Below are 227,215 nucleotides of genomic sequence, written 5' to 3'. Positions count from 1 at the left end.
GCCGTTCGTGGTTACTGCCGGAAATGCCGCCATCGATATAGGCGTGGCCCGGACAGGTCAAAGAAATCCTTCATGCGGGCGGCTCCAGCCTTGATGACTGAAGCCGCCCGCAGCGTCATGATCGTGCGGGCGTAAAAGCATCCCGCGTCAGATGCGTCTCGATCCGGTTCACCGTCGCGCCTCGCGCCGGGACATAGACATCCGAAATGCCCGAGATGGTGAAGCCGAGCTTTGCCTGAACCTTCAGCGAGGCCGTGTTGTCGGCAAAAACGCCGGAACGCACAGTGCTGTCCGGCCGTTCCCGGAAGAACGCATCGATGAGCGCCCATGCGGCTTCGCTCATGATGCTGCGGCCCCAGGCCTGCCGGTTCAGCCAATAGCCGAGGTGCCAGGCGTTCCGCTGCCTCTCGATCGAGACCACGCCGATATGAGCGCCGCCCTTCCCGGTGATGGCGGCGTTCCAGGCAGTGTCGCCATTCGCCTCCGTCTCCAGCCAATCCCGCGCGTCACCCGGATGATAGGGCTGGGGCACGCGCAGGAGCATGCGGGCGACATCGAAGTCGCACAGCGAGGCGGTGATCGCCTCCGCATCGGAGAGAACATGCGGCCGCAAGGTCAGACGCGGTGTTCGGATGACCGGGCAGGGCGGCAGGTTTCCCGTTGTCCGGCTCATGGAGCCTGACATCTCGGGCCTGTGCCGTGCCGGCATGTCGAGGTCGAGCGTCATCGTCCGCCTCCCCAGCTTCTGAGCGAGATCCAGGTCTTGCGGTCCAGTCGGAACCATTCGACCGGCACCATGCCACCGAGCGCGAGGCTCCCGACCATTCCACCGCCCTGGTACTGGAAGCCGCACTTCTGGATGACCCGCCGCGAGGCGACGTTCATCACGCGGCAGCGTGCATCCAGCTGCGCGATGTCACGCGTTCGGAATGCCATGTCGATCAGCGCCTGGGCTGCTTCCGTCGCATAGCCCTTGTTCCAGTGGGGCTCTCCCAACCAGTAGCCTAGCTCGGCTGTGCGCCCATCCTCATGCGGCTCGACGCCGCAGCACCCGAGAAATGCGCCCGTGTCCGCTTTGGTGATGGCGTAGACGCACTTGCCAATCGTGCCGGCATTCGTGCGTCGCACGAAATCCGCGGCATCCGCCACCGTGTAGGGATGCGGCATGCGCGAAACCATGGTGGCGATGTTGGCGTTGTTGGCAAGATGGGCAAGGGCGTCGATATCGTCTTCGTGGGGTGCCCGCAGCACCAGCCTCGGAGATAATAATATCGGGCAATCGGTCCTTGACCGTTGCGGCCTCGGCCGCTCCTCGGGAGACCTGAACCGGTCCTCCCGTAACAATTCGCTCTGCATGTCTCGTCCTCCAGACGTGAAAAAAGGGGAGCTGGGTCTTGCCCCATCTCCCCTTTTGTCGTGATCTGAACCTGAAACGGCCAGCCGGGTCGATGAGACGCCGGCTGTTTTAGAGCGCTACCGGCTTATTCCGCTGCTTCTGCTTTCGGCATCACCGAGACGTACACGCGGCCATTGGCCTTCGTGCGGAAGTCCACGTTGCCTGTCGTCAGCGAGAAAATGGTGTGGTCCTTGCCGAGGCCGACATTGGCGCCCGGATGCCACTTCGTCCCGCGCTGGCGCAGGATGATGTTGCCTGGAATGACGGCTTCGCCGCCGAACTTCTTCACGCCAAGGCGCTTGGATTCCGAATCGCGACCGTTACGCGACGAACCGCCAGCTTTTTTGTGTGCCATGGGTCTTCTCCTTTAAACCTTCGATCGATCTTACTTGGCGCCTGCGATGTCCAGAATACGGACAGTCGTCTGGTGCTGGCGATGGCCGCGCGTGCGCTTGGAGTTCTGGCGACGGCGCTTCTTGAAGGCGATAACCTTCTTGGCGCGACCATGGCTGACGACTTCTGCGCTGACGATAGCGCCTTCGACGAAGGGAAGGCCGATCGTGGCGTCGGCGCCGACGCCGACCATCAGGATCTCGGTGAATTCAATCTTGTCGCCTTCGGCGCCATCCAGCTTTTCGATGGTGATGACGTCGTTTGCGGCTACGCGGTACTGTTTACCGCCGGTCTTAATGACTGCGAACATGTCTTGTCCTTGTCTGTTCGGTCCGGCTCTGCCTCCTCAAACGAAGAGAACGGCCGTCTTTTTATCAGTCGGAATGGCCAAGGGAAGGTTCTCCCCGGCCCACGAAACGAACATCCTTTCGGACATTCGGTCTGATGCGGCACCGCAACCCCATGACGGAATTCGCACCACTTCAGATGCGCCCGTTACGCGAGCTTTAGAAAACTGTCAAGATAAAACCCCTGAAATCCCTCAAATTCAGGCCTTTCCCCCTCTTGCCATCCCCCCGAACTGCCGCTATGAACCGCGTCGCGCTCCCAGAGCGCCGTCTGACCCCGCGGAGAGGTGGCAGAGTGGTCGAATGCACCGCACTCGAAATGCGGCATGCCTGCAAGGGCATCGTGGGTTCAAATCCCACCCTCTCCGCCATCATCCCCTCATCGAGTCTCACAGTCTCGTGCTCATCGGGTGGTTTGTAGAAAATCAGCCTCGTCCATGACGTGCATTCCAAATGCGCGAGCTTCGCTGGAGTGCGTGTCGTCATTCGGATCACGCGCGTGCATGATTCTCGCTGTTCTCCACCAGCAGCATCGGCCTATTCAGCCGCCGCCTGGCCGTGGCCGAAGCGTTTTTCGATGTACTCGCCGACCAGGGTTTCGAAATCGCCGGCGATGTTGGTGCCGCGGATCGTGAGGGCTTTTTTGCCGTCGATGTAGACGGGGGCGGCTGGCAGTTCGCCGGTTCCGGGGAGGGAGATGCCGATGTCGGCGTGCTTGCTTTCGCCGGGGCCGTTGACGATGCAGCCCATGACCGCGACCTTCAGGCCTTCGACGCCGGGATATTTTTCGCGCCAGACCGGCATGTTGCGGCGGATATCGTCCTCAATCTTCTGTGCCAGTTCCTGAAACACCGTGGATGTGGTGCGGCCGCAGCCCGGACAGGCGGCAACGACGGGAATGAACTGGCGGAAGCCCATGACCTGTAGCAGCTCCTGCGCCACCTGCACCTCGCGGGTGCGGTCGCCGCCGGGCTCCGGTGTCAGCGAGATGCGGATGGTATCGCCGATGCCCTGCTGCATGAGAATGCCGAGCGAGGCGGAGGAGGCGACGATGCCCTTGGAGCCCATGCCGGCTTCCGTCAGGCCGAGATGGAGGGCATGGTTTGTGCGAACCGAAAGCATGGCATAGGTCGGGATGAGATCCTGGACGTTGGAAACCTTGGCCGACAGGATGATCCGGTTGCGCGGCAGGCCGATCTCCTCGGCAAGCTCGGCCGAAATCAGCGCCGACTGGACGATGGTTTCGCGCATCACCTGCTGCGCGGTCAGTGGAAAGCCCTTCTCCTGGTTATCGTTCATCAGGCGCGTCAGCAGTTCCTGATCGAGCGATCCCCAGTTTACCCCGATGCGCACGGGCTTGTCGTACTGGATGGCCCGCTCGATGATCGCGCCGAACTGCCGGTCCTTCTTTTCCTTGAAGCCGACATTGCCGGGGTTGATCCGGTACTTGGCCAGCGCCTCCGCGCAGGCCGGGTGATCGGCGAGCAGCTTGTGTCCGATGTAATGGAAGTCGCCGATCAGCGGCACGTCGAGGCCGAGGCGCTCCAGCCGCTCTCGGATGCGCGGCACGGCCGCTGCACTCTCGTCGCGATCAACCGTGATGCGCACGAGTTCGGAGCCGGCACGGTGAAGAGCTGCGACTTGCGCCACCGTCGCATCCACGTCGGCTGTGTCGGTGTTGGTCATCGACTGCACGACGACGGGAGCGCCGCCACCGACGAGCACGCCTCCGACATCCACGGCAATCGTTTCGCGGCGTGGCTGAGGTTCGAAGGCAAAGGACATGGACATGGTGGGCCTCGTGCATTCCCGGTCGATCGGCGCCCCTGAGGTGCAGGAGGATCGATGCGCTGTCAACTGACGCCGCACCTTCCAGGTCGAAAAGGCGCACCCGGCAGCACCCGTGCTCCAGCAGGTTTTGGCGGCGAATTCATGACGCGTGTCCGTCGCCTGGCATTTGGCTCTCATCCTATCCGTTCTTTGCCGTGTCCGCATGAACCGCATGGCCCGACAGCAGGAGGACGACGAGGAAGAGCAGGGGGATGGTCGTGAAGACGAGGGAGAAGCCGACATGCTCGGCAATGAAGCCGATGAGCGACGGGGCAACCAAGATGCCGGAATAGCCCATGAAGGTGACGACAGAGAGGCCGATGCCCGGCGCGAGCCCCGGCAGGTTGCCAGCCGCCGAAAACGCGATCGGCACCATGTTGGAGATCCCGATGCCGGCGACGGCAAAGCCGATGATCGCGACAGTTGGGCTGGGTGCAAGCCCGGCCGTCACCAGACCGAGGAGAGCGAGCAGCGTGCAGACGCGCAGCGTCCTCACCGCGCCGAACCGATCGCGGACATGATCGCCGGCAAAGCGCATAATGGCCATGGTGGCGGAGAAGGCGGCAAAGCCGTAGCCGGACAAGGCAACGGAAGCGCCGAGTTCGTTGCGCATGTAGAGCGCGCTCCAGTCGATGACCGATCCTTCGGGGATCATCGAAAACAGGGCGACGATGCCGATCAGCCAGGGAAGGGCCGAGCGCGGCAAGGCCAGCTTTTCCTTTTCGGCCTCGGGATGCGGGTGATCCGCCATCACCATGGGCCAGGCGACTGCAAGGATCGCAAGGCCGGTGATCGTAACCAGCACGGCATGCGTGACCTCGCCGAAATGGGCGAGCACCGGGCCGCCGAGCGCTGCACCGAACAGCGCACCGAGGCTCCAATAAGCGTGGCAGGACGACATGATCGCCCGCCGCATGCGTTTCTCCACGGCCACCGCATTGGCGTTCATCGCCACGTCCATGGCGCCGATGAAGCCGCCGAGCAGGAAGAGGACGACGAAGGTGACAGGCAGGCCCGGCACGAGGCTGAGCAGGAGCAGAATGGGCGTCAGACAGGCGGCCATCAGGTTCGAGATCTGCCGCGAGCCGAGCCGCGAGATCAGCCCGCCCGCCACCGGCATCATCAGCAGAGAGCCGATGCCGAAGGTGAGGATCAAGAGGCCGAGCATGCCCTCGCTGATGCCGAGCCGATCTTTCAGTACCGGAATTTTCAGCGCCCAGCTGCCCATCATGAAGCCGTTCATGAGGAACAGCAGCGACACGGCAAGCCTGATCCTCGGCATGTAACCCCGTGGCGCCATCTCCGCTGCTGCTTGCGCTGGCCCGTCCGGTGCTCCTGTGGTCGTTTGGTGGTCCATCATCTGTCTCCTCCCGGCCCTGCGACCGGATCATGTCGTCTTTGTGTGTGTGCGGATCAGCCCGCGACCGGCTCGGCCCGCAGGATTGTCGCGCCTGCTTCCTTCAGCCCGGTCGCGATGGCGTCTGGTGCGTCCGCCTCGAGCGTCAGCGTCATCCGGTCGCTGAGACCGGCGATGACGAAGGGGTGTACCGTTTCCAGCTTGTCGCTGGTGCAGGCGACGAGGACCGAGCCTGCGCGTGCGGCGGCGATCTTCTTGAAGGCGACGTCGTCATAGACGAGCCCCGTCAGGCCGGCTTTGGCATCAAGGCCGCAGGTGCCGAGAATGCAGAGGTCGGGCCGCAACATCTCCAGATCCCGCTCCGCCTGCGCGCCGATCGCCGCACCGACATGACGGTCTATCCGCCCGCCGATGGCGATGACCTCGATCCCCGGGTGTTCCAGCGCTGCCATGGCGATGGCCGGCATGTTGGTCGCAAGCGTGAGGGAGAGCCCGGGGGGAAGCGCCTGGACGATGGCGAGATTGGTCGATCCGGCATCGACGAACACCGTCATCCCCTCCTTGAGGCAGGAGACGGCCGCTGCGGCCAGCACCTGCTTGCGACCGCGCGAGATTCCGGTTCGTACCGAGAAGGGCTGCTCGGCGGGCAATGCCAGCGCGCCGCCATAAACGCGTTCGCAAAAGCCTGCTGCCGCCATCTCGCGTAGATCGCGCCGGATCGTGTCTTCCGAGACCTTGAACGCGCGCGCGAGATCGCCGGCGAGCACCCGGCCTGACTGGCGGAGCTCGGCCCGGATCGCATCCTGTCTCTCGCGCGACAGCAGGTCGCTTGCCATTTTCACTCTCAATCATGCATGAATCGGTAAGAACGTGCATAAACAATTTCGATCGAGGTGCAAAGGGAATTCTATCTGCCGGGCTTGACCCTTTGCAAAAGAGGGGTTCACAAGGCATCTCTCGACACGAGACGCATCTCCAACATCGACAGGAGACACCCAGCATGATCCAGGGCATCACGTGGCTGCTCGGCTTCCAGCTCGTAGGGGAGACCCTTTCCTATGCGAGCGGCGGCCAGGTTCCGGGACCTGTGATCGGGCTTGCGCTGCTCGCGCTCTTTCTGCTTGCGACCCGACGCTTATCCGCTGCTGCTGCCATGGAAAAATCCACCGGCAAGGTCGCCGACAGTTTGCTCGCCAATCTCGGCATCCTCTTCGTGCCGGCCGGGGTCGGCATCATCCAGCACCTCGATCTCGTGATATCCATGGGCCTGCCGATCCTCGTCGCCATTCTCGTTTCCACGGTCGTCACGCTCGTCGTGACCGTCTGGGCGTTCACTCTGGCCAAGCATCTGGAACAACGGTGGAGGCGCAAGCCATGACCGAGATGTCCAACCTGGGTCAGATCGCGGCAAAGGCCGCCATCGATCAGGCGCAGTCCGTGCCGGCCTTGCCGCCCAGCCTCTGGGTCTACCTCTCGGCAACGCCGCTCTTCTGGTTGACGGCGACGCTCGTCGTTTGGCTGCTTGCCAATGCTGCTGCCCGAAAGGCGAACGGCCATCCGCTGGTCAATCCGGTGCTGATCTCGGTCGTCGTCATCGGTATGGGCCTGACGCTTGGTGGCGTCGCCTATCCCGCCTATTTCGAGGGGGCGCAGTTCATCCATTTCCTGCTGGGTCCTGCAACCGTGGCGCTGGCGGTGCCGCTTGTACGGCAGATCAAGCTGGTTGCCGCCAATCTCCTGCCCATGCTCGCAGCGCTCGCCGCCGGCAGTGTCACGGCGGTCCTGAGCGTTCTTGCGCTCGGCGCTCTCTTCGATTTTCCGGAAGCGCTCACGGTTTCCATGGCGCCGAAGTCCTCGACGGCCGGCGTTGCCATGGCGATATCGAAGGGTCTTGGCGGTGATCCCGGCCTCACCGCCGTTTTCGTGATCCTGACCGGCATTACCGGCGCGGTCATCGTCACCGGTCTGATGAACTGCATGCGGATCACCGACTATGCTGCCCGCGGCTTTGCGGCGGGTCTTGCGTCGCACGGCATCGGCACCGCCCGCGCCTTTCAGGTCGATCCCGTCGCCGGCCTCTTTGCCGGCATCGCTATGGCGCTGAACGCTCTGGTGACGGCGCTGATCGTGCCGCTGTTTTTGTAGGGAGAACGCGCCAGGGCGGATACCGGTGTGCGGGCTCTTCAAACGCAAAACACCGGCCGTTGCCAACCGGTGTTCTCACATCGTCGGGATCGCCGGTTCAGCCGAAGACGACCAGCAGGTCCTTGGTGTCGATCTGGTCACCGGTCTTCACCAGCACCTCCGCGATCGTCCCGTCTTTTTCGGCGTGCAGTGCCGTTTCCATCTTCATGGCTTCGATCGACAGCAGAACGTCGCCTGCCTTGACGGTCTGGCCCGCGGAAATGGCGACGGTCGAGACAACGCCCGGCATGGGTGCGCCGAGATGGGCGACGTTGCCGGCTTCGGCCTTTCGGCGAACGGCAGCGGTTGCCGCGCGGTTGCGGTCGGGCACCTTGATCATGCGAGCCTGGCCGTTCAACTCGAAGAAGACCTTGACCATGGCCTGCTCGTCCGGCTCGCTCTTGGCCTGATGCTGGATCACCAGTGCCTTGCCGCGCTCGATCTCGGGCTGAAGCTCCTCGCCCGTCGTCAGCCCATAGAAATAGTTGTGCGTCGGCAGCACGGAGACCGGGCCATAGGTATCGACGGCCAGCGCATAATCGGTGAAGACCTTGGGATACATCAGGTAGGACGCGAACTCCGCGTCCGAAACCGAACGGCCGATCTTGGTTTCGACCTCCTGCCGCTCGGCGTCGAGATCGGCTTCGGGAAGCAGCGAGCCCGGGCGGGCGGTATAGGCTTCCTCGCCCTTCAGCGCCTTTTTCTGGAGCGCTTCCGGCCATCCGCCCGGAGGCTGGCCGAGATCGCCCTTCAGCATGGAGACGACCGATTCGGGGAATGATACGTCCTTGGCCGGGTTTTCGACGTCGGCGACGGAGAGATCCTGGCTCACCATCATCAGCGCCATGTCGCCCACCACCTTGGAGGACGGCGTGACCTTCACGATGTCGCCGAACATCTGGTTGACGTCGGCATAGGTCTGCGCGACCCGATGCCACTTGGTCTCCAGACCGAGCGAGCGCGCCTGTTCCTTGAGGTTGGTGAACTGACCACCCGGCATTTCATGCAGATAGACTTCGGACGCCGGCCCCTTGAGGTCGCTTTCGAACGCCGCATACTGGTGACGAACCGCTTCCCAGTAGAAGGAGATACGGCGGATGGATTCGGGATCGAGACCCGGATCGCGCTCCGAGCCCTTCAGTGCCTCGACGATCGAGCCGAGGCATGGCTGGGAGGTGTTGCCGGAGAGCGAATCCATGGCCGCATCGACCACATCGACGCCCGCATCGACGGCCGCCAGCACGGTCGCAGCCGCGATGCCCGACGTGTCGTGCGTGTGGAAGTGGATCGGCAGATCGGTTGCCTCGCGCAGAGCCTTGAACAGCACCGTGGCAGCAGCCGGCTTCAGGAGGCCGGCCATGTCCTTCAGCGCGATCATGTGCGCGCCGGCACGTTCCAGTTCGCCGGCCAGCGCGGTGTAGTATTTCAGGTCGTATTTCGGCCGGGCGGAATTGAGGATGTCGCCGGTGTAGCAGATTGCGGCCTCACAGATGCGGTTTTCCTCGTTCACGGCATCCATCGACACGCGCATGTTCTCGACCCAGTTCAGGCAGTCGAAGACGCGGAAGACGTCGATCCCCTCGCGGGCGGCCTGACGCACGAAATACTTCACGACATTGTCGGGATAGTTCTTGTAGCCGACGCCGTTCGCGCCGCGCAGCAGCATCTGCAGCAGGAGGTTCGGCGCGTCCTCGCGAATGCGGGCGAGACGGTCCCATGGGTCCTCGGTCAAGAAGCGCATGGAGACGTCGAAGGTCGCGCCGCCCCAGCATTCCAGCGAAAACAGCTGCGGCAAAGCCTTGGCATAGGTGCCGGCGATCCGGGCAATATCATAGGTCCGCATGCGCGTCGCGAGCAGGGACTGGTGACCGTCGCGCATGGTGGTGTCGGTCATCAGCACGCGCTTTTCGGCGCGCACCCACTCGGCGAATTTCTTCGGGCCGAGTTCGTCCAGCTTCTGCTTGGTGCCGGAAACCACCTCACCTCTGGCGAAGGGCACGACGGGTTTGGCGATGTCGGCGGCCGGGCGCGGCCGTCCCTTGGCCTCGGGATGGCCGTTGACCGTGACGTCGGCGAGATAGGTGAGCAGCTTGGTCGCGCGGTCCTGACGCTTCACCTGCTGGAAGAGTTCCGGCGTCGTGTCGATGAAGCGCGTCGTGTAGGAATTGTCGCGGAACTTCGGGTGCGTGATGATGGCTTCGAGGAAGGTCAGGTTCGTCGCCACGCCGCGGATACGGAATTCGCGCAGCGCGCGCTCCATTCGGGTAATCGCTTCGGCCGCACCCGGCGCCCAGACGGTCACCTTCACCAGCAGCGGATCGTAGAACCGGGTGATGACGGCGCCGGTATAGGCCGTGCCGCCATCGAGACGAATGCCGAAGCCGGCCGCCGAGCGATAGCCGGTGATGCGGCCATAGTCGGGAATGAAGTTCTGCTCGGGGTCTTCCGTGGTGATGCGGCACTGCAGGGCGTTGCCGTTGAGGCGGATATCCGCCTGCTGCGGTACGCCCGATTCCGGCGTGCCGATGGCATGACCGTCGAGAATGTGGATCTGTGCCTTGACGATATCGATGCCGGTGACGACTTCGGTGACCGTGTGCTCGACCTGGATACGCGGGTTCACCTCAATGAAGTAGAACTTGCCGGTGTCCATATCCATCAGGTACTCGACCGTGCCGGCGCCGACGTAATGGGTCGCTTGGGCGATCTTGACTGAATAGGCCGCAAGCTCCTGGCGCTGTGCCTCATTCAGGTATGGGGCCGGTGCGCGCTCCACAACCTTCTGGTTGCGGCGCTGAACCGAACAGTCGCGCTCGAAGAGGTGCACGACATTGCCGTGGGTATCGCCCAGAACCTGGCTTTCGACGTGGCGGGCGCGTTCCACCAGCTTTTCGAGATAGACCTCGTCCTTGCCGAAGGCGGCCATCGCCTCGCGCTTGGCTTCCGTCACCTCGCGGGCGAGATCCTTCGGGTCGCGAATGGCGCGCATGCCGCGCCCGCCGCCGCCCCAGGAGGCCTTGAGCATGATGGGATAGCCGATTTCCTCGGCCATGCGCGCCACTTGCGCCATGTCGTCCGGCAGCGGCTCGGTTGCGGGCACCACGGGAACGCCGATCTCGATGGCGAGGTTGCGCGCGGCGACCTTGTTGCCGAGACGGCGCATCGTGTCGCCGGTCGGTCCGATGAAGATGATGCCGGCTTCCTTGCAGGCGTCCACGAATTCCGGGCTTTCCGACAGAAGACCGTAGCCCGGATGGATCGCATCCGCGCCCGAAAGCTTGGCCACGCGCAGGATCTCGTCGATCGAGAGATAGCTTTCGATCGGCCCGAGGTCGCGCTCCAGATGAGGCCCCCGCCCGATCTGGTAGCTCTCGTCGGCCTTGAAGCGGTGCAAGGCGAGCTTGTCCTCCTCGGCCCAGATCGCAACGGTTTTCAGGCCCAGCTCGTCGGCGGCTCGAAAGACGCGAATCGCGATTTCAGATCGATTGGCAACGAGAATTTTTTTGATGGACAAGCTGGCCTCCTACACCTTGACGTGCGGTTCTGCTGCACCGCGACATGAGTTCTATCCGGTCATTTTAGGAAGTTCAATTTCGGATTTCACAAGAATGTCAGAATCATGATGCCGATCTTTCACCGTTCCCCCATGGGATAAAGCCCTTCTATTCAGCCCGTCCGGTCCGGCTTACATAAAGCCGGCACGCTCTTTCCGCGTCTTTTCAAGAGAACGTTGCGAAGGCGACGTTCGACGCTTAGCGGTGCTGCATTGCAACATGAATACCTCGTTCAGCGACCATTCATGTTGCGATTGCGATAGTGGCCTCATCGAACAGGGAGAGGCACGTCTTCTGCCCGGTTCGTTTTCAAGCCGGGCCGGTTGGCCGGTCTGGCGCGACAACGAGTTTTCCCACGAGGGATAAGATAGTGTCATTGTTCCAGGTCTATGCGAGAGCACTCCAGTATCTCGCCGCTCACAAGCTTCGCGTTTCCGCGATCGTCATCGCCAACATTGTTCTGGCGGCCATAACGATTGCCGAGCCGATCCTGTTCGGCCGCATCATCGACGCGATCTCCTCCAAGACGGAAGTCACGTCGACCCTGATCATGTGGGCGACGCTCGGCATCTTCAATACCATCGCTTTCGTGCTTGTCGCCCGTGAAGCCGACCGCCTGGCGCATCAGCGCCGCGCGACGCTGATCACGGAAGCCTTCGGCCGTATCATCTCCATGCCGCTCTCCTGGCACAGCCAGCGCGGCACGTCCAACGCGCTGCACACGCTGCTGCGGGCTTGCGAAACGCTGTTCGGCCTCTGGCTGGAGTTCATGCGCGAGCATCTTTCGACGGCCGTCGCGCTGACGCTGCTGGTTCCCACCGCCTTTGCGATGGACTGGCGCCTGTCGATCGTCCTCGTCGTTCTCGGCACGCTCTACGTCATCATCGGCAAGCTGGTCATGGCGAAGACCAAGGACGGCCAGGCTGCCGTCGAAGGTCACTATCACACCGTGTTCGGCCATGTGTCGGATGCCATCAGCAACGTCTCGGTCGTTCACAGTTACAACCGTATCGAAGCCGAAACGCGCGAACTGAAGGCTTTCACGCAGAAGCTCATGTCGGTTCAGCTGCCGGTCCTCGACTGGTGGGCGCTGGCCAGCGGTCTCAACCGCATGGCATCCACGATCTCCATGATGACGATCCTCATCATCGGCACGATCCTGGTGCAGCGCGGCGAACTGGGTGTCGGCGAAGTGGTTGCCTTCATCGGCTTTGCCAACCTTCTGATCGGCCGTCTCGACCAGATGAAGAATTTCGTCAACCAGATCTTCGAAGCCCGCGCCAAGCTGGAAGACTTCTTCAACCTCGAAGACTCGGTTCGTGATCGTGAAGAACCTGCCGACGCCGGTGAACTGAACCATGTTCGTGGCGACGTCGAGTTCCGTGACCTGACCTATCACTTCCCCGGCACGTCGGATGGCCTGCACGACATCAACATCAAGGTGAAGGCCGGCCAGACCATTGCCATCGTCGGCCCCACCGGCTCTGGCAAGACCACGCTGATCAACATGTTGCAGCGTGTGAACGAACCGGCCTCCGGCAAGGTCCTGATCGACGGCGTCGATGTTGCCAAGGTGACCCGCAAGTCGCTGCGTGCCTCGATCGCAACCGTCTTCCAGGACGCCGGCCTTCTCAACCGCTCCATTTCGGACAATATCCGTCTGGGCCGCGAGGATGCCACGCTGGAAGAGGTCGTGAAGGCTGCTGAAGCTGCGGCTGCTTCGGACTTCATCGAAAGCCGCGACACGGGTTACGACACACGAGTCGGCGAACGGGGCAACCGCCTCTCCGGCGGCGAACGCCAGCGGATCGCCATCGCTCGGGCCATTCTGAAAAACGCACCGATCCTGGTGCTGGACGAAGCCACCTCAGCGCTCGACGTGGAAACCGAAAACCGGGTGAAGGACGCCATCGACAACCTGCGTAAGGACCGCACGACCTTCATCATCGCACACCGTCTCTCGACGGTTCGCGAAGCCGATCTGGTGGTCTTCATGGACGGTGGCCGGATCGTTGAGATGGGCGGCTTTAACGAGCTCAGCCAGTCCAACGGCCGCTTCGCCGCCCTGCTCCGGGCCTCGGGCATCCTGACGGACGACGACGTCCGCCGCGCAACGGCAGCCTGATCCGGGAAAGGATCACGACACCGAATACGAAAACGCCCCGTCGAAAGCGGGGCGTTTTACGTTCGAAGCGTTGCTTTTGCGGTCAGCGGCTGAGGGCCGTGACCTCGATCTCGATCAGCATCTCTGGGCGGATCAGGCCGCAGACGATCATGGTCGCAGCCGGGCGGATCTCGCCGAAGGCTTCGCCGAGGATGGGGAAGACCCGGTCGGCGAAGGTGGCGTCGGTGATGTAGTAGTGGCAGCGGACGACATCGGACAGGGAAAAGCCGGCGTCGCGGACGACGCCTTCGATGGTCTTCAGGCAATTACGGGCCTGTTCTTCCACCGTGTCGGGCATGGTCATCGTCGCATAATCATAACCGGTCGTGCCGGAGACGAAGCACCAGTCGCCTTGAACCAGCGCACGCGAATAGCCCGCCGTCCTTTCAAACGGCGAGCCCGACGAGATCAGGCGGCGGGTATCCGATGCGTCCGCATCGGGCATCATGCCCAGGGACGCTCCACCGCATTCGCCTTCTCGAAGCCGTCGATAGCCGAAACCTTTTCCAGCGTCAGGCCGATATCGTCGAGGCCGTTCAGCATGCAGTGACGCTTGAAGGCGTCGAGTTCGAAGCTGATCTTGCCGCCATCGGGGCCGGTGATCTCGAGATTCTCGAGGTCCACGGTCAGGACGGCGTTCGAGCCGCGGCTCGCATCGTCCATCAGCTTGTCGAGGTCCTCGGGGCTGACGACGACCGGCAGGATGCCGTTCTTGAAACAGTTGTTGTAGAAGATATCGGCGAACGACGTGGAAATGACGCAACGGATGCCGAAGTCGAGCAGCGCCCATGGCGCATGCTCGCGCGAGGAGCCGCAGCCGAAATTGTCGCCGGCGACCAGGATCTTGGCATTCTGGTAGGCGGGCTTGTTCAGCACGAAGCTTTCGTTCGGCGTGCCGTCTTCGTTGTAGCGCGCTTCGGCGAACAGGCCCGTGCCGAGCCCGGTGCGCTTGATCGTCTTCAGGTAATCCTTCGGAATGATCATGTCCGTGTCGATGTTGACGACGGGCAGGGGAGCGGCGACGCCGGTGAGCTTGACGAACTTGTCCATGGCCTTGCGACTTTCGTTTTCCAGGGGGAACGGAATTGCCTCGCGCTTTAGAGCAAATCGCCGGGAATTTGAAGAAAAATCTCCGGCAGGCGCTGCGCCTTCCGATCGCCGACGTGTATTTCGCGGCATGACTGCATTCCATTCCTGGGCGAGCCCTTGGAGAATAAAACCTGCGGCATAGTTAAAGTGTGCAGGCAGGCGCGCATGCGATGCGCCGCCCCCACCAAAGGAGGACGTTCCCATGGGCATTTTCGACAAGATCAAGGACGCGATCTTCGGTCATCACGACAAGGCCACCGCACCGGCATCACCGACCGGCACCACGATCAACCCCGCCGGCAGCGGCCCGGTCATCGCTTCCACGGCTCCGTCCTCAGCGCCGATGGCTCCGACAGGCACGGCTGGCACAACTGCGCCGAGCACGACGTCCGGGACGCCGACGGCCGCCCCGTCTCAGGCACCCTCGGCCACGACCGCGTCCGCATCCGGACCTGTCGATGTCGCCGCGATGCTCGACAAGGCTGTCGCCGCTAACGGCCAGAAGCTCGATTGGCGTCACTCCATCGTCGACCTGATGAAGGCGCTTGGTATGGAAGCGAGTCTTTCGGAACGCAAGGAACTGGCGCAGGAGCTTCATTATACCGGCGACGTGAACGACTCCGGCAAGATGAACATGTTCCTGCACAAGGCGCTGCTCCAGAAGCTGTCGGAAAACGGCGGCAAGGTTCCGGCCGAACTACTCGACTGAGCCAAACCGTCAAAACATGAAAAAGGGCTCCTGCAGCGATGCGGGAGTCCTTTTTCGTCGTCGCCTTTAATGACGTTCAGATTTCCGGGCAGCCATTCCGGTTGGCGAAGGTGATGCGCTGCGGACCGCGACGGGTCATGCCTTCAACGACGACACGGCGGTCGGTGACGCGGACGACTTCTGGATCGCGAAGACCTGAGTCGCGGGCGGCAGCGCGGGCTTCGCGTTCGCCGCAACGGTCACGACCGCGTTCGCGGCGCGGCTCGCGGATGACAGGACGGATTCCGTCCGGTCCGACGCGCAGTTCCACGCCTTGAGCATTGGCAATGCCTGCAAAGCCAGCAGTGCCGCCGGCTGCGATCGCCAACGCAATACCGGCAGAGGCTAGAAATCTCTTCATTACGATATCTCCCACGCGCGTCGTCGCGCACCTAATAACAACGGACAATTCGCGAACCCGGGTTTGGTTCCAGATGCCTGTTGTAAAAGGATTTGCGAGACCAGACAGCCTCTGGATCGCGGAGCCCGAGGCGAATGTCTCGCCCCGGACGCTAGGCGGTCCTCAGTCTTCGCTCTCAAGGGTAACGGGCTCGATGGCGATGGGCTCCATCGTGTCCCGTCCGCCGGCGATGATCGACCGCTTGCCGACGTGGTTGGCCGCGCCGACGAGACCTTCCCGTTCCATGCGCTCCACCAGGGACGCCGCACGGTTGTAGCCGATCTGCAGGCGGCGCTGGATGTAGGAGGTCGAGCACTTCTTGTCGCGCAGCACCACCTTGACGGCCTTGTCGTAGAGGTCCTGCCCGTCTTCCTCGGCCATGCCGGATTTGTCGAACACGGCCGTATCTTCCTCGGGAGCCTCCTCCACCTCGTCGGCGTCCTCGGTGACCGTGCCCAGATATTCCGGGCGGCCCTGCGCCTTCAGATGGTTGACGACCTTCTCGACCTCTTCGTCCGAGACGAAAGGTCCGTGGACACGGGCGATGCGTCCGCCGCCGACCATGTGCAGCATATCGCCCTGTCCGAGCAGATGTTCGGCACCCTGTTCGCCAAGGATAGTGCGGCTGTCGATCTTCGAGGTGACCTGGAAGGAGATGCGGGTGGGGAAGTTGGCCTTGATCGTGCCGGTGATGACGTCGACCGAGGGGCGCTGCGTTGCCATGATCAGGTGGATACCGGCGGCACGTGCCATCTGCGCCAGCCGCTGGATCGCGCCTTCGATCTCCTTGCCGGCGACCATCATCAGGTCGGCCATCTCGTCGACGATGATGACGATGTAGGGCATCGGCGCGAGGTCGAGTTCCTGCTCCTCGAACACCGGCTCGCCGGAACCGCGGTCGAACCCGGTCTGGACCGTCGTGAACACCGTCTCGCCCTTGGCACGGGCGATCGCGGCACGGCCGTTATAGCCGTCGATATTGCGCACGCCGAGCCGCGACATCTTGCGATAGCGGTCTTCCATTTCCCGCACCGCCCATTTCAGCGCCATCACGGCCTTCTTCGGGTCGGTGACGACAGGGGTCAGGAGATGCGGGATGCCGTCATAGATCGACAGTTCCAGCATCTTCGGATCGACCATGATCAGGCGGCATTCCTCGGGCTTCAGGCGGTAGAGGAGCGACAGGATCATCGTGTTGATCGCCACCGACTTGCCGGAACCCGTCGTTCCCGCGACGAGCAGATGCGGCATCTTGGCGAGTTCCGCCACCACCGGTTCACCGCCGATGGTCTTGCCCAGGCAGAGCGGCAGCTTGAACTTCGTTTCCTCGTAGCTGTGCGACTCGATCATCTCGCGGAAATAGACGGTTTCACGGACCGGGTTCGGCAGTTCGATGCCGATGACGTTGCGGCCGGGAACGACCGCGACGCGGGCCGACAGGGCCGACATGGAGCGGGCGATATCGTCGGACAGGCCGATGACGCGCGAGGATTTGACGCCGGGTGCCGGCTCGAACTCATAGAGCGTGACGACCGGACCCGGGCGCACATCGATGATCTCGCCGCGCACGCCGAAATCTTCCAGCACGCTTTCGAGCAGGCCCGCACTCTGTTCCAGAGCTTCCTGGCTCATGGACGTGGTCTGCTGGAACACCGGCTCCTGCAAAAGTTCGACCGGGGGCAGCTGGTAGCCTTCCATTTCCGGCAGAACGGAGAGATCGATGGCGCGGGCAGCGGCGCTCAGTTGCAGCGACGGCGTCAGCCGGCCGGCAAGAACCTGGGCGGCGCGGATGCGCGGCTTGAAGGCAGCCGGCGCCTCCTCGGCAACCTGAGGGGTGGCCGGCGCTTCGGCGACCGGTTCCGGTGCAGCCTGTGGCTCCGCCTCGGCGACGGCTTCGACAGGTACGGCCTCGTCAATGCCGGAAAGGGCAACGGACTTGGCCGGGCCGACGTCGATCACCCGATACAGCGCCGTCACGGATTCCGGGCTTGTCCGAAACGCGATTGTCGGCGGCACGGGAGCTGGAGCCGGCGTTTCGGCCGCAACCGGGATTGCCATCGTTTTGGGCTCGGTCTTTATCGATCCTGTTCCCTGGATGGCGGGCGCCGGGATGAGAGAGAGGGACGGATCGAAATCCGGGTTCGAGAGCAGCGTCTCGAAGAAGATCGCATCGTTTATCGCGAAGCTGAACGCGCGGGGCGCCAGCGATACCGGCGCGGGCGTCTCTGCCGGGACGGCAACGTCTTCGATCGCAGCCTCGGGCTCGACACACACCACGTCGACAATCTCTGTCGGCTGGGCATCCCGCGGCGCCTCGATCTGCGCCACCTGCGGCCAGGCGTCGCTCTGCGGGAATTCGCGGCGCAGTTTCAGGGCGAGAGCCAAAGCGCCGCGCGCGGTCGCGAAATCGGTTTCCGGCATGTCGAAGGTCTGTGTCATTTCGGGTCGTTCCATTGAGGCCGTAGCCTCTGTCATGTCGGCGATCGACGCTGGGGGATGCTCGTTGATCTGCACCATTTCGAGCATGGGCGGCGATTTCGGGCTGCGCTTGGGATAGGCGCTGTCCGGCGTGCGGGTGAAGCGGACGTTGGGGCCGATGACGAAGTTGCTCTGCCAGATCGGCGCGCGTCCTTCGATCTCGCCGGCGGCCATCTCGTCGGCATTCTCCGTGTCAGCGCCCGACAGGAAAGCGCCGCCGAGCGTCTCCGGCGTACCGTAGATCCGCTTGACCGGCTCGATACGCTGGGGCGCATCCTCCGCCTTCGCATTGTCGATACCGTGGGGAAGATTCGTTCTGGATAGACGCATGGGAACCTGCAAACTCGGGAACATGAGGGCCGATGGGCACCTCTATTCAATAGAAAATAAAGGTTAATCAGCCCTTTCCGCGCAGCACTGATAACAGGGGCGAAAGATGGGTTTGCCTGGGCAAAGTTATTGTAATCCTTGGCTTAAGGATTGGCGTCAGTACAAAATGCGCAAAAAAATTTCTCAAAAGGGTGGAACCCGGCGGCAAAGCACGTCATTAATGTGTCAGGCGGAAATGTGCAGGCGCGACCCGCCCGCGTCGAAGCAAATGTGAGGAGACGCAGATGAACACTCTACTGCCAGAACTTCACCAGGGGCATGCTCCGATTACCCTGCATCAGCTGTTCCGCGAGGCGATCGACGCCTATGAGGAATGGGACGGCGGCGCCGATGCGCCGACCATTTACTATCAAGGTGCACTCCTGCCGATCGCGCTGGTCTTCAATCATATGCGCGGATGCACCGATATTCTGCCGACGTCCGTCCGGGAGGTGGTGACGTTGCAGCTGACCAAGCCGTGGTCGAGCGAAAGCCCGCTAGACGATATGACAGTCTCTACGGCAGCCCGCATCATGGGCATTATGATCCGCAAGCGTCAGGTGCGCAGCGGACGGGCGGATATCAATGCGTTTCTCCGCCGGATGGAGCGACAGCAGGCGCATCGCATCGTTCGCTCATAACCTAGAGGGGCTGCGAAAGTGGCCCCTTTCTTGTGTTGGAAACATCAACGCGCCGCCCTAACCGACGATGGCAGACGTTAACGGATCGTGAAAACCCCTTGATGACGGGCGAAACCCGTGTTGTAATCCCTGACTGACGACATGACCGCATATGTGTGAACGCATGCGCCCAGGGCAATGTCCCCAAGGACGACCAGGGCGAGGGCATCCGGTTCAACAATCCGACACCTGCTAGAGGCGGCAGGAAGGGAGGAATGATATGACGGTTCACGGCCTTTCCTCGCCCGACCGGCGTGCATCAGGCGATATGCTCGATATCGCGGTGGTCGGCCGCGGTTTCTCCGGCATCATGATGGCGATCGCGCTTCTAAAGACGGTGACGCGACCCTTCCGCCTGCGCCTGTTCGATCCCGCGCCCACCATCAGCGGCGGTCAGGCGCTGGCCGGCGCCCGCTCGACGGAGATTCTCAACAGCCGTGCCCGCGATCTCTCGGTCGCGACCGGGGAACCGATGGATTTCACGCGCTGGCTGCAGGCGAGCAGCGAATTTCGCGACGCCGTTTCCGCGGCCATTCCCGGTTTCGGTCAGATCTTCGTGCCGAAGTCGATCTTCAGCGATTATGTCTATCAGCGCTTTTCCGAGGCGCTCGCCCAGCGGCGCGATGTGACGGTGCAGATGTCGCATGATATCGCCGACGATATCCGCCGTCTCGATCATGGTGGCGTTCGCCTCGGCTTTGCCGATGGTGGGGCCACGGTGTTCGATGATGTGATTCTCGCGACGGGCTATGGCCTGAAGGCGGATGCCGGTGATGTCGCGCGGGCACTGACCCGCGAAATCACCACGCCGCAGAGCGTCGAGAAGCATGTGATCGTCATGGGCAGCGGCCTGCGGGCGGTGGATCAGGTGCTGCAGCTCCGCGATGCCGGGTTCGCCGGCCGGATATCCATCCTCTCGCGCCGCGGCTTCCTGCCCCAGCCGCACACACGGCTGGCGGCAGATTCGGTATTCCCGACCCAACCCATGCCCTCGCAGTTGCGCCACATCCTGCGCTTCGTGCGCGAAGCCTGCGCGGAAGCGGAGGAGAACGGCTGGAGTTGGCAGGCTGCCATGAACGGGCTGCGCAAGCGGGCAAGCTCGCTCTGGTCGTCCCTGCCGCCCAGCGAGAAGCGGCAATTCAACCGGCATCTGCGCTCCATCTACGATGCCCACCGCAACCGGCTGCCGGCCGACGTCCATGCCCGGCTGGAGCGCGAGCTTGGTGCCGGATTGACCGAGCTACGGCGCGGCACGGCGTTGCGCAGGTCGTCTCAAGGGCTCGTCGTCCGCTGGGCGGGCGAGCAGCAGGATAGCCTGTTCACGGCAGATCGCATCATCGACTGCCGCTGCCTGTCGGCCGATCTCGATGTGCCGGTGATTGCCGCTGCGCTTCGCAACCAGCTTGCCATCCCGGACGAGCTCCATCTCGGCCTCTCCGTCAATCCGGCCGGCGAGCTTCTCGATGCACGCGGTCGTTCCCTCGGCCTTTTCGCCATCGGCCCGCTCGGGCTCGGTTCCCTGCCGGATATCGATCTGGTGCCGGAGATCGTTGCCCAGACCTATGCCGCAGCCGCCATCATCGACATGCGCGCGCGTCCGCAGCGACAGGTCGGCTGAGGAGCAAGGTCATCGCCGCGGCTCGGCGAATGCGTGGCGTTTTCAGGCTGAACGAGCGTGTTCCGCAGTCCTCCAACCCCTTTTGCGAAAACGTCTTTGCATTGACAATGACGAGGTCCGGACGGAGAGTGGCGCCGGAACCGGCCGCCTCGAGCAGGCCGGACCTTACGGGGGGGAATTCGGCATGCGCGCGACACTTCGGGTCTCCCTGGGTCTTTTAATTCTGCTCGGTTCGGTGATTCCGACCGCAGCCGCCGGCGGACGCACGGTCGTCACGACGAGAGATCACGACTATTTCGGCTTCGACCTGCGCACGGAGCAGAACCTGTCGCTCGCCGACTGCGAGAAGGTCTGCATCACGGATCGAAACTGCCGTGCCTTCACCTATAATCCCAAGGTGAAGTGGTGCTTCCTGAAGTCGGATTTCCACACGCTGAACACCTTCCCGGGTGCTGTCGCCGGCAGGATCGTGGATGCGGCGAGTGCCGGACCCGATATCGGCGCCGCGCTTTCGCTGCCGTTCCTCTCGGAGGAATTGGTAACCCAGGCGCGCGAGGCCAAGCGCGCGCTCACCGTGCCGGAGGATCGCGCGGACGCCGGTCGGGCGTCGCTGATTGCGCAGGCCGCCCGCGAGCGGCAGGAGGGTGCCAACGAGGCCTCCCTCCAGAGCCTCATGGCGGCGCTCGCCATCGATGCCGAGGACGGCCGCCTGTGGACGCAGGCCTCCCGCACGGCCAACCTCATCACCGGCAATGCGACCGTTGCCAACCAGTCGGCGCTTGCCGCCATCAATGGCTATGAGCTGTCGCGCACCGCCACCGACCGCGCCGACGCGCTGGCTATGCTGGCACAGGCGCTGGCCGCCACCGAAAGCTACCGCCCGGCGCTGGAGGCCTACAAGGCGAGCCTTGCGCTGGTCGAAAACCCGACGATACGGGCCGCTTTTGCCGATCTGCGCAGCAAGAACGGCTTCCGCGTGATTGGCAATACGGTGGAGGCGGAAGCCGTTTCGCCGCGCGCCTGCGTCCAGTTTTCCGAACCGCTCCAGCCGGGCGTCGATTACACGCCGTTCCTGACGTTGGATGGTGCCGCGCCGCAGGCGGTCGAGGCGAAGGATAGCCAGATCTGCGTCGAGGGCCTGTCGCACGGCCAGCGCTACAAGCTCGCTCTGCGCCCCGGTCTTCCCTCCTCCGTCGAGGAGCCGCTCGAAGCGGTTGTCGATCTCGATCTCTATATTCCCGACCGCCCTGCCATGGTTCGCTTTACCGGCGACAGCTTCGTGCTGCCGATGACGGCGCGCCGCGGCATTCCCCTCGTTTCGGTCAATACGACAAGCGCCAATCTGAAGCTCTACCGCGTCGGCGACCGCAACATCGCCCAGCTGCTGGCGAATTCGCAATTCCTCACCCAGCTCGACGGCTACAGCGCCGACCGCATTCGCGACGAAAGCGGCGAACTCGTCTGGCAGGGGACGATCGATCTCCAGACGGATCTCAACAAGGAGGTCGTCACCAGCTTTCCGGTGGATGAGGCGCTGCCGCAGCGCAAGCCCGGCGTCTATGTGCTGACGGCCGTCTCGGCGACCGGCGCCTCCAACGAGTGGGACAGCCGGGCCACGCAATGGTTTGTCGTCTCCGATATCGGCCTTTCGACCTTCGCCGGTACAGATGGCCTCAGCGTGTTCACCCGCTCGCTCTCGTCGGCACGCCCCTTGTCCGGTGTCGCGCTGGAACTCATCGCCAAAAACAACGAGATACTGGGCACCGCCACCACCGACGCCGATGGCCGCGCAGTCTTTGCCGCCGGTCTCCTGCGCGGCGGGGATGCCACGCTGCCGGCCGTCATCGCGGCCCGCGCCGGCACCGACGATTATGTCTTCCTCGATATGACGCGCGCCGGCTTCGACCTGTCCGACCGCGGCGTCACCGGCCGCCCGGCGCCCGGCGCCGTCGATGTGCTCACCTGGACGGAGCGCGGCATTTATCGTGCCGGCGAGACGGTTCATGTGTCGGCGCTCGCCCGCGACCCCGCGGCGACGGCCGTTCCCGACCTGCCGCTCACCTTCGTCTTCCTGCGTCCCGATGGCGTGGAGGACCGGCGGATCGTATCGTCCGACAGCAAGCTTGGCGGCTATACGCTCGACATGGCGCTGCAACCGAACGCCATGCGTGGCACCTGGACGGTGCAGGTCTTCACGGATCCCAAGGCGAAGGCGATCAGCGAGAAGCCGTTTCAGGTGGATGATTTCGTACCGGACCGCATCGAATTCGACCTGAAGAGCACCGCGCAGGCCATCACGCCCGGTACCCCCGTGCCTGTGACCGTCGATGGACGCTTTCTCTATGGCGCGCCGGCTGCCGGCCTAGAACTCGAAGGCGACGTGCTCTTGAAGCCGACGCATGAAAGCGCCGATTATCCGGGCTACGTCTTCGGCCTTGCGGATGAGGAGAACACGGAGGACAGCCGCCAGACGCTCGACATGCTGGCGCCGCTCGATGCGGACGGCGAGGCTACCTTCGATGTCGATCTCTCCGACGTCCCGGCCACGACTCAGCTCGTCAACGCCACCATCGCCGTGCGGCTTCAGGAAGCCGGCGGACGGGCGGTGGAACGGAGGCTGGAACTGCCCGTGCGCCCTGAGACCGACCGGATTGGCATCAAGCCGAACTTCAGCGGCGCCTTGACCGAGAATTCGACCGGAACGTTTCATGTGATCGGCGTCGGGCCGGATGGCGCGCGCAAGGCGATGACGGGCCTGACCTGGAAGCTCATGAGCGTCGAGCGGCAGTACCAGTGGTATCGCGAAGGCACGGCATGGCGTTACGAGCCCATCCTCTCGACCAAGCTTCTAGCGAATGGCACGGTCGATGCCGGCGTCGATGGCGGCACGGTCAGCGTTCCCGTCACTTGGGGCCGCTACCGGCTGGAGGTCGCGGGTCCCGGCGGTGATCCCGTTTCGAGCGTCGAGTTCGATGCCGGCTTCTATGTTGCGGCAACCTCCACCGAGACGCCCGACGGGCTGGAAATCGCCCTCGACAAGGACAGCTACAAGGTCGGGGAAACCGCGACCCTCAATGTCTCGCCGCGATTTGCCGGCGAATTGCTTGTCACCGTCGGTTCCGAAAATTTGATCGCAACCAAGACCGTCTCCATTCCCGCGACCGGCGACAAGATCGCTTTGCCGATCACGGAGGCATTCGGTGCTGGGGCCTATGTCACGGCGACGCTTTATCGGCCGGGCGATGCGCAGGAAAGCCGCATGCCGATGCGCGCCATCGGCGTCAAATGGCTGTCTGTCGATCCCGCCGAGCGCAAGCTCGACGTATCCCTAACACTGCCGGACAAAACACTGCCGCGGCAGACGCTGAACATTCCTGTCACCGTTACAGGCGCCGGTGTTGGCGAGGAAGCCTACGTGACGCTTGCCGCCGTCGATGTCGGCATTCTCAACCTCACGCGCTACCAGGCGCTGGATCCCGATGGCTGGTACTATGGCCAACGCCGCCTCGGCCTCGAGATCCGCGATCTCTACGGCCGCCTGATCGATGGTTCGCTGGGCGCGACGGGGCGGCTTCGCACCGGCGGCGACGGCGGCGCCATGGCCTTGCAGGGCAGCCCCCCGACCGAGAAGCTCGTCGCCTTCTTTTCCGGCCCGGTCAAGCTCGATGCCGAGGGCAAGGCCATCATCGGCTTCGACATTCCGCAGTTCAACGGCACCGCGCGCATCATGGCCGTGGCCTGGACGACCTCCGGTGTGGGGCATGCGAGCGCCGACGTGGTCATCCGCGATCCCGTCGTCGTCACAGCCAGCCTGCCGAAGTTCCTGGCGCCGGGCGATAGCGCCGAGCTGCGCCTCGACATCGCCAACACCGATGCACCGGCCGGCGATCTCACGATCACGATCACGGTCGAGGCCGATCCCTCCCTCTCCGTCGATACGGCTTCGCTCGCCCAAAGCTTTGCCATTCCGGCCGGCTCGAAAATCGACGTGACTCTGCCGCTGAAAGGCGTGCATCCGGGCGATGGGACGTTCACTGTCAAGATCGCTGGGGCCGATGGACTGTCGCTCGACCAGACGCTGTCGATCCCGGTGCGGCCCGCCTCGCTTCCGGTCACCACGCGACTGCCGGTGGCGTTGAAGTCCGGCGCGAGCCTTGTCGTGGACGCGGGCCTGCTTGCGGAAAGCCAGCTGCGCGGCGCGTTCGTCAGCCTCAGCGTCAGCCGGGCTGCCGCCTTCGATATTCCGGCGCTGCTGATGGTGCTCGACCGCTATCCCTATGGCTGCGCCGAGCAGACGACGAGCCGCGCTCTGCCGCTCCTCTACCTGAGCGAGCTCTCTGCCCAATCCGGTCTTCCCGAAGATGGGGATGTGCGAACACGGGTTCAGGACGCCATTCACCGCGTTCTCTCCTATCAGTCGTCGTCGGGCAGCTTCGGCCTGTGGGGTCCGGGTTCCGGCGATCTCTGGCTCGACAGCTACGTGACCGAGTTCCTGACCCGTGCCCGTGAAAAGAATTTCGACGTGCCGGAGCAGGCCATGGTGCAGGCGCTCGACAACCTGCAAAATTCGCTCTCCTACGATGTGAACGTGACCGAGCAGGGCAACGGCATCGCCTATGCGCTCTACGTTCTCGCGCGCAACCGCAAGGCCGCCATTAGCGACCTGCGCTATTACGTCGATACGAAGCTCGGCGAATTTTCGACGGCGCTTTCCAAGGGTCACCTTGCCGCAGCATTGTCGCTTTATGGCGATGCGAACCGGGCGGAGAGCGTGTTCTCGCAGGCGGCGACGATGTCCGAGGAGGCGAAGATCTCCGAACTCGCACGGTCGGATTACGGGTCCGCGCTTCGCGACGATGCGGCGGTGCTGACGCTTGCGGCCGAGAGCCGGCCGGTTCCCAGCATCATTCCGGCCCTTGCCAAGAAAGTCGCGGAGGCTTGGGACCGTACATCGACCACCAGCACGCAGGAGCAATTGTGGATGCTGCTCGCCGCCCGTGCGGTGTCGGGCGGAGACGAGGGCCTCGCTTTGACGGTGGACGGCGTGGCGTCCTCCGGCGCCTTTGCCGCCCGCAAGACCGGCGACGAGATCCTTGCCCGTCCCGTCACCATCGCCAATACCGGCAAGGACCCGGTGACGGCGACGGTGACGACGGTGGCAGCCCCGGCCTTCCCCCTGCCGGCCGGCGGCAACGGCTATGCCATCGAGCGGAGCTATTACACGCTCGACGGTGAACCGGCGAATGTCAGCCAAGCCCGGCAGAACGAGCGCTATGTCGTGGTGATCAAGGCCACCGATCTCAATCCCGGCCCGGCCCGCATCCTCATCACCGATCTTCTGCCGGCCGGTTTCGAGATCGACAATCCGACGCTGGTGGACAGCGCCAAGCTGTCGAATTTCGAGTGGCTGGGCGAGATGCAAGCAGCTCACAGCGAGTTCCGCAGCGACCGCTTCGTTGCCGCCTTCGACCATGCCGCCGGCGATACGAACGAGATGACCGTTGCCTATGTCGTGCGCGCCGTCACACCCGGCACCTACGATCATCCCCCCGCGACCGTCGAGGATATGTACCGCCCGCAATTCTCTGCGCGCACGGCAACGGGCCGCATGGAGGTTCAGGCGGTCGAGTGATGCGTCCGTCGTTGCGCCCATCCGCCGTGTCCCGCGGTCTTGCCCGAACTCTCGCCGGCAGCGTTGTCGGCGGCGGCATTCTGCTTGGCCTTGGCATCGGCGCTCTGTTCGCCGTCGATGCGGCGGACCATGCCTATCCGCCGCCGCTCGCAGGCCCGGCGCTTACGACCTCGGCCGAGATGGTCGATCGCGATGGCCGGTTGCTGCGCGCGTTTGCGACCGCCGATGGCCGATGGCGGCTGAGGACCACGGCGCAGGATGTCGATCCGCAATTCGTGCGCATGCTGATCGCCTACGAAGACCGGCGCTTCGCCGAGCATGGCGGTATCGATATCCGCGCGCTCGCCCGTGCGGCCGTCCAGTTCGTCACCCATGGCCGCATCGTTTCGGGCGCCTCGACGCTTTCCATGCAGGTCGCGCGGCTGATCGAGCCGCGCGAAAGCCGCTCGATCGGCGCGAAGCTCCGGCAGATGGCCCGCGCCTGGCAGCTGGAGCGCCGGCTGACCAAGGCGCAGATTCTCGACCTCTACCTGACCCACGCGCCCTATGGCGGCAATCTGGAAGGCGTGCGCGCGGCAAGCCTGGCCTATTTCGGCAAGGAGCCGCGGCGGCTGACGGTCGCGGAGGCCGCCCTTCTGGTCGCCCTGCCGCAACTGCCCGAGCGCCGACGTCCCGACCGGCATCCAAAGGCGGCCGAAGCCGCGCGTGCCCGCGTGCTGGGGCGCGCTGCCGTTGCCGCGGTCATTGGGGAAGGTGAGGCGGAGCGGGCCGCTGTCACGCGTGTGCCAGAAAGCCGTCGTCCGCTGCCGACGCTCAGTCCGCACCTCGCCGAAACCGCACGTCGCAAGGCGCCGGCCGCACCCAAGCTTCATACCACGCTCGTCGCGCCTGTTCAGGCTGCGCTGGAGGCGGTGGCGAAGCGTGCCGCCGAGCGCGCCGGCCCGCGCATTTCGGTCGCCATGGTCATGGCGGACGCCGCGACCGGAGAAATTCTCGCGGAGGTAGGATCGGCGGATTACCTTGATTCGAGCCGAAAGGGCTGGATCGACATGACCCGCGTACCGCGCTCGCCGGGATCGACCCTGAAGCCGTTCATCTACGGATTGGCCTTCGAAGAGGGGCTGGTGTCGCAGGAAACGGTGATCGAAGACCGGCCGGCCGACTTCTTCGGCTACCGCCCGCGCAATTTCGACATGACCTACCAAGGCGACGTCACCATTCGCCAAGCGCTGCAACTGTCGCTCAACGTCCCGGCCATCCGACTTCTGGATGCGGTCGGCCCGTCCCGGCTGATGCTGCGCATGCGGCGCGCGGGCATCAGCGCTGTCCTGCCACCGCAGGAGACGCCGGGCCTCGCCATCGGGCTCGGCGGCCTCGGTGTGACGCTGCGCGATCTGGTGCAGCTCTATGCCGGGCTTGCCAATGAAGGCCGGCCCATGCGGCTCGGCGACGGTGTGGACCCGGTGCCCGAGGCCATCGCCGGCGAACCCATGCTGGACCCTGCCGCGACATGGCAGATTGCCGATATTCTCTCGGGCGTCCTGCCGCCCACCGGCAGCGCCCGTCGTGGGATCGCCTACAAGACGGGCACGAGCTACGGCTATCGCGATGCCTGGTCGGTCGGATATGACGGCCGGACGGTGCTCGGCGTCTGGGTCGGCCGCGCCGACAACGGTGCGGTGCCCGGCATCACCGGCTATGCGACGGCGGCGCCGATCCTGTTCGAGGCTTTTGCCAAATCGGGCATTGCAAGCGTGCCGCTGCCGCGCGCGCCGACCGGCGCCGTGCGTATCGCGGCACAAGACCTGCCGATCAGCCAGCGCCGCTTTTCCATGACGACGAGCGGCCTCCTGCGCGCCAACATCCGAGAAGCCGCACCGCAGATCGTTTATCCGCCGGAAGGCGCGCGCGTCGATCTCGGCAAGGATGTCGCCGGCGTGCCGCTGCCGCTGATGCTGAAACTTCAGGGTGGACGGGCACCGTTTCGCTGGCTGGCCAATGGCCGGCCGCTGGCGGATCTCACCCGGCGGCGCGTCAACCAGTGGGTGCCGGATGGGGCCGGCTATTCTACTCTGACCGTCATCGATGCCGCGGGCCAGGCCGCCAGCGTTCGCGTGTTCCTGCAATAGACCCGATCCAAGGCCGTCCGTAAGGTCGAAAACCCGAGCTTGTTGTCCTCTCAGTTCTTTTCGTCAAGCGCCTTCAAGACGCGTCGCAGCAGTTCGTCTTCCTCAAGGACTCCGTGACGATAGAGCGTGAGGACAAGAGCTGCGACAGGGTTGCTGGCATCGCTGTCCGGCGCGATTTTGCGCTTCTTGCGAGCAGCGTCATAGACGCGCTGACAGAGATCGACATGCTCGGGCAGCATGGGTTGGTTACGCCAAGGCATCGGTTCAGTCTCTTCTCTTTACGGTCGCCGGTCGGCGGCGGCCATTTCAGGTATTCGGGATATTGCTCAGATGAAAATAGGGCACTTCGAGAAAAAGTGTAAAACCTCATTTGGTCCGTTTTACGGAAAAACAATGGCTCCCGTAAAAAAAGGGAATGTGTAGAACACAAGAACTCTCCAAACGCGCGCAGCCTCTAAACGGGATGCGCCTTGAAGAGGTGGCGAAGAGTCCTGTGTTTTTACGAAGCTGCTCACGCTCCATACTACAACCTTCATGACATATTGAAATAGCCCGGAAAAACGTTACCTCACGAATGGAGGACAGCGCGTAGAGGCGGCGCCCTGACGAGTCGACCGATGCAAGGTTCGCGCCGTATTCAGGGACGAAGGTTTATGCCTCATTCGCCAACAGAGGCTGCTGCATGGCAGCCGGGAGCACGTCATGCTGGGTTCGTATGTTTTTCAGGAAGGCACTGTCATCACGCCGACGGAAATGGATATGCTCTTTCGCGTCTTCCAGCGCCTCTGCGATCATCGGCAGATCCCCAATACCGGCCCCAGGGCGGAAATCGAGGCTGCCTATCTTGTGGCGCTGTTCAGCGATGGCCTGAACACGGAAGAGCTTCTGTGGAGCGTGGTCGCCGCAGAGGCGTGAGACCGCCGCTGCAGGAAAACGTCCGCCGAACTGCGCCTATCCGCGATTGCTGTCGCAGAATCAGGCCGAAGACCCTCTCCGTGCTGCCGCTTTGATGGCCGCTTCCAGCCCATCCGCGTCATAGGGTTTGCGGAGCAGTACCGCATCCGGCGGCGAGCCTTCCGGTGCCCGGTCGTTACCCGTTGCAAAGACGATGACGAGTGCCGGGTTGATCGCCCGTGCTTTCGCGGCAAGTTCTGCGCCCGAGGCGTCGGGAAGGCCGAGATCGGTCACGAGCACATCGACCGATGCGCCGGCGAGCTTCTCCCTCGCCTCCTGCGCACTGCCCGCTTCGATGACGGCATGGCCGAAATTCTCGACGAGTTCCACGGTGTTGGCCCGGATCAGCGGATCGTCCTCGACGACGAGAACCGTCAGCGGTGCCGGCTCGGGCGCGCGCGTGAAGATCGGCGCAGGCAAGGCCGTGGTGTTCGGGGCGGGTGCGACAGTGCCGGCGACCCGCGTGTTCAAGGCGGAGCGCTGTTTCTGATTGGCAATGACATGGCGGATTTTCCGCGCCAGCGCCTCGCGGGTATAGGGCTTGGAGAGAAGCTCCACGCCTGCATCCAGCCGTCCGCCATGGACGATGGAGTTCTCCGTGTAGCCCGAGGTGAAGAGCACGGCGATATCCGGCAGGCGCTCTTTGGCCTTGCGCGCCATGTCAACGCTTTTCAGCGGTCCGGGCATGACGACGTCGGTAAACAGGAGGTCGATGGCGATGCCGCTTTCCACCACGCTGAGCGCATTCTGCGCATTGGTCGCCTTCAGCACGCCGTAGCCAAGATCATTCAGCATCTCCACGACCGTGTTGCGCACCTCGTCGTCGTCCTCCACCACGAGGATCATTTCCGTCCCGCCGACGACGGGTCCGGACTGGATCGTCACCTCGCGGTCTTCGCTGGCCGAGGCGCGCGGCAGGTAGAGCTTGACCGTCGTTCCGTGCCCGACCTCGCTGTAGATCTTCACATGGCCACCCGATTGCTTGACGAAGCCGTAAACCATCGACAGACCAAGGCCGCTGCCCTTGCCCTCGGCCTTGGTGGAGAAGAACGGCTCGAACACCTGCTCCAGCACCTCCGCGGCGATGCCCGATCCCGTATCGCTGACGGACAGCACGACATACTGGCCCGCCTCGACCTCGACATGATTGCGGACATAATCGTCGTCGAGATAGGCGTTGCCCACCTCGATCGTCAGCTTGCCGTTGCCCTCCATGGCGTCACGCGCGTTGATCGCGAGGTTCAGCACCGCGTTCTCGACCTGCACCGGATCGACGAACGTGTTCCACAGCCCGCCGGCGACGATGGTTTCCAACTCGATCGCCTCGCCGATGGAGCGCCGCAGCAGATCGTCCATGCCCGACATGAAGCGCCCGACATTGATGACCTTCGGCTCCAGCGCTTGCCTTCGGCCGAAGGCCAGAAGCTGGCTTGCGAGCTTGGCGCCGCGGCTGACGCCGGCGAGCGCGTTGGCGACCCGCCGCTCCGCCCGCTCGTTGCCGGCCACGTCCTTTGCAAGAAGCTGCAGATTGCCCGAGACGACCTGCAGCAGGTTATTGAAGTCATGGGCGACGCCGCCGGTGAGCTTGCCGATCGTCTCCATTTTCTGGGCCTGTTGCAGCGCCCGTTCCGCCTGCCGCCGCACGGCGATCTCTTCGCCGACGCGTGCCTCCAGCGTCTCGTTGAGCAGGCGCAGCTGCTCCTCGGCGCGCTGGCGGTGGCGAACCTGGCGCTCCAGATGCACCGCATGCCGGCGCAGTTCGTCCTCGGCCTGTCGTTGCTCGCTGATATCGGTGTGAACGCCGACCCACTCGGCAATGTCGCCCTGCGCGTCGAAGATGGGCACGCCGCGAATGGCAAACATCCGCCAGGCGCCATCATGACGGCGCACGCGATGCTCCCAGATGAACGTCCGCCGGTCGGCGACGGCAGCATTCCAGGCTTCAACCGTCGCCTGACGGTCGTCGGGATGCACCGCGTCCGCCCAGCCGTAATCCTGATAGACCTCGTAAGGCTGTCCGGTCAGTTCGGCCCAGCCCGGCTGCTGCCCGATCATCCGGCCATCGGCGCTGTTGGTCCAGAGCACGCCATGCACGGCGTGGACTGCGGCGCGAAACCGGTTATTACTGGCCAGAAGCTCCTTTTCGGCGCGCTTGCGGTCCTCGATGTCGATCAGCAGGATATAGATACCGTCAACCGTGCCGGCATCCGTCAGGCGCGGCATGTAGCGCACCTCGGCGGTCCGATGGTCGCCGCCCGGCCTGCGGATCACCGTATCCGTAATGACGGGCTCGCCGGCAAAGGCGCGCTCGAGATAGGAAATGCGTTTGCGATAATAGTCCTCGCCGATGATCTCGCGGATATGTCGGCCGATGACCGCGCTGGCCGGGTGGCCGAACCACTCGAGATAGCCCTTGTTGGCGAACCGGTAGATATGGTCGACATCAAGGAACCCGACGAGGATCGGCAGCGCGTCGCTGATCCGGCTGAGTTCCGCCTGGCTTTCGGCCAGCGCCCGCACGGCTCGCACCCGGTCAGTGTTTTCAAGTACGGTGCAGAGCACCCCATCGACACCGCCGTCGTCATCGTAGATCGGCGTATAGAACAGATCGAAGACGATCTCCTCCGGCTGCCCGTTCCGATGAAGCACCATGGGCTGGTCGCGAAAGCTCTGCACCTCGCCTTTGAAGCCGTTTTCCAGAATACGGTTGTTCCAGTCCCAGATTTCCGGCCAGACCTCCGGCACCTTTCCCCCGAGCGCCCGGGGGTGATAGCCTCCGGCGATCTCGCGATAGCCGTCATTGTAGATCATCACATGATCCGGACCCCACATCAGCACCTGCGGGATCGGCGAATTGATCAGGGAATTGACCTTGATTCGCAGATTGGCGGGCCAGGCGTCGATCGGGCCGAGCGATGTCGAGGCCCAGTCGAAATCCCGGATGCGCTGCCCGAGCTCGCCGCCGCCGAAAGGCCAAGTCGCCTTGCTGGAACCAATGCTCATGATGTTCGTATCTCGCGGGCTTTGCGTGATGGGTCGGGAATAACGTCACTCCTACTGTATTCTTCCCGGAATCGGAATCGTTTCGAGGGAAAAAACGGCGCGATTGATCAGACTGTTAGCGCTTCCCTACCGAAATGCGGATTGCAGAGCTTCGTGGCGAGCCTCGCCGATGTCGCGATACCTTTTGGCGGATCGACGGAACCGCATAGGCGAACCGTAGTTCGATGCTGCATCCATCCAAAAGGAGATCTACCCATGAAACGTATTCTCGCTGCCGTCACCGCGTCCCTTCTGCTTGCGACTGGCGTTCACGCCCAGTCGGCGGCCGAAAAATCCGGCATCAACAGCGTGGCCGGCATCGCGCCGAAGACGCAGGATTTCGTGCAGGAAGCTGCTGCCAGCGACATGTTCGAGATCGAGTCCAGCAAGCTCGCGGTCGAGCGCGGCGACGAGGCCACCAAGGCCTTCGCCCAGCAGATGATCACGGAGCACGAGAAAACCAACAGCGAACTGAAGAAAATGGTCGGCAACCTCAAGCTCAACCCGCCGCCTGCCAGCGCCATGTCATCGGCCCAGCAGGGCATGCTCGACGAACTGAAGGCGTTGCAGGGCGCCGATTTCAACGAGGAATATCACGACCAGCAGGTGACCGCCCATGAGAACGCCGTCGATCTGTTCAAGCGTTACGGCGAGGAAGGCGAGACGCCAGAACTGAAGGCATGGGCCGCCAAGACTCTGCCGGCGCTCCAGCATCATCTCGAAATGGCCCAGACCCTCGACAAGGATTGACCCTCGACAAGAACTGGCGGGCGCCGCGCAAGGCCGGGTTCTCCCGTCCGGCCCGCTGTCAATTCAATAGACGCGCGAGGCGGCTTCACCTCTGCCTCTCGCAACGCGTCGTTTCCTGTCGGATATTGAGCTGGCGAACGGAACCAATATTCGGCATCAGTGTTCTCTAAAGCTCGGTCCTTAGCCGCGCGATCAGCGGGTTTGGGAGAGACATGTGAGCACGAAAGCGACCGTTACCGCGCCTCTTCGCAAGGCGGACATCTATCCGCCGGTCGATCCCAACTCCCGTAACAAGCTCTCGGGCCATGTTTTGCTCATCCTGATCGGCGCGACCGTCGTTCTCAAGGTGGGGCAGGAGATCTTCGTTCCGCTGGCGCTGTCTCTTCTCCTCACCTTCACGCTCGCCCCGATCGTCTCTTTTCTGCGCCGCCGCTCGGTGCCGAAGATCGCCGCCGTGATGATCGCGGTCGCCTCGGCCTTTTGCGCCATCGCGCTCTTCAGCGTCGTTGTCGCATCGCAGGTATCGAACCTTGCTCAAAACATCCCGGCCTACCAGCGCAACATTGTCGTCAAGGTACAGACGCTGGCCCAGGCCGGGTCCGGCGATGGCATCATGAAGCACCTCAGCGGCATCGTGGAGCGGGTGGGCGAGGAGATCCAGACGCGGGCTGTCGAGAGCCAGGAAGATGCAGCGGCGGCTGTGCCGACATCGCGCGAGCCTATGCCGGTCGAGATCGTCACGCGCTCGAACCCCATCCAGACGCTCGGCAACTTCATCCTGCCGCTGATCAGCCCCTTTGCCACGGCGGGCCTCGTGATCGTGCTCGTCATCTTCATGCTGCTGGAGCGCGAGGATCTTCGCGACCGGTTCATCCGGCTGGTCGGCCTCAACGATCTTCATCGGACCACCGAGGCGCTTCAGGATGCCGGCAAGCGGGTCGGCAAATACCTGCTGATGCAATTGGTGGTGAATGCGCTCTACGCCTTTCCGATCACCATCGGCCTCTGGATCCTCGGTATTCCCAACGCCATCCTTTGGGGCCTTCTGACGCTGGTCCTGCGCTTCGTCCCCTACATCGGTCCTGTTATCGGCATGATCCTGCCACTGTTTCTGGCGCTGGCGATCGCTCCCGGCTGGTCGCTCGTGCTCTGGGTCGGCGCTCTGTTTCTCACGACCGAGCTTGTCAGCAACAATGTCGTCGAACCTTGGCTCTACGGGTCGCATACCGGCCTGTCGCCCCTCGCCATCATCATCTCCGCGATCTTCTGGTCCTGGCTCTGGGGACCGCTCGGGCTGATGCTGTCGACGCCGCTGACGGTCTGCCTCGTCGTCCTCGGCCGCTATGTTCCGCAGTTCAGCTTTCTCGACGTGCTGCTCGGCAACGAGCCCGTGTTGGAGCCGCATGAAAAGCTCTATCAGAGGCTTCTGGCGGGCGATCCCGATGAAGCAACGGCCAATGCGGAAGACTATCTGGAAGACGAATATCTGGTCGACTATTACGAAAAGGTCGGCATGCCCGCGCTCCTTCTCGGCGAGGTGGATCGGCAGCGTGGCGTGATGACGGATGCGCAGATCGAGCGCTTCTCGGGCAGCGTCCATTCGTTCGTCGATAACCTCTCGGAAATCGCCGACGAGGAGGAAAGCGAGGAGGAGGCTCTGAAGGAGGAGAAGACCGGCGAACATTCGGATGCTGCGGGCGACGACCTCGAACTGCCGGATGGCACCGGGCATTCGCTGCTCTGCATCGGTGGGCGTGGAGACATAGACGACGCGGCAGCCGCAATGCTGGCCCAGCTCCTTGAGATTCAGGGTGCCAATGCCACCAGCATCGCGCATTCCATCACCGATCTGCGCATGCTCAGGGATAGCGACACGATCGATACCGTGGTCTTCACGTTTCTCAACGGAAACTCCAAAACCCATGCCCGCAATCTCGTGCGCCGCCTGAAGCGCATGAAGCCCGGATTGCGCGTCGGCCTCTTCGTACCGCTGGCCAACGGCAAGGACCATCCGCGCATGACGCTGGAAGACACCAATGCCGACTTCATCACCCTGACGCTGGCTGAGACGGTTCGCCTGGCGCTGACCGAGACCGGCCCGGTGCCGCTGATGGCGATTACCCGCAAGCTCGGCCGGCCGCGTATTCGCTTGGCAAAGACAGCCTGACCTGAGATGGTGGGAACGACGATGCGTTACGGGGAAAGCCCGGCGCACCGAGCCGTGTTGCGGATATGTGCTTCCATTTCGCTGCGCGCCGCCGCCGCATCATTGTTGCGGAGCGCCGCAATGATCCGGCGATGCTCGGCGATCGAGTGGCGCATGCGCTCCGGGTCCGTGATGGGGATCGGCTGGCGCTGCGTTTCCGTTACCTGATCGCGCACCGTCTGATAGAGCGCCTTCAGCATGGCGTTCGAGCAGGCCGAAACGATCGTGCCGTGAAAGGCGAGGTCCGCCTCCACATTGGAGATGAGATCCTGCCGCGCCCAGCACTCCTCCATGGTCTGTGTCGCGGCCTCCATCCGGTCGAGCTGCAACTGCGTCAGGCGACCCGCCGACAGCCGCGCGATCTCGCCTTCGAGCAGAATCCGCGTCTGGAAAACGTCGAATACCGAGTAGCTGTCGGAATATCGCCATGGGGCCATATGGCCGGAGGCGCCATGCGCGCCTTCGGTGGCCGCGGCCACAAAGGTGCCTCGCCCGGCTTCGGTCTTCAAAAGGCCGAGCGTTTCCAGCGTCAGCAGTGCCTCGCGCAGGGATGCGCGGCTGACGCCCAGCGTCTGCGAGAACCCGCGCTGAGACGGGATTTTCTCGCCAGCCTTTAGCGTACCGTTCTGGATCATCGCCTGGATCTCGCGGGCGACCGATTGCGGGACGAGCGTCTTGTTTAACATGAAAATCCCACTCCGCACCTCAAGCACTTGGCGATAGGGGCTGACGCCCCATTCTTGCGCGGACATATCAACTCTTGCCGTATCCCGGTTCAAAATCCGAGAAACAAGTGTCCAATCTATTTTGTTCGCGGACATTGCCAAGCGGAAAGCATCGTGCTTCTTTGGCCTGACTGGTCTGACCAGTCAGGCCACTGTAGATTGAGTCATGTTCAAAAAACAAGGGGAACTCTCATGACACGAACGAACACTCTCAAAGCCACGCTTCTCGCCGGCGTCCTCGCGATCTTTGGCACGGCCGGTGCCTACGCCGCCGATCTTACGGTCGGTGCCAATATCGGCAACGTGCCGTGGGAATTCGAAGATGCGAGCGGCAAGGTGACGGGTTTCGAAGTCGATCTCGTCAACGAAGTCGCCAAGCGTCTCGGCAAGACGGTCGAATTTGTCAACACGCCGTTCAACGGCCTCTTCCCGGCGGTCCAGTCCGGCCGCATCAACATGGCGGTCTCCTCGATCACCATTACCGAGAAGCGCCTGGCGTCCGTCAGCTTCGCCCAGCCCTATTACGACAGCGACCAGTCGCTGACCGTCACCGCCGCCTCCGGCATCACCGGCCTCAAGGACATGGGCGAAAAGGTCGTCGGCGTCGATACAGGCTCCACCGGCGACATGTGGGCGGATGCGCACAAGACCGAATACAAGCTGGGCGAGATCCGTCGTTTCGAAGGGTTGCAGCCCGCCATGCTCGACCTCGTCGCCGGCCGCGTCGATGGCTACATCTCCGACATTCCGGCGCTGCTCTACTACGTCAAGGACAAGCCGGAGCTGAAGGTCGTCGAGCGGATTCCGACCGGCGAGAAATACTCGATCATGTTCAACAAGGGCGACCCGCTGGCAACGCAAGTCAACGATGTGATCACCACGCTCAAGGGCGAAGGTTTCATCGCCAAGCTTCACGAGACCTGGTTCGGCGCCAAGGCCGAGGAGACGACCTCGACCGTCGCCGTCATGGACATGCCCAAGGCCAAGTAAGCCGCAACCGCACCGGCAGGATTCTTGAAAGGTCCTGCCGGATGCCAGGGAGCCGTTTCGGCCATGAATCTTCTCAATACCTTCTTCAACATGCAGGTGCTGGCCGACAGTCTGCCGCAGCTGCTATGGGGTCTTGTGGTCACGCTGCAGATCGGCGTCACCAGCATTCTCTGCGGCCTTGCGGGTGGCCTGTTCCTCGCCATCGCGCGGCTCTATGCGCCGGCCTTCTTCAAGGGGCTGATCCGCATCTATATCGATATCTTCCGCTCGATCCCGCTGCTCGTTCTGCTGATCGTCATCTATTACGCGCTTCCCTTCGTCGGCATCCGGCTGTCGCCTTTCCTCTCCGCGGTCGCGGCCCTGTCGCTGGTATCGGCTGCCTATACGGCCGAAATCTTCCGCGCCGGCATCGAGGCCATTCCCCATGGCCAGTTCGAGGCGTCGGCCGCGCTCGGCCTCTCCAGCAGGCACACGATGGTCGATGTGATCCTGCCGCAGGCCGTCCGCATCGTCATTCCACCGCTCACCAACAATTGCATCAACGTCATGAAGGACACGGCGCTTGCCTCCGTCGTCGCCATGCCGGACCTTCTGAAACAGGCGACGCAGGCGCAGGCGCTCTCCGCCAACCCGACGCCGCTGATCGGTGCCGCCATCATCTATGTCCTGCTTCTCTGGCCGATGGTCGCCGTCGTCGCCCGCCTCGAAAAGCATTTCGCTCGGGGGAAACGCTGATGAGCACGCCCGTCTCCAAGTCCGCTCCGGCGATCATCTCCATCCGCGACCTCACCAAGGCCTACGGTACCTTCACGGTTCTCCATGGCATCGATCTCGATATCGCCGAGGGCGAGGTCGTCTGCGTCATAGGCCCGTCCGGCTCCGGCAAATCGACGCTGATCCGCTGCATCAATCATCTGGAGGCCTTTTCGCCGGACAGCTCGATCACGGTCGATGGCATCCGCGTTTCGACCGGCACGTCGCTGGCCAAGGTGCGCGCGGAGGTCGGCATGGTGTTCCAATCGTTCAATCTCTTTCCCCATATGACCGTGCTGAAGAACGTCATGCTCGCCCCCATGCGAGTGCGGGGTACGGCGAAGGTCGAGGCGGAGCGCAAGGCGCGCGATCTGCTCGCCCGCGTCGGCATCGCCGAACAAGCCGGGAAGTTCCCGGGCCAGCTGTCCGGCGGCCAGCAGCAGCGCGTGGCCATCGCCCGGGCGCTCGCCATGGAGCCGCGCGTGCTGCTTTTCGACGAGCCGACATCCTCGCTCGACCCGGAAATGGTGGGCGAGGTGCTGGACGTGATGCGCAACCTTGCCGGCACCGGCGTCACCATGATCATCGTCACGCACGAGATGGGCTTTGCCCGCCAGGTCGCCGACCGCGTCATCTTCATGGACAGCGGCCGGCTGGTGGAGGCCGGCACGCCGGCGCAGATCTTCGACAGCCCGCGGCAGGAGCGCACCCGCAGCTTCCTGCGCGCTGTCCTCAACCACTAACAAGAAACGATACGGAGGAAACACGAATGGCCACCATGCCGCCGCTCGATCTCGATTATGTGCGCAGCCAGTTCCCGGGGCTCGCCAAGGGCTGGGCCTTTTTCGACAATGCCGGGGGGTCGCAGATCCTCAAAGGCGCACTCGACCGCATCAATACGTTCCTGATCGACAAGAACGTGCAGATCGGCGGTTCCTACGACGTGTCTCAGGAAGCAGCCCGCGCGCTCTACGAAGCGCGCACGGCGGCCATGCATCTCGTCAATGCCGGCCGGCCGGAAGAAATCGTCTTCGGCAGCTCAACGACAGTGCTTCTTCAGAACCTTGCCCGCGCCATGCAGAGCCAGCTTTCACCGGGCGACGAGATCATCATCACAGTCAGCGATCACGAATCCAATATCGGTCCGTGGGACAGGCTGCAGGCGGCCGGCATACGCTTGAAGATCTGGCCGCTGAACACGGAAACGATGACGCTCGACCTCGACGACCTCGCGCCGCTGATGAGCGAGCGCACGAAGCTCGTCTGCGTCACCCACGTCTCCAACATCCTCGGCTCGGTCAATCCGATCCGCGAGATCGCCGACTTCGTGCATGCGCGCGGCGCCCGGATCTGCGTCGACGCCGTCGCCTATGCGCCACACCGCGCGGTGGACGTACAGGCCTTCGACGCCGACTATTACGTCTTCAGCCTCTACAAGACCTACGGTCCTCACTACGCGCTGATGTACGGCAAATACGATCTGCTGCTGGAGCTCGACACCCTCTACCACTACTTCTACGGCAAGGACAAAGTGCCGGGGAAGCTGGAGCCGGGCAACCCGAACTATGAACTTGCCTACGCCACCTGCGGCATCGTTGATTATCTCGTGACGCTCGGCGAGCAGGCCGGCGAGAGCGGCACGACCCGCCAGAAGATCGAGGCCGCCTTCTCGGCCATAACGGCACAGGAGAATGCGCTCGCCGAGCGGCTCCTCGTCTATCTTCGGGCGCGCAATGACTGCCGTATCGTCGGGCAGGCGACCAACCGCGACGATACGCGCGTGCCGACCATCGCCTTCCGCTTCGATGGCCGAGATGCAAGCGCGCTTTGCAAGGCGATGGACGCGGAGAAGATCGCCATGCGCTTCGGCGATTTCCACTCCCGCCGCCTTGCGGAATATCTCGGCCTCACCGACCATGGCGGCATGCTGCGCGTGTCGATGGTCCACTACAACACGCTGGAGGAGGTCGATCGCTTCACGGAAGCGCTTGACCGTATCCTTGCCGGTGACGCCGGGCTTGCAAAGGCCAGCTGAGCGGGCCGCACTGACCACAAGGAAGAAGGAGACGACGATGCGCTTCGATACGGTGATCCGCCACGGGACGGTGGTGACGGCGTCCGACACGTTCAAAAGCGATATCGGCATCCGCGACGGCCGCATCGCGGCCCTTGCGGCGGAGTTGACGGACGCCGACGAGATCATCGATGCGACCGGTCTCTTCGTTCTGCCCGGCGGTATCGACAGCCATGTGCATCTCGACCAGCCCTCCGGCGACGGGATCGTCATGGCCGACGATTTCGACAGCGGCACCCGCTCTGCCGCCATTGGCGGCAATACGACCGTCATGGCTTTCTGCATGCAGGAGAAGGGGCAGTCCCTGCGCGAGGCCCTGAAGATCTACCATGCGAAGGCTGAGGACAAATGCCATGTGGACGTCTCCTTCCACATGGTGATCACTGACCCGACGCCAGAGGTGCTGGGGCAGGAAGTGCCGGCGCTGGTCGAGGATGGTTATACCTCGATGAAGGTCTTCATGACGTATGAGGGCTTGCGACTGCGCGACGACGAGATCCTTGCCACCCTCGACACCGCGCGGCGCACCGGCGCGCTCGTCATGGTCCACTGCGAGAACGAGGATGCCATCCGCTACCTCATCGGCCGTCACGAGGAGGAGGGCAAGTTCGCCCCGAAATTCCATGCGACGACCCGACCTGTTGCGGCCGAGCGCGAGGCGACGCACCGCGCTCTGTCGCTTGCGGAAATCGTCGATGTGCCGATCGTCATCGTCCATGTTTCCAACCGCGAGGCGATGGAGGAAATCCGGCGTGCCCGCCAGCGCGGCCAGAAGATCGCAGGCGAAACCTGCCCGCAATATCTCATGCTGACGGCGGACGATCTCGATCAGGATGCGCTTGAGGGGGCGAAATACGTCTGCTCGCCGCCGCCGCGCGACAAAGCGAGCCAGGATGCCTGCTGGGAAGGCCTCGAACAGGGCGTCTTCGACCTCTTCTCCTCCGACCATTGCCCTTTCCGCTTCGATGACCCGGAGGGCAAGCTGAACGAGAAAGGCAAGCGTCATTTCCGCTGGATCCCGAACGGCATCCCAGGCGTCGCCACGCGCCTCCCGATCCTGTTTTCCGAAGGCGTCATGAAGGGTCGCATCGACCTCAACACCTTCGTCGCGGTCACGTCGACCAATCACGCGAAGCTCTATGGCCTCTACCCTCGCAAGGGTACCGTCGCCATAGGCTCGGATGCCGACCTCGCGCTCTGGGACCCGGAAAAGCAGACCACGCTGACCAATGACATCCTCCACCACGGTGCCGACTATACGCCCTATGAAGGTCTCGATATCCGGGGCTGGCCCGTCCGCGTGCTCCTGCGCGGCCGGACGATCGTCAAGGACGGTGAGCCTGCCGGGAGCGAAGCGCCGACAGGCGCCTATCTCCCGAGGGGCAGGTCGGCGCTGATCCGGTAGGAAGGCTGCCGGTAGGGACGGTGGCCCGCAGGCTCGCGTCGACCGCACGGGTGGGCAGGGCGACCAGGTGCCGTCCTGCCGCTCACGCCCCGTTGCGTGGCACGACGATCAGATCGGCTCAATGATCGCGGTTTGCGACAAAGGCCGCCGCGTCGATCAGCGTTTTCGCGGGGTCGCCGTAAGGTGCAAGGAGGGCGCTTGCCTCTGCGACCAGCCGCGCCAGTTCGGCTTCGGCCCAGTCGGTGCCGCGGCGGGCGACCAGCGTCGCCTTGCCGCGGGCTTCGTCCTTGCCGGTCGCCTTGCCCATAGTCTCGGCGTCGGCCGTGAGGTCGAGAAGGTCGTCGGCGAGCTGGAAGGCGCGGCCGATGCGTTCGCCGAACTGGCGCAGGTGCGCACGGTCTTCGGCAGGCGTGCCGGAGACGATGGCGCCGGCCTCGCAGGCAAACCGGATCAGCGCGCCGGTCTTCATGGCCTGCAGCGTGACAATGCCCTGTTCGTCTGGGGCTCTGGTTTCCGCTGCAAGATCGAGCGCCTGCCCGCCGGCCATGCCGCCGAGGCCCGAGGCGCGGGCAAGGGCCAGCACGAGCGCCGTCTTCACGGCATCCGGCAGTGCAGTCTCGGGTCCGGCCAGAATGTCGAAGGCAAGGGTCAGCAGGCTGTCGCCGGCAAGGATGGCATTCGCTTCGCCATAGGCGATGTGGACCGTCGGCTGGCCACGGCGCAGGTCGTCGTCGTCCATGGCCGGCAGATCGTCGTGGACGAGGGAATAGCAATGCACGCATTCAAGAGCGGCGGCGACCCGAATGGCGGCTTTGGCATCTCCGCCAAAAAGTGCCGTGCTCTCCATCACCAGAAAGGGGCGAAGCCGCTTGCCGCCGTTCAGCACGCCATGGCGCATGGCGGCGAGCAGTGCCGGCGGACGGGCGATCTCGTCGGGCGCGACCGTGGCGGTCAGGAGCGCTTCGAGGCAGGCCGTGACCTGGTCGGCACTCTCACGGAGCTTGATATCGAAGGTTTGGGCCGCTGCGTTCATGGCGGCTCTTTGGCATGCGCGTGCGGCGCGTTCAATAAATTTCACGGCGAAGGCCATCTCCACCGGGGACAGTGGTGAAAAGGACGTTCAAATCCGCCCGATCTTAGACTATGACGGAGGGTGCGGATGGGGCGACGGACGGATTGATCAGTCGGGACGATCAGAATTGGGATATCGTACCCGAACCACGTGAGCCAGAATCGCGGGGGTCAGACCTCCGTAAGCTCCCGGCCGACGCGCCACGGGAGCCTGATGCCGCGGAGGCTCGTGATGCCGGTCCTGAGCCACGGGCACGCGAGGTTCGCGCCGAAGAGGTATCCTTGCGCGACGATGCGCGGATGGATCCTGCGAGGCTGGAACCTGCACGGCTGGACGTTCGGGGGCCGGATATAGGTGGAGATGAGGAACTGCCGTCAAACGCCAAACGAGGCATGTTCGCGCAGATCAGGCGCCGGTGGCGTCAGCTTCTCGTCATCGCGGTCGTCCTCGTCCTGCTGCCCTACGCCCTGATCATCCTCTATTCGCCGAGTTTCGTTCATCCGGTGTCCTCTCTCATGCTGCGCGATCTCGCGCTTCTGCGCGGCTATGATCGGCAATGGGTGCCGTTCGAGAAGATTTCTCCCAATCTCGTCCAGTCGGTGATGATGTCGGAAGACGGGCAGTTCTGCATGCATGCCGGTGTCGACTGGGTGCAGATGCGCGGTGTCGTGGATGATGCGTTGGAGGGCGAGCAGACGCGTGGTGCGAGCACCATTCCCATGCAGACGGCGAAGAACCTGTTTCTCTGGAATGGCCGCTCCTTCGTGCGCAAGGCGATGGAGCTGCCGCTGGCACTGGCCGCCGATTTCGTCTGGACCAAGCGGCGGCTGATGGAGATCTACCTGAATATCGCCGAATGGGGACCGGGCATCTATGGCGCCGAGGCCGCCGCCCAGCATCATTTCGGGGTGTCCGCCTCCAAGCTGACGCGCCGGCAGGCAGCGCTTCTCGCGGTCTCCCTGCCCAATCCCATCGACCGCAATGCCGGCAAGCCCGGCCGTGGGCTGAAGCGCCTTGCCTCCATGATCGAGCGTCGGGCAGGGGCGTCGGGCGAATACATCAAGTGCCTTTATCCGTGAAATCACGCCTTTTGATTGGATGACCTGCCGGGGGTCTGCTCTAACGCCGGGACCGCCACCGGAGATCCAGCATGAGCGACCTCGTCCTTTACGTCGGCAACAAGAACTATTCCTCCTGGTCGCTGCGCCCATGGCTGGCTCTCAAGGGCTGCGGCATTCCCTTTACCGATGTCGTCATCCCCTTCGATTTTCCCAACGGCAATCCGCGTTTTCACGAGCTTTCGCCGACGGGCCGGGTTCCGGTGCTGCATCATGGTGCGGTTCGCGTGTGGGAATCGCTTGCGATCATCGAATATGCCGCCGAGCTTTTTCCGGAAGCCGGTCTCTGGCCTAGGGATCAGGCGGATCGCGCGATGGCACGCAGTATCTCGATGGAAATGCTGGCGGGGTTCCGTGCGCTTCGCGGGGCCTGTCCGATGAACATCCGCCGGCCGGTCGGCGCGATCGCCCTGCCGGAGGGGGTGATGGAGGATGTCGCGCGGATCGAGACCATCTGGGCGCAGGCGCTGGCCAAATCCGGCGGACCGTTCCTGTTCGGCCGGTTCACGGCTGCGGATGCGATGTTCGCGCCGGTCGTCAACCGGCTGGAGATCTACGCGCTGACGCAAGATCCGGTGTCGCTGGCCTATATGGCGGCCGTGAAGGCGCACCCCGCCTTTCTCGCGTGGCAGACGGATGCGCTGGCGGAGACCTGGATCGTGCCGGAAGACGAGGCCTGAGCGCCGCTTTGCGAAAGTTTGCAACGCCACGGCAAAAAAAACCTGTGGGGTCTGGCCAAGATGGCATCCTGCATGTATAAGCCCGGCCAATTCCGAGATTGAAACGCCTTCATCCCGGCCCGTTCAACGGTCCGCAGACTGGTGGTTTCCCCCGATACGTGGAGTGTTTGAAATGGCTGTTCCTAAGAGAAAAACGAGCCCGTCGAAGCGCGGCATGCGCCGTTCCGCAGACGCGCTGAAGACCCCGACCTACATCGAAGACAAGAACTCCGGTGAACTGCGTCGTCCGCATCACATCGACATGAAGACCGGCATGTATCGCGGTCGTCAGGTTCTGACGCCGAAGGCAAGCTGATCTTTCTCCGTCCGCAGACACGCCCTGGCGGTGCTCCGGACGGATGAACGAGACGACAAGAATGTGGAAAGGGCTGGCCATCGCGCCGGCCTTTTTCGCGTTTGCGATGGTGTCGGTATCCTGTCGGTCGGCTGGATATGGTGCCGGCTCGTCGGGATGGGGTGCCATGCCTGTGGCTTGCCCAATCCCTCGGCGGGGATCTACCAAAGCCTTGATTGCCTCACATCGCTGGTTCATACCCGGAGTGAAGGCCTCTCACGAAGGCCTGTCGATTTCGCCAGCCAGGAACCATGCCATGCTCGCCTCCATTCCGCTCCTCATTCTGCCGTTCGCGCTCTACAACCTCGCGATGACCGGTGCGCTCGGGGCAGGTGGCGTCGCCGTGTTCGAGCAGACCGTAACAAGCCTTGCAATGCTGTCCGGGGCGACATGGAGCATGAGCGTCGGCGATCTCCTGATCGTGGGAAGCCTTGTTCTCCTGTTCGTGGAAATCCTGAAAGCCACCCGCACGAGTTCCAAGACGCTTGTCGATCACATCCTGTCGATGGTGCTCTTCATCGTTTTCCTGATCGAGTTCCTGCTGGTGGCTGGAGCGGCGACAGACGTGTTCTTCATTCTGATAGCGATCAGTTTCATCGACGTCATCGCCGGCTTCACCATCTCGATGCGCACTGCCGGGCGGGATGTGTCGATCGGCCTCTGACGTCTCAAGGGGCATATCGTGACGGCAACCTCCAGGGCTGCCGTCCTTCCCGCCATGACGCGGGACCTCAGGTGAGATTTTCGAGCTTGCTCTGGAGCGCGCGCAGCTGCTCCTTCAGTTCGTCGATATCTTTGGCCTCGGCCTTGCGCGGTTCACGCGCCTGCGGAGCGGCTGCCATAAAAGGCGAGAACATCTGCATGGCCTGATGGAACATCTCGGTGTTGCGCTTCACCTGTTCCTCGACCAGTTGCAGCGGCACCTGAAGGTTCTTGCTCAAAGGCGTGTCGCCGAACGCCTTGCCGATCTGCTCGCGCATCTGCACCTGCTGGTCGGTGAAGGCCTGCATGGAATGTTCGAGGTAGCTCGGCACGACAGCCTGCATCTGGTCGCCGTAGAAGGCGATGAGCTGGCGCAGAAAGGAAATCGGCAGGAGCGTGTTGCCGGTCTTGCTTTCCTGCTCGAAGATGATCTGCGTCAGGACGGAGTGGGTGATGTCCTCACCGCTCTTGGCGTCCTGAACATTGAATTCCTCCCCCTTTTTGACCATGACCGCGAGATCGTCGAGCGTGACGTAGGTGCTCGTTCCCGTATTGTAGAGCCGCCGGTTCGCGTATTTCTTGATAACGATCTGACCGTCCTGCTTCGCCATCAGGGTCTCCTCCCCAAATTGCTGTTTTTATAGCATTTCATGAGGATATGCGGAAATCGCGCCATAAGACAATCTCTTTGTGCGGTGCAGTGATCACGCTCGCGTATCAACCTGCGGGTTTATCCACTTACACTTTGACTTGCGCGCGGACCTCGTTCAGTCTTGCCTCATGAAGGGGTCTCGCCAGCCGGATCCGAATGCATCACCAAGGAGGAGACCGTGATGAGCACACCATCCATCGTCATCGCAAGCGCGGGCCGTACCGCTGTCGGCGCGTTCAATGGGTCCTTTGCCAACACGCCGGCGCACGAGCTAGGCGCCGCCGTCATCAAGGGCGTGCTGGTGCGCGCGGGCCTTGAGGCGGCCGAGGTGGACGAGGTCATCCTCGGGCAGGTGCTTTCGGCAGGCGAAGGCCAGAACCCGGCGCGGCAGGCGGCCATGAAAGCGGGTGTGCCGCAGGAGAAGACAGCCTGGGGCATGAACCAGCTCTGCGGCTCCGGCCTGCGGGCGGTTGCGCTCGGCATGCAGCAGATCGCCACGGGTGACGCCTCGATCATCGTGGCCGGCGGCATGGAGTCCATGTCCATGGCGCCCCATTGCGCGCATCTGCGCTCGGGCGTGAAGATGGGCGACTTCAAGATGGTCGACACCATGATCAAGGACGGCCTGACGGACGCGTTTCATGGCTACCACATGGGTGTCACGGCCGAGAACATCGCCAAGAAATGGCAGCTGTCGCGGGACGATCAGGACCAGTTCGCACTCGGCTCGCAGAACAAGGCGGAAGCCGCCCAGAAAGCTGGCCGTTTCACCGACGAGATCATTCCCTTCGTCGTTTCCACGCGCAAGGGCGACGTAACGGTGGATAGTGACGAGTATATCCGCCACGGCGCGACGATCGAGAGCATGGCGAAGCTGCGTCCGGCCTTCGACAAGGAGGGCACCGTGACCGCCGCCAATGCGTCCGGCCTCAACGACGGGGCTGCGGCAACGCTGCTGATGAGCGAGCAGGAGGCCGTACGCCGCGGGATCACGCCGCTGGCCCGGATCGCCTCCTGGGCAACGGCGGGCGTCGATCCGCAGATCATGGGGACCGGCCCCATTCCGGCATCGCGCAAGGCGCTGGAAAAGGCCGGCTGGTCCGCATCCGACCTCGACCTCGTGGAAGCCAACGAAGCCTTTGCCGCGCAGGCCTGCGCCGTCAACAAGGATCTCGGCTGGGATACGTCGATCGTGAATGTCAACGGCGGAGCGATCGCCATCGGCCACCCGATCGGCGCCTCGGGCGCGCGCATTCTCAACACGCTGCTGTTCGAGATGAAGCGCCGCGGCGCCAAGCGCGGCCTCGCAACGCTCTGCATCGGCGGCGGCATGGGCATCGCGCTCTGCGTCGAGGGTCTCTAGAGGAGGACCTTTCATGGAGGCCGACGCCGAGCCGGCCTTTTCAGTTTCACCAGCGTTGGCCGGGACGACATCATACGCCTTGAAGAAAAGAACGATTGAGGGAGGACGAGCATGAGCAGGGTTGCCTTGGTAACGGGTGGAACGCGCGGCATCGGCGCCGCTATTTCGATTGCGCTCAAGGGTGCCGGTTATCGCGTGGCCGCGAATTACGCCGGAAACGATGAAAAGGCGCAGGCCTTCTCAGACGTCACGGGCATTCCGGTCTTCAAGTGGGATGTCTCGGACTATGCGAGCTGTGCGGCGGGTGCGGCGACGATCGAGGAAGCGCTCGGTCCGGTCGAGGTTCTGGTCAACAATGCCGGCATCACCCGCGATGCGATGTTCCACAAGATGACGCCGTCGCAGTGGAACGACGTCGTCAATGTCAACCTGAACGGCCTGTTCAACATGACGCATCCCGTCTGGTCGGGCATGCGCGATCGCAATTTCGGCCGTGTCGTCAATATTTCCTCGATCAACGGGCAGAAGGGCCAGATGGGCCAGGCCAACTACTCCGCCTCCAAGGCCGGCGACATCGGCTTCACGAAGGCACTTGCGCAGGAAGGTGCCGCAAAGGGCATCACCGTCAACGCCATCTGCCCCGGCTATATTGGCACGGAGATGGTGCGAGCGATCCCGGAAAAGGTGCTGGCCGAGCGGATCATTCCGCAGATTCCGGTCGGCCGGCTTGGCGAGCCGGAGGAAGTTGCACGTTGCGTGGTGTTCCTGGCGTCCGACGATGCCGGCTTCATCACCGGATCGACGCTGTCGGCGAATGGCGGGCAATTCTTTTCTTAAAGAATTGCAGGTCTTTGCCTCAGAATCGCGTCCGCCGAGCGGCGACGGTCGGTCTTTTTGCCTGGTTGGCCTTGTGTTTCCCGCGCCGCGTGGTCATGTGTGTCGCGCCGCCGACGCTTCGACGTTTGCCGCCCATACAATGCGCAAGGTCTGAAACGTGCCTGACCAACCGATGATTTTGAGTGGCCGCGGCGTGATCGCGGTCCTCGGCCCGACCAACACCGGCAAGACGCATTATGCGATCGAACGCATGGTCGCGCACGAATCCGGCGTCATCGGTCTTCCCCTGCGTCTTCTCGCCCGCGAAGTCTACACACGCGTCGTCGAACGGGTAGGCGCACACAATGTCGCGCTCGTCACCGGCGAAGAAAAGATTACGCCGCACCTTGCCCGCTATTCCGTCTGCACCGTCGAGGCCATGCCGCGCGAGACGAAAGCGGCCTTTGTCGCCATCGACGAGGTGCAGCTGGCGGGCGATCTCGAGCGGGGTCATATCTTCACCGACCGGCTGATGCATCTGCGCGGGCGGTCCGAAACTCTGCTTCTCGGCGCATCCACCATGCGGCCGATCCTCGAACATCTCCTGCCGGGCATCACCATCGTCGAGCGTCCGCGCCTGTCGCAGCTGCTCTATGCCGGCTCCAAGAAGATCACCCGCCTGCCGCAACGCTCCGCCATCGTCGCCTTTTCGGCCGACGAGGTCTATGCGATCGCCGAGCTGATCCGCCGCCAGCGCGGCGGCGCGGCCGTGGTGCTCGGGGCTCTCAGCCCGCGCACGCGCAATGCGCAGGTCGCGCTCTATCAGGAAGGCGAAGTCGAATATCTCGTGGCGACCGATGCGATCGGCATGGGCCTCAATCTCGACGTGGACCATGTCGCCTTCGCGCAGGACCGCAAATATGACGGCTACCAGTTCCGCAACCTCAATCCGGGCGAGCTGGCCCAGATCGCGGGCCGGGCCGGGCGGCATCTGCGGGACGGAACGTTCGGCGTCACCTCGCGGGTCGAGCCCTTCGACGACGAACTCGTGCACCGCATCGAGCAGCACCAGTTCGATCCGGTGCGTGTGCTGCAATGGCGCTCCAAGGCGCTCGATTTCACCTCGCTGACCACGCTGAAGAAGACGCTGGAGGCGCCGCCCGCCGTGCACGGGCTGACGCGGGCGCTTCCGGCGGTCGATCAGCAGGCACTCGAATTCCTGACGACGCTTCCCGAGGTCAAGGCCCTTGCGACGAATGCGCGGACGGTGGAAAAGCTCTGGGAAGCCTGCGCCCTTCCCGATTACCGTCGGATCGCGCCCGCGCAGCATGCCGATCTGATTGCGAATATTTACTCCGACCTCGTGCGGCGTGGCACCGTCAACGAGGATTTCATGTCCGAGCAGGTGCGACGGGCAGACCATACGGATGGGGAAATCGACACGCTGTCGGCGCGAATCGCGCAGATCAGAACGTGGACCTATGTGTCGAACCGGCCCGGTTGGCTTGCCGATCCGACACACTGGCAGGAAAAGACGCGGGAAATCGAAGATCGATTGTCCGACGCGTTACATGAACGGTTGACGAAACGGTTCGTTGACCGCAGGACATCTGTGCTCATGAAGCGGCTGAGAGAGAATGCGATGCTGGAAGCGGAAATCAGTGTGAATGGCGATGTCTTCGTGGAAGGACATCATGTGGGACAACTCACCGGTTTCCGGTTCGTGCTGGCCACCACGACGGACGGGCTGGATGCCCGCGCCGTGCAGGGGGCGGCCCAGAAGGCGCTGGCACTGGAGTTCGAGGCCCGCGCTGCGCGTCTGCACGCCGCCGGCAATGCCGATCTGGCGCTGTCGTCCGACGGCCTCGTCCGCTGGCTGGGCGACCCCGTCGCGCGGCTTGCGTCAAGCGACCACATCATGCGGCCCCGCGTCATCCTGCTCGCCGACGATCAGCTGCAGGGCGCGGCGCGCGATCATGTGTCCGCCCGCATCGAGCGCTACGTCAATCACCATATCGCGACCGTCCTGAAGCCGCTTGACGACCTGTCGCGTGCCGAAGATCTGCAGGGTCTCGCCAAGGGTCTCGCCTTCCAGCTGGTCGAAAGTCTTGGCGTCCTCTTCCGGCGCGATGTCGCCGAAGACGTGAAATCGCTCGACCAGGAGGCACGCGCCTCCATCCGCCGCCACGGCATCCGGTTCGGCGCCTATCACATCTTTATGCCGGCGCTCCTGAAGCCGGCTCCGGCCGAACTCATTACGCTGCTCTGGGCGCTCAAGAACGATGGTCTCGACAAGCCCGGTTACGGCGACCTCATTCCGGTTCTCGCCGCCGGCCGCACGTCGATCGTCACCGATCCGTCCTACGAGCGCATGTTCTACAAGCTCGCCGGTTTCCGTTTCCTCGGCAAGCGTGCCGTGCGTATCGACATTCTCGAGCGCCTCGCCGATCTCATTCGCCCGCTGCTGCAGTGGAAGCCGGGCACGACCGTGCGGCCGGAAGGGGCCTATGACGGTCGCCGGTTCACGACCACGACGGCCATGCTGTCGATCCTCGGTGCAACACCCGACGATATGGAGGAGATCCTGAAGGGTCTCGGCTATCGCGCCGACAGCGTGAAGCCGGAAGAGGCCGCTGCCTTCCTCGGTGCGCAGGCACCGGCGACGAGCACAGCAACGCCGAAGGCTGACACGGCGGCACCCGACGCCGAGACAGCAGACATCGAGACGCATGATGCCACGGCATCGGACGACGCCGCTACGACGGACGTTGCTTCCGGTGAGGGTACGCCAGCCGAGACCGAGACCGCGACCGAAGAGACATCCGTCGAAACAAGGCCCGCCGCGGAGACGGAAGCTGTTTTGGATACGCCGGTAACGGACGAGACGCCTGCTGCCGAGGAAACGACCGTTTCCGAGCAGGCGACCGAGCCCGCGCCGGTTGCAGCAGAAGCCGCAGCGTCGGACCTGGTGGCAAGCGAGGCTTCCGAACCCGAGGTCAAGCCCGTGCTTCTCTGGCGTCCGGGTGGGCGCAGCGACAACCAGCGCCCGGGCGAGCGTCGTCCCGGACAGCGCGATGCCCGCAATGGCGACCGCCGCGGCGGCAACCGTCCAGGCCAGGACAAGGCCGCTTCTGCACCGGGCGATGGCTCGGCACCCGCCGAAGGTCGCCCGCAGGGCCGGCGCGACGAGCGGGATGGCGAGCGCAAGGCTGGCGCGGGCCGTCACGACGGCGGACGTCCTGACCGCAATCGCGGCCGCGACGGCAAGTCGGCAGACGGCGCACGTGGCGACAACAAGGGCGACCGTGGCGAGCGTCGTGACCGCAACGACCGTCCGGGCGGCAAGCCCTCCGGCAGCGGCCATGGCAAATCGCAGGCTCCGGCCACCTTCGAGGCCCGCCCGCCGCGCAAGGACAAGCCGATCGATCCGGATTCACCCTTTGCCAAGCTCGCCGCTCTCAAGGAGCAGATGAAGAAGTAGGGAGCCGCGACGTCATGGCCGAACAGGAGATCATGCCCATCGAGGCCGCCTCCCGTCAGCGCCTCGACAAGTGGCTTTTCTTCACACGCCTCACAAAGTCGCGCTCGATCGCCCAGAAGGCGATCGAAAGCGGCAAGGTTCTCGTCAACGATCGTCGCGTCACGCAGCCCTCGCATGCCGTGAAGGCCGGCGATGTGGTCATGCTGTCTCTCGACCGGCGGGATGTGTCGGTGCGCATGCGCGGTGCCGGCAGCCGGCGCGGCCCTTTCGAGGAGGCGCGGCTGCTCTATGACGACCTCACCCCCGTGCCCGTTCCCGGCGAGCGGCTGACGCCTTTCGAACAGGCGACACGTGAGCCGGGAAGTGGCCGCCCGACGAAGCGCGAGCGACGTGAGACCGACCGGTTGCAGGAAGGATGGGGCGGCGGTGACGAGGAGTAAAATCCTCCCTTTTCGCGCCTTCGATTGGAATGCAAGAGCCTTGCAAAGGTTGGGCAAAGCCGTTACCTCACGCAACAATACCTAGGACTGCCACGGGCGACGTGCGCCGAGGCCCGACGATCGGGCCAACGCTATGAGGGGCTCGCGCAGGCCCTAGAGCATTTCCAGACGAAGCGGAATCGCTTCGGCGTCGGAGAATGCGGTAAAAGCAAAGATGTGGAGCGATTCTTGTGAACCCTTGTTCATAGAAATCACTCTAGCTGCAGGCCGGCGCAACGAGGCACCGGGCCATGCAGTTCTTCTGAAGATCGGGCCATCGGGCCGAAGCTGTTTGATCCTCGCTCACCCCAAGGCTTCCCAAGCGCCCGGGTTCGAGACGAGACCGACTGGAGTGAGAGCATGACCTACGTCGTCACCGACAATTGCATTCGCTGCAAGTACACCGACTGCGTCGAGGTGTGCCCGGTCGACTGCTTTTACGAAGGCGAGAATTTTCTGGTTATCCATCCGGACGAATGCATTGATTGCGGCGTTTGCGAGCCGGAATGTCCGGCTGGCGCGATCAAGCCCGATACGGAGCCGGGCCTCGACATGTGGCTCAAGGTGAATGCGGAGTTCGCGACGCAGTGGCCGAACATCACGATCAAGCGCGACGAGATGCCGGAAGCCAAGGAAATGGACGGGATCGAAGGGAAGTACGAGAAGTTCTTCTCGCCCAACCCTGGTCAGGGCGACTGAAGAAAGTCGCGATTGTTCAGATCGTGCTTTGCGCGTCACGCCTTAGCTTTTCCGTATGTCGTTTTCGCAAAACCACTGCACATTCTCTCGCGACATGTTCTAAGGTCGAGAGGTCGCGCTCCTTGAAGCGCATGATTCGATCACGGTCTCCCAAATTGGAAACCGGCACGCCGTTTTTAACAACACGCGGCGAAGCTTGCCTGTGGCTTAAGCAAAACATTGATTTCGGCAGATTTTTGTGGTAGGGTCTGAATACTGATCCACATCGTGGCACTTTTGTGTGCCCGAAACCATCACGAAAGCAAATTCTCCTTCGTCACGGTTCATGTCTTCATGCAACGTCCGTTGCTTGCGTGTGATCTGTTTGCCGAAGCGTTTGAATTCGTTTGGTGCGTTTCAGTAAGGAGTGACCCGCAGGATGCCCGTCCATCCCGGGCCTGACTGACCCGACCCCGGCCCATGCCGGGAGCGTAACAGGGAGTTTTTGAAACGAATGACGACCCAGCAGAAAAAATCCTCCACGCGCCATGGCTTCAAAATCGGTGAATCGATCGTTTATCCGGCTCATGGTGTTGGACAAATCGTCGCTATCGAAGAGCAGGTTGTCGCCGGCATGTCGCTCGAACTGTTCGTGATCGATTTCGACAAGGACAAGATGCGTCTGAAGGTGCCGGTTGCCAAGGCCGTCAGCATCGGCATGCGCAAGCTGTCGGAAACGGATTTTGTCGAGCGTGCGTTGAAGGTCGTCCAGGGCAAGGCTCGCGTCAAGCGGACCATGTGGTCGCGCCGCGCGCAGGAATATGATGCCAAGATCAATTCCGGCGACCTGATCGCCATCGCGGAAGTCGTTCGCGACCTGTACCGTGCCGAGAATCAGCCGGAACAGTCCTATTCCGAACGGCAGCTCTACGAAGCCGCTCTGGACCGCATGGCCCGCGAAATCGCCGCCGTCAACAAGATGTCCGGAACTGAAGCCGTGCGTCTCGTCGAAGCAAACCTTGCCAAGGGTCCCAAGCGCGGCAAGACGGTCGACGAAGACGAAACTCAGGAAGAAGAAGCCGCGTAAGCGTCTCACTGTCTTCTGTTCAAAAACCCTGCCTTGCGAGAGGCGGGGTTTTTTTATGGCTTGAGGTTGAGCGTATCGCGGGCGACGTGTGGGGCTGCCTCTCATCCGGCGGCACCTTCTCCTCGCACGCAGGGAGACGGGGCTTGGTGCGCCCCTGCGGCTTCTCCGGAAGGGTGTAGGAGGTCACGTGCTCTCGGCCCTTGTAACGGCTCCAGCAGGCGCGCTGGCATAGGGAAAGGTCTTGAGCATGGCGCATAAAAAACCCCGCCTTTTGCAAGGCGGGGCTCTGTCGTCAGATCGGGTCTGAAGCCTTAAGCGGCGGCGCCCTTGCCGCCCTTGCCAAAGCGCTTGCGGTCGTTGGCGTCGAGGTAGGTCTTGCGAAGACGGATGTTCTTCGGTGTGACTTCCATCAGTTCGTCGTCCTGGATCCACGACAGCGCGCGGTCGAGCGTCATGCGGATCGGCGGGGTCAGGCGGACGGCTTCGTCCTTGCCGGCCGACCGGATGTTGGTGAGCTGCTTGCCCTTCAACACGTTGACCTCGAGGTCGTTGTCGCGAGAGTGAATGCCGATGATCATGCCGGCATAGACCTTTTCGCCGGGCTCGATGATCATCGGGCCGCGGTCTTCCAGGTTGAACATCGCGTAGGCAACGGCTTCGCCGGACTGGTTGGACAGAAGAACGCCGTTGGTGCGGCCGCCGATTTCGCCCTTGAAGGGCTGATAGTCGTGGAACAGACGGTTCATGATCGCGGTGCCACGGGTGTCCGTCAGCAGTTCCGACTGGTAGCCGATGAGCCCGCGCGTCGGGGCGAAGAACTTGAGACGAACGCGGCTGCCGCCGGACGGACGAAGCTCGGCCAGTTCGGCCTTGCGCTCCGACATCTTCTGGACGACGACACCGGAATGCTCCTCGTCAACGTCGATCACGACCTCTTCGATCGGCTCCAGGACGTTGCCGTCCTCATCCTTGTGCATGACGACGCGCGGACGCGACACGGCAAGCTCGAAGCCTTCGCGACGCATGGTTTCGATCAGAACGGCCAGCTGCAATTCGCCGCGGCCCGAGACGAAGAACGAATCCTTGCCTTCGGATTCCTCGATCTTCAGGGCAACGTTGCCTTCGGCTTCCTTGAACAGGCGGTCGCGGATAACGCGCGAGGTGACCTTGTCACCTTCGGTGCCGGCCAGCGGGCTGTCGTTGACGAGGAAGGACATGGTGACGGTCGGCGGATCGATCGGCTGTGCTTCCAGCGCTTCGCTCACGGATGGGTCGCAGAACGTGTCGGCAACCGTGCCCTTGGACAGGCCGGCGATGGCGACGATATCGCCTGCATGGGCTTCATCGATGGCGGTGCGCTCGATACCGCGGAACGCGAGGATCTTGGAAATGCGGCCGGTTTCGACCACCTTGCCGTCCTGGCTCATGACCTTGACCGACTGGTTCGGCTTGATCGAACCGGAATGGATGCGGCCGGTGATGACGCGTCCGAGGAAGGGGTTGGCTTCCAGCAGCGTGCCGATCATGCGGAACGCGCCGTCTTCGTCGCCGACGCTCGGCTCCGGCACGTGCTCGAGAACGAGGTCCAGCAGCGGCGCGAGGCCCTGGTCCTTCGGGCCTTCCGGGTTGACGTTCATCCAGCCATCGCGGCCCGAACCGTAGAGGATCGGGAAGTCGAGCTGCTCGTCGGTCGCATCGAGGTTTGCGAAGAGGTCGAAGACCTCGTTGATGACTTCCTCGTGGCGACCGTCCGGACGGTCGATCTTGTTGATCGCGACGATCGGACGAAGGCCGACCTTCAGCGCCTTGGAGACCACGAACTTGGTCTGCGGCATCGGGCCTTCCGAGCTGTCGACCAGAACGATCGCGCCATCCACCATCGACAGGATACGCTCGACTTCGCCGCCGAAGTCGGCGTGGCCGGGGGTGTCAACGATGTTGATGCGAACGCCCTTCCACTCGATGGAGGTCGCCTTGGCGAGAATGGTGATGCCACGTTCTTTTTCGAGATCGTTGCTGTCCATCATGCGCTCGACGGTGCGCTGGTTGTCACGGAACGAGCCGGACTGCTTCAGAATTTCGTCAACAAGGGTCGTTTTTCCATGGTCGACGTGTGCGATGATCGCGATATTCCGCATTTTCATGGTTTTGGGTATCCGAGGGCTCGGGGCGTGTCTTGGGAACGCCGCAACTGCATTGCCCGGGCTCTTACATGTTTTTTTGCAAATGCGAAAGAGGGTGCCCGGCGCTCGGTTGGATGAGCGCCGGTTCAGACCTTTTCAGGCGTCGCTGCCAGTGAGCGGCTCGGTCACGCCGAGGCCCTTTTTCCGCAGCATGGCTTCCGGGCTCGGCAGCTTGCCGCGGAAGGCGGTGTAGGCGTCCTCCGGATCGATCGATCCGCCGACGGAATAGATATTGTCCCGCAGGCGTTTTGCCATGGCCGGATCGAACGGATTTCCGGTTTCCTCGAAAGCCGAAAACGCGTCTGCATCCAGCACCTCCGACCACATGTAGGAATAGTAGCCGGCCGAATAGCCGTCGCCCGCGAAGATGTGCTGGAAGTGCGGCGAACGGTGCCGCATGGTGATCGATTGCGGCATACCCAGGCGTTCCAGCACGGCGGCCTCGAACGCCGCGGGATCCTCGACGCTGTCGGCTGTGTGGTAGGCCATGTCGACCAGAGCCGAGGAGGTGAACTCCACCGTGTTGAAGCCCGCGTTAAAGGTGCGGGCGGCCATGACCTTGTCGAACAGCGTTTGCGGCATCGGCTCGCCCGTCGCCTCGTGTATGGCGTAGCGCTTGAGGATCTCGGGAACGGTTAGCCAGTGCTCGTAGAGTTGCGAGGGGAGTTCGACGAAGTCGCGTGAGACACCTGTACCCGCGACGGACGGATAGGTGACGTTCGAAAGCATGCCGTGCAGGCCGTGTCCGAACTCGTGGAAGAGCGTGCGGGCATCGTCCAGCGACAGCAGCGCCGGCTTGCCGTCGGCGGGCTTGGCGAAGTTGCAGACATTATAGACGATCGGCAGCTCACCCTTTGCGCCATTCGGCAGGGGCAGGCGGTGCTGCGACTGGAAGGCGCTCATCCAGGCGCCCGAGCGCTTGGATGAGCGGGCAAAGTAATCGCCGAGGAACAGTGCGACGAGCGTGCCGTCGGCATTGCGGATGTCGAAGACGCGGACATCCGGATGATAGCCCCGAACGCCGGTCTTCTCCGTGGCGGTGATGCCGAAGAGGCGGTGTGCGACATCGAAGCAGGCCTCGATGATGCGGTCGAGTTGCAGATAGGGCTTCAGTTCGCTCTCGGAGAAATCGAAGCGCTCGGCACGCTGCTTCTCGGCATAATGGCGCCAGTCCCAAGGCATAACCGGGTGGTTGCAGCCTTCGCGGGCGATGAGTGCCGCAAGATCGGCCTCTTCCCGACGGGCTTGGGCGACCGCTTTTTCCCAGACGGCGGTCAGGAGGCCGTTCACCGCGACGGGGGTTTTCGCCATGGTGTTGTCGAGTTTCAGGGCGGCGTAATTGTCGTATCCAAGCAGGCGGGCCTTCTCGGCACGCAGAGCGAGGGTTTCGCGGATGACGGTGCTATTGTCCGTCTCGCCGCCGTTTTCGCCACGGGACGACCAGGCGCGGAATGCTTTTTCTCGCAGGTCGCGGTTTTCGGAGAAGGTCAGGAAGGGCTCGACGATCGAGCGGGAGAGGGTGACCGCATAGCCGCCCTCGGCATTGCGTTCGCGCGCTGCGGCGGCCATCGCATCGCGCAGAAAGCCGGGAAGGCCGGCGAGATCCGCCTCCTCCTTCAGGAGCAGCGACCAGCTCTTTTCGTCGGCCAGCAGGTTCTGGCCGAAGGCGGCGCCGAGGCCGGCGAGATGCTCGTTGATGGCGGCAAGGCGCTCCTGCTCGGGCTTGGCGAGCCGGGCGCCCGATTTGACGAAGCCCTTCCAGTGCCGTTCGAGAACGCGGGACTGTTCCAGCGACAGGCCAAGCGTGTCGCGTTCGTTCCAGAGTGTGTCGATCCGGGCGAAGAGGGCGGCATCCATGCCGACTTTCGAGTAATGCCGCGACATCTTCGGCGCGACCTCGCGCTCCAGTGCCTGGATCGTCTCGTTGGTGTGAGCGCCAGCGCGGTTCCAGAAGAGCGCCGAGACGCGGGACAGGCTGTCGCCGGCGATTTCGAGCGCCACGATGGTATTCTCGAAGGTCGGAGCATCCGGATGATGGGCGATACCCGCGATTTCCGCGTCATGCTCGGCAAGGGCAGCGTCGAAGGCGGGTGCGAAATCGGTGTCTGCGACCGCCTCGAAATGCGGAAGCCCGTCGGGGCCTGTCCAGTCTGTCAAGGCGGGGTTGAGATCGGGCTTTGCCATCTTCGAAATCCTTCGGGAATGTCCCTGCTATGATGAAATGCCTGGCGCCAGGCAATTGAGAACTTGGTTAGAAAGGTAGCACTGCGAGGTGGCGCTTGGCAAAGTCAGCGTCAAGGTATGACGGTTGCCTGACCTCTCTGTGAATGATAAGAAATACTTATTGCATTTTTGCTGAAACAGGAATGCTTTTAATGCGTTATGAAGCGGCGATCCTGGCCGGTCACCACCGACACGGCGGCGCATAAGGGAGATGTCATGACCGTCCGACTGGAAACCGATACCGTTGGCATGCTGCTGACAGACGTTTCCCGCCTGCTGCGCAGCGCGTTCGACAGGCGGATCAACGCGGCAAACCTGGGGGTGACGCCCGGAGAGGCGAGAGCTCTCATACAGGTTGCCGTCAATCAGCGCATCAAGCAGGCTGATATCGCCATTCGTATGGGCATCGAGCCGATGACGCTTTCGACCTATCTCGACCGGCTGGAGGCACTCGGTTTCGTCGAGCGCATTCCCGATCCGTCCGACCGGCGTGCGAAAAACGTGGTGGCCACGCCGGCTGCCGATGGCGTTCTGCTGGATATCCGGACCCAAGTTCGCGCGCTGATGGACGAGGTGACGGCGGGGCATGGGACGGCGGAGCTCGAGATCCTCAGGCAGAGCCTGAAGATGATGCGCGACAATCTGCATGATCTCGACCGCAACCCAGCACAGGCGGTCGCGCAGGAGTTGGCACAGGACAGAGAGCCCGCGGAGGCAGGCCTATCGTCATCGGCAGATCGAACGCGTTCATGAGAAGTGGCGCGCGGGGGCGCATGAGCGAGCGTCGCACCAGCATTCTGGGCGCGTTGCTTGCGACGCTCGGTCCTATTTCCATGTCGATCTACACGCCGGCCATGCCGCAGTTGGTCAGCGCCTTCTCTTCGACCGAATCGCTCATCAAGCTGACGCTGACCGTCTATTTCGCAGGCTTCTCCGTTGCGCAACTCGTGTCAGGCCCGTTTTCCGACGCCTTCGGGCGGCGGAACGCGACGCTGCTCTTCGTCGGCATCAACGCGCTGGGCGGCCTGATCTGCGTGCTCGCACCCAATGTGACATGGCTGCTTGCCGGGCGGCTGGTCCAGGGCATCGGCGCCTCCGTTGGCATCACGGTGGCCCGCGCCGTCGTGCGCGACCAGTTCACGGGTGCCGAGGCGTCGCGGATCATGAACCTCATCGGCATCATGCTGGCGATCGGTCCGGCCATGGCGCCGGCGATCGGCGGGCTGCTTTTGGCCGGCTTCGGATGGCATGCGATCTTCGTCATGCTGATCGGGTTTTCGCTGACGATCATTCTGTCCGTGCTCGTCTTCATGCGGGAAACGGGGCGGCCCGATCCATCGCTCGCTTTGCCTCGGCAGGTGGCTACGTCCTATATCGAGGTGCTTGGCGATGTCAGGTTTCTCGCGGCCACGGGCGTGCTCGGCGGGGCGATCGGCTCGCTCTACGCGCAGGCGACCATGCTGCCGTTCATCCTGATCGACCGGGTCGGCCTGTCGCCGACGGCGTTCGGGCTCGGCATGCTCATGCAATCCGGCTTCTATTTCCTCGGGTCGGTGTGCCTCCGGCTGACGGCGGTCCGGCTCGGGGGCGAGCGGTCGGTCCGGGTGGGGCTGGCGATGCTCGCCTCGGGCGGTGCGCTGATCGCGCTTTCCACGCATCTCCTGGCCCCGACCTATCTCTCGGTCATGGCGCCGGTCGCCTTTTCGAGCTTCGGCATTGCCTATCTCACGCCGCATATGACGACAGCGGCGCTTCAGTCTTTCCCGCATATCGCCGGCTCTGCGTCGGCCATGCTCGGGTTCATACAGATGGCGAGTGGGTTTCTCGGAGGCTTGGCGGCGGCGTTCGTCGGCGTGCCTTTGATGGCGTTCGGCACGATCGTTCCACTGATGTGCCTCGGTGCCGTGGTGTCCTATCTGGTCTTCGTGCGCCTGACGCAGAGCGCCGTGGAGACGCCTGAGGAATAGATCTGCGGCCGGTTGCCCGGCCGCAGATCATCTGTTTACTTGGTGCGGTTGCGGGCCGCGAGCGTGCGCAGGCGCAGCGCGTTCAGCTTGATGAAGCCGGCCGCGTCCTTCTGGTCGTAGGCGCCCTGATCATCCTCGAAGGTGACGAGCTTGTCCGAGTAGAGCGACTTGGCGCTCTCACGGCCGATGACCATGACATTGCCCTTGTAGAGCTTCAGCGTCACTTCGCCTTCCACATGCTCCTGGCTCCGGTCGATCAGGGCCTGCAGCATGTCGCGCTCGGGCGAGAACCAGAAGCCGTAATAGATCAGTTCCGCGTAGCGCGGCATGATCTCGTCCTTGAGGTGGGCGGCACCCCGGTCGAGCGTGATGCTTTCGATGGCGCGGTGGGCGGTCAGCAGGATGGTGCCGCCGGGCGTCTCGTAGATGCCGCGCGACTTCATGCCGACGAAGCGGTTCTCCACCAGATCGAGACGGCCGATGCCGTTGTCGCGGCCGAGGGCGTTCAACGCGGTGAGGATCGAGGCGGGGCTCAATTCCTTGCCGTCGATCGAAACGGCGTCGCCCTTGCGGAAGCCGATCTTGACGGTGGTCGCGACATCGGGCGCTTCCTCCGGCGAAATGGTGCGCATGTAGACGTAGTTCGGGGCCTCGACAGCCGGATCTTCCAGAACCTTGCCTTCGGACGAGGAGTGCAGAAGGTTGGCGTCGACGGAGAAGGGGGCCTCGCCCTTCTTGTCCTTGGCGACGGGGATCTGGTGCTTCTCGGCGAATTCGAGAAGATCGGTGCGGCTCTTGAACGACCAGTCGCGCCAGGGTGCGATGATCTTGATGTCGGGGTTGAGCGCATAGGCCGAAAGCTCGAAACGGACCTGATCGTTGCCCTTGCCGGTCGCACCGTGAGCAATCGCGTCGGCGCCGGTTTCCCGGGCGATGTCGATCAGGTGCTTGGAGATCAGCGGGCGGGCGATCGAGGTGCCGAGCAGGTAGACGCCTTCATAGACGGCATTGGCGCGGAACATCGGGAAGACGAAATCGCGGACGAACTCCTCGCGGACATCCGTGATGAAGATGTCCTTGATACCCATCATCTCGGCCTTCTTGCGCGCCGGCTCCAGTTCCTCGCCCTGGCCGAGATCGGCGGTGAAGGTCACGACCTCCGCGCCGAGTTCCGTCTGCAACCACTTGAGGATGATGGAGGTATCGAGCCCGCCCGAATAAGCGAGCACGACCTTCTTGACGTCTTTGGGAAGTGCCATGGTGATCCGTTCCGTCTGAGGTAAAAGCCAGTAAAAGGGGTAAACGGCGGCAGAATGCGCCGTATCTCGTCGAAATGGCGGAACTCTTACTGCATATTCCGGAAATCCGAAATCCCGTGGCCGGAGAAAATCGCGGCCGGCAGGGCGCGTCTCAGGTGAGGTCGAGGCCCATCTGCCAGAAGTCGGCCTCCAGACGGGTCGCGTTGGCGAAAATCCTGGAAAGGCGCGAGATGGCGGGTTCGTCGAGGCCTGCCAGGCGGCGGTCCAGCCACTCGATCTCGCTTCGCACGAGCGCCTGATAGTCGGCGCTCGCATACATCTCGATCCAGGCCGCGTAGGGGTTGCCGTCCATCTTGAGGAAGGGCTGGGCCTGAAGCCAGAGGGCGATCTCGCCATAGCCGATGATGCAGGGCGCAAGGGCCACATGCAGATCGGTGAGATCGCCGTGCAGGCCCGTTTCGAGGACGTAATCGGTATAGGCAAGGGTTGCGGACGATGGCGGCACGTCGGCAAGAGCTTTTTCCGGAATGCCCCATTCGGCGCAATAGCCCACATGAAGACCGATCTCCACCTCGACGATGGCCTTCAGGCTTTCCAGCCCTTGGCGGATTTCGTCGAGATCCCGGCTCTTGTAGACGGCAAGACCCCAGGCGCGCGCGAACTCAACGAGGAAGAGGTAATCCTGCTTGAGATAATGACGGAAAGCCTCTTCGGACAGCGTTCCCGCGCCCAGCCGGCAAACGAATTCATGGTTGCGATAGGCCTGCCATTCCCGGCTGTTTCGGCTTTTCAGTGTTTCGAAAGATGATGTCATGCCGGAGCCCTTCAGCGAGGATGGGAGGTTCTTGCCTTGTCCGGAAATAGCTGCAAAAGCTGACAAAGGACAGAACCCTTCTGCGAGACGATGTCATGGACTTCATTCCCGGCCTGCCGACCGTGCTGGCTTTTGCCGCTGCGAGCCTTCTGCTTGCGATTACGCCGGGTCCCGACATGACGCTCTGGATCAGCCGGGCGCTGTCTCAAGGGCGGGCGGCGGCGTTCCAGGTCAGTCTTGGGACCAATCTGGGTTGCCTGGTTCACACATTCCTCGTCGCCTTCGGCGTCTCGGCGCTTGTCACGGCATCGCCGACAGCCTTCTTCGTGCTGAAGACCGGGGGTGCGGCCTACCTGCTCTATATCGCCGTTCAGGCGATCCGTTACGGATCGAGTCTTTCGGTCAAGCGCATGGCAACTCCCAAGGCTTCGCCGGTCGCAAACATCCTGTCGGGACTGTCGGTCAATCTGCTCAATCCCAAGGTCATTATCTTCTTCATGACCTTCCTGCCGCAATTCGTCACGGCCAGCGATCCGAATCTCAGAACGAAGCTGATCGTGCTCGGGCTGATCCTGATTGCGGTGTCGCTGCCGATCAACATCGCGGTCGTGCTGACGGCGGACCGGCTTTCTGGATGGCTTCAGGCACGGCCGGGCGTCATGCGCAGCATTGATTATGTGTTTGCAGGTGTGTTTTCGCTGTTCGCGGTGAAGATCGTGCTGACGCAGGCACGATAGGTGTCACGTGCCGGGGTGATTATCCGGCCGGCGATCCTTGCGTGTCACGAAAAGCATCAATGCTCCGATCAGCAAGCCGCCGATCGGCATGATCAGCATGGTCAGGAACTGTTCTGTGCTCATGGCTTCAGTCCTTTCAGCACGGATCGTGCAATGAAATGTAGGCCTGCCGAACTGGAAATGCAAACAAGACAGACGACGGCGACTGTCACGCCGGGCGTGTTCCCGGTATTCAGCCAGCCGATTGCAGGCGCAAATCCTCCAACGGCGAAGATGGCGATGGCAACGCCATTCAGATAGGTCGCCGTCAGCTTCGTTCGCTCGTTGTGGATCAGGCTCATCTCAATCGTCGGCGCCGTGATTGGCGATCATCATCGCTTCGAAGGCCATGCGATCGACTTTGCGCATGCGCTCAGATTCCGACTTCAGCTGCCCGCAGGCGGCAAGGATATCGCGGCCGCGCGGGGTACGGATGGGGGAGGCGTAGCCGGCGGCATTGATGAAATCGGCAAACTTCTCGATCTGCTCCCATTGGGAACACTGGTAGTTCGTGCCCGGCCAGGGGTTGAACGGGATGAGGTTGATCTTGGCGGGCACGCCCTTCAGCAGCTTCACCAGCTCTTTGGCATCCTCAAGGCTGTCGTTGACGCCTTCCAGCATGACATATTCGAACGTGATGCGGCGGGCATTGGAGACGCCGGGATAGGCGCGGCACGCGTCCATCAGGTCCTTCAGCGGATACTTCTTGTTGATCGGTACCAGCATGTCGCGCAGGTCGTCCCGCACGGCATGGAGCGAGATCGCCAGCATGACGCCGATTTCCTCACCGGTGCGGTAGATTTCCGGAACGATGCCGGAGGTCGACAGCGTCACGCGGCGCTTCGAGAGGGACAGGCCATCGCCATCGGTTGCGATCAGCAGCGCCGTCTTGACGCTCTCGAAATTGTAAAGAGGCTCGCCCATGCCCATCATCACGACATTGGAGACCTTGCGGCCTTCGGCGGGTGCGATCGTGCCGGCGGGCGTGTCGCGATCCGGGAAGTCGCCGAGGCGGTCACGCGCGAGCAGCAGCTGGGCGAGGATTTCTTCCGCCGTCAGGTTGCGCACGAGCTTCTGCGTGCCGGTGTGGCAGAAGGAACAGGTGAGCGTGCAGCCGACTTGGCTGGAGATGCAGAGCGTTCCCCGGCCTTCTTCGGGAATGTAGACCGTTTCGATCTCGACCGGGCGACCTGCACCGCGCGCCGGAAAGCGCAGCAGCCACTTCCGCGTCCCGTCGGTTGAGATCTGCTCTTCAACGATTTCCGGCCGGGCAATGGTGAAATGCCGCTTCAGGGTCTCCCGCATATCCTTGGAGACGTTCGTCATATGGTCGAAATCCGACACGCCGCGAACGTAGAGCCAGTTCCAGAGTTGGCTGACGCGCATCTTCACCTGCCGCTCTGCCACGCCGACGTCGGCCAGCGCCTGGCCCATCTCCTCACGCGTGAGGCCGATGAGGGAGGGCATTTCCGGCAGCGCTGCCGGCCGAGCGGCGGGGCGTGGGGGGCGGTCGAGGGAAAGGATATCGGTCATCACTCAATGTTCCTGTCGCAGCTTTGCCCGCAACGCCGAACGGTTCCCGGTCGGTTAAACGACAAGGGACGGAAGGGCGAAACGGGAGCAGGCACTATAAGGCGCATGGGGAGCGTCTCACCCGTGCGACATGTCGTTGACGCGGCGTCTAGCACGAAATTGACCGGGCGTCACCTCCTGCAGTGCGACGCCTTACGGCCGAGACGACGAAGGCCGGCGAGGCCGGCCTTCGATCCATCCACTCTGCAAAAGTGCTTACTTGCAGCTTTCGATCTGCTTCAACGCGGCTGAGATGCCGGACAGCGAGTAGGAGTAATTCGTCTGCGTGCCCTTGCGCGATTTCGCGACGACGGACATGGCCTTGCCGACCTTCATGGCGGCGACGAGCGCCGGCTCTTCGGCGGCATTCTCGACCCAGGCGGAATTGCCCTTGGTGAACAGCGTGAAGTTCTTGGCGTCGATGGTCACGGTGACCTTGGAGTTTTCCTGAAGGGCGTAGCCCATCATGGCCTGCGGCTCATAGGAGATGTTCTGTCCCGGACGCTGGGAGACCAGGAAGAAGATATCGCCGTGATCGACATTGGCGGGGCTCTTTTCCTTCGGCACCGACAGGACGTAGCAGACCTTCGACTTGCCCGACTGGTAGGAATATGCCCCCCAGGCGTTGAACTGCTGGATGCGCGTCGGAGACTGTGCCGAAGCGATGCCTGCGCCAGCGAGAAGGAGTGCGAGTGCGGTTGAGAGCTGTCTTACAAACATCTTGTCCTGCCGGTTGTCTTGCTGCCAGCGCCCGTCCGATGCCGGGCGATGCATGGTCGCGATTACGATTATTGTGACTTCATTCAGGTTACCAAACCGTCAACACCACAAGAATAAGGCGGGAACGTGCGGAGACGATACGCTCTCGACGTGTCGTGCATCGTTCTCGACGACGGGCATCGCTGCCCGATCTCCGTAGCCCTCGTCCTGGATGTCGCTCTCAGACAGCCTGTTCGTCCTATCGGGGCTCTAAAGGTTCGAAGCAACGTCGACATCCGCAGTTTGCGGCTGTTCCTGTGTTTCGATTGGGTCAGGTCGGATCGGAAACGGTCCGATTTCGCAATAATGTCACCCCGATAGGCCGCTAATGTCACAAAGAATCGGGCAACAGTTTGACGTTTCTCGAATGAGCTTTACCTGTTGTTTCACATACACCAAATCTTGGGCTCGGAGGCCCTGAAGGCAGGCATGACAGGGGACGCGAGACAGCATTTCGCAGGGCTGGCGGATGCCATCGCAAAAGAGCGGGACCAGGCCGCCTTCGCCGAACTGTTTCATTTTTTTGCCCCCCGGCTGAAATCCTTCTTGTTGCGACAGAACACGCCATCCAACGAGGCGGAGGAGATCGTGCAGGAGGTGATGATCATCCTCTGGCACAAGGCCGATCTCTACGATGCCGAGAAATCCTCGCTGTCCACCTGGCTCTTCAGAATCGCGCGAAACCGGCGTATCGACGCCGCCCGGCGGCAGTTGACACGCAAGCTGGACGAGAAGGATCCGCTCCTGTTGCCTGCCGCACCGCCTGCGCCGGACGAGTTGGTTCAGAGTAGCGATCGAGAGGATGTAGTGCGCACGGCACTCGCCAGGCTTCCGAGCGAACAGGTCAAGCTGATCCAGATGGCGTTCTTCTTCGGGCAGTCGCACTCCGAAATCGCCGCATCGACCGGTTTGCCGCTCGGCACGGTGAAGTCGCGGATCCGGCTTGCCTTCGGAAAGCTGCGCACGCTTCTTCACGATGACGGCATCGACGGGACGGAGTAGGCATTCCGGCCTCATTGCGTCAGGCGGCAAGGCCTTCCTCGCCGAGCGCCGTGTCCGCCTTGTCGTAATGATTTTCCTTGATCTGGCCGCTGATGGCCGCAAAGGCAGCGGTGAGGACCGCGATGTCGTCGGAAAAGCCGACCATGGCGAGCACGTCGGGCAGGACGTCGAACGGCATGACGAAATAGGCAAGCGCGCCTAGCAGGATGCCACGGGTGCGCAATGGCGTCGCGGGGTCCATCGCGCAGTAATAGGCGGCGACGAGATCACGACTGAAGGGGACCTGGCGCACCGCCCGCTTGAGGGTCGGCCAGAACCGGCGGCGAACCTTCTGCGCCTTGGATTCCTGTTCGCTGCTGTCGCCCGGCAGGAGGATTTCCCCGATCTTGACCTCGTCCATCGTCGTTTCCGATTTCATGCGCCTGACCTCGCCTGTTTCATCCCTGATAGTGCGTGATATGGGAAAACATTCGGGCAATTCAAACGATCGGCATGGTCAAACTAAGGTCAGCAACGTGCGGGCGATGCCGCGGCCTCCATGCGTGCGGCAAGCGCGAAGTCGAGCGCGGTTACGCCTTTGGCGGTGTGCGTCGTCAGCTTCACATCGACGCGATTGTAGACGTTGAACCATTCCGGGTGATGATCGAGCTTCTCCGCGGCAAGCGCACTCTGGCTCATGAAGCCGAAGGCCTCCACGAAGGATGCGAAGCGGTAGGTCTTCTCGATGGCCGATCCGTCTTCCGACAGGGACCAGCCGGAGAGGTCCGCAAGACCTGTTGCGATGTCGTCGGCGTTCAGTCTGTCGCGTTTGGTCATGCCCGTCACCTTCATTGATCCTTCGGCGCCATCGGCGCCGCTTGGTCAGAGCATGCCCTTGCCGGCCTGTTCCGCGCCTCTCGCAAAGGCGGAGGAAGGTGGCTCGTGCAATTCGAACACGTCTTCCGTCAGGTAGGGGCCGCCGCCGACCGAATCGCGAGAGGACAGCAGCACGAAACGGGAGACCGTGAACGGGTTGGTGAAAAAGCCGCCGCGGCCCGAGAGGTAGTGCACGACATCATCGACGCGTGAGGAGCGCAGGCGCGCCAAGGTGACATGCGGCGTGAATTTTCGCGGGTCGGCGGGCAGGCCGAGACGCTGGCAGATGCGCTCGATCTCGGCCTGCAAGGCCATCAGTTCAGGGGGATTGGTCACGCCGGCCCAGACGGAATGCGGCTTCTTCGAGCCGAAGGCGCCGGTTCCCGTGAGTTGAAGCTGGAATTCCGGCCGCTCGATCCGGTCGAGGCGATCCACGATCTCATCGGCCGTGCGGTTGTCGACATCGCCGATGAAGCGGAGGGTGATGTGGTAGTTCTCGACGTCGATCCAGCGGGCGCCCGGAAGGCCTCCGCGCAGGAGAGACAGGCTCATCGCCGCATTGCGCGGGATTTCGAGGGCGGTAAACAGTCTCGGCATGACGAGCTCCCCGAATCTTGCAAACACCTCTTGCAGACATCCCAGCCGACCACGATGCGCCGCGGCAGGCAACTACAAATTCGCACCCGCAATATTTGTCCAACGATGATTAACGCCCGCTGAACGCCGAACCGCGTGCCGAGGTCCAGCCGGATCGGTCCGTCGCGTCATTTCGGCAATCCCTCGATGAAGCTTTCCACCACGGGCAGCATCCGCTCCACCATGACGCCGACGCCCTTGGGGTTCGGGTGCATGCCGTCCTCGATCTTCAGGCCAGCATCCTCCACCACGCCATCGAGGAAGAAAGGATAGAGCGGGACGCCATAGGTTTTGGCGAGATCCGGATAGATCGGGTTGAAGCGGTCGGCATAGTCGCCACCCATGTTCGGCGGCGCCAGCATGCCGACCAGAAGCACGCCGATACCGCGCGCCTTCAGCTTCTCGATCATCGCCACCAGGTTCTTGCGGCTCTCCTCGGGCGGAATGCCGCGCAACGCATCGTTGGCGCCGAGTTCGAGGATGACGCCCTTGGTGCCATCCGGGACGGACCAGTCGACGCGGGCAAGGCCGCCCGACGTGGTATCGCCGGAAACGCCGGCATTGGAGATGGAAACGTCATGGCCCTTGTCGCGCAGGGCCTTCTCCAGCCGCGCGGGGAATGCGTCGTCCGGCGGCAGCTGATAGCCGGCCATCAGGCTATCGCCGAAGCCGACGATCTCGACGGGCGCGGCCTGAATCGGGCCTGCCACGATCAAACCTGCGAGAGCAGCCAGGAAAAGCGCCCCGAAACCTTTCATTCGCATCAAGCCGCCCCTAAATCCGGATGTGAGCAATTGCAGCATAATCCTTATATAGGGCGGACCCCGTGGCAAAAACCATGATCGAACTGAAAAATGCGGATCTGACCCTTGGGCAGGCTGCAGCGTCCGTCCATGTGCTGAAGGGCATGAGCCTGGAAATCGATGCCGGGCAATCGGTCGGCATCGTCGGCCCCTCCGGCTCGGGCAAATCGACCCTGCTGATGGTGCTTGCCGGATTGGAGCGTCTGGACAAGGGCGAGATCGTCATCGACGGTACGCCGTTGCAGGGGCTGAGCGAGGACCATGTGGCCGATTTCCGCGGCCGCAACATCGGCATCGTCTTCCAGTCCTTCCACCTCATTCCCAATATGACGGCCCTCGAAAACGTTGCGGTGCCGCTCGAGCTTGCCAATGTACGCGATGCCTTCGACATCGCCCGTCGCGAGTTGACGTCGGTCGGGCTTGGCGAGCGGCTGTCGCATTATCCGGGGCAACTTTCGGGCGGCGAGCAGCAGCGCGTGGCCATCGCCCGGGCGCTCGCGCCCTCGCCGAAACTGCTGATCGCCGACGAGCCGACCGGCAATCTCGACACCGAAACCGGGCGCCAGATTGCGGACCTGATCTTTTCCAAGCAGGCCGAGCGCAACATGACGCTGATCCTCGTGACACACGACAACAGCCTGGCTGCGCGCTGCTCGCGTCAGATCAAGGTGCGTTCCGGCATTATCGTGGATGATGGGCGCTCGGTGACCGATCTCGCGCCTTCAGCGGTTTCGGCGTGATGGTGTCCTTGCGCCTGCCGGATCTTTCGCTCGCTTTGCGGCTGGCGCTGCGCGAAATGCGCGGCGGCCTGTCGGGCTTCTATATCTTTCTGGCCTGCATCGCGCTGGGAACGGCGGCGATTGCCGGCGTCAACTCGCTGTCGCAGGCCATCACCGGCTCCATCGCCTCGCAGGGGCAGGCGCTGCTCGCCGGCGATATCCGGTTCGAGCTGAACAACCGTCTGGCCAATACCGAGGAAAAGACCTTTCTCGACGGTGCCGGCGATGTCTCTCTTTCATCGGGACTTCGGTCCATGGCGCGGCTTCCCGATGGTTCCAACCAGGCGCTGGTGGAACTGAAGGCGGTGGATGCCGCCTATCCGCTCTACGGCACGGTTGAAAGCCAGCCGCAGGCGCCGCTTTCGGCGCTTCTCTCGGCTGATAAAGGCACCTATGGCGCACTCGCGGCCCCCCTGCTTCTCGATCGTCTCGGCGTGAAGACGGGCGATACGCTGCTGATCGGCAATGCGCGGGTCAGGATATCTGGCACGCTGGTGCGCGAGCCGGATGCCCTGTCGGACGGTTTCGGTTTCGCGCCGCGGCTGATGGTGTCGCAGGCGGCGCTGGCGGCGAGCGGCCTTGTGCAGACAGGCAGTCTGGTGGAACATGCCTACAAGCTGCGCCTTGCCGATCCCTCAGGCGTGCCGGCCGTGCGCGCCCTAGCGGAACAGCAGTTTCCGCAGGCGGGATGGTCCATCCGCTCCAGCCAGAATGCCGCACCGTCGCTGACGGCGAACATCACGCGCTTTTCACAGTTCCTGACGCTCGTCGGGCTGACCGCGCTGATCGTCGGCGGGGTCGGTGTCGCCAATGCTGTTCGCGCCTATCTCGATGCCAAGCGCGGCGTCATCGCCGCGTTCAAGTGCCTGGGCGCCCCCGGCGCGCTCGTCTCCACCATCTATCTCATCCAGATCCTGCTGATCGCAATGATCGGCATCTTTATCGGCCTCGTCATCGGCGCGATCATTCCGTTGGTCGCCGCCCGGTTCCTTGCCGATATCCTGCCGATATCAACGGATCTCCAACTCTATCCCTCGGCACTCGGTCTCGCCGCCCTGTTCGGGCTTCTGACGGCGCTCGCCTTTGCCTGCCTGCCACTCGGCCGCGCCCGCAGCGTGCCGGCAACGGCGCTCTTCCGCAATCAGGACTTCGACCGCAGCCGGTGGCCGACCTGGCCCTATCTAGCGGCCGCGGCATTGAGCCTTGCGGCACTTGGCGGCCTCGCCATTTTCACGGCTTACGACCGGATGATCTCGCTGGTTTTTCTCGGCGCCATCGCCTTTTCGTTCGTCGTGTTGCGCGGTGTCTCCGTTCTGGTCGCGGCTCTCGCGCGGCGCAGCCCGCGGGTGTCCTCACCCGCTCTGCGGCTGGCCATCGGCAATATCCATCGGCCGGGCGCGCTGACGCCCTCCGTCGTTCTCTCGCTGGGCCTTGGGCTCGCGCTGCTGGTGACATTGGCGTTGATCGACGGAAATCTGCGGCGGGAGTTGACGGGCAATCTGCCGGAGCGCGCGCCCAATTTCTTCTTCGTCGATATCCAGGGCAGCGAGATCGAAGGCTTTCGCTCGTTGTTGAAGACGGCGCTGCCGGCGGGCAAGGTCATCGAGGTGCCGATGCTGCGCGGCCGCATCCTTGCCTTCAACGGCGAGGACGTCGCCAAGCGCGAGGTCGCGCCGGCCGGACGCTGGGTGCTCCGGGGCGACCGCGGCATTACCTATGCGAAGAACCTGCCGGAGAATTCGCGTCTTGTGGAAGGACAGTGGTGGCCGGACGGCTATAGCGGCGAGCCGCTCGTGTCCTTCTCCGAGCAGGAGGCGCGCGAACTGAACCTGAAGGTCGGTGACACCGTTACCGTCAACGTGCTCGGTCGCAACATCACGGCGCGCATTTCCAACTTCCGCACGGTCGAATGGGAATCGCTGTCGATCAATTTCGTCATGGTGTTTTCCCCCAACACCTTTGCCGGCGCGCCGCATGCCTGGCTTGCAACCGTCATCGATCCCTCGGCCACGCCGGAGCAGGAGGCGGCGGCGCTGCGCCAGATCACCAACACCTATCCGACCATCACCAGCGTACGGGTTAAGGATGCGCTCGACATCGTCAACGGCCTGCTGGGGCAGCTGGCAACAGCGATCCGGGCTGCGGCCGGCGTCGCGCTCGTCGCCTCGGTTCTCGTGCTTTCCGGCGCGCTGGCCGCCGGCAACCGCGCGCGTATCCATGATGCGGTGGTGCTGAAGACGCTGGGTGCGACCCGCGCGACGCTGATCCGGGCCTTCTGCTACGAATATACGATCCTCGGCCTCTCGACCGCGATTTTCGCACTTCTGGCGGGCGGTGTGGCGGCATGGTTTGTGGTGGCCCGCATCATGACGCTGCCCTCGTCCTTCCTGCCTGACGTGGCGTTCCTGACCATTGCCATCGCCCTGATCATGACGGTCGGCATTGGACTTGCGGGTACTTGGCGCGTGCTTGGGCAGAAGGCGGCGCCTGTTCTTCGCGATCTCTGAAGCGCGTCCCGCATTACATTTGCGTCATGCGACAGAGCCGCCCTTGAGAATAGGGCGGTTCCGCATCATATTGTCCTCAGGCTTGCTGAAGCTCCGCAGCGGTGCCCGGTCCGAGTTCTCTCGAGACCTGTCCGTCACTTCGAGCTGATATGAGGATAAGAATGTCCGATCCCAGAAACTTTCGCATGCAGACCGCCGGCGCGCGCGCTGACGCTGCTGTCGACCAGGGCCTGCGCGCTTACATGCTGCGGGTCTACAATCTCATGGCGCTCGGCGTCGCCATCACCGGCGTCGCCGCTTTCCTGGCTTTCCAGTTCGCATTTGCCGATGGGCAGCTGACCGCGTTCGGCCAGGCGATCTATGTCAGCCCGCTGAAGTACCTGATCATGCTGGCTCCGTTCGGCATGGTGCTGTTCCTGAGCTTCCGGATCAATTCTATGAGCGTCTCGGCTGCTCAGACCACGTTCTGGCTCTATGCCGCGCTGATGGGCCTGTCGCTCTCGTCGATCATGCTGATCTACACGGGTCAGAGCATCGTGCGCACGTTCTTCGTGACCGCGGCCTCCTTCGGTGCGCTGTCGCTCTACGGCTACACGACGAAGCGCAGCCTGTCGGCCATGGGTTCGTTCCTGATGATGGGTCTGTTCGGCCTGATCATCGCCTCGATCGTCAACATCTTCTTTGCGTCGTCGGCTTTGCAGTTCGCAATCTCGGTCATCGGTGTGCTGATCTTCGCAGGCCTTACCGCCTACGATACGCAGCGCATCAAAGAAATGTACTTCGAGGGCGATGGTTTCGAGGCAGCCGGTCGCAAGGCGATCATGGGTGCGCTGACGCTCTATCTCGACTTCGTCAACCTGTTCCTCTTCATGCTGCGCTTCCTCGGAAACCGCAACTAAGCACAGAACAGGTCTCGACTTGATCAATGGAAAAGGCGGCTTGGCCGCCTTTTTTCGTGCGCGGGCGCTACCGTCTTGATCGGACGGGGGGAATATGGAAGGAACCGGGGGAAACCGATGTCTTTTGAGGTTCTGCCATGTCCTTCACTTTGCGTGATGCCTCCCTCGCCGATATTCCTGCCATTACGGACATCTACAGCGAGTCCGTGCGCAACGGCGTTGCCACCTACGAGATCGCCGTTCCCGACCAGGCGGAAATGACGACGCGCTTTTCCACCATCACCGAAAACAGCTATCCCTATATCGTCGCAGAAGACGCGGACGGGATCGTGGTTGGCTATGCCTATGCCTCGGCCTTTCGCATGCGCAGCGCCTACCGGTTTCTCGTCGAGGATTCGATCTATCTCGCGCCCGAAGCACGCGGGCGCGGCGTCGGCACGGCGCTTCTGAAGGAGTTGATCGCGCGCTGCGCGGATCTCGGTTTCCGCCAGATGGTGGCCGTCATCGGCGGCGCGCATCCCGCCTCCATCGCCGTCCACCGGTCGACAGGATTTGTGGATTGCGGGACGATGAAGGGAAGCGGGTTCAAGTTCGGCCGCTGGCTCGATACCACATTCATGCAACTGGCCTTGGGCGAAGGTGTCGATAGCCTGCCGGCCGATGGCGTCTATCCGGATACGCTTTACGGAGCCTGACCGCGCGCCTTGCGGGCAATCCTCTCTTGCAGCTTCGCCCGCATCGTCAGCTCTTCACGACCTTCAGCAGCTTGTCGAAGACCTTCAGCACCTGCGTGAGCTCATGCCCGCGCTTCAGAATCATGCCGTGCGTGTTGACCACGGCATAGGCGCCCTGTTTCGCGGCAAGCTTCGGCACCTTCTCCACACGGTAAAGCGGCTGTTCGCCCGAGCGTTTGAAGACGGAGAAGACCGCCTTGTCGCGCATATGGTCGAGCGCGTAGTCGCGCCACTCGCCTTCTCCCACCATGCGGCCATAGACCCACAGGATCTGGTCGAGCTCTCGGCGGTGGAAGGTCACGGGAAGAGGGTCTTTGGCATGTCGATAGTCGCTGAGATCGACGACCACGCTTTCAGATGCCTTGGGGGTTTGGCGATCTTGCAAATCCGTCTGATCGGTCATGCACATTCCGGCCTTTTGTTATGACAGGACGGTAACAGTGTGCCTGAGTGCCGCTGAAAATCAAGCTTGAACGGAAATGTTGAGACGCAGCCGCTCACAACTCCTGAAGCAATGGCTTTTTTTGCACTGCCGCATTGCGGTCAAACCGGTGCCTGAATTCGAGGCTTAACTCTGCCGCGTCGCCGCTGCTTCGGTTCTCCGAAGTACCGCGCGCTGCCCGGCCGGTCGACCAGCGTTTCTTGTTTCGCCGGCTCGGGGTTTCTGTGCAGCTTGCCATGCCCGACCTCCGGTCACGCGGGCGCACAGATGGTCCTGATCGGGATCGGCCTCCGGCCTTTGCCGCTTAGACCACCCGGTCCGGTGATATCGAAACCCTCAGCCCCCAGCCCTCGATATGCCGGACCGGGCAATTTTCCTGTGTCTCGCGGCAAGCCTATTGCGCTGCCATCAGCGTTGCCGCCCCGACGATGGCGCCGGGGGTTTCCGCGTCCTTCATCTGCTGCAGCAGGATCGCACAGCCACTGTCCTTCTCCTGATCGAGCACGGAGGCGGGCAGCACGAAGCGGGCGGACTTCCCGTCCCACATGCCGATCGTCTGAATGTCGCGCACGGCGTGCCAGTAGGACATCTTCTTGCCGCTGTTCTCACCCTTTTCCACGTCCACCACCTTCTGGCGATTGAAGTAGACGATAACGACGTTGGCTTTGCCGTTCCCTTCTCCAATCGTGATATCGATCTCGTCGTCCTTGCGCTCGGCCGAAATCGGAACCTTCATGCCAGCGTCTGCGCCGCTGAGGGCGATCAGCCGTCCCTTGATGCCCGAGAGATTGGCGCCGTTCACCTGATCCCGACCGTTCAGCACGGCCTGTGGCGTGTAGACGCCGTTGCGGCCAAACATCTTGGCATAGGCATATTGACGGGCGGTGTTCTCCTTCGAGGCGAGCGTGTCTGCCCAGCCGAGGTAATTCCAGTAATCCACGTGATAGGAGAGGGCGACGATGGAGCCGTCGTCGATCAGGTGCTTCAGCGCGGCGTCGGCCGGGGGGCAGGAGGCGCAGCCTTGGCTGGTGAAGAGTTCCACGACGCCCTTCGGCTGCGTGACCTCCAGCCCGCTGTCCGCGGTCTTCGCCACGATCGTCTGCGGCGCCGCTTCCCGTACCGCTTCTTGCGCTGCAGCCGGGAAGGCTGCCAGCACGAAGAGGCTGCCGATCAGGCTCAAACGAGAGGTCTTGAAGGCGGGCATGCAGGGTCCACTTCGGGCAGATTCCAATTCGGGCAGGATTGCGGCAGCCGGAAACCGCTCTTTCATACGCCGCAGCGTCCTCAACACAAAGTCACGTTGGAGTGAAATTCTGGCGATGACCGTCTCTGCGCGCCGGACATGCAAAAGGCCGGAACGCGGTTCCGGCCTTCGCAATGTTCAGATCTTTGCGCCTCAGGCGGCGAGGTCGCGCAGAACCGTCTGCAGGATGCCGCCATTGTTCATGTAGGTGACTTCATCCAGCGTATCGATGCGGCAGATCAGCGGAACCTCCTTCACCGTGCCGTCGGCATAGGTGATGACCGCGGTGCGCTTTTCACGCGGCTGAACGTTCGTCAGGCCCTCGATGGTGACGATCTCGTCGCCCTTGAGGTTGAGCGAAGCCCATGTCGTGCCGGCCTCGAAGACGAAAGGCACGACGCCCATGCCGACGAGGTTGGACCGGTGGATACGCTCGAAGCTTTCGGCGATCACGGCCTTGACGCCCAGCAGGTTGGTACCCTTGGCCGCCCAGTCGCGCGAGGAACCGTTGCCGTATTCGCCACCGGCGAAGATGACGAGCGGAACGCCCTCTTCCTTGTACTGCATGGCCGCGTCGTAGATCGACATCTCTTCCTTCGACGGATAGTGGAAGGTGTAGCCGCCTTCCTTGCCGTTCGGGCCGAGCATGTGGTTGCGGATACGGATGTTGGCGAAGGTGCCGCGCATCATCACTTCGTGGTTACCGCGACGCGTTCCGTACTGATTGAAGTCGGCAACGCCGACGCCGTGACCCGTGAGGTAGGCACCGGCAGGCGATGCCGCCTTGATCGAGCCGGCCGGCGAGATGTGGTCGGTCGTGATCTTGTCGCCGAACAGGCCGAGGACGCGGGCGCCCTTGATGTCGGAGATGCCGGAGCCCGACTTGCCCATGCCCACGAAGTAGGGCGGGTTCTGCACATAGGTCGAATCATCATCCCAGGCATAGGTCTGGCCGGCGGGTACCTGAACGGCCTGCCAGTTGACGTCGCCCTTGAACACGTCCGCATACTTGCTCTCGTAAAGCTCGCGCGTGACGTATTTCAGGATGAATTCCTGGATCTCGTGCGAGGTCGGCCAGATGTCCTTGAGGAACACAGGCTGACCATCCGAACCGATGCCGAGCGGCTCGGTCGTGAGGTCCTTCTGGACCGTGCCGGCAAGCGCATAGGCAACGACCAGCGGCGGCGAGGCGAGGTAGTTCGCCTGGACGTCCGGCGAGATGCGGCCTTCGAAGTTGCGGTTGCCGGAGAGGACGCCAGCCGTGATCAGGCCTTTGTCGTTGATCGTCTTGGAGATCGGCGCCGGCAGCGGGCCGGAGTTGCCGATGCAGGTCGTGCAGCCGAAGCCAACAAGGTTGAAGCCGAGCGCGTCGAGATCCTTCTGGAGGCCCGACTTCTCGAGATATTCACCGACGACTTGGCTTCCCGGAGCGAGCGAAGTCTTGACCCACGGCGCGCTCTTCAGGCCCTTGGCGACAGCGTTGCGGGCGAGAAGGCCGGCCGCGATGAGAACCGAGGGGTTGGACGTGTTGGTGCAGGAGGTGATGGCGGCGATCGCCACGTCGCCATGGCCGAGATCGTAGTCCGTGCCTTCGACCGGATAGCGGTTTTCCAGCTGGCCGGGCTTCTTGTAGTCGGCTTCGAGCGACGTGGCGAAGCCGGGTGCGATGCCTTCGAGCGGGATGCGGCCTTCGGGACGCTTCGGGCCGGCCATGGACGGCACGACGTCGCCGAGGTCGAGTTCCAGCGTGTCGGTGAAGACCAATTCGGCGCCATCGCCATTGCGCCACATGCCCTGCGCCTTGGAATAGGCTTCGACCAGTGCGATCCGGTCCGTCGTGCGGCCGGACATGGTGAGGTAGTTGATGGTTTCGCCATCGACCGGGAAGAAGCCGCAGGTCGCACCGTATTCCGGACCCATGTTGCCGATGGTCGCGCGGTCGGCCAGCGTCATCGAATCGAGGCCGGGGCCGAAGAATTCGACAAACTTGGAAACGACGCCCTTCTTGCGCAGCATCTGCACGACGGTGAGCACGAGGTCCGTCGCGGTGACGCCCTCCTTGACCTTGCCGGTGAGCTTGAAGCCGATGACTTCCGGCAGGAGCATGGAGACGGGCTGGCCGAGCATGGCCGCTTCCGCCTCGATGCCGCCGACGCCCCAGCCGAGCACGCCGAGGCCGTTGATCATCGTGGTGTGGCTGTCCGTGCCGACGCAGGTGTCGGGATAGGCAACCGTTTCGCCGTCTTCTTCCTTGGTCCAGACCGTCTGGCCGAGATATTCAAGGTTGACCTGGTGACAGATGCCGGTACCCGGGGGGACGACGCGAAAATTCTTGAAAGCCTGCTGGCCCCACTTGAGGAAGCGGTAGCGCTCGCCGTTGCGCTCGTATTCGAGTTCGACGTTGCGGGCAAACGCGTTCGGCGTGCCGAACTCGTCGACGATGACGGAGTGGTCGATGACGAGATCGACGGGCACCAGCGGGTTGATCTTTTCCGGATCGCCGCCGAGCGCCACCATGGCGTCGCGCATGGCCGCGAGATCGACCACGGCGGGAACGCCGGTAAAATCCTGCATGAGCACGCGGGCCGGGCGGTAGGCGATTTCGTTTTCAGCCGTGCCCTTGTCGTTGAGCCAGGCGGCAATGTTGAGGATGTCCTGCTTGGTGACGGACCGGCCGTCTTCGTTGCGCAGCAGGTTTTCCAGCAGGACCTTCATCGAGTAAGGCAGCCGCGAGATGCCGGCGAGACCATTCTCTTCGGCCTTCGGCAGGCTGAAATAGACATAGTCCGCGCCGTTGACCGTAAGGGTCGAACGACAATTGAAACTGTCTAGGGACTTGGACACTTGGATACCCCGTTCCGTCTGATCGCCATAAACTGACGTGCGAACGCCCGAGCGCCTGGAGGCGCAGATTGGGATGCGGGTACGGTCATTTCCGCTGTCCGCACGTGGAAAAAAAATTCCATGTTCGGCGCTAGGATGAAATTCACGCCGACCGCTGGCGTGTTGGGCGCGTTATAGATAATTTCGCCAAAACGTGCCAGATCGAACGCCGTCAATTCGAGACAATTTTTTTCAATGCGACCAACGTCGTAAAAGGACGATGAATGCCATTTCGCCTGCGTGTGGACGGGCTGGGTGCCAGCCGCGGCGAAGACCCGATCTTCCGGGCGGTTTGCCTGGATCTGGACGCTGGCGGCGCTCTGCTGGTGACCGGGCGAAACGGCACGGGAAAGTCCACCTTCCTGCGGACGCTCGCCGGGCTTCATCCGGCAGACAGCGGTACGATCCTGCTGGAAGGGATCGCCGACCCCACCGCGCCGGTGCGCGAATCACTTCACTATCTCGGACACCGTAACGCGATGAAGCGCGATTTGACGGTTGCGGAGAATCTCATCTTCTGGTCGCGCTTTAGCGGTCAGGGCGACGATGCCGCGACCAATGCGGAGGTCGCGCTGGAGGCGGTGGGCCTTGGCGGGCTCGGTCACCTGCCGTTCGGCTATCTCTCGGCCGGGCAGCAGCGTCGTGCGGCGCTTGCCCGGCTTCTGGTCGCGTATCGTCCCGTCTGGCTCATGGACGAGCCGACGGCAGCACTGGATTCGGCGAGCGAGCGGATGGTCGAGGCGCTGATCGCCGGACATCGCGCCACCGGCGGCATCGTCATCGCCGCCACGCATCAGGCTCTGGACGTTCCCGGTGCGCAGATGCTGACCATGACCGGCTTTGCGGTGCCGGCATGAGGATCGCAAGCGATCGTCCCGCGCGTTCGTCACTTCGGGGATGCCGGTCATGATGGCGCTCTATCTGCGCGACCTGAAGCTTGCGACCCGTGCCGGCGGCGGTGCGCTGACGGGCATCCTCTTCTTCATGGCCGTCGTCGCGGTCGTTCCCTTCGGGCTCGGGCCGGACCTGAAGCTCCTGGCGCAGGTGGGGCCGGCCATGCTGTGGATCGGCGCGCTGCTGGCCTCGCTTCTCGGGCTCGACCGCCTGTTTCAGGCGGAGCGCGAGGATGGCGCTCTGGACGTGATGTTGATGCAGGAGACGCCGCTGGTGCTTGTTGTCTTCGTCAAATGCCTCGCCCACTGGACCGCGTCCGGCCTGCCGCTCGTGCTCGTGTCGCCGCTGCTCGGGCTGTTTCTCAACATGGAACCGGCGGCCATCTTTGCCACCATGCTGACGCTTCTGGCGGGAACGCCGGCGATCACGCTGATCGGCGCGATGGGCGCCGCCGTCGCCGTGGCTCTGCCGCGCGGCGGGCTTCTCGTGTCGATCCTCGTGCTGCCGCTCGTCATTCCCGTGCTCATTTTTGGCGTCAGCGCGGCCTATGCCGCCGTCGAGGACCCCGCGCCCTTCCTGCCGCCGTTTATGATCCTTTCGGCCATCACGCTCTTCTTCGCCGTCCTCGGCCCGGCGGCAGCGGCGGTCGCCCTGCGCGCGTCTTCCGAATGACGCAAAGGTGACCGTGTCAGTGGCCGCGACGTTCATTGAAGCGGCCTCGTGAACTTGGTAGAGAGGTCGCATGCGTGAGAGAAGCCTTGCCATTCGCAGCTTTACCGACCTTGCCAATCCGACGCGCTTCGTCGCGCTGGCCGGGTGGCTGCTGCCATGGCTCGCCGGTCTGACGGCGCTGCTCTTTGCGGTCGGCCTGACGCTCTGTTTCACCACCGCGGCCGACTACCAGCAGGGCGAGACGGTGCGGATCATGTATATCCATGTGCCTGCCGCATGGCTGTCGATGATGGGCTATACCGTCATGGCGGCCTCCGCGCTCGGCACGCTCGTCTGGCGTCATCCGCTGGCCGACGTCGCAGCGAAATGCGCGGCACCCATCGGGGCCGGCTTCACGGCGCTGGCGCTCGTCACCGGCTCGCTCTGGGGCAAGCCGATGTGGGGCACGTGGTGGGTGTGGGATGCGCGGCTCACCTCCGTCTTCATCCTTTTTCTCATGTATCTCGGCCTGATCGCGCTCAACCGCGCCATGGACGATGCCGGACGGGCGGCGAAGGTTTCCGCCGTGCTGATCCTCGTCGGCTTTGTCAACATTCCGATCATCAAGTTCTCCGTCGACTGGTGGAACACGCTGCACCAGCCGGCAAGCGTGCTGCGTCTTGGCGGTTCGGCCATCGATCCGGAGTTCCTGCGCCCGCTTCTTGTCATGGCGCTCGCCTTCACCTGCCTGTTTTTCACGCTGCATCTGGCGGCGATGCGCACGGAAATCTGGCGGCGGCGCATTGCCGCCATGCGCCGACAGGCTGCGCGGGGCGCGGCGTCCGCATGAGCGCGCATCTCGGCTATGTCGTCGCCAGCTATGGGGCCGCGCTCGTCGCGGTCGCGACCCTCATCGCCTGGGTCGTTCTCGACGCGCGCGCCCGGCGCCGCGAATTGCGGGCGCTGGAAGAGGCCGGCATCCGCCGCCGCTCGGCCGGCGGAGGTGCACCGTGAGCGACCTGCCTGAGAACGACCTGCCGGAAAACCGCGCGACGACGAAAGGCCGTCTGGCGCTGGCGCTGCTGCCGCTGACCGTCTTTGCCTGCCTTGCCGCCGTGTTCTGGAGCCAGCTCGATTCCGGTCGCGATATCAGCGAAATTCCGTCCGCGCTCATCGGCACGAAGGCGCCCTCTCTCGCTTTGCCGGCGCTGGAAGGCGCTACGCTCGGGAATGCGGCCATGCCCGCGCTGACGGATGCGGCAGTGAAGGGCAAGCTCACGCTCGTCAATGTCTGGGCGTCCTGGTGCGTACCCTGCCGTGCGGAAAACCCCGTTATCCTCGCTCTGGCAAAAGACCCGCGTCTGCAAGTCGTCGGCATCAACTACAAGGACCAGACGGACAACGCGCTGCGTTTCCTTGACGAGCTCGGCAATCCCTTCTCCGCCATCGGCGTCGATCCGCGCGGCCGCGCCGCCATCGACTGGGGCGTCTACGGGATTCCAGAGTCCTATCTCGTCGCACCCGACGGCACGATCCTCTACAAGCGCGTCGGCCCCTTTGACGACCGCAGCCTGCGCGAAGGCCTGATGCCCGCGATCGAGAAGGCTTCAGCGGGTTCCTGAAGCGTGTTCTTTGCTGAGCGGACAGAGCGAATTGACGCTCAAAGCGCGCCCTGCCATGCCTTCACCGCGTCCAGCGGCCAGACCAGCATCAGCACATTGAGGGTGAGGTTGTCGCGGATCAGCCAGCCGGTGAACAGTTCGAAGACGATGGCGATGGTGATCGTTACGGCAACGGGCAGACGAGCGGCAGCGAGGAAGCCGAGCGCCATGAAGACGGTGTCCATGGCCGAGTTCAGGACGCTGTCGCCGACATAGTTCAGCGAAACGGTCGCGGAGCGATAGCGCTCGATGATGATGGGCGAGTTTTCCAGCAGTTCCCAGCCTGCTTCGATGACAGTCGCGACGAACAGCCGGGCGGCGAGCGGCTTTCTCGGAAAGAGCCAGGCCGTCAGCGCGTAGAACAGGAAGCCGTGGATGATGTGGGACGGCGTGTACCAGTCGGCAAGGTGCTGGGAATTGCCGGGACTGTTGACGACCGGTTCGAACAGCTTGACGACGCCGCAGGTGCAGATCGGCGTACGGCCCATGAAGAGCTCCGCAGCCACCTGAAACGCGAGAATGCCGATGCAGGCGCCGATCCACAGCAGGGTGCGGCTGCGGGGCCGGGCTTCGACAGGCCGGGCTTCGGCAGGCAGGGGACCGAGGGGTGGTGGAACGGCGGTCATATCTTGTCGGACGCCGATTCGACGGAGTGCCGCAGGATGAGCGGCATCTGCGCCATGGTGAAGAGGATGGTAATCGGCATGGTGCCCCAGACCTTGAACGCCACCCAGAAATCATCGGCCGCCTGCGCGTCGGGCGCATACCAGACCGCGGCACCGCGCCAGACGACCTCGTTGAGGACGGCCAGAAACAGGAAGAAGATGCCCCAGCGCAGGGTCAGCTTGCGCCAGCCGGCCGCGTCCAACTGGAAGGCGGCGTTGAAGACGTGGCCGAGCAGCGACTTGCCGAAGAACAGCCCGCCCAGAAGGACCGCGCCGAATAGCGTGTTGACGATGGTCGGCTTCATCTTGATGAACGTGTCGTTTTGCAGCCAGATCGACAGCGAACCGAACACCAGGACGACGATGCCCGAAACGAAGGGCATGACGGGGAGATGACCGAGCACGATCTTCGAGACGACCAGCGAGATGACCGTCGCCGCCATGAAGAGGCCGGTGGCGATGAAGAGCGGACCGCCGAGTTCGGTGAGAACCGGAAAGGTCTCGGCGAGCCAAGGTCCGCGCATGTTGGCGAAGAAGAAGACGAGCAGAGGCCCGAGTTCCAGAGCGAGCTTCAGGCCCGGGTGGTGACGCTCGGCGGGGGTCGGCGTGACGTCGTTGTCTACGGGCCGTTCGGTCTTCATCGTCTCTGCCTTGTGGTCTTTATCTGAGATGCGTGTGATGTGGCCGCAGACGGCGGCGGAATTTCGGCGAGGCGCAATGCCTAATCCGCGATCCCGGCAATCGCCTCGGCGAAATCCTGGGCCTCGAAGGGTTCGAGATCGTCGATGCCCTCGCCGACGCCGATGAAATAGACCGGCAGCTTGTGCTTGGCGGAGATGGCGACGAGGATGCCGCCACGGGCGGTGCCGTCGAGTTTGGTCATGATCAGCCCGTTGACGCCGGCAACGTTGCGGAAGATCTCGACCTGGTTGAGCGCGTTCTGCCCGGTTGTGGCGTCCAGCGTCTGGAGCACCGTATGCGGCGCATCCGGATCGAGCTTGCCGAGCACGCGGACGATTTTTTCGAGTTCCGCCATCAGTTCCGTGCGGTTTTGCAGGCGACCGGCGGTGTCGATGATCAGCACGTCGCTCTTTTGCCGGCGCGCTTCCTCGAAGGCCTCGTAGGCGAGGCCCGCGGCGTCTGCGCCGAGCCGGGAGGAAACGATGTGGCTGTTCGTCCGGTCGGCCCAGATCTTCAGCTGCTCGATGGCGGCGGCGCGGAAGGTGTCGCCGGCGGCGAGCATGACCTTCAGGCCAGCGCCCGAAAGCTTGGCGGCGAGCTTGCCGATGGTCGTCGTCTTGCCCGTGCCGTTGACGCCGACGACGAGGATGACGTGGGGGCGATGGTTGAGGTCGAGTTGCAGCGGCTTGGCGACCGGCGTCAGAACCTTGGTGATCTCGGCTGCCATGATGCGCGAGACATCGGCACCCGAAACGTCGCGGCCATAGCGCTCGGAGGCGAGCGTATCGGTGATGCGCAGCGCGGTCTCGACGCCAAGGTCGGCCTGGATCAGGAGGTCTTCCAGCTCTTCGAGCGTGGCGTCGTCCAGCTTGCGCTTGGTGAAGAGCGCCGTGATCTGGCCGGTCAGCTGCGACGAGGTGCGCGACAGGCCGGCGCGCAGGCGCTGGAACCATGTGAGGCGCCCGGTCTCAGGGGCGGCCTCCGGCTCGGGCGCCGGCCCCGTGGCAAAACCTGCCGGCAGCGCGGACATGTCGCGCGGCCGCTCAAGGTCGGCGGTCGGGTTTTCGCCGGGGGGAAGCTCCGCCTCTGCCTCCAGCAGCGACAACGGCACGACGCCGAGATCGCCGATATCTTCAGCTGGCGGAAGCGGGAGCAGCGTCTCGTCCGCGTCTTCGGCCTCTGCTTCATCATCCGCCGAAGGACCGCCGGCCGTGGCGATTTCCTCGGCAAGAACCGGATCCTCGGCAAGGGGCAGGGCATCGTCCGGCGCGGCATCGGCGGCAAGGTTCGGTTCGAAAGCCTTGATGTCTTCGCCGACCGGAGCCGGAGCTGGGGGTGTGACCTCCGCAGGCGTCACCGTATCCGGCGCGCTCTCGTCCATGGGCGGGGCGTCCGCAGGCGGGGCAACGGGCGCTTCCGCCGGCACCTGATCGAATGTGAAGACCCTTTTGAGGAAGTCGAACGCCATCTTATATCCTGAAACCTGCGGGGCCGCTGATATCACGCGGCCTGTCTTTCGGCGGTGTCGATGGAGAGGTTCCTGCCATCGTGGCCCGTGATCGTCGTCGCGACCAGCGAGCGGGGCTCGAGCCCCGGTGTCGCGACGCGGGTGAAGTTTTCCGTGTGGCCGGTGCCGTTGCTTTCGACCAGCACGGTCTGCGCGGTGCCGACCATGGAGGTCAGGTGGTCGCGGGCCAGATCCTCGCCGATGGCGCGCAGGCGCGCGGCGCGCTCCCGGATCAGCGAGGGATCGTGCTGCGGCATGCGGGCGGCGGGCGTGCCTTCGCGCGGGCTGTAGGGGAAGACGTGGAGGCTTGCGATATCAGCCTCCCGCGCCAGTGTTCCGGCTTGCTGGAACATCTCTTCCGTCTCGGTGGGAAAGCCGGCAATCATGTCGGCGCCGAAGGCGATGCCGGGGCGCAGGCGACGTGCTTCTTTCATGAAGGCAAGAGCGTCGGCTCGCGAATGCCGCCGTTTCATCCGCTTGAGGATCATGTCGTCGCCGTGCTGGAGCGAGAGATGCAGGTGCGGCATGAAGCGCGGCTCGTCGGCGATCAGGTCGATCAGGTGCCGGTCGGCCTCGATGCTGTCGATAGACGAGAGGCGCAGGCGCGCAAGCTCCGGCACCTGCTTCAGAAGGGTCTTGGCTAGAAGGCCGAGCGTCGGCGCGCCGGGCAGGTCGCCGCCATAGCTGGTGGCATCGACGCCGGTCAGCACGATCTCGCGATAACCGTTCTCCACCAGCATGCGCGCCTGATCGACGACGGCGCCCATCGGCACCGAGCGGGAATTTCCACGGCCATAGGGAATGATGCAGAAAGTGCAGCGATGGTCGCAGCCGTTCTGCACCTGCACGAAGGCGCGCACATGACCCTCGATCATCCGCACCATCTGCGGCGCGGTTTCCCGCACGCTCATGATGTCGTTGACGCGAAGCTTCTCCTCGCCGGCAACGCCGAAATCGGGCAGGGCGCGATAGGCGCCGCTGTCCAGCTTTTCCGCATTGCCGAGAACGGCGTCCACTTCCGGCATGGCGGCAAAACTGCCGGCTTCGGTCTGGGCGGCACAGCCAGTGACGATGATGCGGGCGTCCGGGTGCTCGCGTCTTGCGCGGCGGATCGCCTTGCGGGCCTGGCGCACGGCCTCGCCGGTCACGGCGCAGGTGTTCACCAGCACGGCATTGTTCAGCCCCGCTTTTTCGGCCGCGCCGCGCATGACTTCGGATTCGTAGGTGTTCAGGCGGCAGCCGAAGGTGATGATCTCGACGCCGCTCACTCTGCCTTTGCCCCTGTCGCTGTCGCTGTCCCTGTCGCTCCGGCATCGGGTTCGCGCGAGAACGTGCCGGTCGCGGGATCGACGCGGCCGGACCACTCCCAGGACGCAGGCCCGGTCATGACGACATGATCGTCGCGCTCGCGCCAGTCGATGATGAGCGTGCCGGAAGGCACGGCACTGGCAACGGTCACCGTCACCTTGCGCCCCGTGCGCCCGGTGCGCGCACCGCTGACGGCCGCCGCGCAGGCGGCAGAGCCGCAGGCCAGCGTCAATCCGGCGCCGCGTTCCCAGGTGCGGGTGGTCATGCCGCTCCGCGATGTCACCTGCGCAAGCGTGATGTTGGCGCGCTCGGGAAACATCGGGTGGTTTTCGAGCAGCGGGCCGAAGCGTGCGAGGTCGTAGGACATGACATCGCGCTCGACCCAGAAGATCGCATGGGGATTGCCTATCGACATGACGGAGGGCGAATGCAGCACGGGATCGTTGATCGGGCCGATCTGCAGCTCGATGCGGCTCGTGTCGTGGAAGTCTTCGGCAAGGGGAATGCGGTTCCACTCGAACACCGGTCTGCCCATGTCGACCGAAATCGTGCCGTCGGCATGTTCCTCGGCGTTGAGGACGCCCGCAACCGTATGAAAGGTGAAGGTCTTGCGGCCGGTTTCCGCCGCCAGCGCCTGCACTACGCAGCGCATGCCATTGCCGCAGGCCTGCGCCCTGGTGCCGTCGGAGTTCAGAATGTCGATCCAGGAATCGGTACCCGATGCCTTCGGGTCGTGGATCGCCATGATCTGGTCGAAGCGGGTCTGCGGGTCGGCATTGAGCGCGATGGCCGCCGCCGGGGTCACGGCATCGCTCCTGCCGCGCATGTCCACCACCAGAATGGCGTTGCCGAGCCCGTTCATCCTTGCGAAGTCGACCGTGGTGTCCATGCCTGTCCATACGTTTGCGCAAAGGCCGTGAGAAAGGGCGTATATGGCGGAAAATGCCCGGGATTACCAGAGGGCGAGACGTGGCGGTCAAAGGGCGGGATGAGCGGAGGCGCGCCGTCAACGGCGCGCGGCGACACCCTCCGCGATCACGCAGAGCAGTTCGAAGAGAATGGTCGCGCCAGCCAGCGCCGTCATGCCCGCGATGTCGAAGGGCGGCGCGACCTCCACGACATCGGCCGCCACGATCCGCACGCCCTTAAGGTCCCGCACCAGCGCCTGCGCCTCGCGGGTGGTAAAGCCGCCGATCTCGGGCGTCCCCGTGCCGGGCGCCATGGAGGGGTCGATGCAGTCGATGTCGAAGCTGACATAGGTCGGCCCGCTCCCTGCAATTGCGCGCGCTTCCGCCATCACGTCGGCGATGCCGCGCCGGATGCATTCCTCCATATAGATGACGCGGATGCCTTGGGCGCGCGCCCAGTCGTGCTCGTCGGTTGCGTAGATCGAGCCGCGAATGCCGATCTGCACCGTGCGTTTCGGATCGAGCAGCCCCTCCTCGATGGCGCGGCGGAACGGCGTACCGTGCGTATAGCGATTGCCGCCGAAATAAGTGTCGTTGGTGTCCGAATGCGCGTCGAAATGGATCATGCCGACCGCACCGCCAGCGGCCACCGCGCGCATGACCGGCAGCGTCGTCAGGTGATCGCCACCGACGGATAGCGGGATCGCTCCGGTCTCGACGATGGCGCGCATGCCGGTTTCGATCCGTTTCAGGCCATCGAGAAGATCAATCGGATTGACGGCGAGATCGCCGACATCGGCGACATTGGCAATGCTGAACGGCTCGGTGAGGGTGACGTGATGGACGCGCCGCATCAGGCTCGACTGGTTGCGCACCTCTCGCGGCCCGTGGCGCGCGCCGGCCCGGTTCGTCGTGCCGCCATCCCACGGAATGCCGACGAGCGCGATATCGAGGCCGCCGGCGTCTTGGACGGCGGGCAACCGCATGAAGGTGGAGTGGCCGGCAAAGCGCGGCGTTTCGGCGGCATCCACCGGCTGGTGAAAGGTGCGGGCGGTCATTCGGGGGTCCTTTCCGGAGGCACGTCGAAGACTTCGCCGGCATGGAGCGGGCGAACGCGGGCGGGATCGACGTTATGTTTTGCCAGCGCTGCCTCCAGCGCCCTTTCCGGCGCGTCCATGGCCTCGTCGGTCAGCTGGATTGTCGCGAAGTGATGGCCGACGACATAGGCGGCGTTGGCAAGACGCATGCCCTGGATCGCTTCGTCCGGGTTCTGATGCTGCCCTTTCATGAACCAACGCGGCTCGTAAGCGCCGATCGGCAGGATGGCGAGGCGGAAGCTGCCATATGTCTTCTCCGCCGCGCGGTAGTTGATGCCGTCGTGAAAGCCGGTGTCGCCGATATGGTAGATCCGGCCGGCCGGCGTCGAGATGACGAAGGCCGCCCACAGCGCCTTTCGCCGGTCGCCGAGGCCGCGCGCCGACCAGTGATGCGCCGGCTCGCAGTGGATCGAGATGCCATCCCTGACGTCCAAAGCATCGCCCCAGTCCATGAGCGCGATCCGCGCATCCGGTGCGGCCTTGCGGATGAAGATGTCGTTGCCGAGCGGCGTGACAAAGGTCGGCTTATGGGCTGCATCGAGGCGCGCGATCGTTGATTGATCGAGATGGTCGTAATGATTGTGGCTGATCAGCACGACATCGATGCGCGGCAGATCCTCAAGGCGGATGCCGGGCGGCGAGACGCGGCGCGGGCCGGCAAAGGAGACGGGGCTCGCGCGTTCCGACCAGACGGGATCGGTGAGGATGTTCAGGCCCGCCACCTGGATCAGCATGGAGGCATGGCCGACCATGGTGACGCGCATGTTTTGCCCGGTCACTGATACATCCGGTTTGATCACGGTCGCGCGGGGATCGGGCGTCTCGGGCCAGGTTGCCCGCTGGCCGTTAAATCTCCACCGCAGGAGATCGCCGAAGCCGTTGGGCTCGACGCCGCCGGGATTGAAGAAGCGGGTGCCGTCGAAATGGTCGCTGACGGGGCCTTTATAGTAGCGGTTCGCGGCCATGCTGCTCCTTGCGGTGAAGCCGCCGGACATGACGGCGACAGCGCCAGCGAGCGACCATTTGAAGAACGTGCGGCGTTTCATCGATGTCCCCGTGAACGAGCGGTCGTCTTTGGCAGCAGTCGGTGCCCGACGTGATAGGTGATGATGGCGGCTTTTTCTTTCCGGCGCCATCGGAAAGCGGCACCTTCCAGTATTGGATCGATGGCCCCGGAGAAGCATGAAGGTAGCAAGCCTTGACTTTCCGGGCCGTTTGCTGTTTACCGCGCTCCATCTGCGACGAGACACGACTCCGAGCCGCCGACCGGGACCCTTTCAAGGTATAAACGTTCCCGGAGGTCAACACCCGACAGCGCGATGCGCCCTCGGGTGCCGTTCGGCTTTGCGTCTTGTTTGAAAACGACCCGGAACCCACGTTTGCGGCATCGCCGTAAACGAGAAGGAAGAGCCGATGTTTGAAAGCCTCCAGGACCGCCTTGGTTCGATCCTCAATGGATTGACGGGACGCGGTGCGCTGTCGGAAGCCGATGTTTCGGCTGCCCTGCGCGAGGTTCGCCGTGCGCTGCTGGAAGCCGACGTGGCGCTGGAAGTCGTGCGGTCCTTCACCGATCGCGTGCGCGAAAAAGCCGTCGGCGCGAACGTTCTGAAATCGATCAAGCCCGGGCAGATGGTCGTCAAGATCGTCCATGACGAGCTGGTCGAGATGCTGGGCGCCACCGGCGTTTCCATTGATCTCAATGCGCCCGCCCCCGTCGTCATCATGATGGTCGGTCTGCAGGGCTCGGGCAAGACCACGACCTCGGGCAAGATCGCCCACCGGCTGAACACGCGCGACAAGAAGAAGGTCCTGATGGCCTCGCTCGACACGCGTCGGCCGGCAGCCCAGGAACAGCTGCGCCAGCTCGGCGTGCAGGCGGGCATCGACACGCTGCCTGTGATCGCCGGGCAGTCGCCGACCGATATCGCCGCGCGTGCCGTGCAGGCGGCAAAGCTTGGCGGCCATGACGTCGTCATCCTCGACACCGCCGGCCGCACGCATATCGACGAGCCGCTGATGATCGAGATGGCCGAGATCAAGCGGCGCTCGAACCCGCATGAAATCCTGCTGGTCGCCGATGCGCTGACCGGTCAGGATGCCGTGAACCTCGCCCGCAACTTCGATGAGCGCGTCGGCATCACCGGCCTCGTGCTGACCCGCATGGATGGCGATGGCCGTGGCGGTGCGGCGCTTTCCATGCGCGCCGTCACCGGCAAGCCGATCAAGCTGATCGGCGTCGGCGAGAAGATGTCGGAGCTGGACGAGTTCCATCCGCGCCGGGTCGCCGACCGCATCCTCGGCATGGGCGACATCGTGTCGCTGGTCGAGAAGGCCGCCGAGAATATCGATGCCGAGAAGGCGGCGGCCATGGCCGCCAAGATGAAGTCGGGCAAGTTCGACCTCAACGATCTCTCCGACCAGCTCTCCCAGATGCAGAAGATGGGCGGCATGGGCGGTATCATGGGCATGATGCCCGGCATGTCCGGCATGAAGGACAAGATGGCCGCAGCCGGTCTCGACGACCGCATGTTCAAGCGCCAGATGGCGATCATTTCGTCCATGACCAAGGCCGAGCGCGCCAATCCCGATCTCCTCAAGCATTCCCGCAAGAAGCGCATCGCGGCCGGCTCCGGCACGGATGCCGCCGACATCAACAAGCTGCTCAAGATGCACCGCCAGATGGCCGACATGATGAAGGCCATGGGCGGCAAGAAGGGCGGCGGCATGATGAAGCAGATGATGGGCGGCCTGGCCGGCAAGATGGGTCTCGGTGGCATGGGTGGCGGCATGGGCGACCTGTCGAGCCTCGACCCCAAGCAGCTGGAAGCGCTGCAGAAGCAGGCGGAAGCGGCCGGCCTCGGCAAGGGAATGCCGGGCGGTATGGGAGGCCTTCCGGGTCTCGGCGGCGGCAAGCTGCCCGGCCTTGGCGGCGGCTTCCCGGGCCTTCCCGGCCTGCCGAAGAAGAAGTGAGGCCCGTATGAGCATCGACCCTATGAGCATCGACCCTGCCATCCGCGATGAGCTTTCCGGCTACCGCCAGTCGATCGACAATATCGATGCGGCGCTGGTGCACATGCTTGCCGAGCGCTTCCGCTGCACGAAGGCCGTGGGCGTTCTGAAAGCCCGTCACGATTTGCCGCCGGCCGACCCGGCGCGCGAGGAATACCAGATCGAACGCCTGCGCCGCTTAGCACAGGACGCTCATCTGGATCCGGATTTCGCCGAGAAGTTCCTGAACTTCATCATCAAGGAAGTCATCCGGCATCACGAAGACATCGCCGCCGATCTGAAGGATTGACGGCTTTCGCATACCGACATCAGGCCGCATCCGCGGCACGCCAACATTCAAGGAGTTATTGACATGGCACTGAAAATTCGTCTCGCCCGCGGCGGTTCCAAGAAGCGTCCGTTCTACCAGGTCGTCATCGCCGACGCCCGTTCGCCCCGCGACGGCCGCTTTCTCGAAAAGGTCGGCTCGTGGAACCCGATGCTTGCCAAGGACGATGCCAAGCGCGTTGAACTGAACAACGAGCGCATCCAGCATTGGCTCGACCACGGCGCCCTGCCGACCGACCGCGTTCTGCGCTTCCTCAGCGAAGCCGGCATCGTGACGCGCGAAGCCCGTAGCAACCCGACCAAGGGTAAGCCCGGCAAGAAGGCGACCGAGCGCGCCGCCGAAGCCAAGCAGAAGGCCGAAGACGCCGCTGCTGCCGCTGCCGAGTAATCGACCCTTTACGCATCTTCGGGGACGGGCGGCATTTTCATGCCGCCCGTTTTCGTTTATGGGGTCGCGAAATCTTTCCGACGAATGATCTCAAGAACGGTTCATCGATGAGCAAGCTGAAGAATCCCGTCCTGATGGGCACGATCGGGGGCGCGCAAGGGTTGCGCGGCGAAGTCCGCGTGAAGAGCTTTGCCGAAGAGCCGACGGCGCTGGGCGACTATGGTCATCTCCACAGCGAGGACGGCCGCGTCTTCGAGGTGCTGGAGGTGCGCGAGAGCAAGAACGTCGTGGTCGTCCGCTTTCGCGGCATCAACGACCGGACGGCCGCCGAGGCGCTGAACGGGCTCGACCTGTTCATCGAGCGGGAAAACCTGCCGGACGACGATCTCGACGAGGACGAGTTCTTCTATGCCGATCTCGAAGGGCTGGAGGCGAAGGACGCCGAGGGCAAGAGCTATGGCGTGGTGACCGGCGTGTTCGATTTCGGAGCCGGCGACCTTCTGGAGCTCAAAGGCCCTGGCCGACGTCCGGTTCTCATTCCGTTTTCCGAATTCTCCGTGCTCGAGATCGACCTTGAGGGCGGCACGCTGCTGGTCGATCCCGTGGCCGCCGGTCTGGTCGATGACAAGGACGATCCGGCCGGGCCGTTCGATCCCGACGCGTCCGACGAATGAGCGCCACCATGGCGTTCCGCGCCACCGTCCTGACGCTCTATCCGGAGATGTTTCCCGGACATCTCGGCCATTCGCTGGCAGGCAGGGCGCTGGAGCGTGGACAATGGTCGCTCGATGCCGTGCAGATTCGCGACTTTGCCGAGGACAGGCACCGGACCGTGGATGATACGCCGGCCGGCGGCGGCGCGGGCATGGTGCTGCGGGCGGATATTCTCGGGCGCGCCATCGACCACGTGTCGAGCGATGATGCGCGGCCAAGACTGCTGATGAGCCCGCGCGGGCGCCCGCTGAGCCAGGCGCGGGTGCGCGAGATCGCTGCCGGGCCGGGAGCCGTCATCGTCTGCGGCCGGTTCGAGGGCGTCGATCAGCGGATTATCGATGCGCGCGCGCTCGAAGAGGTCTCGATCGGCGATTACATCCTCTCGGGCGGCGAACCTGCGGCGCTGACGCTGCTCGATGCCGTCGTGCGTATCCTGCCCGGCGTCATGGGCAACGCGCTTTCAGGCGTGCATGAAAGCTTCGAGGGCGGGCTGCTGGAGCATCCGCATTATACGCGGCCGCAGGTCTTCGAAGAGCGGGAGATCCCCGCCGTACTGACCTCCGGCAATCACGGCGCTATCGAGCGCTGGCGACGGGCGGAGGCCGAGCGGCTGACGCGGGAGCGCCGGCCCGATCTGCTGTCTTAGCCCCATTTGTCTCAGCCGGTCACGAAATAATAGAAGGCGAGCAGCAGGCCGACCGCAACGACGAAGGCGCGGATGATCGCTTGCGGGATGCGGCGCGCCAGCCAGACGCCGCTATAGCCGCCGAGCGCCCCGCCCGGGATCATCACGGCTGCTTCCAGCCAGGAGACGACCCCGCCAAAGGTGAAGACGACCACGGCGATGGCGGCGATGACCACGGCGAGCAGGTTCTTCAGCGCATTGATCCGGTGATATCCGCCGCCGGCCGTCAGCCCCAGCACGGCCAGCATCATGATGCCCATGCCCGCCCCGAAGAATCCGCCATAGATCGACGTCGCGAACTGCCCGAGAAGGCCGAGGACACCGAGCGGCGCGCCAACCTCTCGCGACGTCGGGCGCAACAACGGACCGGCCGCAAAGATCGCCGTCGCACCCAGCAGGAGCCACGGAACGAGCGCCCGGAACGACGGATTGGACAGCATCAGGAGGATGCCGGCGCCGATGAGGCCGCCGACGGCCGAGAGAAGCCCCAGCATGACCGCCATCCGCCGGTCGGCCATCAACTCGCGCCGATAGGCCAGCGCCGAGGTGATGTAACCGGGGAACTGCACGATGGAAGAGGTCGCATTGGCGACGATCGGCGGCAGGCCGGCCAGCGTCATCGCGCCGAAGGTGAGGAACGTGCCACCGCCCGCCACCGCATTGACGGCACTCGACAGGAAGCCGGCGAGAAAAAGAAGAACGGCGGTTGTGACGGACATCGGCGACTCATCGAAAAAGGGCTGTTTTTCGTGGTATAGCCCTCGCGCATAAACGCAAGGACGCTTGTCCGCGCAAGGAGCGTCTCTGTATGACTTTGTCCGACATTTCTTCGAAAAACGACATTTGGCGCATTCGACAGGCCACTGTACGCGATAAGGGCGTGCTGCGAGATCTTCTCGATGCGTATCTCCATGGGCTTTCCGCCTTCTGCTCCGTCGATCCCGCCTACCCCTATTTCGATCTTTATTTCGAAGACATTGATCGTTGGGCCTATCTGATCGAGGTTGTGCAGGAGGATGCGTGGAATCCCGCGGGTTTTGCCCTGGTCAACCGCCATTCGTGCTCAGGAGTGCCGGTCGATCATGCGATGGCGGAATTCTGCGTGGTGTCGGAATTCCACAGAACGGGCCTTGGACAATATGCGGCCAACCGACTGTTTGCGCGGCATCCGGGTGTCTGGGAGCTTGGCGTCGCCAGGGAGAACGTAGTGGCAGGATTGTTCTGGCGCAGCGTTACCGCAGCCTTCGATGGCGTCGCGGTGATCGATGACGGCGACACAAGCCTTCTTCGCTTCGAAAGCCCCGCTGCTTCAGCCAGAATCCCGCCGGTTAAGGGGTGACAAATCGGTGATCCCGGTGTATAGGCCGCACCGGCTCGGGTTCCGCCCGCGACCGTCAACAATGAATGGTGTATCCGCCGACGCTCTTCAACCGGAAGAGACCTGTCCAGAGGCATTGCCCGAAGGACACACCTGGCGCTCTGACTGTTTGAGAAGAAAGCAAGGTTAAACCGATGAACATCATCCAGCAGCTGGAAGCCGAACAGGCCGCCAAGATCGAAGCCAAGCGTACCCTCCCGGAATTCTCCGCAGGCGACACGCTCCGCGTCAACGTACGCGTGACGGAAGGGACCCGTACCCGCGTGCAGGCCTATGAAGGCGTCTGCATCGCCCGTTCGGGTGGCGGCATCAACGAGAGCTTCACCGTTCGCAAGATCTCCTACGGCGAAGGCGTCGAGCGCGTATTCCCGGTCTATTCGCCGATGGTCGAAAGCGTCGAGATCGTTCGCCGCGGTAAGGTCCGTCGCGCCAAGCTCTATTACCTGCGCGATCGTCGCGGCAAGTCGGCTCGTATCGTCGAGAACACCGGCACGCGCGCCCGCAAGCTGAACGACACGGCTCGCCAGTCGGCTGCCGAGGAAAAGGCCCGTCTGGAAGCTGAAAAGGTTGCAGCTGCCCAGGCGCTCGCCGCCGAAAAGGCAGCAGCAGAAGCCGCAGCCGCTGAGGCCGCCGCCGCCAAGGCCGCTGAAGAGGCCGCCGCTGCAAAGGCTGCCGAAGACGCAAAGTCTGCAGAATAAGATCTTCGGATCGTCCCATTCGAAAAAGCCGCCGGTGCGAACCGGCGGCTTTTTCATGTCCGGCAAGCGGGATAAACCGGCTCAGTCTTTCGTTGCCGGGTCCCAGTGTTCGTCGGCCTTGCCGTCCTTGATGCGCCATGTGTCGAACCATGTGGTGGTGTAGCTCTTCGACGGATCTTTCTCGTCCTTGATTTCCCTGACATAGCCGACGGTGACGAGATCGCCTTCCGCCGTGACGAAGGCGATCGGTGTTTTCATCTTCTCGGGGATCGGTGTAGGTTCACGTTTGAGAAACTGCGTGAAATAAGCGACCACGCCGGCGCGGCCCGATGCCGCGTTCGGATTGTGCTGGAGATAGCGCTCCGTCAGATACCGGTCGGCCTTGTCCCAGTGGTTGGCTTCCAGCAGGTCCCTGACGATGCCGAGGGCAACCTGCTTGTTGGCGTTGAGTTGCGGATCTGGACTGGTGAACAGCGCCTCCCCATCGGGCGCGGCCACCACGGCTTCCTGCGCCTGCGATGGGACTGCCGTCAGAAGCGATCCGAGCGAGAGAGAGAGGGCGAGCAGAGCGGGTGCGAGTGTGTGTTTCATGAAGCATTCCTTCCAAAAGGCCGTTCGTCGCGTGAGGATCGTGGTCCTTGCCGAAAAATTGTAGGGACAAGCCGAGGGAGGGGGAAGGAGGCAGGTTTTACGCCGATAGGGCTGAAAACAGAACCATGACAGGCCGGACGCCGCCTGGACGGCAATTGTTTTGCGGGAGACGTGGGAACGGCGATCAATTTCCTCCTCTGTTTGCACACTGGCGCTGCCGTGGAAATGCCCTTACCGCCCGCTCGGCTCTTGCCGTTCGGGCAAGTTTCGTGACAGTCTCGCGCGTCACACGCCAGGAGATGCCTCATGTTTTCCCGCCGCCATGTTCTCGCCGGTCTGACCGTCCTTGCCCTTCTGCCGATCAATGCTGCCGCCGCCGATCTTCCCGATCTCGGCGGGCGCGAGATCGTCGTGGTAACGGAAAATGCTTATCCGCCGCTGCAGTTCATCGACCCGAAAACCGGTGAGGCCGCCGGCTGGGAGTATGATGCGGTAGGCGAGGTCGCCAAGCGCTTGAACGCCAAGGTGACGTATCGCAATACCAGCTGGGATGCGATGATCCAGTCCGTTTCCGACGGGCAGTACGACATGGGCATGACCGGCATCACCATCAAGGAAGAGCGCAAGGAAAAGGTGGACTTCTCAGATCCCTATATGCGCTCCGAGCAATTCATGCTGGTGCGCGGCGATGAGGCCCGGTTTACGGACGGAAAGTCCTTTGCCGCGCTTTCCGAAGGTCTCGTCGGCGCCCAGCCGGGAACGACGCCGTTCTACACCGCCATCTACGAAGTGCTCGACGGCAACGAGCAGAACCCGCGCGTCAAGCTGTTCGAAACCTTCGGCGCGACGGTACAGGCCCTGAAGGCCGGTGATGTCGATGTGGTGCTGACGGACGGTACGGCCGGCAAGGGTTATGTGGATACGTCGGACGGCGGGCTGAAGCTGATCGGCGGGCCGCTCGGCACCGAGGACTTCGGTTTCATCTTCCCCAAGGGCTCCAAGCTGGTCGCGCCGGTGAACGCGGCCATCGCGGCGCTGAAGGCGGATGGCACGCTGGACAAGCTGAACCGCAAGTGGTTCGTCGATTTCAAGATGGGCGAGTAAGGCAGCGGCTGATCGGACACGCAGCCCGCCATGCCGCTTCGCCCATTAGATCCGTCGTCGCAATCCTCTCCAAGCGAAGCATCCCTTCCCAATGACCGCCCGCGGGCTGGCAGGGGTACCGTCTCGCGGGAGTTGCCCTGGTGGTTGATCGCGCTGGCCGCGATCGCCGTCGGCCTCGCCATTCTCATCGCCGTCAACGATCTCTATTCCCGCGTTTTCACCGTGGTCGCCGCCGGCATCGGCGTGACGATCTTCGTCACGATCGTCGGCTTTGCCCTTGCCACGCTTCTCGGGCTCGGCGTGGCGCTGATGGCGCTGTCACGTCGCTCGGTCCTGCGTCAGGTCGCCCGGTTCTACACGGAGGTGGTGCGGGGCATTCCGGTTCTCGTGCTGCTGTTCTACATCGCCTTCGTCGGTACGCCGGGGCTCGTCTGGCTGATCAATCTCGCCTTGACGCCGCTGATTTCAGCCGGCGCGATGGAGCCGGTGCTGGTGCGCGACCTGTCCCTGATGTGGCGGGCGATCATCGCGCTTACCATCGGCTATTCCGCCTTCATCGCCGAAGTTTTTCGCGCGGGTATCCAGTCGGTGGATCGGGGCCAGGTGGAGGCGGCGGAGGCGCTGGGCCTCAACCGGTTCCAGCGGTTCCGGCTCGTGGTCTTCCCCCAGGCCATCCGCACCATCCTGCCGCCGCTCGGCAATGATTTCATCGCGATGATCAAGGATTCGTCGCTCGTCTCCGTGCTCGGCGTGCAGGACATCACCCAGATGGGCAAGGTCTATGCCGCCGGCTCCTTCCGCTTCTTCGAGACCTACTCGATCGTCGCCTATATCTATCTTCTTCTCACCATCGGCCTGTCGCTGGCGCTGCGCGGGCTGGAGAGACGGCTGCGGCGCGGGCATCGGGGGTAAGAGCGCCCGTCGTCACGCGGTCAGTCGCGCGCGAGAATGATCAGCTTGTCCCCCGCCTCGTACTGCACCGCCTCACCCTTGGCGGGATTGACCACCACACCGCCAAGGCCCCTCGCGTCTCGAACGGCGGCACCAGCCTTGCTGTAGCCGAGCGCCACTTCGCCGCGCATCAGGGCTGCCAGCGTGATTGTGTAGAAGTTCACCGGGCGGTCGATCGCGATGTAGTCGGTGACGGCGCGCATATAGATTTCCGAGCCGTCCTCGTCGAGAAGCTCGTCGAAGATATCGGCCATCAGCTCGTTTTCCGAGGCCTGCGCCAGCATGAGGCTGACGAGCTTGTTGCTGACGACGAAGTCGTCGGCGCGGGTGACAGCGGCAAGATCGCGGTTGCGCACGTCGATCATCTCGCTGACGATGCCGATATGCGTGTTTGCGGCCTCGGCGATCTTGCGCAGCTGCAGCAGCGTCACGAGCGTCGCCGTATCGGCCGGCTGCGCGGCCAGATGGTCGCTGTAGCCCAGAACCAGCACGTGATCGAAGGAAGGCACATCGAGCGCATCGAGGGCTGCGCGGTTGCTGGTATCGATCACGCGGCACTCGACCGACAGGTTCTCCTTCAGATACGGCATGGCCGCCACCTCATCGAGAAGTTCCGGCGTGTCGGCGGCAATCATGAGGCGGGACCCGGGCGGGACGTAGCGCGACAGCTCCTGGGTGATGATGGGTCCCCTGCGATTCCAGCCGAGCAGAAGCGTGGTTTCCGCCCGGCGCGTGACCGGAGGCCGCGGGCGGATGACGTCGCGATCGACGGTGAAGTCGCCCGTGCGCAGGCGGATCGTGTCGTCGTCCTCGGCAATCAGAATGGCCCGTTCGCCCGCGGCGATCACATGGTCCCGCGCCGGGTTCAGATGCACCTTCCCGTCCGTGGTGCCGATGCCGATCAGTGTGGAGGTATCGTAGGCCATGACGGCGGCGCCGAAGGATTTGCCCACGAGGTCGGGCTGCTCGAGCGCGTAGATTTCCGAACCGTCGAAGTCGAGCAGCTCGGTATAGACGCCGCTGAGGCCCGACTGGCGGCTGGAGCTGACGACGATGCGGGAAATGAGCTCGTCGGCCAGAACCAGCTGCAATTCGCTGCCGCCGACGATGCGCGCAACCTCGGCATTGGCCGCATCGCGGATCTCGGCGGCGATGCGGTAGCGCTCCGGGCGGCGCGAGGGATCGTTCACGAGCGCGAGGATCGTCTTGATGACCTGCGAATCGGCATAGTCGCCCTCCGGCGACAGAAGCACGATGGCGCGGGAGGCCTGGGGATTGACGATGTTGATGTCGTGCAGATCGGTCGGATCGCCGCTGCGGCAGATGATGCGGGTGTTGCCGAGATCGGGGATCTTGTCGGCAATCTCGTCCTCCATCTCCACCTTGTCCTTGCCCGCCATGATGACGATGCGCGGCCGCCGCCGGCTGCGGTTGGCGATGACGAGTTCGGAGATCACGTCGAAGATCGACGGCGACCAGTTGAAGATGATCGTGTGGTCCTTCTCCAGCACGTGGGAACGCCCCTTGCGAAGCTCGTCCAGCTTCTCGTCAAGACCGGAGGAGAGGACGCCGATCAGCGCGGAGAAGACGAAGATGCCGGCAACGGTGACCGCCAGCGAGATGCCGCGGAAGCTCCAGCCGACATCGCCGCCCATGGCGCCAGCATCCATCGTGCGCATCAGCGATTCCCACGCGCCCTCGATGAAGGAGACGGGCTCGCCGCCATCCTGCGCGATGCCGCTGACGGCCAGCAACAGCCCGGCAAGCACGATGACGATCAGCGAGATGACCGCCAGCCAGCCGATCAGCGCGATCGGCCCGGCCGCCATGCTCTTGTCGAATTGATAGCGCGCGCGGTCCCGCCACGTGATCGGTCGTGTCATGATGTCCCCCCAGGTCCGCCGGATGACGGACGTCTCCGGCGTCTCAAACTTTCAACCGGTTGGCAAGCGAAGCATGAGCGAATCGTTCAATACCGTAAAGATAGCCGCGCTGCGGAGCGTCGGTTGCGCCCGGGCGAAACTTGCAGTCGCTCTTGGAAACTGCTATTCGAGACGCCATGGAATCCAAGTTCGGATGTCGCGCGCAGAATGTCGTCGTGCTGCAGGATCACAAGCGCCTGCCGGCACGCTTTTACGCGCGTGTTTCCGGGGCGCTCAACAGCCGACTTCGATAGATCCTTCGGGGGCGCCCGCCCCGGCTTTTGAAGCCTGATCTCTACCGGCAGACCAGCCGGCTTTTTCCGATTTCTTCTTTCCAATGGATGACACGCCATGAGCGCACCACGGACCCTCTACGACAAGATCTGGGACGACCACGTCGTCGATCAGCAGGATGACGGCACCTGTCTTCTCTATATCGATCGCCACCTCGTCCATGAAGTGACGAGCCCGCAGGCGTTCGAAGGCCTGCGTCTGACGAACCGTCAGGTGCGCGCTCCGCAGAAGACGCTCGCCGTCGTCGATCACAACGTTCCGACCTCGCCGGATCGCCATCTCGGCATCAAGAACGAGGAAAGCCGCATCCAGGTGGAAGCGCTGGCCCAGAACGCCGCCGACTTCGGCGTCGAATACTATTCGGCCTCCGACAAGCGACAGGGCATCGTCCACATCGTCGGGCCGGAACAGGGCTTCACCCTGCCGGGCATGACCATCGTCTGCGGCGACAGCCACACGTCGACGCACGGCGCCTTCGGCGCGCTGGCGCACGGCATCGGCACGTCCGAGGTCGAGCATGTGCTCGCCACCCAGACGCTGATCCAGAAGAAGGCGAAGAACATGCTGGTGCGCGTCGACGGGCAGCTGCCCGAAGGCGTGACGGCGAAGGACATCATCCTCGCCATCATCGGCGAAATCGGCACGGCCGGCGGCACGGGCCACGTCATCGAGTTTGCGGGCGAAGCCATCCGCGCGCTGTCGATGGAAGGCCGCATGACCATCTGCAACATGACGATCGAAGGCGGCGCCCGCGCCGGCCTCATCGCGCCGGACGAAAAGACCTTTGAATATATCAAGGGCAAGCCGCGTGCGCCGCAGGGCGAAGCGCTGGAGCAGGCGATTGCCTACTGGAAGACGCTGAATACCGAGGAAGGCGCGCATTTCGACCGCGTCGTCGTGCTGAACGCTGCCGAGCTGCCGCCGATCGTTTCGTGGGGCTCGTCGCCGGAAGACGTCATCTCGGTTCAGGGCGTGGTTCCCAATCCGGACGAGATCCAGGACGAGAACAAGCGCGTCTCCAAGTGGCGGGCGCTCGACTATATGGGCCTGAAGCCGGGGACGAAGATCACCGATATCGCGGTCGACCGCGTGTTCATCGGGTCCTGCACCAATGGCCGTATCGAGGACCTGCGCGAAGTCGCCAAGGTCGTCGAAGGTCGGACGGTGGCACCGACCGTCTCCGCGATGATCGTGCCGGGTTCGGGCCTCGTCAAGGAGCAGGCGGAAGCCGAAGGCCTCGACGTCATCTTCAAGGCGGCCGGTTTCGACTGGCGCGAGCCGGGCTGCTCCATGTGCTTGGCTATGAACGACGACCGGCTGAAGCCCGGAGAGCGTTGCGCCTCGACTTCCAACCGCAACTTCGAAGGCCGTCAGGGCTTCAAGGGCCGCACGCATCTGGTCTCTCCGGCCATGGCGGCGGCTGCTGCGGTCGAAGGTCACTTCGTCGATATCCGCACCTGGCAGTAAGCCGGGCGTTCATCTGTCCGATCGCAAAGAGCGCCGCTTCCGGTTTTCGGAGGCGGCGCTTGTCTTTGTCCGACACGGGCTCGGGCCGTATGTTTAGGGCATGACTTTCACGGCATGACGTTCAGGGCATCACGGTGAGCGTGAAGCCGTTCTTGCGGAGAAGCTCGACCACGCCTTCCGGTCCCGGCAGATGCAGGGCGCCGACGGCCATGAAAACGCTGCCGGCATCGAGGCTCGGACGGGCGCGGGTGGCCATGACGTGGTTGCGATCGGTGACGATGCGCTGTTCGAAGGCGACCGATTCCTTCTCGGAGTCGCTGCCGTCGACGGTCTCGGACGCGGCCTTCAGCATCGGCATGATGGTGGCGATCCGGCCGTCGAGATACAGTTCTGTCGTCGTTTCCATGGCATCTTCGACGAGGTTGCCGAGTTTCAGCGTATCGACGAGCGCCGAGATATGGAAGGCCATCGGCAGGTCGTTGAGCGCGCGGATCTGCTCGACCATGGTCTCCATACCCTTCAGGGTCTTTCCCTGCGACACCGCATCCTGCGCCAGTTTCTGGTCGAGGAACACGGCACCGCCGGCCTTCCGGCCGAGTTCGCAGGGGGGCAGTGAGACGAAGCTTGCGATCATCCATGGCTTCATGCGGGCGACGGTCGGCAACGGCAGGCCGCGCGCCTTCAGGCCCTCGGTCAGGATCGCCTTCTGGTCTGCATCGAGATAGCTTTCGATCGTGCTGCCATCGGTGAACATGGTCAGGCTCGGGTCCGAGAACAGAGCCACTTGCGCCTTCTTTTCGTCGAGGATCTCGTCCGATTCGACAATGACCGTGGAGGCCGATGCAAAGGCTTCGTGCGCACCCTTCGGCATGGTCAGCACGCGGGGATCGGTGACATGCATCGTTCCCAGCAGATAGGACGCGGGGACGCCCGGCTTTTCGATCTTCCAGAATGTGCCGGTACCGTTCGGCACGAGCGCCGCTTCGGCCTCGACGCGGGCGATCCGATCCGGCGCGGTCTTTTCCCAGCGTTCGAGCAGGTTCACGCCGTTGCAGGCGACCTCTTCGGCATGGGCGCGACCTATACCGAGGAAGGCGACGACGAGGGCTGCGAGAAGAATGACGGGCAGCAGTGCGGCCAGCGAGACGATGTTATCGACAAGGAAGCTGGCATAATACGCGGCAAGGGGTCGTCTTGTAGGGGTCGTCGCGGGCACGGGTCGTCCTTTCCTGGCGGTTCCCGTCACCCTAGCGCTTCAGACCTCACGGCGGATTAAGCTGCATGGTTAATGCCGGTTGCCTGTGGTCTCGTATCAGGCGTTAGGCGCGGGGATGGGCGCGGTCGTAGATGTCGAGCAGGCGTGCGGAATCCACGCCGGTATAGATCTGGGTGCTCGAGAGACTGGCATGGCCGAGCAGTTCCTGAATGGTGCGCAGATCGCCGCCATCGGCCAGCAGGTGGGTGGCGAAGGAGTGCCGCAGGGCATGGGGCGTCGCCGTGTCGGGCAGGCCGAGCGCCCCGCGCAGGCGCTGCATCTCGCGCTGGATGATCGCCGGCTGCAAAACGCCGCCTTTGGCGCCCCGGAAGATCAGGTCATTGCCCTCGGCCGCATAGGGGCAGAGCGCGAGGTAGCGGTGCACGGCATCGAACGCGGGCGCGATCAGCGGCACGATGCGCGTCTTGCCGCCCTTGCCGGTGACGCGGAGCGCGCGCGGCGTGCCTGCAACATCGTCGGCGGTCAGCCCGAGCGCCTCGGAAATGCGCAGGCCGCAGCCGTAGAGCAGCGTCAGCACCGCTTCGTTGCGGGCGGCGATCCACGGCTCCTCGCTCAGCTGCGCATCGCTTGCAACCACAGCCAGGGCATCCGTGTCCGTCAGCGGCTTCGGCAGGGATTTCGGCTGCTTGGGCGAGCGCACCGCGCCGGCGCCGGCCGCATTCACCAGTCCCTTGCGCTCCAGATGGCGCAGGAAGGAGCGCAGGCCGGCAAGGCCGCGCCCGAGCGTGCGGGCGCCCGCGCCATCGCGGCGGCGGGTGGCGAGGAAACCGCGCAGGTCGCCCGGCCGCAGCGCCTTGATGTCCGACAGTTTGGGAGGGCCGGCGAGGTGACCGGTGAGGAAGGCGAGGAACTGGCGCGTATCGCGCTCATAGGCCTCGACCGTCTTGTCCGACAGCCGCCGCTCGTTCGACAGCGACTTCAGCCATGCCTCGCGCTCGGCCATCAGCACGGCATCTCCGATGACCAGAAATTCATTCATGTCGAAGCCCTTGCCTGCCGAGGAAACATCAAGTCTGGGCGCACACCTCTTGCCGAATTGCTAACGTCCTCTTGGAATCCGTCATCGCTCAATCATATTCATTTGCCATAGGTGAGCGAGATGCGGCGGCGGGACGACAATGACACGACATGGCTCGGCAGGCGGTTTCTCTCAGTTCGCGGAAGCGGTGTCGCTCGTCTCCCAGGGGCAGCCCGGACATATCGTGGATACGCTGATTGCGGAGCGGGGACAGCGCATCGTCCACCATCCGCTGTGGCCCGTCATGCGGCCGGCGCTCTACACGCTTCTGAACTACCGAAAGGCGCTGGAATTTGCGAACGGCGTTGCCAATCTTCCGGGTTTCCAGGCTTTCCAGTATCTGAGCGACACGCTGTCGCTCGATATTCGCGTGGCGCATGAGGAGCGTATTCCGCGCGCAGGCGGGTTCCTCCTCGTCAGCAACCACCCGACCGGCATTGCCGATGGCGTCGCGGTGTTCGACCTTTTGAAGGCCCATCGTCCGGACATGATGTTCTTTGCCAACCGGGATGCGATCCGCGTCAATCCGCGATTCGTGGAGATGATCATTCCCGTGGAATGGCGCGACGAGCACAAGAGCAAGCTGAAGGCGCGCGAGACGCTGCAGGTGACGAACCGCGCGATTGCCGAGGGAAAGGCGACCGTGTTGTTTCCCTCGGGCCGCATCGCCTACTGGGCGGATGGCCGTCTGAACGAGCGGCCCTGGAAGACGTCCGTCGTCGGCTTCGCCCGCAAGCACAACCTCGCCATTCTCCCCGTGCACATGCAGGCGCGCAATTCCGGCCTGTTCTACTGGCTGGCCAAATGGTCGACCGAGCTGCGCGACATGACCGTGTTCCATGAGCTGCTCAACAAGAAGGGCAACGTCTTCGACATGACCGTCGGCCATCTCATTCCGCCGGACGCGCTGGATGGGGATACGGCCGAGGTGACGCGGGCGCTGGAGCGGCATACGGTGACGGCTCTCGCGTGCGATGGCGATGCCGTGTTCCAGCCCGTGCAGGCAGCAAAGACGATTGTCGCGGCACCGACCGCCGCAAGTCGGCTCCCTGTGCCGCTCGGGCTCTGAAGACGCGCATCGAATCGCCGCCTCTTTTCTTTCTGCGCCCGGGGGAGCAATGTCCGCCGCGATGACGGGCGATTCGATTGATCTGTTCGGGGACAAGGCCTCCCCGGAGATGCCGGGCAGGGTCGTGCCGGTTCTGGTGCCCATGCCTGCGGACAAGGCCTATTCCTATCTGGTGCCGGAGGGCATGGCGGTTCAGCCGGGCTCGATCGTGCAGGTGCCGCTCGGGCCGCGACAGGTCTGGGGTGTCGTCTGGGATGCGACCGACGGGCCGGCCGTCGATCCGAAGAAGCTGAAATCCATCACGCAGGTCTTCGATTGCCCGCCGCTTTCACAGGATATGCGCGCTTTTCTCGACTGGGTGGCCGCCTATACGCTGTCGCCACCGGGGCTCGTCGCGCGCATGGCGCTGCGCGTCCCCGCCGCTTTCGATCCCGAGCCGATGGTCGAGGGGCTGCGGCTGACCGACCGGCGCCCGGACCGGATGACGCCGGCGCGGACGCGCGTGGTGGAAACGGCGTCCGATGGCGTGTTCTGGACGCGCTCGGGCCTCGCTCATGCCGCCGGCGTCTCGACCAGCGTGGTGGAGGGCCTGCGATCCCAGGGCGTGTTCGAGACCGCCTTCATGCCGCCGCCGCCCGTAGTGGCCGCGCCCGATGCGGACTATGCCGTGACCGAGCTGGAAGAGATCCAGCGCGAGGCTGCGGATACGCTGATCGCGTCGGCTTCGCAGAAGACATTCTCCGTGTCGCTGATCGACGGCGTCACCGGCTCCGGAAAGACGGAGGTCTATTTCGAGGCCATAGCCGAAACCTTGCGGCAGGGCCGGCAGGTGCTGATCCTTCTGCCGGAAATCGCCCTGACGGCTGCCTTTCTCGATCGGTTCGAGACGCGCTTCGGCGCAAAGCCTGCGGAATGGCATTCGGATCTTGCGCCCCGTACCCGCGAAAAAGTCTGGCGGCAGGTGACCGAAGGCGGCGTGCGGGTGGTGGCCGGCGCGCGTTCGGCGCTGTTCCTGCCGTTCGAGGATCTCGGCCTTATCATCATCGATGAAGAGCACGATCCCGCCTACAAGCAGGAAGATCGCGTGTTCTACAATGCGCGCGACATGGCGGTCGTGCGGGCAAGGCTCGGCGATTTCCCCGTCGTGCTCGTTTCGGCGACGCCATCGGTGGAAAGCCGGGTCAATGGCGAGGTCGGGCGCTATCGACCGATCCATCTGCGCACCCGCTTCGGCGCGGCCGCCATGCCGGATCTCGGCCTGATCGACATGCGCCGGCATCCGCCGGAGCGCGGCGGCTTTCTGTCGCCGGTGCTGCTCTCTGCCATCGGCAAGGCGGTGGAGAAGGGCGAACAGGCGCTGCTGTTCCTCAACCGGCGAGGCTATGCACCGCTGACGCTCTGCCGCGTCTGCGGACATCGCTTCCAGTGTCCCAATTGTTCCAGCTGGCTCGTGGAGCACCGGTTTCGCAACCAGATCCAGTGCCATCATTGCGGCTATGCCGAGCGCACGCCGGAGGCATGTCCCGAATGCGGCACGTTCGATCATCTCGTCGCCTGCGGGCCGGGCGTCGAGCGGATCGCCGAGGAGGTTGACCGGCATTTTCCACAAGCCCGCACCATCGTGCTGTCCTCCGACCTGATGGGCGTGAAACGCCTGCGGCTGGAGCTCGAGGCCATCGCCAAGGGCGAGGCCGATATCGTCGTCGGCACGCAGCTGGTCGCGAAGGGCCATAATTTCCCGATGATGACCTGCGTCGGCATCGTGGATGCGGATATCGGGCTGGCCAATGGCGATCCGCGGGCCGCCGAACGGACGTTTCAGCTTTTGAGCCAGGTCACGGGCCGCGCCGGACGAACGGGCCTGAAGAGCCGCGGCCTGTTGCAAACCTACCAGCCGCAGCATCCGGTGATGCAGGCGATCGTCTCCGGCGATGCCGAGGCGTTCTACGAGCGCGAGATCGGCGAGCGCGAGCGGGCGGTGCTGCCGCCGTTCGGGCGTCTCGCCTCCGTCATCGTTTCAGCCGATAGCCGCGCAGACGCCGAATCGCATGCGCGTGGCCTGCGACAGGCAGCACCGCAGGTCTCGGGCATTGCGGTGCTCGGCCCTGCCGAAGCGGCGCTGGCCGTGGTTCGCGGTCGCCATCGTTTCCGGCTGCTCGTTCACGGCCGGCGCAACAGCGACATGCAGGCCTTCATGCGAGCGATGATCGCGGCGGGACCCAAGGTGCGGGGCTCGGTGGCGGTCCAACTTGATATCGATCCGCAAAGTTTCCTCTGACCGTCGGCTGCGCGCGATTCCCTTCCGCACGGACTTGCTCTAAATCTGCGCAGACCGGCGCGACGCCGGACGATGACGATGACAGGCGCATGGGATCGCGGCGATGGATCTGTATATACCGACCGAGACCGGCGAGTTCCTCGCCTTCCTCAGCGCCGTGGCGACCTGCGTCATGAGCCTCTTTTTCCTGTTTGCGCCGCGCCTCGCGTTCCGGGTCATGGGCCTCTCGCTCCGGGATGGCCGGCGCGGCGGCTATGCCGAAGCGCGCTCGACACTCGGCGGCTTTCCGCTCGGCCTCGGCTTGGCCGCGATCGTGCTGGCCCAGCCGATGGTCTATCTCGCGCTCGGCTCGGCCTTCGCACTCGCGGCCTTCGGGCGCATCCTGTCAATGCTCTCGGATCAAGGTAACACGCTCGTGAACTGGCTGTTTGTTCTCGTGCAAATGGTGCTGGCCATCCTGCCATTGGCCTATGTTTTCGGCTTCCTGTAAGCTGTAAACCCCGCATCACACCTCGCCGAGGCCATCACACTCCCGCTTTTGGGCAGAATTTGGCCCGAGGAACGTGCAATCGCTCCCCTCGCGTGTTGCGAGTCCACTTTTCCTATGCTAGACGAACCCCGACTTCGTGGGGGAGCCGGGCCTGTCAGGCCAGGATGTCCTTGAGGATATAGCAACAAATTCAATGTGTTCGGTTTTCGGGTTCTCTGAAGACCGCTCTTGGATCGCAGCAAGAGAAGCGCGCCCGTGGCAAATACGTCCGACCTCATTTCCGGTGTTGCAGAAAGATACGCGTCGTCGCTTTTCGATCTGGCGCAGGAAGCTGGTTCGATCGAAAGCGTACAGGCCGATCTCGATCGTTTCCAGGCTATGATCGACGATAGCGCCGATCTCAAGCGTCTTATTCTCAGCCCTGTTTTCTCGGCTGACGACCAGTTCAAGGCGATCTCCGCGATCGTCGAAAAGGCCGGTCTCGCCGGTCTCGTCGGCAACTTCCTCAAGGTCGTCGCCCGCAACCGCCGTCTCTTCGCCGTCCCGGGCATCGTCCGGTCGTACCGCGAGACGGCCGCTCGCCATCGTGGCGAAGTTTCTGCCGAGGTCACCTCGGCGCATGCGCTGAGCGATCAGCAGCAGGCTGAATTGAAGGCGGCGCTCAAGGGCGTCACCGGCAAAGAGGTGGCGATCAACGTCACCGTCGATCCGTCTATTCTCGGTGGTTTGATCGTCAAGGTCGGGTCCCGCCAAATTGACACTTCCCTTCGCACAAAGCTCTCGAGCCTTAAGCTTGCACTGAAAGAGGTCGGCTGATGGATATCCGCGCCGCGGAAATTTCCGCAATTCTCAAAGATCAGATCAAAAACTTCGGCCAGGAGGCTGAGGTCTCCGAAGTCGGCCAGGTTCTGTCCGTCGGTGACGGCATCGCCCGCGTTTACGGTCTCGACAACGTCCAGGCGGGCGAAATGGTCGAGTTTCCCGGCGGCGTGCGCGGCATGGCGCTCAACCTCGAAGCCGACAATGTCGGCGTCGTCATCTTCGGCTCGGACCGGGCCATCAAGGAAGGCGACACCGTCAAGCGCACGGGCGCCATCGTGGACGTTCCGGTCGGCCCCGAACTGCTTGGCCGTGTGGTCGACGCTCTCGGTAACCCGATCGACGGCAAAGGCCCGATCAACGCATCGCGCCGCTCGCGTGTCGACGTCAAGGCGCCCGGCATCATTCCGCGCAAGTCGGTGCATGAGCCGATGTCGACCGGCCTCAAGGCTATCGATGCGCTCATCCCGGTCGGCCGTGGCCAGCGCGAGCTTGTCATCGGTGACCGCCAGACCGGCAAGACCGCGATCATTCTCGATGCGATCCTGAACCAGAAGGCCATTCACGACAGCGGCCCGGAAAGCGAAAAGCTTTTCTGCGTCTACGTCGCCATCGGCCAGAAGCGCTCGACGGTTGCGCAGTTCGTCAAGGTGCTCGAAGAGCGCGGCGCCCTGCAGTACTCGATCATCGTTGCCGCTACGGCCTCCGACCCGGCTCCGATGCAGTACCTCGCACCGTTCGCCGGCTGCGCGATGGGCGAATACTTCCGCGACAACGGCATGCACGCGCTGATCGGCTATGACGATCTGTCTAAGCAGGCCGTTTCCTACCGACAAATGTCGCTGCTGCTGCGCCGTCCGCCGGGCCGCGAAGCCTATCCGGGCGACGTCTTCTACCTGCATTCGCGCCTTCTCGAGCGCGCTGCCAAGCTTTCGGACGAAAAGGGCGCCGGTTCGCTGACCGCTCTCCCCGTCATCGAAACGCAGGGCAACGACGTTTCGGCGTTCATTCCGACCAACGTGATCTCGATCACCGACGGCCAGATCTTCCTCGAAACCGACCTGTTCTACCAGGGTATCCGCCCGGCCGTGAACGTCGGCCTCTCGGTCTCGCGCGTCGGCTCCGCCGCACAGGTCAAGGCGATGAAGCAGGTTGCCGGTTCGATCAAGGGCGAGCTTGCGCAGTACCGCGAGATGGCGGCCTTCGCTCAGTTCGGTTCGGACCTCGATGCCTCGACGCAGCGCCTGCTCAATCGCGGCGCTCGCCTGACCGAACTTCTAAAGCAGCCGCAATTCTCGCCGCTGAAGACGGAAGAACAGGTTGCGGTGATCTTTGCCGGCGTCAACGGCTACCTCGACAAGATCCCCGTCAACAAGGTCGGTCCGTTCGAACAGGGCCTGCTGTCCTACATGCGCTCCGAAGGTAAGGGCGTGCTCGACACGATCCGCACCGAAAAGGCCATTTCGGACGACACCAAGGGCAAGCTGAAGGCGTCCATCGACGCATTCGCAAAGACCTTCTCCTGATCGCCTGCTTAAAGACGCACCCGCAGACGCTACCTAGGACGGATACTGGATGCCTTCTCTCAAGGATCTGAAGAACCGGATCGCCTCCGTCAAGGCGACGCAGAAGATCACCAAGGCGATGAAAATGGTCGCCGCGGCGAAGCTTCGGCGTGCGCAGGAGGCGGCCGAGGCCGCACGGCCCTATTCGCAGCGGATGAGCATCGTCCTGTCGAACATCGCCCAGGCGGTCGGCACGGACGATAGTGCGCCGCTTCTGATGACGGGCACCGGCCGCGACAAGACGCATCTCCTCGTGGTCTGCACGGCGGAACGCGGTCTTTGCGGTGGCTTCAACAGCCAGATCGCGCGTTTTGCGCGCGATCATATCCGCAAGCTGCTGGCCGAAGGCAAGACCGTCAAGATCATCTGCGTCGGCAAGAAGGGCTATGATATCCTTCGCCGCGAGTTTGCTTCGCTGATCATCGACCGCGTGGATCTGCGCGAAGTCAAGAAGATCGGCTTCGAGAATGCCGACCAGATCGGCAAGAAGATCATCGGCCTGTTCGACAAGGGCGAGTTCGACGTCTGCACCCTGTTCTACTCCGAGTTCAAGTCGGTGATCAGCCAGGTTCCGACGGCGCTGCAGCTCATCCCGGCCGCCGTTCCCGCAGCAGCATCGACTGACACCGGTTCTGCCGCCATCTACGAATACGAGCCGGATGCGGGCGAGATCCTGAGCGACCTCATTCCGCGCAATATTTCGGTCCAGGTGTTCCGGGCGCTGCTCGAGAACGTCGCGGGCGAAATGGGCGCGAAGATGAGCGCGATGGATAATGCCACGCGCAATGCCGGTGAGATGATCAACAAGCTGACGCTGAGCTACAACCGCCAGCGCCAGGCTCAGATCACCAAGGAACTCATCGAGATCATTTCGGGCGCGGAAGCGCTCTAAGGTTAGGACAAGAGGGTAAGAACATGGCTGATACAGCGACCCCGAACTACATCGCAGCGACGACCGCTGCCGTCGGCCGCGTCACGCAGGTTATCGGCGCTGTCGTCGACGTTGCTTTCGAAGAAGGCCAGCTGCCGTCGATCCTGAACGCGCTCGAAACCGACAATAACGGTTCGCGCCTGGTTCTTGAAGTGGCCCAGCACCTCGGCGAAAACGCCGTTCGCACCATCGCGATGGACTCGACCGAAGGTCTCGTCCGCGGTCAGAAGGTAACGGACACCGGCGCCCCGATCACGGTTCCCGTTGGCCTGGAAACGCTCGGCCGCATCATGAACGTCATCGGTGAGCCCGTTGACGAAGCAGGTCCGCTGATCACGTCCGGCAAGCGCTCCATCCACCAGGAAGCGCCGTCCTACGTCGAACAGTCGACGGAAGCACAGATCCTCGTCACCGGCATCAAGGTCGTCGATCTGCTTGCCCCCTACGCACGCGGCGGCAAGATCGGCCTCTTCGGCGGCGCCGGCGTCGGCAAGACGGTTCTGATCATGGAACTGATCAACAACGTTGCCAAGGCGCATGGCGGTTACTCGGTGTTTGCCGGCGTGGGCGAGCGCACGCGCGAAGGCAACGATCTCTATCACGAAATGATCGAGTCGGGCGTGAACAAGCATGGCGGCGGCGAAGGCTCCAAGGCTGCTCTCGTCTATGGCCAGATGAACGAACCGCCGGGCGCCCGCGCTCGCGTCGCTCTGACGGGCCTGACGATCGCCGAACAGTTCCGCGACGAAGGCCAGGACGTTCTGTTCTTCGTGGACAACATCTTCCGCTTCACGCAGGCTGGTTCCGAAGTTTCGGCTCTGCTTGGCCGTATCCCGTCGGCCGTTGGCTATCAGCCGACGCTGGCAACGGACATGGGCCAGATGCAGGAGCGCATCACGACCACGACCAAGGGATCGATCACCTCCGTTCAGGCCATTTACGTTCCCGCCGACGACTTGACCGACCCGGCGCCTGCGACCTCGTTCGCTCACCTCGACGCAACGACGGTTCTGTCGCGTTCGATCGCCGAGAAGGGCATCTACCCCGCTGTGGATCCGCTCGACTCGACGTCGCGCATGCTGGACCCGATGGTTGTCGGCGAAGAGCATTACGAAGTTGCTCGTAAAGTGCAGACGACTTTGCAGCGCTACAAGTCGCTTCAGGACATCATCGCCATTCTGGGCATGGACGAACTGTCGGAAGACGACAAGCTGTCGGTCGCCCGCGCCCGCAAGATCGAACGCTTCCTGTCGCAGCCGTTCTTCGTCGCCGAAGTCTTCACCGGTTCGCCGGGCAAGCTGGTTGCGCTCGAAGACACGATCAAGGGCTTCAAGGGCCTCGTGAATGGCGAATACGACCATCTCCCGGAAGCCGCCTTCTACATGGTCGGTTCGATGGAAGAGGCCGTCGAGAAAGCCAAGCGTCTGGCTGCTGAAGCCGCTTAATCGAAGCCAATAGCAAATAGGGAGTGGCGAATAGGGATAGGTGAATATTTGCGGGACGGTTTCCTCAACCTGTTCGCTATTCGCTATTCGCTGAATTGATATGGCTGATTTCAAACTCGAGCTCGTTTCCCCGGAGCGTCTGCTGCTTTCCGAGCAGATCAGCGAAGTGGTTATTCCGGCAACGGACGGCGAGATGACCGTCATGGCCAACCACGCTCCGACCATGACGACGATCAAGCCGGGCGTCATTACCGTGAAAACGGTGAGCGGCGAGACGAACCGCTATGTCGTGTTCGGCGGCTTTGCCGACATCCTGCCGACCGGCTGCACCGTTCTCGCAGAATCGGCCGTGCCGGTCAGCGAATTCGATGTCGCTTTGGTCGAGCGGCGGATCGAGGCGGCCCGTGCCGAACTCGACCAACCGCATCATGGCGACGAGCACCGTACGAAGATCGAGAATTTCCTCTCCGAGCTCACGCAGCTCAACGAGACGGTCTCGGGCTGACCGAGATGACGAAAACCGGCTTCGGCCGGTTTTTTTATGTTCGCCTTACGGCCGCCGGGAATATGCATATGTTACGCCGTCTGTCACCTAGACCGACGGACGATGGACATCCGCTTTAACAGCAATTTATAGCTCCGTCGGCGCTCGTCGAACGCGCTCGAGCGGGCGGGTATTAGCAACGGGTCGCGACAATGCTTGCACGCGAGCTCAATGCCGCGGAGGCAGGGAAGGACATGGTGGTGGCTGCAAAGATCGTTCCGGTGATCATGGCCGGCGGCAAGGGAACGCGGCTGTGGCCGCTGTCCCGCTCGACCGCGCCCAAGCAGTTCCTGCAGTTCCTGAGCGAGCATTCGCTGTTCCAGAAGACGCTGCAGCGCGTCTCGGATCCGAAGATCTACGATGCCGCCGTCATCGTGACCAATGCTGAGTTCCGCTTCATCGTCGCCGAACAGGCGCAGGCCGTCGGCGCGCGTCTGTCCTCGATTCTCCTGGAGCCGGTTGCGCGCAACACGGCGCCAGCACTGGCGGCTGCAGCCTTCGTCGTGGCCCGCGACCATGACGACGACGCCATCATTCAGGTGCTGGCTTCCGACCACGAGATCGATGCGAACAAGACCTACCAGGATTGCATCCGGCTCGCGCGCGATACCGCGGCAGCCGGCATGCTGGTGACCTTCGGCATTACACCGACCGAGCCGGCGACGGGTTACGGCTATATCGAGACGGGTGATGAGCTTGCCGGGGGTGCCCGGACGGTCGCGCGATTCGTCGAGAAGCCGGACCGTGAGAAGGCCGAGGCGCTGCTGGCGACGGGCCGCTATCTCTGGAATTCCGGCATGTTCATGCTGCCGATCCGCCATTTTCTCGCCGATCTCGCAAAGTTCGCGCCGGAGGTGCATGCCAGCGCGCTCGCGGCCGTCGAGGCGTCCCGGCGGGATCTGGATTTCGAGCGTCTGGATGCGGCGGCCTTCTCGCAGGCGCCGGATATTTCGGTCGATTACGCGGTGTTCGAACGCACGGCCCATGCGGCTGTCGTTCCCTCGTCTTTCCCCTGGTCGGATCTGGGCAGCTGGGACTCTGTCTGGGCCGTCGGCCAGAAGGACGCGGCGGGCAACGTCGTCGGCCAGAAGGCCAGCGTTTCGGATACCCGTAATTCGCTGGTTCTCTCCCGCGACATTCATGTGTCCGTTCATGGCCTCGATGATATCGCCGTCGTCGCCAGTGAGGATGCAGTCTATGTCGGCCGTCTTGCCGACAGCCAGAACGTCGGCCAGATCGTCAAGGCACTCGCACGCTCGGAGGCGACCCGCAGCCTGACGGAGGTTCATCCGACCTCCTACAAGCCATGGGGCTCGGTCTCCTCGGTGCTCAGCGGCGAGCGGTTCGAGGTCAAGCGATTGTCGATCGCACCCGGGCGCAAGATCTCGCTGCAGAAGCATTTTCACCGCTCGGAGCACTGGGTGGTCGTGAAAGGGACGGCGGAGGTGACGCTGGGCGACGAGACGCGGCTTCTCAACGAGGACGAGTCCATCTATGTGCCGCAGGGCGTGACCCACCGGCTTGCCAATCCGGGCAAGATCCCGCTGGAGCTTATCGAGGTCCAGACGGGGTCCTATCTCTCCGACGACGACACCGTGCGTCTCGATGACGAGTTCGGCCGGCTCTGAGGCCGGCCCTTTTTCTCAGCCGGCAAGCTTTTCGGTGAAGCGGCTTTCGGCGTAATGGCGGCCGAAGCGGTTTGCGAGGAAGGCGTCGAGGGCGATGTCTTCCTGACGGATGAACCCATGGGACGGGAGATCGCCTGCTGCGAGCATATCGAGAACGGCGCAGATGCTTGCAGCCGTCGTGATCTGGATCGCGCTCATCATCCGACCGGCAATAACGCCACTATAAATCTTGTTCGCATAGGTCTCCTGAACGAGCCGCCCGTCGCGGTGGCCGGATACGGTGACGAAGACGATGACGACGTCCTGCGTGGTCGCCGGCAGCGCGTTCTCCAGAATGTCCTTCAGCACCTCGCGGCGGTGGCGCAGGCCGAGATCGTTGAGGAGGGCCTTCATGATCGCGGCATGGCCGGGATAGCGGATCGTGCGGTAGTTCAGCGTCCGCACGCGGCCGGCGAGAGTCTCGCAGAGCGTGCCGAGGCCGCCCGAGGTGTTGAATGCCTCGTAAGTGACGCCGTCGAGCGAGAATTCCTCGCGTTCCTCCAGCGCCGGAACGGCCGTCAGCCGGCCCTCGACGATGGCTTCGCAGGGCTCGATATATTCGTTGATGACGCCGTCCGTGCTCCAGGTCAGGTTGTAGTTGAGCGCGTTCGACGGATATTGCGGCAGGGCGCCGACGCGCATGCGCACGCTGTCGAGCGTGTCGAAGCGGGCCGCAAGATCCTGCGCGACGATGGAGATGAAGCCCGGTGCAAGCCCGCATTGCGGGATGAAGGCGCTCGTCGCCCCCTCCGCCAGCGTCTTGACCTGGCGCGTCGATTCCACGTCTTCTGTGAGATCCAGATAGTGGACACCGCAGCGGGCGGCGGACGCGGCGATATCGACCGTGAGGTGGAAGGGTGCGGCACTGAGGACGGCGAAAGCGCCCGTCAACAGAGCGTCCATCGCGGTGGCATCGGCGATATCGACGGTTTTGACGGACAGCGCGGGATGCGTTCCGAGCCGCGCCAGCTGCTCCTCGCTCCGGTCGGCCACGATGACGGCATAGTCGCCGGAGGTTGCCAGCAGATGTGCGATGGTGGCGCCGATCTTGCCGGCTCCGATAACGATGATGGTCTTCATGCTGTTCCCCTTCTTTGGTTGCGCGAAGAATGCACCGAGCCGCTGTTGTCCAGAAGCTCCGATCCGTGCAAAACAGCGGGGGTATTTCGGCATTTCGCCGATGGGATTGGTCGGTATGAACCTGTCAGACAGCGATCGCAGCCTTCTCGCACTGCTCAGCGAGAATGCGCGCATGCCGACGGCCGTGCTGGCGCGAAAGCTCGGGCTCTCGCGGACCACCGTGCAGGCACGGCTGGAGCGGCTGGAGCGGGACGGGGTGATCACCGGCTATGGCGTGCGTCTCTCAAGCGATTACGAGCGTGGGCTGGTGCGGGCGCATATCCTTATCACTCTTGCAGCTCGAGCGTTGCCACGGGTGACACGCGATCTGGAAGCGATGCAGGCGGTGCGCATCGTCCATTCGGTCAGCGGCAGCTTCGATCTGATCGCCATCGTCGAAGCGGCGTCGATCAGCGCGCTCGACCTCGTCATCGACCGGATCGGGACGATCGAGGGGGTAGAGAAGACCTTGTCGTCGATCGTGCTCTCGACGCGGATCAGCCGCTGACACGATATCTTGGCTTCCGGCCGCAGCCCGTAATCCCGCATGAAAAAAGCCGCGTCCCGTGCAGGACGCGGCTTTCGGACTGTTGATACGGCAGACCTTACTTGACGGTTTTTGCGCGTTCGATCGCTTCGACGATCAGCTGGCGTGCGACGGTTGCGTCCTTCCAGCCGAAGATCTTGACCCACTTGCCGGGCTCCAGATCCTTGTAGTGTTCGAAGAAGTGCTCGATCTGCTGCAGGGTGATTTCCGGCAGGTCGGTATATTCCTTGACCTTGTCGTAACGCTTGGTCAGGTGCGCGCTCGGTACGGCGATGATCTTCTCGTCCTTGCCGGAATTGTCTTCCATCATCATCACGCCGATCGGGCGGACGTTGATGACACAGCCTGGAACGAGCGGGCGCGTGCTGGCGATGAGGACGTCGATGGGGTCGCCATCGTCGGACAGCGTATGCGGCACGAAGCCGTAATTGCCCGGATAGGTCATCGGCGTGTAGAGAAAACGATCAACGACGAGCGTGCCGGCTTCCTTGTCCATCTCGTACTTGATCGGATGGCCGCCAACGGGAACCTCCACGATGACGTTGATGTCTTCCGGCGGATTCTTTCCGATCGAGATTGCGTCAATACGCATGAAGCCTCCATGCTTCTGAAGTGGGACTGACGTCCGATAAAGCCAAACCTGCCGTTGTGCAATATCAGCGGCGCTCTGAAGCGTTCATTTGTAGGCAAAGAGGTTAAAGAGCGACCATTTATCGATTTTAGAGCTTTGTCGGCAGCGCGCATCAGCTCCAGACATAGCCGATCTTCTTCAGGCTCTTTCCGCCGAAATCCTCCATGCCTTCGCAGGCGTCGCGGCCGCCGGCATTGCGAAAGAAGCGATCCGCCTGCGCGCTGTCCTCCAGGCACCAGACGACGAGACCGCGACAGCCGAGCGATTTCAAGAGGCTGCTTGCCTCGCCGAAGAGAATGCGGCCAAGGCCGATGCCTTGATATTCCGGGCGGAAATAGATTTCGTAGACCTCACCTTCCTGCGGCAGAGCGCGGGAACGGGACAGGCCGAGCGTTGCATAGCCGGCAATGACGCCGGCGACTTCGATAATGAGAAGGGTGGAAGGCCCGCCGGTTGCCTTGCGCCACCAGTCCGCATTGCGGCGATCGACCATCTCGTTCAGCGGGCGATGTGGGATCAGGCCGGAATAGGTGTGCAGCCAGGAAAGACGGTGAACCTGCGAGATTTCGGCGGCGTCTCTCGGCAGGCCGGGGCGCACTTCGATAGACAATGTCTTCATGTTTCGCGTGTCGACCCTGTCCGTCCCATCTTCGTCACGCCGTGGCATCATGCCCGGCAGAGACGAAATTAACGGTATTTTAACGAGATCGGCAAGCGCGAATTCGCGTCGCACACAGAAGCATCGCTCGGATGATGGCCTGCCAAAGGCGAAGGGAGCACGTCGCGAGGGGTGCCTGTCGCCACGGTTCACAAGGTGTGATCAAAAATTCGCTTCGACGCTGCACATCGGCGTTGGCGGGCGGAACTTTTATGAAAAGCAGGCGTTATGAAACGTCCGATCGACTGGCCAAGCACCCGGCCGGACCCAGATCGAACCGATGTCCATCCGCTTGGCGTCGTCTCATACAACGGAAGTAGGGCGTCTCGATTGCAGGTCAAGTCTTTCACCATCGCAATGCGTTTCCCCAAAGCCCAGCCCGGAGGCACGGTCGCGTGCCCGTCATGGAGTAGCCGATGAAAAATCTTTCTGCAGACAGGCGCATGATCAAGATTGCCATGGCGGCTCCCTATCTGGAGCGTGGCGAGGAGCAGCTTCTGGCGCAGGCCTGGAAGGACAATCAGGATCAAGATGCGCGCAACAAGATAGCCATGGCGCATATGCGTCTGGTGATCTCCATGGCCGCCAAATTCCGGCATTTTGGCCTGCCGATGAGCGATCTGGTTCAGGAGGGCCATATCGGTCTTCTGGAAGCCGCAGCTCGGTTCGAGCCCAGCCGCGATGTTCGCTTCTCGACCTACGCAACATGGTGGATCCGTGCTTCTATGCAGGATTATGTCCTGCGCAACTGGTCGATCGTCCGCGGCGGGACCTCCTCGGCCCAGAAGGCGCTCTTCTTCAACCTGCGCCGCCTGCGCGCCAAGCTTGCTCAGGGCAACAGTCAGCTGACCGCTCGTGCGGTTCACGAAGAAATCGCCTCGGCCCTCGGTGTCAGCCTTGCGGACGTCCAGACAATGGATGCACGTCTCTCCGGTAGCGATTCGTCTCTACAGGCTCCCATCTCTTCAGGTGACGCCGACAGCGGCGAACGCCTCGACCTTTTGGCCTGCGCCGCACCCCTGCCGGACGAGCAGGTCACGGACATGATCGATCAGGAACGCCGCAAGAACTGGCTCGGCCATGCGCTGGAGCAGTTGAACGATCGCGAAATGAAGATCATCCGCGCCCGCCGACTGTCGGAAGACAGCGCGACACTCGAAGAACTCGGCGCCGATCTCGGAATTTCCAAGGAACGCGTCCGCCAGATCGAGACACGCGCACTGGAAAAGCTGAAGGTGGCGCTGGTCGCACAAGCTCCTGAACTCGCGCTGACGGCCCACTGAGGTCGGTCTACACAGACGCGTACGAAAAAGCCCGCCACACCGGCGGGCTTTTTCGTGTCTGCCTCGGATATTGGTCTACTCCGAAATGATCTTGATGCGGTCGCCAGGCTTGATGGTCGAGGTGATCTGCAGGGCGTTGATCAGGCGAAAGAGATCGAGCTTGCGGTCGGTGCCCATCATGCGGGCAGACAAGGTCGCAAGCGTATCGCCGGGACCGACAGTGATCACGCGGATGCGGAGCGGCTTGAGGGCTGCGGCCTCCTGCGGGCTCATGCGACGGAAGGATTTGCGCAGCACGTCGGCCGTTGGCTCCAGCGAGGGCATGCCTTTGGGCACGGCCGTAAGGAACCGGTAGATCTGGGTGTCGATGCGCAGCACCGTCACGTCGAAATCCCAACGCTCTGCAGACGCGCGCGCGGTTGCGGCTTCCAGACCATTGATGGTGATGGCGTGGATCGTTTCGGGCTGAAGGCCGGTCACCCAGCCGCTCGCGATATAGTCAGTCAGGCTGCGACGCTGGGTGTCGGCCACGCCATCGAAGCGGATGGCGATCTCGCCGGGGCCGGTGGCGAGCACCGCTTCCGCCTTGTTGTCGATCTGGAAGCCGGCCGGCACATCGAAGCGAATGCCGAGCTTGCCATGCAGGAAGGTCTGTCCGCGGACATAGCCCTCCTGCGGGCTGTCGCCATAGAGCAGGCCGTCGATACCATCGAGGAAATAGTCGCGGCCACGGTCGCCCGTCGTGCCCTCAGGGCCGAAGGCGCGGGCATGGCGGCGGGCGAGTTCCACGCGCTGCGGCGCGTTCGGGTGGCTCGACAGGAAGTCCATGCTCTGGTCGGTGTCCGGATCCACGGAGGAGAAACGGCTATAGGCGGCCATGGCATCGAGAAAGCGTGCGGCGGCATAGGGGTCGTAGCCCGCTTCACCCAGCATGCGCACGCCGATCACGTCGGCCTGAAGCTCCTGATTGCGCGAGAAGGCGGCGAGCCGCAGCTTGCCGCGGGCAAGCGCCTGCTTGCCGGCGAGGTCGCTCGAAAGAACTTCGGAGACGACGCGGCTGGCGATGACTTCGGCTTCCTCGCGCTGCTGGCGCTGGATGCCGTGATTGGCGGTGACGTGCGCCATTTCGTGCGAAAGCACGGCGGCAACCTCGGAGGCGTCGTCGGCGAGCGCCAGCAGGCCGCGCGTGACGTAGAGATAGCCGCCGGGCAAAGCGAACGCGTTGATGGCGGGCGAGTTCAGCAGCGTAATGCGATAGGACTGGTTGGGGTTCTCGGATACAGCCGTCAGCGCGCCGGTGATGCGGGCGACCAGCCGCTCCGTCTTCTCGTCCTTGTATTCGCCGCCATAGCTCGCAACGATTCGCGGATGTTCGCGGGCGCCCATCTGCGCGCGAGGATCGTTCTTCTGGACTTCATCGACGATCTGCGGGGTGGCGGAGGGAGAGACGCTCGGCTCATAGCTCTGCTCGATGGCGCTCTGGCAACCGGCGAGCGCCAGCAGAGCGAGGCCGGCGACGGACGCGCGCAGGGTGCTTGCAATGCCACGGGCCGACAGATGCCCGCCGTTCCGCTCGTTCCGCTCGTTCACCGTCATGCCTCAGCCCATGTTCGCGTCCGGCGGCGTGCCGAACGCTCTTACGGCAGTTCCGGCAGAGCCGCCCTACATCCTGGGAGACGTGCAATCGCCCCGTTTCCCAGAGCCCGATCTAGCCTATTCGTGCCGCCCATGCCTACTGTATAATTCCGCAAAGCCTGGCGGTTTGCGGAAAAAAGCTGTCGCTCTCTGTTGTCCCGTTCCTGTGCCGCGTCGATGCGCGGCTGCCGCTTCGCCCCACCGCGGGTGCCACAGGCGGACGGTCAAATTGTGGCATGCGGTATCAAGGCGGTTCACGGGGCGGGTGAGCGTGCTCCGAGGAAGCGGGCGACAGCTGCTGGTTCGGTCCGACGAAGGAACGCGTCGGACTCTTCGTGGAGGGCGACCTTGCCGTCGCCAAGGAACAGCACGCGATCGGCGAGGCGGCGCACATCGTCGGGATGGTGCGTGACGAGGAGGATCGTGCTGGCTTCCTTCTCCTGCAATACCGCCAGCAGATCCCCCATTTCCTGACGCAGTCCGGGGTCGAGCGCGGCAAAGGGCTCGTCGAGCAGCAGGATCGGGCGTTGGCGCACGAGCGCGCGGGCGAGTGCTACCCGCTGCCGTTCGCCGCCCGACAGCGTCGGCGGCAGGCGGCGTGCGAAGCCTGCAAGCCCCACATCCCGCAGCGCCCGCTCGATCCGCTCGCGATCCTCCCCGTCAAGCTTCAGGGCGGGGCTGATGCCGAGGCCGACATTGGTTGCGACGTCGAGATGGGCGAAGAGATTGTGTTCCTGGAAGATGACCGAGACCGGACGGAGCGCTGGCGGGATCGGTGTCACGTCCTCGCCCAGAATGCTGACGCGGCCTGCGTCCGGCGTCTCGAAGCCGGCGACGAGATTGAGCAGGGTGGATTTGCCGGAGCCGGAGGCGCCGGTGATCGCGGTGATCCTGCCGCTCTCGATCGTGGTATCGAAGAGAAGCGTACGCGGGGCGGAATGGCCGGGGAAGCGGACCGCGACGTTTTCGAGACGGACGGCGATCGTCGGGAGTGTCGTGGTCATGATGCGCGTTTCCTCGGGCTCTCGCGTGCGGTTCCGAGGATGGTGAGGGCGATGCAGACGATGCCGAGGAGGAGGGCGAGGCCGGCAGCGTCCGTGGTGCGGTAGCTGCCCATGCGGCTGTAGAGCAGGTAGGGCAGGGTCACCATATCCTGTGATCCGAACAATGCGACCGCGCCGAGATCGCCCAGAGACAGGGCGCTGGCGAAGGACAGGGCCATCGATAACGGGCGGCGCAGGCCCGGCCAATCCACAAGCACGATGCGGGACCAGCCGGAAATGCCGAGGCTCGTCGTCAGGCGTCCGGTGCGGGCGGCGTGCGTTGCGATGGCAGGTGCCAGCACGCGGGTGACGAAGGGCAGCGCCATCAGCGTGTTGATGAGGGTGATGACGACCGGCGCGAAGCGGGCGACATCGCCGAACGGGCGCAACAGCAGAAACCATCCCGCCCCGATGACGACCGGCGGCACGAGGAGGACCAGCGATGTGCCGGCGGCGACGCTGCCGGAGAAGATATGCGCGAAACGGCCCGGCCGGCGTGGCGAGAGCAGGATCTGGCGCGTCGTAAGCATGACGGTGGCGAGGGCGACCGAAAGAACAGCCGATGCCGCGGCGATGCCGAGGCTGGTCGCTAGCGCCCGGTAGACTTGGGCGTCCGATGCGAGTTTAGCGAGGTCGGAGGCAAGGCCCGAGACAAGGACGGAGACGAGCGGCGCTGCGACGAAGAGGGCTGCGAGCGCGATGACAAGGATATCGGCGAGGATGGCGGTGCGCGACCGGCCATCGAAGCGGCGCACCGGCCGGCCGGTCGTAAAGCCCTCGGTTGCGGGCGGGGTCAGCCAGCGAAGGACGAAGAGGAGCACGGCCGTCACCATGATCTGCAGCGCCGAGAGCGCGATGGCGCGCGGGGGATCGAAGTCGAACCGCAGGGCCTGATAGATCGCGACCTCCAGCGTGCTCGCCGCCGGTCCCCCGCCGAGCGTCAGCACCAGCGTGAAACTGGTGGCGCACAGCATGAAGATAAGGCCGGCGATGCCCGACAGCAGGCCGCGGATAACCGGCCACTCGATGAAGCGGAAGAGCGAAAAGCTGGATATTCCGAGATTGGCAGAGAGGAGCCAGTATTCGCCGGGAATGCGCTCGAGCCCCGACAGCAGCAGTCTGACGGCGAGCGGCATGTTGAAGAAGACATGCGCGACGAGAATGCCGGCGAGCCCATAGATCGCGACGGGCCGGCCAAAATCGAGCATCGCGAACAGATCGTTGACGACGCCTTGCCGTCCCCAGATGCCGACGATGCCGAGGGCTGCGACCAGCGCCGGCAGGCCGAGCGGCAGCGCCATCAGCCGGATGATCCAGATCCGGCCGATAAAGCTTCGGCGCCGGGCAAGCGCCAAGGCCACGGGAATGGCGAAGGCGACTGACAGGAGCGTGGAAAGACCGGCCTGGATGATCGTGGAACGGGCGACGCGCCAGACATAGGCGTCGAAGACAGGGGCGTCGAAGACACCGCTGGTATCCCTCGTGCCCGCCGCCTCACCGGTCGCGGCCAGCGCCAGAGCGAGGATGGCGGCGCCGACGAACAGCGTGATACCGGTGATGCCCGCCACGCCGAGCGCGTGTGTCAGACGGCGATCACGAGCGGCCGGCATGCAGGGGTCAGTTCCGGCTCATGACGGCCAGCCATTCGTCGATCCAGGCCTTGCGGTTCTTGGCGACCTCCTCGGGGCTCATCAGAAAGGTGGTCTTCGGCTGGACCAGCTTTCCGAAAGCCTCCGGCAGCGGTTCGCTGGGGGTTGCCACCGGCATCATCCAGTTGGTCGTGGGCAGGATAGCCTGCGCTTCCGGACCGTCGAGGAAGGCGAGGAAGGCCTTGGCGAGGTCAGGATCGCGCGCGGCCTTCGTCATGCCGGCCACCTCGATCTGGATGTAGTGACCCTCGGCGAAATCGGCCGCCTGATAGCGATCGCTGTTTTCGGCAACCATGTGGTAGGCGGGCGACGTCGTGTAGGACAGAACCATGGGCGCTTCGCCCTTGGTGAAGAGGCCGTAGGCTTCCGACCAGCCGGGGGTGACGGTGAGGATGCGGTCCTTCAGCTTTGCCCAGGCTTCGCCCGATTTTTCGCCATAGACGGATTTTACCCACAGAAGCAGGCCGAGGCCGGGTGTGGAGGTGCGCGGGTCCTCGATGACGATCTTGTCCCTTGCGTCGCCCTCGACCAGTTCCTTCAGGCTCTTCGGCGGTGTCTTCAGCGTCTGCGTGTCGTAGACGAAGGCGAAATGGCCGTAATCATAAGGCACGAAGCTATCGTCCGAAAAGCCGCCGGGAACCTCTAGGGCCGAGGTGTCGAGGCCGTGCGCGGCAAAGAAGCCGGTGGCCTTGGCCTCAGCGACGAGGTTGGTATCGAGGCCGACGACGACGTCCGCCTTGGATGCGGGGCCTTCGAGCTTCAGCCGTGTGAGCAGCTCCACGCCATCGGCGACGCTGACATAGGTCAGCTTGCAATCGCAGGTCTTTTCGAAGCTTTCGGCGATCTTCGGGCCTGGACCCCATTCGCTGGTGAAGCTCTCATAGGTATAGACGGTCAGCGTCTTCGTCTCGGCCGCTTGCGCCCCCGTAAACATGCCCACCGCGAGAAGCAGAGGGACCGTGGTGGTAAAAAGCCATGTGCTGCGCATGCGCGCCTCCTTCAGAATTCGGGTTTCAAGGGGAGTAGCGCTTGCGAGCCGTCTAATCCCTCCGCCGGTGTTAACCGTATCAGGTTCCGCGGGTTGGCTTTCAGCCTCTCAGCCCGTCTTCCCGCGACGAAGGATCGTCGCGCTGGAAAGGCACCCCGTTAGAGCATGCAAAGATCTAGACGCCGTGCCGCCCCTTGGCAAGATCCAAGGTTGCAGGATGCGCGGATGTGAAAGCGCCATGCCGTTCGGGACTTTCGCGCCGTTTGACCTTTGCCTCCGGGGCTGCTTCGCGCTATGGCAGCGCGATGACCGCAACCGCATTCACCATCCTGCTCGGCGGGCCGCTGACGATGACCGACCGGCTGGCCGCGCAACTTGCCGGCACGCGCGTGATCGCCGCCGATGGCGGCATGCGGCACGCGGACGCCATCGGGTTGACACCGGAGCTCTGGGTCGGCGATTTCGACTCGACGCCGGCAGCGCTGATCGCCGCCTGGCCGGACGTACCACGCGAGCCCTATCCGCCGGCCAAGAACGAGACGGACGGCGAGATCGCCGTGGCGGCGGCACTGGAGCGTGGTGCAACGCGGCTCATCCTTGCCGGCGCGCTTGGCGGCGAGCGCAGCGACCATGCCTTCCAGCACCTGTTGCACGGCCTCCACCTTGCCGAGACGGGGCTCGACGTGCTCCTGACCTCGGGCGAGGAGGAAGCGGTGCCGCTGCTGCCCGGCATCACCGAGATGGATTTGCCGAAAGGCTGCCTCTTCTCCGTGCTTGGTCTCGATACACTGAGCGATCTCTCCATTGCGGGCGCGCGCTATTCGCTCGCCCGTTTCGCGGTGCCCTTCGGGTCGTCGCGCACCCTTTCCAACGTGGCGGAAGGACCCGTGCGGCTGACGCTCGGCACGGGCCGCGCGATGCTGCTCGCCCGCCCCCTCGACATGACAGGAGCCTGACCATGGCGCCGCCCATTCTGAAACTCGACGATATCGTTCTCACCTTCGGCGGCACGCCGCTGCTCAACGGCGCGGCGCTGCAGGTGGAGCCGGGCGACCGGATCTGCCTCGTCGGCCGCAACGGCTCCGGCAAATCGACGCTGCTCAAGATCGCCGCCGGGCTGATCGAACCGCAGTCGGGAGAGGTGTTTCGGCATCCCTCGTCCACCGTGCGCTATCTCGAACAGGCGCCCGATTTCGGGGCCTATACCACCGTGCAGGCCTATGCCGAAGCGGGCCTCGGGCCGGGCGACGATCCCTATCGGGTAACCTATCTTCTCTCGCACCTGGGCTTAAGCGGCGAGGAGAACCCGAACGATCTCTCCGGCGGCGAGGCGCGCCGCGCGGCACTCGCCCGGGTGCTGGCGCCCGAGCCCGACATTCTCATGCTCGACGAGCCGACCAACCATCTCGACCTGCCGACCATCGAGTGGCTGGAAGGCGAGCTGCAGAAGACGCGCAGCGCCCTCATCCTCATTTCGCACGACCGTCGCTTTCTGGAGAAGGTCTCGACCGCGACCGTCTGGCTCGATCGCGGCACCTCGCGCCGGCTCGACCGCGGGTTTGGCCAGTTCGAAGCCTGGCGCGACCAGGTGCTGGAGCAGGAGGAACTGGAGCAGCACAAGCTCGGCAAGCAGATCGAGCGGGAAGAGCACTGGCTGCGCTATGGCGTGACCGCCCGGCGCAAGCGCAACATGCGCCGCCTCGGCGCGTTGCAGGATCTGCGCTCCAACTACCGCGGCCACAAGGGACCGCAGGGTTCCGTGCAGGCGAGCGTCTCCGATGCGCAGGAGTCCGGCAAGCTGGTGATCGAGGCGGAGAAGATCACCAAGGCCTATGGCGAACGCATCATCGTTGCGCCCTTCTCCATCCGGGTGCACCGGGGCGACTGCATCGGTCTCGTCGGCCCGAACGGGGCCGGCAAGACCACGCTTCTGAAGATGCTGACCGGCCAGCTGAAGCCCGACGACGGCAAGGTGAAGCTCGGCACCAATCTCGAGATCGCCACGCTCGACCAGAAGCGCGAGGATCTGAACCTCGAGGATACGCTGGCCAACTACCTGACCGACGGTCGCGGCGAGACGCTGCTCGTCAATGGCGAGCAGCGGCATGTGACCGGCTACATGAAGGAGTTTCTGTTCCAGCCGGAGCAGGCGCGCACGCCGATCAAGAACCTTTCCGGTGGCGAGCGAGCCCGGCTCATGCTGGCGCGCATCCTGTCGCGCCCGACGAACCTCCTGATCCTCGACGAACCGACCAACGACCTCGACATCGAGACGCTCGACCTGTTGCAGGAGATCGTCGCGGGCTTTGCCGGCACCGTCATCCTCGTCAGCCATGATCGCGACTTCCTCGACCGCACGGTGACCTCCACCATCGCGCCGGCCGACCCGGAAGCGCCGGATGGCCGCTGGATCGAATATGCCGGCGGCTATTCCGACATGATGGTGCAGCGCAAGGGCGTGGCGGACGAGCGCAAGCGTGCCGAAAAGGCTGAGAAGGCCCGCCAGACCGGTGCCGCTTCGTCCTCCGGTGCCGGCATCGGCAAACCGGCCAAGGGAAAGCTCTCCTTCAAGCAGAAGTTCGCACTGGAGAACCTGCCGAAGGAGATGGAGAAGGCGCAAGGCGAGATCGCCAAGCGCGAGGCCGAGATGGCCGACCCGAAGCTCTTCACCAAGAACCCGGCCCGCTTCGCAGCGCTCGCCGCCGAGCTTGAGAAGCTGCGCGCTTCGATCGAGACAATGGAAGGCGAATGGCTGGAGCTGGAAATGCTGCGCGAGGAACTGGAAGGCTAAAGACCCCGCAGCGTCCTTGATGCGCGTCATCCTTGATTCGTGGGGGCATCGGGTCTATGACTTGCGGCGTGGTGATTTGGCCGGCCGGCTTGCAGCCACGTTAAACAAGTCGCTAAAGGGCCGTGGGATGATGTTTCGCCCGCACCCCTCCATTTCGGCCGGTGTCGTTATTCCGAGTGAAGCCGATGCCCATCAAGATACCCGATACGCTGCCCGCCTTTGAAACCCTCGTTTCCGAGGGCGTGCGGGTGATGACCGAAACGGCCGCCATCCGTCAGGATATCCGGCCGCTGCAGATCGGGCTGCTCAACCTCATGCCGAACAAGATCAAGACCGAGGTGCAGATGGCGCGCCTCGTCGGCGCTTCCCCCCTGCAGGTGCAGTTCACGCTGATCCGTCTCGGCAGCCACAAGGCGAAGAACACGTCCGAGGATCACCTGCTCGCCTTCTACGAGACGTTCGAGGATGTCCGTGAGCGGCATTTCGACGGGCTGATCATCACCGGCGCGCCGGTGGAGCTGCTGCCCTTCGAGGAGGTCACCTACTGGGATGAGATGCAGCAGATCTTCGACTGGACGCACACCCATGTCCATTCCACGCTCAACATCTGCTGGGGTGCAATGGCGGCGATCTATCATTTCCATGGCGTGCCGAAGCATGCGCTGCGCGAGAAGGCCTTTGGCGTCTATCGTCACCATAATCTCAACCCGTCTTCGGTCTATCTCAGCGGCTTTTCCGACGATTTCCAGATTCCGGTGTCGCGCTGGACCGAGGTGCGCCGCGAGGATATCGAGACGGTGCCGGGGCTGGAGATCCTGATGGAGTCCGACGAGATGGGTGTCTGCTTCGTGCACGAGAAGGCCGGCAACCGTCTTTATGTGTTCAACCATGTGGAATATGATTCGACGTCCCTTTCGGACGAGTATTTCCGCGACGTGAATGCCGGCGTGCCGATCAAGATGCCGTACAATTATTTCCCCCACAACGATCCTGACCTGCCGCCGCAGAACCGCTGGCGCAGCCATGCGCATCTGCTGTTCGGCAACTGGATCAATGATATCTACCAGACCACGCCCTACGAGCTGGCGGAGATTGGCAAGGGGCGTTGAGGTTTGCGCGCGCTGGTAAAAGCGCGCTGAAGACTCCGCGATCGACGCGGGAATACGACGAGGTCGGCGGTGCCTGTGGCGCTGCGACCGGACAAGAGCGAGGACCATATCTTGACCAGCAGCACAGCCATGGAGATTTTCGGCCATCTGAAGACGGGCGAACCCGTGCACCGCGTGACGATCCGCGGTGGCGGGCTGACCGCGAACGTCATGTCGTGGGGTGCTGTCATTCAGGACCTGCGGCTCGAGGGGCATCAGCCGCCGCTGGTGCTGGGCTTCGAGGCGTTCGACGATTATCCGGCCCACTCCTCCTATTTCGGCGCGACGCCCGGTCGGTCGGCCAACCGCATCGGTCACGGACGCTTTACGATCGACGGCGAGGACTTTCAGCTTGAGTTGAACGAGAAGGGCGTGACGCATCTCCATGGCGGTAGCGACGGTATCGCCAAGCGTCTTTGGACGATCGTCGATGTCACCGAGGATTCCGTTTCGCTGAAGATCGTCGATCCCGCGGGTCGCGCCGGCTATCCCGGTACCTGCGAAATCCATGCGACCTACCGGCTTTCCGGCCATGGCTGCCTCAGCGTCACCTATACGGCGACGACGGACACCCCGACGATCGCCAATCTCTGCCAGCACACCTATTTCAACCTCGATGGGCGTGCCGACACGCTCGGCCACGACATCATGATCGCCGCCGATCACTACCTGCCGACGAACGAGCAGCAGATCCCGACCGGCGAGATCGCCCCGGTCGACGGCACGGTGTTCGACCTGCGCCAGATGTCGTCCATGCGCCGGCAGACCGAGGGCGAGAAGGTGCTTTACGACCATAATTTCTGCCTCTCGCCGGAGCGCGGCCCCAAGCGGTCCGCGGCCCTTGTTCGCAGCATCGATTCAGGCGTTGCGCTTGAGGTCCGCACGACGGAGCCCGGCGTGCAGTTCTATTCCGGCTTCAAGCTGAACACGCCTGTTCCGGGCCTCGAAGGCTGCACCTACGGGCCGTTTGCAGGCTTCTGCCTGGAAACCCAGATCTGGCCGGACGCCGTCAACCACGAGGGCTTCCCGAACGCCATCCTGCGCCCCGGCGAAACGCTGCGTCAGGAAACGGACTATATCTTCTCGAAGAGCTGATGATGTGCGGAGTGCGTCCATCCGGGCGCACTCCGGTTTCCGATGCGCTGCCGATCATCTGTGAAGACGGTCGGTTTCGGGGACGTCCGCTGCCGGCTTCGCTTGGGAACAAGGCACTTTTCACGACAGCATCGCCCACAAATGCCGGCATCTCACAGCGCACGAGCACAGCAGAGATCGTCGCAGATCACGGCGTCGCAAAGCCGTAGATATGCGCTAATTTTTCATAATGTCTTTATTAGGAAAAATGGAGCGGGTGAAGCGATTCGAACGCTCGACCCCAACCTTGGCAAGGTTGTGCTCTACCCCTGAGCTACACCCGCTCATCAACCAAGGTCCGGGGGTAGTCGGTGGACCGTGGCGTCGCCGTTTTCGTTGGCGACGGGCGCTATATCGCTCAGCCGATTTGGAAATGCAACAGGGAAATGACGGGCGTGGAAAAAATTTGCCGAGATTTCTTCTAAATAGTTGAATTTACATGATTTTTACTGATGATTTTTTGCTGGACCGGATGTGGCGGGCGTCGCGGTTTTGTGACGGAAGACCTTTCAGACGTGTCTCAGCGATTGCGTCTCGTGTCTGCGCTTCGTAATCACATGGGGCGCAGAGACAGGAGCCCAAGACATGACGGACGTGCAGCCGAAGACGGCAGAGGATCTTTTCCGCTTTCTCGACGATCTCGGGATCGCCCACCAGACGAAGCGACATGCACCGGTGTTCACCGTGGCCGAATCGGTATCGCTCCGCGACGAGATTCCCGGCGGGCATACGAAGAACCTGTTCGTGAAGGATAAGAAGGACAATTACTTCCTCTTGACGGTGGAGGAGCATGCGACGGTCGATTTGAAAACCGTGCACACGCTGATCGGTGCCGCGAGCAAGGTCTCCTTCGGCAAGCCGGAGAAGCTGATGGAATATCTAGGCGTCATTTCCGGTGCCGTGACCGCGCTCGGCGTCATCAACGACCATGCCCAAGCCGTCACGCTGGTGCTGGATGCGGACCTGATGCGCGAGGAGATCGTCAACTGCCATCCGCTGACGAACGACGCCACGACATCGCTGGCGTCGAGGGACCTCATCCGCTTTGCCGAGGCGACCGGGCATGTGCCGCTTGTCTTGAAAGTCACGGCCTGACATACGATCTTTGAGGGCAGTCGCCGGAGCGCATCCGGCCAAGACGAGGATCGGGGCTGCGCAGGGTCCCCGCAAGGAGCATTCGATGAGCGGCAACAATCCCTATTCCGGTTCCTACGGCAGCCAGATGAGCGCGACGGCCACCTATGGCGGCGCGCCGGCGACAGTGTCGCCATCGCCTGCCGCCGTTGCGCCCGCAGTCGGGTCTGCTGGCGGGGGCGCACTGATCTCAGACACGACGACGGCGACCTTTGCCCGCGACGTGCTGGAGGCCTCTCGTGGCCTGCCGGTGCTGGTCGATTTCTGGGCGCCCTGGTGCGGCCCCTGCAAGCAGCTGACGCCGATCATCGAGAAGGTGGTGACGGAAGCGGGCGGGCGCGTGAAGCTCGTCAAGATGAACATCGACGATCACCCTTCGATCGCCGGCCAGCTCGGCATCCAGTCCATTCCCGCCGTTGTCGCCTTCGTTGACGGTCGTCCGGCAGATGGTTTCATGGGTGCCGTTCCGGAAAGCCAGATCCGGGCCTTTATCGAGAAGATCGCAGGCCCCATGATCGACGATCAGGCAGCCGAGATCGAAGCCGCACTTGCCGAAGCGAAGCAGCTGCTGGACACGGGCGATCTGCAGAATGCCGGGGGCATCTTCGCCTCCGTGCTTCAGGTCGAGCCGGAAAGCCTGCCGGCGCGCGCGGGGCTTGCCGAGGTGATGATCGCTTCGGACGCGCTCGATCAGGCGCGGGAGATCCTCTCCGAACTCTCCGACGAACAGAAGGTCGATCCGCAGGTCTCCGCGCTCCTCAAGCGAATCGAACAGATCGACGAAGCACGCAAGCTGGGCGATCCCAAGGCGCTGGAAGCAGCCCTTCTTGCCAATCCCGACGATCATGCAGCCCGGCTGAACCTTGCCAAGATCCGCAATGTGGAGGGCGACCGACAGACGGCGGCCGAGCACCTGCTGACGATCATGCGCCGCGACCGCGCGTTTGAAGACGACGGCGCCCGACGGGCGCTGGTCGAATTCTTCGAGGTCTGGGGTCCTGCCGATCCGGCAACGCTGTCTGCGCGTCGCAAGATGTCGGCCATCCTGTTCTCGTGAACTTTTTCGCGCCGGAGCCGTTTCCTCCGGTTCGACATGCCGCATCCCCAGCCATGTTTCCCGCTTGAGATTTCCGGCAAGCGCACCATGTCATCCCTTAATGCGAGGCGGACGGGCCGATGATCGGTCCGTTGCCCGAGATACGGCGGAGTTTGCCTGAGATGCAGGTCGGAAATGCACGTTATCTGAAGCCGAGGGATATCCCGGATGTCATTCCGGTGTTTCCGCTGACCGGCGTTCTGCTGCTGCCGGGCTCGCAGCTGCCGCTCAACATCTTCGAGCCGCGCTACCTCGCCATGTTCGACGATGCCCTCTGCGGCAACCGCCTGATTGGCATGGTGCAACCCTCGCTGACCGATCACAGCGAGAACAGCCAGGCGCTATGCCAGGTGGGCTGCGTCGGCCGCATCACGTCGTTCGCCGAAATGGAGGACGGGCGCTACATCACCTCGCTGACCGGCATCTGCCGCTTCCGCTTGTTTGACGAGATGCACCCGGTGAAGGGTTACCGGACCTTCAAGATCACGCCGTTTGCCGGCGATCTCACGGAATCCGAGGATGAGGCGCAGGTGGATCGCGAAGCGCTGCTGGCCGCCTTCAAGGCCTATCTCGACACCAACAAGCTGGAAGCCGACTGGGAGAGCGTGGAACGTGCTGGCAACACGACGCTGGTCAACTCCATGGCGATGATGCTGCCCTACGGCCCGGCCGAAAAGCAGGCGCTGCTGGAAGCGCAGGACCTGAAGACGCGGGCCGACACGCTGATCGCGATCACCGAGATCGTGCTGGCGAAGACCTTCGGCGACATCGAAACCATGCTGCAATAGGCCCTGCTGTGGACGAGAGAACCCGCCGCGTCGACCCGAAGCTGCTCGAGCTTCTCGTCTGCCCGCTGACCAAAGGGCGGCTGAGCTATAGCGCTGCGGAAGACGAACTCGTTTCGGAGAAGGCGCGGCTCGCCTATCCCATTCGCGACGGCATTCCCATCATGCTGATTTCCGAGGCCCGCAAGATCGAGGACTGATGGTCCCGGTCTTGCCAAGCGAACATCCCAAGCTGGTCTTTCAGATCGCCTTACCCGTCAGGAGCTTCGGATCGCTGCTCGCGGCGGCCCCAGCCTGGCGGATGAAGAAGGATTTGAGCGGGGTCAGGCGATCCACAATGCCGAGGCCGAGGTCGCGCAGCATGCGCACGGGCATGACGTCGTTGGAGAACAGCCGGTTCAGCACATCCGTCGTCACCCCCATGCGAACCGTGTCGAAACGGCGCCAGGTCTGGTAGCGCTCGAGGACGGCGAGCGAGCCGATGTCGAGGCCGAGGCGGTCGGCATCGACGATGGTTTCGGCCAGCGCCGCCACATCCTTGAACCCGAGATTGAGGCCTTGACCCGAAATGGGGTGAATGCCGTGGGCCGAATCGCCGGCCAGCGCGAAGCGGTTGGCGATGAAGGCGCGCGCGAGCGTCAGGCCGAGCGGAAAGGCGCGGCGGCCGCCGACCACCTTCAAGGCGCCGAGCTTGTAGCCGAAGCGGCGTTCCAGCTCAGCCTCGAAGACGAGATCGTCGCTGTCGATGAGGCGGTTTGCGTCCTCCGTCCGTTCCGTCCAGACGAGCGACGAGCGGTTACCGCGCAGCGGCAGCGTGGCGAACGGGCCGGCCGGCAGGAAGTGCTCCTCGGCGGTTCCGTCATGCGGCCGCTCGTGCTCGACCGTGGCGACGATGCCGGACTGGGCATAATCGAAATTCACGGTCTTGATGCCGGCGGCATCGCGCAGCTTCGATCGTACGCCGTCGCAGGCGACGAGGAGGCGGGCCTCGATCTCGCCGCCACCGGCAAGCTTCAGCCGAACGGCGTGATCGTCTGCGGTGAAGCCGCTCGCGGTCGTCGAAGGGCGGATGTCGATGCCGAGGCTTGCCGCTCTGTCGCGCAGCGCGCCGACGAGCGCGACGTTCGGGACCATATGGGCGAAAGGTCGGTCCGCATCCGGATCGCCTTCGAAGGTGAGGAAGACGGGACGGACGGGATCGGCGGTCTTGGAATCCGTGATAACCATGCGGCGGATCGGTTCCGCCTCGGGGGCGATGGTCTGCCAGATGCCCATGACGTCAAGCATGGAGGAAGCGGCGGCGGCGATGGCGGAGGCCCGCTCGTCGCCGCGCCAGGCGCCGTCCGGCGCGCCGTCGATCAGCGTCACCGAGAGGTGTGGCGCTGCCGTCTTGACGGCGACCGCCAGCGAGAGCCCGACATATCCGCCGCCTGCCACCAATAGATCGATCATCCGTCTCGTCCTTCGCTCTTGTGCTTGCGCACTATATAGATCATCGACCTCATGCTTCCTACCGCCGGAGACCGTGCAATGTCCAATGACACCCCAACCGAAACTGCCATGGATGTGCTCCTCCGGACGCTTGACTTGGAGAAGCTGGAGGAAAATCTCTTCCGCGGCGTGTCGCCGCAGGTCGGCTGGCAGCGGGTATTCGGCGGGCAGGTGATCGGGCAGGCGCTGGTGGCTGCGCAGCGCACGGTGACCGCGGATCGCTTCGTGCATTCGCTTCACGCCTATTTCATGCGGCCAGGCGATCCCGCCGTGCCCATCATCTACGAGGTCGATCGGATCCGCGATGGCGGCAGCTTTACCACGCGGCGCGTGGTGGCGATCCAGCATGGCGCGGCGATCTTTGCGCTCTCGGCATCCTTTCAGGTGGAGGAAGAGGGGCTCGAACATCAGGTGTCGCCGCCAACGGTCGCGCAGCCGGAAGCGTTGATGGGCGAAGCCGAGATGAAGGCGATGTTTCTGGCGAACGCACCGGAGGCGATCCGGCGCTACTGGGAGCAGCCGCGGCCGATCGAGATTCGCCCGGTGTCGCTGAAGCACTATTTCTCGCGCGAGCGGCAGGAGCCGGTCCAGCATGTCTGGGTCAAGGCGACGGGAGCCGTGCCCGACGACAGGCCGCTGCAGGCGGCGGTGCTTGCCTATATCTCCGACATGACGCTGCTCGACACCTCGCTGCGCGCCCATGGCACCTCGATCTTCGACCGCAGCCTGCAGGTGGCGAGCCTCGACCACGCCATGTGGTTCCATCGCCCGGTGAAGCTCGACGACTGGCTGCTCTACACGCAGGACAGCCCCAGCACGAGCGGCGCGCGCGGCATGAACCGTGGCAGCCTGTTCGATCGCGCGGGAAACCTGATCGCATCCGTCGCTCAGGAAGGACTGATTCGGAAAAAGGCAAATGACTAATTTCTGAGCAAATTTTTAAATTTGCGCAATTTTTAGCCTGAAAATCTGGCGAATATTTAACGTTTCACCGGCCACCTGTCGGCGAATGCGGTGATTTCGTGTCTTTTCATCTATTTTTCACCCTGACGCGGAACTGGCACGCGCCTTGAATAGAACTTGGTGGTCGTTGGGGAAACATGGCTCATCGGCATGCAAAGACGGCACGTGAGCCGCAGATGAACAAGGATGGGAAACCAGATGAAAATTGTGATGGCCATTATCAAGCCGTTCAAGCTCGATGAGGTTCGTGAAGCGCTCACCGCCGTCGGAATCCAGGGCCTGACCGTCACGGAAGTGAAGGGCTACGGCCGCCAGAAGGGGCATACCGAAATCTACCGCGGCACCGAATACGCCGTCAGCTTCCTGCCGAAGCTGAAGATCGAAATCGCCGTCGCCTCCGAGATCGTGGACAAGGCCGTCGAAGCGATCGCGTCTTCCGCCAAGACCGGCCAGATCGGCGACGGCAAGATCTTCGTCTACTCCATTGACCATGCGGTGCGCATTCGTACCGGCGAAACCGATTCAGAAGCGCTGTAAGCAACGGCTGTTAGAGGGAGCTTTCTTCACATGACATCTCACACATTCTCGACAACCCTCGGACGCTTCGGCGCCGCAACGGCCGCCTTCCTGGCGCCGGTTGTCGCATTTGCCCAGGATACCGCGGCGCCGGCCGTTGCCGAAACGGCAGCTGCCGCTGCACCGGCCATGACGGTCGACAAGGGCGATACGACCTGGATGCTTCTGTCCACTATCCTCGTGCTTCTGATGACGGTGCCGGGTCTGGCTCTGTTCTACGGCGGCCTGATGCGCACCAAGAACATGCTGTCGGTCCTGATGCAGGTCCTGATGGTCGCAGCCGTCGCCATGATCGTCTGGGTCACCTACGGCTACTCTCTCGCCTTCACCGATGGCGGCTCGATGAACAGCTTCATCGGCGGCTTCTCCAAGATGTTCCTGTCGGGCGTCGACGTCACGACGCTGTCGGAAAGCTTCTCCAAGGGCGTGGCCATTCCCGAACTCGTCTTCGTCTGCTTCCAGATGACGTTTGCCGCCATCACGCCCGGCCTTATCATCGGTGCCTTCGCGGAACGCATCAAGTTCTCGGCCGTGATCCTCTTCACCATCCTGTGGCTTACCTTCGTCTACTTCCCGATGGCGCACATGGTCTGGTTCTGGGGCGGCCCGAGCGCCTATGACGGCCCGACCGGCCTCATCTTCGGCTTCGGCGCGATCGATTTCGCCGGCGGCACCGTGGTTCACATCAATGCCGGCATCGCGGGCCTCGTCGGCGCGCTCATGGTCGGCAAGCGTACCGGCTTCGGCAAGGACATGATGGCTCCGCACTCCATGACCATGACCATGATCGGCGCCTCGCTGCTCTGGGTCGGCTGGTTCGGCTTCAATGCCGGCTCCAACCTCGAAGCCAATGCCTATGCCGTTCTCGCCATGATCAACACCTTCGTCGCGACGGCTGCCGCAATCATCTCGTGGTCGATCCTGGAAACCTTCACCCGCGGGAAGGCCTCCATGCTCGGTGCTGCCTCGGGTGCCGTCGCCGGCCTCGTCGTCATCACCCCGGCTGCCGGCTTCGTCGGCCCGATGGGCGCCATCGTCATGGGTCTCATCGTCTCGCCGCTCTGCTACTTCTTCGTCTCCACGGTGAAGAACAAGTTTGGCTATGACGACACGGCAGACGTGTTCGGCGTTCACTGCGTCGGCGGCATCGTCGGCGCGCTGCTGACCGGCGTATTCGTCAACCCGGCCCTCGGCGGCGCCGGCATCGTCGATTACTCGACGGCCGACTTCGCAGCCTCCTATGCCGGCACGGCAACGCAGGTCTGGGCACAGCTGAAGGGTGTGATCGTCACCATCCTGTGGTCGGGCATCGGTTCGGCCATCCTCTACAAGGTTGTCGATGTCATCGTCGGCCTGCGCGTACCGGTCGAAGCCGAGCGCGAAGGTCTCGATCTCGCAAGCCACGGCGAGGCTGCATACCACTCGTAAGCGCCTTCGAAGAGACCGGGCGAAACCCGATCTCCCTCACGCCCTCGGGCGCACAGTCATCAAGCCCGGCAGTCACCTGCCGGGTTTTTTTTGTTGGGGGGCAGTCACCTGCCGGGGTTTTCTTTTTCCGACAGTCTCCACCCGGATTTTCTCTGCGCCGAAAGCCATCCGGCGTGTGGAATCTTCATCGCGCCACGCGCATTGCCGGTTGACTTCCCGCCGGATATTTTCAACTTTCAGTTCTTCTAATGGAGGGCATCATGGCCACTGCGATCCGCCTGCAACATCCAACGACCGGCATGACGAAGATCGGATATTACGGCTTCAGCTGGACCAGTCTCTTGTTTGGCGGCATTCCGGCACTGCTGCGCGGCGACGTCGGCATCGGGCTGGGCATGATCGCCATCGGAATGGCTGCCGGCTTCATCGGCGTCGGTCTCGGCTGGTTCATCGTTGGAATCATCTGGGCGTTCATCTACAACAAGATCCATACGACGCGGCTGATCGAGGCCGGCTACAAGCTGGCGGATGCGCCGGAGCGGGTGCGGGATGCCCAGCGGGCACTTGGCATCGGCGATCAGGCCGTTCTGTAGCGCCAGCATGATTCAGACGTTGATTTTTTCCGGTCCGTGCCGTTCAGACGGGCATGGTTAATCGAGCCTTAACTCTCTCTGCCTACCCTGCGGGCTGGGGCGCCTTTTCCTTCAGACGATCGGGGCGTTTCGGACGATCAGGGCGCTTTACGCGATCAGGACAGGCAGATTTTCCATGGCAAGAAGCAATCAGGCGGCATTCGACACCCGGTCCGACAGGTTCGTGCTGTCGGCATTCGTGTGGCGCCAGTCGGTGGCGCTCGCCGGTTACGCGCTGTTCGCGCTGCTGATGGCCGCGGTCGCAGCCCTTTCCACCTGGAACGTCGCCGACCCCAGCTTCTCCTACGCCACGTCCAATCTGCCGACCAATATTCTCGGCATGGGCGGCGCGGCCTTTGCCGACGGGATGATGCAGTTCTTCGGGATCGGCAGCGTCGTGGCGCTGCTGCCCGTGCTGGCCTGGGCGCTGGTTCTCATCGGCAACAAGCCGTTCGACAAGATCATCAAACGCGGCGCCTGCTGGTTCATCGGCTCGGTGCTGGCCGCCGCCGCGCTTTCCTGCGTGCCGGCGCCTGTCACCTGGCCACTGCCGAACGGCCTTGGCGGCGTGTTCGGCGACATGATCCTGCGCCTGCCGGCGCTGATCACAGGGGAGTATCCAACCGGCACCTTCGCCACCGTGCTCGGCTCTGTCATTGCCATTCCCGCGACCGTCTTTCTCGTCTATGCCGCCGGTCTCTTCGGGGTCGCCGATCCCGACGAGGAGGAAGCGCCCGTGGTCACGCCCAGCAAGGCGAAGACCGTGCGCGATGAAATCGAGGACGACGAGACGGGCGGCGGGTTCGTCATGTTCCTTGCCGGCGCCTTCACGCATATGCGCTATACGACGCAGGCCCGCTTCCGCCGCCTCTTCGGTCTTGCCCGCCGCAAGCCTGCGCCTGAGCGCGATTTCGAAGAGCCATATGATTTCAACGACGACGAATTCGGCACGCTGAACGAGCCGGTGCGGCGCAAGTCCGCCGTGCGGGTCGAGCCTTCGCTCGATGGTGCTCCGCGCCGCGATCCGGGCTTCGACATGGATGATTCGGAAGACGAGGACGGCGCGGACATGCTGCCGTCGGGTCTTCTCTCCGGCGATGACGACATGTCGTTGGCTCCCGCGTCCCGTCGCGCACCCATTCCCGGCCGCGTCGTTGCCGCACAGTCGCGGCCGCGCGCCCCGGAAACGGCATTCGAGCGGCGTGGCAATGGCGACGGCACCTTTACCCTTCCACCGCTCGAGTTCCTGAGCGAGCCGAAGAACGTCGTGCGCGATGCGACGCTCTCCGCGGATGCTCTGGAGCAGAACGCGCGCATGCTGGAAGGCGTGCTCGAAGACTTCGGCGTCAAGGGCGAGATCATCCATGTCCGTCCCGGCCCCGTCGTCACGCTCTACGAACTGGAGCCGGCACCGGGCATCAAATCCTCCCGCGTCATCGGCCTTGCCGACGATATTGCACGCTCCATGAGCGCGATCGCCGCCCGCGTCGCCGTCGTGCCCGGCCGCAATGCCATCGGCATCGAACTGCCCAACCAGCGCCGCGAGACGGTTTACCTGCGCGAACTCATCGGCTCCAGAGATTTCGAAGGGAGCAAGGCAAAGCTCGCCATGGCGCTCGGCAAGACCATCGGCGGCGAGCCCGTCATCACCGATATCGCCAAGATGCCGCATCTGCTCGTGGCCGGTACGACCGGCTCGGGCAAATCGGTCGCAATCAACACGATGATCCTCTCCATCCTCTACCGCATGACGCCGGACCAGTGCCGGCTGATCATGATCGACCCGAAGATGCTCGAACTTTCCGTCTATGACGGCATCCCGCATCTGCTCTCGCCCGTTGTGACCGATCCGAAAAAGGCCGTCGTGGCACTGAAATGGACGGTGCGCGAGATGGAAGAGCGCTACAAGAAGATGTCGAAGATCGGCGTGCGCAATATCGACGGCTTCAACTCCCGCGTCGAGCAGGCGCTGGAGAAGGGCGAGGCGATCAGCCGCACTGTGCAGACCGGCTTCGACCGGCAGACGGGTGAGGCGACCTACGAGACGGAAGAGTTCGACCTGCAGCCGATGCCCTATATCGTCGTGATCATCGACGAAATGGCCGATCTGATGATGGTGGCCGGCAAGGACATCGAAGGGGCCGTGCAACGGCTCGCCCAGATGGCGCGTGCCGCCGGTATCCATGTCATCATGGCGACGCAGCGTCCGTCCGTCGATGTCATCACTGGTACGATCAAGGCGAACTTCCCCACCCGCATCTCCTTCCAGGTAACGTCGAAGATCGACAGCCGCACCATCCTCGGAGAACAGGGCGCCGAACAGCTGCTCGGGCAGGGCGACATGCTCTACATGGCCGGCGGAGGGCGCATCCAGCGTGTCCATGGCCCCTTCGTTTCGGACAACGAGGTCGAGCAGATCGTCTCCTACCTGAAGACGCAAGGATCGCCGGACTATCTCGATGCGATCACCGAGGACGACGGCGAGGACGACGAGGGCGGCAGCGGCGGTGGGCCGGCCGGCACCGGCAACCTGGCGGAGTCCGACGACCCCTACGACCAGGCCGTGGCGATCGTCCTGCGGGACGGCAAGGCTTCGACCTCCTATGTCCAGCGCCGCCTCGGCATCGGCTATAACAGGGCGGCCTCGCTGATCGAGCGCATGGAGAAGGATGGCATTATCGGCGCGGCCAACCACGCCGGCAAGCGCGAGATCCTCGTGCCGACGGAAGACGAGATCACCGGACGCTGACGGCGCCTGGCGCTGGCCTCAGGGCGAGGCCGACATATCCGCCCCATGCGGTGGTGACGAGGCTCGCGCCTGGCCTGCACGGTTTGCTTCGGCCAGGTCTTGTCCCGCGAGGTCTTGAAGGTGCCGCAGTTGCGCGCCACATCACGCAGTGATTCAACAGGAGTTTCCCATGACAGAGACACGAACGACCGACAGGACTGGACAGGCAGATCGGTCGCTCCTGTCGCGGCGCACCTTTGTGGCAGGCGTGGCGGTTTTCGGCGTTCTGGCGACCATCGGGCTCCCGCTCGACCCGGCCTCGGCGCAGTCGACCGGGACAGCGCAGAAGATCGCCGACCATTTCGCATCGGTGAAGACGATGAGCGGCGAGTTCGTCCAGTTCGGCCCGCGCGGCGAGCAGACGGGCGGCAAGTTCTTCATCAGCCGTCCAGGGCGCATCCGCTTCAACTATGAGGCGCCGTCGCCGATGCGCGTCATTGCCGACGGCAAGTCGGTCGTGATCGGCAACCAGAAGCTCAAGACCTGGGATCTCTATCCCCTGTCGAAGACGCCGCTGAACCTGCTTCTCTCCAATTCCATCGACCTCTCCGGCAAGACGGTGCGCGACGTGAAGGAGGAGACGGACCTGATCACCATCGTGCTCGGCGACCGCTCTATCTTCGGCGACAGCACCATCACCATGATGTTCGATCCGAAGACCTACGACCTTCGCCAGTGGACGATCACCGATCCGCAGAAAAAGGATACGTCCGTGATGATCTTCAACGTGAAAACCGGCATGCCGATGGACGATGCCGTCTTCCGGATCCCTTACGACGAGATCCGCAAATAGGCTTTCAGCCCCCCGCTTGTCGAGCGCTCTCAAAATTGCTTAAAGGTCCCGTCCCAGCGGGACCTTTTTCGCATTCCGGAAGGCACATCATGACATTGTCGATCGCAACCTGGAATATCAATTCCGTTCGCCTGCGCATGCCGCTGGTGTCGGATTTCCTCGTGCGGTTTCAGCCCGATATTCTCTGCCTCCAGGAGACCAAGTGTCCGAACGATCTCTTTCCGGTGAAAGCTTTCGAGGCGCTGGGCTATGGCCACATGGCGATGCACGGGCAGAAGGGTTACCACGGCGTCGCCACGCTCTCTCGCCTGCCGCTGACGGAACTGGTCGACCGGCGCGACTATTGCGGTGTCGGCGATGCGCGCCATCTCTCGGTCGTCTTTTCACACGGGACCAAGCGCATCCGTTTGCACAATTTCTACGTTCCGGCCGGGGGTGACGAGCCGGACCGGACCATCAACAAGAAGTTCGGCCACAAGCTCGATTTTCTGGAAGAGATGAAACTGCTGCATGCAGAGGCGGACGCCGGCGTGTCCTCGATCCTCGTCGGCGATCTCAACGTCGCGCCGCTCGAACACGATGTTTGGTCCCACAAGCAGCTTCTGAAGATCGTCAGCCATACGCCTGTCGAGACCGAAGGGCTGACCGCCATCATGATGGGCGGCGCGTGGGTGGATCTCATGCGCCAGTACACGCCCTCGCCGGAAAAGCTCTATACCTGGTGGAGCTACCGCGCCAAGGACTGGGAAGCTGCCGATCGCGGCCGTCGCCTCGACCATATCTGGTCGTCCGCCGATCTCGCCGGCGTTCTGCGGCAGGTCGATATCGTCAAGGAAGCCCGCGGCTGGGAGCGTCCGTCCGACCACGTGCCGGTGATCGCGACCTTCGACCTCTAAGGCGACCTCTCGAAGCTGATCAGAGGAAGCGCGGGGCGAGCTTGCCGACGCGGCGGATCATGGCTTCGAGGTTGTCGCGGATGCGCTTGTCGACGAGGGCGGTGACGTCGGGATATTCCTCCAGCATGCGATGGAAGAGCGGCCGGGTAATGCGGATGACCTCGGTCTCGACCTCTGCCGTTGCGGTGAACTTGCGTTCCACCAGCGAGATCATGGCGAGTTCGGAGAGAAGCGTGCCACGGCCGACGGTGGCAATGGTCTCGATGCCACCGCTGGCTGTCGCCCGGGTCAGAGCCAGCCGGCCGGCGGCCACCGCATAGGCGCAATCGGCCGGCGCACCTTCGCGAAACAGCTGCTGGCCACGCACCAGCCGGCGGCGCTCGGCGCCGAATGCGACGAGGCGAAGCTTTTCGTCATCGATATCCGCAAACAGCGGCACGATCGAGAGAAGGGCAATATCGTCGTTCAGCGCCAAGGGGCTCTCCGATCCTTTGCCGTCCGCGACGGGACGGAGATCGTCAGCCGGCCTTATGGGACGATCTTGTAGCCGCCATTTTCTGTCACCAAAATCTCGGCATTGGAAGGGTCGCGCTCGATTTTCTGGCGCAGACGATAGACGTGGGTTTCCAGCGTGTGCGTGGTCACGCCGGAATTATAGCCCCAGACTTCCTCCAGCAGCACGTCGCGCGTCACCACCTTCTGGTCGGCGCGGTAGAGATAGCGAATGATGGCCGCTTCTTTTTCCGTCAGGCGGATCTTCTGCCCGTTTTCAAGCGTCAGCAACTTCTGGCTGGGCTTGAACGTGTAGGGGCCGACGGTGAAGGTGGCATCCTCGCTCTGCTCGTGCTGGCGCAGCTGGGCGCGGATACGGGCGAGAAGAACGGCGAAGCGGAATGGCTTGGTGACATAGTCGTTGGCGCCGGCTTCGAGGCCGAGGATCGTGTCGGAATCCGTATCGTGGCCGGTGAGCATGATGATCGGCGCCTTGAAGCCGCCTTTTCGCAGCAGCTTCACGGCCTCGCGCCCGTCCATATCCGGCAGTCCGACATCCATGATCAGGAGAGACACCGTGCCGGTGCGCGCCGCCTGCACGCCCTTGCTGGCCGTCGCTTCCTGCAGAATGACGAATTCCTCGTAGAGCGACAGCTGTTCGACCAGCGTCTGGCGCAACACGTCATCATCGTCGACGAGCAGAATGGTGCGGGATGACATGTTGGACTTCCTCCTGGGCGTCTCACGTAAATTAGCTCTCGCATTGGACTTGGCAAGCACTCGACCGGCATTGGGCATGCCTTGCAAGCACCGGGCGGGCCGGGGAGGCCCACGTGACACCGGGAATGGAGCTCCCGGCATTACCCTTGGCAAAAGGCGCTGACGGAACCTTGCTAACATGGCATGATGGCACCGCACCATCACGACCCATGCACTTTCCTGTGAGCCTCATGCGCAAGATCCTTTCAAAACCACGTTCTTCCCCCGGTACCATCACCGTGCGTGCCGCACCGGGAAGGCGCTACCATGCGCTGGTCTCCTTCAGTGGACGGACGGAGCAGGCCGCGATCGGGCGGGGCGGCATGACAGCGCGCAAGCGCGAGGGTGACGGTGCGACGCCGATTGCCGCCATGCCGCTGATCGATGGCTATATCAGGGCCGACCGGGTTGTGCCGCCTGCCACACGCCTTTTCCTCAAGCGGACACGGACCGACATGCTCTGGTGCGATGCCCCGGATCACGCATGCTACAACCGGCCGGTCTCCGCCCCTTTTGCCGGTCGTTACGAGACGATGATGCGTAGCGACGGGCTCTACGATATCTGCCTCGTAATGGACTGGAATATGCGGGTGCGCCGGCGCAATGCCGGTTCGGCGATCTTCTTTCACCTCATCCGGCCCGGCTACCAGCCGACGGAAGGCTGCGTCGCCGTCAGCCTGCTCGCCATGCGCCGCATCCTGGCCTTCGCCCGAAAAGGCACTGTCGTGAACGTGCTTGGCTGATCAGAACGTCGCGGGCGTGTTGATCCAGATCAGCACGGTTTCGGCCTCGTGCAGGTTGCGCCATGCGTGGAAGCGGGTGCTCTCGAAGGTGAAGCTGTCGCCGGCGGCAAGATCGAAGAACTGGTCGCCATCGAGCACGATCTGCATCCGGCCCTGAAGGATATGCATGAACTCCTCGCCCTCATGCCGGTAGGCGCCCTCGCTGGAGGCGCCGGGGGCGAGGACGAATCGGTGGCATTCCATCTGGTGCCGCCCTTCCGCCAGCGGCTGGATGGTGACGCCGGAGGCGGTCGCGGGCCAGGCGGTCCACTGACCGGCGCGCACGAGCGACTGCCGGTGCTCGCCACCTTCCTGGCCGGAAAGAGCCGCCAGCGTCGTGCCGAAGCAGGCCGCCAGCGCATGCAGCGCCGGCAGGGAGAGGCCCTGCGAGATCCGCTCGAAGGAGGAGAGCAGCGAGAGAGCAATGCCGGTTTCGTCCGCGACGCTTTGCAGCGTTCGCCCGGCCTGACGGCGGAGATGGCGGATTTTCGCACCGATGGCGGGTGCGGGTCCGCCCTCGACCGGCACGGCCTGTGTCTCCACGGGCAGGGCGGGCTCGCTTTCGTCCTTCAGAACCTCGCGGATGGCGGCCGGGTTCAGGCCCTTCTCCGTGCGCAGCCAGCCGATGGTCTTCAGCCGGTCCATCAGTGTCCGGTCGAACAGGCGCTGACCTGTCGCCGACCGCAGGGGCTCAATCAGCCCCTGACTTTCCCACAGACGCAGCGTCGAGGCGGACACCCCGGCCATGCGGGCGGCTTCCGTGATCTTGAGGCGAATGTCGTCCATACCGGTCGGCCTGAATGCGTGTGAGACCTCTCATAGCCGCTCGGAACGGGATTGCAAACTCTACAGAAAAAATATAGGTAATTTTATCCGAGATCGTTCGGGGGCGCGTGCGCCTATTGCCAGAGGGGATGATGCCATGTTGAATCTCGATGTCGCCGAACGTCGCGGCGCTGCCATATCACGCGGTGTCGGCGTGACCACGCAGGTCTATGCCGAGCGGGCGGAAAACGCGGAAATCTGGGATATCGAGGGGAAGCGCTACATCGATTTCGCCGCCGGTATCGCCGTCGTCAACACAGGCCATCGTCACCCCCGCGTGATCGCTGCCGTGAAGGACCAACTCGACCGCTTCACCCACACCTGCCATCAGGTCGTGCCTTACGAGAATTATGTGCGTCTGGCAGAGCGGCTGAATGCGCTGGTACCCGGCGATTTCGAGAAGAAGACGGTGTTCGTGACCACGGGGGCCGAAGCGGTTGAGAATGCCGTGAAGATCGCGCGGGCCGCGACGAAGCGCTCCGCCGTCATCGCCTTCTCCGGCGGCTTCCACGGCCGGACCTTCATGGGCATGGCGCTAACCGGCAAGGTTGCGCCCTACAAGGCCGGATTCGGCGCCATGATGCCGGATGTGTTCCATGTTCCCTTTCCGGCCGAACTGCACGGCATGACGGTGGAGGCGTCGCTGGCGGTGCTCGACCGGTTGTTCAAGGCCGATGTCGATCCGGCGCGTGTGGCGGCCTTCATCATCGAGCCGGTGCAGGGGGAGGGCGGTTTCTACGAGGTGCCGAAAGCCCTGGTGATCGCGCTGCGCGAGATCGCCGACCGACATGGCATCCTCCTGATCGCCGACGAGGTGCAGACCGGCTTTGCCCGCACGGGACGCATGTTCGCCATGGAGCATTATCCGGTCGTTGCCGATATCACGACCATGGCCAAGGGGCTCGGCGGCGGGTTTCCGATCGCGGCCGTGACCGGGCGTGCCGACATCATGGATGCACCCGGCCCGGGTGGCCTCGGCGGCACCTATGGCGGCAACCCGATCGGCATCGCGGCCGGCCTTGCCGTGCTCGACGTTATCGACGACGAGGATTTGTGCGCCCGTGCCGAACAGCTGGGCGCGCGGCTGAAGCAGCGGTTGCAGTCGTTCAAGGATTTCGTGCCTCAGATCGTCGATGTCAGGGGGCCGGGCTTCATGAATGCGGCGGAGTTCAATGTGCCGGGCACCGCGACGCCGGATGCCGATTTCACCAACAGGGTTCGGCAGCGGGCGCTGGAAAAGGGGCTGATCCTGCTTACCTGCGGCGTTTATGGAAATGTCATCCGTTTCCTCTCGCCGATCACCATTCAGGATCATATCTTCACCGAAGCGCTCGATATTCTCGAGGACACGCTGCGCGACTGCGTCAAGGGAGACTGACAATGAGCCTATCACCGGACCTTCTCGCCAAGCTGAAAGACCCGAGCCTTGCGACCGACAAGGCGCTGATCGGCGCCGAGTGGGTGGCGGCAGCCGCCGACGGCAAGACCTTCGACGTGCTCGACCCGGCAAACGGCACCCATGTCGCCACACTTCCCGACATGGGACGCGCGGAAACGGCGCAGTCCATCGCCGCTGCCCACAAGGCGCAGAAGGCGTGGGCGCGGAAGACCGGCAAGGAGCGGGCGCAGATCCTTCGCCGGCTATACGACCTTCTCGTTGCGAACGCCGACGACCTCGCCATCATCCTCACGACCGAGATGGGCAAGCCGCTGGCCGAGGCGAAAGGCGAGGTGCTGTATGGCGCATCCTATGTCGAGTGGTTCGGCGAGGAAGCCAAGCGCGTCTATGGCGACACGATTCCCGGGCATCAGCCCGACAAGCGCATCATCGTCGTCAAGCAGCCGATCGGTGTCGTCGCGGCCATCACGCCGTGGAATTTTCCGAATGCGATGCTCGCTCGCAAGATCGCGCCGGCGCTGGCGGCCGGCTGCGCCATCGTGTCGAAGCCTGCGGCCGAGACGCCGCTGTCCGCCCTGGCGCTCGCGATCCTTGCCGAGCGGGCGGGCCTTCCCGCAGGCCTCTTCAGCGTCATCCTGTCGACGGACTCCGCAGCCGTCGGGCTTGAGATGTGCGAGAGCGACAAGGTGCGCAAGCTGACCTTCACCGGCTCCACGAATGTCGGCAAGATCCTCTTCCGGCAGTCTGCCGGGCAGGTGATGAAGCTCGGGCTGGAGCTCGGCGGAAACGCGCCCTTCATCGTCTTCGAGGACGCCGATCTCGATGCGGCGGTCGAAGGCGCCATGGTGTCGAAGTACCGGAACAACGGACAGACCTGCGTCTGTGCTAACCGTCTCTATGTGCAGTCGAGCGTCTACGACGCTTTTGCCGAAAAGCTTGCCGCGAAGGTGCGCGCCATCAAGGTCGGCAGCGGGTTCGAGCCGGATGTCAGTGCCGGGCCGCTGATCTCGGAAAAAGCGCTGGCCAAGGTCGAGGATCACATCGCCGACGCGGTCTCCAAGGGTGCCGAGATCGCGGTGGGCGGTGCGCGGGCGACGGACAAGGGCGATCTTTTCTTCCAGCCGACGATCCTGACCGGTGTCACGCCCGACATGAAGCTCGCACGCGAGGAGACCTTCGGCCCCGTTGCGCCGCTCTTCCGCTTCGAGACGGAAGAGGATGTGATCGCCATGGCCAACGACACGGAATTCGGCCTTGCCGCCTATTTCTACGCCCGTGATATCTCCAAGATCTTCCGCGTGGCCGAAGATCTCGAATATGGCATGGTCGGCATCAACACCGGTCTGATCTCCACCGAAGTCGCCCCCTTCGGCGGCATCAAGCAGTCCGGCCAAGGCCGCGAGGGCTCGAAATACGGGATCGAGGACTATATCGAGGTGAAGTATCTCTGCCTGAGTGTGTGAGCGCACAGGACCTTAAGCAGAAAAAAGCGGGCGTCTGACGGCGCCCGCTTTTTGCATTTCGAAAAACGGCTTCCGGCCCAGACCGGTCGCCCATTTCCTACATATGGATCGGCTTGAAGAAGGTTGCGAGAGCTGCCTCCTTGACGGCTTCCGACATGGTGGGGTGGGCGTGGCAGGTGCGGCCGAGGTCTTCCGAGGAGCCGCCGAATTCCATAAGGACGGCGATTTCGTGGATCATCTCGCCGGCGCCAAAGCCGATGATGTGGCCGCCGAGAACGCGGTCGGTGTCCTTGTCGGCGAGGATCTTCACGAAGCCATCGACGGCCTGCATGGCGCGGGCGCGGCCGTTGGCGGTGAAGGGGAACTTGCCGACCTTGTAGGCAATGCCCGCGCTCTTCAGCTCTTCCTCGGTCTTGCCGACGGAGGCGACTTCCGGCTGGGTGTAGACGACGCCGGGGATGACATCGTAGTTCACATGACCTGCCTGACCGGCAAGGATTTCGGCCAGCGCCACGCCTTCGTCTTCCGCCTTGTGGGCGAGCATCGGGCCGCGCACGACGTCGCCGATGGCGTAGATGCCATCGACATTGGTCTTGAAGTGGCCATCGATCTCGACGCGGCCGCGATTGTCGAGTGCGACGCCCGCTTCCTCAAGGCCAAGGCCGGCGGTGTAGGGCTTGCGCCCCGTCGCCACGAGAACCACGTCGGCCGAAATCGTCTGCGCCTCGCCGCCCTTGACGGGTTCGAAGGTCACGGTCGCGCCGTCGCCTTCACGGGCGACGCCGGTGACCTTGGCGCCGAGGTTGAAGGTGATGCCCTGCTTTGCGAGAATGCGCTGGAACTGCTTGGAGACTTCGCCATCCATGCCGCCGAGAATGGTGTCGAGATATTCGACAACGGTGACCTGTGCGCCGAGACGCGCCCAGACCGAGCCGAGTTCGAGGCCGATGACGCCGCCGCCAACCACGACCATGGTGCCGGGAACCTTCTCCAGCGCGATGCCGCCCGTCGAGGAGACGATGACCGTCTCGTCGATCTCGACGGGAACGCCCGGGATGCCGGCAACATCGGAGCCGGTGGCAATGACGATGTTCTTCGTCTCGACCGTCTGTTCCTCGCCCGCATCGTTGGTGACGACGACCTTGCCGGCACCGGCAATGCGGCCGGTCCCCTGGATGGCGTCGATCTTGTTTTTCTTGAACAGGAAGGCGACGCCCTCGACGTTCGACTTCACGGTCGCGTCCTTGTGCTCCATCATCTTCGGCAGGTTGAGGCGTGGGGCTTCGACCTCGATGCCGAGGCTATCCATATGGCCGGCAGCGTGGAACATCTCGGAGGCGTGCAGCAGGGCCTTGGAGGGGATGCAGCCGATGTTGAGGCAGGTGCCGCCATAGGTCGCCCGCTTTTCAACGACGGCCACCTTCAGGCCGAGCTGGGCTGCCTTGATGGCGGCGACATAGCCGCCGGGGCCGGTTCCGATGATAACGACGTCATATGCCATGGATACTGTCCTTCCGTGCGCAGCCTGTCCCGGCTGCCGATGTTGTCCTTGGCGGCCGCTTGGCGGCTGCCGGATGTGAATGTCGAGCGCGGCAGCCGGGGTTACGCTGCCTTCTCGGTTGCAAGTTTCAGCCCGAGCGCGATGAAGACCATGCCGCTGGCGCGGTCGATCCAGTGGCTGATGCGGGCGAAGCGGGCACGCATAGCGGGCGTCGTCATGAACAGGCTGACGGCCACGAACCAGGCGATGAGGCACGTCGCCATGACGAGGCCATAGCCGAACTTGACCGCGACCGGCGTCTGCGTGCTGACGACCGTCGAGAAGATCGACAGGAAAAAGAACACCGGCTTCGGGTTCAGCGCGTTGGCGGCAAAGCCGAGGCCGAAGGCCTTGAAAGCGGATTGCGGAACGCGGGTGGCGGGTTCCATCGTCGGCGCGGCGGTCTCGACCGCGTCTGTCGGCTTCGCCCTCAGGGCCTTGAACCCGATGTAGAGCAGGTAGGCGACACCGCACCATTTGACGATGTTGAACAGCGTGATCGATTGGGAGATGACAAGGCCGAGACCGAGGATCGTATAGGTGACATGGACCATCAGCGATGCGCCGACGCCGAAGGAGGTGAGGATCGCCGAGCGGCGTCCGTGCAGGATCGACTGGCGCATGACCATGGCGAGATCGGCGCCGGGCGAGACGATTGCGAAGGCGAAGATCGCCATCAACGAGGCGAGTTCGAAGAGATAGGGATGCACGGACAGTTCCATCATGCGTCTCCGGTCGGTGCCTGCAGCTCCGGGCAGGGAAAGAGGTTCGGGCAACCCAGGCAGCCCGAATCGAGAGCGTCCTCAAAAGACGAGAACAAGCCCCATCAGGCCGAGGCCGGAGAGAGCGCCGAGCCAGACGAGGGAGCGAATATAGGGTATGCCCGCGAGGTAGAGCGGGATGTAGACGATGCGGCAGGCAAACCAGAGCCACGCGCCGAGGAGGCCCCACCCGGAGGGATCGCCGGCAATGGCGAGACCGAGAGCAAGGCCGATGAAGGCAGGATAGGTTTCCTGGAAGTTCTTCGACGCCCGGCCGGCACGGCCGACAATCAGGCCTTTCGGCTGCTCGTCGCCGTCACGCGGGCCGGCATTCCAGCCGGAACCGAGCTCGCGGGTCACCAGCATGCCATGCAGGCAGATGTGGAAGACGAGCAGCACCACGCTCCAGGCGACGAGCGCCGGGAAGGGCGAGGTGGCGATCACGGTCGGTTCCATGCGGGTATCTTTCGGTCAGGCGAAAGGCCCGCCCTTGTCGGGCAGGCCTCGTCATATGGTCTCAGAGATCGAGAACGAGACGTTCCGGATCTTCGAGGCTTTCTTTGACGCGGACGAGGAAGGTCACGGCTTCCTTGCCGTCGACGATGCGGTGATCATAGGAGAGCGCGAGATACATCATCGGGCGGATGACGATCTGGCCGCCGACGACGACGGGGCGATCCTGGATCTTGTGCATGCCGAGAATACCGGACTGCGGTGCGTTGAGGATCGGCGAGGACATCAGCGAGCCATAGACGCCACCATTGGTGATGGTGAACGTGCCGCCCTGCATGTCGGCCATCGACAGCGAGCCGTCACGGGCAGCCTTGGCAAGCCGGCCGAGCTCCTTCTCGATCTGGGCGATCGACATCTGGTCCGCATCGCGGATGACCGGGACGACGAGCCCCTTGTCGGTGCCGACGGCCATGCCGACGTGGCAGAAGTTCTTGTAGACGAGATCCGTGCCGTCGATCTCGGCGTTGACGGCCGGCAGTTCCTTCAGCGCGTGCGTCACGGCCTTGGTGAAAAAGCCCATGAAGCCGAGCTTCACGCCATGCTTCTTCTCGAAGACGTCCTTGTACTTGGTGCGCAGGTCCATGACCGCCTTCATGTCCACCTCGTTGTAGGTGGTCAGCATGGCGGCGGTGTTCTGGGCGTCCTTGAGGCGCTTGGCGATCGTTTGGCGCAGGCGCGTCATCTTCACGCGCTCTTCGCGCGGTGCGTCCGCTGCGTTGGAAGGACCGCGGGCAGGGGCTTTCGCTTGTTCGGCAGGCGCTGCCGGCGTCTGGAGGCCACGATTGACGGCGGCGATCACGTCGCCCTTGAGGACCTGACCACGCTTGCCGGAGCCATCGACGTCGGCAGCAGAAACGTTGTTCTCGGCCAGCATCTTGGCGGCAGCTGGCGCGGGCGGCATGGAGGAAGGCACCGACGACGCAGCTGGCGCTTCGGCGGCAGGCTTTTCCGCGGCCGGTGCAGGAGCCGCGGCTTCGGCAGGCTTGGCAGCGGGGGCAGCGCCGGCGCTCGCGCTCGCGCCCGCACCTTCAGCGATCTGGCCGAGGAGCGCGCCAAGGCCGACGGTTTCGCCTTCATTGGCAACGATTTCCGACAGCGTGCCGGAGGCCGGTGCCGGGACTTCGATCGTAACCTTGTCGGTTTCGAGTTCCAGCAGGGGCTCGTCGGCGTTCACGGTGTCGCCGACCTTCTTGAACCAGGTGCCGATCGTGGCTTCGCTGACGGATTCACCCAGGGTGGGCACGCGGATTTCGGTTGCCATTGTTAAAACGTCCTGATGTTGCGGGCGTTGCTGCCGGACCGGTCAGTCGCGCCTGAAAAGGGAAGAGATGAGGAAGCAGACCGCGGCGGAACAGCGTTCCGCCCACGGGACCGACCATGAGAAAGGCCGGTATCGGGCTGACAGTCCATCCACCTCGCCAGAGCGGCCGAGACCGCTGCCGATGCAACGGTCCGACCGATCTGGTGCGAGGTGGTGGAGAGGATGCCCATATCGACGCGTCAGCCTCCAAGCGCGTCTTCGAGGAAGGCGGCAAGCTGGGCCAGATGCTTGGACATCAGGCCTGTCGCCGGCGAGGCTGCGGCCGGGCGGCCGGTGTAGCGCACCCGCTGGTACTTCGCATCGATATGCGCCAGCACCCATTCGAGATAGGGATCGATGAACGACCAGGACCCCATGTTCTTGGGCTCTTCCTGGCACCAGACCATCTCCGCGTTGCGGAAGCGGCTGAGCTCGTTGATCAGCGCCTTGGCCGGGAACGGATAGAGCTGTTCCAGACGCAGGAGGTAGATGTCGTCGATGCCACGCTTTTCGCGCTCTTCGAGCAGGTCGTAATAGACCTTGCCCGAGCAGAGCACGACGCGGCGGATTTTCGCATCCTTCTGGAGCTTGATCGGGCCGTCCTTGATCACTTCCGCATCGTCCCACAGCAGGCGGTGGAACGAGGTCTCGCCGGCCATTTCCGACAGGCTGGAAATGGCGCGCTTGTGACGCAGCAGCGACTTCGGCGTCATGATGATCAGCGGCTTGCGGAAGTCGCGCTTCATCTGGCGGCGCAGGACGTGGAAGTAGTTTGCCGGCGTCGTGACGTTGACGACCTGCATGTTGTCTTCCGCGCACATCTGCAGCCAGCGTTCGAGGCGTGCGGAGGAGTGCTCCGGACCCTGACCTTCATAGCCATGCGGCAGCAGGCAGACGAGGCCCGACATGCGCAGCCACTTGCGTTCGCCGGAGGAGATGAACTGGTCGAAGACGACCTGCGCACCGTTGGCGAAGTCGCCGAACTGGGCTTCCCACAGCGTCAGTGCGTTCGGACGGGCGAGCGAGTAGCCATATTCGAAGCCGAGAACGGCTTCTTCCGACAGCATCGAATTGATGACCTCGTAGCGCGCCTGGGTGGGCGCGAGGTTGGCGAGCGGGATGTAGCGCTCTTCCGTCTGCTGATCGTAGAGAACGGTATGACGCTGGGAGAACGTGCCACGCTCGCAATCTTGGCCCGACAGACGGATCTTCGTGCCTTCGACAGCGAGAGACCCGAAGGCGAGCGCCTCTGCCATCGCCCAGTCGATGCCTTCGCCCGTCTGGATCATGTTGGCGCGGTTGTCCATGAAGCGCTGGATCGTCTTGTGGACGTTGAAGCCTTCCGGAACTTCCGAGAGCTTGCGGCCGATGTCCTTCAGCGACTTCATCGGCACCGAGGTCTTGCCGCGGCGCTGTTCGTCCTGATTGTCGGCCGTGCGCAGGCCCGACCATGCGCCATCCAGCCAGTCGGCCTTGTTGGGCTTGTAGGACTGGCCAGCCTCGAACTCCTGTTCGAGACGGGCGCGCCAGTCGGCCTTCATCTTTTCCAGTTCGCCGTCCGTAATCAGGCCTTCGGCGATCAGGCGTTCGCCGTAGAGCTGGACGACCGTCTTGTGACCGCGGATAACCTTATACATCTTCGGCTGCGTGAAAGACGGTTCGTCGCCTTCGTTGTGGCCGAAGCGGCGATAGCAGAACATGTCGATCACGACCGGCTTGTGGAACTTCATCCGGAATTCGATGGCGATCTTGGCGGCATAGGTTACGGCTTCCGGGTCGTCGCCGTTGACGTGGAAGATCGGCGCCTCGATCATCTTGGCGACATCGGAGGGATAAGGCGACGAACGCGAGAAGGCCGGATTGGTGGTGAAGCCGATCTGGTTGTTGATGATGAAGTGCAGCGTGCCGCCGACGCGATGGCCGCGCAGGCCCGACAGTCCGAGAATTTCCGCTGTAACACCCTGGCCCGCAAACGCAGCATCGCCGTGCAGCAGCAGCGGCAGAACCTTGGAGCGTTCCTTCAGCGGAATGACGTCGCCTTCAAAGGTCGTCGCCAACTGGTCCTGCTTGGCGCGTGCCTTGCCCATGACCACAGGGTTGACAATTTCGAGGTGCGACGGGTTTGCCGTCAGTGACAGGTGAACCTTGTTGCCGTCGAACTCGCGGTCCGACGACGCGCCGAGGTGGTACTTGACGTCACCGGAGCCCTCAACGTCGTCAGGGGCCGCCGAGCCGCCCTTGAACTCGTGGAACACGGCGCGATGCGGCTTGCCCATGACGTTGGTCAGAACGTTGAGGCGGCCACGGTGCGCCATGCCGAGGATGATTTCCTTCATCCCGTCCTGACCGCCGCGCTTGATGATCTGTTCGAGCGCCGGAATGAGCGATTCGCCGCCGTCGAGGCCGAAGCGCTTGGTGCCCTTGTACTTCACGTCGATGAACTGCTCGAAGCCTTCGGCCTCGATCAGCTTGGAGAGGATGGCCTTCTTGCCTTCCGGGGTGAACTCGACGCCCTTCGCAGGGCCTTCGATGCGCTCCTGGATCCAGCCTTTGATTTCGGGATCGGAAATATGCATGAACTCGACGCCGAGCGTCGAGCAATAGGTCCGCTCGAGGATATCGACGATTTCACGCATCGAGGCATATTCGAGCCCGAGCACGTTATCGAGGAAGATCTTGCGGTCCATGTCGCCGGCTTCGAAGCCGTAATTGGAAGGGGACAGTTCGTGATAATCCTCGACCGGGGCCGCAATCTGCAGCGGGTCGAGCTTGGCATGCAGGTGGCCGCGCATGCGATAGGCGCGGATGAGCATGATCGCCTTGATGCTGTCGCGCGTCGCCTGGTGGACATCGGCAGGCGAAATGGCGGCGCCGGTCGCTTCCGCCTTGGCTTCGGCCTTTGCCTGCACCTTCTTCTCGATGACCTTCTCGACCGTGCCCCAGTCGCCGTCCAGCGCCGAGGTCAGGTCGTCGCGCGGCGTCAGCGGCCAGTTCGGCTTCTTCCACGAGGCGCCCTTGGCGGCCTTCACGACGTCTTCGGGATTGTCGGCCAGCGCCTTGAAGAAAGACTGCCACTCGCCCGAAACAGACGACGGGTCCGCCTCGTAGCGCGCGTGGAGCTGCTCGATATAGCTCGCATTGGCGCCGTCCAGAAAGGACGTCAGTTGAAATTGCTCGTTAGCCTCTTGCCTTGCCATGGTTTTATCGCGGACCTGTCCGTCCGCCTCCTGACTTGTTGGATGCGGCCTCTGAGATATGCGGACGTGCCATCCCGGGCCGACTTTGCGACGGCCATCCAATACGGCCGCATGCGTGTCATTTGTTTGGCAGGACCCAAGCGCGAGGCTTTGATTGCCATGTCTGTTAGATGGGGCAAGGGACGGCTGGCGCCAATGGCCGGCCGTCCCTTAACGTTGCATCAGCCCTTGAGGACTTCCACCAGCGTCTTGCCGAGGCGGGCCGGGGAGGGGGAAACACGGATGCCGGCCTGTTCCATGGCGGCGATCTTGTCTTCGGCGCCACCCTTGCCGCCGGAAATCACGGCGCCTGCATGGCCCATGGTGCGGCCGGGAGGTGCCGTACGACCGGCGATGAAGCCGACCATCGGCTTCTTGCGGCCACGCTTGGCTTCGTCCATCAGGAACTGCGCGGCTTCTTCTTCGGCGGAACCGCCGATTTCGCCGATCATGATGATGGACTTGGTCTCGTCGTCGGCCAGGAACATTTCGAGCACGTCGATGAACTCGGTGCCCTTGACCGGGTCGCCACCGATGCCGACGGCGGTCGTCTGGCCAAGGCCTTCGTTTGTCGTCTGGAACACGGCTTCATAGGTGAGCGTGCCCGAACGCGAGAGAACGCCGACGGAGCCCTTCTTGAAGATGTTGCCCGGCATGATGCCGATCTTGCACTCGTTCGGCGTCATGACGCCGGGGCAGTTCGGGCCGATCAGGCGGGACTTCGACGCATCGAGACGCGCCTTGACCTTAACCATGTCGGCAACCGGAATGCCTTCGGTGATGCAGACGATGAGCGGGATTTCCGCTTCGATCGCCTCGATGATGGCAGCCGCAGCGCCGGCCGGGGGAACGTAGATGACGGACGCGTCGGCGCCGGTCTGTTCCTTGCCTTCGGCAACCGTTGCGAAGATCGGCAGCTTTTCGCCCTTGGAACCTTCCCAGGTCTCGCCACCCTTTTTCGGGTTGATGCCGCCGACCATCTGCGTACCGTGATAGGCGAGCGCCTGTTCGGTGTGGAACGTGCCTGTCTTGCCCGTCAGACCCTGAACAAGGATCTTGGTGTCTTTATTGATGAGAATGGACATGGATCAGTTTTCCTCTTCCTCGAATTCGAGGGAATCAAATTCTTCGAAAGCGTCGTTGGACCAGCGGTAACCCTTGCCGGCGATCGACTTCTCACCAAGATGGCTGTTCAGGTTCTTGGACCAGTGCGTGTGGAACCAGTCGAACTGCTTGTCGGCTGTCGAGATGCCGAGCTCGCCCTTCCAGACGTACAGCGTGTCGTCCTTCGACTTCAGCTTGAAGAACTCGACGGCATCTTCGTCATGCGTGAAATGCGCCCAGCGATCGGCGGCCTCGTCGTCGAGGTCCGGCGTGGTGTCCCAGCAGACGAAGTAGCACAGGTTGATGTCGGTCTCGTTCGGTCCGAAGGACTGGCGATTGACCGTCTTTTTCGCATCGCTCATGGGATCAGGCACCCTTCACGGCAGCAACGATCTTCTGTGCGGCGTCGTCCAGATCGTCGGCCGAGATGACGTTGAGGCCGCTCTCGTTGATGATCTTCTTGCCGAGGTCGACGTTCGTGCCTTCGAGGCGCACGACGAGCGGCACCGTCAGGCCGACGTCCTTGACGGCTGCAATCACGCCTTCGGCGATGACGTCGCACTTCATGATGCCGCCGAAGATGTTGACCAGAATGCCCTTAACGGCCGGATCGGCGGTGATGATCTTGAAGGCCGCGGTGACCTTCTCCTTCGTGGCGCCGCCACCGACATCGAGGAAGTTGGCAGGCTCGGCGCCGTAGAGCTTGATGATGTCCATCGTCGCCATGGCAAGGCCTGCGCCGTTGACCATGCAGCCGATATTGCCGTCGAGGGCGACATAAGCGAGGTCGTACTTGGACGCCTCGATTTCCTTTGCGTCTTCCTCGGTCTTGTCGCGCAGCGCAACGACGTCTTCGTGGCGGAAGAGTGCGTTGCCGTCGAAAGACATCTTGGCGTCGAGGACGCGCAGGCGGCCGTTGGTCATGACGATCAGCGGGTTGACCTCGAGCAGGCTCATGTCCTTCTCGACGAAGGCCTTGTAGAGGATCGGGAACAGACGCTCGCCATCGGCCTTGGCTTCGCCTTCGAGCTTCAGCGCCGAGGTGAGGGCGTCGAGGTTTTCAGCGGTCACGCCAGCGACCGGGTCGATCGCGACGTTGATGATCTTTTCCGGCGTGTCGTGGGCGACGGTTTCGATGTCCATGCCGCCTTCCGTGGAGACCACGAAGGAGACCTGTCCGACGGCGCGATCGACGAGGATGGAGAGGTAGAGTTCACGGTCGATGTCGGCGCCGTCCTCGATGTAGAGGCGGTTCACCTGCTTGCCGGCATCGCCGGTCTGCTTGGTGACGAGGGTGTTGCCGAGCATTTCCTTCGAATGGGAAACCGCTTCCTCGATGGTCTTGGCGAGGCGCACGCCGCCCTTGGCGTCGGGGCTGAGTTCCTTGAACTTGCCCTTGCCGCGGCCGCCGGCGTGGATCTGGCTCTTGACGACGTAAAGCGGGCCGGGCAGCGACTTCGCCGCAGCTTCCGCCTCGTCGGCCGAGAAGATCGCGACACCTTCGGCAACCGGTGCGCCAAAGCTCTTCAGGAGAGCCTTGGCCTGGTATTCATGAATGTTCATGGAAATATTCCTGTCTGATGTCGGAAAAGATTACTTCAGGCTCGGAGCGATGCCGACGCAAGCTTCGCAGAGACCGGCAACGGCCGACACGGACTTGTCGAAGGCTTCCTGTTCGGCCTTGGTAAACTCGACCTCGATGATGCGCTCGATGCCGCCGGCACCGATGATGGTGGGAACGCCGACATACATGTCGTTGACGCCATACTGGCCGGAAAGGTAGGCCGCGCAGGGCATGACGCGCTTCTTGTCCTTGAGGAAGGATTCGGCCATCTCGATGGCGGAGGCAGCCGGTGCGTAATAGGCCGAGCCGGTCTTGAGCAGGCCGACGATCTCGGCGCCGCCGTCACGGGTGCGCTGGATGATCTCTTCCAGGCGTTCCTTGGTGACCCAGCCCATTTTCACGAGGTCCGTCAGCGGAATGCCGCCGACCGTGGAGTAGCGAGCGAGCGGAACCATCGTATCGCCGTGGCCGCCGAGAACGAAGGCGGTGACGTCCTGAACAGAGACGTTGAATTCCTGGCTGAGGAACAGGCGGAAGCGTGCGCTGTCGAGCACGCCGGCCATGCCGACGACCATGTTCTTGGGGAGGCCCGAGAACTTTTGCAGCGCCCAGACCATCGCGTCGAGCGGGTTGGTGATGCAGATGACGAACGCGTTCGGCGCGTATTTCTTGATGCCGGCGCCGACCTGTTCCATGACCTTGAGGTTGATGCCCAGCAGGTCATCGCGGCTCATGCCGGGCTTGCGGGCAACCCCGGCGGTGACGATGCAGACATCGGCGCCTTCGATCGCCGCATAGTCGCTGGCGCCGGTCAGGTTGGCGTTGAAGCCTTCCACGGGCGAGGACTGCGCGATGTCGAGGCCCTTGCCCTGAGGCACGCCGTCGGCGATGTCGAAGAGAACGATGTCGCCCAATTCCTTGAGGCCGGCCAAATGCGCCAGCGTGCCGCCAATCATTCCGGAACCGATAAGTGCGATCTTGTTGCGCGCCATGAAAGTGCTTCCTTTGAGATCAAATCTGGCAAGGTCTGCAGCGACACGTCTCCGCTTTTCCGGGCGGCACCCAACCTCACGGGCGAAAGCACTAGTCGTCTCCTCCAAAAATATCAACCGATACTTTTGGAGTGAGATTTTTCAATCGTTTAGATGAATATTTTCTTACGTAAACGTAAGTTATTCGGTCACGAATTCTTCGCATTTGCAGCATGCGCACCCGCATATTCGCTGCTTTGCAGTTCGATCAGGCGGGAAACCGTCCGGTCGAACTCGAAGCCTTCCGTGCCGCGCTTGACGGTCAGGAGGCTCTCTGGACGGGCTGCCGCCGAAGCGAACAGCCGGGCGCCTTGGTCGTAGATCGTATCCACCAGCATGATGAAACGCTTGGTCTCGTTCCGCCGGTCGGGGTCGAGCAGCGGGATGTCGTCGATGAAGATGACACGGTAGTGCGACAGAATGGTGAGGTAGTCGGTCGCACCGAGCGGGCGGGCGCAAAGATCCGCGAAGGAAAACCGCGCGCAGTCGCTGGCTGCCAACGGCACATGGATCGTGCGGCCCTTGAAGGTGAGATCGGCGGGTGCGGGTTTCAGGCCTGCGGTCGCCTTTGCCCAGGATGCATCGAGGGCCTGGCGGGCGGCATCTTCGAGCGGGGAGGACCAGACGGGCAGGCCGCTGGTCTTCTCCAGACGGTAATCCGTCTGCGTGTCGAGCGGCACGACCTCGGCGTGAGCGCGCAGGAGATCCACGAAGGGCAGGAAGAGCGAGCGGTTGAGCCCGTCGCGATAGAGATCGCCGGGCTCAACATTGGACGTAGCGACCAGCACGCAGCCGCGTTTGAAAAGCTCTCCGAACAGGCGCGACAGGATCATTGCATCGGCGATGTCCGTCACCGAAAACTCGTCGAAGCAGAGGAGACGGGCTTCCGCATAGATATCGGCGGCGACGGGCGGCATCGGGTCCGCGTCCTTCGTCTCGCCATTCTTCAGCTTCTGCCGGTGCTTGAAGATACGGTCCTGCACCTCGGCCATGAATTCGTGAAAGTGCGCGCGCCGCTTGCGCTCGATCGGCACAGCCTCGAAGAACAGATCCATGAGCATGGTCTTGCCGCGCCCGACGCCGCCATAGAGGTAGAGGCCCTTGATCGGTGGACGCTGCTCTCGCTTTGCGGCAAAGAGCCAGCCGAGCGCGTTCGACTTGCGGTTCGCGCGGCTGGCGGCCAGGTCCGTGGACAGGCTGTCGAGGCGGGCGGCGATGGCAAGCTGCGCCGGATCACGGCGCATGTCGCCGCTGGCGATACGGGCCTCGAGGCGTCTGGAGATGGTATTTTCAGCGTTTGGCACGCGCAGCCTTCCTGGCCGTCAGAAGAGGCCCGGCGTCAACCGGGCGCTGGAGATCTCGGCTTCGACCGCTTGGGGATCAGCGGCTCAGGCTGACGGGCTGGCCGCTATTGGTCTGGCCGTCGTAACGGGAATCGGCCGTCTTGTAGAGGCGGGCGAGCGCATTGCCGCTGCGGTCCTTAAGGACGACCTGCTTGCCGGCCACTTCCCAGGAGCCCATCTGCGTCAGTTCGCCTGCGCAACCGCGGGTGCCGCCGCGTGAACCGGAGCCAAGATTGGTCAGCGTCAGGAACATGTCGCACGAGCTGCCGCCATTGGCGACGCGCCAGTTGCCGACCATGGATTCCTTGGTCACGTCAAGCGAGGCTGCGGGTGCCGCTGGAGCACCGGGGGGAACCTGCGCGCCGCCGAGGGCGGCCGTCTGGTTCACAGGTGCTGCCGGGAACTGGGATGTGTCGCCGCTTGTCGGAGGTGGCAGGGCGCCGCCGGAAACCGAGGGAACGGGCTGCGCCTGCAAGGGGGCAGGCCCGCCCATGTCACGCTGATCGAAAGCGCCCACTGATGTGCGCTGGCATCCCGAAAGGGCCAGCACCGCCGCCAGACCCGCCGCAACATGATATGCCCGCATTTCGAACTCCCGGTCGTCTCGCATGAAAAATGAACGTTCGAGACAGATATAGGCCGGATTAAGGTTAATCGACCTTTAAGGTTGTTGAAAAACGTTCTTTCCTACAGCCTTGTGGCGGTAAGGAAACGCCGATCCGCGTTTCCTCCCGTAAAATTGTCGCTCAGACGCGACGCTCGACCATCATTTTCTTGATCTCGCCGATCGCCTTGGCCGGGTTGAGGCCCTTGGGACAGGTCTGCGCGCAGTTCATGATGGTGTGGCAACGATAGAGGCGGAAGGGATCTTCCAGATTGTCCAGACGCTCGCCCTTCGCTTCGTCGCGACTGTCGATCAGCCAGCGATAGGCCTGGAGAAGGACGGCCGGCCCGAGATAGCGATCGCCGTTCCACCAGTAGCTCGGGCAGGATGCCGAGCAACAGGCGCAGAGAATGCATTCGTAGAGACCGTCAAGCTTGGCGCGATCGTCATGGCTCTGCTTCCACTCCTTGGCCGGAGCGGGCGAGACCGTCTTGAGCCAAGGCTCGATGGAGCGGTGCTGGGCGTAGAAGTTGGTCAGGTCCGGCACGAGATCCTTCACCACGGGCATATGCGGCAGCGGATAGACCTTCACCGCGCCCTTCACATCGTCCATGCCCTTGGTGCAGGCCAGCGTGTTGGTGCCGTCGATGTTCATGGCGCAGGACCCGCAGATCCCCTCGCGACAGGAGCGGCGCAGCGTCAGCGTCGGGTCGATCTTGTTCTTGATGTAGAGAAGGGCATCGAGAACCATCGGGCCGCAATCGTCGACATCGATGAAGAAGGTGTCGATCGACGGGTTCTTGCCGTCATCGGGGCTCCAGCGATAGACGCGGAATTCGCGGGTATTCTTCGCGCCGGCGGGCTTCGGCCACACCTTGCCCTCGGTCATCTGCGAGTTCTTGGGAAGTGCAAGTTCAACCATGCGACCTGTCCGTTCTTTCCTTGCGCCGATCTTCGCGCCGATTCTGGCGCCGGTCCTGGCGAATGACCAGCTTCAGCCCTGACCAAATCGCGTCGATGGCGGCGACCTTGACATCCACCAGATCGAGATTGAGGGCCGCTGCGCGCACGACATCCTCGGTCACGTCCGTCTTAACCTTCGAAGCTTTCTTCGGCCATGAGACCCAGATCATGCCATCCGGCGTGATCCGGTCCTGTAGCCCGGAAAGCTCGTGTTCGATCTCCGCCTTCTCAATCGTGAAGGCATGGATCGCATCGTAAATCCGTGTCGCCGCCCGCATCGCCCCCCAGGACGGGAACCGGTCGCACGACGTTAGTTCAGCCAAAGCCGGCAGTTCCGCCAGAGTGTCCGGCAGCGCGATGAACGCAACCGTCATCCCGGGCTTGAAGCCCAGCTTCCTTGGAAGCGGCGTGCCGGAATATCCCGCCGCCGCCGCCATATCAGTAGACGCGGGCTTTGGGCTCGATCTTGTAGGGATCGATGCCTTCGGCGAGCAATTCAGTGTGAACCGGGCGATAGTCGAGCTTGACGTCGCCGGCCTCATTGACCCAGGCGAGCGTGTGCTTGCGCCAGTTGACGTCGTCGCGACCGGCGAACGGGCCGGATGTATAGTCCTCGCGTGCATGGCTGCCGCGGCTTTCCTTGCGGGCTTCCGCGCCGACGACCGTGGTGATGGCGTTGGCCATGAGGTTTTCGAGTTCCAGCGTTTCCACGAGATCCGAGTTCCAGATCATCGAGCGATCGGTGACCTTGATGTCGGACATTTCGGACCAGATGGCGCTCATGCGCTTGCAGCCGCTTTCCAGCGATTCCTGCGTGCGGAACACGGCGGCGTCCTCCTGCATCGTGCGCTGCATCTTTTCGCGCAGGACCGAGGTCGGCGTGCCCCCGCTGGCATAGCGCAAGCCGTCGAGGCGGCCGACGATCTTGTCGCAGGCGGCCTTGTTCAGCGGCGGGATCGGGCTTGCCCGGTCGATGACCTCGCCGGCCCGAATGGCGGCGGCGCGGCCGAAGACCACGAGGTCGATCAGCGAGTTGGAGCCCAACCGGTTTGCGCCGTGCACCGAGGCGCAGCCGGCTTCGCCGACGGCCATCAGGCCGGGTATGATGCGTTCCGGGTTCTCGCCGTCGGCATTCAGCACTTCGCCCCAGTAATTGGTGGGAATGCCGCCCATGTTGTAGTGCACCGTCGGCAGAACCGGGATCGGCTCGCGCGTCACATCGACGCCGGCAAAGATCTTGGCGCTCTCGGAAATGCCCGGCAGGCGCTCGTTGAGAACGGCGGGGTCGAGATGGTCGAGATGCAGGAAGATGTGGTCCTTCGCCTTGCCGACGCCGCGCCCTTCGCGAATTTCGAGCGTCATGCAGCGGGAAACCACGTCGCGGGACGCCAGATCCTTGGCAGACGGCGCATAGCGCTCCATGAAGCGCTCGCCTTCGGAGTTGACGAGATAGCCGCCTTCGCCGCGCGCACCCTCGGTGATCAGGCAGCCGGCACCATAGATGCCGGTCGGGTGGAACTGCACGAACTCCATGTCCTGCAATGGCAGGCCGGCGCGCGCGATCATGCCGCCGCCATCGCCCGTGCAGGTGTGGGCCGAGGTCGCCGAGAAGTAGGCGCGGCCGTAGCCGCCGGTGGCCAGCACGACCATCTTGGCCGAGAAGCGGTGGATCGTGCCGTCATCCAGGCACCAAGCGACGACGCCGGTGCAGCGGCTGCCGTCGTCCGACATGATCAGGTCGAGCGCGAAATACTCGATGAAGAATTCGGCATTGTGCTTCAGCGACTGGCCGTAGAGCGTGTGCAGGATGGCGTGGCCGGTGCGGTCGGCGGCGGCGCAGGTGCGCTGCACCGGCGGGCCTTCGCCGTAGTTCTGCATGTGGCCGCCGAAGGGGCGCTGGTAGATCTTGCCTTCGGCATTGCGCGAGAACGGTACGCCGTAATGCTCGAGCTCGTAGACCGCCTTCGGCGCTTCCATGGCGAGATACTGCATGGCATCGACGTCGCCGAGCCAGTCGGAGCCCTTGACGGTGTCGTAGAGATGCCACTGCCAGCTGTCCGGCGTCATGTTCTGCAGTGATGCGGCGATGCCGCCCTGTGCCGCGACCGTGTGCGAGCGTGTCGGGAAGACCTTGGTGATGCAGGCCGTCTTGAAACCCTGTTCGGCCATGCCGAGCGTGGCGCGCAGTCCCGCGCCGCCGGCGCCCACGACGATCACGTCGTAGGAATGATCGACATACTGGTAGGCCTTGCCGTTGATGGAAGTCGGGCCGTTGACGGACGGTGCTTCGGTCGATGCCATGGTTTTATCCTGCAAAGGCGAGCTTCAGGATGGCGAAAAGACAGAGCCCGCCAACCGCGATCGCGAAGAATGTATTGAGCATGAGAAGGACGATCTTGATGCCTTCGGCGTGAACGTAGTCCTCGACGATCACCTGCATGCCAATCCGCATGTGGGTCAGCGCGGAGATGACGACAAGGGCCATGACCACGGCCACGAACGGATTGGCGAGCGCTGCGACCACATCCGCGTGAGGAGCGCCGGCATAGGTCATCATGAAGATCGCGAAGAATGTCAGAAGCGGCACGTTGGCCACGGCCGTCAGGCGCTGACGCCAGAAGTGATCCGTGCCTTCCTTGGCCGAACCGAGACCGCGAACCTTGCCGAGCGGTGTGCGCATATCCATGGTCGGAGCCCTCAGCGTACGATGATGACGACGATCCACAGAAGGAGCGTCACGGTGATGGAGCCGACGGCATTGGCGATGGCGAGCTTGGTCGAGAACTCCTTCTCGTAGCCATAGCCCAGATCCCACATGAAGTGGCGCAGGCCGCCGAACATATGGTGGATCAACGCCCAGGTGTAGCCGAACAGGATAACCTGGCCGATGATGGTGCCGAAGAACCAGCTTGCCCACTCGTAATAGGCGGGGCCGCTGGCCGCTGCGATCAGCCACCAGGCGACGAGCACCGTGCCGAAGTAGAGCGCCGCGCCGGTGATGCGGTGCACAATCGACATAAGCATGGTCGGAATGAGCTTGTAGATTTGAAGATGCGGCGAAAGCGGCCGGCTTTTGGTGACATTCGTCATCAGAACCTCACGGAACGACCGGTCAATCGTCCAAAAACTAGACTTTTTATATCCGGTTTGCGCAGGGATTGCGCAGCATTCAGGTGTGGCGAGCTTTAATCTTCGTCAGGTGTCTTCACAAGCCTGTTTGCGGTGCGAAAGAAAATTAATCGATTAGAGACGGAGGTTTATCGGGATGACCGTTAAACGGCATTTTACCGATTAAGCATATCCGGCGAAATCCGATGCAACCGCCTGACTTTCACGGCGACCTGCTCCAGATTGCTCTTAATGTTTTGTTAAGATCCGTCGGAGGTTCATTATGGTTCGGGACGTTTCCCTGCGATCGGTCGCTGTCGCGATTGGTCTCGTTGTCTTCTCCTTCGGAAGCGCGGAAGCGGGAGATGAAGGCTTTCGCGGTCTGTATTCTTCCGCGCAGCAAGAACAGCGCGAACAAAGATCCGGCGTCCGGCTTCAGGGCCGCCCCTATGTCGTACCGGACTATCGCGCGATACCGGACTATCGCGTCGTGCGCGGCGTCTTCGATGGCGAGCGCCGGGGTCGGCGCGGCTGGCGTGCGCCGGCCGCCGTCATCGTCGGCTCCGGGCGATATTCCGGCAATGCCAATGGCTTGTATCGCAGCCATGCCGGCAGCTATTTCACCATCACCAACTATGATGAAGATACTTCCTACGGCGCCATCGAGCGTTATCCGGCGGAAAGCCGTGCTGTCCGAAGCCGTGTGATCACGGTGGATCGCGGAGCGGCTCGTCGCAACGACAGCGCGTGCAGCTTCGAGGCGGGCGTCTGCGTCATTCGCGGGCGCTGAGGCCCGGCCCTCCGCACGGCGGCAATCTAGCGAAACCGCCAGACCGTCGTCTTCTTGACATCGCTGTCTTCCAGCGCCCGCGTCACCGGAATCTCAAAGGTCGCAAGCGGCTCCATGCGGTCGCGCGGGCAATAGGCGCGGCCGGGATCGCCGACGATGACCGCGATGCCGCTTGCCACGAGACGTTCGAACCAGGGTATCAGCCGGTCGGCAAAGGCCTTGTCGTAGAAGACATCGCCGGCAAGGAACACATTGGCGGCGACCGGCTGGCCGATCCGGTCTATGCTCTCGTGGGCGACGACTACATCGTTTAGTTCAGCGTTGAGCGCGATCGCGGCTCCCGTCCACGGATCGGTATCCAATGCGAGGACCGATGCCGCGCCGGCTTTCATGGCCGCGATAGCCACCAGCCCGGAGCCTGAGGCGAAGTCGATGACGCTCTTGCCGGCCACGATGTCGGGGCGATCGAGCACGTAGCGGGCAAGACCCTGTCCGCCGGCCCAGGCAAAGGCCCAGAAGGGCGGCGGCAGGCCGATGGCGTCCAGCTCCTCCTCGGTCTTCAGCCAGAGGTCGTGCGCCTCGCTCGCCAGGAACAGTCGCACCTCGGGAACATGCGGGGGAGCGATGACACTCGTGTTCTCGCGGATGAAGCGTTCGGGATCCGTCTTCACGCCGAGGTCTTCATGCCGGGGGCGATTCCGGTGGAGTGTCGAGGCCTCCCATGCGGCAGACCTCGTGCCATTCGTCTTCCGTCACGGCCTGAACCGAGAGACGCATGGAGGTGACGAGCTGCATGTCCGTCAGCCGCTCGCTCGCCTTCACGTCCTTCAGCGTAACGGGTCTGGGCATGTCGCAGACGGCACGGATATCGACGCAGTCCCAGCGGGCGTCGCCTTCGGCAGTCGAGTCGGGATGCGACAGGGCGCAGACCTCGGCGATGCCGACGATCTCCAGGCCTTCGTTCGAGTGGTAGAAGAACCCCTTGTCGCCGATCTTCATGGCGCGCATGTTGTTGCGGGCGAGGTAGTTGCGCACGCCGGTCCATTCGGTGCCGGCTTCGCCCGCGTCCTTCTGCATGGCCCAGGACCATTTGAACGGTTCGGATTTCCAGAGCCAGTAGGCCATCGCATGTCACTCCGGCTTGTTGAAGACCCAGTTCCAGGCCTTGACCTCGACGGAGGCGAAGAGGCCGGCCTTGGCGTAGGGGTCTTCGGCAAAGATCGCGGCGGCTGCTTCCTTCGTCTCGGCCTCGATGATGACGAGGCTGCCGTTTGGCTTGCCGTCTCCGCCCAGAAACGGGCCGGCGATTTTCAGGATACCGCGGGTATTCAAATCATCGAGATAGGCGACGTGCGTCGGACGGGTGTCGAGGCGGATCTGAAGTGCGCCTTCGTTGTCGGTGCAAAGGGCTGCAAAGAGCATTGTGGTGCCTTTCCGAAGCTATTCTTGAGTGATGGGACGGGACATGAGTTGTTGGAGCGCTGTTTCCACGTCGATGGCGCCGTCGATCATGGCGGCCACTGCGAAGGTCAGCGGCATGTCGAGGCCGAGGCGGCGGGCCTCTGTCGCCGCGACGGAGGCCGCAAGGGCGCCTTCCACGAGGTCGGCGGTCGGCTGGGTGGCGCGGCGCCCGCGGCCGAGCGCGATGCCGTAGCGCAGATTGCGCGACTGGTGGCTGGTGGCGGTGAGGACGAGATCGCCGAGCCCGGACAGGCCGCGAACGGTGTCGCCCCGGCCGCCGCAGGCCGCGACGTAGCGCGAGAGTTCGGCAAGGCCCCGGGCGATCATGGCGGCGCGGGCGGAGTCGCCGAGACCCGCGCCTTCGACGATGCCGCAGGCAATGGCCAATACGTTTTTCAGCGCGCCGCCGAGTTGTACGCCGGTGCGGTCGGCAGAGGGATAAAGCCGGAAGGTGGGGCCGGAAAGGGCGGTGGCGAGCCGGGCGGCACGGTCTGCCGAAGCCGAGGCGATGACCATGGCGGTGGGGAGGCCGGTGGCGATATCGGCGGCAAAGCCGGGACCGGAGAGAACGGAGACCTCGAGGTCGCGCAGTTCCTCGGCCACGACCTCCGTCAGAAGCCGGCCGGTGCCGCGTTCCAGACCCTTGGCGCAGATGACGATGTCGGTGCCCGGCGCAAGGTGCGGCCGGAGCGCTTGCGCCGCCGCGCGCTGCGCCTGCGACGGCATGGCGAAGAGGACGATGCCGGCCGAGGAGACGGAGGCCGGTTCGGCCGTGGCGAAAAGGGTCTCGGGCAGGTCGATGCCGGGCAGTGCCTCTTCGTGCCGGCGCTGCGAGAGGATCGCGTCGGCCACGTCCTTCCGGCGGGCGATGAGCGTGACGTCGCTGCGGCCGGTGCGGGCAATGACGGTGGCGAGCGCGGTTCCGAACGCGCCTGCGCCGACTACGGCCACCTTGTTCGAGGGAGACCGCATTGCCTCGCTCATGCCTTGGCGCCTCGCTTGCCGAAGCCGAGCAGGGTTTCGGCGTTCCCATCGAGTGGCCAGCGTGCGCGGGGGGACACGGAGAGATCGTCCGCGGGCAGGCCGGCCGCCATGCGCTCGGCGCCTGCCCAGGCGATCATCGCGGCGTTGTCGGTGCAGAGGTGGAGCGGCGGGGCGACGAAGGCAAAGCCGTTGCTGTCGCAGAGGCTGTCGAGGGTCGCCCGCAGAGCCTGATTGGCGGCCACGCCGCCGGCAACGACGAGGGAGGGCCGGCCGACATCGGGGTAGGTTTCGCGGAAGCGCTGGAGGCCGCGGCCGATCCGGTCCTTCAGCGTTCGGGAAACGGCATGCTGGAAGGAGGCGCAGATGTCGGCTATATCCTGCTCGCCCACCGGCGCGATCGACTGCGCCGCCTGCCGCACCGCAGTCTTCAGGCCCGAGAAGGAGAAATCCAGCCGGGCTTCGCCGACGAGCGGGCGGGGGAAGGTGAAGCGTTCCGGATTGCCGCTACGGGCGGCGCGCTCGACGGCCGGGCCGCCGGGATAGGGAAGGCCCAGAAGCTTGGCCGTCTTGTCGAAGGCCTCGCCCAGCGCGTCGTCGATGGTCGTGCCCCAGCGCTCGTAGTCGCCGGTGCCGCGCACCAGCACCAGCTGGGTATGGCCGCCAGACACGAGCAGCATCAGATAGGGGAAGGTGAGGCCATGCGTCAGCCGCGCGGTCAGCGCGTGGCCTTCGAGATGGTTGATGGCGTAGAGCGGTTTGTTCGCGGCGCGCGCCAGCGCCTTGCCGGTCATCAGGCCGACGATCAGCCCGCCGATGAGGCCTGGACCGCTGGTGGCGGCAATCGCATCAACGTCGGACAGCGACATTTGCGCGCGGGCCAGCGCTTCGGCAATCAGCGTATCCAGCGCCTCGACATGGGCGCGAGCGGCGATTTCCGGCACCACGCCGCCATAGACACTGTGCTCTTCAAGCTGGCTCAGCACCACGTCGCCAAGGATTTCGCCGCGCCCGTCCGTTCCGCGCAGCACCACGGAAGCGGCGGTTTCGTCGCAGCTCGTCTCGATGCCGAGAATACGCAAGGGCCGGTTCATGGGCGGGTTACTCGAAGATTGCGATCGGGAATAAAGGGGGATACACGGACCTCCGGTAACAACGGATCGTAGCGGATGCAAACGAAACCTTTCCGGATCGGCACGCGCGGCAGCCGGCTGGCGCTGGCGCAGGCCCATGAGACACGCGACCGGCTGATGGCGGCGCATGGCCTGCCGGAGCAAATGTTCGAGATCGTGCCGCTGTCGACGGCGGGCGACCGCATCACCGATCGCGCGCTGTCGGAAATCGGCGGCAAGGGCCTCTTCACGCAAGAGCTGGAAGACCAGCTTCTGGCGGGGACGCTCGATTTCGCGGTGCATTCGGCAAAGGACATGGCGACGCGTCTGCCGGACGGTCTGTTCCTTTCCGCCTTCCTGCCGCGCGAGGACGCCCGCGATGCCTTCATCGGTGGCACGGCGCCGACCCTCCTTGCCCTGCCGGAAGGGGCGACGGTCGGCTCGGCTTCGCTGCGCCGGCAGGCGTTGATCCGCCGGCTGCGGCCCGACATCAACGTCATCGTCTATCGCGGCCTGGTGGAAACCCGGCTGCGCAAGCTGGCCGAGGGTCAGGTGGATGGCACGCTGCTCGCGCTTGCCGGGCTGAAGCGGCTCAATCTGGAAGGCGTCGCGACCGAAATCCTCGATCCCACCTATTTCCCGCCGGCCCCCGCGCAAGGCGCGATCGCTGTCGAAAGCCGGATCGGCGATACGAGGGTCAACGCGCTTCTGTCGGCCATCGACGATCGCAAGACGCACGAGGCCGTGACCTGCGAAAGGGCGTTTCTCGATACGCTGGACGGGTCCTGCCGCACACCCATAGCTGGCTATGCGATTTCCGACGGGGAGCAGATCTCGTTTTCCGGCATGATCCTGACGCCGGACGGGACGCAGCATCACCGCGTCTTTGCCGAAGGGCGGGCGGGCGATGCGGCAAGGATCGGGGCGCGGGCGGGCGAGGACATCCGCGCCGAGGCGGCGCCCGGCTTTTTCTCCAGCTGGGCCTGAGCCGGTGCGCGTCCTCGTCACGCGCCCGGAAACCACGGCGGATACCACGCTCCGGCGGCTGGCGCTCGCCGGCCATGAAACGCTGCTCCTGCCGCTGAGCGAGGCCGAGCATTTGCCGATCCGGGCGACGGCGCTCACGGCGTCAGCGGTGGTCGCAACCAGTGCCGAAGCGTTCCGGGCGCTGCGGCAATCTCCCGATGCACTTCCCTCGCTGACGTCCCTGCCGGTCTATTGCGTCGGTTCCGCGACGGCGGAGGCTGCACTCGATCTGGGGTTTTCGCATGTGCGCGTCGGCCCTGGCGACGCGGCCGGCCTCGCCGAATTGATCCTGCGCGATCGCGGCACGCAGACCGGCCTTCTCCTCTATCTCGCAGGCACGCCGAGGCTGCCGGATTTGGAAACGCGCATGACGGTTGCCGGCGTGCCGATGCAGGTTCGGCTCGTCTATCGCATGCGGCCGGTCGTCCGGCTGCCGGGGGAATTTTCCGCGCGCGTCCAGGCTTTCGGTCCGGAAGCGGTGCTGTTCTATTCGCGGGAAGCTGCCCGACAATTCTTTTCCGAGATTGCCCCGGCCATGCTGGGCGACACGGTGCGGATTCTCTGTCTCGGCCCCCGGATTGCAGACGCCGTACCGCCCGGATGTCGCCATGTCGAGATCGGGCCGCGGCCGGATGAGAATGCTTTGCTCGCTCTCCTCGATGCCTGAATCGCGCAAATCGACCGGCAGGGCCTTTCCCTCGCCGGGGTCGGTGTCTAGGTTTATGCCGTTGACCTCACGCGTAGAGAAGAGAGCATGGATCCGGAGAACCCGCCGCGCCGCACCAAGCCCGATCAGGAGCCGCTGACGATCGACCTGCATGCCACGCCGGAGACGTCGGATGCGGCGCGACCGGAGGAGAGGGGCGTTCGCCCCGATGCAGTGGAGCGAGACATGACGGAGCGAGACCCGATGACGCAGGGCGCGTCCGACGAGACAGTCGTGCCGGACGCGGCGACGGTCGATAGCGAGCGGGATGCTGACGGCGGCACGCCCTCCCACGGACATACGCCGGCCGACACGTTGAGCCAGACGGAGGCCGAGGCCGCAGAGGAGGCACGTGCCGAAGCGGCCGCGGCGGCCTTTGCCGAGGAGCCGGCTTCGTCGACAAGGTCCGAAACGTTTTCTGAGGCTGGCAGTTCATCCAGGCCCAAAAACGCGTCGCGGCCCTCAAGTCCTTCACGCTCGGGTGCGCTGGCGGCCGGCATTCTCGGCGGCCTGATCGCGCTCGCCGGTGCCGGCGTTCTGCAATATGCCGGGGTCGTCCCGTCGATCGGCCCTTCGTCATCCGGCAATGCCGACCCGGGCCGTGATCTGGGCGCCGAAATCGATGCGCTGAAGGCGCAGATTTCGTCTACAGGCGCGTCCGGGGGCGAAGGTGTGGAGCAAAGGCTCTCCGCGCTCGAACAAAGCGTCGGGGCGACCGGTGACGCATCGGGTACGGACAATCTGAAGGCGCAGGTCGAGAGCCTGACGCAAGACCTCGCCACGGTGAAATCCGGCCTCGCCGACCAGAGCCGCGCGGCCGAGACCGCTGCATCGCAGCTTTCGACACGCATCGAGGAAGCGGAAAGGAAGCTGGAGGAGCCGGCAAGCGATGTGCAGCTTGCCCGCGCCATCGCGGTGACGGCGCTGAAGACGTCGATCGACCGTGGCGGGCCGTTTCTAGCCGAACTCGACGCGCTGAAGAGCATTTCGCCGGATGACCCCGCCGTTGCCGGTCTGGCCGGTGTCGCACAGCGCGGCGTCCCGTCGCGCTCCGACCTGACGCGCACTTTCCCCGATACGGCCGACGCCATGCTTTCGGCCATTCGCGGGGCAGATCCGAATCAGGGCATTTTTTCGCGGCTGATCGGCAGCGCCGCCTCGGCCGTGCGCGTCCGCCCCGTCGGCAGCGTCGAGGGTACGGGGCCGGAAGCGGTCGTTGCGCGCATCGAGGACCGGCTGACCAATGGCGACCTGAAGGGCGCCAGCCTCGAATGGGACGGCCTGCCACAGCCTGCCAAGGATGCCGGGGCGGACTTCCGTGCGAAGCTCGATGAACGCATCGAGGTCGAAGGCCTGATCGACGCCGCCGTTGCCGGAGCCGCAACCGGCTCCACACCCGCCAAACAGGGCTGAGGAGAGCCGATTTGATCCGAATTCTCATCTTCGTCCTGATCGTGCTTGCGCTCGGCGCAGGCTTTTCGTGGCTTGCCGACCGGCCGGGTGAACTCTCGCTGATCTGGATGGGGCAGCGCATCGAGACAAGCCTGATGGTCGGCGCGACGCTTCTGGTCACGCTGATCGCGGCCATTCTTCTCGTCGTCTGGCTCGTCCGCGTCATCTGGTTCTCTCCGCATTCGATCGCCCGCTATTTCCGCGTTCGCAAGCGTGACCGTGGCTATCAGGCGCTCTCGACCGGTCTTATTGCCGCCGGTGCCGGAGACGCGGTTCTGGCGCGCAAGATGACGGCGCGCACGCGCGGACTGTTGTCGGCCGATCAGGAGCCGCTGATCCATCTTCTCGAGGCGCAGACGGCGCTGATCGAGGGCAAGCACGACGAGGCCCGGCGCACCTTCGAGCGGATGGCCGAGGACCCGGAAACGCGCGAGCTTGGCCTGCGCGGGCTTTATCTCGAAGCCAGGCGTCTCGGTGCGAATGAAGCGGCCCGCCAATATGCCGAGCGCGCCGCCGACAAGGCGCCGCATCTTGCCTGGGCAACCTTGGCGACGCTCGACGAGCGCAGTCAGGCGGGCCGCTGGGACGAGGCCGTGCATCTGCTCGACCAGAGCCGCACCAGCCATGTCATCGACCGCAAGGAAGCCGATCGTAAGAAGGCCGTTCTTCTGACCGCCCGAGCGCGCGAAAAGCTCGATGCAGACCCGAAGGGCGCGCGCGACGATGCACTGGCCGCGCTCAGGCTCGACGCCACCCTCGTGCCGGCCGGTCTGATCGCAGCCAAGGCGCTGTTCCGTGAAGACAATCTCCGGAAAGCCGCGTCCGTTCTTGAGAAGCTGTGGAAGCAGGCGCCGCATCCCGACGTCGCCAAGGCCTATGTCCGGGCACGGAGCGGCGATTCGGCCGTTGATCGGCTGAAGCGTGCCCGCAAGCTGGAGGCTTGGAAGCCGAACAATGCCATCTCGCTGATGGCGGTTGCGGAAAGCGCGCTGGAAGCCCGCGAACTGACGCTGGCCCGCTCCATGGCGGAAGCGGCCGCCCGTATAGCGCCGACCGAAGGTGTTTTCCTGCTGCTGGCCGATATCGAGGAAGCCGATACCGGCGACGAGGGGCGTATCCGCCACTGGATGAATCAGGCACTGAAGAGCCCGCGTGATGCAGCCTGGATTGCCGACGGCGTCGTGTCGCAGGAGTGGCTGCCCGTTTCGCCCGTCAGCGGACGTCTGGATGCCTTCGAGTGGAGGATGCCGGTCAACACCATCGACGGACCGCTTGAAGACGGTGGCGTCAGCCGCGGCGAAGCGGCCATTCGCAATCTGCCGCCGGTTGCGATACCTGTCGCCGTCCCGGACCGGGTTGAGCCGGAAGCCGTCGTGACGGTACCGGAAGTGCCCGTCGAGACAGCGGAGCGGACAGCGGCGATTGCCGTTCCCGTTCCGACCGAATCGGTCATCGTTCACGAGCCCATCGAACCGGCGCGTTCCGTCGTTGTCACGCAACCTGAAGAGGCGACGCGCAAGGAGCCGGTCAAGAAGGACGAGGGTGCGGTGACAGCCAAGGTTCCGGCTCGGCCGGCGTCTGGTGCCAGCTCTGCAGAGAGACCTGCGGAAGCGCCTGTTGAGCCGTTCTTCGGCCGTCCGCCGGACGATCCCGGCGTGCGCACGGATAGAGTTGCAGAAAAGACGACATTCAAAATTTTCTGACGGTTCAGGGGCCTTGCGAGGCCCCTTTCCACGTTCGCGGCGAGAATAGGGCTGGACCAGGCTTTCAGCCTCGTCTTTTCTGCCGGGTACCAACGCCCCTCTTCCCGTGAGCGCCGCGCCATCCATGTTTGACCGTATCCGTACTTTCATCGACAGTCTCACCGGTGCCGAGCACCCGAACCCGATCAAGGCGGGCGATCCGCGCATCGCGATCGTCGCGCTCTGCATTCAGGTGATGGAGGCCGATGGCCATGCCGACGATATCGAGCGTCGCAAGGTGCGTTCCATGATCAAGGAGCACTATGCGCTCGACGATGCGGCGCTCGATGCGCTGATCGCAGCTGGCGAGGACGCCGAAAGCGAGGCGATCGATTTCTTCCGCTTCACATCGGATATCAAGCGCCACTTCAGCGAGGAGCAGCGGATCGATCTCGTCGGCATGCTGTGGGAGATCGTCTATGTCGATGGCGAGCGCAGCGAGATGGAAGATCACGTGATCTGGCGGATCGCCGACCTGCTCGGCGTTTCCGGCCGCGACCGCATCATGAAGCGGCAGGAAGCCGCAGCGAAATCCGACATCGCGGAGACGGCGGAGCACTGACGGATTCGCCCTCCGTCATCCGCAAAGTGTCTTATCGCTTCGTCTCGGGTGCATCCAGCGTGTCAATCCGGCGGAGCTGCGAGAAGCCGAGCGACCAGAGCACGGCCACCAGCAGCGTGCCGGCGCCGCCGATGACGACGGCCGGGACTGCGCCGAAGGCGGATGCCATCATGCCGGCCCGGAATTCCCCGAGCTCGTTCGACGCGCCGACGAAGACCATGTTGACGGCGTTGACGCGGCCGCGCAGTTCGTCCGGCGTCCACAGCGTGATCAGCGTTTCCCGCACATAGACCGAAATCATGTCGGAGGCGCCCATGATGACGAGCGCCACGATGGAGATCCATGGCGTGGCGGACAGGCCGAAGACGACGGTGGCGAGGCCGAAGAGCGCGACGCCCACGAACATCAGCACGCCGGCGCGATGGCGGATCGGATGGGCGGCCAGCCACATAGCCATGCCCACCGCGCCGACGCCCGGGGCCGCGCGCAGGAGGCCGAGGCCCCAAGGTCCGAGAGCAAGGATATCGCGAGCAAAGACCGGCATGAGTGCGATGGCGCCGCCGAGGAGAACGGCGAAGAGATCGAGCGAAATCGCGCCGAGCACGATTTTTTCCGCCTTGATATAGCGAAAACCGGCGGTGATGGCCTGCCAGCTCTGGGCGGTCTGGCTGCTTTTCTGCGCGGGCTTCGGGATCGCGTAGACCATGACGACGCTGGCGGCGAAGAACAGCACGGCGACGCTGTAGGGAACGGCCGGGCCGAGTGCATAGATGAGGCCGCCGACGACGGGGCCGACGATCATCGCCGTCTGCCAGGAGGTGGAGTTCCAGGCGATCGCGTTGGCCAAATCTCGCTCCGGCACGAGATTGGGTGCGAGCGACTGGGATGCGGGGGCGAGAAAGGCCCGCTCGATCCCGAAGACGACGAGGATCGTATAGACGGGCCACAGGGTGAAGGTGCCGGTGAGGGTGAGGGCGAGGAGGGCGGCGGCGCAGAGCGTGCTCACGCCCATGCAGACGCCCATGATCATGCGCCTGTTATAGCGGTCGGCGACCGAGCCCGTGACGAGGATCAGCACCAGCGACGGCAGGAACTGGAAGAGGCCGATCAGGCCGAGGTCGAACGGATCGCGCGTCAGGTCGTAGATCTGCCAGCCGACGGAGACGCTGACGATCTGGATGGCGAAATAGGCGAGGAACCGGGCGAAGAAGTAGCGGCGATACCCGACATGCCGGAATGCGGCGTAGCGGTCTCCGGTTTCGACGATGGACATGAACTGGTCTTTCCCGGCCTCTTGTGCATCGGCCCGTTCGCAGGGGCGCCGGATTGCGGCCGCGCGCCGTCTTAAACATGTTGCAAAACCGCGTCCGACGCAGGGTTGCCGCCTTCGCCGCCAGTGTCTACATGTCAGTCAACACCTGCACAATGCCGCGTGCCCGGAAACGGGTGGAGGCGGAAATATTGTGCAGCCATAAATGTTGGAACGACGGTTGCCCATCGCCGATGGCGCACGGCGGTCCAGGAACCGGAGGCCCGGCATGCTCGCCGTCATCGCAACACTGAACTTCATCATCAATATCGCCTGGTTTCTCATCATCGCCTCGGCGATCTTTTCCTGGCTCTACGCTTTCAACATCATCAATACGAACAATCAGGCGATCAGCATGATCGGCCGCTCGCTCTACCAGCTGACGGAGCCGCTCTACCGCCCGATCCGCCGGATCCTGCCGAACATGGGCGGTGTCGATCTGTCGCCGCTGGTGGTGCTGGTCATCCTGTTCTTCCTTCAGCAACTCCTGAACACCACGATCGCTCCGGCCCTGCTCGCGCCGAGCTACTGATTGACGTCTCGTCATATCCATAGTGAAAGCCCTTCGCGCGTCCTGCGCGAAGGGCTTTTCGCGTTCAGCGGAAGAGCGCGAGGCTCGCCTTTACCGTGACCCAGACGCCCCAGGCGAGGGGCAGGCCGACGCAGGCCCAGGCGAGGAGCGCCTTTGCATCCAGCCCGCCCCGGCCGATGCCGAAGGAGCCGGACGGGCCGGCGTTCACGGCGGCAGTCTTTGCCTGAAGCGCTGCCACCTCCGCATCCTTCATGAACCACTTGTCGGCCAGCGGCCGCACGAAGGCGTTGGCGACGAGCCCGAGCGCCAGCATGCCGGCGAGAATGTACATGGTGGTGTTGTAGACCTGATCGCGCGGAAGGCCGGCGGCGATCTGCGCCTCGCGGATATAGTTGACCACGACAGGACCGATGATGCCTGCCGTTGCCCAGGCCGTCAGCAGCCGCCCGTGGATGGCGCCGACGAACTGCGTGCCGAAGATATCGGCAAGGTAAGCGGGAATGGTGGCGAAGCCGCCCCCATACATCGACAGGATGATGCAGAGCATGCCGACGAAGAATAGCTTGCTCTGGATACCGGCGGCCCAGGGAGCAAGCGCATAGAGCACGATGCCGATGACGAAGAAGCAGAAGTAGGTGTTCTTGCGCCCGATTCTGTCGGAGAGGGAGGCCCAGAAGAACCGCCCGCCGATGTTGAACAGCGAGAGAAGCCCTGTGAAGCCGGCGGCGATCGCCGCAACGCCCGCCAGTTGCTCTTTCGACATCTCGGTGAAGGCGACACCCGGTGCGCCGATCAGCGAGCCCGCGAAAATCTCCTGCAGCATGGGCGATGCCATGCCGATGACGCCGATGCCGGCGGAGACGTTGAGGCAGAGGACGGCCCAGATCAGCCAGAACTGTTTCGTCTTGTGGGCATCGCGCAGATGCACGTGCCGTGTCGTGATCATGCTGCTCTTGGCGGCGGGCGGGCTCCAGCCCTCCGGACGCCAGCCGGCGGGCGGAATACGGTAGCCGAAGGCGCCGGCCAGCATGAAGACGAGATAGCCGAGCGCCATGACGACGAAGGTCTGCCAGACCCCGACCGAGGTGTCCGAGCGGAAATGCGTCATGAGGATATTGGCGAGCGGTGCGCCGATCATCGCGCCGCCGCCAAACCCCATGATCGCCATGCCCGTCGCCATGCCGCGCCGGTCGGGAAACCATTTGATGAGCGTGGAAACCGGCGAGATATAGCCAAGGCCGAGCCCGATGCCGCCGATGACGCCGGCGCCGAGCCACATCAGCCAGAGCTGGTGCGTCGCAACGCCGAGGGCCGCGATCAGAATGCCGCCGGACCAGCAGAAGGCCGACACGGTCGCGGCCTTGCGTGGACCGACTTTCTCCAGCCAGCCGCCCCAGATCGCGGCGGATGAGCCGAGAAGCACGAAGAACAGCGTGTAGATCCAGCCGAGATCGCTGACCCGCCAGTCGCAGGTGGTGGTGAAGAGGGCGGAGCCGAGCGTGAGATCGGCGCAGGCGGCAGGCGCAGAAATGCCGATCGCCTTCGACAAAGGCAGCCAGAACACGCTGAAGCCATAGGCCATGCCGATGCAGAGATGAATGGCAAGGGCTGCCGGCGGCACGAGCCAGCGGTTGAAGCCGGGCCTGGCGATGATGCGCTCCCGGTCGAGCAGCCCCGCCGACGCGGGCATACCCAGTGTTTCCGTCGTTGCCGACATGGTCGTCCTCCTCCTCTGCGCCCCTCCTCGGGCGGTTGGTCTGCGTTCCACCGGCGCGCCGAAAGACGTGCAGCCTCCACACTGCAAGGTCCCGAAGCGCGGGCGGTCTATGTCGTCTCGGGCATATTCGGCTCTGGCATATTCGGTTCGGACAGCGATTCGCCGGCCGCCGTGCCTTTGCCGCCGGGGGCGCCCCGCGCGGCATCCGCTCCGGTGCCGATGGCGTCCTCTTTGGAATGCGGGCGCTTGATCAGCGGGGCAGCGGCCAGCACCAGCGGATCGAAGCCCGCATCTCCGTCTTCGACCAGTGCGAAGAACGCGCTCCGCATGCGCGGCTCCCAGAACTTGTTGATATGGATGGCGATACCGGCTGGTCCGTCCTCGCGCGGTTGCGAGCGGAAGAAGGTGGCGATCTGGTTGGCCATGCGTACGAGCTTCGCGTCCGTGCCGTGCGGCGGGCCGTCTTCGCCGGGATGAACGTCTTTTGCGGCGTCAGGCGACATGGTTTGTTCTCTCCTGCGGATGCGCGGCTTCGGGCGTGATCCGGTCGGCATGCGTGAACACCTCGAACTCCTCGCCGCGCACCAGTGCGACAAGCGTCATGCCCGCCTTCTCGGCGGTGCGGATGGCGAGCGCCGTCGGGGCCGATATGGCGATGATGAAGGGGCTGCCGAGAATCGCCGTCTTCTGGACCATCTCGACTGAAACCCGGCTTGTCACCACCACGGCGCCGTCCGCGCCCTTGTACCCTTGCCGGGCGGCGGCACCGGCCAGCTTGTCGAGCGCATTGTGCCGGCCGACATCCTCGCGCACGGCGACCAGTCCTTCGCCGGGCGTGTAGAAGCCTGCACCGTGGACGGCGCGGGTCTCGGCATGCAGCGGCTGGCGGGTGTTCAGCAGCGCAATGGCCTGCGCGATCTCGCTCGGCGTCAGGCCGAGGCTGGAGGCGGCGACCGACGGTGTCTCGCGAACGGCCTGCTCCAGCGATTCGATGCCGCAAAGGCCGCAGCCGACAGGCCCGGCCATGTGCCGACGCCGGGTGACGAGGGCCTCATGGGGCTCGTCACGCAATGTGATCTGCAGGTCGAAGCCTGCCAGTGTCTCCACAGCCTCGATGCCTTCGATATCGGCGGGATCTGAAACGATTCCTTCCGTCAGGCTGAAGCCGGTGGCGAAATCCTCGAAATCGGCAGGCGTCGCCATCATCACCGCATGCGTAGAGCCGCCGTAGCTGAAGGCGACGGGCGTTTCCTCGGGAACGATGCGGGTGGCCGGGCGGATGCGACCGTCGCGGCGGGACAGCTGCGGTACGGTGCGGGCGAGGGGAGGCGCGGTGGATTGGGTCATGAGCATCATTTAAGCGCGATCCCCGCGGTGTCCACGACTTTGGCCACCGCCCTGCCGTTCGTCGCGGGTCTCATTCAGCAGCCTCCAGCTTGGCGGCGATGCGGCGCGACTGGCGGGCCTGTTCCTCATATTCGGTCTGCCATTCCGACGGGCCGTTCGAGGGCGAGATCTGCACCGCCGTGACCTTGTATTCCGGGCAGTTGGTCGCCCAGTCGGAAAAGTCGGTGGTGATGACGTTTGCCTGCGTCGTCGGATGGTGGAAGGTGGTGTAGACGACGCCGGTCGCGACGCGGTCGGTGATCAGCGCGCGCAGAGTCGTCTCGCCCGAGCGGCTGGCGAGCCGCACCCAGTCGCCATCGCGGATGCCGCGCAGCTCGGCATCGTGCGGGTGGATCTCCAGCCGGTCCTCCTCGTGCCAGACGACGTTTTCGGTGCGCCGCGTCTGCGCGCCGACATTGTACTGGCTGAGAATGCGGCCGGTGGTCAAAAGCAGCGGGAAGCGCGGGCCGGTCTTCTCGTCGGTCGCCACATATTCCGTGCGGATGAATTTGCCCTTGCCGCGCACGAAGCCATCGACATGCATGATCGGCGAGCCCTCGGGGGCGGCCTCGTTGCAAGGCCACTGCACGGAGCCCTTCTCCTCCAGATAGGCATAGGAAACCTTGGCGAAGCTCGGTGTCGTCGCGGCGATCTCGTCCATGACCTGCGAGGGGTGCGTGTAATTCCACGCCAAGCCCATGGCGCGTGCGAGGTTCTGCGTCACCTGCCAGTCGGCATAGCCGTTGCGCGGGGTCATCACCTTGCGGACGCGGTTGATGCGCCGCTCCGCATTGGTGAAGGTGCCGTCCTTCTCGAGGAAGGTGGAGCCCGGCAGGAAGACGTGGGCGTAGTTTGCGGTCTCGTTCAGGAACAGGTCCTGGACGACGACGCATTCCATGGCCGCAAGGCCGGCCGCGACGTGCTTGGTATCGGGATCGGACTGGAGAATATCCTCGCCCTGGATGTAGAGCCCCTTGAAGGAGCCATCGACGGCGGCATCCAGCATGTTGGGAATGCGCAGGCCCGGTTCGTCGGAGATCTTCACGCCCCAGAGCTTTTCGAAGATATCGCGGGTCGCATCGTCCGACACGTGGCGATAGCCGGGAAGCTCGTGCGGGAAGGAGCCCATGTCGCAGGAGCCCTGCACATTGTTCTGTCCGCGCAAAGGGTTCACGCCGACGCCGGGGCGGCCGATATTGCCGGTGGCCATGGCCAGATTGGCGATCGCCATGACGGTGGTGGAGCCCTGGCTGTGCTCGGTGACCCCGAGGCCATAATAGATCGAGCCGTTGCCGCCGGTGGCAAACAGGCGGGCAGCGCCCCGCAACAACTCGGCCGGGACGCCGGTCAGCGCTTCGGTCGCTTCGGGGCTGTGGCGCTCTTCTGAAACGAACCCGGCCCAGTCCTCGAACTCCGACCAGTCGCAGCGGGTGCGGATAAATGTTTCATCGAAAAGGCCTTCGGTGACGATGACATGGGCCAGCGCCGTGACCACGGCGACATTGGTGCCGGGACGCAGCGGCAGGTGATACGCCGCCTCCACATGGGGCGAGCGGACGAGATCGATGCGGCGGGGATCGATGACGATCAGCTTTGCGCCCTGCCGCAGCCGCTTCTTCAGACGCGAGCCGAAGACGGGGTGGCCGTCGGTCGGGTTCGCGCCGATGACGATGACGACGTCGGTCTTTTCGACAGAATCGAAATTCTGCGTGCCTGCCGATGTGCCGAAGGCCTGCCCGAGGCCGTAGCCTGTCGGCGAATGGCAGACGCGGGCGCAGGTGTCGACATTGTTGTTACCGAAGCCGGCGCGGATCAGCTTCTGGACGAGGTAGGTTTCCTCGTTGGTGCAGCGCGAGGACGTGATGCCGCCGATCGATTCGCGGCCGTACTGATACTGGATGCGGCGAAACTCGGCGGCCGTATGGGCGAGCGCCTCGTCCCAGCTGACCTCCCGCCAGGGGTCAGTGACCTTCTCGCGGATCATCGGGTTGAGGATGCGCTCCTTATGCGTGGAGTAGCCATAGGCAAAGCGCCCCTTGACGCAGGAGTGGCCGCGATTGGCCTGCCCGTCCTTCCAGGGCACCATGCGCACCAGTTCCTCGCCGCGCATCTCTGCCTTGAACGAGCAGCCGACGCCGCAATAGGCGCAGGTGGTTACGACGGAATGCTCCGGCTGGCCAATTGATATGACCGACTTTTCGGTGAGCGTCGCGGTGGGACACGCCTGCACGCAGGCGCCGCAGGAAACGCATTCCGAGGAGAGGAAGGCTTCGTGCTGGCCGGGCGAGACCCGGCTGTCGAAGCCACGGCCCTCGATGGTCAGCGCGAACGTGCCCTGCACCTCCTCGCAGGCCCGCACGCAGCGCGAGCAGACGATGCATTTGGAAGGGTCGTAGGTAAAATAGGGGTTGCTCTCGTCCTTCGGCATCCATCGGGCGTTTGTGCCTTCGCTATCTCGGGCCTTTACATGGTTGTCACCCTCATAGCCGTAGCGCACGTCGCGCAGGCCGACCGCACCGGCCATATCCTGTAGTTCGCAATCGCCATTCGCCGCACAGGTCAGGCAGTCGAGCGGGTGGTCGGAGATATAGAGCTCCATCACGCCCTTGCGGATGTCCTTCAGCCGCGCCGTCTGGGTGTGGACGACGATGCCCGGAGCGACGGGTGTGGTGCAGGAGGCCGGCGTGCCGTTGCGCCCGTCGATCTCGATCAGACAGAGCCGGCAGGAGCCGAAGGCATCGACCATATCGGTGGCGCAGAGCTTTGGCACCTGAATGCCGGCCTCCATGGAGGCCCGCATGATGGAGGTTCCCTCGGGTACGGTGATCTTGCGGCCGTCGATGGTGAGCGTGACCAGCTTTTCCGCGTGAGAGGCGGGGGTGCCGAAATCGGTTTCAGGAACGAGAAGCATGGGGGTCTCCTGAACGATGAGGGTGTGATGTGGTGTTGCCGGTGAGGTGCCCCTCATCCGGCTGCCGCCACCTTCTCCCCGTTTCGACGGGGAGAAGGGACCTGGAGCGAGGTGCTGCCGTGTTCAAAAACGGTAAGCAGGCCACGTCCCCTCTCCCCGCATGCGGGGAGAGGGCTAGGGTGAGGGGCAGCCGCGATACCGCAACCTTGATGCCGACCGCGCCCGTCATTCCGCAGCCTCCACGACCGGTGCCGCGACGAAATCGTTCGGGAAATGCGTGACCGCGCTCATGACCGGATAGGGCGTGAAACCGCCGAGCGCGCAGAGAGAGCCGAACTTCATGGTGTTGCAGAGGTCCGTCAGCAGCACGAGGTTCTTTTCCGGCTCGATGCCGCGGCCGATGCGATCGACGACCTCGACGCCGCGGGTCGAGCCGATGCGGCAGGGGGTGCACTTGCCGCAGCTTTCCACGGCGCAGAACTCCATGGCAAAGCGCGCCTGCTTCAGCATGTCGGCGGTGTCGTCGAAGATGGTGATGCCGGCATGGCCGATAAGTCCGCCGGCCGCAGCGAAGGCTTCATAATCGAATGGCGTATCGAACAGCGCGCGCGGGAAATAGGCGCCGAGCGGACCGCCCACCTGCACCGCTTTGACCGGGCGTCCGGTTGCGGTGCCTCCAGCCACGGTATCGACGATCTCGCCGAGCGTGAGGCCGAAGGCGACTTCGTAGAGGCCGGTGTGCCGGGCGTTGCCGGCGATCTGGATGGGGATCGTGCCGCGCGAACGGCCCATGCCGAAGTCGCGGTAATGTTCGGGGCCTTTTTCGAGGATGACGGGGACCGAGGCGAGCGAGATGACGTTGTTGATGACGGTCGGATGGCCGAACAGGCCTTTATGCGCCGGAAGGGGCGGCTTGGCGCGCACCACGCCGCGCTTGCCTTCCAGTGAATTCAGAAGCGCGGTTTCCTCGCCGCAGACATAAGCGCCGGCGCCGGTGCGGATCTCGATGTCGAAGCTGCCGCCCTGCCCGAGTACCGAGGCGCCGAGCATCCCGGCGCGCCGGGCGATGCCGACGGCCTTCGTCATCGTGTCGATGGCATGCGGATATTCCGAGCGGATATAGACGAAGCCCTTGGTGGCTCCGGTTGCAAGACCCGCGATCGTCATGCCTTCGATGACGACGAAGGGGTCGCCTTCCATGATCATCCGGTCGGCAAAGGTGCCGCTGTCGCCTTCGTCGGCGTTGCAGACGATATATTTGCGATCATCCGGACAGTCGAGAACGGTCTTCCACTTGATGCCGGTCGGAAAGCCCGCGCCGCCGCGACCGCGCAGGCCGGAGAGCGTGACAGCCTCCACAATCGCGCCGGAGGTCATCCCGACCGCCTTGGCAAGGCCGGCAAGGCCGCCATGGGCGCGGTAGTCCTCGAGCGACAAGGGATCGATGACGCCGCAGCGGGCGAAGGTGAGGCGGGTCTGTTGCTTGAGGAACGGGATCTCTTCGGTCGGTCCGAGGAAAAGCGGATGATGGACGGCTTCGGATGTCGCGTCGAGCAAGCCGGCGTCGAGCAGGGCCGTGATGTCAGCCGGTCTCACGGGGCCATAGGCTACGCGGCCCGTTGCCGTTTCCACCTCCACCAGCGGCTCCAGCCAGTGGAGCCCGCGCGATCCGGTGCGGACGATGGTGATGTCGAGCCCTCGGGAGGCCGTTTCCTGCGCAAGGCGGGCCGCCACACGATCGGCACCGACGGCAAGGGCTGCGGCGTCCCGGGGGATGAAGATGCGGGTCATGCGCCCACCTCCGCCAAAAGCGTATCGAGCCCTTGTGCATCCAGCCGCCCGTGCACCGCGCCGTCCAGCATGGCGGCGGGTGCGGTGGAACAGAGCCCGAGACAGAAGACCGGCTCCAGCGTGATCGCCCCGTCCGTCGTCGTCTGGTGGAAATCGATGCCAAGGCGGCTTTTCGCCCGATCGCCCAGTTGGTCACCGCCCATGGCCTGGCACGCTTCGGCGCGACAGAGTTTCAGCACATGCCGGCCGGCAGGATGGCTGCGGTAGTCGTGATAGAAGGTAACGACGCCGTGAACTTCGGCGCGCGACAGGTTGAGCCCCAAGGCGATCATCGGAACGGCTTCGTTGGGGATATGCCCGAACGTGTCCTGAACGGCATGCAGGATCGGCAATAGCGGGCCTTCCAGATGCTTCATATCGGAAACGATCTCGGCGACGCTCGTTGCGAGGTCGCTGCTGACAAGGTGTCGATCCACCGTGCTCCTCCGTACAGGTCTGTGACGCGCCGGTGTTTTGCCGGCCTCCTCCAAGCGGGTTCATGTCAGAAACACGAAACCTGGCGTCGGACGTTGAAGGTCTCAGAGATGAACCATGCTAGCAATATGGAAGAACCGTGGAGCGATAGAAGATCTCTATCAGACACCCTGCTGTTCTGCGAGCTTGCGGGCCTCGTGCAGGAGGGCCGAGACCAGTGGCGTATAGGGTTCGCGGTGGGTCGCCACCAGACCGACGAGGTGGCCGGCATCCGGCTCTTCGATCGGGATCACATGGATGTCATCGTGAAAGCCAAAGGATTTCGCGACGTTGTAGGGCATGATGCTGGCCCACTGGCCCGTGCGAATGTGGGAGAACAGCACGATCATCGAGTTGGATTCGAGCGTCGGGCGAGCCTGAACGCCTGCCGCGCTGAAGTGCTGGTTGATGATGCGGCGGTTCTGCATGTCGTTGGTCAATAGACAAAGCCGAATGGTGCTGGCGTCCGCCCAGGTCACGGATGTCCGGTCGGACAGGGGCGTTCCCGCAGCCGTAACGAGATGGTAACGCTCCATCAACAGAGGCACGCTGGTCACGCGTCCGACCGGTTCGTTGTCGAGATAGGTGAGGCCGGCGTCGATCTCGAGATTTTCGAGGAGTCCCAGCATTTTCGAGGAGGTGGTCGATAGGACGGAGAAGGTGACGTCCGGATGTTTCTGCTGGAAGGGGGCGGTCAGTCGCGGCACCATCGCCAGCGTGGTGGGTACGGCCGCAAGGCGGATATGGCCGACGAGACCTTTTTTTGCGGCCCGCATCTCCTGCCGCATCGTGCGGGCATCGCCGACGATCCGGCGCGCCCATTCCAGCACGCGCTGGCCTTCCGGCGTCAGCCCCTGAAACCGGGCGCCGCGATTGACGAGCATGACGCCGAGCGTGTCTTCCAGCTGGCGGATGGCGGCGGACAGCGTGGGCTGGGTGATGCCGCATTGCTCGGCGGCGCGGCCGAAGTGCCGCTCCTGTGCGAGAGCTATGAAGAATTCAAGCTTGTCGATCATGCAAGCGGGATCATGCGCTTTCGCGGCTGTTAGAGCAACCAACGGCCGGGGATACTGTCCCCAGCCGTCCGGCCGATGAGCAGCGCTCCGAGATCAGGAACCCGTGCCGCCCCGGAGTTCGTTGATGATGGTGCGGATGAGAATGCGGATGTCGAGAAGGATGGAGAAGGTCCTGATGTATTCGACATCGCTCAGGATGCGGCGAATGGCCGTGTCACTGTCCGTCGTCGGGCCGCGAAGACCGCGGGACTGGGCAAGCCCCGTCAATCCTGGCCGAACCAGATGGCGGTTCTCATAGCCACGCACGAGGTCTGCATAGTTCATGCCGCCGGCGACCATGTCGGGCACATGCGGGCGGGGTCCGACGAGCGACATATGCCCGACCACGACGTTCCAGAGCTGTGGGATCTCGTCGAGGCTGGTCTTGCGCAGGAACCGGCCCATCCGCGTCACGCGGGGGTCACCATCGACCGTCAGCCTCACGCCGGCGTGATCGCATTGCTCCACATACATCGAGCGGAATTTCAGGATCTCGAAAGGCACTTCGTTCCGGCCCGTTCGCAGCTGGCGGAAGAAGACGGGGCCTGTGCTCTCCATGCGGATCATGATGGCGATCAGCAGAAGGATCGGAGCGAGCACGATCAGTCCGGCAAATGCCCCCCCGACATCCATTGCCCGCTTGAGGGCGAACTGGACCGGTTTATGGGGACGTGTACGAGCGACAAACGTCGGGACGTTGTCGTTTGCCAGCACGGTATCGGCCAGCAGGGCTTTCAGCATGGGCGAACGCGTGCCGGCATTCTGTCCAGCGAGGTCTGCCTCCGAACGGCCTATTCTCTGCAGTATGGGATTGATGCTCATCGGCTATTTCCCTGCAACTAAAGCAATGTCGTCGATGTGACGTGATGAATGGGTAAGAAGCACATGATTTCGATGAAACGACACAGTTTTGTGCCGGATTGATACACCAATGTGCCCTTTAAAATCGGCGTCCTAGAAGTATTCTGCCGATCAATATTTGCATTTAACGATTTATTAAAGACGCGGGTCTTTGGCAATCAGGCATCTCAAAAGCCTTGTCTATTGGTTAATCCTAAAATTCTAATGTTATGCGCTGTGCCAGCCCGCGTGTACGGTCACTTGCCGGGAAATGGCGGGAGCTTGAAGCTGTGGAGCGCGCTTTTCGGCATCCAGAGAGAAAGACCGGCATCGCTCAGCGGCAACCAGGCAAAGGGATCGAAGAAGGCGTCGCTGATCTTGCGACGTGGCTTGTCGCTCTGGCGGGCAAGGAAGTTGTATCGCGGCAAATCGCCCATCTCCCGCTTGAACAGGATGTGGCTGCCGAAGTCGTCCCTGTCGAACTCCTGCAATGCGGCGATCTGGCGGAGCATGTCGCCATCGTCCTGCCAATGCACCTGCGCGAGGAAGGACTCCACGGCACGGCTGCCGGCCGCGATCACGGCCGCGCGATCTGCCTCGATCTCGATGTTGAATTTGACGCGAAAGGAGAGCACGCGACCCTTGAGATCGCCCTTCAGCAGCACGAAGACGGAGGACTGCTGTGGTGGCGGCGGCTCGTCCGGCGGGGCCTCGACCAGGGGCTCGTTGTCCGGATCGACGTCTTCGCCGGTCCGCAGTTCAAGGGTTTCGATCGGTGGGGCCGGGGCGGGTGCGGCGCCCGCCTTCACGCCTTTTCCGATCGACAGGAAGGACGAGCATTCAGACCCGCGCCCGTCCACCGCGCCGGCCGTCCAGGTGATCTCGGGGAAGCCATTTGTGCGCAACGCGTCGCAAAGCCTGCGCGGATCCATCCGGATGGCCCGAACGAAGGTGGTGGGGATTCCATCCAGGTTGGCGCGGGCATAGCGGGGAACCTGAATGGTGGGTGCCGGCAGGCGGATGCCCTTGACGATGCGCAAGGTCGGTATGACGAGACCAGGGGCTGTCTGCAGGGTCGGTGCGTCAGAGGGGAAGATCTGCTCCAGCCTGACCGGCGGATAGCCGAAATGCGCCAGGAACAGATTGAGGTTGCGCAGGTCGTTTGCACCCAGAACCGTACCGACGATCGCCGTGAAGACGACAAGAACGGCAATGGCAAAGAATACGCGTCCCGAACGGCCTTTCTCCACACTCGTCATGCCGGGTCATCGTCTCCGTCTGATCGTCGCTCGCCTGCCCTATGAGCCTGTCTTGATAGGGAGTCCAGTATGGCGATGGCGCGAAGCGTCGGATTCGAACCTCGGCGCGAGACGCGCAACCCGAAGACTCCGTCAGCGGGCGTGCCGGTCGCGATAGGCGAGAATGGTGACGTGCAGGACCATCAGCGGCCAGATCGTACAATAGAGGAGGCCCGCGACCCGCAGGATGTCCCAGCTCTTGACCTGCGCCATCTCGCCTTCGCGAAACGTCGTCTCAAGAAAGAACAGTGTCACGAGCGTGTAGAGTGCCAGCAGGATCGTTTCCGTCATGACCGTTTCCGCATATCGAAATGTAACAGGAGCCGGCATGCTTGCCTAGGACAAGTGTGCACCAGTTCGGCACAATGCGCCCGCGTGTCGCAAAAGGCCTGCGACGCCCTGGAAACATCCGGCCTCTATCAAGCCTGTCGATGCTTGTGCGGGTCTGGAGACTGCTGGCTTTTCGAGGCGATCAGAGGCCTTCGTCGGGAATATTCAGGATATGGCCGCAGGCCTTGCAGTGGACAGCATTGGCATCGTGACGGTTCAGGCCGCATTGCGGGCAGGAGAAGCGCACCTTGTTCGGCCGGACGATGGCCTGCGCCAGCCGCACGAACAGCGAGATGCCGAAGATCATCGTGACGATGGAGGTCAGCTTGCCGAGCGTGCCGGGCAGGGTGATGTCGCCGAATCCCGTGGTGGTGATGGTCGCCACCGTGAAGTAGAGGGCATCGACGAAGCCGGTAATGCCGGCTTCCGTGGCAAAGAACGCCGTGTAAACGAAGCCCGTAACGAGAAAGAGAAACGTCACGAAATTGATGCAGGCGCCGATGACCTCCTGATATTCCCGGCAGCCGGCCCGGTGAACGAGAATGCCGAAGACGCGGCTCTGGCTGAAGGACCAGATGCGCAGCGCCCGAAGAAAGGCGAAGTTCGAGAACGTTTCGGGAAAGAGCAGCGTGGCGAGAATGACGATATCGACCAGCGTCATCGGCCGGACGAGAAAGCGCCATGCCTTGTTGGCGATCATCGCCCGTGCCGTCAGCTCGAAGGCGATGAGTGCTGCGATCGCATAGTCGATGGCCAGATAGATACCGTGGCGCGTGAGATAGGGGCCGGCCAAAAAGAACAGGATGACGGCGAGATCGACAATGCCGATGGTCACCTGAAAGCCGACGGCCTGACCATCCGTGCCGTAGTAGAGCCGCCTCAGCGTGGCGCGCAGGCCGGAGGATTGGTCCGGCTGCTGCGTCTCTTTCGCACCCTGCAGCCCCGCTACCTCCGCAACGTCCTGAAGACCATCCGCTTTGCCATCTGTGCCGTCGCTCGTGCTGTTCGTCATTCTGCCCGCCTGAACTGCGTCGAGAGATAGCCGGGTCCGGCTCCTCTTCAAGAGAGCTCGTATCCGCGTCTGCCCTCGTATTGCCGGAATTGCTGATGAAAGCCAGAGACGTCCTTGACGTCGGCCTCTCCTCGCGCAGTTTGCAATCGGCCGAACGTTACAGGAAGTTCACTGTCAAGCAGCCCGGCTCGGCGATATAGAGCCTTTCCGGCATTCACCAGACGCATGTGGTTCCATGACCCTTCCCGATACGACGCCCTCGACCTCTGCTTCTGCCGACGCACCTGCGACAGGTGTGGAGCCTGACGGACCCCGCGACATCCTTGCCCGCTTCGGCGGCATCAGCCGGTTTGCGGCCGGCGGCGCCATTCTGCTCGTCGCGGCCATCGTCGTCATCGCCATCGTGCACCTGACGTCGGAAGTCCGCTACGAGGACGTGATGGGCGCGCTCGATAGCACGAGCTGGACAGCGATCGCGCTGGCGCTGGTGTTCACGGGCCTCAGCTTCTTCGCTCTGACGTTCTACGACGTCAGCGCGCTCTCCTATGTCAAGCATCGCCTGCCCTATAACGATGTCGCACTGACGGCCTTTGCGGCTTACGCGGTCGGCAATACCGCGGGTTTCGGACCGTTGAGCGGCGGGGCGATCCGCTATCGCGCCTACTCGCGGCTCGGCCTGAAGCCGGAAGAGATCGGCGGGGTCATCGCCTTCGTTACGCTCGCCTTCGGCCTCGGCCTTGCCGCCGTTGGCTCGCTCAGCCTTCTCGCCATCGCGCCGGAAGTCGCGCCACTTACCTGGCTGTCGGCCTCCGGCCTGCGGATCGTCGCCATCCTGGTGCTGACGGCCATCGTCGCTCTGATGGTGGCGGGCCGCGACGGGCAGCCGCTCGTCTTCAGCCGCATCTCTGTGCGCCTGCCGGATTCGCGGACGGCATCGCGGCAGTTCCTCGTCACCGTTCTCGATCTCGCGGCCTCCGCTTCGGTGCTCTACGTGCTCCTGCCGGAAGGGACGATCGGCTGGCCGGCGTTTCTGGCCATCTATTCGGTGGCGGTCGGGCTCGGGGTGCTCAGCCATGTTCCGGCGGGTCTCGGCGTGTTCGAAACGGTCATAGTCGCGGCTCTCGGGCAGACGGCAAGCGTCGATACGGTTCTCGGCGCGCTGGTGCTCTACCGCCTGATCTACCATGTCGTGCCGCTGATCCTCGCCGTGCTGTTCGTCGTCGTCGCCGAAGTGCGCACGCTTGCACGCAAGCCCGTCGGCTCCAGCCTGCGGCGGGTCGCCGGGCGGCTGACGCCACTGCTGCTCTCGGCGCTCGCGCTTGTGCTCGCGGCCATGCTGGTCTTCTCGAGCGTGACGCCGACGCCCGATGAAAACCTTGCCTTCCTGTCGGATTACGTGCCGCTGCCGGTCATCGAGGGCGCGCATTTTCTTGCAAGCGTGCTCGGCCTCGCTCTGTTGATCGCGGCGCGCGGCCTTGCGCGGCGGCTCGACGGGGCGTGGTGGGCCGCACTCGGGCTGGCGCTCGCCGCTCTTCTCCTCTCGCTGGTCAAGGCGGTTGCCCTGTTCGAGGCAGGGCTTCTCGCCTTCTTCATCATCAGCCTGCTCATCAGCCGCCGTGTGTTCACGCGGCCGGCGACGATGACCAGCACCGCGCTGACGGTGCCGTGGCTGACGGCCATGGGTGCCCTTTGCCTGTTTGCCGTGGCCGTGCTCCTGTTCGTCTATCGCGACGTCGAATATTCCAACCGGCTCTGGTGGGAGTTCGAACTCTCGGCCGAAGCGCCGCGTGGCCTGCGCGCCGTGCTCGGCCTCGTGCTCTTTTCGGGCGCCGTCGCCTTCTGGAGCCTGATGCGGCCTGCGCGCGGGGTGATTGAAACGCCGTCTCCCGACGATCTCGACAGGGCGATGGCAATCATCGCGCAGCAGGGCATGTCCGATGCCAACCTCGTGCTGATGGGCGATAAGAGCCTGATGTTCTCGCCCGATGACAGGGCCTTCATCATGTATGGCCGGCAGGCGCGTTCCTGGATCGCACTGTTCGATCCGGTAGGTCCGCGCGACGCCTGGGCGGACCTGATCTGGCAGTTCGTTGAAAGCGCCCGGGCCGTCGGGTGCCGCCCGGTCTTCTATCAGGTCTCGCCTGCCGGCCTGTCCTACTATGCGGATGCCGGCCTGCGCGCCTTTCGCTTGGGCGAAATTGCCACGATGGACCTCACGAATTTCACCCTGAAGGGCGGAAAGTGGGCGACGCTGCGCCAGACGGTGAGCCGCGGGCAGCGCGACGGGTTGGAGTTCGAATTGATCGACGCTGCCGATGTACCCTCGATCCTTAACGAGCTCCAAGCGGTCTCGGATACGTGGCTTGCGCATCACGAAGCCAAGGAGAAGGGCTTTTCGCTCGGCGCCTTTTCCCGCGACTATCTCAGCCGCCAGCCGGTCGCGGTTCTGAAAGTCGAGGGCAAGATCGTCGCCTTCGCCAACATCCTCGTCACCGATACGCTTGAGGAGGGCTCCGTGGACCTGATGCGGTTTTCGCCGGAGGCTCCCAAGGGGTCGATGGATTTCCTGTTCGTTTCGGTCATGGAGCATCTGCGCGATCGTGGCTTCAAGCGCTTTAATCTCGGCATGGCGCCGCTCGCCGGTCTTTCGGAGCGGCGGTCCTCGCCGGTCTGGGACAAGGTCGGGCGGACCGTTTTCGAGCACGGCGAGCGCTTCTACAACTTCAAAGGCCTCAAGGCCTTCAAGACGAAGTTCCATCCCCGATGGGAGCCTCGTTACATGGCAGCCGGTGGGGGGATCAGTCCGGTCCTCGCGCTGATGGACGCCACGTTCCTGATCGGTGGCGGCGTGAAAGGGCTCGTGAAGAAATGAGACTGTTGAAGACGTTGACGGTTCTGAGCCTGCTGGCGACAGTGCCTTGCGCTGCCTTTGCCCAGGATACATCCGGTTTCGACACCGGCATGATCCCCGCGCCGCGCATCCTCAAGCCCTCGGGCGAGGTGAAGGCTGCCGTGGTGCTGCTCTCGGACGCGCCCGGCTGGGGCGTGAAGGAAGACGGCGTGGCATCGCGGATGACGGGGGAAGGCGCGCTGGTGATCGGGATCGACCTGCCGTCCTACCTTGCTTCGCTTGCCAAGGACGATGGCGACTGCGTCTATACGGTGTCCGATATCGAGGCGCTTAGCCAGCAGGTCCAGCGTTCCCTCGACAATTCCGATTATAACCTGCCGATCGTCGCGGGTGTCGGCGCGGGCGGTGCCATGGCGCTGGCGATTGCGGCACAGACGCCGGCCGCGACCATCGGCCATACGCTCGCCGCCGATCCGGACGCGGGTATCGCGCTGACCCGCGAGCTTTGCACGCCCGCCGATAAGCGCACCATGGGCAACCGGATGGAATACGGCCTGACGGACGGGCCGCTGCCCGACCCGGTAACGGTTCTCCTCAGCCCGGCGGCACCCGCAGATGGCAAGACCCATGTCGAGGCGCTGAAGGCCAAGCATGACGACATCGACGTTCAGAACAGCGATGGCGACATCGGGCAGAATTTCTCCGACGCGCTGTCCGGTCTGGTGGAGAACGGCGGGGGTGACGACAACCCGCTCGGCCTGCCGCTGACCGTGCTCGACGCCAAGCCGACGCGCGATACGATGGCCATCGTGCTCTCGGGAGATGGCGGCTGGCGCGATATCGACAAGGAGGTCGGCGACGTCCTGCAGCAACAGGGCATGCCGGTCGTGGGTATCGATTCGCTGCGCTATTTTTGGGCCGAGCGCGCGCCGCAGGAGGTCGCGAACGATCTGTCGCGCATCATCGGGCTCTATACCAAGCGCTGGAACGTCAAGCGCGTGCTGCTGATCGGTTATTCCTTCGGTGCCGACGTGCTGCCGCGGACCTACAACCTCCTGCCGGCGGCCGACCGCGCGCGCGTCTCGCAACTCTCGCTTCTCGCCGTGTCGCATCAGGTGGACTACAAGATTTCCGTTCTCGGCTGGCTGGGAGCCGCCGCGTCCGATGGCAACGGCGACCCCGCCGACGACCTGAAGACCATCGATCCCGCGCTCGTCCAGTGCGTTTATGGGACGGATGAGGAGGATGACGTGTGCCCGACGCTGAAGGGCACCGGCATCGAGGTGATCCCGATCGAGGGCGGCCACCATTTCGACGAGGACTACCCGGCCTTGGTCAAGCGCATTCTCGACGGGTATGACAAGCGTCTGGGCAAGTCTGCGCCATGATCTCGCGGTGGGCCGGCCTATCCCGGCATGCCGAGCGCCGCTTCGAGGCTTTCCCAGCTTTCATCCATGGCGAAAGCGGATGAGAGGAATGGGATGGCGATGTGGCCGAAGGCGATCGACAGTTGCCGCTCCGCCGTCTCCTCGTCCCTGCCGGCGATCTGGCTCGCATAGATGACGCTGGCAAGACCGGTGCGGTCGGCGCCAGACTTGCAGTGGATCAGAATGGGCTTGGGGGCGTCGCGCAGGATTGCGATCAGCTTCCGGCTCTTTTCCGTCGTCAAGGCGCGGGAGGCAGACATGGGGAAGTCGATATGCACGAGCCCTTCGCGCGCGGCCGCTTCGACCTCGTCGCGATACCAGGCGCGGTCGCTCGGGCCTCGCAGGTTAATGACCGTGCGGATGCCGTAGCGGCTCTTATAGTTGGAGAGATCCGCGCCCGACGGCTGCGCCGAGCGGTAGAGCTGGCCGGGAACGACTTCATGGAAATTGTCGGTCAGCAGCAGGCTGCCGAAATGCACGCCCGCCATCAGCGTGGCGGGCAGGAAGGCGGTCCACAGCAGAGCTGCCAGCGATGGTTTCTTACCTGTCCACATACGCCACGGTCTCCGGATCGGGTGGGCGCAAGGGTGTCTCGCGCCGCCGTCCGGTTTTCCCAGAGGCGTGTAACAGCATTATTTAATATATATGTCCGGAAGCTGTCAGGCCGCCATTTCTTCCACATCGCGTTCTTTGAACATGCGGGCGAGGTTGAGGAAGCAGATCATGCCATTTTCATTGGCGATGATGCCTTCGGCATAGGCCTTGTCGAAGGATGTGGTGACTTCCGGAACGGGCTGGACCTGGCTGCCCTGGACGGTCAGGATGTCGGAGACGCGATCGACCACAAGGCCGACGACCATGGAATGCACTTCAGCGACCACGATGGCGCTGCGCTCGTTGGCGACGGTCGATTTCATGCCGAGCTTGTGGGCCAGATCGATGATCGGAATGACCGTGCCACGCAGGTTCATCACGCCAATGACTTCCGGCGGAGAATGCGGGATCGGCGTCGAGGGCGCCCAGCCGCGGATTTCGCGGATCGTGGTCGTCTTGACGCAGAATTCCTGGTCATGGAGCCGGAAGGCAATGATTTCCAGCGTTTCGCCGCCAAAACCGGCCATTGTCAGTGCGTTGCTCATGTCTCTTGTCCCCGCATTCGAAATCACGACGGATTTTCAGACTGCAGGATACCGCATGAATGGTTAAAAGAGCTTTTCATGTTCACGAGACTGTTTCAGCCGCTGCGGGTCGGTCGATCGAGAATACGGCGGCCGAAGAGGCTTGCGGCGAGCTCCACCATGACGCGGGCGCTCTTGCCCCGGTCGTCGAGGAAGGGATTGAGTTCCACGAGGTCGAGCGAGGACACGCGGCCGCTGTCGCAGAGCATTTCCATGACCAGATGCGCCTCGCGGAAGGTCGCACCGCCGGGAACGGTGGTGCCCACGCCGGGCGCGATGTCCGGTTCGAGGAAATCGACGTCCAGGCTGACATGCAGCAGCCCGTCCTCGCGCTCCACGGCTTTCAGGATCTCCTTGACGATGGCGGCGACGCCCATCTCGTCGAGCGCGCGCATGTCGTAGACGTTGACGCCGTGCCGGTTGATCTCCTGGCGCTCGGTCTCGTCGACGGATCGGATGCCGACTTGGTAGACGCGTTTCGGATCGACGAGCGGTCGTCCGGGCGGCAGGATCTCCGCAAACTCGGCATGCCCGCAGAAGAAGGCAACGGGCATGCCGTGCATATTGCCCGAGGGCGAGGTTTCCGGCGTGTTGAAATCGGCATGGGCATCGAGCCATAGCACGAAGAGCGGGCGCTCGCTCTCGGCGGCATAGCGGGCCATGCCCGAAACGCTCCCCATGGAAAGCGCGTGGTCGCCGCCCAGAATGACCGGCACGGCGCCCCTCGACGCGGTATCGTAGGTTGCCGCCTCCAGTGCGCGGGTGTATCCGGCGACGATCGGCAGATGTTTGGCGCCGGGATGGCGTCCAAGATTGTCCACCGGATCGGGGCGAAGGTCTCCGTGATCTGTGACGTCGAAGCCCAGATCGGCCATGACGCGGTCGATGCCGGCGATCCTGAGAGCCGTCGGCCCCATGCTGCAACCGCGGCGGCCGGAACCTTCCTCCAGCGGTACGCCAATCAAACCAATCGAAACCATCTGCATCTTCCCTCAACGAAACATTTGGCGCGGACTGTGCACCGGCAGAGGCTTCGCAGGAAGATGCAACACGGGTAAATCTGCGTGGTCGTTCTGGCGATTTGCAAAGGCGCGTTCATCAGATTGCGCAGTGCGAAGGTCCGCAGCAGCAGGGAGAGGCTGCGGACGCGTCGTAGACGCCCGGTCGTCAGTATTCCTTCTCGTAGAACACGCCGGCGCCGCCGCCTTCCGAGCCGGCTTCGCCCCGCAACTTCACACCACGGCCGACATCGAGATTGATGACCGCCTTGGCCCCGTCTTCGGCACTCTGCTGCAGTTCGAGATAGGTGCGGTCGTTGATGTAGCGGCCGGCCCGGAACATGGCGCCGCCGCCATCGTCGGTGGACACGTCGAGGTCATCGACGCCGAGCTTGTTGCGCAAGCCATCGAACAACGAACCGCCCTGTCCGCCGGCCAGTTGTGCCACGGCGCTTGCCAGCTGCGCGATCTGCACGGCCGAAAGGTTGGAGAGCGACCGGTTGAAGATCAGCTGGGCGAGGATTTCATCCTGCGGCAGGGCCGGTGAGGAGCTGAAGGTCACGTTGGGACTGTTGGCAAGGCCTGCGACATTGACGGTGACGGTGGTGGACCCAGCCGTCGATGTCGCATCGAGGTCGAGTGCCGGGATGAGGTTTCCGCCGAAGGTGATGGTCCCCTCGGTGAAGTCGATGCGCTTGCCCAGGATCTCCAGCCGCCCACGGCGCATCTGGAAACCGCCGGTGACGGCCGGACTGGCGGCGTTGCCGCGGATGACCAGATCGCCGCCAAGCTCGGCATCGACGCCGCGGCCGCGCACGAAGATGCGGGAGGCCGCGACCGTCAGATCGAAGCCGATGCCGCCACTCTTCTTGGTCGTGCCGTCTCCTGCGTCCTTTTGAACCTGCGCCTGCATACGGCGCACGTCGGCCGGCGCGTTGCGGTGCTTGATGTTGATCTCCGACAGGGATGCCGGAAGCTTTTCGGGGATGGTGATGGAGGCTTTGGGAATGGCAACGCGCCCGCTGAGGATGGGCGAACCGGTAAGGGGGCCGGTCAGCTTCAGCGTGCCGTCGAGGTTGGCGGTCAGCAGGCTGCCATCGACATAGGTTGCCTTGGCGAGGCGGATGTCGAGATTGGCGGGGAAGCCCGAGCCGGGCTCGATGCCGATCGTGCCGGTGACGGCGAGCGAGCCGCCAGTGGAAAGCGTGCCCGTCAGTCGCTCGATCCGCGCCTGCTGTCCGGCAAGGATCACGTTTGCGGTCAGGCCATTGATGGCGAGGTTGCGGCGGGCATCGAGTAGGCGCGCACCGGATGTGGTGACGGAACCGTTGACGATGGGAGCGGAGACTGCACCGGAAATCGCTGCATCGACCTTTGCCGTCCCGGTCAGCACGAAGCCATTCTGCGCGAGGATCGGGCCGAGCAGCGAGAAGGGGAGGTCGCCGTTGAACCGCATGTCGATCGGTCGGTTGCCGGCAATGCCGAGCTTGCCGCCGCCGTTGAACGCAAGTCCGCCGCCGCCACGAATGTCGGTATCGAGCGTGACGGTGTTGTTGGCAAAGCCGCCCTTCGCCGTAATGGTCAGCGCGCCGACGCCGGCCGACTTCGCCTGGGCGACCGTGGCATTGGCCCAGCGCAGGTCGTAGGTGACATCGGGCGCGGCAGCGGTGCCCTTGGCGACAATCGAGCCGTCGATCGTCCCGTCGGCGCCGAGCGTCGGGGCGACCGCATTGATCAGACGGGCGGGCAGGCGGTCGAGGCGGACGCTGAGGTCGAGCGCATTCCCCGCCGTGCCGGTGACGGCCAGCGTGCCGCCGGAGGCACCGATACGCAGATCGGAGACGCGTACCGTGCCGTTCTCGATCACGATGGTGGAGGGTGCGGCAAGCTTCAGCGCGATCTGGCGCGGTGCCGCCGAAAGGGTGGATAGCCTGACGGTCGTGCGAGCGGCGGCCGTTTCAATGGCGCCGCGGAAGACGAGCGGCGCATTGTCGTAGACCGCGTCGAGGCGGACATCGGTGAGACCGGCCTGTTTCTGGTCGAAGGCGAGATCGAGGTCGGAAACGCGGTTTGTGCCTTGCGCGATCGTTTCCACCCTGGCGGTGCCGCGAATGGCGAGCGCCTTCAGGTCATCGACGGTGATGTCGGCCTCAGGGCGGGTGATGACGAGATCGCCGCGCTTGATGCCGGAGCCGGATGCCTTCAGAGCCAGCGAGGTCTTGCCATTCGTGCTGGCAATGGTCGCAGAACCTGCAAGATCGCCCGAGGCGCGCTCGCCGGCCATGGCTGCGATCAGACCGACATCCGGCAGGTTGAAGGTGATGGTGCCGTTCGGCTCGTAGGCTTCGGTCAGGTCGATGCTGCCGTCGAGCCGGTTGTCGCCGATCCGCGCAGCAAGTTCGGGAATGCGGATGCGGCCGTTCGTCGTCTCGAGCCGGGTGCGGATGTCGATGGCCTGGCCGCCGAGCGCGCCGGTAGCGGTGATCGCGGCCTGCGGATTTGCGGGATCGGCCGTCACGGTGGCTGCGGCCACGAGGTCGCTCAGCGTTCTCCCGGCAAGGGTTGCGCCACTGGAGCGAATCTCGGCCTTGACCAGCGGACGCTCGAGGGCGCCGGTGGCGTCCAGCGTGAAGCGGGCATTGCCCTTGGCGTCGGCCAGCACCTTGCCGAGATCGGGAAGCGTGCCGGCGGTCGCCGCCGTCAGCTGTCCATCGACCAGCGACAGCGAGCCATTGGCGGTGATGGTGCCGGAATCCACAGCGATGTTGGTGACGTTGAGGGCGCCGGCGGTGTCCCGGGTGACGTTTGCCGAAAGTGCGAGGTTGGTGTCGAACCGCGATGCAAGGGCTGCGGGCAGAGAGGTCGGCGGAGCGCTGAGGCGAAGTGCGGCACGCAGGCTGTTGTCGCTCATCTGGAACCGCCCGTTGACCGCGCCGTCGAGTCCGGCACTGTCGATGGTCACCGGGTCGAAGCCGACCGCATCCGGGGCGACGCTGATGGTCGCATCGAGCTTCAGTGGCGCTGGCAGCAGGCGGCCGAGATCGGCGTTGACGAAGCGGGTCGCGCCGGCGTCGATAGTGGCGCGAATCGCTCCCTTCCGGCCGGTGATGTCGAAGCGATCACTGTTGGCGATAACGTTGATCGTTTCAAACCGGCCCTGCGGCACAGCGACATAGGCCAGCTTGCCCTTCACGTCGATGACGGCGCCGGTCATCGGGCCTCGGGCGACGATATCCGCCGTTGCAATGGCCACGCGGGCCTCTCCGCCTTCGATCGGCTGGGCATATTCGACGGCCGGGTTGCCACGGACGGCAACGGTGACATCGAGGGTCTGCCCGACGAGGCCGGTGACGCTGGCCGTGCCGCCGGGAAGCTGGATGGCGAAATTGTCGAGGCGGACGCCGCCCTGATCCAGCGCCAGCGTCTTCGGATCGGAGAGTTCGAGCGGAATGCCACGGGGCGCAGCGTTCAGCGACTGGATGGTGAAGGATGGCGCGCCATTCTGCGTGGTCACCGCGCCCTTCAGCGATAGCGGCGCATTGTCGAAGGTGCCGTCGAGCGCAATGTTCGTGTCCGCGCCGAGCTTGTTCAGGGTGATCGTCGCGCCGGTGGCGCGATTGCTGCCCTGACCGAGCGAATCGGCGGTAATCTTGCCTTCGACGGTGAGGTTCTTCAGGTCGGTAATCGTGACCTGCGCGCGCGGTTGGACGATGGACAGATCGCCGCGCGACAGGCCGCTGCCGGTGGCGTCGATCGCAACCGAGGTCTTGCCGTCGCGGCTGACGATATCCGCCTTGCCGGAGAGGTCGCCGGCGGCGGTCTGGCCGGCGAGAGACGCGAGCGCGCCGACATTCGGCAGAGCGAAATTCAACGTTCCGTTCGGCTGGAAATCGGGCGTGAAGGTGAGCGCGCCGGTGATCCGGTTTTCGGCGACCGTCGCCTCGAGCGCGGGTATGGCAAGCCCGCCATTTTCCGTGGTGAGATTGGCGGTCGCGGTGACGGCTTGGCCATCGACGGCGCCATTGGCGGTGAGCTTGCCGACTGGCAGGCCGCCGCGCAGAGTGGTGTCGGCGATGACAGTGAGGTCGGTAACGCTTCTCCCGGCGATGGTCGCCTGATCGGTCCTGGCTTCCGCCTTGATGCCGAGCGCGCTTAACGGGCCAGATATATCGGCGGTGACGGTGGCGCGGCCGTTCGCATTGGCGGCGAAGGCACCGATGTCGGGGACCGTGGCCTCGATCCGCCCGGTGAGGCTTCCCGACTGGAGAGCGAGGTTGCCGGTCGCGTCGAGCGTCGGAGCCTTCAGCGACAGGCCGGAGAGCGACAGCGCGCCATCGGCTCCCGTTTCGATGCGGCCGTCGAGCGAGACCGCACCACCTGCCCGGCTCGCGACGGCCGGCGGCAGGGCGTCTGCTGGCGCGGTCAGGCGAAGATCGGTCGCGAGTGTGCCGTCGGTCAGGCCATAGCTGCCGGTGAGGGTGCCATCGACGGCTGCGGTGTCGATCGTCAGCGGGTTGAAGGCGATGGCGTCGCGGCTGACGTCGAGGCGGCCATCGATCGTCAGGGGACCCCGGACGAGCCGGTCGAGATCGGCATTTGCAAGCTTGGTCGCGCCCGTCGTCAGCGAGAGAGTGACGGCGCCGCTGCGGTTCGTCATGTCGAAGGCATCGCTATGGGCCTTCAGGGCGGCATTCTCGATGGTGCCTTGGGGCAGCACGGCGCGGTCGAGCGCGGCATTGAGATCGAGCACAGCTGAGCGGGCATCGCCGACCAGCGAAAGATCTGCCGAGCGTATCGCGAATTCGGCCGTTCCGCCGGCGAGGGGAAAGCGCAGGGGCGCGGGACCATCGACGCCGGCAAGCGTCACCTTGAGGTCGTTGCTGCCGACCGTGCTGAGCGTGCCGGCGGCGTTGACATCGATCGCGGCAGTGGAGATGCGGCCGCGATCGATGCGGATTGCGGTGCCATCCTGAAGTGCTGCCGCGATATCGATCGCGGTGGTGCCCTCGAACAGCGGGCGCAGCGTTTCCGGCATCAGGGCAGCGAAAGTGCCACCGCCGTTGAGCGACAGCGTCCGGTAGCCGTCGGGCGCCAGCGTGTGGGCGCCATCCAGCTTGAGTACCTCCTGTCCGTCGAGGGCGGCGCTTGCGGTTCCGTTCCAGCGCGACAGCGGACCATCGCCGGTCAGACGGACCGTTACCGCGGGTTCACCCGGCAGGCGCAGCGCGCGGGCCAGCAGGCCGCCCTTCGGCTCGTCCACGCTGGCCTCGAGCTTCAGTGCATTGGCAGCGGGGTCGTAGACGACATCGGCCAGCGCCTTCGCATCGGGCCGGTCACGCTGAGCGATGGCCACCGTCGCGGCGATGCTGGAATTGGTGGCATTGACGGTGCCGCCCGCGTTCAGCACCTGATCCTCGCCGGCGATCGCCTTTCCGATGACCACTTCCTCGAGGTCGAAGCGGTCGATCTTCACGTCGAGCGGCAGCGCGAAGCTGGAGCGGACTTCTTCCGTCTGCTGCGAGGGAATGGGCAGGCGGTCGATGCGGATATAGCCGGCGGAAAGGTTGGCGGCGTCGAACCGCCTGGAGAATAACGCCGTGGGGGACCAGTCGAGCTTCAGCTCGCGGATTTCGGCGTAGGCGCCCTTGCTGTCGTAGAGCGCGATGGAGCCGGCCTTGAAACTGCCGGTGAGAAGCGCGCTCGGATCGTTGATCTGGACGATCTGGTCCGGTGTCGAGGCATATTTCTCGATCAGGCTGGCGACCATGCGCGCGCCGGGGGCCGTGAAGCCCGCAAACAGCACGAAGGCCAGCGCGAGAACGACAACAAGGCCAAGGAGAGCGGCGAAGCCGCGCAAGGCGATCGAGAAAATCCGTGTCATCGTCTGCTCCATGTCAGGCCGGCGTCTCGCCCTGACCCATCGGTCGTCATCATGTCCGCAACCCGTAGGTTGCGATCATGTCATTGCAACGGCAATCCGCCGAGGGAATGCAGGCATTCGACATGCTCTCCCGCCTGCTGCGGGCTGTCAGAACGTCTGGCCGATCCCGGCATAAATGCCGTATCGCGTTCCCCCGTCATAGGGGTTCAGCGGCACGGCGAAATCCACGCGAATGGGGCCGACCGCCGTGAGATAGCGCACGCCGATGCCGGCGCCGATCTTGACGTCGGAGAAGTCGGGCACGGTCTTTGCCGAAACGGTGGCGGCATCGATAAACGGCACGACGCTGATGGTCTTGGTGACGCCGATGCGGGCCTCGACATTGGCGTTGACATAGGAGCGACCGCCGAGAAGGTCGTCATCCGCGTTGCGCGGGCTGATTTCCTGGTAGGAGAAGCCGCGCACCGTGCCGCCACCGCCGAGGAAGAAACGGCGTGTCGCGGGAATATCGTCCAGCCCGCCATCGGCTGCGATGACGCCTGCGCCGAGGCGGCCCGCCAGCACATATTTGTTATCTTCGCCGAAGCCGAGATAGCCGGTGGCCGAGCCTTCGAACGAGGAGAAGAACGTCTCGCCGTAGATGTCGTAGCTCGGCTTGACGCTCAGCGTGGCGCGATAGCCTTCGGTGGGGTTCAGCTTATCGTCGCGGGCATCGCGGACATAATCGAGCGGGATCGACGGCGTGAGATAGCGGCGCTCACCGAACGCATCCTCGATGTTGTTCCAGGCGAGTTCCGCGCCGATCGACACGGTGTCGGCTTCCGAGAGTTCATAGGCGAGGCCGACCGCGCCGGTCACCACCTGCGCCTTGTAGGCATCCGGATCCATCAGCGATGCTTTCACGCTGGCGGTCAGGGTGGAGTAGGGGTCGAAGACGCCGGGCTTGGTGAAGAGAATGCCGGCGGTATAATCGAGATCGGTGATCTCCTTGGTCTCGCCCAGCCGGTCGATCGATCCTTCGATGCGCAGCGATTCCGCCTCGCCGAAGAGGTTGCGGTGGCCCCAGTAACCCTGGACGCCAAAGCCGTCCGTCGAGGAGAATTTGGCGCCTGCACCAAAGTAGCGGTGCTTGCCTTCGGACACCTCGATGGTCAGCGGCAGCGAGCCATCCGGCGCCAGCTGCTCGGCTTCGCGGATGGTGATGCTGGAGAAGACGCCGAGCTGGCGCAGGCGTTCGGAGGCCTTGCGCATTTCCTCCGGCGAATATTGCCGGCCGGTGTTGAGGCGCGAATAATTGGCGACGAAATCCGGATTGACCGTGCGCGCACCCTTGATGGCCACAGTACCGAAGGGCGCGACCGGGCCGCCTTCGGCACCGATCGTGACGTCCACGGTGTTGGTCTTGTGATCGGCGACGGCGGTGCGTCCCTTCAGGGTGGCGAGCGGCCGCCCTTCCTTTTTCAGGTCTTCGACGATCTTTTCGCCCGCCTTGATGATCAGGGTCGAGTCGGCGCGGTTGCCCGGCTGGAGATCATAGGCCTTCGGGTCGCGCCCGCCCGCATCGCTTTCCAGAAGAATATTGCCAAAGGTGAAGACGGGACCGGGATCAACCGTGATGGTGACCGGTACGGGTGCGCCGGCCGGAAAGACCGGGTCCGGCGGCAGGCTCTCGATCGGCTTGCCGGCGACCATGACCTGCACGGTGCCGCCGTAGCGGGCCTTTTCGTACAGTGCTGCCAGCAGCCTGTCGCGGTCGTCGCGGGCCTTGATGGCAAGGCCGAGATTGCCGGAAACGGGCTTGTCCTTATCCTGCACCAGGCGCGAACTGCCGGAAAGCGCGCTCTTCAGCTCGTCGTCATCCGTGCCCTCGTTCAGGGTCACGGTATAGGTGACGGGATCGATGACCTCGGCGGTCTCCTCGTCCTTGTCCTTGCCGAAAAAGTTGATGCCGAACAGCTTGAACGCTGCGGCATCCTGAACGGAGGCCGGGCCGCAGAGTGCCAGCGCGGCAACGCTCAAGGCAAGACCGGCTTTACGATACGCGGGACTGACAGTCGGCAAACGCATTCGATTCCGCATCCCGTGTCGACTGACAGTCCTGTAGCGATCGCCCACGGAAAGCGATGCCGTCTCTTTCAACGTTTGCACGTTTGCGATGTCCCGTGACACTACACATCCTCGTGAGGGGGATGAAGTCTCCAACGCCTCGTGACGTCAGAAACAGTCGTTAGTGTGACGTTACGGAAACAGAAGCCCCGCCGGCGCGGAGCTTCCCGATGTCATGCCCTCGGCAAAAGAACCTTTCAGACGCAATCAGCGCGGGCAATCGTCGATGTAACGGCTGCCGTTGCGGTCGCGGTAGTAGCACTGGCCCGGCTGTTCCGAGACGTTGCCGATAACAGCGCCGGAAACGCCGCCGATGGCCGCACCCACGGCCGCGCCACGAACATTGCCGGTGATGGCGCCGCCGATGACCGCGCCCGAGACGGCGCCGATGCCGGCACCCTTTTCCGTCTGGCTGCAGCTCGCAACCGTCATGGCGAGAACCGCCAGCACAATGGCCTTCTTCATAGTGATCTCTCCTGATGGGGTCGACGTCAGCCGTCACGCCCCTACTGTGCCTTGAAACGGCAGACGCCTGCCTTTTCCCGAACCTTAATGCGAGAAGTTAAATGCGACCTTCCGAAAGTCCAATCCGGAGCCATAAAAAACGTCCCTAACGGAATGGACGACAGTTATGATGAACAAAAGCTGAAGACGACTTTAAGCCCTGCCGGCGTTTTCCGGCTGGAAGGTCGCGATATCGTGTCACAGGTCTGTTTTACGCCCCGGTCTTGACTTGATTGAGATGAGGGTGGAATGAAATCTTCACGATAATCTGGAACCATTCAAAACAATGGGCCTGATGCCGCGCAAGCCATGAGGGCGCGTGCCGGCCGGCCACCGGGATGGTTCACTGAAAAAGACGCCAAGGGTCTGGAGACACGCATGAACTTCGAGCAATTCTTCAGGTCTGAACTGGACGGCCTTCACGAGGAAGGCCGCTACCGCGTCTTTGCCGATCTCGAGCGGCAGCGCGGACAGTTTCCCAAGGCGCGCCGGCATACGGCCGATGGCGTCAAGGACGTCACGGTCTGGTGCTCGAACGATTATCTGGGCATGGGCCAGCATCCCAAGGTGATCGACGCGATGAAAGACGCCATCGACCACTGTGGCGCGGGTGCGGGAGGCACCCGGAACATCTCGGGCACGACGCACTATCATGTTCTGCTGGAGCAGGAGCTTGCCGATCTCCACGGCAAGGAATCCGCGCTGCTCTTCACCTCCGGCTATGTGTCCAACTGGGCAGCCTTGGGAACGCTCTGTTCGCGCATTCCCGGCATCATCGTCTTTTCCGACGCCGGGAACCACGCCTCCATGATCGAGGGTATTCGCCACGCCAAGTGCGAGCGGGTGATCTTCAAGCACAATTCGGTTGCCGATCTCGAGGCGAAGCTGGCGGCAGCCGATCCGGCGGCGCCCAAGCTCGTCGCGTTCGAATCGGTCTATTCGATGGATGGCGATATCGCGCCGATCAAGGAGATCTGCGATGTGGCCGAGCGCTATGGCGCCATGACCTATCTCGACGAGGTGCATGCGGTGGGCATGTACGGCCCGCGCGGCGGCGGCATCGCCGAGCGCGAAGGCCTGATGCACCGGCTGACGGTGATCGAGGGAACGCTCGGCAAGGCTTTTGGCGTGATGGGCGGCTATATCGCCGCCTCCGCGGCTCTCTGCGATTATATTCGCTCGTTTGCCTCGGGCTTCATCTTCACGACCGCGCTGCCGCCGGCGCTGGCCGCAGGCGCGCTGGCCTCGATTCGTCACCTGAAGGAAAGCCAGGTCGAGCGCTTTGCCCATCAGGAGCGCGTACGCCGCCTGCGGTCGCTTCTCGACCGCAATGGCATTCCGCATTTGCCCAATCCGAGCCATATCGTGCCGGTGATCGTGGGCGATGCGGCGAAGTGCAAGTGGATCTCGGATCTGCTGCTCGACAATTGCGGCATCTACGTCCAGCCGATCAACTATCCGACCGTGCCGAAGAAGACCGAGCGCCTGCGCATCACCCCGACGCCGCTGCATTCGGATGGCGATATAGACCATCTGGTGGGGGCGCTGCACCAGTTGTGGTCGCGCTGCGCGCTGGCCCGCGCTGTCGCCTGAGGCAGCGTCGGTCTCCTCGCGTTTTCGCCGCATATTCCGCTTCGCAGCCCTCGCATTCTGATCTAGAACACGGGAGATCGAGGGGAATGGCGAGGGGACAAGCCTGATGATGATGGAACTGATCTGGCGCGGGCTGGTGATCGGGGTGGGCGCGACGCTCGCCATGGATCTCTGGGCCATTCTGCTGGCGGTCGCCTTTGGCCAGCCGAAAGCCAACTGGGCGCCTGTCGGGCGGTGGTTCTACCATGCCGGGCGGGGCCAGCTGTTCCATGAATCCATCAGCGATGCCGCGCCCTTTGCCAACGAGAACGCCCTCGGCTGGATTGGCCATTATGCTGTCGGCATCGTCTATGGGATCATGCTTGCATTTTTCGTCGGTCTCGACTGGTTCGCCGCGCCGACGCTGATCCCGGCGCTGGTCTGGGGCATCGTCACCGTGGCGGCAGGCTGGTTTCTGCTCCAGCCGGGGCTCGGCCTCGGCGTTGCCGCCTCGCGGCTGCCCAACCCGAACCGGGTGCGGGCGCTGAACCTTGCCGCCCACGTCGCCTTCGGCCTCGGGCTCTATGCAACGGCGCTGCTCCTTCGCTGAGTCAGGCTGCGGCGCGCGCGCCGATCGCCTCGGCGGCAAAGCGGCGGGCCGCGGCATCGCCGGCAAAGACGTCGTTCATATCCTCGGCTGCCGGCCAGTCGATCATCCGCTCCATCACTGTCTCGGCGATATCGGCCATGTCGAGAAAGCCGATGCGCCCGGCGATGAACGCTTCGAAGGCGGTCTCCTCGGCGGCGTTCATGGCGGCACCCTGAAGCCCGCCGCGCATCAAGGCGGTGCGCGCGAGCCGCAGCGCGGGAAACCGAACCTCGTCGGGCGCTTCGAAATCGAGCCGTGCCAGCTTTGCGAAATCCAGCCGTTCGACATTGAGCGCCGGGCGCGCAGGATAGGTCAGAGCGTAGCCGATCGCCGTGCGCATGTCCGGCGCGCCGAGCTGCGCGAGCACGGAGCCGTCGGTATAACCGACCATGGAATGAACGATCGACTGCGGGTGGACGATCACCTCGATCTGTTCGGGTGCCACGTCGAAGAGGTGCTTGGCCTCGATCATCTCCAGCGCCTTGTTGAACATGGAGGCGCTGCCGATGGAGATCTTCAGGCCCATCGACCAGTTGGGATGCGCCCGGGCGATCTCGGCGGTCACGCCGGCCATCGCCTCGCGCGACCATGTGCGGAACGGCCCGCCGGACGCCGTCAGGATGATGCGCTCCAGCGCGTGGCGCTGGTCGTCCTCCAGCGCCTGGAAGATCGCGGAATGCTCGCTGTCGACGGGGATGAGCCGCCCGCCGCCCTCGGCGACAGCGCCTACGAAGAGCGCCCCGGCCGAAACCAGGCATTCCTTGTTGGCGAGCGCGATATCGGCGCCGCGCCGGGCGGCGGTCAGCGTGGGAGCGAGGCCGGCCGTGCCGACGATCGCCGCCATGACCCATTCCGCCGCGCGCGCGGCCGCCTCCTGCAGCCCGCTCGGCCCCGCGGCAACCGCGATGCCGGTGCCGGCGAGCGCCGATTTCAACTCCAGATACCGCCCCTCATCCGCCGTCACCGCCAGCCGCGCGCCGACGGCCTTTGCCTGCTCGCAGAGCAGCCCGATATTCCCGTTCCCCGTCAAAGCCTCCACCATGAACCGCTCCCGGCCCCCAAGCTGCGCGACCACATCGAGCGTGCTGCAGCCGATGGAGCCGGTGGAACCGAGGATGGTGATGTGGTGAAAGCTCGGCAGACCGTCATTCATATGCGCGATTCCAATAGATTGGCTTGTCTGCGGCTTCTAGCGGGAGATGGGGGGTTGGGCAAATGGCGAACGACGCGTTTACGTGCAGATATCTTCCCCCTATGACGTGGCCGGGCCGTCCATTTGCCCGTGAGGTTACGTTGGTATAGACGAGTGGCAACCTAAACCGTGAGGAGTTCTCAAGGGTGACATCAGCTAAGATATCGTCGTATGACCAGCATGGCGGTGGAGGTATAAATAACCAGAAAATGGCCCTTATAGGTGCTGTTGTCCATGCGTTTGAAACCGGTATTCCATTTGCATTTCCGAGAATCTCGGAAATGGACCAAGCAAATCACAACTACGAGAAGTATGATTACAGCGTTATATTCGATGATGATCCATTGAAGGCCGTTTTGAAAAAATACGGAATAACCACTGTTCCGTTTTCTGCAGATCTAGACTTCGATATATCTTACGAAAATTGCTTTTGGAAAACGTTCCATCTATTTGCTCACAGTGAGTTCCTCAAAGAGGATTTAAAGGGGCAGCTTGTCTCTGACCTGATCGGTGCATTTGTTCCCCGTGTCCTCGTAACGTCGTCCTTCCGGCGCCTGAGAGAGGCTATACACAACCGCGACGGCGAAGTTCTCTTCTGTCAATTCAGGATCGAGAACGACTGGATTGTTCATTGCAGAAACGAAATCATAAAAGTGCGCTCGGCGTCAGAGGAACTGTATGTAGACTACATGAAGATAGGTTTGAAGATAGCGAATACCTTTCCGAATATTCGAAATGTGTTCATCTGTGCTGATGAGCCGTCAATGCCTGCTTCAAAGGAGCAGATAAAGCTCGATCTGCTGCAGAAATTCGGTATTCGCGCATTGTTCAAGACAGATTTTCTCGGAACGTCTGGAGATGACTTTTTCCGTCCCAACGAGCATTCTCTGATTGATATGGCGCTGTGTGTGGACGGCACAAATTTTGTCGGTACGACGCGTTCCACTTTCTCGAATATGGTGGCTCTTCAAAGGTATTCGGCTGAAGCACATAAGGAGCCGTCATATATCTACAACCACATGAGTCTTCGCTTAAAAAAGCGAGTCGATAACGGTGCCGCCGCTTCCGTAGACCAAGCTGTTCCGGTGTCAGGCAAAGAGATTGTCATAAAGGATACCCACATCGCAAAATTGATGGAAAATGGAACTGAACACCCTCTATTGCTTCGTGAAGGTGCGTCGCTGTCCTTTGAAGACGCCGTTGATTATGGGGAAAAGATTGAGCTTCAAAAGCCCTTGTTCGATGAACGTCTCCAATCAACAGGAAACGTAATTTTAGATAAATCGCATATTGTTATGCTTTAGTAACTGCTTCTATTGGGTAGTCCAAGCTTTGGGGTATTTTCTGCTGAGCGACGCTATCACTGTGCTTGCGGCTGCGCTTGGTGATCAACCGCGGGAACCGTAGACTTCTATAAGCGAAAAGGCTATCACGCCTTTATCTGCTTGTTTTCAGAGGTATGGTATGACTGTTAAAAAATGGTATTTCGCAACCAATAACAATGGGTTGATGAATGCCTTCGATCAGATTAAAGGTGCAATACTCTCCGCGAAAGCAAAGACTAGCCTTGTGCCTTTTTGTATTCTTGACGACGATGGCGCCGACGAAGTCACTAAGTCTCGTATCGAATGGATCGAGAATCAGGGTGTGACTATATTTCGACATCGATCGACGATGCTTTCTGAATTGATTCCTGTTTTTGGTGATCAAATGAAAGTTTACAGTGGTCATTGGTTACGATGTGATATCCCTTTATTTGAAAAGGAAGATGAATACGTTCTATATACTGATATAGATGTCATTTTCTTGAAGGATGTTGCAAAGATTGCCCCTGAGCCGCGCGTTGTAGCTTGTGGCGCAGAGCATAACAGGGGGGATTACAGCTACTTTAATTCCGGCGTTATGGTTATGAACGTCAAAGCCTTTGCAGAACGGCGCGATGATCTCGTCGCCGGTTTGAAAGCGCGTCTCTCTACGACCGCGCCGTATGATGATCAGAGCCTTCTTAACGATGTTTTCCGTGGACATTGGGATCATCTTCCCGATGAATGGAATTGGAAGCCGTACTGGGGCGCAAATGAAGATGCGCTGATTCTGCACTTTCATGGCCCAAAACCAGTTCATGTTGTCGTGATGCAAGCGGGTGATGAGGGTCGTTTTGGTGCAGACTTTAAAACGATTTACAACCGCGATAAGGAGGGATACGCACATTTCCTTCCTGTGTTCCAACAGTATCAGGCAGCTTAAGGCTAACTCCGTAGCATTATAAAAAAAATAGAACGCCGGCACTGGCGTTCTATTCTCTAAAGACTGGATCTTACGTTGCGTAGTGCTTTGATAAACTGATGAATATCTGTAGATAGCATGTGAGGCAGCAGTCTCTCGACGGTGTAGTCATCAAGATCCCACCAAGCCAGTTCCAGAAGGTGCGCTATCGTATCTTCATCGAAACGATACTTGACGACTTTGGCGGGGCTTCCAACGGCGATAGCATAAGGTGGAACGTTTTTTGTCACCACTGCTCGTCCGCCAATGACCGCACCATGACCGATGGTTACTCCTGATCCTATAAAGACGTCGGAGCCAATCCAAACGTCGTTGCCTATTAACACGTTTCCCTTTGACCTATGATCATTGATGCCCTCTGGTGCCTTCCAGAAGTGCCGCAACGAGGCAAAGGGGTATGTAGTTGCAAAATCCGTTCTATGATCGCCGAAGGAAATTTTGCAGCCTTCTGCGATCGAGCAATACTTGCCTATAACGAGCCGCGACATCCCTTTTTCGACAAAAGTGGGCATGCCATAGCTATGGTCACCAATCGACCATCCAAGATGCCGAACCTCGTTTTCCAGCGCGTACTTCATGCTCCCATACGATGGATGTATCAGGCCTCGCTCTTCGAGGATGAGAGTGATGCTTGGGTCCGGGATATGGGACCCTTGGAGGCTTAGTTTACCGTCAGGGTCTATAACCTCGCGTAGGCAAACGGTGGGCACTCTATCAACGTTCATAATGCTGATATGATCTTCTTCTATCTGCCAAAAGCATTCATTGACACCTTGAACTCCAAAAATCCTTCCGTCGCTCAAGAACTCGAAGCAGTCCGTTCCGACATGTCCTGTATCTGTGGAAAATCTCCAATGTTTTCCTAAGATTTTGCTCTGATCCATGTAAGTATTATTCTGCATATCATTTAACCTATAGTGAAATCGCGCGCGCGATATTGATCGCGAGCAGAAGGCATACCAAGCGGTCTTGAGCTAGGATTGGATAGACGCCTCATGGTGATCCCGACTGGACTCGAACCAGTGGCCTACAGATTAGGAATCTCTGCCTAAGTGTTGGGATTATAAGCAGACGTTCCGTTGAAATCGCGCGTTCCCGGATATCTCTGGGAACGCGGTCTTATCTCGGGCGAAGGCTGCCGGGCTGCGGCTTTTCGGAAAACGTGTCGATCTTGGAGCCCAACACCTCAACCTTGGTGGAGAGGCCGGCGATGTCCTTCCTGATCGCCTCCTGCGAACCGAGGATGGCGTCGGCGAGACGGTCCACGCGATCGTTCAGCGCCTGGGTCTTCCCCTCCTGCGCGCCCATGCGATAGGGCAGATCGCTCATGTTCTTCAGAGCCGAATTGACGTCGGCAAAGTTCTTGTCGGTCTGGGTGCTGCGCGTCACGCGGTACCGCTCGCCCTCATCGAGCTGGGCCTTGATCTTGGCGTTGTCCTGGGCCGTGTACCAGAACAGGCCGCCGATCGCGATGATGGTGGGGATATTCCCTTTGACCCAGTCCCAAGTCATGGACGTGTTTCCCGCATCGCTCATTGAAGTCTCAACCCTTAACGTTCATCAGGGGTTGTTCGTTCAACCCAAGTAGTGCATCCGGCCGGCCGTCACTTCCAGCATTTCTGACGGATGCCGAGCGCATTGTGCGCAGCGACCTGATTGGCGAACGGCCTATCGTCCACCACGATCTTGACCGCCGTTTCCAGCGTCGGTGTCAGCTTCTGCCACCCGTCGCACGCATTCGCGGTGCTCTTCTGTGTCTGGCAGGAAGAGAGAGCGGCACAGCTCAGAAGCATCAGAGCGAGAGATTTCAGCATCGATTTCATTCCTCTTGCGCAGGATGACGACGGAGTTTTCGAGGGCGACGACGGCGGCCTGCTGGCGCCCGGCCGACTTGCCGTAGAGATATGCCAGGCCGGAGATCAGCGCGGCGCCGACGGTCGCGCCGACCCCGAGCTTCAACCAGTCCAGCACGCCAATCACACTGGCACCTTGTCGAGCGCGTCGGCCAGCTCGGCTTTCTTGCGGGTGGCGTACCAGCGATATGCGACGCCGCCGATCGTGAGAACGCCGGTAGCGATCACCAGCCCGGCGACGACGTGGCCGATAAGCGCGCTGCCGGCGCTGAAGGGTGCAAGCTGGTCCTGCACCTGCTGCAGCGTGGCGGCCAGCGCACCGGAGCCAACACCGCCGCCGGTCGCTGCGTCCGCAATGCCCTTGGTCGGCGCCGTCTTCGCATCCTCGATGCGGGCTTTGACGTTGGCCTTGTCGATGAAGGTGATCTCAGGACCGACCGAACCGGATGCCCACGCCTGACCGATGGCGCGCACGTCGTTGACGCGGCTCGTCCACCCCTTGCGATAAGTCTTCCATATCTTCAGGTTCCTGAGGAAGGTCATGCGGCGATCGAGGATGCGTGCAATCAGCGCGTCATGATCGTTGATGCCGCGGAGCGCCGCGAGCGTGCCGGGGCCGATTACCCCATCTACGGCCGCGCCGGTCATGCCGAGAGCGCGTTGCAGCCACATGCCGGACTGCTTGACGCCGGAGTTCACCGCGCCGTCGAACACGACATAGCTGACGCCGGCCGGCAGGCTGTCTCCGTTGATGAGCGCCCAATACCGCATGCGATAGATGGAGTCGCGCTCGCCATTGGTCATGAGCTTGATGCTCTGGGGCTTGGCACCACGGTTGCGACGATAGTCGTCGTAGACCCGCTTCGTCACGCCCTGGTTCGTCTCACCGCCCGGGTCGCGCGGGTCATGCACATACCCGCCCTCGTGAACCAGCACCTTCGCCAGTGACCGTTCGAATTCGTTCATCGCCATCGCCTCGTTTCGATGGCCGGATAATCGGCGTCACGAGGTTATGGCGCAAAGCACAGAAGGGCCCTCAGCCTTGCTCCACATATGAGGCAATGCTAGGCACCTCCTTATGCTGGGGAGCAAGCGGATTGAACGGCTTCCCAATCGAAGGAAGTTTCAATGCACGACAGCTCTACCTTTGCAGATCGACCCAACATTGAAGTCAACACCGAATGGTACGGAAACCTTGGTAATCGCATGTACCAGTATTTTGCGATTTGCGGGTTGATGGAGCACATCGGTCCAAGCACAATCTCGAATGCCGATTTTAACGACTGGGGGTTCAGTTTTCCCAAGGTCGACCGTACAAACTACAGGAAGCACATTGTTATTAAGTCTGCGAAGGATTTCGACTTCGATAGGATCAAGGCCCTCGTCGCAGAGGAGCCTTCGACGTTCATTCAGATCCAGCATCATCTGCAACGCAAGGACTTCTTCCTTGATAAGGATTTGTATGCCAAGCGGTTCAAGGCAATGGATAAGCCTGAGATCGAGATTGATGACGACACCATAGTCATCAACGTCCGAGCGTCAGAAATCCTATCTGGAGAAGTTCATTGGTATCCGCTTGTCCCTGTGGAATTTTACGAGGATATCGTTCGGGCAACTGGAAAAAAGCCGCTGTTTCTCGGCCAGTTGGCACCTTCACCCTACTTCGATCGGCTGCAGCAAGCGTTCCCCGATGCTCGTTTCGTGAATTCACAGGGAGCTTACAAGGACTTTGAGACAGTGCGGTCGGCCAAGTACATTGTGCCTGCAACCAGCACGTTTTCACTCGCTGCAGCCTGGCTTTCGGACGCGGAACAAATCTATCTGCCCATCAACGGCTTCTTAAACCCTGCGCATATGCCCGACATCGACCTCATCCAAGATAAGGATAAAAGGTACCGGTTTTATCTTTTCCCAATGAATTACGCCCTTCCTGTTGACGCCGCAATGGAGCACTACAAAGCAATTGCAGGATCTTGGAAAGAGATTTCGTCAGCGCACGTAAGAGCTATCAGGAGGCGGCCCCATCAGATGCCTCCCGTCGCTGAGGTGGCTCCCCTAGGTTTCAGCGAGAAAAAGTACGTTCACAAATACCTCGATGTTGCGCTTCTCATTAGTAACGGTTGGTATCGAAACGGACTGCACCATTTTTCTGACATCGGCAGAAAGACCGGTTACTCGATTCACAACAGCTTTGACGAGGCAATTGAGTTTCCCAACCTAGCGCTCCAAGGTGTCCCAACACAAAGCTCAATTTCCCCTTGGTCTTCCGGCTCTTCGATAGAAGAGGATGCCAAACTGTGCGTTTCGGGTGACAGTAGTAAGGAAGCGGGCTGCCATACTGGCGAAGACTTCGAGCCATGGTGGGCGGTCGATTGCAGGCAGAATTTCCTTCTCAAAGAAGTGAGGGTCTTCAATAGAAAAAACGATGATGTGGCAATCCAAGAGCGAGCAAGGGGTATTGCAATTGAATGGTCGCTAGACGGACAAACGTGGGTCGAAGTTCTTCAAACGCATGAGCTTTTTGGCGTTCAAGAGAATTCATTCGTTCCATTGCGATTTATTGCCACTGAAAATATTATCGCTCGTTATATTAGAGTTATAGTGAGAGGGAAAACCACGATCCTCAATCTGGCTGAGGTGGAAGTCTATGGCGTTCTTGACCATTAAGATGTGCGGAAATGTGTTCCCTTCGGCCACAAGGCGAGTCTTGCTCCCGAAAGTGCACAGTGATACCCAGCGCATATGAGAGAAGCAGGATCAAATTTCATTGGCCGCATTCGTGCAGCCTTGGGCAAGCCGGAAGATCAGGTTAGGAAATCGGGCATGAAAATTGTTGGCGTTGTGCGCACGCTCAATGAGGACGACATCATTGAGGCCGTGATCAGGCATCACCTTGCCCAGATGGATAGCGTCATTGTTCTTGACGATGGGAGCAATGACCGCACGGTCGTGATAGTGAGAGCGATGATCGACGAAGGCTTGCCGATTGAGCTGATCGAGCGCCGCTGCGTCATTTTCGATGAAGGTAACCGCAACACCTTCCTGTTCGATCGAGCAAGAGACCTCCATGGTGCTGACTGGGTGGTGTTCTTCGACGCCGATGAGTTCGTTGATACTCGTCTGACATTGAGAGCGGCGGTGCAAAATTAGACCACGGTAGCGGCGGGATTGTCCCGCTTCGGGCGGCGTAAAAGTCGGCCACCTATTTCTCTTCTGCAATGAGCGCAGGAGGGCCTGGGGATCTATACCGTGGAATTATATCTGAAGGTTCGACTGGCTTGCTCGGAAGGCATGAGCCGGCGTCAGGCTGCAAAGCATTTCAACATATCGCGCGACAGCGTTTCCAAGATGCTGTCCTATTCGACGCCACCTGGCTATCAGCGACAATCACCGATCCGGCGGCCCAAGCTGGATGCGTTTGTCTCGACGATCGATCACTGGCTGGACGAAGACAGACGTAAGCTTCCGAGGAAGGCCGTCTTGCTGAGAAGTGAGGCGAATTGGATGCTCTGTCTATATGGACGTCAATATATAGACAGTGTGAGAACCGTGGATTTACCAATAGAGAAGCGGCCCCAAGTTAGCCGCATGGAGATTGTCGATAGCGGGCGGCGTCGCCGTTTCAGCAACGAGGTCAAACTTGCGATCGTGGCAGAGAGTTATTCCGCCCCGCGTCAGGTCACGGCGACAGCACGTCGCCATGGGATCACACGCTTTCAGTTGAACGATTGGCGTAAAGCAGCCCGTGAGGGACGGCTCAGCAATGGCCGGAGTGAAGGGTTTATTGCTGCACTGCTGGTCCCGGAGCCAGGCATGCCGGCTGTTGCGCCGACCAATTCTTTGATGACACAAAGTGGGCTTATGGAGGTTATCAGCGCCAATGGTCGCCGTGTGAACGTAGGACGCGACGTCGACGTTGAAGCGCTGCTTCGGGTCCTGCGCGGACTGGAGGCGCTACGGTGAATCCGTTTCCAATGGGAACAGGCGTCAAGGTCTGGCTTTCGACGGGCCATACGGACATGCGATGTGGGTTCCCATCGCTGGCGCTACGGGTGCAGGAGGTGCTGAAGCACGACCCGCTGGGCGGTCATCTGTTCTGCTTCAGGGGGAAGCGTGGTGACCTGATCAAGGTCGTCTGGCACGATGGCCAGGGGGCTTGCCTGTTCACTAAAAGGCTTGAAAGGGGCAGGTTCATATGGCCTTCGATGGCCGATGGTGTGGTGTCCATCTCGACGGCGCAGCTTTCCTATTTGCTGTCTGGAATTGACTGGCGCGCGCCGCAGGAAACTTGGCGCCCTAGCCGGGTCTAACTGCATTTTTGCATTGAGATTATTGAGAAATCTGGTTGAATGTCATCATGACATTGCAGCCGCTTTCACTGCCATCGGACCTTGCCAGCGCTCATGCGGCGCTGCTGGCCGAGCGCGCAGCCCGGCTTCAGGCCGAGGCGGAAGCGGCCAATGCGAAGGCGAAGCTGTCGAGCATCGAGGCGCTGAACGCGCATCTCCAACTGCTGATCGGCAAGCTGGAGCGCGAGAAGCATGGGCCGCGCCGCGAGCGCACACAGCGGCTGATCGATCAGTTGGAATTGCAGCTCGAGGAGCTCGTGGCGTCGGCCGCGGAGGACGAACTGGGCGCCCAAGAGGCCGCGGCCAAAACGCAGTCCGTGCGCGCCTTCGCCCGCAAGAGGCCGGTGCGCAAGCCATGGCCTGAAGACGTCGAGCGCGAACGCATCATCATTGAAGCGCCGACGGCATGTGCCTGCTGTGGCGGCTCGCGGCTGTCGAAGCTGGGCGAGGATGTGACGGAAACGCTGGAGGAGATCCCGCGCCGCTTCAAGGTCATCGAGACGGTGCGCGAGAAGTTTACCTGCCGCGATTGCGAGGCGATCAGTCAGGCTCCCGCACCGTTCCATGCCACGCCGCGCGGCTTCATCGGCCCTCAGTTGCTGGCGACGATCGTGTTCGACAAGTTCGGGCAGCACATCCCGCTGAACCGCCAGAGCACGCGGTTCAAATGTAAGGGCATCGATCTGTCGACCCAGACGCTGGCCGATCAGGTCGGGCACGTCACCTTCGCCCTTAAGCCGGTCTTCGACCTGATCGAGGCACATGTGTTCCAGGCTGAGCGGCTTCATGGCGACGATACGACGATCCCGATCCTGGCCAAAGGCCAATGCACAACCGGGCGAATATGGGTTTACGTGCGCGACGATCAGCCGTTCGCCGGGCCTGCACCGCCGGCGGCGGTCTTTTACGCCTCCAGCGATCGGCGCGGCGAGCACCCGCAAAGGCATCTAGCCGACTTCAGCGGCATCCTTCAGGCTGATTGCTACAACGGCTTCAATCCGTTGTTCGACAGGGCGAGGAAGCAGATGCCGGCAACACCCGCGTTCTGCTTCGCCCACGCACGCCGCAAGTTCTTCGAGCTGGCCGATGTCGCTCGCAACGCTCGGCGCGGCAAAGGCGCTAAGCCGATCTCGCCGGTAGCCCTCGAAGCCGTAAAGCGCATCGATGCCTTGTTCACCATCGAGCGCGACATCAACGGCCTGAGCGCGGCCGAGCGGTTTGCCGTACGCCAGGACAAGAGCAAGCCATTGCTGGGCGATATGGAAGAATGGTTGCGCACCGAGCGGGCCAGCCTATCGCGCTCATCGCCGGTGGCCGGACCGATCGACTATATGCTGTCGCGCTGGGCTGACTTTGCCCGGTATGTCGATGACGGCAGAACCTGCATGACGAACAACGCTGCGGAAAGAGCGCTGCGCGGTGTCGCTTGCGGAAGAAAAGCATGGCTCTTCGCCGGATCAGACCGGGGCGCAGATCGCACTGCCATCATGCTCACCCTGATCATGACCGCACGGTTGAACGACGTAGACCCAAAGGCTTGGCTCGCCAATGTCCTTGCTCGTATCGCCGACCTGCCTGCCTCGCGTCTGCCGGAACTGCTCCCCTGGGAGTGGAAGCGGATGCGCCAGGCCGAAAACTCCGCCCTCATGCTGGCAGCTTGACAATGGCCTCTTCTCTCGTCCGTCTGAAGGTCACCCTTGATCATGTCGAACCGACCGTGATACGGCGCATTGTCGTGCCGTGGCGCATCCGGCTTAGCCGGTTGCATGAGGTGTTGCAGGCCGCGATGGGTTGGACGAACACCCACCTCTACGAATTCCAGATCCGTGACGTTGGCTTTGGTTTGCCCGATCTGGAATGGGGGGATGGTCCACTCGATGCCCGCAAGGTCTCGCTCCTGTCGGCAATCCAGGACACCGGTGCGAAATCTTTCAAATACCACTATGACTTCGGCGACGGCTGGACGCACAGCATCAAGATCGAGCGCACGTTCCCCATCGTCGCACTTGCAGATCCAATGCTGATCGAGGCAATGGGGCGCTGCCCGCCTGAAGACGTTGGCGGTCCGTGGGGATACCAGGAATTCCGCGAGGCGCTCGCCGACCCCGCTCATGAACGGCACGCCGAGTTTGTCGAATGGTTGGGCGCCAAAGACTTCGACCCAAACAATGCAGCCTTCGCTGATCTCAACAGAGCCGTGGAAAACCTCACTGCGAAATGGGCGCGTCGATCACGCCGGAAAGCCTCACCACCCGCTACGCCTAACACCGCACTTTGAACCAACATCATCGTTATAGCCGATTTGCAGTCACTCGCGCGCGTTAATGCCGCGTGGCTGCTCGGATGCTTACAGACAGACAAGTGCCGCGCAAGCAGCGCCATACGGCCAAGCGGGTGTTTGACCGGCTTCGAGACGAATGCGGGTTCACTGGCGGCTATACGATCATCAAGGATTACATGCGCGAGCGGGATCAGCGCCGCCAGGAAGTGTTCGTGCCGCTGTCGCATCCGCCCGGCCATGCGCAGGCCGATTTCGGTGAGGCGATGGTGGTCATCGGCGGTGTCGAGCAGAAGGCGCATTTCTTCGTGCTCGACCTTCCGCACAGCGACGGCTGCTACGTGCGGGCCTATCCGGCGGCAGTGGCCGAGGCCTGGGTCGATGGCCATGTCCATGCGTTCGCTTTCTTCGGCGCCGTGCCGCAATCGATCGTCTACGACAACGACCGTTGCCTGGTGGCGAAGATTTTGCCTGACGGCACCCGCAAGCGCGCGACGTTGTTCAGCGGCTTCCTGTCCCACTACCTTATCCGGGATCGCTATGGCCGTCCCGGCAAGGGCAACGACAAGGGGAACGTCGAGGGTCTCGTCGGCTATGCCCGGCGCAACTTCATGGTACCGATCCCGCAGTTTGCGACATGGGAGGCGTTCAACACCTTTCTGGAGGAGCAGTGCCGGAAGCGCCAGCGCGACAGGCTGCGCGGCGAGAGCGAGACGATCGGCGAGCGCTTGCGGCGCGATCTGGCTGCCATGCGCGCCTTGCCAGCCTCGCCATTTGATGCCTGCGACCAGGCAAGTGCCAAGGTGACGGCGCAGTCGCTGGTGCGCTACAAGACCAACGACTATTCCGTCCCGGTCGCCTATGGCCATCAGGATGTGTGGGTGCGCGGCTATGTCAACGAAGTGGTCATTGGTGGCCGTGGCGAGATCATCGCCCGCCATCCTCGGTGCTGGGAACGGGAAGACGTCGTCTTCGATCCTGTCCATTACCTGCCGCTGATCGAGCAGAAGATCAATTCGCTGGATCAGGCAGCGCCCCTCCAGGGCTGGGACTTGCCGCAAGAGTTCGCTACGCTGCGCCGGTTGATGGAAGGCCGCATGGCCAAACACGGCCGGCGTGAGTACGTGCAGGTCCTCCGCCTGCTGGAGAGCTTCGAACTCGCCGATCTGCATGCGGCGGTGAAGCAGGCGATCCAGCTTGGCGCCATTGGCTTTGACGCCGTCAAGCATCTGATCCTGTGCCGGGTGGAACGCCGGCCGCCCAGACTGGACCTGTCCATCTACCCGTATTTGCCGAGGGCGACGGTCGAGACGACATCGGCGAAGGCGTATATGCGTCTCCTGTCGTCGGATGCGGGAGAAGTCGCATGAACACCCAAGCACCCGAGATCCTTCTCACCCATTATCTCAAAACCCTGAAGCTGCCGAGTTTCCAGCGCGAGTACCAGAAGCTGGCCCGGCTGTGCGCCACCGAAGGCGTCGATCATGTCGGATACCTCACCCGGCTTGCCGAGCGGGAGATGATCGAACGGGACCGTCGCAAGGTCGAGCGTCGCATCAAGGCGGCCAGGTTCCCGGTCGTCAAAAGCCTCGACAGTTTCGACTTCGCCGCCATCCCAAAGCTGAACAGGATGCAGGTGCTGGAACTGGCGCGCTGCGAATGGATCGAGCGCAGGGAGAACGTTATCGCTCTCGGCCCCAGCGGCACGGGCAAGACCCATGTGGCGCTCGGCCTCGGCCTGGCCGCCTGCCAGAAGGGCCTGTCCGTTGGGTTCACGACAGCGGCCGCACTGGTCAGCGAGATGATGGAGGCGCGCGACGAGCGGCGTCTCATCCGGTTCCAGAAGCAGATGGCCGCCTACCAGCTGTTGATCATCGATGAACTGGGCTTCGTGCCGCTGTCAAAGACCGGCGCGGAATTGCTGTTCGAGCTGATCTCGCAACGATACGAGCGAGGCGCGACCCTGATCACCAGCAACCTTCCTTTTGACGAATGGACGGAAACCTTGGGGTCCGAGCGCCTGACCGGCGCTTTGCTCGACCGCATCACCCATCACGTCAGCATCCTCGAGATGAACGGCGACAGCTATCGTCTCGCCCAAAGCCGCGCCCGAAAGGCCGGCTGACGCCCTTCGAAAATCGCAACGCGCGCATGAGACCCCCGCTCGGGCCTAAGCCCTCCCGGCGGTCTCATGCGCGCGCCACAAGTGGCCGACTTTTGCGCCGCCGCGTGGCAGGATTTTACTCCGCCGTTGACAAGCGGCGATATCCTGTCGCCGTCCGTGCTTCGACAGAAGAAAGGTCAGCAGCAATGAAAATGTGCGTCACGAACGAACATCTCAAGGAAAAGATCGAGGCAGACGGCGAGTGCGTTGTGGAAGCTGGCATCCCGCGCATATCGACTTTGCGAGCGGCAGTCGAAGGCATAGCCGACGATTACATGACCAGCGAGACGCATCATCCCGGATGGGTGCTTATACCGCAGGTCAAGTTCGACGCGATTTGCGCGGCTCTAACAGCGCCCCATGATCGGGAGGTGGGGTGATGACGAGAGCCACCAGCCTGTTCCTCACCGAGGCGGAGCTCGCCGAGCGCATCGGTGTCAAGACTGAGCTGCTGAAGGATGCCCTTTCCGCGCTGTCGAAATCTGGCTTCCCCGAGCCGGACCCGCTCTTCGGCGGCCGAAGGTATTGGCCTGCCTGCGAAGCATTCCTTGATCGGCGATATGGACTCACCTCATCGTCGGCACCGGCCGCTATTGGCCTTGATGGAGATGAAAAATGGAATTGAAAGCCCCGGGCCTGAAGGTCCGGCCACGAGCAGACGGCACGACTGCCCATTATTGGGTCGCCTCGGCCGTTGCGAAGAACACAGAAGGCTACCCTCTCAAGACCGTGCGCGTTCATGGTACCGACGATGAGGTTGCCACGCGGTGCCGCGTGCTGACGGCAGAGTTGAAGGAATGGCTTACGAAGCGCGGGAAGGGCACCCGGCCGACCTATGACGGCACTCTGCGCTCGCTGATCCGGCTCTACCAGCAGACGGCCGAGAGTTCGTACTTCGAGGTGAAGAGCAACACCCGCAGCATGTATGACGAAAGCCTTCGCCTCCTCGAGACTTCGGTCGGCGCGCGTAGGCTCGAAAACGTGACCGGCATCGATATCCGCCGCTGGCATTCGAAGTTTAAGGAGCCGGCCGCCGATGGGAAGACCGAGCGCCATCGCCGTGCCTACAAGGCGATCCAGCTCCTGCGCATCGTGATCGGCTTCGGCGTGGTCATGAACATCGCCGAGTGCTTCCGGCTTAAGACGGTCATGGAGGAAATGCGTTTCCATGTTCCGCGTGGGCGCACCGCGGCAATCTCGTTCGAGCAGACGAAAGCGATCTGCGAGCTGGCGATCTCAAAGGGCCGGCTCTCGATCGCGCTCGCCCAGGCGCTGCAGTTCGAGCTCACTCTGCGCCAGATCGATGTCATCGGCCGTTGGGAAGACGCTGAGGAAGTCGGGACCGGCGGTATCGTCTATCGAGGTCAGAGATGGCGCGACGGCCTGCTGTGGTCGGACATCGACGACAAGGGCGTGCTCGTGAAGACCACCAGCAAGACCGGCAAGGTGGCCGAGCACGACACCATGCAGTATCCCTTCCTCCGCGCCATCATGGATCTTGTTCCGATCGGCCAGCGGTTCGGCCCGGTCGTGAAGTCCGAGACGACGGGCCTCCCATACCAGCAGCGCTATTTCATCAAGATGTGGCGGACGCTTGCTGATGCATGCGGAGTCCCGAAAGACGTCTGGAACCGGGACAGCCGGGCAGGGGGAATCACCGAGGGCGGCGACGCGGGCGCAGATATCGAGATGCTACGCCACCATGCGAACCACGATAATATTGCAACAACGCAGCGCTATAATCGCAAAACGCTCGAAAAAACATCGAACGTTGCGCAGCTCCGTGTCGCTCACCGCAATCTCAAGAACGGACAGAAAACATAGCTTGAGGAACGCGCTAGGAACGCGTGGGAACGGCATATTCCTAAGCTGTTGAATTTGTGGTGATCCCGACTGGACTCGAACCAGTGGCCTACAGATTAGGAATCTGTCGCTCTATCCACCTGAGCTACGGGACCATCGTCGGCATCCTTACAAAAGGTTGTCGGGGAAGCCAAGGGGGGTGGTGGGGATTGGTGGTTTCGGGAGGCATGCTTCTGTGTGTTCGGCGGGGCTTCAAACGCGGTTGCCGGGGTGATATGCAGGCCCGCCTGCGCCTCTCCGGAGGCGGGCATGAGGGGCAGGCGGCACAAGGGGGGCTTGATGTTTATCGGGATCGACTGGGGCGGCACCAAGATGGAGGTGGTGGCGCTGGACGAGGCGGGCACGCTGCGGGCGCGCGAGCGCGTGCCGACGCCGGCGTCCTATGACGCCTGTCTCGATGCGGTGCGGTCGCTGGTGCTGTCGGCGGAAGCGGGGTCGGGCGCTTCGGGCAGCGTCGGCATCGGCATTCCCGGCAGTCCTAACCCGCGCACGGGCCTCGTGCGCAATTCCAATGCCGTCATTCTCAACGGTCGTCCGCTCGGCCGGGATCTCGAAGCGCTGCTCGGTCGCCCCGTCCGGATCGCCAACGATGCCAACTGCCTTGCCGTCTCCGAGGCGGTCGACGGGGCGGGGGCGGGGGCCGAGACGGTGTTCGGCATCATTATCGGCACGGGCCATGGCGGCGGTCTGGCGATCGGGCGCAAGGTGCATGCCGGCTTTCAGGGCGTTGCCGCCGAAGTCGGCCATTATCCGCTGCCCTGGATGCGGGCGGACGAATATCCCGGCCACACCTGCTGGTGCGGCAAGACGGGCTGCCTCGAAAAATACGCCTGCGGCACGGGCGTCGAGCTCGACTACCGCCTGACCACCGGGCGCGAGCGGCTGGCGCGCGACATCATCTCCGACATGCGCGGCGGCGATGCGGTCGCCCGCGGCGTCTACGAGCGCTTCGCCGATCGTCTGGCCCGCAGCCTCGCGCTTCTGACCAATGTCGTCGATCCCGATGTGTTCGTGCTCGGCGGCGGCATGTCGAATGTCGATGAAATCTACGACGACCTGCCGGGCCTCGTCGCGCAGTATATTTTTGGCGATTCGTTCGAAACGCCGATCCGCAAGGCCGTCCATGGCGACAGTTCGGGCGTGCGCGGCGCCGCATGGCTCTGGAAGGAATAGACGCATGACCGTTTCTCTCGAGACCGATATCGCCCGCGTCGCCTATCAGGAAAAAACGCTGACCTTCGCGCGCTTCGACGCCGATGTCGCCTGGGCGCTCGGCCTGCGGCTGCGCGACATGGCGGCAGCCGGCAATCTTGGCGTCGTCATCGATGTTAGCCTGTTTTCCATGCCGCTGTTCTACGCGGCGCTGGAGGGCACCTCGCCCGACAATGCCAACTGGGTGCGCCGCAAGCGCAACTGCGTTGCCCGCTTCTTCCGCAGCAGCTATGCGACCGGGCTTTCGCTCGCCCGCGACGGGCGCAGCCTGCAGGACAAGTTCGGCCTGTCGGATGCGGATTTCGCGGCCCATGGCGGCAGCTTTCCCATCACGGTCACGGGTGCCGGCTGCATCGGCGCCGTCACCGTGTCCGGCCTGCCGCAGCGGCAGGACCATGCGATGGTGGTCGAGGCGCTGGCCTTGCATCTCGGCCATGACCTCGCCAGCCTCCGTCTCGATGTCTGATGTCTCCTTCTGAAATTTCCGCAAAGGTGCCGTCCATGGCCGTTTCCGCGCTTTCCGCCTCCCTCGACCATTGGCTGACCGAACAGGCCCTGCCGCTCTGGCGGGCAAAGGGGTTCAACGATCCCGATGGCGGCTTCGTCGAGACGATAGATCTGACCGGTGAGCCGACGCGCGCCCATCTGCGCGCCCGCGTGCAGCCGCGCCAGACCTATTGTTTTGCCGAGGCGGGCCTGCGCGGCTGGACCGGCGACTGGCAGGGGGCAAGCGCCGGCGGTCTCGCCTTTTTCGACCGGGTCTTCCTGCAGCCGAGCGGTTTTTACGGCGCGCTGGCCGATGCAGACGGCACGCTGCTCGACCCGTCGTTCGACATCTACAACCAGGCCTTCGCCCTGTTGGCCTTCGCCTATATGGCGCGCGCCTTTCCCGAACGCCTGGCCGAGATGGCGCAGCGCAGCGCGGCGCTGAAGGCAAAGCTGGAAGACTGGTGCAAGCACCCGGTGGCGGGCTTCGAGGAGGACAACCCGCCGCGCCTGCCGCTCTGCTCCAATCCGCATATGCATCTGTTCGAGGCCTGCCTTGCCAGCGAAGAGGTCGAGGGTTTCGATCAGGTCGGCTGGACCAATCTGGCCGACGAGATCGCTTCGCTCTGCATGGACCGCTTCATCGATCCGCAGACCGGCGCGCTTCGCGAGTTCTTCGACCATGACTGGGCACCCATGCCCGGCGATCTCGGCCGGGTGGTGGAGCCGGGGCACCAGTTCGAATGGGCCTGGCTGCTGCTGCGCTGGGGCGAGCGCCGGGGCGATGCGGGCGCCATTGTCAAGGCGCGCCGGCTGTTCGAGATCGGCGAGGCGCATGGCATCTGCGCAACGCGCAAGGTCGCCATCATGCAGCTCAACGACGATTTCTCGGTGCGCGATCCGCTGGCGCGGCTCTGGCCGCAGACCGAGTGGCTGAAGGCGGCGATCCGGCTGGCGGCGCTGAGCGAGGGCGAGGCGAGAGAGCGCTATCTCGGCTCCGCCGAACGGGCGATTGCAGCCCTGAACCTGTTTCTGGATGTCCCCGTGAAGGGCCTGTGGCGCGACAAGCTGCCGGAAAGCGGCGTCTTCATCGAGGAGGCTGCGCCCGCCAGCACCTTCTACCACATTCTCTGCGCCATCTACGAGGTGAAGGACTGCCTTGCGCGCATGCCGAAGTAACATATATTGACATAAATATATCTTTATGTCACTCCGAAGCCTGTCCAGCAGGTGAAAGGTTTTCCCATGTCTGCCATCACGGCCCTTTTCGGCGAACCGACCCCGGCGCCCGACGGCTCCGAGGTCGCACGTGCCCTCCGGCAGGCTGCGTCCGAGCGCATCCTCATCATGGATGGCGCGATGGGTACGGAGATCCAGACTCTCGGCCTGTCGGAAGAACATTTTCGCGGCGAGCGCTTTCAGGGCTGCGAGTGCCATTTGCAGGGCAATAACGACCTTCTGACACTGACCCAGCCGGCGGCGATCGAGGACATCCACTATCGCTATGCGCTGGCTGGCGCGGATATTCTGGAGACCAACACCTTCTCCTCCACCACCATCGCCCAGGCCGATTACGGCATGGAAGATGCGGTTTACGAGCTCAACCGCGACGGCGCACGCCTTGCCCGGCGCGCCGGCCTGCGCGCCCAGGACAAGGATGGCCGTCGCCGCTTCGTGGCAGGCGCCCTCGGCCCGACCAACCGCACCGCGTCGATCTCGCCGGATGTCAACAATCCCGGCTACCGCGCCGTCAGCTTCGACGACCTGCGGCTCGCCTATGGCCAGCAACTGCGCGGGCTGATCGACGGCGGCACGGATATCGTGCTGATCGAGACGATCTTCGATACGCTGAACGCCAAGGCAGCCGTGTTCGCGACGCTCGAAGTGTTTGCCGAGCGCGGTATCACGCTGCCGGTGATGATCTCGGGTACGATCACCGATCTCTCCGGCCGCACGCTCTCCGGCCAGACGCCGACCGCCTTCTGGTACTCGCTGCGCCACGCCCGGCCCTTCTCGATCGGCCTCAATTGCGCGCTGGGCGCCAATGCCATGCGGCCGCATCTGTCCGAGCTGTCCGGCGTCGCCGATACGCTCATCTGCGCCTATCCGAATGCCGGCCTGCCCAACGAATTCGGCGCTTATGACGAGAGCCCGGACGAAATGGCCGCGCAGATCGCCGGCTTTGCCGAGGATGGCCTCGTCAACATCGTCGGCGGGTGCTGCGGCTCGACACCCGCGCATATCAAGGCCATCGCCGAAGCCGTCGTCGGACAAGTGCCGCGCTCCGGTCTCGACACAAACGCACAGGCGAGGCTCTAAGATATGGCCGCTTTCCCACCCCGGCAGATCCCGGCCATCACCCCGCAGATGCGGCTCTCCGGGCTGGAGCCCTTCACGCTGACGAAGGACATTCCCTTCATCAACGTGGGCGAGCGCACCAATGTCACGGGTTCGGCGAAATTCCGCAAGCTGATCACGGCGGGCGACTATGCTGCGGCGCTGGATGTTGCGCGCGACCAGGTGGCGAACGGCGCCCAGGTCATCGACATCAACATGGACGAGGGCCTGATCGATTCCAAGCAGGCGATGATCGAGTTCCTGAACCTGATCGCCGCCGAGCCCGACATCGCCCGCGTTCCCGTGATGATCGACAGCTCCAAGTGGGAGGTGATCGAGGCGGGCCTGAAATGCGTTCAGGGCAAGTCCATCGTCAACTCCATCTCGTTGAAGGAAGGCGAGGAGAGCTTTCTGCATCAGGCGCGCCTATGTCGGGCCTATGGCGCCTCCGTCGTGGTCATGGCCTTCGACGAGCAGGGCCAGGCCGACAGCCGCCAGCGCAAGGTGGAAATCTGCACCCGCGCCTACCGCATCCTCACCGAACAGGTCGGCTTTCCGCCAGAGGACATCATTTTCGACCCCAATATCTTCGCGGTGGCGACAGGCATCGAGGAGCACAACAATTACGGCGTCGATTTTATCGAGGCGACGCGCGAGATCGTGGCGACCCTGCCGCATGTCCACATTTCAGGCGGCGTTTCCAATCTGTCCTTCTCGTTCCGCGGCAACGAGCCGGTGCGCGAGGCTATGCATGCCGTGTTCCTCTACCATGCCATTCAGGCGGGTATGGATATGGGCATCGTCAATGCCGGGCAGCTGATCGTCTACGACGCCATCGAACCCGAACTGCGCGAGGCCTGCGAAGACGTCGTGCTCAACCGCCGACCGGACGCCACCGATCGGCTGCTGACGCTTGCCGAACGGTTCAAGGGCGCTGCGGGCCGCGAGGCGAAGGAGCGCGACCTCCGCTGGCGCGAATGGACCGTGGACAAGCGGCTCGAACATGCGCTGGTCAACGGCATCACCGAATTCATCGTCGACGACACCGAGGAGGCGCGGCTTGTCGCTGCCCGTCCGCTGCACGTCATCGAGGGACCACTGATGGCGGGAATGAACGTCGTCGGCGACCTGTTCGGCGCCGGCAAGATGTTCCTCCCGCAGGTGGTGAAATCCGCTCGCGTCATGAAGCAGGCGGTCGCCGTGCTTCTGCCCTACATGGAGGCGGAGAAGCTGGCGGAAGGCGGCGAGGCGCGCCAGTCCGCCGGCAAGGTTTTGATGGCGACCGTCAAGGGCGACGTCCACGACATCGGCAAGAACATCGTCGGCGTGGTTCTTGCCTGCAACAATTACGAGATCATCGATCTCGGCGTCATGGTGCCTG

At 63.2% G+C, this 227,215-nt stretch carries 203 protein-coding genes, 3 tRNA genes, 2 pseudogenes and 2 riboswitches (1 of these 210 only partly in view); of the genes and pseudogenes, 108 read left to right on the top strand and 100 right to left on the bottom strand.

Features of this window, described 5'->3' with window-relative positions; translation table 11 throughout:
- Positions 1-115: 115 nt before the first annotated feature.
- The 4 genes from GA0004734_RS02705 to rplU form a co-directional block, all read right to left on the bottom strand.
- Positions 116-685 (bottom strand): GNAT family N-acetyltransferase, encoded by a 570-nt coding sequence (locus tag GA0004734_RS02705; protein ID WP_245292470.1) that lies wholly within the window; start codon positions 683-685, stop codon positions 116-118.
- A gap of 38 nt (positions 686-723) precedes the next feature.
- The gene (locus GA0004734_RS02700; protein WP_092930974.1) at positions 724-1,356 is read right to left on the bottom strand and encodes a GNAT family N-acetyltransferase; all 633 of its coding nucleotides are present in this window, start codon (positions 1,354-1,356) and stop codon (positions 724-726) included.
- Positions 1,357-1,481: 125 nt separating this feature from the next.
- Positions 1,482-1,751 carry a 50S ribosomal protein L27 gene (rpmA, locus tag GA0004734_RS02695; RefSeq protein WP_062477551.1) on the bottom strand — a complete coding sequence of 90 codons (270 nt, stop codon included), beginning with the start codon at positions 1,749-1,751 and terminating at the stop codon, positions 1,482-1,484.
- Positions 1,752-1,781: 30 nt separating this feature from the next.
- The gene (gene rplU, locus GA0004734_RS02690; protein WP_092930972.1) at positions 1,782-2,099 is read right to left on the bottom strand and encodes a 50S ribosomal protein L21; all 318 of its coding nucleotides are present in this window, start codon (positions 2,097-2,099) and stop codon (positions 1,782-1,784) included.
- 318 nt (positions 2,100-2,417) lie between these two features.
- Between rplU and GA0004734_RS02685 the strand changes: the two genes are divergently transcribed.
- A tRNA-Ser gene (locus GA0004734_RS02685) sits at positions 2,418-2,507 on the top strand.
- Positions 2,508-2,673: 166 nt separating this feature from the next.
- Here GA0004734_RS02685 and ispG read toward each other — a convergent pair.
- The 3 genes from ispG to GA0004734_RS02670 form a co-directional block, all read right to left on the bottom strand.
- Positions 2,674-3,927, bottom strand: coding sequence for a flavodoxin-dependent (E)-4-hydroxy-3-methylbut-2-enyl-diphosphate synthase (gene ispG, locus GA0004734_RS02680; protein ID WP_092930970.1), 1,254 nt, complete (start codon positions 3,925-3,927; stop codon positions 2,674-2,676).
- A 178-nt stretch (positions 3,928-4,105) separates the two neighbouring features.
- Positions 4,106-5,266 carry an MFS transporter gene (locus GA0004734_RS02675; protein WP_245292469.1) on the bottom strand — a complete coding sequence of 387 codons (1,161 nt, stop codon included), beginning with the start codon at positions 5,264-5,266 and terminating at the stop codon, positions 4,106-4,108.
- A 113-nt stretch (positions 5,267-5,379) separates the two neighbouring features.
- A complete protein-coding gene (locus GA0004734_RS02670) occupies positions 5,380-6,159 on the bottom strand; it encodes a DeoR/GlpR family DNA-binding transcription regulator (RefSeq protein WP_175386194.1) in 780 nt (259 codons plus the stop codon).
- Between the two features lie 164 nt (positions 6,160-6,323).
- On the opposite strand from GA0004734_RS02670, the gene GA0004734_RS02665 reads away from it, so the two are divergent.
- Both GA0004734_RS02665 and GA0004734_RS02660 read left to right on the top strand, forming a co-directional pair.
- Positions 6,324-6,701, top strand: a complete 378-nt coding sequence (locus GA0004734_RS02665) for a CidA/LrgA family protein (RefSeq protein WP_092930964.1) — start codon at positions 6,324-6,326, stop codon at positions 6,699-6,701.
- A 59-nt stretch (positions 6,702-6,760) separates the two neighbouring features.
- The gene (locus GA0004734_RS02660; protein WP_092935811.1) at positions 6,761-7,468 is read left to right on the top strand and encodes an LrgB family protein; all 708 of its coding nucleotides are present in this window, start codon (positions 6,761-6,763) and stop codon (positions 7,466-7,468) included.
- 97 nt (positions 7,469-7,565) lie between these two features.
- Here the strand turns inward: GA0004734_RS02660 and pyc are convergent, their stop codons facing one another.
- Positions 7,566-11,021, bottom strand: coding sequence for a pyruvate carboxylase (pyc, locus tag GA0004734_RS02655; protein ID WP_092930962.1), 3,456 nt, complete (start codon positions 11,019-11,021; stop codon positions 7,566-7,568).
- A gap of 410 nt (positions 11,022-11,431) precedes the next feature.
- Here pyc and GA0004734_RS02650 point away from each other — a divergent pair, with 410 nt between their 5' ends.
- A complete protein-coding gene (locus tag GA0004734_RS02650) occupies positions 11,432-13,186 on the top strand; it encodes a glucan ABC transporter ATP-binding protein/ permease (RefSeq protein ID WP_092930960.1) in 1,755 nt (584 codons plus the stop codon).
- Positions 13,187-13,268: 82 nt separating this feature from the next.
- On the opposite strand, the gene GA0004734_RS02645 is transcribed toward GA0004734_RS02650, so the two are convergent.
- Complete coding sequence (locus GA0004734_RS02645) at positions 13,269-13,670, bottom strand: RidA family protein (RefSeq protein WP_092935809.1); 402 nt, start codon at positions 13,668-13,670, stop codon at positions 13,269-13,271.
- Positions 13,670-14,275, bottom strand: coding sequence for a 3-isopropylmalate dehydratase small subunit (gene leuD, locus GA0004734_RS02640; RefSeq protein ID WP_092930958.1), 606 nt, complete (start codon positions 14,273-14,275; stop codon positions 13,670-13,672). The genes GA0004734_RS02645 and leuD overlap by 1 nt, the downstream gene beginning before the upstream one ends.
- 241 nt (positions 14,276-14,516) lie before the next feature.
- On the opposite strand from leuD, the gene GA0004734_RS02635 reads away from it, so the two are divergent.
- On the top strand, positions 14,517-15,023 hold the full coding sequence (locus GA0004734_RS02635; protein WP_092930956.1) for a DUF3597 domain-containing protein: 507 nt from the start codon (positions 14,517-14,519) through the stop codon (positions 15,021-15,023).
- Positions 15,024-15,099: 76 nt separating this feature from the next.
- Here GA0004734_RS02635 and GA0004734_RS02630 read toward each other — a convergent pair whose 3' ends face one another.
- Positions 15,100-15,423, bottom strand: coding sequence for a hypothetical protein (locus GA0004734_RS02630; RefSeq protein WP_092930954.1), 324 nt, complete (start codon positions 15,421-15,423; stop codon positions 15,100-15,102).
- Between the two features lie 162 nt (positions 15,424-15,585).
- A complete protein-coding gene (locus GA0004734_RS02625; protein WP_245292468.1) occupies positions 15,586-18,114 on the bottom strand; it encodes a DNA translocase FtsK in 2,529 nt (842 codons plus the stop codon).
- A 440-nt stretch (positions 18,115-18,554) separates the two neighbouring features.
- Between GA0004734_RS02625 and GA0004734_RS02620 the strand changes: the two genes are divergently transcribed.
- The 4 genes from GA0004734_RS02620 to pbpC all read left to right on the top strand — a co-directional run bounded on the left by GA0004734_RS02620 (position 18,555) and on the right by pbpC (position 28,368).
- Positions 18,555-18,950 carry a hypothetical protein gene (locus GA0004734_RS02620; RefSeq protein WP_092930950.1) on the top strand — a complete coding sequence of 132 codons (396 nt, stop codon included), beginning with the start codon at positions 18,555-18,557 and terminating at the stop codon, positions 18,948-18,950.
- Between the two features lie 259 nt (positions 18,951-19,209).
- The gene (locus GA0004734_RS02615) at positions 19,210-20,607 is read left to right on the top strand and encodes an FAD/NAD(P)-binding protein (RefSeq protein WP_092930948.1); all 1,398 of its coding nucleotides are present in this window, start codon (positions 19,210-19,212) and stop codon (positions 20,605-20,607) included.
- Between the two features lie 184 nt (positions 20,608-20,791).
- A complete protein-coding gene (locus tag GA0004734_RS02610; protein WP_092930946.1) occupies positions 20,792-26,239 on the top strand; it encodes an alpha-2-macroglobulin family protein in 5,448 nt (1,815 codons plus the stop codon).
- The gene (pbpC, locus tag GA0004734_RS02605; RefSeq protein WP_092930944.1) at positions 26,239-28,368 is read left to right on the top strand and encodes a penicillin-binding protein 1C; all 2,130 of its coding nucleotides are present in this window, start codon (positions 26,239-26,241) and stop codon (positions 28,366-28,368) included. Before GA0004734_RS02610 ends, pbpC begins: the two co-directional genes overlap by 1 nt.
- A gap of 50 nt (positions 28,369-28,418) precedes the next feature.
- On the opposite strand, the gene GA0004734_RS02600 is transcribed toward pbpC, so the two are convergent.
- On the bottom strand, positions 28,419-28,628 hold the full coding sequence (locus tag GA0004734_RS02600) for a hypothetical protein (protein ID WP_139056220.1): 210 nt from the start codon (positions 28,626-28,628) through the stop codon (positions 28,419-28,421).
- Between the two features lie 442 nt (positions 28,629-29,070).
- Between GA0004734_RS02600 and GA0004734_RS02595 the strand changes: the two genes are divergently transcribed.
- Positions 29,071-29,283, top strand: coding sequence for a hypothetical protein (locus tag GA0004734_RS02595; RefSeq protein ID WP_092930940.1), 213 nt, complete (start codon positions 29,071-29,073; stop codon positions 29,281-29,283).
- A gap of 60 nt (positions 29,284-29,343) precedes the next feature.
- On the opposite strand, the gene GA0004734_RS02590 is transcribed toward GA0004734_RS02595, so the two are convergent.
- Positions 29,344-32,325 carry a PAS domain-containing protein gene (locus tag GA0004734_RS02590; RefSeq protein ID WP_092930938.1) on the bottom strand — a complete coding sequence of 994 codons (2,982 nt, stop codon included), beginning with the start codon at positions 32,323-32,325 and terminating at the stop codon, positions 29,344-29,346.
- Positions 32,326-32,580: 255 nt separating this feature from the next.
- Between GA0004734_RS02590 and GA0004734_RS02585 the strand changes: the two genes are divergently transcribed.
- Entirely contained in the window at positions 32,581-33,114 is a 534-nt protein-coding gene (locus tag GA0004734_RS02585) for a DUF4142 domain-containing protein (RefSeq protein WP_092930936.1), read from the top strand.
- Positions 33,115-33,424: 310 nt separating this feature from the next.
- Positions 33,425-35,281 (top strand): AI-2E family transporter, encoded by a 1,857-nt coding sequence (locus GA0004734_RS02580; RefSeq protein ID WP_245292467.1) that lies wholly within the window; start codon positions 33,425-33,427, stop codon positions 35,279-35,281.
- 26 nt (positions 35,282-35,307) lie between these two features.
- Here GA0004734_RS02580 and GA0004734_RS02575 read toward each other — a convergent pair whose 3' ends face one another.
- Positions 35,308-36,006, bottom strand: a complete 699-nt coding sequence (locus GA0004734_RS02575) for a FadR/GntR family transcriptional regulator (protein ID WP_092930932.1) — start codon at positions 36,004-36,006, stop codon at positions 35,308-35,310.
- A 231-nt stretch (positions 36,007-36,237) separates the two neighbouring features.
- Between GA0004734_RS02575 and GA0004734_RS02570 the strand changes: the two genes are divergently transcribed.
- From GA0004734_RS02570 to hydA, 5 genes are all read left to right on the top strand, one after another.
- Positions 36,238-37,035, top strand: coding sequence for a transporter substrate-binding domain-containing protein (locus GA0004734_RS02570; protein ID WP_092930930.1), 798 nt, complete (start codon positions 36,238-36,240; stop codon positions 37,033-37,035).
- Positions 37,036-37,098: 63 nt separating this feature from the next.
- Positions 37,099-37,770 carry an amino acid ABC transporter permease gene (locus GA0004734_RS02565; RefSeq protein ID WP_092930928.1) on the top strand — a complete coding sequence of 224 codons (672 nt, stop codon included), beginning with the start codon at positions 37,099-37,101 and terminating at the stop codon, positions 37,768-37,770.
- Positions 37,770-38,531: an amino acid ABC transporter ATP-binding protein gene (locus GA0004734_RS02560; protein WP_092930926.1), complete on the top strand. Its 762-nt coding sequence runs from the start codon at positions 37,770-37,772 to the stop codon at positions 38,529-38,531. The genes GA0004734_RS02565 and GA0004734_RS02560 overlap by 1 nt, the downstream gene beginning before the upstream one ends.
- 26 nt (positions 38,532-38,557) lie before the next feature.
- Positions 38,558-39,823 (top strand): cysteine desulfurase-like protein, encoded by a 1,266-nt coding sequence (locus GA0004734_RS02555; protein ID WP_092930924.1) that lies wholly within the window; start codon positions 38,558-38,560, stop codon positions 39,821-39,823.
- A gap of 37 nt (positions 39,824-39,860) precedes the next feature.
- A complete protein-coding gene (gene hydA, locus GA0004734_RS02550; RefSeq protein WP_092930922.1) occupies positions 39,861-41,267 on the top strand; it encodes a dihydropyrimidinase in 1,407 nt (468 codons plus the stop codon).
- Positions 41,268-41,385: 118 nt separating this feature from the next.
- Here hydA and GA0004734_RS02545 read toward each other — a convergent pair whose 3' ends face one another.
- The gene (locus tag GA0004734_RS02545; protein WP_092935807.1) at positions 41,386-42,300 is read right to left on the bottom strand and encodes a polyprenyl synthetase family protein; all 915 of its coding nucleotides are present in this window, start codon (positions 42,298-42,300) and stop codon (positions 41,386-41,388) included.
- Between the two features lie 431 nt (positions 42,301-42,731).
- Between GA0004734_RS02545 and mtgA the strand changes: the two genes are divergently transcribed.
- The 4 genes from mtgA to GA0004734_RS02525 all read left to right on the top strand — a co-directional run bounded on the left by mtgA (position 42,732) and on the right by GA0004734_RS02525 (position 45,195).
- Complete coding sequence (gene mtgA / locus GA0004734_RS02540; RefSeq protein WP_175386192.1) at positions 42,732-43,418, top strand: monofunctional biosynthetic peptidoglycan transglycosylase; 687 nt, start codon at positions 42,732-42,734, stop codon at positions 43,416-43,418.
- Between the two features lie 71 nt (positions 43,419-43,489).
- On the top strand, positions 43,490-44,137 hold the full coding sequence (locus tag GA0004734_RS02535) for a glutathione S-transferase family protein (protein ID WP_092930919.1): 648 nt from the start codon (positions 43,490-43,492) through the stop codon (positions 44,135-44,137).
- A gap of 172 nt (positions 44,138-44,309) precedes the next feature.
- Positions 44,310-44,492, top strand: a complete 183-nt coding sequence (gene rpmF / locus GA0004734_RS02530) for a 50S ribosomal protein L32 (RefSeq protein WP_062477634.1) — start codon at positions 44,310-44,312, stop codon at positions 44,490-44,492.
- A gap of 295 nt (positions 44,493-44,787) precedes the next feature.
- Entirely contained in the window at positions 44,788-45,195 is a 408-nt protein-coding gene (locus tag GA0004734_RS02525) for a hypothetical protein (RefSeq protein WP_092930917.1), read from the top strand.
- A gap of 67 nt (positions 45,196-45,262) precedes the next feature.
- Here the strand turns inward: GA0004734_RS02525 and phaR are convergent, their stop codons facing one another.
- The gene (gene phaR / locus GA0004734_RS02520) at positions 45,263-45,844 is read right to left on the bottom strand and encodes a polyhydroxyalkanoate synthesis repressor PhaR (RefSeq protein WP_092930915.1); all 582 of its coding nucleotides are present in this window, start codon (positions 45,842-45,844) and stop codon (positions 45,263-45,265) included.
- Between the two features lie 222 nt (positions 45,845-46,066).
- Between phaR and GA0004734_RS02515 the strand changes: the two genes are divergently transcribed.
- The 6 genes from GA0004734_RS02515 (at position 46,067) to GA0004734_RS02490 (ending at position 53,789) form a co-directional block, all read left to right on the top strand.
- Positions 46,067-47,248: an acetyl-CoA C-acetyltransferase gene (locus GA0004734_RS02515; RefSeq protein WP_092930913.1), complete on the top strand. Its 1,182-nt coding sequence runs from the start codon at positions 46,067-46,069 to the stop codon at positions 47,246-47,248.
- Positions 47,249-47,359: 111 nt separating this feature from the next.
- Entirely contained in the window at positions 47,360-48,085 is a 726-nt protein-coding gene (locus GA0004734_RS02510) for a beta-ketoacyl-ACP reductase (protein ID WP_092930911.1), read from the top strand.
- A 172-nt stretch (positions 48,086-48,257) separates the two neighbouring features.
- On the top strand, positions 48,258-51,545 hold the full coding sequence (locus GA0004734_RS02505) for a helicase-related protein (protein WP_092930909.1): 3,288 nt from the start codon (positions 48,258-48,260) through the stop codon (positions 51,543-51,545).
- A 14-nt stretch (positions 51,546-51,559) separates the two neighbouring features.
- Positions 51,560-51,985: an RNA-binding S4 domain-containing protein gene (locus GA0004734_RS02500; protein ID WP_092930907.1), complete on the top strand. Its 426-nt coding sequence runs from the start codon at positions 51,560-51,562 to the stop codon at positions 51,983-51,985.
- 399 nt (positions 51,986-52,384) lie between these two features.
- Positions 52,385-52,723 carry a ferredoxin FdxA gene (gene fdxA / locus GA0004734_RS02495; protein ID WP_092930905.1) on the top strand — a complete coding sequence of 113 codons (339 nt, stop codon included), beginning with the start codon at positions 52,385-52,387 and terminating at the stop codon, positions 52,721-52,723.
- 493 nt (positions 52,724-53,216) lie between these two features.
- Positions 53,217-53,789: a CarD family transcriptional regulator gene (locus GA0004734_RS02490; protein WP_092930903.1), complete on the top strand. Its 573-nt coding sequence runs from the start codon at positions 53,217-53,219 to the stop codon at positions 53,787-53,789.
- A gap of 311 nt (positions 53,790-54,100) precedes the next feature.
- Here GA0004734_RS02490 and typA read toward each other — a convergent pair whose 3' ends face one another.
- Complete coding sequence (typA, locus tag GA0004734_RS02485) at positions 54,101-55,933, bottom strand: translational GTPase TypA (protein ID WP_092930901.1); 1,833 nt, start codon at positions 55,931-55,933, stop codon at positions 54,101-54,103.
- Between the two features lie 135 nt (positions 55,934-56,068).
- Entirely contained in the window at positions 56,069-58,156 is a 2,088-nt protein-coding gene (locus GA0004734_RS02480) for a M3 family metallopeptidase (protein WP_092930899.1), read from the bottom strand.
- Between the two features lie 255 nt (positions 58,157-58,411).
- Here GA0004734_RS02480 and GA0004734_RS02475 point away from each other — a divergent pair, with 255 nt between their 5' ends.
- Both GA0004734_RS02475 and GA0004734_RS02470 read left to right on the top strand, forming a co-directional pair.
- Positions 58,412-58,948 carry a MarR family winged helix-turn-helix transcriptional regulator gene (locus tag GA0004734_RS02475; protein ID WP_092935803.1) on the top strand — a complete coding sequence of 179 codons (537 nt, stop codon included), beginning with the start codon at positions 58,412-58,414 and terminating at the stop codon, positions 58,946-58,948.
- A 20-nt stretch (positions 58,949-58,968) separates the two neighbouring features.
- Entirely contained in the window at positions 58,969-60,162 is a 1,194-nt protein-coding gene (locus GA0004734_RS02470) for a multidrug effflux MFS transporter (RefSeq protein WP_092930897.1), read from the top strand.
- A 35-nt stretch (positions 60,163-60,197) separates the two neighbouring features.
- On the opposite strand, the gene GA0004734_RS02465 is transcribed toward GA0004734_RS02470, so the two are convergent.
- Both GA0004734_RS02465 and tenA read right to left on the bottom strand, forming a co-directional pair.
- A complete protein-coding gene (locus tag GA0004734_RS02465; protein ID WP_092930895.1) occupies positions 60,198-61,421 on the bottom strand; it encodes an argininosuccinate synthase in 1,224 nt (407 codons plus the stop codon).
- Between the two features lie 151 nt (positions 61,422-61,572).
- A complete protein-coding gene (tenA, locus tag GA0004734_RS02460) occupies positions 61,573-62,235 on the bottom strand; it encodes a thiaminase II (RefSeq protein ID WP_092930893.1) in 663 nt (220 codons plus the stop codon).
- 95 nt (positions 62,236-62,330) lie between these two features.
- Here tenA and GA0004734_RS02455 point away from each other — a divergent pair, with 95 nt between their 5' ends.
- Positions 62,331-62,972 carry a LysE family translocator gene (locus GA0004734_RS02455; protein ID WP_092930891.1) on the top strand — a complete coding sequence of 214 codons (642 nt, stop codon included), beginning with the start codon at positions 62,331-62,333 and terminating at the stop codon, positions 62,970-62,972.
- A 119-nt stretch (positions 62,973-63,091) separates the two neighbouring features.
- Here GA0004734_RS02455 and GA0004734_RS02450 read toward each other — a convergent pair whose 3' ends face one another.
- The 3 genes from GA0004734_RS02450 to GA0004734_RS02440 all read right to left on the bottom strand — a co-directional run bounded on the left by GA0004734_RS02450 (position 63,092) and on the right by GA0004734_RS02440 (position 65,303).
- A complete protein-coding gene (locus GA0004734_RS02450) occupies positions 63,092-63,313 on the bottom strand; it encodes an amino acid transporter (RefSeq protein ID WP_245292321.1) in 222 nt (73 codons plus the stop codon).
- Position 63,314: 1 nt separating this feature from the next.
- Positions 63,315-64,544 (bottom strand): 23S rRNA (adenine(2503)-C(2))-methyltransferase RlmN, encoded by a 1,230-nt coding sequence (gene rlmN, locus GA0004734_RS02445; protein WP_092930887.1) that lies wholly within the window; start codon positions 64,542-64,544, stop codon positions 63,315-63,317.
- Between the two features lie 255 nt (positions 64,545-64,799).
- A complete protein-coding gene (locus GA0004734_RS02440) occupies positions 64,800-65,303 on the bottom strand; it encodes an invasion associated locus B family protein (protein ID WP_092935801.1) in 504 nt (167 codons plus the stop codon).
- 468 nt (positions 65,304-65,771) lie between these two features.
- On the opposite strand from GA0004734_RS02440, the gene GA0004734_RS02435 reads away from it, so the two are divergent.
- Positions 65,772-66,344 (top strand): sigma-70 family RNA polymerase sigma factor, encoded by a 573-nt coding sequence (locus GA0004734_RS02435; RefSeq protein WP_092935799.1) that lies wholly within the window; start codon positions 65,772-65,774, stop codon positions 66,342-66,344.
- Positions 66,345-66,363: 19 nt separating this feature from the next.
- On the opposite strand, the gene GA0004734_RS02430 is transcribed toward GA0004734_RS02435, so the two are convergent.
- The 4 genes from GA0004734_RS02430 to GA0004734_RS02415 form a co-directional block, all read right to left on the bottom strand.
- Positions 66,364-66,744, bottom strand: coding sequence for a YkvA family protein (locus tag GA0004734_RS02430; RefSeq protein ID WP_092935797.1), 381 nt, complete (start codon positions 66,742-66,744; stop codon positions 66,364-66,366).
- 107 nt (positions 66,745-66,851) lie between these two features.
- Positions 66,852-67,160 (bottom strand): 4a-hydroxytetrahydrobiopterin dehydratase, encoded by a 309-nt coding sequence (locus tag GA0004734_RS02425; protein ID WP_092935795.1) that lies wholly within the window; start codon positions 67,158-67,160, stop codon positions 66,852-66,854.
- A 45-nt stretch (positions 67,161-67,205) separates the two neighbouring features.
- Positions 67,206-67,796 carry an RNA 2',3'-cyclic phosphodiesterase gene (gene thpR, locus GA0004734_RS02420; protein WP_092930884.1) on the bottom strand — a complete coding sequence of 197 codons (591 nt, stop codon included), beginning with the start codon at positions 67,794-67,796 and terminating at the stop codon, positions 67,206-67,208.
- Between the two features lie 167 nt (positions 67,797-67,963).
- On the bottom strand, positions 67,964-68,593 hold the full coding sequence (locus tag GA0004734_RS02415; protein ID WP_245292466.1) for an arylesterase: 630 nt from the start codon (positions 68,591-68,593) through the stop codon (positions 67,964-67,966).
- 68 nt (positions 68,594-68,661) lie between these two features.
- Here GA0004734_RS02415 and GA0004734_RS02410 point away from each other — a divergent pair, with 68 nt between their 5' ends.
- The 4 genes from GA0004734_RS02410 to GA0004734_RS02395 all read left to right on the top strand — a co-directional run bounded on the left by GA0004734_RS02410 (position 68,662) and on the right by GA0004734_RS02395 (position 73,518).
- On the top strand, positions 68,662-69,378 hold the full coding sequence (locus GA0004734_RS02410; protein WP_092930880.1) for an ABC transporter ATP-binding protein: 717 nt from the start codon (positions 68,662-68,664) through the stop codon (positions 69,376-69,378).
- Positions 69,378-71,924 carry an ABC transporter permease gene (locus GA0004734_RS02405; RefSeq protein WP_092930878.1) on the top strand — a complete coding sequence of 849 codons (2,547 nt, stop codon included), beginning with the start codon at positions 69,378-69,380 and terminating at the stop codon, positions 71,922-71,924. The genes GA0004734_RS02410 and GA0004734_RS02405 overlap by 1 nt, the downstream gene beginning before the upstream one ends.
- A 161-nt stretch (positions 71,925-72,085) precedes the next feature.
- Positions 72,086-72,823, top strand: coding sequence for a Bax inhibitor-1/YccA family protein (locus GA0004734_RS02400; RefSeq protein WP_092930876.1), 738 nt, complete (start codon positions 72,086-72,088; stop codon positions 72,821-72,823).
- A gap of 137 nt (positions 72,824-72,960) precedes the next feature.
- The gene (locus GA0004734_RS02395) at positions 72,961-73,518 is read left to right on the top strand and encodes a GNAT family N-acetyltransferase (protein WP_092930874.1); all 558 of its coding nucleotides are present in this window, start codon (positions 72,961-72,963) and stop codon (positions 73,516-73,518) included.
- Positions 73,519-73,564: 46 nt separating this feature from the next.
- Here the strand turns inward: GA0004734_RS02395 and GA0004734_RS02390 are convergent, their stop codons facing one another.
- The 3 genes from GA0004734_RS02390 to acnA all read right to left on the bottom strand — a co-directional run bounded on the left by GA0004734_RS02390 (position 73,565) and on the right by acnA (position 78,086).
- Complete coding sequence (locus GA0004734_RS02390) at positions 73,565-73,960, bottom strand: DUF2794 domain-containing protein (RefSeq protein WP_092930872.1); 396 nt, start codon at positions 73,958-73,960, stop codon at positions 73,565-73,567.
- Between the two features lie 433 nt (positions 73,961-74,393).
- A complete protein-coding gene (locus tag GA0004734_RS02385) occupies positions 74,394-75,203 on the bottom strand; it encodes a DUF1223 domain-containing protein (RefSeq protein WP_092930870.1) in 810 nt (269 codons plus the stop codon).
- 192 nt (positions 75,204-75,395) lie between these two features.
- A complete protein-coding gene (gene acnA, locus GA0004734_RS02380; protein ID WP_092930868.1) occupies positions 75,396-78,086 on the bottom strand; it encodes an aconitate hydratase AcnA in 2,691 nt (896 codons plus the stop codon).
- A 263-nt stretch (positions 78,087-78,349) separates the two neighbouring features.
- Here acnA and ccmA point away from each other — a divergent pair, with 263 nt between their 5' ends.
- From ccmA to GA0004734_RS02355, 5 genes are all read left to right on the top strand, one after another.
- A complete protein-coding gene (ccmA, locus tag GA0004734_RS02375; protein WP_092930866.1) occupies positions 78,350-78,982 on the top strand; it encodes a heme ABC exporter ATP-binding protein CcmA in 633 nt (210 codons plus the stop codon).
- A gap of 49 nt (positions 78,983-79,031) precedes the next feature.
- The gene (ccmB, locus tag GA0004734_RS02370; RefSeq protein ID WP_092930864.1) at positions 79,032-79,691 is read left to right on the top strand and encodes a heme exporter protein CcmB; all 660 of its coding nucleotides are present in this window, start codon (positions 79,032-79,034) and stop codon (positions 79,689-79,691) included.
- A gap of 70 nt (positions 79,692-79,761) precedes the next feature.
- Positions 79,762-80,520, top strand: coding sequence for a heme ABC transporter permease (locus GA0004734_RS02365; RefSeq protein WP_092930862.1), 759 nt, complete (start codon positions 79,762-79,764; stop codon positions 80,518-80,520).
- Positions 80,517-80,684 carry a heme exporter protein CcmD gene (gene ccmD, locus GA0004734_RS02360; RefSeq protein WP_092930860.1) on the top strand — a complete coding sequence of 56 codons (168 nt, stop codon included), beginning with the start codon at positions 80,517-80,519 and terminating at the stop codon, positions 80,682-80,684. The genes GA0004734_RS02365 and ccmD overlap by 4 nt, the downstream gene beginning before the upstream one ends.
- A 5-nt stretch (positions 80,685-80,689) precedes the next feature.
- Entirely contained in the window at positions 80,690-81,292 is a 603-nt protein-coding gene (locus GA0004734_RS02355; protein ID WP_175386452.1) for a DsbE family thiol:disulfide interchange protein, read from the top strand.
- A 38-nt stretch (positions 81,293-81,330) separates the two neighbouring features.
- Here GA0004734_RS02355 and GA0004734_RS02350 read toward each other — a convergent pair whose 3' ends face one another.
- From GA0004734_RS02350 to GA0004734_RS02320, 7 genes are all read right to left on the bottom strand, one after another.
- Complete coding sequence (locus GA0004734_RS02350; RefSeq protein ID WP_092930858.1) at positions 81,331-81,957, bottom strand: DUF2585 domain-containing protein; 627 nt, start codon at positions 81,955-81,957, stop codon at positions 81,331-81,333.
- Positions 81,954-82,637: a septation protein A gene (locus GA0004734_RS02345; RefSeq protein WP_092930856.1), complete on the bottom strand. Its 684-nt coding sequence runs from the start codon at positions 82,635-82,637 to the stop codon at positions 81,954-81,956. The genes GA0004734_RS02350 and GA0004734_RS02345 overlap by 4 nt, the downstream gene beginning before the upstream one ends.
- Positions 82,638-82,717: 80 nt before the next feature.
- Positions 82,718-84,145 carry a signal recognition particle-docking protein FtsY gene (ftsY, locus tag GA0004734_RS02340; protein ID WP_092930854.1) on the bottom strand — a complete coding sequence of 476 codons (1,428 nt, stop codon included), beginning with the start codon at positions 84,143-84,145 and terminating at the stop codon, positions 82,718-82,720.
- 32 nt (positions 84,146-84,177) lie between these two features.
- Entirely contained in the window at positions 84,178-85,452 is a 1,275-nt protein-coding gene (gene mtaB, locus GA0004734_RS02335) for a tRNA (N(6)-L-threonylcarbamoyladenosine(37)-C(2))-methylthiotransferase MtaB (RefSeq protein WP_092930852.1), read from the bottom strand.
- Positions 85,449-86,381 (bottom strand): diaminopimelate epimerase, encoded by a 933-nt coding sequence (dapF, locus tag GA0004734_RS02330; RefSeq protein ID WP_092930850.1) that lies wholly within the window; start codon positions 86,379-86,381, stop codon positions 85,449-85,451. The genes mtaB and dapF overlap by 4 nt, the downstream gene beginning before the upstream one ends.
- 117 nt (positions 86,382-86,498) lie before the next feature.
- Complete coding sequence (speB, locus tag GA0004734_RS02325; RefSeq protein WP_092930848.1) at positions 86,499-87,458, bottom strand: agmatinase; 960 nt, start codon at positions 87,456-87,458, stop codon at positions 86,499-86,501.
- Complete coding sequence (locus GA0004734_RS02320) at positions 87,455-88,543, bottom strand: MBL fold metallo-hydrolase (RefSeq protein ID WP_092930846.1); 1,089 nt, start codon at positions 88,541-88,543, stop codon at positions 87,455-87,457. Before GA0004734_RS02320 ends, speB begins: the two co-directional genes overlap by 4 nt.
- Before the next feature lie 367 nt (positions 88,544-88,910).
- Between GA0004734_RS02320 and ffh the strand changes: the two genes are divergently transcribed.
- From ffh to trmD, 5 genes are all read left to right on the top strand, one after another.
- Entirely contained in the window at positions 88,911-90,467 is a 1,557-nt protein-coding gene (ffh, locus tag GA0004734_RS02315; protein ID WP_092930844.1) for a signal recognition particle protein, read from the top strand.
- Positions 90,468-90,474: 7 nt separating this feature from the next.
- On the top strand, positions 90,475-90,795 hold the full coding sequence (locus GA0004734_RS02310; protein WP_245292320.1) for a chorismate mutase: 321 nt from the start codon (positions 90,475-90,477) through the stop codon (positions 90,793-90,795).
- Positions 90,796-90,858: 63 nt separating this feature from the next.
- Positions 90,859-91,221, top strand: coding sequence for a 30S ribosomal protein S16 (gene rpsP / locus GA0004734_RS02305; protein WP_062596323.1), 363 nt, complete (start codon positions 90,859-90,861; stop codon positions 91,219-91,221).
- A 107-nt stretch (positions 91,222-91,328) separates the two neighbouring features.
- Entirely contained in the window at positions 91,329-91,895 is a 567-nt protein-coding gene (gene rimM, locus GA0004734_RS02300) for a ribosome maturation factor RimM (protein ID WP_092930842.1), read from the top strand.
- Positions 91,896-91,903: 8 nt separating this feature from the next.
- The gene (gene trmD, locus GA0004734_RS02295; RefSeq protein ID WP_092930840.1) at positions 91,904-92,581 is read left to right on the top strand and encodes a tRNA (guanosine(37)-N1)-methyltransferase TrmD; all 678 of its coding nucleotides are present in this window, start codon (positions 91,904-91,906) and stop codon (positions 92,579-92,581) included.
- 11 nt (positions 92,582-92,592) lie between these two features.
- On the opposite strand, the gene GA0004734_RS02290 is transcribed toward trmD, so the two are convergent.
- Positions 92,593-93,339, bottom strand: a complete 747-nt coding sequence (locus tag GA0004734_RS02290) for a sulfite exporter TauE/SafE family protein (RefSeq protein WP_092930838.1) — start codon at positions 93,337-93,339, stop codon at positions 92,593-92,595.
- An 89-nt stretch (positions 93,340-93,428) separates the two neighbouring features.
- Here GA0004734_RS02290 and GA0004734_RS02285 point away from each other — a divergent pair, with 89 nt between their 5' ends.
- Both GA0004734_RS02285 and rplS read left to right on the top strand, forming a co-directional pair.
- Entirely contained in the window at positions 93,429-93,959 is a 531-nt protein-coding gene (locus tag GA0004734_RS02285) for a hypothetical protein (protein WP_092930836.1), read from the top strand.
- 173 nt (positions 93,960-94,132) lie between these two features.
- Positions 94,133-94,696: a 50S ribosomal protein L19 gene (gene rplS / locus GA0004734_RS02280; protein WP_092930834.1), complete on the top strand. Its 564-nt coding sequence runs from the start codon at positions 94,133-94,135 to the stop codon at positions 94,694-94,696.
- 81 nt (positions 94,697-94,777) lie between these two features.
- On the opposite strand, the gene GA0004734_RS02275 is transcribed toward rplS, so the two are convergent.
- The gene (locus tag GA0004734_RS02275; RefSeq protein WP_092930832.1) at positions 94,778-95,287 is read right to left on the bottom strand and encodes a nuclear transport factor 2 family protein; all 510 of its coding nucleotides are present in this window, start codon (positions 95,285-95,287) and stop codon (positions 94,778-94,780) included.
- A 306-nt stretch (positions 95,288-95,593) separates the two neighbouring features.
- On the opposite strand from GA0004734_RS02275, the gene GA0004734_RS02270 reads away from it, so the two are divergent.
- Together GA0004734_RS02270 and GA0004734_RS02265 are read left to right on the top strand one after the other, a co-directional pair.
- Positions 95,594-96,391: a transporter substrate-binding domain-containing protein gene (locus GA0004734_RS02270; protein ID WP_092930830.1), complete on the top strand. Its 798-nt coding sequence runs from the start codon at positions 95,594-95,596 to the stop codon at positions 96,389-96,391.
- Positions 96,392-96,535: 144 nt separating this feature from the next.
- Positions 96,536-97,303: an amino acid ABC transporter permease gene (locus GA0004734_RS02265; protein WP_348626077.1), complete on the top strand. Its 768-nt coding sequence runs from the start codon at positions 96,536-96,538 to the stop codon at positions 97,301-97,303.
- Positions 97,304-97,323: 20 nt separating this feature from the next.
- On the opposite strand, the gene GA0004734_RS02260 is transcribed toward GA0004734_RS02265, so the two are convergent.
- Complete coding sequence (locus GA0004734_RS02260) at positions 97,324-99,225, bottom strand: CASTOR/POLLUX-related putative ion channel (RefSeq protein ID WP_092930826.1); 1,902 nt, start codon at positions 99,223-99,225, stop codon at positions 97,324-97,326.
- Positions 99,226-99,615: 390 nt separating this feature from the next.
- Between GA0004734_RS02260 and leuC the strand changes: the two genes are divergently transcribed.
- Positions 99,616-101,025, top strand: coding sequence for a 3-isopropylmalate dehydratase large subunit (gene leuC, locus GA0004734_RS02250; protein WP_092930822.1), 1,410 nt, complete (start codon positions 99,616-99,618; stop codon positions 101,023-101,025).
- Positions 101,026-101,146: 121 nt separating this feature from the next.
- Here leuC and GA0004734_RS02245 read toward each other — a convergent pair whose 3' ends face one another.
- Together GA0004734_RS02245 and GA0004734_RS02240 are read right to left on the bottom strand one after the other, a co-directional pair.
- Positions 101,147-102,241 carry a TraB/GumN family protein gene (locus GA0004734_RS02245; protein WP_092930820.1) on the bottom strand — a complete coding sequence of 365 codons (1,095 nt, stop codon included), beginning with the start codon at positions 102,239-102,241 and terminating at the stop codon, positions 101,147-101,149.
- Between the two features lie 103 nt (positions 102,242-102,344).
- Positions 102,345-103,280, bottom strand: a complete 936-nt coding sequence (locus GA0004734_RS02240; protein ID WP_092930818.1) for a tyrosine recombinase XerC — start codon at positions 103,278-103,280, stop codon at positions 102,345-102,347.
- 139 nt (positions 103,281-103,419) lie between these two features.
- Between GA0004734_RS02240 and GA0004734_RS02235 the strand changes: the two genes are divergently transcribed.
- From GA0004734_RS02235 to GA0004734_RS02195, 9 genes are all read left to right on the top strand, one after another.
- Positions 103,420-104,388, top strand: coding sequence for a GNAT family N-acetyltransferase (locus GA0004734_RS02235; RefSeq protein ID WP_092930816.1), 969 nt, complete (start codon positions 103,420-103,422; stop codon positions 104,386-104,388).
- A gap of 61 nt (positions 104,389-104,449) precedes the next feature.
- Positions 104,450-106,666 carry a primosomal protein N' gene (locus tag GA0004734_RS02230; protein ID WP_092935790.1) on the top strand — a complete coding sequence of 739 codons (2,217 nt, stop codon included), beginning with the start codon at positions 104,450-104,452 and terminating at the stop codon, positions 106,664-106,666.
- Positions 106,667-106,769: 103 nt separating this feature from the next.
- Complete coding sequence (locus GA0004734_RS02225; RefSeq protein WP_092930814.1) at positions 106,770-107,156, top strand: AGROH133_08824 family phage infection protein; 387 nt, start codon at positions 106,770-106,772, stop codon at positions 107,154-107,156.
- Between the two features lie 255 nt (positions 107,157-107,411).
- The gene (locus GA0004734_RS02220; protein WP_175386190.1) at positions 107,412-107,972 is read left to right on the top strand and encodes a F0F1 ATP synthase subunit delta; all 561 of its coding nucleotides are present in this window, start codon (positions 107,412-107,414) and stop codon (positions 107,970-107,972) included.
- Positions 107,972-109,501 (top strand): F0F1 ATP synthase subunit alpha, encoded by a 1,530-nt coding sequence (atpA, locus tag GA0004734_RS02215; protein WP_092930810.1) that lies wholly within the window; start codon positions 107,972-107,974, stop codon positions 109,499-109,501. Before GA0004734_RS02220 ends, atpA begins: the two co-directional genes overlap by 1 nt.
- 49 nt (positions 109,502-109,550) lie before the next feature.
- On the top strand, positions 109,551-110,432 hold the full coding sequence (locus GA0004734_RS02210; RefSeq protein ID WP_062596308.1) for a F0F1 ATP synthase subunit gamma: 882 nt from the start codon (positions 109,551-109,553) through the stop codon (positions 110,430-110,432).
- A 23-nt stretch (positions 110,433-110,455) separates the two neighbouring features.
- Entirely contained in the window at positions 110,456-111,916 is a 1,461-nt protein-coding gene (atpD, locus tag GA0004734_RS02205) for a F0F1 ATP synthase subunit beta (protein ID WP_092930808.1), read from the top strand.
- 100 nt (positions 111,917-112,016) lie between these two features.
- On the top strand, positions 112,017-112,421 hold the full coding sequence (locus tag GA0004734_RS02200; RefSeq protein ID WP_092930806.1) for a F0F1 ATP synthase subunit epsilon: 405 nt from the start codon (positions 112,017-112,019) through the stop codon (positions 112,419-112,421).
- A gap of 239 nt (positions 112,422-112,660) precedes the next feature.
- Positions 112,661-114,088, top strand: coding sequence for a mannose-1-phosphate guanylyltransferase/mannose-6-phosphate isomerase (locus tag GA0004734_RS02195; protein ID WP_092935788.1), 1,428 nt, complete (start codon positions 112,661-112,663; stop codon positions 114,086-114,088).
- A gap of 15 nt (positions 114,089-114,103) precedes the next feature.
- On the opposite strand, the gene GA0004734_RS02190 is transcribed toward GA0004734_RS02195, so the two are convergent.
- Positions 114,104-115,207 (bottom strand): saccharopine dehydrogenase family protein, encoded by a 1,104-nt coding sequence (locus tag GA0004734_RS02190; protein ID WP_092930804.1) that lies wholly within the window; start codon positions 115,205-115,207, stop codon positions 114,104-114,106.
- A gap of 115 nt (positions 115,208-115,322) precedes the next feature.
- On the opposite strand from GA0004734_RS02190, the gene GA0004734_RS02185 reads away from it, so the two are divergent.
- On the top strand, positions 115,323-115,754 hold the full coding sequence (locus tag GA0004734_RS02185) for an Lrp/AsnC family transcriptional regulator (RefSeq protein WP_092935786.1): 432 nt from the start codon (positions 115,323-115,325) through the stop codon (positions 115,752-115,754).
- Positions 115,755-115,851: 97 nt separating this feature from the next.
- Here the strand turns inward: GA0004734_RS02185 and ppa are convergent, their stop codons facing one another.
- Both ppa and GA0004734_RS02175 read right to left on the bottom strand, forming a co-directional pair.
- Entirely contained in the window at positions 115,852-116,385 is a 534-nt protein-coding gene (gene ppa / locus GA0004734_RS02180; protein WP_092930802.1) for an inorganic diphosphatase, read from the bottom strand.
- A 151-nt stretch (positions 116,386-116,536) separates the two neighbouring features.
- Entirely contained in the window at positions 116,537-117,043 is a 507-nt protein-coding gene (locus tag GA0004734_RS02175; RefSeq protein WP_092930800.1) for a GNAT family N-acetyltransferase, read from the bottom strand.
- Positions 117,044-117,498: 455 nt separating this feature from the next.
- Here GA0004734_RS02175 and GA0004734_RS02170 point away from each other — a divergent pair, with 455 nt between their 5' ends.
- Complete coding sequence (locus tag GA0004734_RS02170) at positions 117,499-118,365, top strand: RNA polymerase factor sigma-32 (RefSeq protein WP_092930798.1); 867 nt, start codon at positions 117,499-117,501, stop codon at positions 118,363-118,365.
- A 75-nt stretch (positions 118,366-118,440) separates the two neighbouring features.
- Here the strand turns inward: GA0004734_RS02170 and GA0004734_RS02165 are convergent, their stop codons facing one another.
- The 4 genes from GA0004734_RS02165 to thiB form a co-directional block, all read right to left on the bottom strand.
- Positions 118,441-119,961: a M48 family metalloprotease gene (locus GA0004734_RS02165; RefSeq protein WP_245292319.1), complete on the bottom strand. Its 1,521-nt coding sequence runs from the start codon at positions 119,959-119,961 to the stop codon at positions 118,441-118,443.
- A 293-nt stretch (positions 119,962-120,254) separates the two neighbouring features.
- Positions 120,255-121,004 (bottom strand): thiamine ABC transporter ATP-binding protein, encoded by a 750-nt coding sequence (thiQ, locus tag GA0004734_RS02160; RefSeq protein ID WP_092930796.1) that lies wholly within the window; start codon positions 121,002-121,004, stop codon positions 120,255-120,257.
- The gene (gene thiP / locus GA0004734_RS02155; RefSeq protein ID WP_092930794.1) at positions 121,001-122,653 is read right to left on the bottom strand and encodes a thiamine/thiamine pyrophosphate ABC transporter permease ThiP; all 1,653 of its coding nucleotides are present in this window, start codon (positions 122,651-122,653) and stop codon (positions 121,001-121,003) included. The genes thiQ and thiP overlap by 4 nt, the downstream gene beginning before the upstream one ends.
- Before the next feature lie 7 nt (positions 122,654-122,660).
- Positions 122,661-123,626, bottom strand: a complete 966-nt coding sequence (thiB, locus tag GA0004734_RS02150) for a thiamine ABC transporter substrate binding subunit (RefSeq protein WP_245292464.1) — start codon at positions 123,624-123,626, stop codon at positions 122,661-122,663.
- 93 nt (positions 123,627-123,719) lie between these two features.
- Positions 123,720-123,848, bottom strand: a riboswitch (TPP riboswitch).
- A gap of 137 nt (positions 123,849-123,985) precedes the next feature.
- Between thiB and GA0004734_RS02145 the strand changes: the two genes are divergently transcribed.
- The 4 genes from GA0004734_RS02145 to GA0004734_RS02130 all read left to right on the top strand — a co-directional run bounded on the left by GA0004734_RS02145 (position 123,986) and on the right by GA0004734_RS02130 (position 128,714).
- The gene (locus GA0004734_RS02145) at positions 123,986-124,636 is read left to right on the top strand and encodes a thiamine diphosphokinase (RefSeq protein WP_092935782.1); all 651 of its coding nucleotides are present in this window, start codon (positions 123,986-123,988) and stop codon (positions 124,634-124,636) included.
- 2 nt (positions 124,637-124,638) lie between these two features.
- Positions 124,639-126,471 carry an ABC-F family ATP-binding cassette domain-containing protein gene (locus GA0004734_RS02140; protein ID WP_092930790.1) on the top strand — a complete coding sequence of 611 codons (1,833 nt, stop codon included), beginning with the start codon at positions 124,639-124,641 and terminating at the stop codon, positions 126,469-126,471.
- Positions 126,472-126,529: 58 nt separating this feature from the next.
- A riboswitch (SAM riboswitch) is annotated at positions 126,530-126,607 on the top strand.
- Positions 126,608-126,656: 49 nt separating this feature from the next.
- Positions 126,657-127,580, top strand: coding sequence for a homoserine O-acetyltransferase MetA (gene metA, locus GA0004734_RS02135; protein ID WP_092930788.1), 924 nt, complete (start codon positions 126,657-126,659; stop codon positions 127,578-127,580).
- A gap of 129 nt (positions 127,581-127,709) precedes the next feature.
- Positions 127,710-128,714 carry an aldose epimerase family protein gene (locus GA0004734_RS02130; RefSeq protein WP_092935780.1) on the top strand — a complete coding sequence of 335 codons (1,005 nt, stop codon included), beginning with the start codon at positions 127,710-127,712 and terminating at the stop codon, positions 128,712-128,714.
- A gap of 248 nt (positions 128,715-128,962) precedes the next feature.
- On the opposite strand, the gene GA0004734_RS02125 is transcribed toward GA0004734_RS02130, so the two are convergent.
- Positions 128,963-129,037: transfer RNA gene (locus GA0004734_RS02125), tRNA-Gly, on the bottom strand.
- A 301-nt stretch (positions 129,038-129,338) separates the two neighbouring features.
- On the opposite strand from GA0004734_RS02125, the gene GA0004734_RS02120 reads away from it, so the two are divergent.
- The 4 genes from GA0004734_RS02120 to GA0004734_RS02105 all read left to right on the top strand — a co-directional run bounded on the left by GA0004734_RS02120 (position 129,339) and on the right by GA0004734_RS02105 (position 131,968).
- A complete protein-coding gene (locus tag GA0004734_RS02120; RefSeq protein ID WP_092930784.1) occupies positions 129,339-129,848 on the top strand; it encodes a prolyl-tRNA synthetase associated domain-containing protein in 510 nt (169 codons plus the stop codon).
- Positions 129,849-129,933: 85 nt separating this feature from the next.
- Positions 129,934-130,944, top strand: a complete 1,011-nt coding sequence (gene trxA / locus GA0004734_RS02115; protein WP_092930782.1) for a thioredoxin — start codon at positions 129,934-129,936, stop codon at positions 130,942-130,944.
- Positions 130,945-131,105: 161 nt separating this feature from the next.
- Positions 131,106-131,771: an LON peptidase substrate-binding domain-containing protein gene (locus GA0004734_RS02110; protein ID WP_092930780.1), complete on the top strand. Its 666-nt coding sequence runs from the start codon at positions 131,106-131,108 to the stop codon at positions 131,769-131,771.
- Between the two features lie 8 nt (positions 131,772-131,779).
- Positions 131,780-131,968, top strand: a complete 189-nt coding sequence (locus tag GA0004734_RS02105) for a Trm112 family protein (protein WP_092930778.1) — start codon at positions 131,780-131,782, stop codon at positions 131,966-131,968.
- 40 nt (positions 131,969-132,008) lie between these two features.
- On the opposite strand, the gene GA0004734_RS02100 is transcribed toward GA0004734_RS02105, so the two are convergent.
- Entirely contained in the window at positions 132,009-133,220 is a 1,212-nt protein-coding gene (locus GA0004734_RS02100; protein WP_092930777.1) for a ubiquinone biosynthesis hydroxylase, read from the bottom strand.
- A gap of 78 nt (positions 133,221-133,298) precedes the next feature.
- On the opposite strand from GA0004734_RS02100, the gene tesB reads away from it, so the two are divergent.
- The 7 genes from tesB (at position 133,299) to GA0004734_RS02065 (ending at position 141,335) form a co-directional block, all read left to right on the top strand.
- Positions 133,299-134,183 (top strand): acyl-CoA thioesterase II, encoded by an 885-nt coding sequence (gene tesB / locus GA0004734_RS02095; protein ID WP_092930775.1) that lies wholly within the window; start codon positions 133,299-133,301, stop codon positions 134,181-134,183.
- 225 nt (positions 134,184-134,408) lie between these two features.
- The gene (locus tag GA0004734_RS02090) at positions 134,409-134,759 is read left to right on the top strand and encodes a P-II family nitrogen regulator (RefSeq protein WP_018328583.1); all 351 of its coding nucleotides are present in this window, start codon (positions 134,409-134,411) and stop codon (positions 134,757-134,759) included.
- A gap of 30 nt (positions 134,760-134,789) precedes the next feature.
- Entirely contained in the window at positions 134,790-136,226 is a 1,437-nt protein-coding gene (locus tag GA0004734_RS02085) for an ammonium transporter (protein WP_092930773.1), read from the top strand.
- A gap of 260 nt (positions 136,227-136,486) precedes the next feature.
- Positions 136,487-136,819 carry a hypothetical protein gene (locus tag GA0004734_RS02080; RefSeq protein ID WP_092935778.1) on the top strand — a complete coding sequence of 111 codons (333 nt, stop codon included), beginning with the start codon at positions 136,487-136,489 and terminating at the stop codon, positions 136,817-136,819.
- Between the two features lie 175 nt (positions 136,820-136,994).
- Complete coding sequence (locus GA0004734_RS02075) at positions 136,995-139,607, top strand: FtsK/SpoIIIE family DNA translocase (protein WP_092930771.1); 2,613 nt, start codon at positions 136,995-136,997, stop codon at positions 139,605-139,607.
- Between the two features lie 169 nt (positions 139,608-139,776).
- The gene (locus tag GA0004734_RS02070) at positions 139,777-140,439 is read left to right on the top strand and encodes an outer membrane lipoprotein carrier protein LolA (protein ID WP_092930769.1); all 663 of its coding nucleotides are present in this window, start codon (positions 139,777-139,779) and stop codon (positions 140,437-140,439) included.
- An 89-nt stretch (positions 140,440-140,528) separates the two neighbouring features.
- The gene (locus tag GA0004734_RS02065; RefSeq protein WP_092930767.1) at positions 140,529-141,335 is read left to right on the top strand and encodes an exodeoxyribonuclease III; all 807 of its coding nucleotides are present in this window, start codon (positions 140,529-140,531) and stop codon (positions 141,333-141,335) included.
- 19 nt (positions 141,336-141,354) lie between these two features.
- Here the strand turns inward: GA0004734_RS02065 and GA0004734_RS02060 are convergent, their stop codons facing one another.
- The gene (locus tag GA0004734_RS02060; protein WP_092930765.1) at positions 141,355-141,810 is read right to left on the bottom strand and encodes a cyclic nucleotide-binding domain-containing protein; all 456 of its coding nucleotides are present in this window, start codon (positions 141,808-141,810) and stop codon (positions 141,355-141,357) included.
- Positions 141,811-141,863: 53 nt separating this feature from the next.
- Positions 141,864-142,547, bottom strand: a complete 684-nt coding sequence (locus GA0004734_RS02055) for a response regulator transcription factor (RefSeq protein ID WP_092930763.1) — start codon at positions 142,545-142,547, stop codon at positions 141,864-141,866.
- Between the two features lie 230 nt (positions 142,548-142,777).
- Between GA0004734_RS02055 and GA0004734_RS02050 the strand changes: the two genes are divergently transcribed.
- Positions 142,778-143,329, top strand: coding sequence for a L,D-transpeptidase family protein (locus GA0004734_RS02050; RefSeq protein ID WP_092935776.1), 552 nt, complete (start codon positions 142,778-142,780; stop codon positions 143,327-143,329).
- On the opposite strand, the gene GA0004734_RS02045 is transcribed toward GA0004734_RS02050, so the two are convergent.
- The gene (locus GA0004734_RS02045; RefSeq protein WP_092930761.1) at positions 143,330-144,154 is read right to left on the bottom strand and encodes a MerR family transcriptional regulator; all 825 of its coding nucleotides are present in this window, start codon (positions 144,152-144,154) and stop codon (positions 143,330-143,332) included.
- 136 nt (positions 144,155-144,290) lie between these two features.
- On the opposite strand from GA0004734_RS02045, the gene GA0004734_RS02040 reads away from it, so the two are divergent.
- Both GA0004734_RS02040 and GA0004734_RS02035 read left to right on the top strand, forming a co-directional pair.
- A complete protein-coding gene (locus tag GA0004734_RS02040; RefSeq protein ID WP_092930759.1) occupies positions 144,291-145,571 on the top strand; it encodes a 4-aminobutyrate--2-oxoglutarate transaminase in 1,281 nt (426 codons plus the stop codon).
- Between the two features lie 2 nt (positions 145,572-145,573).
- Positions 145,574-147,055 (top strand): NAD-dependent succinate-semialdehyde dehydrogenase, encoded by a 1,482-nt coding sequence (locus tag GA0004734_RS02035; RefSeq protein WP_092930757.1) that lies wholly within the window; start codon positions 145,574-145,576, stop codon positions 147,053-147,055.
- 97 nt (positions 147,056-147,152) lie between these two features.
- On the opposite strand, the gene lpdA is transcribed toward GA0004734_RS02035, so the two are convergent.
- The 16 genes from lpdA to sdhC form a co-directional block, all read right to left on the bottom strand.
- Positions 147,153-148,556, bottom strand: coding sequence for a dihydrolipoyl dehydrogenase (gene lpdA, locus GA0004734_RS02030; RefSeq protein WP_092930755.1), 1,404 nt, complete (start codon positions 148,554-148,556; stop codon positions 147,153-147,155).
- Positions 148,557-148,657: 101 nt separating this feature from the next.
- Entirely contained in the window at positions 148,658-149,305 is a 648-nt protein-coding gene (locus tag GA0004734_RS02025) for a LysE family translocator (RefSeq protein WP_092935774.1), read from the bottom strand.
- A 93-nt stretch (positions 149,306-149,398) separates the two neighbouring features.
- Positions 149,399-149,812, bottom strand: coding sequence for an MAPEG family protein (locus tag GA0004734_RS02020; RefSeq protein ID WP_092930753.1), 414 nt, complete (start codon positions 149,810-149,812; stop codon positions 149,399-149,401).
- 61 nt (positions 149,813-149,873) lie between these two features.
- Positions 149,874-151,130: a 2-oxoglutarate dehydrogenase complex dihydrolipoyllysine-residue succinyltransferase gene (gene odhB, locus GA0004734_RS02015; protein ID WP_092930751.1), complete on the bottom strand. Its 1,257-nt coding sequence runs from the start codon at positions 151,128-151,130 to the stop codon at positions 149,874-149,876.
- A 239-nt stretch (positions 151,131-151,369) separates the two neighbouring features.
- The gene (locus tag GA0004734_RS02010; protein WP_092930749.1) at positions 151,370-154,366 is read right to left on the bottom strand and encodes a 2-oxoglutarate dehydrogenase E1 component; all 2,997 of its coding nucleotides are present in this window, start codon (positions 154,364-154,366) and stop codon (positions 151,370-151,372) included.
- A 221-nt stretch (positions 154,367-154,587) separates the two neighbouring features.
- A complete protein-coding gene (gene sucD, locus GA0004734_RS02005; protein ID WP_062596279.1) occupies positions 154,588-155,490 on the bottom strand; it encodes a succinate--CoA ligase subunit alpha in 903 nt (300 codons plus the stop codon).
- 3 nt (positions 155,491-155,493) lie between these two features.
- On the bottom strand, positions 155,494-155,871 hold the full coding sequence (locus GA0004734_RS02000; protein WP_092930747.1) for a hypothetical protein: 378 nt from the start codon (positions 155,869-155,871) through the stop codon (positions 155,494-155,496).
- Positions 155,872-155,875: 4 nt separating this feature from the next.
- Complete coding sequence (gene sucC, locus GA0004734_RS01995) at positions 155,876-157,072, bottom strand: ADP-forming succinate--CoA ligase subunit beta (protein WP_092930745.1); 1,197 nt, start codon at positions 157,070-157,072, stop codon at positions 155,876-155,878.
- A 30-nt stretch (positions 157,073-157,102) separates the two neighbouring features.
- On the bottom strand, positions 157,103-158,065 hold the full coding sequence (gene mdh, locus GA0004734_RS01990) for a malate dehydrogenase (protein ID WP_092930743.1): 963 nt from the start codon (positions 158,063-158,065) through the stop codon (positions 157,103-157,105).
- Positions 158,066-158,253: 188 nt separating this feature from the next.
- Positions 158,254-159,408, bottom strand: a complete 1,155-nt coding sequence (gene zapE / locus GA0004734_RS01985) for a cell division protein ZapE (RefSeq protein ID WP_092930741.1) — start codon at positions 159,406-159,408, stop codon at positions 158,254-158,256.
- A gap of 76 nt (positions 159,409-159,484) precedes the next feature.
- Positions 159,485-160,033: a protease inhibitor Inh/omp19 family protein gene (locus tag GA0004734_RS01980; RefSeq protein ID WP_092935772.1), complete on the bottom strand. Its 549-nt coding sequence runs from the start codon at positions 160,031-160,033 to the stop codon at positions 159,485-159,487.
- A 160-nt stretch (positions 160,034-160,193) separates the two neighbouring features.
- The gene (locus GA0004734_RS01975; protein WP_092930739.1) at positions 160,194-160,973 is read right to left on the bottom strand and encodes a succinate dehydrogenase iron-sulfur subunit; all 780 of its coding nucleotides are present in this window, start codon (positions 160,971-160,973) and stop codon (positions 160,194-160,196) included.
- Positions 160,966-161,388, bottom strand: coding sequence for a DUF3052 domain-containing protein (locus tag GA0004734_RS01970; protein WP_348626076.1), 423 nt, complete (start codon positions 161,386-161,388; stop codon positions 160,966-160,968). Before GA0004734_RS01970 ends, GA0004734_RS01975 begins: the two co-directional genes overlap by 8 nt.
- A 64-nt stretch (positions 161,389-161,452) precedes the next feature.
- Positions 161,453-163,315 (bottom strand): succinate dehydrogenase flavoprotein subunit, encoded by a 1,863-nt coding sequence (gene sdhA / locus GA0004734_RS01965; RefSeq protein WP_092930735.1) that lies wholly within the window; start codon positions 163,313-163,315, stop codon positions 161,453-161,455.
- 4 nt (positions 163,316-163,319) lie between these two features.
- On the bottom strand, positions 163,320-163,700 hold the full coding sequence (gene sdhD / locus GA0004734_RS01960; protein WP_092930733.1) for a succinate dehydrogenase, hydrophobic membrane anchor protein: 381 nt from the start codon (positions 163,698-163,700) through the stop codon (positions 163,320-163,322).
- A gap of 11 nt (positions 163,701-163,711) precedes the next feature.
- Positions 163,712-164,104 carry a succinate dehydrogenase, cytochrome b556 subunit gene (gene sdhC, locus GA0004734_RS01955; protein ID WP_092930731.1) on the bottom strand — a complete coding sequence of 131 codons (393 nt, stop codon included), beginning with the start codon at positions 164,102-164,104 and terminating at the stop codon, positions 163,712-163,714.
- Positions 164,105-164,405: 301 nt separating this feature from the next.
- Between sdhC and GA0004734_RS01950 the strand changes: the two genes are divergently transcribed.
- Positions 164,406-164,912: a hypothetical protein gene (locus tag GA0004734_RS01950; RefSeq protein WP_092930729.1), complete on the top strand. Its 507-nt coding sequence runs from the start codon at positions 164,406-164,408 to the stop codon at positions 164,910-164,912.
- 26 nt (positions 164,913-164,938) lie between these two features.
- Here GA0004734_RS01950 and GA0004734_RS01945 read toward each other — a convergent pair whose 3' ends face one another.
- From GA0004734_RS01945 to tsaD, 5 genes are read right to left on the bottom strand one after another with little or no spacing between them, the layout of a single operon-like run.
- Positions 164,939-165,583, bottom strand: a complete 645-nt coding sequence (locus tag GA0004734_RS01945; RefSeq protein WP_092930727.1) for a class I SAM-dependent methyltransferase — start codon at positions 165,581-165,583, stop codon at positions 164,939-164,941.
- A gap of 10 nt (positions 165,584-165,593) precedes the next feature.
- Positions 165,594-166,037 carry an EVE domain-containing protein gene (locus GA0004734_RS01940; RefSeq protein ID WP_092930725.1) on the bottom strand — a complete coding sequence of 148 codons (444 nt, stop codon included), beginning with the start codon at positions 166,035-166,037 and terminating at the stop codon, positions 165,594-165,596.
- Positions 166,038-166,043: 6 nt separating this feature from the next.
- On the bottom strand, positions 166,044-166,334 hold the full coding sequence (locus tag GA0004734_RS01935) for a YciI-like protein (RefSeq protein ID WP_092930723.1): 291 nt from the start codon (positions 166,332-166,334) through the stop codon (positions 166,044-166,046).
- A gap of 18 nt (positions 166,335-166,352) precedes the next feature.
- Positions 166,353-167,357 (bottom strand): NAD(P)H-dependent glycerol-3-phosphate dehydrogenase, encoded by a 1,005-nt coding sequence (locus tag GA0004734_RS01930; RefSeq protein WP_092930721.1) that lies wholly within the window; start codon positions 167,355-167,357, stop codon positions 166,353-166,355.
- Positions 167,354-168,448: a tRNA (adenosine(37)-N6)-threonylcarbamoyltransferase complex transferase subunit TsaD gene (tsaD, locus tag GA0004734_RS01925; RefSeq protein WP_092930719.1), complete on the bottom strand. Its 1,095-nt coding sequence runs from the start codon at positions 168,446-168,448 to the stop codon at positions 167,354-167,356. Before tsaD ends, GA0004734_RS01930 begins: the two co-directional genes overlap by 4 nt.
- A 75-nt stretch (positions 168,449-168,523) precedes the next feature.
- Between tsaD and hemC the strand changes: the two genes are divergently transcribed.
- The 5 genes from hemC to GA0004734_RS01900 all read left to right on the top strand — a co-directional run bounded on the left by hemC (position 168,524) and on the right by GA0004734_RS01900 (position 173,954).
- Entirely contained in the window at positions 168,524-169,453 is a 930-nt protein-coding gene (gene hemC, locus GA0004734_RS01920) for a hydroxymethylbilane synthase (protein WP_092930717.1), read from the top strand.
- A 4-nt stretch (positions 169,454-169,457) separates the two neighbouring features.
- Entirely contained in the window at positions 169,458-170,159 is a 702-nt protein-coding gene (locus tag GA0004734_RS01915; RefSeq protein WP_175386188.1) for a uroporphyrinogen-III synthase, read from the top strand.
- An 87-nt stretch (positions 170,160-170,246) separates the two neighbouring features.
- Positions 170,247-171,611, top strand: coding sequence for a COG4223 family protein (locus GA0004734_RS01910; protein ID WP_092930713.1), 1,365 nt, complete (start codon positions 170,247-170,249; stop codon positions 171,609-171,611).
- An 11-nt stretch (positions 171,612-171,622) separates the two neighbouring features.
- Positions 171,623-173,353: a heme biosynthesis protein HemY gene (locus tag GA0004734_RS01905; protein ID WP_092930711.1), complete on the top strand. Its 1,731-nt coding sequence runs from the start codon at positions 171,623-171,625 to the stop codon at positions 173,351-173,353.
- A 124-nt stretch (positions 173,354-173,477) separates the two neighbouring features.
- Positions 173,478-173,954: a tellurite resistance TerB family protein gene (locus GA0004734_RS01900; protein ID WP_092930709.1), complete on the top strand. Its 477-nt coding sequence runs from the start codon at positions 173,478-173,480 to the stop codon at positions 173,952-173,954.
- Between the two features lie 31 nt (positions 173,955-173,985).
- On the opposite strand, the gene GA0004734_RS01895 is transcribed toward GA0004734_RS01900, so the two are convergent.
- Positions 173,986-175,227, bottom strand: a complete 1,242-nt coding sequence (locus GA0004734_RS01895; protein ID WP_092930707.1) for an MFS transporter — start codon at positions 175,225-175,227, stop codon at positions 173,986-173,988.
- Between the two features lie 265 nt (positions 175,228-175,492).
- Here GA0004734_RS01895 and GA0004734_RS01890 point away from each other — a divergent pair, with 265 nt between their 5' ends.
- On the top strand, positions 175,493-175,795 hold the full coding sequence (locus GA0004734_RS01890; RefSeq protein ID WP_092930705.1) for a YggT family protein: 303 nt from the start codon (positions 175,493-175,495) through the stop codon (positions 175,793-175,795).
- A gap of 64 nt (positions 175,796-175,859) precedes the next feature.
- On the opposite strand, the gene GA0004734_RS01885 is transcribed toward GA0004734_RS01890, so the two are convergent.
- From GA0004734_RS01885 to GA0004734_RS01835, 11 genes are all read right to left on the bottom strand, one after another.
- Positions 175,860-177,512 carry an OFA family MFS transporter gene (locus tag GA0004734_RS01885; RefSeq protein ID WP_092930703.1) on the bottom strand — a complete coding sequence of 551 codons (1,653 nt, stop codon included), beginning with the start codon at positions 177,510-177,512 and terminating at the stop codon, positions 175,860-175,862.
- A gap of 107 nt (positions 177,513-177,619) precedes the next feature.
- Complete coding sequence (locus tag GA0004734_RS01880) at positions 177,620-178,015, bottom strand: formate dehydrogenase subunit delta (RefSeq protein ID WP_092930701.1); 396 nt, start codon at positions 178,013-178,015, stop codon at positions 177,620-177,622.
- Entirely contained in the window at positions 178,005-178,868 is an 864-nt protein-coding gene (gene fdhD, locus GA0004734_RS01875) for a formate dehydrogenase accessory sulfurtransferase FdhD (protein WP_092930699.1), read from the bottom strand. The genes GA0004734_RS01880 and fdhD overlap by 11 nt, the downstream gene beginning before the upstream one ends.
- A gap of 61 nt (positions 178,869-178,929) precedes the next feature.
- Positions 178,930-181,809, bottom strand: coding sequence for a formate dehydrogenase subunit alpha (gene fdhF, locus GA0004734_RS01870; RefSeq protein WP_092930697.1), 2,880 nt, complete (start codon positions 181,807-181,809; stop codon positions 178,930-178,932).
- 225 nt (positions 181,810-182,034) lie between these two features.
- A complete protein-coding gene (locus GA0004734_RS01865) occupies positions 182,035-183,600 on the bottom strand; it encodes a formate dehydrogenase beta subunit (RefSeq protein WP_092930695.1) in 1,566 nt (521 codons plus the stop codon).
- Positions 183,597-184,016, bottom strand: coding sequence for a formate dehydrogenase subunit gamma (locus GA0004734_RS01860; RefSeq protein WP_245292463.1), 420 nt, complete (start codon positions 184,014-184,016; stop codon positions 183,597-183,599). The genes GA0004734_RS01865 and GA0004734_RS01860 overlap by 4 nt, the downstream gene beginning before the upstream one ends.
- A gap of 219 nt (positions 184,017-184,235) precedes the next feature.
- On the bottom strand, positions 184,236-185,129 hold the full coding sequence (locus GA0004734_RS01855; RefSeq protein WP_092930691.1) for a LysR family transcriptional regulator: 894 nt from the start codon (positions 185,127-185,129) through the stop codon (positions 184,236-184,238).
- Positions 185,130-185,222: 93 nt separating this feature from the next.
- On the bottom strand, positions 185,223-185,990 hold the full coding sequence (locus tag GA0004734_RS01850) for a sugar transferase (protein ID WP_245292318.1): 768 nt from the start codon (positions 185,988-185,990) through the stop codon (positions 185,223-185,225).
- Between the two features lie 275 nt (positions 185,991-186,265).
- Positions 186,266-187,267 (bottom strand): DUF6030 family protein, encoded by a 1,002-nt coding sequence (locus tag GA0004734_RS01845; RefSeq protein WP_092930689.1) that lies wholly within the window; start codon positions 187,265-187,267, stop codon positions 186,266-186,268.
- Positions 187,268-187,399: 132 nt separating this feature from the next.
- Positions 187,400-187,597, bottom strand: coding sequence for a hypothetical protein (locus GA0004734_RS01840; RefSeq protein ID WP_092930687.1), 198 nt, complete (start codon positions 187,595-187,597; stop codon positions 187,400-187,402).
- Between the two features lie 181 nt (positions 187,598-187,778).
- A complete protein-coding gene (locus GA0004734_RS01835; protein ID WP_092930685.1) occupies positions 187,779-188,648 on the bottom strand; it encodes a potassium channel family protein in 870 nt (289 codons plus the stop codon).
- Positions 188,649-188,883: 235 nt separating this feature from the next.
- Here GA0004734_RS01835 and mprF point away from each other — a divergent pair, with 235 nt between their 5' ends.
- Together mprF and GA0004734_RS01825 are read left to right on the top strand one after the other, a co-directional pair.
- Positions 188,884-191,520 carry a bifunctional lysylphosphatidylglycerol flippase/synthetase MprF gene (gene mprF, locus GA0004734_RS01830; RefSeq protein ID WP_092930683.1) on the top strand — a complete coding sequence of 879 codons (2,637 nt, stop codon included), beginning with the start codon at positions 188,884-188,886 and terminating at the stop codon, positions 191,518-191,520.
- Positions 191,517-192,887, top strand: coding sequence for a virulence factor family protein (locus GA0004734_RS01825; protein WP_092930681.1), 1,371 nt, complete (start codon positions 191,517-191,519; stop codon positions 192,885-192,887). Before mprF ends, GA0004734_RS01825 begins: the two co-directional genes overlap by 4 nt.
- A gap of 17 nt (positions 192,888-192,904) precedes the next feature.
- Here the strand turns inward: GA0004734_RS01825 and GA0004734_RS01820 are convergent, their stop codons facing one another.
- From GA0004734_RS01820 to GA0004734_RS01795, 6 genes are all read right to left on the bottom strand, one after another.
- The gene (locus GA0004734_RS01820; RefSeq protein ID WP_092935768.1) at positions 192,905-193,414 is read right to left on the bottom strand and encodes a dual specificity protein phosphatase family protein; all 510 of its coding nucleotides are present in this window, start codon (positions 193,412-193,414) and stop codon (positions 192,905-192,907) included.
- A 171-nt stretch (positions 193,415-193,585) separates the two neighbouring features.
- Entirely contained in the window at positions 193,586-194,065 is a 480-nt protein-coding gene (locus tag GA0004734_RS01815) for a chemotaxis protein CheW (protein WP_062477976.1), read from the bottom strand.
- 95 nt (positions 194,066-194,160) lie between these two features.
- A complete protein-coding gene (gene rocF / locus GA0004734_RS01810) occupies positions 194,161-195,084 on the bottom strand; it encodes an arginase (RefSeq protein WP_092930679.1) in 924 nt (307 codons plus the stop codon).
- Between the two features lie 187 nt (positions 195,085-195,271).
- Positions 195,272-200,983 (bottom strand): translocation/assembly module TamB domain-containing protein, encoded by a 5,712-nt coding sequence (locus tag GA0004734_RS01805; protein WP_175386184.1) that lies wholly within the window; start codon positions 200,981-200,983, stop codon positions 195,272-195,274.
- Between the two features lie 147 nt (positions 200,984-201,130).
- Positions 201,131-203,050 carry an autotransporter assembly complex protein TamA gene (locus tag GA0004734_RS01800; RefSeq protein WP_092930675.1) on the bottom strand — a complete coding sequence of 640 codons (1,920 nt, stop codon included), beginning with the start codon at positions 203,048-203,050 and terminating at the stop codon, positions 201,131-201,133.
- 246 nt (positions 203,051-203,296) lie between these two features.
- Entirely contained in the window at positions 203,297-203,554 is a 258-nt protein-coding gene (locus GA0004734_RS01795; RefSeq protein ID WP_092930673.1) for a YMGG-like glycine zipper-containing protein, read from the bottom strand.
- Between the two features lie 417 nt (positions 203,555-203,971).
- Here GA0004734_RS01795 and hemA point away from each other — a divergent pair, with 417 nt between their 5' ends.
- The gene (gene hemA / locus GA0004734_RS01790; RefSeq protein WP_092930671.1) at positions 203,972-205,186 is read left to right on the top strand and encodes a 5-aminolevulinate synthase; all 1,215 of its coding nucleotides are present in this window, start codon (positions 203,972-203,974) and stop codon (positions 205,184-205,186) included.
- A 109-nt stretch (positions 205,187-205,295) separates the two neighbouring features.
- A complete protein-coding gene (locus GA0004734_RS01785; RefSeq protein WP_092935766.1) occupies positions 205,296-205,775 on the top strand; it encodes a DUF2938 domain-containing protein in 480 nt (159 codons plus the stop codon).
- Between the two features lies 1 nt (position 205,776).
- Here GA0004734_RS01785 and dxr read toward each other — a convergent pair whose 3' ends face one another.
- Positions 205,777-206,967 (bottom strand): 1-deoxy-D-xylulose-5-phosphate reductoisomerase, encoded by a 1,191-nt coding sequence (gene dxr, locus GA0004734_RS01780; RefSeq protein ID WP_092930669.1) that lies wholly within the window; start codon positions 206,965-206,967, stop codon positions 205,777-205,779.
- 185 nt (positions 206,968-207,152) lie between these two features.
- Here dxr and GA0004734_RS01775 point away from each other — a divergent pair, with 185 nt between their 5' ends.
- A complete protein-coding gene (locus tag GA0004734_RS01775) occupies positions 207,153-208,310 on the top strand; it encodes a hypothetical protein (protein ID WP_139056219.1) in 1,158 nt (385 codons plus the stop codon).
- 160 nt (positions 208,311-208,470) lie between these two features.
- Entirely contained in the window at positions 208,471-209,253 is a 783-nt protein-coding gene (locus tag GA0004734_RS01770) for a glycosyltransferase (RefSeq protein WP_092930665.1), read from the top strand.
- A 56-nt stretch (positions 209,254-209,309) separates the two neighbouring features.
- On the opposite strand, the gene GA0004734_RS26660 is transcribed toward GA0004734_RS01770, so the two are convergent.
- From GA0004734_RS26660 to GA0004734_RS01750, 4 genes are all read right to left on the bottom strand, one after another.
- Positions 209,310-210,176, bottom strand: coding sequence for a CatB-related O-acetyltransferase (locus GA0004734_RS26660; protein WP_280949457.1), 867 nt, complete (start codon positions 210,174-210,176; stop codon positions 209,310-209,312).
- 235 nt (positions 210,177-210,411) lie between these two features.
- Positions 210,412-210,828: a hypothetical protein gene (locus tag GA0004734_RS01760; protein WP_092930663.1), complete on the bottom strand. Its 417-nt coding sequence runs from the start codon at positions 210,826-210,828 to the stop codon at positions 210,412-210,414.
- Positions 210,829-210,960: 132 nt separating this feature from the next.
- On the bottom strand, positions 210,961-211,272 hold the full coding sequence (locus GA0004734_RS25845; protein WP_175386182.1) for a hypothetical protein: 312 nt from the start codon (positions 211,270-211,272) through the stop codon (positions 210,961-210,963).
- The gene (locus tag GA0004734_RS01750; protein ID WP_245292317.1) at positions 211,269-212,111 is read right to left on the bottom strand and encodes a glycoside hydrolase family 108 protein; all 843 of its coding nucleotides are present in this window, start codon (positions 212,109-212,111) and stop codon (positions 211,269-211,271) included. Before GA0004734_RS01750 ends, GA0004734_RS25845 begins: the two co-directional genes overlap by 4 nt.
- Before the next feature lie 162 nt (positions 212,112-212,273).
- Here GA0004734_RS01750 and GA0004734_RS01745 point away from each other — a divergent pair, with 162 nt between their 5' ends.
- The 12 genes and pseudogenes from GA0004734_RS01745 to GA0004734_RS01690 all read left to right on the top strand — a co-directional run bounded on the left by GA0004734_RS01745 (position 212,274) and on the right by GA0004734_RS01690 (position 221,760).
- On the top strand, positions 212,274-213,812 hold the full coding sequence (locus GA0004734_RS01745) for a discoidin domain-containing protein (protein ID WP_092930657.1): 1,539 nt from the start codon (positions 212,274-212,276) through the stop codon (positions 213,810-213,812).
- Positions 213,813-213,968: 156 nt separating this feature from the next.
- Complete coding sequence (locus GA0004734_RS01740; RefSeq protein WP_175386180.1) at positions 213,969-214,295, top strand: glycosyltransferase family 2 protein; 327 nt, start codon at positions 213,969-213,971, stop codon at positions 214,293-214,295.
- A 99-nt stretch (positions 214,296-214,394) separates the two neighbouring features.
- Positions 214,395-214,619: pseudogene (locus tag GA0004734_RS01735) on the top strand (IS21 family transposase); the annotation flags it as partial.
- Positions 214,620-214,649: 30 nt separating this feature from the next.
- Entirely contained in the window at positions 214,650-215,108 is a 459-nt protein-coding gene (locus GA0004734_RS01730; RefSeq protein ID WP_092935762.1) for an IS66-like element accessory protein TnpA, read from the top strand.
- An 11-nt stretch (positions 215,109-215,119) separates the two neighbouring features.
- Complete coding sequence (tnpB, locus tag GA0004734_RS01725) at positions 215,120-215,455, top strand: IS66 family insertion sequence element accessory protein TnpB (RefSeq protein WP_092930653.1); 336 nt, start codon at positions 215,120-215,122, stop codon at positions 215,453-215,455.
- 47 nt (positions 215,456-215,502) lie between these two features.
- Positions 215,503-217,155, top strand: a complete 1,653-nt coding sequence (locus GA0004734_RS01720; protein WP_092935760.1) for an IS66 family transposase — start codon at positions 215,503-215,505, stop codon at positions 217,153-217,155.
- A 2-nt stretch (positions 217,156-217,157) separates the two neighbouring features.
- Positions 217,158-217,772: a plasmid pRiA4b ORF-3 family protein gene (locus tag GA0004734_RS01715; RefSeq protein WP_092930651.1), complete on the top strand. Its 615-nt coding sequence runs from the start codon at positions 217,158-217,160 to the stop codon at positions 217,770-217,772.
- A 65-nt stretch (positions 217,773-217,837) separates the two neighbouring features.
- Entirely contained in the window at positions 217,838-219,142 is a 1,305-nt protein-coding gene (gene istA, locus GA0004734_RS01710) for an IS21 family transposase (protein ID WP_280949456.1), read from the top strand.
- Positions 219,139-219,897: an IS21-like element helper ATPase IstB gene (istB, locus tag GA0004734_RS01705; protein ID WP_092930036.1), complete on the top strand. Its 759-nt coding sequence runs from the start codon at positions 219,139-219,141 to the stop codon at positions 219,895-219,897. Before istA ends, istB begins: the two co-directional genes overlap by 4 nt.
- A gap of 185 nt (positions 219,898-220,082) precedes the next feature.
- Positions 220,083-220,316 carry a hypothetical protein gene (locus tag GA0004734_RS01700; protein WP_092930649.1) on the top strand — a complete coding sequence of 78 codons (234 nt, stop codon included), beginning with the start codon at positions 220,083-220,085 and terminating at the stop codon, positions 220,314-220,316.
- Complete coding sequence (locus tag GA0004734_RS01695) at positions 220,316-220,561, top strand: winged helix-turn-helix domain-containing protein (RefSeq protein ID WP_092930647.1); 246 nt, start codon at positions 220,316-220,318, stop codon at positions 220,559-220,561. Before GA0004734_RS01700 ends, GA0004734_RS01695 begins: the two co-directional genes overlap by 1 nt.
- Complete coding sequence (locus GA0004734_RS01690) at positions 220,552-221,760, top strand: site-specific integrase (protein ID WP_092930645.1); 1,209 nt, start codon at positions 220,552-220,554, stop codon at positions 221,758-221,760. Before GA0004734_RS01695 ends, GA0004734_RS01690 begins: the two co-directional genes overlap by 10 nt.
- Positions 221,761-221,817: 57 nt before the next feature.
- Here the strand turns inward: GA0004734_RS01690 and GA0004734_RS01685 are convergent.
- Positions 221,818-221,894, bottom strand: a tRNA-Arg gene (locus tag GA0004734_RS01685).
- Positions 221,895-222,078: 184 nt separating this feature from the next.
- Between GA0004734_RS01685 and GA0004734_RS01680 the strand changes: the two genes are divergently transcribed.
- From GA0004734_RS01680 to metH, 4 genes and pseudogenes are all read left to right on the top strand, one after another.
- On the top strand, positions 222,079-222,972 hold the full coding sequence (locus tag GA0004734_RS01680) for an ROK family protein (RefSeq protein WP_092930643.1): 894 nt from the start codon (positions 222,079-222,081) through the stop codon (positions 222,970-222,972).
- 4 nt (positions 222,973-222,976) lie between these two features.
- Positions 222,977-223,477, top strand: coding sequence for a heme-degrading domain-containing protein (locus GA0004734_RS01675; RefSeq protein WP_092930642.1), 501 nt, complete (start codon positions 222,977-222,979; stop codon positions 223,475-223,477).
- A gap of 35 nt (positions 223,478-223,512) precedes the next feature.
- Complete coding sequence (locus tag GA0004734_RS01670; protein WP_092930640.1) at positions 223,513-224,676, top strand: AGE family epimerase/isomerase; 1,164 nt, start codon at positions 223,513-223,515, stop codon at positions 224,674-224,676.
- A gap of 66 nt (positions 224,677-224,742) precedes the next feature.
- Positions 224,743-227,215: pseudogene (metH, locus tag GA0004734_RS01665) on the top strand (methionine synthase); it runs 1,355 nt beyond the window's last position.

It is taken from the genome of Rhizobium sp. 9140 (assembly GCF_900067135.1).
Taxonomy (GTDB): Bacteria; Pseudomonadota; Alphaproteobacteria; order Rhizobiales; family Rhizobiaceae; genus Ferranicluibacter.
Note: the sequence above shows the minus strand (reverse complement) of the source record. Positions and strands in the feature narration are given on the sequence as shown.

What these genes read in the sequence shown, in the direction of transcription:
- GA0004734_RS01950 (WP_092930729.1), top strand. Translation starts at nt 164,406, where the DNA reads ATGGTTCGGGACGTTTCCCTGCGATCGGTCGCTGTCGCGATTGGTCTC.
- atpD (WP_092930808.1), top strand. Translation starts at nt 110,456, where the DNA reads ATGGCTGATACAGCGACCCCGAACTACATCGCAGCGACGACCGCTGCC.
- GA0004734_RS02465 (WP_092930895.1), bottom strand. Translation starts at nt 61,421, where the DNA reads ATGGCACTTCCCAAAGACGTCAAGAAGGTCGTGCTCGCTTATTCGGGC.
- GA0004734_RS02595 (WP_092930940.1), top strand. Translation starts at nt 29,071, where the DNA reads ATGCTGGGTTCGTATGTTTTTCAGGAAGGCACTGTCATCACGCCGACG.
- GA0004734_RS01740 (WP_175386180.1), top strand. Translation starts at nt 213,969, where the DNA reads ATGAAAATTGTTGGCGTTGTGCGCACGCTCAATGAGGACGACATCATT.
- rplU (WP_092930972.1), bottom strand. Translation starts at nt 2,099, where the DNA reads ATGTTCGCAGTCATTAAGACCGGCGGTAAACAGTACCGCGTAGCCGCA.
- GA0004734_RS02700 (WP_092930974.1), bottom strand. Translation starts at nt 1,356, where the DNA reads ATGCAGAGCGAATTGTTACGGGAGGACCGGTTCAGGTCTCCCGAGGAG.
- rplS (WP_092930834.1), top strand. Translation starts at nt 94,133, where the DNA reads ATGAACATCATCCAGCAGCTGGAAGCCGAACAGGCCGCCAAGATCGAA.
- hydA (WP_092930922.1), top strand. Translation starts at nt 39,861, where the DNA reads ATGCGCTTCGATACGGTGATCCGCCACGGGACGGTGGTGACGGCGTCC.
- sucC (WP_092930745.1), bottom strand. Translation starts at nt 157,072, where the DNA reads ATGAACATTCATGAATACCAGGCCAAGGCTCTCCTGAAGAGCTTTGGC.
- GA0004734_RS01900 (WP_092930709.1), top strand. Translation starts at nt 173,478, where the DNA reads ATGTTTGACCGTATCCGTACTTTCATCGACAGTCTCACCGGTGCCGAG.
- GA0004734_RS01940 (WP_092930725.1), bottom strand. Translation starts at nt 166,037, where the DNA reads ATGGCCTACTGGCTCTGGAAATCCGAACCGTTCAAATGGTCCTGGGCC.
- GA0004734_RS01835 (WP_092930685.1), bottom strand. Translation starts at nt 188,648, where the DNA reads ATGACGAACAGCACGAGCGACGGCACAGATGGCAAAGCGGATGGTCTT.
- GA0004734_RS01700 (WP_092930649.1), top strand. Translation starts at nt 220,083, where the DNA reads ATGAAAATGTGCGTCACGAACGAACATCTCAAGGAAAAGATCGAGGCA.
- ffh (WP_092930844.1), top strand. Translation starts at nt 88,911, where the DNA reads ATGTTTGAAAGCCTCCAGGACCGCCTTGGTTCGATCCTCAATGGATTG.
- GA0004734_RS02400 (WP_092930876.1), top strand. Translation starts at nt 72,086, where the DNA reads ATGTCCGATCCCAGAAACTTTCGCATGCAGACCGCCGGCGCGCGCGCT.
- trmD (WP_092930840.1), top strand. Translation starts at nt 91,904, where the DNA reads ATGGCGTTCCGCGCCACCGTCCTGACGCTCTATCCGGAGATGTTTCCC.
- GA0004734_RS02080 (WP_092935778.1), top strand. Translation starts at nt 136,487, where the DNA reads ATGGCCACTGCGATCCGCCTGCAACATCCAACGACCGGCATGACGAAG.
- GA0004734_RS02480 (WP_092930899.1), bottom strand. Translation starts at nt 58,156, where the DNA reads ATGGCAAAGCCCGATCTCAACCCCGCCTTGACAGACTGGACAGGCCCC.
- GA0004734_RS02320 (WP_092930846.1), bottom strand. Translation starts at nt 88,543, where the DNA reads ATGAAACGCCGCACGTTCTTCAAATGGTCGCTCGCTGGCGCTGTCGCC.
- GA0004734_RS02235 (WP_092930816.1), top strand. Translation starts at nt 103,420, where the DNA reads ATGACACGACATGGCTCGGCAGGCGGTTTCTCTCAGTTCGCGGAAGCG.
- rpmF (WP_062477634.1), top strand. Translation starts at nt 44,310, where the DNA reads ATGGCTGTTCCTAAGAGAAAAACGAGCCCGTCGAAGCGCGGCATGCGC.
- rpmA (WP_062477551.1), bottom strand. Translation starts at nt 1,751, where the DNA reads ATGGCACACAAAAAAGCTGGCGGTTCGTCGCGTAACGGTCGCGATTCG.
- GA0004734_RS02020 (WP_092930753.1), bottom strand. Translation starts at nt 149,812, where the DNA reads ATGGAACCGACCGTGATCGCCACCTCGCCCTTCCCGGCGCTCGTCGCC.
- GA0004734_RS02130 (WP_092935780.1), top strand. Translation starts at nt 127,710, where the DNA reads ATGGAGATTTTCGGCCATCTGAAGACGGGCGAACCCGTGCACCGCGTG.
- GA0004734_RS02275 (WP_092930832.1), bottom strand. Translation starts at nt 95,287, where the DNA reads ATGAAACACACACTCGCACCCGCTCTGCTCGCCCTCTCTCTCTCGCTC.
- GA0004734_RS02190 (WP_092930804.1), bottom strand. Translation starts at nt 115,207, where the DNA reads ATGAAGACCATCATCGTTATCGGAGCCGGCAAGATCGGCGCCACCATC.
- GA0004734_RS01690 (WP_092930645.1), top strand. Translation starts at nt 220,552, where the DNA reads ATGGAATTGAAAGCCCCGGGCCTGAAGGTCCGGCCACGAGCAGACGGC.
- GA0004734_RS02455 (WP_092930891.1), top strand. Translation starts at nt 62,331, where the DNA reads ATGGACTTCATTCCCGGCCTGCCGACCGTGCTGGCTTTTGCCGCTGCG.
- GA0004734_RS02425 (WP_092935795.1), bottom strand. Translation starts at nt 67,160, where the DNA reads ATGACCAAACGCGACAGACTGAACGCCGACGACATCGCAACAGGTCTT.
- GA0004734_RS02590 (WP_092930938.1), bottom strand. Translation starts at nt 32,325, where the DNA reads ATGAGCATTGGTTCCAGCAAGGCGACTTGGCCTTTCGGCGGCGGCGAG.
- GA0004734_RS01670 (WP_092930640.1), top strand. Translation starts at nt 223,513, where the DNA reads ATGGCCGTTTCCGCGCTTTCCGCCTCCCTCGACCATTGGCTGACCGAA.
- GA0004734_RS02170 (WP_092930798.1), top strand. Translation starts at nt 117,499, where the DNA reads ATGAAAAATCTTTCTGCAGACAGGCGCATGATCAAGATTGCCATGGCG.
- GA0004734_RS01680 (WP_092930643.1), top strand. Translation starts at nt 222,079, where the DNA reads ATGTTTATCGGGATCGACTGGGGCGGCACCAAGATGGAGGTGGTGGCG.
- hemC (WP_092930717.1), top strand. Translation starts at nt 168,524, where the DNA reads ATGCAAACGAAACCTTTCCGGATCGGCACGCGCGGCAGCCGGCTGGCG.
- mtgA (WP_175386192.1), top strand. Translation starts at nt 42,732, where the DNA reads ATGTTCGCGCAGATCAGGCGCCGGTGGCGTCAGCTTCTCGTCATCGCG.
- GA0004734_RS02625 (WP_245292468.1), bottom strand. Translation starts at nt 18,114, where the DNA reads ATGGCCGCCGGCGAGATCGAAGGACGCGCGCCGATCTGGCAGAGCAAC.
- GA0004734_RS02365 (WP_092930862.1), top strand. Translation starts at nt 79,762, where the DNA reads ATGCGTGAGAGAAGCCTTGCCATTCGCAGCTTTACCGACCTTGCCAAT.
- GA0004734_RS02390 (WP_092930872.1), bottom strand. Translation starts at nt 73,960, where the DNA reads ATGACCGATCAGACGGATTTGCAAGATCGCCAAACCCCCAAGGCATCT.
- atpA (WP_092930810.1), top strand. Translation starts at nt 107,972, where the DNA reads ATGGATATCCGCGCCGCGGAAATTTCCGCAATTCTCAAAGATCAGATC.
- GA0004734_RS02100 (WP_092930777.1), bottom strand. Translation starts at nt 133,220, where the DNA reads ATGATCGATCTATTGGTGGCAGGCGGCGGATATGTCGGGCTCTCGCTG.
- tnpB (WP_092930653.1), top strand. Translation starts at nt 215,120, where the DNA reads ATGGGAACAGGCGTCAAGGTCTGGCTTTCGACGGGCCATACGGACATG.
- GA0004734_RS02415 (WP_245292466.1), bottom strand. Translation starts at nt 68,593, where the DNA reads ATGAAAGGTTTCGGGGCGCTTTTCCTGGCTGCTCTCGCAGGTTTGATC.
- sdhD (WP_092930733.1), bottom strand. Translation starts at nt 163,700, where the DNA reads ATGGATATGCGCACACCGCTCGGCAAGGTTCGCGGTCTCGGTTCGGCC.
- GA0004734_RS02285 (WP_092930836.1), top strand. Translation starts at nt 93,429, where the DNA reads ATGACTTTGTCCGACATTTCTTCGAAAAACGACATTTGGCGCATTCGA.
- GA0004734_RS01975 (WP_092930739.1), bottom strand. Translation starts at nt 160,973, where the DNA reads ATGGTTGAACTTGCACTTCCCAAGAACTCGCAGATGACCGAGGGCAAG.
- GA0004734_RS02140 (WP_092930790.1), top strand. Translation starts at nt 124,639, where the DNA reads ATGGCGCCGCCCATTCTGAAACTCGACGATATCGTTCTCACCTTCGGC.
- GA0004734_RS02515 (WP_092930913.1), top strand. Translation starts at nt 46,067, where the DNA reads ATGAGCACACCATCCATCGTCATCGCAAGCGCGGGCCGTACCGCTGTC.
- GA0004734_RS01930 (WP_092930721.1), bottom strand. Translation starts at nt 167,357, where the DNA reads ATGAGCGAGGCAATGCGGTCTCCCTCGAACAAGGTGGCCGTAGTCGGC.
- ccmB (WP_092930864.1), top strand. Translation starts at nt 79,032, where the DNA reads ATGATGGCGCTCTATCTGCGCGACCTGAAGCTTGCGACCCGTGCCGGC.
- GA0004734_RS01750 (WP_245292317.1), bottom strand. Translation starts at nt 212,111, where the DNA reads ATGAACGAATTCGAACGGTCACTGGCGAAGGTGCTGGTTCACGAGGGC.
- GA0004734_RS02240 (WP_092930818.1), bottom strand. Translation starts at nt 103,280, where the DNA reads ATGAATGAATTTCTGGTCATCGGAGATGCCGTGCTGATGGCCGAGCGC.
- GA0004734_RS01720 (WP_092935760.1), top strand. Translation starts at nt 215,503, where the DNA reads ATGACATTGCAGCCGCTTTCACTGCCATCGGACCTTGCCAGCGCTCAT.
- GA0004734_RS02470 (WP_092930897.1), top strand. Translation starts at nt 58,969, where the DNA reads ATGAGCGAGCGTCGCACCAGCATTCTGGGCGCGTTGCTTGCGACGCTC.
- GA0004734_RS02070 (WP_092930769.1), top strand. Translation starts at nt 139,777, where the DNA reads ATGACAGAGACACGAACGACCGACAGGACTGGACAGGCAGATCGGTCG.
- fdxA (WP_092930905.1), top strand. Translation starts at nt 52,385, where the DNA reads ATGACCTACGTCGTCACCGACAATTGCATTCGCTGCAAGTACACCGAC.
- ispG (WP_092930970.1), bottom strand. Translation starts at nt 3,927, where the DNA reads ATGTCCATGTCCTTTGCCTTCGAACCTCAGCCACGCCGCGAAACGATT.
- trxA (WP_092930782.1), top strand. Translation starts at nt 129,934, where the DNA reads ATGAGCGGCAACAATCCCTATTCCGGTTCCTACGGCAGCCAGATGAGC.
- GA0004734_RS01815 (WP_062477976.1), bottom strand. Translation starts at nt 194,065, where the DNA reads ATGAGCAACGCACTGACAATGGCCGGTTTTGGCGGCGAAACGCTGGAA.
- GA0004734_RS02505 (WP_092930909.1), top strand. Translation starts at nt 48,258, where the DNA reads ATGATTTTGAGTGGCCGCGGCGTGATCGCGGTCCTCGGCCCGACCAAC.
- odhB (WP_092930751.1), bottom strand. Translation starts at nt 151,130, where the DNA reads ATGGCAACCGAAATCCGCGTGCCCACCCTGGGTGAATCCGTCAGCGAA.
- ccmA (WP_092930866.1), top strand. Translation starts at nt 78,350, where the DNA reads ATGCCATTTCGCCTGCGTGTGGACGGGCTGGGTGCCAGCCGCGGCGAA.
- thiP (WP_092930794.1), bottom strand. Translation starts at nt 122,653, where the DNA reads ATGCCGGCCGCTCGTGATCGCCGTCTGACACACGCGCTCGGCGTGGCG.
- ftsY (WP_092930854.1), bottom strand. Translation starts at nt 84,145, where the DNA reads ATGGCGTTCGACTTCCTCAAAAGGGTCTTCACATTCGATCAGGTGCCG.
- fdhD (WP_092930699.1), bottom strand. Translation starts at nt 178,868, where the DNA reads ATGATGCTCATGACCCAATCCACCGCGCCTCCCCTCGCCCGCACCGTA.
- GA0004734_RS02260 (WP_092930826.1), bottom strand. Translation starts at nt 99,225, where the DNA reads ATGACACGACCGATCACGTGGCGGGACCGCGCGCGCTATCAATTCGAC.
- GA0004734_RS02045 (WP_092930761.1), bottom strand. Translation starts at nt 144,154, where the DNA reads ATGGACGACATTCGCCTCAAGATCACGGAAGCCGCCCGCATGGCCGGG.
- GA0004734_RS02385 (WP_092930870.1), bottom strand. Translation starts at nt 75,203, where the DNA reads ATGCCCGCCTTCAAGACCTCTCGTTTGAGCCTGATCGGCAGCCTCTTC.
- GA0004734_RS01745 (WP_092930657.1), top strand. Translation starts at nt 212,274, where the DNA reads ATGCACGACAGCTCTACCTTTGCAGATCGACCCAACATTGAAGTCAAC.
- hemA (WP_092930671.1), top strand. Translation starts at nt 203,972, where the DNA reads ATGAACTTCGAGCAATTCTTCAGGTCTGAACTGGACGGCCTTCACGAG.
- GA0004734_RS01695 (WP_092930647.1), top strand. Translation starts at nt 220,316, where the DNA reads ATGACGAGAGCCACCAGCCTGTTCCTCACCGAGGCGGAGCTCGCCGAG.
- thiB (WP_245292464.1), bottom strand. Translation starts at nt 123,626, where the DNA reads ATGTTTACGGGGGCGCAAGCGGCCGAGACGAAGACGCTGACCGTCTAT.
- GA0004734_RS02000 (WP_092930747.1), bottom strand. Translation starts at nt 155,871, where the DNA reads ATGAGCGATGCGAAAAAGACGGTCAATCGCCAGTCCTTCGGACCGAAC.
- rimM (WP_092930842.1), top strand. Translation starts at nt 91,329, where the DNA reads ATGAGCAAGCTGAAGAATCCCGTCCTGATGGGCACGATCGGGGGCGCG.
- GA0004734_RS02620 (WP_092930950.1), top strand. Translation starts at nt 18,555, where the DNA reads ATGAACACTCTACTGCCAGAACTTCACCAGGGGCATGCTCCGATTACC.
- GA0004734_RS02600 (WP_139056220.1), bottom strand. Translation starts at nt 28,628, where the DNA reads ATGCCTTGGCGTAACCAACCCATGCTGCCCGAGCATGTCGATCTCTGT.
- rpsP (WP_062596323.1), top strand. Translation starts at nt 90,859, where the DNA reads ATGGCACTGAAAATTCGTCTCGCCCGCGGCGGTTCCAAGAAGCGTCCG.
- leuC (WP_092930822.1), top strand. Translation starts at nt 99,616, where the DNA reads ATGAGCGCACCACGGACCCTCTACGACAAGATCTGGGACGACCACGTC.
- GA0004734_RS02350 (WP_092930858.1), bottom strand. Translation starts at nt 81,957, where the DNA reads ATGACCGCCGTTCCACCACCCCTCGGTCCCCTGCCTGCCGAAGCCCGG.
- lpdA (WP_092930755.1), bottom strand. Translation starts at nt 148,556, where the DNA reads ATGGCATATGACGTCGTTATCATCGGAACCGGCCCCGGCGGCTATGTC.
- sdhC (WP_092930731.1), bottom strand. Translation starts at nt 164,104, where the DNA reads ATGACGAATGTCACCAAAAGCCGGCCGCTTTCGCCGCATCTTCAAATC.
- GA0004734_RS02675 (WP_245292469.1), bottom strand. Translation starts at nt 5,266, where the DNA reads ATGGCGCCACGGGGTTACATGCCGAGGATCAGGCTTGCCGTGTCGCTG.
- ppa (WP_092930802.1), bottom strand. Translation starts at nt 116,385, where the DNA reads ATGCGTATTGACGCAATCTCGATCGGAAAGAATCCGCCGGAAGACATC.
- GA0004734_RS02585 (WP_092930936.1), top strand. Translation starts at nt 32,581, where the DNA reads ATGAAACGTATTCTCGCTGCCGTCACCGCGTCCCTTCTGCTTGCGACT.
- istA (WP_280949456.1), top strand. Translation starts at nt 217,838, where the DNA reads ATGCTTACAGACAGACAAGTGCCGCGCAAGCAGCGCCATACGGCCAAG.
- GA0004734_RS01785 (WP_092935766.1), top strand. Translation starts at nt 205,296, where the DNA reads ATGATGGAACTGATCTGGCGCGGGCTGGTGATCGGGGTGGGCGCGACG.
- GA0004734_RS01730 (WP_092935762.1), top strand. Translation starts at nt 214,650, where the DNA reads ATGCTCTGTCTATATGGACGTCAATATATAGACAGTGTGAGAACCGTG.
- GA0004734_RS01895 (WP_092930707.1), bottom strand. Translation starts at nt 175,227, where the DNA reads ATGTCCATCGTCGAAACCGGAGACCGCTACGCCGCATTCCGGCATGTC.
- dapF (WP_092930850.1), bottom strand. Translation starts at nt 86,381, where the DNA reads ATGGACACCACGGTCGACTTCGCAAGGATGAACGGGCTCGGCAACGCC.
- GA0004734_RS01935 (WP_092930723.1), bottom strand. Translation starts at nt 166,334, where the DNA reads ATGCTCTTTGCAGCCCTTTGCACCGACAACGAAGGCGCACTTCAGATC.
- speB (WP_092930848.1), bottom strand. Translation starts at nt 87,458, where the DNA reads ATGACCGCCCGCACCTTTCACCAGCCGGTGGATGCCGCCGAAACGCCG.
- metA (WP_092930788.1), top strand. Translation starts at nt 126,657, where the DNA reads ATGCCCATCAAGATACCCGATACGCTGCCCGCCTTTGAAACCCTCGTT.
- GA0004734_RS01770 (WP_092930665.1), top strand. Translation starts at nt 208,471, where the DNA reads ATGACTGTTAAAAAATGGTATTTCGCAACCAATAACAATGGGTTGATG.
- GA0004734_RS01675 (WP_092930642.1), top strand. Translation starts at nt 222,977, where the DNA reads ATGACCGTTTCTCTCGAGACCGATATCGCCCGCGTCGCCTATCAGGAA.
- GA0004734_RS02145 (WP_092935782.1), top strand. Translation starts at nt 123,986, where the DNA reads ATGACCGCAACCGCATTCACCATCCTGCTCGGCGGGCCGCTGACGATG.
- GA0004734_RS01980 (WP_092935772.1), bottom strand. Translation starts at nt 160,033, where the DNA reads ATGCGGGCATATCATGTTGCGGCGGGTCTGGCGGCGGTGCTGGCCCTT.
- phaR (WP_092930915.1), bottom strand. Translation starts at nt 45,844, where the DNA reads ATGGCGAAGCAGGACGGTCAGATCGTTATCAAGAAATACGCGAACCGG.
- GA0004734_RS02635 (WP_092930956.1), top strand. Translation starts at nt 14,517, where the DNA reads ATGGGCATTTTCGACAAGATCAAGGACGCGATCTTCGGTCATCACGAC.
- GA0004734_RS01855 (WP_092930691.1), bottom strand. Translation starts at nt 185,129, where the DNA reads ATGATCGACAAGCTTGAATTCTTCATAGCTCTCGCACAGGAGCGGCAC.
- GA0004734_RS02110 (WP_092930780.1), top strand. Translation starts at nt 131,106, where the DNA reads ATGCAGGTCGGAAATGCACGTTATCTGAAGCCGAGGGATATCCCGGAT.
- mprF (WP_092930683.1), top strand. Translation starts at nt 188,884, where the DNA reads ATGACCCTTCCCGATACGACGCCCTCGACCTCTGCTTCTGCCGACGCA.
- thpR (WP_092930884.1), bottom strand. Translation starts at nt 67,796, where the DNA reads ATGCCGAGACTGTTTACCGCCCTCGAAATCCCGCGCAATGCGGCGATG.
- sucD (WP_062596279.1), bottom strand. Translation starts at nt 155,490, where the DNA reads ATGTCCATTCTCATCAATAAAGACACCAAGATCCTTGTTCAGGGTCTG.
- GA0004734_RS02430 (WP_092935797.1), bottom strand. Translation starts at nt 66,744, where the DNA reads ATGGACGAGGTCAAGATCGGGGAAATCCTCCTGCCGGGCGACAGCAGC.
- tenA (WP_092930893.1), bottom strand. Translation starts at nt 62,235, where the DNA reads ATGACATCATCTTTCGAAACACTGAAAAGCCGAAACAGCCGGGAATGG.
- GA0004734_RS02050 (WP_092935776.1), top strand. Translation starts at nt 142,778, where the DNA reads ATGCGCAAGATCCTTTCAAAACCACGTTCTTCCCCCGGTACCATCACC.
- GA0004734_RS02085 (WP_092930773.1), top strand. Translation starts at nt 134,790, where the DNA reads ATGACATCTCACACATTCTCGACAACCCTCGGACGCTTCGGCGCCGCA.
- mdh (WP_092930743.1), bottom strand. Translation starts at nt 158,065, where the DNA reads ATGGCGCGCAACAAGATCGCACTTATCGGTTCCGGAATGATTGGCGGC.
- GA0004734_RS01800 (WP_092930675.1), bottom strand. Translation starts at nt 203,050, where the DNA reads ATGCGTTTGCCGACTGTCAGTCCCGCGTATCGTAAAGCCGGTCTTGCC.
- GA0004734_RS02225 (WP_092930814.1), top strand. Translation starts at nt 106,770, where the DNA reads ATGGATCTGTATATACCGACCGAGACCGGCGAGTTCCTCGCCTTCCTC.
- pbpC (WP_092930944.1), top strand. Translation starts at nt 26,239, where the DNA reads ATGCGTCCGTCGTTGCGCCCATCCGCCGTGTCCCGCGGTCTTGCCCGA.
- GA0004734_RS02610 (WP_092930946.1), top strand. Translation starts at nt 20,792, where the DNA reads ATGCGCGCGACACTTCGGGTCTCCCTGGGTCTTTTAATTCTGCTCGGT.
- GA0004734_RS02200 (WP_092930806.1), top strand. Translation starts at nt 112,017, where the DNA reads ATGGCTGATTTCAAACTCGAGCTCGTTTCCCCGGAGCGTCTGCTGCTT.
- GA0004734_RS01845 (WP_092930689.1), bottom strand. Translation starts at nt 187,267, where the DNA reads ATGACGAGTGTGGAGAAAGGCCGTTCGGGACGCGTATTCTTTGCCATT.
- thiQ (WP_092930796.1), bottom strand. Translation starts at nt 121,004, where the DNA reads ATGACCACGACACTCCCGACGATCGCCGTCCGTCTCGAAAACGTCGCG.
- GA0004734_RS02615 (WP_092930948.1), top strand. Translation starts at nt 19,210, where the DNA reads ATGACGGTTCACGGCCTTTCCTCGCCCGACCGGCGTGCATCAGGCGAT.
- GA0004734_RS02010 (WP_092930749.1), bottom strand. Translation starts at nt 154,366, where the DNA reads ATGGCAAGGCAAGAGGCTAACGAGCAATTTCAACTGACGTCCTTTCTG.
- GA0004734_RS02035 (WP_092930757.1), top strand. Translation starts at nt 145,574, where the DNA reads ATGAGCCTATCACCGGACCTTCTCGCCAAGCTGAAAGACCCGAGCCTT.
- GA0004734_RS02510 (WP_092930911.1), top strand. Translation starts at nt 47,360, where the DNA reads ATGAGCAGGGTTGCCTTGGTAACGGGTGGAACGCGCGGCATCGGCGCC.
- GA0004734_RS02210 (WP_062596308.1), top strand. Translation starts at nt 109,551, where the DNA reads ATGCCTTCTCTCAAGGATCTGAAGAACCGGATCGCCTCCGTCAAGGCG.
- GA0004734_RS02230 (WP_092935790.1), top strand. Translation starts at nt 104,450, where the DNA reads ATGACGGGCGATTCGATTGATCTGTTCGGGGACAAGGCCTCCCCGGAG.
- GA0004734_RS02440 (WP_092935801.1), bottom strand. Translation starts at nt 65,303, where the DNA reads ATGTTTGTAAGACAGCTCTCAACCGCACTCGCACTCCTTCTCGCTGGC.
- GA0004734_RS02165 (WP_245292319.1), bottom strand. Translation starts at nt 119,961, where the DNA reads ATGACGGTGAACGAGCGGAACGAGCGGAACGGCGGGCATCTGTCGGCC.
- GA0004734_RS02450 (WP_245292321.1), bottom strand. Translation starts at nt 63,313, where the DNA reads ATGAGCCTGATCCACAACGAGCGAACGAAGCTGACGGCGACCTATCTG.
- GA0004734_RS02065 (WP_092930767.1), top strand. Translation starts at nt 140,529, where the DNA reads ATGACATTGTCGATCGCAACCTGGAATATCAATTCCGTTCGCCTGCGC.
- GA0004734_RS01825 (WP_092930681.1), top strand. Translation starts at nt 191,517, where the DNA reads ATGAGACTGTTGAAGACGTTGACGGTTCTGAGCCTGCTGGCGACAGTG.
- GA0004734_RS02670 (WP_175386194.1), bottom strand. Translation starts at nt 6,159, where the DNA reads ATGGCAAGCGACCTGCTGTCGCGCGAGAGACAGGATGCGATCCGGGCC.
- GA0004734_RS02475 (WP_092935803.1), top strand. Translation starts at nt 58,412, where the DNA reads ATGACCGTCCGACTGGAAACCGATACCGTTGGCATGCTGCTGACAGAC.
- dxr (WP_092930669.1), bottom strand. Translation starts at nt 206,967, where the DNA reads ATGAATGACGGTCTGCCGAGCTTTCACCACATCACCATCCTCGGTTCC.
- ccmD (WP_092930860.1), top strand. Translation starts at nt 80,517, where the DNA reads ATGAGCGCGCATCTCGGCTATGTCGTCGCCAGCTATGGGGCCGCGCTC.
- GA0004734_RS02575 (WP_092930932.1), bottom strand. Translation starts at nt 36,006, where the DNA reads ATGTTAAACAAGACGCTCGTCCCGCAATCGGTCGCCCGCGAGATCCAG.
- GA0004734_RS02185 (WP_092935786.1), top strand. Translation starts at nt 115,323, where the DNA reads ATGAACCTGTCAGACAGCGATCGCAGCCTTCTCGCACTGCTCAGCGAG.
- GA0004734_RS02405 (WP_092930878.1), top strand. Translation starts at nt 69,378, where the DNA reads ATGGTGTCCTTGCGCCTGCCGGATCTTTCGCTCGCTTTGCGGCTGGCG.
- GA0004734_RS01865 (WP_092930695.1), bottom strand. Translation starts at nt 183,600, where the DNA reads ATGACCCGCATCTTCATCCCCCGGGACGCCGCAGCCCTTGCCGTCGGT.
- GA0004734_RS02705 (WP_245292470.1), bottom strand. Translation starts at nt 685, where the DNA reads ATGTCAGGCTCCATGAGCCGGACAACGGGAAACCTGCCGCCCTGCCCG.
- istB (WP_092930036.1), top strand. Translation starts at nt 219,139, where the DNA reads ATGAACACCCAAGCACCCGAGATCCTTCTCACCCATTATCTCAAAACC.
- GA0004734_RS02120 (WP_092930784.1), top strand. Translation starts at nt 129,339, where the DNA reads ATGACGGACGTGCAGCCGAAGACGGCAGAGGATCTTTTCCGCTTTCTC.
- GA0004734_RS01760 (WP_092930663.1), bottom strand. Translation starts at nt 210,828, where the DNA reads ATGAGCGATGCGGGAAACACGTCCATGACTTGGGACTGGGTCAAAGGG.
- GA0004734_RS01890 (WP_092930705.1), top strand. Translation starts at nt 175,493, where the DNA reads ATGCTCGCCGTCATCGCAACACTGAACTTCATCATCAATATCGCCTGG.
- GA0004734_RS02535 (WP_092930919.1), top strand. Translation starts at nt 43,490, where the DNA reads ATGAGCGACCTCGTCCTTTACGTCGGCAACAAGAACTATTCCTCCTGG.
- GA0004734_RS02565 (WP_092930928.1), top strand. Translation starts at nt 37,099, where the DNA reads ATGAATCTTCTCAATACCTTCTTCAACATGCAGGTGCTGGCCGACAGT.
- GA0004734_RS02075 (WP_092930771.1), top strand. Translation starts at nt 136,995, where the DNA reads ATGGCAAGAAGCAATCAGGCGGCATTCGACACCCGGTCCGACAGGTTC.
- GA0004734_RS02555 (WP_092930924.1), top strand. Translation starts at nt 38,558, where the DNA reads ATGGCCACCATGCCGCCGCTCGATCTCGATTATGTGCGCAGCCAGTTC.
- GA0004734_RS02395 (WP_092930874.1), top strand. Translation starts at nt 72,961, where the DNA reads ATGTCCTTCACTTTGCGTGATGCCTCCCTCGCCGATATTCCTGCCATT.
- GA0004734_RS02435 (WP_092935799.1), top strand. Translation starts at nt 65,772, where the DNA reads ATGACAGGGGACGCGAGACAGCATTTCGCAGGGCTGGCGGATGCCATC.
- tesB (WP_092930775.1), top strand. Translation starts at nt 133,299, where the DNA reads ATGTCCAATGACACCCCAACCGAAACTGCCATGGATGTGCTCCTCCGG.
- GA0004734_RS02345 (WP_092930856.1), bottom strand. Translation starts at nt 82,637, where the DNA reads ATGAAGACCGAACGGCCCGTAGACAACGACGTCACGCCGACCCCCGCC.
- rocF (WP_092930679.1), bottom strand. Translation starts at nt 195,084, where the DNA reads ATGGTTTCGATTGGTTTGATTGGCGTACCGCTGGAGGAAGGTTCCGGC.
- GA0004734_RS01795 (WP_092930673.1), bottom strand. Translation starts at nt 203,554, where the DNA reads ATGAAGAAGGCCATTGTGCTGGCGGTTCTCGCCATGACGGTTGCGAGC.
- GA0004734_RS01820 (WP_092935768.1), bottom strand. Translation starts at nt 193,414, where the DNA reads ATGGCGGGCGTGCATTTCGGCAGCCTGCTGCTGACCGACAATTTCCAT.
- GA0004734_RS02270 (WP_092930830.1), top strand. Translation starts at nt 95,594, where the DNA reads ATGTTTTCCCGCCGCCATGTTCTCGCCGGTCTGACCGTCCTTGCCCTT.
- GA0004734_RS02175 (WP_092930800.1), bottom strand. Translation starts at nt 117,043, where the DNA reads ATGAAGACATTGTCTATCGAAGTGCGCCCCGGCCTGCCGAGAGACGCC.
- GA0004734_RS01910 (WP_092930713.1), top strand. Translation starts at nt 170,247, where the DNA reads ATGGATCCGGAGAACCCGCCGCGCCGCACCAAGCCCGATCAGGAGCCG.
- GA0004734_RS01880 (WP_092930701.1), bottom strand. Translation starts at nt 178,015, where the DNA reads ATGTCGCCTGACGCCGCAAAAGACGTTCATCCCGGCGAAGACGGCCCG.
- GA0004734_RS02290 (WP_092930838.1), bottom strand. Translation starts at nt 93,339, where the DNA reads ATGTCCGTCACAACCGCCGTTCTTCTTTTTCTCGCCGGCTTCCTGTCG.
- GA0004734_RS02090 (WP_018328583.1), top strand. Translation starts at nt 134,409, where the DNA reads ATGGGAAACCAGATGAAAATTGTGATGGCCATTATCAAGCCGTTCAAG.
- GA0004734_RS01805 (WP_175386184.1), bottom strand. Translation starts at nt 200,983, where the DNA reads ATGACACGGATTTTCTCGATCGCCTTGCGCGGCTTCGCCGCTCTCCTT.
- GA0004734_RS02040 (WP_092930759.1), top strand. Translation starts at nt 144,291, where the DNA reads ATGTTGAATCTCGATGTCGCCGAACGTCGCGGCGCTGCCATATCACGC.
- GA0004734_RS02310 (WP_245292320.1), top strand. Translation starts at nt 90,475, where the DNA reads ATGAGCATCGACCCTATGAGCATCGACCCTGCCATCCGCGATGAGCTT.
- GA0004734_RS02055 (WP_092930763.1), bottom strand. Translation starts at nt 142,547, where the DNA reads ATGTCATCCCGCACCATTCTGCTCGTCGACGATGATGACGTGTTGCGC.
- GA0004734_RS02525 (WP_092930917.1), top strand. Translation starts at nt 44,788, where the DNA reads ATGCTCGCCTCCATTCCGCTCCTCATTCTGCCGTTCGCGCTCTACAAC.
- GA0004734_RS01715 (WP_092930651.1), top strand. Translation starts at nt 217,158, where the DNA reads ATGGCCTCTTCTCTCGTCCGTCTGAAGGTCACCCTTGATCATGTCGAA.
- GA0004734_RS01885 (WP_092930703.1), bottom strand. Translation starts at nt 177,512, where the DNA reads ATGTCGGCAACGACGGAAACACTGGGTATGCCCGCGTCGGCGGGGCTG.
- GA0004734_RS02630 (WP_092930954.1), bottom strand. Translation starts at nt 15,423, where the DNA reads ATGAAGAGATTTCTAGCCTCTGCCGGTATTGCGTTGGCGATCGCAGCC.
- fdhF (WP_092930697.1), bottom strand. Translation starts at nt 181,809, where the DNA reads ATGCTTCTCGTTCCTGAAACCGATTTCGGCACCCCCGCCTCTCACGCG.
- GA0004734_RS01850 (WP_245292318.1), bottom strand. Translation starts at nt 185,990, where the DNA reads ATGAGCATCAATCCCATACTGCAGAGAATAGGCCGTTCGGAGGCAGAC.
- GA0004734_RS02560 (WP_092930926.1), top strand. Translation starts at nt 37,770, where the DNA reads ATGAGCACGCCCGTCTCCAAGTCCGCTCCGGCGATCATCTCCATCCGC.
- rlmN (WP_092930887.1), bottom strand. Translation starts at nt 64,544, where the DNA reads ATGACCGATATCCTTTCCCTCGACCGCCCCCCACGCCCCGCCGCTCGG.
- tsaD (WP_092930719.1), bottom strand. Translation starts at nt 168,448, where the DNA reads ATGAACCGGCCCTTGCGTATTCTCGGCATCGAGACGAGCTGCGACGAA.
- GA0004734_RS02665 (WP_092930964.1), top strand. Translation starts at nt 6,324, where the DNA reads ATGATCCAGGGCATCACGTGGCTGCTCGGCTTCCAGCTCGTAGGGGAG.
- GA0004734_RS02645 (WP_092935809.1), bottom strand. Translation starts at nt 13,670, where the DNA reads ATGCCCGATGCGGACGCATCGGATACCCGCCGCCTGATCTCGTCGGGC.
- GA0004734_RS02500 (WP_092930907.1), top strand. Translation starts at nt 51,560, where the DNA reads ATGGCCGAACAGGAGATCATGCCCATCGAGGCCGCCTCCCGTCAGCGC.
- GA0004734_RS01860 (WP_245292463.1), bottom strand. Translation starts at nt 184,016, where the DNA reads ATGAAGCATCTGGAAGGCCCGCTATTGCCGATCCTGCATGCCGTTCAG.
- GA0004734_RS02545 (WP_092935807.1), bottom strand. Translation starts at nt 42,300, where the DNA reads ATGAACGCAGCGGCCCAAACCTTCGATATCAAGCTCCGTGAGAGTGCC.
- GA0004734_RS26660 (WP_280949457.1), bottom strand. Translation starts at nt 210,176, where the DNA reads ATGGATCAGAGCAAAATCTTAGGAAAACATTGGAGATTTTCCACAGAT.
- GA0004734_RS01840 (WP_092930687.1), bottom strand. Translation starts at nt 187,597, where the DNA reads ATGACGGAAACGATCCTGCTGGCACTCTACACGCTCGTGACACTGTTC.
- typA (WP_092930901.1), bottom strand. Translation starts at nt 55,933, where the DNA reads ATGAAAATGCGGAATATCGCGATCATCGCACACGTCGACCATGGAAAA.
- sdhA (WP_092930735.1), bottom strand. Translation starts at nt 163,315, where the DNA reads ATGGCATCGACCGAAGCACCGTCCGTCAACGGCCCGACTTCCATCAAC.
- GA0004734_RS02490 (WP_092930903.1), top strand. Translation starts at nt 53,217, where the DNA reads ATGACGACCCAGCAGAAAAAATCCTCCACGCGCCATGGCTTCAAAATC.
- leuD (WP_092930958.1), bottom strand. Translation starts at nt 14,275, where the DNA reads ATGGACAAGTTCGTCAAGCTCACCGGCGTCGCCGCTCCCCTGCCCGTC.
- GA0004734_RS01970 (WP_348626076.1), bottom strand. Translation starts at nt 161,388, where the DNA reads ATGACGGTTGCGTTCATCGCGCTGCCGGACACTCTGGCGGAACTGCCG.
- GA0004734_RS02570 (WP_092930930.1), top strand. Translation starts at nt 36,238, where the DNA reads ATGACACGAACGAACACTCTCAAAGCCACGCTTCTCGCCGGCGTCCTC.